The organism is Parashewanella tropica, from assembly GCF_004358445.1.
GTDB lineage: Bacteria > Pseudomonadota > Gammaproteobacteria > Enterobacterales > Shewanellaceae > Parashewanella > Parashewanella tropica.
The window spans coordinates 2546472-2777157 of the sequence record NZ_CP037951.1 but is presented as its reverse complement, the minus strand read 5'-3'; the positions used below and the strand labels follow the sequence as shown (position 1 = coordinate 2777157).

197 protein-coding genes, 12 tRNA genes and 1 pseudogene (2 of these 210 only partly in view) are annotated in these 230686 nt (G+C 39.9%); 117 read left to right on the top strand and 93 right to left on the bottom strand.

From position 1 onward, the window contains the following. Positions 1-319, bottom strand: partial view of an adenosylmethionine--8-amino-7-oxononanoate transaminase gene (bioA, locus tag E2H97_RS12235; RefSeq protein ID WP_133407401.1) — the 5' end (the start) only. It extends 1007 nt beyond the left edge of the window; only the first 319 of its 1326 coding nucleotides appear in the window; the start codon lies at positions 317-319; the stop codon falls past the left edge of the window. A gap of 98 nt (positions 320-417) precedes the next feature. Between bioA and bioB the strand changes: the two genes are divergently transcribed. From bioB to bioD, 4 genes are read left to right on the top strand one after another with little or no spacing between them, the layout of a single operon-like run. After that, on the top strand, positions 418-1470 hold the full coding sequence (bioB, locus tag E2H97_RS12230; protein ID WP_133407400.1) for a biotin synthase BioB: 1053 nt from the start codon (positions 418-420) through the stop codon (positions 1468-1470). A gap of 14 nt (positions 1471-1484) precedes the next feature. Further along, positions 1485-2714, top strand: coding sequence for an aminotransferase class I/II-fold pyridoxal phosphate-dependent enzyme (locus tag E2H97_RS12225; RefSeq protein WP_133407399.1), 1230 nt, complete (start codon positions 1485-1487; stop codon positions 2712-2714). Then, complete coding sequence (gene bioC / locus E2H97_RS12220) at positions 2704-3477, top strand: malonyl-ACP O-methyltransferase BioC (RefSeq protein ID WP_133407398.1); 774 nt, start codon at positions 2704-2706, stop codon at positions 3475-3477. Before E2H97_RS12225 ends, bioC begins: the two co-directional genes overlap by 11 nt. Before the next feature lies 1 nt (position 3478). Beyond that, positions 3479-4165 (top strand): dethiobiotin synthase, encoded by a 687-nt coding sequence (gene bioD, locus E2H97_RS12215; RefSeq protein WP_133407397.1) that lies wholly within the window; start codon positions 3479-3481, stop codon positions 4163-4165. A gap of 371 nt (positions 4166-4536) precedes the next feature. Here the strand turns inward: bioD and ykgO are convergent, their stop codons facing one another. Continuing rightward, positions 4537-4680, bottom strand: coding sequence for a type B 50S ribosomal protein L36 (ykgO, locus tag E2H97_RS12210; protein WP_133407396.1), 144 nt, complete (start codon positions 4678-4680; stop codon positions 4537-4539). Positions 4681-4700: 20 nt separating this feature from the next. After that, complete coding sequence (locus E2H97_RS12205; RefSeq protein WP_133407395.1) at positions 4701-4961, bottom strand: type B 50S ribosomal protein L31; 261 nt, start codon at positions 4959-4961, stop codon at positions 4701-4703. Between the two features lie 211 nt (positions 4962-5172). Here E2H97_RS12205 and E2H97_RS12200 point away from each other — a divergent pair, with 211 nt between their 5' ends. Continuing rightward, positions 5173-6189, top strand: a complete 1017-nt coding sequence (locus tag E2H97_RS12200) for an IS110 family RNA-guided transposase (RefSeq protein ID WP_133406963.1) — start codon at positions 5173-5175, stop codon at positions 6187-6189. A gap of 610 nt (positions 6190-6799) precedes the next feature. Here the strand turns inward: E2H97_RS12200 and pepE are convergent. Then, on the bottom strand, positions 6800-7510 hold the full coding sequence (pepE, locus tag E2H97_RS12195) for a dipeptidase PepE (protein WP_133407394.1): 711 nt from the start codon (positions 7508-7510) through the stop codon (positions 6800-6802). A 220-nt stretch (positions 7511-7730) separates the two neighbouring features. Between pepE and htpX the strand changes: the two genes are divergently transcribed. After that, positions 7731-8594: a protease HtpX gene (gene htpX, locus E2H97_RS12190; protein WP_133407393.1), complete on the top strand. Its 864-nt coding sequence runs from the start codon at positions 7731-7733 to the stop codon at positions 8592-8594. A 74-nt stretch (positions 8595-8668) separates the two neighbouring features. Here the strand turns inward: htpX and E2H97_RS12185 are convergent, their stop codons facing one another. Then, complete coding sequence (locus E2H97_RS12185; protein WP_133407392.1) at positions 8669-10195, bottom strand: M4 family metallopeptidase; 1527 nt, start codon at positions 10193-10195, stop codon at positions 8669-8671. A gap of 278 nt (positions 10196-10473) precedes the next feature. Between E2H97_RS12185 and E2H97_RS12180 the strand changes: the two genes are divergently transcribed. Continuing rightward, positions 10474-11820, top strand: coding sequence for a M20 metallopeptidase family protein (locus E2H97_RS12180; protein ID WP_170308298.1), 1347 nt, complete (start codon positions 10474-10476; stop codon positions 11818-11820). Positions 11821-11823: 3 nt separating this feature from the next. On the opposite strand, the gene xylB is transcribed toward E2H97_RS12180, so the two are convergent. Then, positions 11824-13275: a xylulokinase gene (gene xylB, locus E2H97_RS12175; RefSeq protein ID WP_133407391.1), complete on the bottom strand. Its 1452-nt coding sequence runs from the start codon at positions 13273-13275 to the stop codon at positions 11824-11826. Positions 13276-13440: 165 nt separating this feature from the next. Between xylB and E2H97_RS12170 the strand changes: the two genes are divergently transcribed. After that, positions 13441-14628, top strand: a complete 1188-nt coding sequence (locus E2H97_RS12170) for a XylR family transcriptional regulator (RefSeq protein ID WP_133407390.1) — start codon at positions 13441-13443, stop codon at positions 14626-14628. On the opposite strand, the gene E2H97_RS12165 is transcribed toward E2H97_RS12170, so the two are convergent. After that, entirely contained in the window at positions 14625-16019 is a 1395-nt protein-coding gene (locus tag E2H97_RS12165; protein WP_246028995.1) for a sugar porter family MFS transporter, read from the bottom strand. The two genes, E2H97_RS12170 and E2H97_RS12165, sit on opposite strands and share 4 nt — an antisense overlap. Positions 16020-16198: 179 nt before the next feature. Between E2H97_RS12165 and xylA the strand changes: the two genes are divergently transcribed. Continuing rightward, positions 16199-17518 carry a xylose isomerase gene (gene xylA, locus E2H97_RS12160; RefSeq protein ID WP_133407389.1) on the top strand — a complete coding sequence of 440 codons (1320 nt, stop codon included), beginning with the start codon at positions 16199-16201 and terminating at the stop codon, positions 17516-17518. Between the two features lie 655 nt (positions 17519-18173). Next, the gene (locus tag E2H97_RS12150) at positions 18174-19673 is read left to right on the top strand and encodes a cobyric acid synthase (protein WP_246028994.1); all 1500 of its coding nucleotides are present in this window, start codon (positions 18174-18176) and stop codon (positions 19671-19673) included. Between the two features lie 9 nt (positions 19674-19682). Here the strand turns inward: E2H97_RS12150 and E2H97_RS12145 are convergent, their stop codons facing one another. After that, positions 19683-19910 carry a hypothetical protein gene (locus E2H97_RS12145; protein WP_133407387.1) on the bottom strand — a complete coding sequence of 76 codons (228 nt, stop codon included), beginning with the start codon at positions 19908-19910 and terminating at the stop codon, positions 19683-19685. A 19-nt stretch (positions 19911-19929) separates the two neighbouring features. Continuing rightward, positions 19930-21129 (bottom strand): alpha/beta hydrolase-fold protein, encoded by a 1200-nt coding sequence (locus E2H97_RS12140; protein WP_133407386.1) that lies wholly within the window; start codon positions 21127-21129, stop codon positions 19930-19932. A gap of 190 nt (positions 21130-21319) precedes the next feature. On the opposite strand from E2H97_RS12140, the gene E2H97_RS12135 reads away from it, so the two are divergent. Together E2H97_RS12135 and E2H97_RS12130 are read left to right on the top strand one after the other, a co-directional pair. Then, positions 21320-22123: a formylglycine-generating enzyme family protein gene (locus E2H97_RS12135; protein WP_133407385.1), complete on the top strand. Its 804-nt coding sequence runs from the start codon at positions 21320-21322 to the stop codon at positions 22121-22123. 11 nt (positions 22124-22134) lie between these two features. Further along, a complete protein-coding gene (locus E2H97_RS12130; protein ID WP_133407384.1) occupies positions 22135-22959 on the top strand; it encodes a formylglycine-generating enzyme family protein in 825 nt (274 codons plus the stop codon). 132 nt (positions 22960-23091) lie between these two features. Here the strand turns inward: E2H97_RS12130 and E2H97_RS12125 are convergent, their stop codons facing one another. The 11 genes from E2H97_RS12125 to xsc all read right to left on the bottom strand — a co-directional run bounded on the left by E2H97_RS12125 (position 23092) and on the right by xsc (position 36837). Then, positions 23092-24861 (bottom strand): M61 family metallopeptidase, encoded by a 1770-nt coding sequence (locus E2H97_RS12125; RefSeq protein WP_133407383.1) that lies wholly within the window; start codon positions 24859-24861, stop codon positions 23092-23094. A 70-nt stretch (positions 24862-24931) separates the two neighbouring features. Continuing rightward, positions 24932-25855, bottom strand: a complete 924-nt coding sequence (locus tag E2H97_RS12120) for an MBL fold metallo-hydrolase (RefSeq protein ID WP_133407382.1) — start codon at positions 25853-25855, stop codon at positions 24932-24934. Between the two features lie 263 nt (positions 25856-26118). Further along, complete coding sequence (locus E2H97_RS12115; protein ID WP_133407381.1) at positions 26119-27216, bottom strand: porin; 1098 nt, start codon at positions 27214-27216, stop codon at positions 26119-26121. A gap of 215 nt (positions 27217-27431) precedes the next feature. Next, complete coding sequence (locus E2H97_RS12110; RefSeq protein ID WP_133407380.1) at positions 27432-28313, bottom strand: cache domain-containing protein; 882 nt, start codon at positions 28311-28313, stop codon at positions 27432-27434. 43 nt (positions 28314-28356) lie between these two features. Further along, positions 28357-29697: a TRAP transporter large permease gene (locus tag E2H97_RS12105; protein ID WP_133407379.1), complete on the bottom strand. Its 1341-nt coding sequence runs from the start codon at positions 29695-29697 to the stop codon at positions 28357-28359. Then, the gene (locus tag E2H97_RS12100) at positions 29697-30260 is read right to left on the bottom strand and encodes a TRAP transporter small permease (RefSeq protein WP_133407378.1); all 564 of its coding nucleotides are present in this window, start codon (positions 30258-30260) and stop codon (positions 29697-29699) included. Before E2H97_RS12100 ends, E2H97_RS12105 begins: the two co-directional genes overlap by 1 nt. Positions 30261-30432: 172 nt before the next feature. Further along, positions 30433-31437 (bottom strand): TRAP transporter substrate-binding protein, encoded by a 1005-nt coding sequence (locus E2H97_RS12095; protein ID WP_133407377.1) that lies wholly within the window; start codon positions 31435-31437, stop codon positions 30433-30435. Between the two features lie 414 nt (positions 31438-31851). Then, positions 31852-33291 carry an NAD(P)/FAD-dependent oxidoreductase gene (locus tag E2H97_RS12090; protein WP_133407376.1) on the bottom strand — a complete coding sequence of 480 codons (1440 nt, stop codon included), beginning with the start codon at positions 33289-33291 and terminating at the stop codon, positions 31852-31854. A 49-nt stretch (positions 33292-33340) separates the two neighbouring features. Further along, complete coding sequence (locus E2H97_RS12085) at positions 33341-33721, bottom strand: nuclear transport factor 2 family protein (protein ID WP_133407375.1); 381 nt, start codon at positions 33719-33721, stop codon at positions 33341-33343. 193 nt (positions 33722-33914) lie between these two features. Next, entirely contained in the window at positions 33915-34955 is a 1041-nt protein-coding gene (locus E2H97_RS12080) for a YeiH family protein (RefSeq protein WP_133407374.1), read from the bottom strand. 70 nt (positions 34956-35025) lie between these two features. Continuing rightward, on the bottom strand, positions 35026-36837 hold the full coding sequence (gene xsc / locus E2H97_RS12075) for a sulfoacetaldehyde acetyltransferase (protein ID WP_170308297.1): 1812 nt from the start codon (positions 36835-36837) through the stop codon (positions 35026-35028). A 244-nt stretch (positions 36838-37081) separates the two neighbouring features. On the opposite strand from xsc, the gene E2H97_RS12070 reads away from it, so the two are divergent. Both E2H97_RS12070 and E2H97_RS12065 read left to right on the top strand, forming a co-directional pair. Beyond that, positions 37082-38047 (top strand): AAA family ATPase, encoded by a 966-nt coding sequence (locus E2H97_RS12070; RefSeq protein ID WP_133407373.1) that lies wholly within the window; start codon positions 37082-37084, stop codon positions 38045-38047. Beyond that, entirely contained in the window at positions 38044-39804 is a 1761-nt protein-coding gene (locus E2H97_RS12065) for a cobaltochelatase CobT-related protein (RefSeq protein ID WP_133407372.1), read from the top strand. The genes E2H97_RS12070 and E2H97_RS12065 overlap by 4 nt, the downstream gene beginning before the upstream one ends. Before the next feature lie 15 nt (positions 39805-39819). Here E2H97_RS12065 and E2H97_RS12060 read toward each other — a convergent pair whose 3' ends face one another. From E2H97_RS12060 to pta, 3 genes are all read right to left on the bottom strand, one after another. Beyond that, complete coding sequence (locus E2H97_RS12060) at positions 39820-40656, bottom strand: hypothetical protein (RefSeq protein WP_133407371.1); 837 nt, start codon at positions 40654-40656, stop codon at positions 39820-39822. A 152-nt stretch (positions 40657-40808) separates the two neighbouring features. Further along, complete coding sequence (locus E2H97_RS12055) at positions 40809-41570, bottom strand: sulfite exporter TauE/SafE family protein (RefSeq protein WP_133407370.1); 762 nt, start codon at positions 41568-41570, stop codon at positions 40809-40811. After that, a complete protein-coding gene (gene pta, locus E2H97_RS12050) occupies positions 41567-42586 on the bottom strand; it encodes a phosphate acetyltransferase (RefSeq protein ID WP_133407369.1) in 1020 nt (339 codons plus the stop codon). The genes E2H97_RS12055 and pta overlap by 4 nt, the downstream gene beginning before the upstream one ends. Before the next feature lie 163 nt (positions 42587-42749). Here pta and E2H97_RS12045 point away from each other — a divergent pair, with 163 nt between their 5' ends. The 4 genes from E2H97_RS12045 (at position 42750) to E2H97_RS12030 (ending at position 45713) form a co-directional block, all read left to right on the top strand. Then, positions 42750-43538 carry an IclR family transcriptional regulator gene (locus E2H97_RS12045; RefSeq protein ID WP_133407368.1) on the top strand — a complete coding sequence of 263 codons (789 nt, stop codon included), beginning with the start codon at positions 42750-42752 and terminating at the stop codon, positions 43536-43538. A gap of 71 nt (positions 43539-43609) precedes the next feature. Next, on the top strand, positions 43610-43960 hold the full coding sequence (hinT, locus tag E2H97_RS12040; protein WP_121839042.1) for a purine nucleoside phosphoramidase: 351 nt from the start codon (positions 43610-43612) through the stop codon (positions 43958-43960). Positions 43961-43980: 20 nt separating this feature from the next. Further along, complete coding sequence (locus tag E2H97_RS12035) at positions 43981-45003, top strand: PaaI family thioesterase (RefSeq protein ID WP_133407367.1); 1023 nt, start codon at positions 43981-43983, stop codon at positions 45001-45003. A 317-nt stretch (positions 45004-45320) separates the two neighbouring features. Next, the gene (locus tag E2H97_RS12030) at positions 45321-45713 is read left to right on the top strand and encodes a YcfL family putative periplasmic lipoprotein (RefSeq protein WP_133407366.1); all 393 of its coding nucleotides are present in this window, start codon (positions 45321-45323) and stop codon (positions 45711-45713) included. Positions 45714-45778: 65 nt separating this feature from the next. On the opposite strand, the gene rmuC is transcribed toward E2H97_RS12030, so the two are convergent. Further along, positions 45779-47233: a DNA recombination protein RmuC gene (gene rmuC / locus E2H97_RS12025; protein ID WP_133407365.1), complete on the bottom strand. Its 1455-nt coding sequence runs from the start codon at positions 47231-47233 to the stop codon at positions 45779-45781. A 189-nt stretch (positions 47234-47422) separates the two neighbouring features. Here rmuC and E2H97_RS12020 point away from each other — a divergent pair, with 189 nt between their 5' ends. Together E2H97_RS12020 and E2H97_RS12015 are read left to right on the top strand one after the other, a co-directional pair. Further along, positions 47423-48358 (top strand): hypothetical protein, encoded by a 936-nt coding sequence (locus E2H97_RS12020; RefSeq protein ID WP_170308296.1) that lies wholly within the window; start codon positions 47423-47425, stop codon positions 48356-48358. A gap of 13 nt (positions 48359-48371) precedes the next feature. After that, positions 48372-49298: a DMT family transporter gene (locus E2H97_RS12015; RefSeq protein WP_133407363.1), complete on the top strand. Its 927-nt coding sequence runs from the start codon at positions 48372-48374 to the stop codon at positions 49296-49298. Positions 49299-49318: 20 nt separating this feature from the next. Here the strand turns inward: E2H97_RS12015 and gap are convergent, their stop codons facing one another. Further along, entirely contained in the window at positions 49319-50329 is a 1011-nt protein-coding gene (gene gap / locus E2H97_RS12010) for a type I glyceraldehyde-3-phosphate dehydrogenase (RefSeq protein ID WP_133407362.1), read from the bottom strand. A gap of 563 nt (positions 50330-50892) precedes the next feature. On the opposite strand from gap, the gene E2H97_RS12005 reads away from it, so the two are divergent. The 9 genes from E2H97_RS12005 to E2H97_RS11965 all read left to right on the top strand — a co-directional run bounded on the left by E2H97_RS12005 (position 50893) and on the right by E2H97_RS11965 (position 58237). Next, positions 50893-52326, top strand: a complete 1434-nt coding sequence (locus tag E2H97_RS12005) for a glyceraldehyde-3-phosphate dehydrogenase (RefSeq protein ID WP_133407361.1) — start codon at positions 50893-50895, stop codon at positions 52324-52326. A gap of 192 nt (positions 52327-52518) precedes the next feature. Then, the gene (locus E2H97_RS12000; protein ID WP_133407360.1) at positions 52519-53196 is read left to right on the top strand and encodes a hypothetical protein; all 678 of its coding nucleotides are present in this window, start codon (positions 52519-52521) and stop codon (positions 53194-53196) included. Positions 53197-53356: 160 nt separating this feature from the next. Beyond that, positions 53357-53430, top strand: a tRNA-Cys gene (locus tag E2H97_RS11995). 53 nt (positions 53431-53483) lie between these two features. Next, positions 53484-53570, top strand: a tRNA-Leu gene (locus E2H97_RS11990). 122 nt (positions 53571-53692) lie between these two features. After that, entirely contained in the window at positions 53693-54886 is a 1194-nt protein-coding gene (locus E2H97_RS11985) for an amino acid aminotransferase (protein WP_133407359.1), read from the top strand. 300 nt (positions 54887-55186) lie between these two features. Continuing rightward, positions 55187-56314 (top strand): M14 family metallopeptidase, encoded by a 1128-nt coding sequence (locus tag E2H97_RS11980; RefSeq protein ID WP_133407358.1) that lies wholly within the window; start codon positions 55187-55189, stop codon positions 56312-56314. A 5-nt stretch (positions 56315-56319) separates the two neighbouring features. Beyond that, positions 56320-56637: a zinc ribbon domain-containing protein gene (locus E2H97_RS11975; RefSeq protein WP_133407357.1), complete on the top strand. Its 318-nt coding sequence runs from the start codon at positions 56320-56322 to the stop codon at positions 56635-56637. Continuing rightward, positions 56637-56915: a YeaC family protein gene (locus E2H97_RS11970; protein ID WP_133407356.1), complete on the top strand. Its 279-nt coding sequence runs from the start codon at positions 56637-56639 to the stop codon at positions 56913-56915. Before E2H97_RS11975 ends, E2H97_RS11970 begins: the two co-directional genes overlap by 1 nt. A gap of 125 nt (positions 56916-57040) precedes the next feature. Continuing rightward, positions 57041-58237: a hypothetical protein gene (locus tag E2H97_RS11965; RefSeq protein WP_133407355.1), complete on the top strand. Its 1197-nt coding sequence runs from the start codon at positions 57041-57043 to the stop codon at positions 58235-58237. Between the two features lie 253 nt (positions 58238-58490). Here E2H97_RS11965 and E2H97_RS11960 read toward each other — a convergent pair whose 3' ends face one another. Continuing rightward, positions 58491-58721, bottom strand: a complete 231-nt coding sequence (locus E2H97_RS11960; RefSeq protein ID WP_133407354.1) for a hypothetical protein — start codon at positions 58719-58721, stop codon at positions 58491-58493. A 394-nt stretch (positions 58722-59115) separates the two neighbouring features. On the opposite strand from E2H97_RS11960, the gene E2H97_RS11955 reads away from it, so the two are divergent. Beyond that, entirely contained in the window at positions 59116-60420 is a 1305-nt protein-coding gene (locus E2H97_RS11955) for a hypothetical protein (RefSeq protein ID WP_133407353.1), read from the top strand. 49 nt (positions 60421-60469) lie between these two features. Here E2H97_RS11955 and ylqF read toward each other — a convergent pair whose 3' ends face one another. The 4 genes from ylqF to E2H97_RS11935 all read right to left on the bottom strand — a co-directional run bounded on the left by ylqF (position 60470) and on the right by E2H97_RS11935 (position 64436). After that, positions 60470-61414, bottom strand: a complete 945-nt coding sequence (ylqF, locus tag E2H97_RS11950) for a ribosome biogenesis GTPase YlqF (RefSeq protein WP_133407352.1) — start codon at positions 61412-61414, stop codon at positions 60470-60472. A gap of 244 nt (positions 61415-61658) precedes the next feature. Then, positions 61659-62171 (bottom strand): hypothetical protein, encoded by a 513-nt coding sequence (locus E2H97_RS11945; RefSeq protein WP_133407351.1) that lies wholly within the window; start codon positions 62169-62171, stop codon positions 61659-61661. 24 nt (positions 62172-62195) lie between these two features. Further along, complete coding sequence (locus E2H97_RS11940; protein WP_133407350.1) at positions 62196-62927, bottom strand: SIMPL domain-containing protein; 732 nt, start codon at positions 62925-62927, stop codon at positions 62196-62198. 576 nt (positions 62928-63503) lie between these two features. Then, complete coding sequence (locus E2H97_RS11935) at positions 63504-64436, bottom strand: DUF6268 family outer membrane beta-barrel protein (RefSeq protein WP_133407349.1); 933 nt, start codon at positions 64434-64436, stop codon at positions 63504-63506. Positions 64437-64573: 137 nt separating this feature from the next. Here E2H97_RS11935 and uvrB point away from each other — a divergent pair, with 137 nt between their 5' ends. After that, positions 64574-66592, top strand: coding sequence for an excinuclease ABC subunit UvrB (gene uvrB, locus E2H97_RS11930; RefSeq protein WP_133407348.1), 2019 nt, complete (start codon positions 64574-64576; stop codon positions 66590-66592). Positions 66593-66640: 48 nt separating this feature from the next. On the opposite strand, the gene E2H97_RS11925 is transcribed toward uvrB, so the two are convergent. Further along, positions 66641-67528, bottom strand: coding sequence for a LysR family transcriptional regulator (locus E2H97_RS11925; RefSeq protein ID WP_218938214.1), 888 nt, complete (start codon positions 67526-67528; stop codon positions 66641-66643). A gap of 84 nt (positions 67529-67612) precedes the next feature. Between E2H97_RS11925 and E2H97_RS11920 the strand changes: the two genes are divergently transcribed. Both E2H97_RS11920 and E2H97_RS11915 read left to right on the top strand, forming a co-directional pair. After that, on the top strand, positions 67613-68023 hold the full coding sequence (locus E2H97_RS11920) for a PACE efflux transporter (RefSeq protein WP_133407346.1): 411 nt from the start codon (positions 67613-67615) through the stop codon (positions 68021-68023). Between the two features lie 16 nt (positions 68024-68039). Beyond that, complete coding sequence (locus E2H97_RS11915) at positions 68040-68636, top strand: FMN-dependent NADH-azoreductase (protein ID WP_133407345.1); 597 nt, start codon at positions 68040-68042, stop codon at positions 68634-68636. Between the two features lie 73 nt (positions 68637-68709). On the opposite strand, the gene E2H97_RS11910 is transcribed toward E2H97_RS11915, so the two are convergent. From E2H97_RS11910 to queC, 3 genes are all read right to left on the bottom strand, one after another. Further along, entirely contained in the window at positions 68710-69777 is a 1068-nt protein-coding gene (locus E2H97_RS11910) for an acylglycerol kinase family protein (RefSeq protein ID WP_133407344.1), read from the bottom strand. Positions 69778-69930: 153 nt separating this feature from the next. Next, positions 69931-70533: a rhombosortase gene (gene rrtA, locus E2H97_RS11905; RefSeq protein ID WP_425466788.1), complete on the bottom strand. Its 603-nt coding sequence runs from the start codon at positions 70531-70533 to the stop codon at positions 69931-69933. Continuing rightward, the gene (queC, locus tag E2H97_RS11900; RefSeq protein WP_133407343.1) at positions 70514-71224 is read right to left on the bottom strand and encodes a 7-cyano-7-deazaguanine synthase QueC; all 711 of its coding nucleotides are present in this window, start codon (positions 71222-71224) and stop codon (positions 70514-70516) included. Before queC ends, rrtA begins: the two co-directional genes overlap by 20 nt. Positions 71225-71412: 188 nt before the next feature. On the opposite strand from queC, the gene E2H97_RS11895 reads away from it, so the two are divergent. The 4 genes from E2H97_RS11895 to E2H97_RS11880 all read left to right on the top strand — a co-directional run bounded on the left by E2H97_RS11895 (position 71413) and on the right by E2H97_RS11880 (position 75157). After that, positions 71413-71763: a VOC family protein gene (locus tag E2H97_RS11895; RefSeq protein WP_133407342.1), complete on the top strand. Its 351-nt coding sequence runs from the start codon at positions 71413-71415 to the stop codon at positions 71761-71763. 116 nt (positions 71764-71879) lie between these two features. Then, positions 71880-72548 (top strand): 7-carboxy-7-deazaguanine synthase QueE, encoded by a 669-nt coding sequence (gene queE / locus E2H97_RS11890; protein WP_133407341.1) that lies wholly within the window; start codon positions 71880-71882, stop codon positions 72546-72548. Positions 72549-72617: 69 nt separating this feature from the next. Continuing rightward, positions 72618-73796, top strand: a complete 1179-nt coding sequence (locus tag E2H97_RS11885) for a hypothetical protein (protein WP_133407340.1) — start codon at positions 72618-72620, stop codon at positions 73794-73796. A gap of 176 nt (positions 73797-73972) precedes the next feature. Continuing rightward, complete coding sequence (locus E2H97_RS11880; protein WP_133407339.1) at positions 73973-75157, top strand: hypothetical protein; 1185 nt, start codon at positions 73973-73975, stop codon at positions 75155-75157. A 41-nt stretch (positions 75158-75198) separates the two neighbouring features. On the opposite strand, the gene E2H97_RS11875 is transcribed toward E2H97_RS11880, so the two are convergent. The 4 genes from E2H97_RS11875 to E2H97_RS11860 all read right to left on the bottom strand — a co-directional run bounded on the left by E2H97_RS11875 (position 75199) and on the right by E2H97_RS11860 (position 76652). Next, positions 75199-76242 (bottom strand): PLP-dependent cysteine synthase family protein, encoded by a 1044-nt coding sequence (locus E2H97_RS11875; RefSeq protein WP_133407338.1) that lies wholly within the window; start codon positions 76240-76242, stop codon positions 75199-75201. Positions 76243-76338: 96 nt separating this feature from the next. Further along, positions 76339-76423: transfer RNA gene (locus tag E2H97_RS11870), tRNA-Tyr, on the bottom strand. Between the two features lie 33 nt (positions 76424-76456). Then, a tRNA-Tyr gene (locus E2H97_RS11865) sits at positions 76457-76541 on the bottom strand. Positions 76542-76567: 26 nt separating this feature from the next. Further along, positions 76568-76652 (bottom strand) — tRNA-Tyr (locus E2H97_RS11860). Positions 76653-76777: 125 nt separating this feature from the next. Here E2H97_RS11860 and E2H97_RS11855 point away from each other — a divergent pair. The 3 genes from E2H97_RS11855 (at position 76778) to E2H97_RS11845 (ending at position 79855) form a co-directional block, all read left to right on the top strand. Continuing rightward, complete coding sequence (locus tag E2H97_RS11855; RefSeq protein WP_133407337.1) at positions 76778-77212, top strand: VC2046/SO_2500 family protein; 435 nt, start codon at positions 76778-76780, stop codon at positions 77210-77212. Between the two features lie 64 nt (positions 77213-77276). Continuing rightward, a complete protein-coding gene (locus E2H97_RS11850) occupies positions 77277-77570 on the top strand; it encodes a DUF406 family protein (RefSeq protein WP_133407336.1) in 294 nt (97 codons plus the stop codon). Positions 77571-77668: 98 nt separating this feature from the next. Next, positions 77669-79855 carry a sensor domain-containing phosphodiesterase gene (locus E2H97_RS11845; RefSeq protein WP_133407335.1) on the top strand — a complete coding sequence of 729 codons (2187 nt, stop codon included), beginning with the start codon at positions 77669-77671 and terminating at the stop codon, positions 79853-79855. A gap of 78 nt (positions 79856-79933) precedes the next feature. Here the strand turns inward: E2H97_RS11845 and E2H97_RS11840 are convergent, their stop codons facing one another. The 3 genes from E2H97_RS11840 to E2H97_RS11830 all read right to left on the bottom strand — a co-directional run bounded on the left by E2H97_RS11840 (position 79934) and on the right by E2H97_RS11830 (position 82973). Beyond that, positions 79934-80425 carry a YchJ family protein gene (locus E2H97_RS11840; RefSeq protein ID WP_133407334.1) on the bottom strand — a complete coding sequence of 164 codons (492 nt, stop codon included), beginning with the start codon at positions 80423-80425 and terminating at the stop codon, positions 79934-79936. Between the two features lie 2 nt (positions 80426-80427). After that, positions 80428-80973, bottom strand: a complete 546-nt coding sequence (locus E2H97_RS11835; protein WP_133407333.1) for a hypothetical protein — start codon at positions 80971-80973, stop codon at positions 80428-80430. Positions 80974-81128: 155 nt separating this feature from the next. Continuing rightward, the gene (locus E2H97_RS11830; RefSeq protein WP_133407332.1) at positions 81129-82973 is read right to left on the bottom strand and encodes a M2 family metallopeptidase; all 1845 of its coding nucleotides are present in this window, start codon (positions 82971-82973) and stop codon (positions 81129-81131) included. 271 nt (positions 82974-83244) lie between these two features. On the opposite strand from E2H97_RS11830, the gene psrA reads away from it, so the two are divergent. From psrA to E2H97_RS11815, 3 genes are all read left to right on the top strand, one after another. Further along, entirely contained in the window at positions 83245-83865 is a 621-nt protein-coding gene (gene psrA / locus E2H97_RS11825; RefSeq protein ID WP_133407331.1) for a TetR family transcriptional repressor PsrA, read from the top strand. A 95-nt stretch (positions 83866-83960) separates the two neighbouring features. Then, a complete protein-coding gene (locus E2H97_RS11820; protein ID WP_133407330.1) occupies positions 83961-86237 on the top strand; it encodes an acyl-CoA dehydrogenase in 2277 nt (758 codons plus the stop codon). A gap of 474 nt (positions 86238-86711) precedes the next feature. Beyond that, positions 86712-88370 (top strand): ankyrin repeat domain-containing protein, encoded by a 1659-nt coding sequence (locus E2H97_RS11815; protein WP_133407329.1) that lies wholly within the window; start codon positions 86712-86714, stop codon positions 88368-88370. A 94-nt stretch (positions 88371-88464) separates the two neighbouring features. Here the strand turns inward: E2H97_RS11815 and pyk are convergent, their stop codons facing one another. Then, a complete protein-coding gene (gene pyk / locus E2H97_RS11810) occupies positions 88465-89904 on the bottom strand; it encodes a pyruvate kinase (protein WP_133407328.1) in 1440 nt (479 codons plus the stop codon). Between the two features lie 318 nt (positions 89905-90222). Further along, positions 90223-91077, bottom strand: coding sequence for a MurR/RpiR family transcriptional regulator (locus E2H97_RS11805; RefSeq protein ID WP_121838069.1), 855 nt, complete (start codon positions 91075-91077; stop codon positions 90223-90225). A 384-nt stretch (positions 91078-91461) separates the two neighbouring features. Between E2H97_RS11805 and zwf the strand changes: the two genes are divergently transcribed. The 4 genes from zwf to E2H97_RS11785 all read left to right on the top strand — a co-directional run bounded on the left by zwf (position 91462) and on the right by E2H97_RS11785 (position 96313). Further along, positions 91462-92934 carry a glucose-6-phosphate dehydrogenase gene (zwf, locus tag E2H97_RS11800; RefSeq protein WP_133408632.1) on the top strand — a complete coding sequence of 491 codons (1473 nt, stop codon included), beginning with the start codon at positions 91462-91464 and terminating at the stop codon, positions 92932-92934. A gap of 60 nt (positions 92935-92994) precedes the next feature. After that, complete coding sequence (pgl, locus tag E2H97_RS11795) at positions 92995-93696, top strand: 6-phosphogluconolactonase (protein ID WP_133407327.1); 702 nt, start codon at positions 92995-92997, stop codon at positions 93694-93696. A 130-nt stretch (positions 93697-93826) separates the two neighbouring features. Then, complete coding sequence (gene edd, locus E2H97_RS11790) at positions 93827-95653, top strand: phosphogluconate dehydratase (RefSeq protein ID WP_133407326.1); 1827 nt, start codon at positions 93827-93829, stop codon at positions 95651-95653. Positions 95654-95668: 15 nt separating this feature from the next. Further along, positions 95669-96313 carry a bifunctional 4-hydroxy-2-oxoglutarate aldolase/2-dehydro-3-deoxy-phosphogluconate aldolase gene (locus E2H97_RS11785; RefSeq protein WP_133407325.1) on the top strand — a complete coding sequence of 215 codons (645 nt, stop codon included), beginning with the start codon at positions 95669-95671 and terminating at the stop codon, positions 96311-96313. A gap of 67 nt (positions 96314-96380) precedes the next feature. Here the strand turns inward: E2H97_RS11785 and E2H97_RS11780 are convergent, their stop codons facing one another. Both E2H97_RS11780 and E2H97_RS11775 read right to left on the bottom strand, forming a co-directional pair. Next, a complete protein-coding gene (locus tag E2H97_RS11780) occupies positions 96381-98066 on the bottom strand; it encodes an acyl-CoA dehydrogenase family protein (RefSeq protein WP_133407324.1) in 1686 nt (561 codons plus the stop codon). Positions 98067-98174: 108 nt separating this feature from the next. Then, positions 98175-99080 carry a permease gene (locus tag E2H97_RS11775; RefSeq protein WP_133407323.1) on the bottom strand — a complete coding sequence of 302 codons (906 nt, stop codon included), beginning with the start codon at positions 99078-99080 and terminating at the stop codon, positions 98175-98177. A 105-nt stretch (positions 99081-99185) separates the two neighbouring features. Here E2H97_RS11775 and E2H97_RS11770 point away from each other — a divergent pair, with 105 nt between their 5' ends. Beyond that, positions 99186-99476, top strand: coding sequence for an ArsR/SmtB family transcription factor (locus E2H97_RS11770; RefSeq protein ID WP_133407322.1), 291 nt, complete (start codon positions 99186-99188; stop codon positions 99474-99476). A 6-nt stretch (positions 99477-99482) separates the two neighbouring features. On the opposite strand, the gene pheA is transcribed toward E2H97_RS11770, so the two are convergent. After that, the gene (gene pheA / locus E2H97_RS11765; protein WP_133407321.1) at positions 99483-100658 is read right to left on the bottom strand and encodes a prephenate dehydratase; all 1176 of its coding nucleotides are present in this window, start codon (positions 100656-100658) and stop codon (positions 99483-99485) included. A 135-nt stretch (positions 100659-100793) separates the two neighbouring features. On the opposite strand from pheA, the gene E2H97_RS11760 reads away from it, so the two are divergent. Beyond that, positions 100794-101393, top strand: coding sequence for a class I SAM-dependent methyltransferase (locus E2H97_RS11760; RefSeq protein WP_133407320.1), 600 nt, complete (start codon positions 100794-100796; stop codon positions 101391-101393). A 65-nt stretch (positions 101394-101458) separates the two neighbouring features. After that, positions 101459-102403 (top strand): chemotaxis protein CheV, encoded by a 945-nt coding sequence (locus E2H97_RS11755; protein WP_133407319.1) that lies wholly within the window; start codon positions 101459-101461, stop codon positions 102401-102403. Between the two features lie 60 nt (positions 102404-102463). Here E2H97_RS11755 and E2H97_RS11750 read toward each other — a convergent pair whose 3' ends face one another. Continuing rightward, a complete protein-coding gene (locus E2H97_RS11750; protein ID WP_133407318.1) occupies positions 102464-102982 on the bottom strand; it encodes a hypothetical protein in 519 nt (172 codons plus the stop codon). A gap of 405 nt (positions 102983-103387) precedes the next feature. Continuing rightward, positions 103388-103753 carry a DUF2750 domain-containing protein gene (locus tag E2H97_RS11745; RefSeq protein WP_133407317.1) on the bottom strand — a complete coding sequence of 122 codons (366 nt, stop codon included), beginning with the start codon at positions 103751-103753 and terminating at the stop codon, positions 103388-103390. Between the two features lie 83 nt (positions 103754-103836). Here E2H97_RS11745 and E2H97_RS11740 point away from each other — a divergent pair, with 83 nt between their 5' ends. Further along, the gene (locus tag E2H97_RS11740) at positions 103837-105039 is read left to right on the top strand and encodes a lytic murein transglycosylase (protein WP_133407316.1); all 1203 of its coding nucleotides are present in this window, start codon (positions 103837-103839) and stop codon (positions 105037-105039) included. A 34-nt stretch (positions 105040-105073) separates the two neighbouring features. Here E2H97_RS11740 and E2H97_RS11735 read toward each other — a convergent pair whose 3' ends face one another. The 3 genes from E2H97_RS11735 to E2H97_RS11725 form a co-directional block, all read right to left on the bottom strand. Further along, on the bottom strand, positions 105074-105499 hold the full coding sequence (locus E2H97_RS11735; protein ID WP_133407315.1) for a secondary thiamine-phosphate synthase enzyme YjbQ: 426 nt from the start codon (positions 105497-105499) through the stop codon (positions 105074-105076). Between the two features lie 22 nt (positions 105500-105521). Then, a complete protein-coding gene (locus E2H97_RS11730; RefSeq protein WP_133408631.1) occupies positions 105522-107306 on the bottom strand; it encodes a DUF3413 domain-containing protein in 1785 nt (594 codons plus the stop codon). A gap of 117 nt (positions 107307-107423) precedes the next feature. Next, a complete protein-coding gene (locus E2H97_RS11725; protein ID WP_133407314.1) occupies positions 107424-107636 on the bottom strand; it encodes a YejL family protein in 213 nt (70 codons plus the stop codon). 69 nt (positions 107637-107705) lie between these two features. Here E2H97_RS11725 and yejK point away from each other — a divergent pair, with 69 nt between their 5' ends. The 3 genes from yejK (at position 107706) to E2H97_RS11710 (ending at position 110783) form a co-directional block, all read left to right on the top strand. Further along, a complete protein-coding gene (gene yejK, locus E2H97_RS11720; RefSeq protein WP_133407313.1) occupies positions 107706-108737 on the top strand; it encodes a nucleoid-associated protein YejK in 1032 nt (343 codons plus the stop codon). A gap of 726 nt (positions 108738-109463) precedes the next feature. Then, positions 109464-110390 (top strand): hypothetical protein, encoded by a 927-nt coding sequence (locus tag E2H97_RS11715; protein ID WP_133407312.1) that lies wholly within the window; start codon positions 109464-109466, stop codon positions 110388-110390. Positions 110391-110477: 87 nt separating this feature from the next. Beyond that, the gene (locus tag E2H97_RS11710) at positions 110478-110783 is read left to right on the top strand and encodes a hypothetical protein (RefSeq protein ID WP_133407311.1); all 306 of its coding nucleotides are present in this window, start codon (positions 110478-110480) and stop codon (positions 110781-110783) included. 638 nt (positions 110784-111421) lie between these two features. Here the strand turns inward: E2H97_RS11710 and E2H97_RS11705 are convergent. Continuing rightward, a complete protein-coding gene (locus E2H97_RS11705) occupies positions 111422-112771 on the bottom strand; it encodes a dihydroorotase (protein WP_133407310.1) in 1350 nt (449 codons plus the stop codon). 223 nt (positions 112772-112994) lie between these two features. On the opposite strand from E2H97_RS11705, the gene E2H97_RS11700 reads away from it, so the two are divergent. From E2H97_RS11700 to E2H97_RS11685, 4 genes are all read left to right on the top strand, one after another. Next, positions 112995-113864 carry a 6-carboxytetrahydropterin synthase gene (locus E2H97_RS11700; RefSeq protein WP_133407309.1) on the top strand — a complete coding sequence of 290 codons (870 nt, stop codon included), beginning with the start codon at positions 112995-112997 and terminating at the stop codon, positions 113862-113864. Between the two features lie 67 nt (positions 113865-113931). Beyond that, positions 113932-114783 carry a M23 family metallopeptidase gene (locus E2H97_RS11695; RefSeq protein ID WP_133407308.1) on the top strand — a complete coding sequence of 284 codons (852 nt, stop codon included), beginning with the start codon at positions 113932-113934 and terminating at the stop codon, positions 114781-114783. Positions 114784-114924: 141 nt separating this feature from the next. Further along, positions 114925-115161, top strand: coding sequence for a hypothetical protein (locus tag E2H97_RS11690; RefSeq protein WP_133407307.1), 237 nt, complete (start codon positions 114925-114927; stop codon positions 115159-115161). Positions 115162-115166: 5 nt separating this feature from the next. After that, on the top strand, positions 115167-115442 hold the full coding sequence (locus E2H97_RS11685) for a hypothetical protein (protein ID WP_133407306.1): 276 nt from the start codon (positions 115167-115169) through the stop codon (positions 115440-115442). Between the two features lie 18 nt (positions 115443-115460). Here the strand turns inward: E2H97_RS11685 and E2H97_RS11680 are convergent, their stop codons facing one another. Next, the gene (locus E2H97_RS11680; protein WP_133407305.1) at positions 115461-115871 is read right to left on the bottom strand and encodes a YccF domain-containing protein; all 411 of its coding nucleotides are present in this window, start codon (positions 115869-115871) and stop codon (positions 115461-115463) included. 143 nt (positions 115872-116014) lie between these two features. On the opposite strand from E2H97_RS11680, the gene E2H97_RS11675 reads away from it, so the two are divergent. From E2H97_RS11675 to E2H97_RS11655, 5 genes are all read left to right on the top strand, one after another. After that, positions 116015-116926 carry a 1-aminocyclopropane-1-carboxylate deaminase/D-cysteine desulfhydrase gene (locus E2H97_RS11675; protein ID WP_133407304.1) on the top strand — a complete coding sequence of 304 codons (912 nt, stop codon included), beginning with the start codon at positions 116015-116017 and terminating at the stop codon, positions 116924-116926. 375 nt (positions 116927-117301) lie between these two features. Beyond that, positions 117302-119632: a hypothetical protein gene (locus E2H97_RS11670; protein ID WP_133407303.1), complete on the top strand. Its 2331-nt coding sequence runs from the start codon at positions 117302-117304 to the stop codon at positions 119630-119632. Beyond that, a complete protein-coding gene (locus E2H97_RS11665) occupies positions 119622-121916 on the top strand; it encodes a hypothetical protein (RefSeq protein ID WP_133407302.1) in 2295 nt (764 codons plus the stop codon). Before E2H97_RS11670 ends, E2H97_RS11665 begins: the two co-directional genes overlap by 11 nt. Further along, positions 121906-122451 carry a hypothetical protein gene (locus tag E2H97_RS11660; RefSeq protein WP_133407301.1) on the top strand — a complete coding sequence of 182 codons (546 nt, stop codon included), beginning with the start codon at positions 121906-121908 and terminating at the stop codon, positions 122449-122451. Before E2H97_RS11665 ends, E2H97_RS11660 begins: the two co-directional genes overlap by 11 nt. Beyond that, on the top strand, positions 122441-123847 hold the full coding sequence (locus E2H97_RS11655) for a tyrosine-type recombinase/integrase (RefSeq protein WP_133407300.1): 1407 nt from the start codon (positions 122441-122443) through the stop codon (positions 123845-123847). The genes E2H97_RS11660 and E2H97_RS11655 overlap by 11 nt, the downstream gene beginning before the upstream one ends. 18 nt (positions 123848-123865) lie before the next feature. Here the strand turns inward: E2H97_RS11655 and E2H97_RS18860 are convergent, their stop codons facing one another. From E2H97_RS18860 to E2H97_RS11640, 4 genes are all read right to left on the bottom strand, one after another. Continuing rightward, positions 123866-124012 carry a hypothetical protein gene (locus E2H97_RS18860; protein WP_170308294.1) on the bottom strand — a complete coding sequence of 49 codons (147 nt, stop codon included), beginning with the start codon at positions 124010-124012 and terminating at the stop codon, positions 123866-123868. Between the two features lie 810 nt (positions 124013-124822). Further along, entirely contained in the window at positions 124823-125140 is a 318-nt protein-coding gene (locus E2H97_RS11650) for a hypothetical protein (protein WP_133407299.1), read from the bottom strand. A gap of 34 nt (positions 125141-125174) precedes the next feature. Further along, entirely contained in the window at positions 125175-126617 is a 1443-nt protein-coding gene (locus E2H97_RS11645) for a DEAD/DEAH box helicase (protein WP_133407298.1), read from the bottom strand. 5 nt (positions 126618-126622) lie between these two features. Next, positions 126623-127144, bottom strand: coding sequence for a hypothetical protein (locus E2H97_RS11640; RefSeq protein ID WP_133407297.1), 522 nt, complete (start codon positions 127142-127144; stop codon positions 126623-126625). 124 nt (positions 127145-127268) lie between these two features. Here E2H97_RS11640 and E2H97_RS11635 point away from each other — a divergent pair, with 124 nt between their 5' ends. The 11 genes and pseudogenes from E2H97_RS11635 to E2H97_RS11585 all read left to right on the top strand — a co-directional run bounded on the left by E2H97_RS11635 (position 127269) and on the right by E2H97_RS11585 (position 143020). Continuing rightward, complete coding sequence (locus E2H97_RS11635) at positions 127269-127499, top strand: helix-turn-helix domain-containing protein (RefSeq protein ID WP_133407296.1); 231 nt, start codon at positions 127269-127271, stop codon at positions 127497-127499. A 73-nt stretch (positions 127500-127572) separates the two neighbouring features. Next, positions 127573-129576 carry an ATP-binding protein gene (locus E2H97_RS11630; RefSeq protein ID WP_133407295.1) on the top strand — a complete coding sequence of 668 codons (2004 nt, stop codon included), beginning with the start codon at positions 127573-127575 and terminating at the stop codon, positions 129574-129576. 37 nt (positions 129577-129613) lie between these two features. Next, on the top strand, positions 129614-131245 hold the full coding sequence (locus E2H97_RS11625; RefSeq protein WP_133407294.1) for a type I restriction-modification system subunit M: 1632 nt from the start codon (positions 129614-129616) through the stop codon (positions 131243-131245). After that, positions 131242-132453 (top strand): restriction endonuclease subunit S, encoded by a 1212-nt coding sequence (locus E2H97_RS11620; protein ID WP_133407293.1) that lies wholly within the window; start codon positions 131242-131244, stop codon positions 132451-132453. The genes E2H97_RS11625 and E2H97_RS11620 overlap by 4 nt, the downstream gene beginning before the upstream one ends. Positions 132454-132501: 48 nt before the next feature. Beyond that, positions 132502-135963 (top strand): DEAD/DEAH box helicase family protein, encoded by a 3462-nt coding sequence (locus tag E2H97_RS11615; protein WP_133407292.1) that lies wholly within the window; start codon positions 132502-132504, stop codon positions 135961-135963. A 12-nt stretch (positions 135964-135975) separates the two neighbouring features. Continuing rightward, on the top strand, positions 135976-137658 hold the full coding sequence (locus tag E2H97_RS11610; RefSeq protein WP_133407291.1) for an AAA family ATPase: 1683 nt from the start codon (positions 135976-135978) through the stop codon (positions 137656-137658). After that, a complete protein-coding gene (locus E2H97_RS11605) occupies positions 137658-138545 on the top strand; it encodes an HNH endonuclease (protein WP_133407290.1) in 888 nt (295 codons plus the stop codon). Before E2H97_RS11610 ends, E2H97_RS11605 begins: the two co-directional genes overlap by 1 nt. A 330-nt stretch (positions 138546-138875) precedes the next feature. Continuing rightward, a pseudogene (locus E2H97_RS11600) lies at positions 138876-139643 on the top strand (prohibitin family protein); the annotation flags it as partial. A 9-nt stretch (positions 139644-139652) separates the two neighbouring features. After that, entirely contained in the window at positions 139653-140327 is a 675-nt protein-coding gene (locus E2H97_RS11595) for an alpha/beta hydrolase (RefSeq protein WP_133407288.1), read from the top strand. A 339-nt stretch (positions 140328-140666) separates the two neighbouring features. Then, entirely contained in the window at positions 140667-142376 is a 1710-nt protein-coding gene (gene ushA / locus E2H97_RS11590) for a bifunctional UDP-sugar hydrolase/5'-nucleotidase UshA (protein ID WP_133407287.1), read from the top strand. Positions 142377-142534: 158 nt separating this feature from the next. Continuing rightward, positions 142535-143020 carry a hypothetical protein gene (locus tag E2H97_RS11585; protein WP_133407286.1) on the top strand — a complete coding sequence of 162 codons (486 nt, stop codon included), beginning with the start codon at positions 142535-142537 and terminating at the stop codon, positions 143018-143020. Between the two features lie 70 nt (positions 143021-143090). Here the strand turns inward: E2H97_RS11585 and E2H97_RS19060 are convergent, their stop codons facing one another. Continuing rightward, positions 143091-143600 carry a type II secretion system protein gene (locus E2H97_RS19060; protein ID WP_133407285.1) on the bottom strand — a complete coding sequence of 170 codons (510 nt, stop codon included), beginning with the start codon at positions 143598-143600 and terminating at the stop codon, positions 143091-143093. 169 nt (positions 143601-143769) lie between these two features. After that, entirely contained in the window at positions 143770-146214 is a 2445-nt protein-coding gene (locus E2H97_RS11575; protein ID WP_133407284.1) for a TonB-dependent receptor, read from the bottom strand. Positions 146215-146546: 332 nt separating this feature from the next. Between E2H97_RS11575 and ushA (E2H97_RS11570) the strand changes: the two genes are divergently transcribed. The 3 genes from ushA (E2H97_RS11570) (at position 146547) to E2H97_RS11560 (ending at position 152158) form a co-directional block, all read left to right on the top strand. Beyond that, positions 146547-148289, top strand: a complete 1743-nt coding sequence (gene ushA, locus E2H97_RS11570) for a bifunctional UDP-sugar hydrolase/5'-nucleotidase UshA (RefSeq protein WP_133407283.1) — start codon at positions 146547-146549, stop codon at positions 148287-148289. Positions 148290-148492: 203 nt separating this feature from the next. Next, positions 148493-149770 carry an APC family permease gene (locus E2H97_RS11565; RefSeq protein ID WP_133407282.1) on the top strand — a complete coding sequence of 426 codons (1278 nt, stop codon included), beginning with the start codon at positions 148493-148495 and terminating at the stop codon, positions 149768-149770. A 318-nt stretch (positions 149771-150088) separates the two neighbouring features. Then, the gene (locus E2H97_RS11560; RefSeq protein WP_133407281.1) at positions 150089-152158 is read left to right on the top strand and encodes a bifunctional metallophosphatase/5'-nucleotidase; all 2070 of its coding nucleotides are present in this window, start codon (positions 150089-150091) and stop codon (positions 152156-152158) included. Positions 152159-152189: 31 nt separating this feature from the next. Here E2H97_RS11560 and E2H97_RS11555 read toward each other — a convergent pair whose 3' ends face one another. The 8 genes from E2H97_RS11555 to pdsR all read right to left on the bottom strand — a co-directional run bounded on the left by E2H97_RS11555 (position 152190) and on the right by pdsR (position 161397). Continuing rightward, positions 152190-153392, bottom strand: a complete 1203-nt coding sequence (locus tag E2H97_RS11555; RefSeq protein ID WP_133407280.1) for a multidrug effflux MFS transporter — start codon at positions 153390-153392, stop codon at positions 152190-152192. Positions 153393-153466: 74 nt separating this feature from the next. Continuing rightward, complete coding sequence (locus E2H97_RS11550; RefSeq protein WP_133407279.1) at positions 153467-153694, bottom strand: hypothetical protein; 228 nt, start codon at positions 153692-153694, stop codon at positions 153467-153469. Between the two features lie 9 nt (positions 153695-153703). Then, complete coding sequence (locus E2H97_RS11545) at positions 153704-154360, bottom strand: glutathione S-transferase (protein WP_133407278.1); 657 nt, start codon at positions 154358-154360, stop codon at positions 153704-153706. Between the two features lie 173 nt (positions 154361-154533). Then, on the bottom strand, positions 154534-155976 hold the full coding sequence (locus E2H97_RS11540; protein ID WP_133408630.1) for a Ppx/GppA phosphatase family protein: 1443 nt from the start codon (positions 155974-155976) through the stop codon (positions 154534-154536). A gap of 37 nt (positions 155977-156013) precedes the next feature. Next, a complete protein-coding gene (ppk1, locus tag E2H97_RS11535) occupies positions 156014-158101 on the bottom strand; it encodes a polyphosphate kinase 1 (RefSeq protein WP_133408629.1) in 2088 nt (695 codons plus the stop codon). 297 nt (positions 158102-158398) lie between these two features. Then, positions 158399-158533, bottom strand: a complete 135-nt coding sequence (locus E2H97_RS19055; protein ID WP_281279910.1) for a hypothetical protein — start codon at positions 158531-158533, stop codon at positions 158399-158401. Between the two features lie 78 nt (positions 158534-158611). Beyond that, on the bottom strand, positions 158612-160717 hold the full coding sequence (locus E2H97_RS11530; RefSeq protein ID WP_133407277.1) for an ATP-binding protein: 2106 nt from the start codon (positions 160715-160717) through the stop codon (positions 158612-158614). Then, positions 160717-161397, bottom strand: a complete 681-nt coding sequence (gene pdsR, locus E2H97_RS11525) for a proteobacterial dedicated sortase system response regulator (RefSeq protein WP_133407276.1) — start codon at positions 161395-161397, stop codon at positions 160717-160719. The genes E2H97_RS11530 and pdsR overlap by 1 nt, the downstream gene beginning before the upstream one ends. A gap of 196 nt (positions 161398-161593) precedes the next feature. On the opposite strand from pdsR, the gene pdsO reads away from it, so the two are divergent. After that, entirely contained in the window at positions 161594-162325 is a 732-nt protein-coding gene (pdsO, locus tag E2H97_RS11520; protein WP_133407275.1) for a sortase-associated OmpA-like protein PdsO, read from the top strand. 127 nt (positions 162326-162452) lie between these two features. Next, on the top strand, positions 162453-162923 hold the full coding sequence (locus E2H97_RS11515) for a low molecular weight protein-tyrosine-phosphatase (RefSeq protein WP_133407274.1): 471 nt from the start codon (positions 162453-162455) through the stop codon (positions 162921-162923). Here the strand turns inward: E2H97_RS11515 and E2H97_RS11510 are convergent. The 3 genes from E2H97_RS11510 to purM all read right to left on the bottom strand — a co-directional run bounded on the left by E2H97_RS11510 (position 162899) and on the right by purM (position 165786). After that, positions 162899-163951, bottom strand: a complete 1053-nt coding sequence (locus E2H97_RS11510) for a hypothetical protein (RefSeq protein ID WP_133407273.1) — start codon at positions 163949-163951, stop codon at positions 162899-162901. The two genes, E2H97_RS11515 and E2H97_RS11510, sit on opposite strands and share 25 nt — an antisense overlap. Positions 163952-164095: 144 nt before the next feature. Next, a complete protein-coding gene (purN, locus tag E2H97_RS11505; RefSeq protein WP_133407272.1) occupies positions 164096-164749 on the bottom strand; it encodes a phosphoribosylglycinamide formyltransferase in 654 nt (217 codons plus the stop codon). Then, positions 164749-165786: a phosphoribosylformylglycinamidine cyclo-ligase gene (purM, locus tag E2H97_RS11500; RefSeq protein WP_133407271.1), complete on the bottom strand. Its 1038-nt coding sequence runs from the start codon at positions 165784-165786 to the stop codon at positions 164749-164751. The genes purN and purM overlap by 1 nt, the downstream gene beginning before the upstream one ends. Before the next feature lie 467 nt (positions 165787-166253). Here purM and upp point away from each other — a divergent pair, with 467 nt between their 5' ends. Next, complete coding sequence (upp, locus tag E2H97_RS11495) at positions 166254-166880, top strand: uracil phosphoribosyltransferase (RefSeq protein ID WP_133407270.1); 627 nt, start codon at positions 166254-166256, stop codon at positions 166878-166880. Between the two features lie 95 nt (positions 166881-166975). On the opposite strand, the gene E2H97_RS11490 is transcribed toward upp, so the two are convergent. Further along, positions 166976-167500 carry a c-type heme family protein gene (locus E2H97_RS11490; protein WP_133407269.1) on the bottom strand — a complete coding sequence of 175 codons (525 nt, stop codon included), beginning with the start codon at positions 167498-167500 and terminating at the stop codon, positions 166976-166978. Between the two features lie 115 nt (positions 167501-167615). Then, a complete protein-coding gene (locus E2H97_RS11485; RefSeq protein WP_133407268.1) occupies positions 167616-168932 on the bottom strand; it encodes a Na+/H+ antiporter family protein in 1317 nt (438 codons plus the stop codon). A gap of 277 nt (positions 168933-169209) precedes the next feature. Here E2H97_RS11485 and E2H97_RS11480 point away from each other — a divergent pair, with 277 nt between their 5' ends. Continuing rightward, positions 169210-169815 carry a peroxiredoxin gene (locus E2H97_RS11480; RefSeq protein WP_133407267.1) on the top strand — a complete coding sequence of 202 codons (606 nt, stop codon included), beginning with the start codon at positions 169210-169212 and terminating at the stop codon, positions 169813-169815. Between the two features lie 66 nt (positions 169816-169881). Here E2H97_RS11480 and E2H97_RS11475 read toward each other — a convergent pair whose 3' ends face one another. Further along, positions 169882-170814, bottom strand: a complete 933-nt coding sequence (locus tag E2H97_RS11475; protein WP_133407266.1) for a pyridoxal-phosphate dependent enzyme — start codon at positions 170812-170814, stop codon at positions 169882-169884. Between the two features lie 2 nt (positions 170815-170816). Next, complete coding sequence (rnt, locus tag E2H97_RS11470; RefSeq protein WP_133407265.1) at positions 170817-171479, bottom strand: ribonuclease T; 663 nt, start codon at positions 171477-171479, stop codon at positions 170817-170819. A 440-nt stretch (positions 171480-171919) separates the two neighbouring features. Between rnt and E2H97_RS11465 the strand changes: the two genes are divergently transcribed. The 16 genes from E2H97_RS11465 (at position 171920) to E2H97_RS11390 (ending at position 180362) form a co-directional block, all read left to right on the top strand. Beyond that, positions 171920-172522, top strand: a complete 603-nt coding sequence (locus E2H97_RS11465) for a hypothetical protein (RefSeq protein WP_170308293.1) — start codon at positions 171920-171922, stop codon at positions 172520-172522. 84 nt (positions 172523-172606) lie between these two features. Continuing rightward, positions 172607-173476 (top strand): flagellar protein MotY, encoded by an 870-nt coding sequence (locus E2H97_RS11460; RefSeq protein ID WP_133407263.1) that lies wholly within the window; start codon positions 172607-172609, stop codon positions 173474-173476. Between the two features lie 713 nt (positions 173477-174189). Beyond that, complete coding sequence (ybgC, locus tag E2H97_RS11455) at positions 174190-174588, top strand: tol-pal system-associated acyl-CoA thioesterase (RefSeq protein ID WP_133407262.1); 399 nt, start codon at positions 174190-174192, stop codon at positions 174586-174588. Continuing rightward, positions 174578-175267, top strand: a complete 690-nt coding sequence (gene tolQ / locus E2H97_RS11450; protein WP_133407261.1) for a protein TolQ — start codon at positions 174578-174580, stop codon at positions 175265-175267. Before ybgC ends, tolQ begins: the two co-directional genes overlap by 11 nt. Further along, the gene (gene tolR, locus E2H97_RS11445; protein ID WP_133407260.1) at positions 175264-175701 is read left to right on the top strand and encodes a protein TolR; all 438 of its coding nucleotides are present in this window, start codon (positions 175264-175266) and stop codon (positions 175699-175701) included. Before tolQ ends, tolR begins: the two co-directional genes overlap by 4 nt. Further along, positions 175702-176640 carry a cell envelope integrity protein TolA gene (gene tolA, locus E2H97_RS11440; protein WP_133407259.1) on the top strand — a complete coding sequence of 313 codons (939 nt, stop codon included), beginning with the start codon at positions 175702-175704 and terminating at the stop codon, positions 176638-176640. It abuts the gene before it with no gap. Between the two features lie 8 nt (positions 176641-176648). Next, positions 176649-177977: a Tol-Pal system beta propeller repeat protein TolB gene (gene tolB, locus E2H97_RS11435; protein ID WP_133407258.1), complete on the top strand. Its 1329-nt coding sequence runs from the start codon at positions 176649-176651 to the stop codon at positions 177975-177977. Positions 177978-178002: 25 nt separating this feature from the next. Next, the gene (gene pal, locus E2H97_RS11430) at positions 178003-178530 is read left to right on the top strand and encodes a peptidoglycan-associated lipoprotein Pal (RefSeq protein WP_133407257.1); all 528 of its coding nucleotides are present in this window, start codon (positions 178003-178005) and stop codon (positions 178528-178530) included. Positions 178531-178658: 128 nt separating this feature from the next. Beyond that, complete coding sequence (ybgF, locus tag E2H97_RS11425; RefSeq protein WP_133407256.1) at positions 178659-179396, top strand: tol-pal system protein YbgF; 738 nt, start codon at positions 178659-178661, stop codon at positions 179394-179396. 146 nt (positions 179397-179542) lie between these two features. Beyond that, positions 179543-179618: transfer RNA gene (locus E2H97_RS11420), tRNA-Lys, on the top strand. 50 nt (positions 179619-179668) lie between these two features. Further along, positions 179669-179744: transfer RNA gene (locus tag E2H97_RS11415), tRNA-Lys, on the top strand. Positions 179745-179781: 37 nt separating this feature from the next. Then, positions 179782-179857: transfer RNA gene (locus tag E2H97_RS11410), tRNA-Lys, on the top strand. A 50-nt stretch (positions 179858-179907) separates the two neighbouring features. Next, positions 179908-179983 (top strand) — tRNA-Lys (locus E2H97_RS11405). A gap of 50 nt (positions 179984-180033) precedes the next feature. Beyond that, positions 180034-180109, top strand: a tRNA-Lys gene (locus E2H97_RS11400). A gap of 51 nt (positions 180110-180160) precedes the next feature. Continuing rightward, positions 180161-180236: transfer RNA gene (locus tag E2H97_RS11395), tRNA-Lys, on the top strand. 50 nt (positions 180237-180286) lie between these two features. Then, positions 180287-180362, top strand: a tRNA-Lys gene (locus tag E2H97_RS11390). A 207-nt stretch (positions 180363-180569) separates the two neighbouring features. Here the strand turns inward: E2H97_RS11390 and E2H97_RS11385 are convergent. Further along, positions 180570-182051 (bottom strand): hypothetical protein, encoded by a 1482-nt coding sequence (locus E2H97_RS11385; RefSeq protein WP_133407255.1) that lies wholly within the window; start codon positions 182049-182051, stop codon positions 180570-180572. A 129-nt stretch (positions 182052-182180) separates the two neighbouring features. On the opposite strand from E2H97_RS11385, the gene E2H97_RS11380 reads away from it, so the two are divergent. Beyond that, positions 182181-182570 (top strand): hypothetical protein, encoded by a 390-nt coding sequence (locus tag E2H97_RS11380; protein ID WP_133407254.1) that lies wholly within the window; start codon positions 182181-182183, stop codon positions 182568-182570. Between the two features lie 25 nt (positions 182571-182595). On the opposite strand, the gene E2H97_RS11375 is transcribed toward E2H97_RS11380, so the two are convergent. Both E2H97_RS11375 and ppsR read right to left on the bottom strand, forming a co-directional pair. Then, a complete protein-coding gene (locus E2H97_RS11375; RefSeq protein WP_133407253.1) occupies positions 182596-183657 on the bottom strand; it encodes a 3-deoxy-7-phosphoheptulonate synthase in 1062 nt (353 codons plus the stop codon). A 199-nt stretch (positions 183658-183856) separates the two neighbouring features. After that, a complete protein-coding gene (gene ppsR / locus E2H97_RS11370; protein ID WP_133407252.1) occupies positions 183857-184669 on the bottom strand; it encodes a posphoenolpyruvate synthetase regulatory kinase/phosphorylase PpsR in 813 nt (270 codons plus the stop codon). Positions 184670-184960: 291 nt separating this feature from the next. Here ppsR and ppsA point away from each other — a divergent pair, with 291 nt between their 5' ends. Further along, positions 184961-187330 (top strand): phosphoenolpyruvate synthase, encoded by a 2370-nt coding sequence (gene ppsA, locus E2H97_RS11365; protein WP_133407251.1) that lies wholly within the window; start codon positions 184961-184963, stop codon positions 187328-187330. A gap of 109 nt (positions 187331-187439) precedes the next feature. On the opposite strand, the gene E2H97_RS11360 is transcribed toward ppsA, so the two are convergent. After that, positions 187440-190787 carry a hypothetical protein gene (locus tag E2H97_RS11360; protein ID WP_133407250.1) on the bottom strand — a complete coding sequence of 1116 codons (3348 nt, stop codon included), beginning with the start codon at positions 190785-190787 and terminating at the stop codon, positions 187440-187442. Between the two features lie 148 nt (positions 190788-190935). Continuing rightward, positions 190936-195234: a protein kinase family protein gene (locus E2H97_RS11355; protein WP_133407249.1), complete on the bottom strand. Its 4299-nt coding sequence runs from the start codon at positions 195232-195234 to the stop codon at positions 190936-190938. 175 nt (positions 195235-195409) lie between these two features. Between E2H97_RS11355 and E2H97_RS11350 the strand changes: the two genes are divergently transcribed. The 15 genes from E2H97_RS11350 (at position 195410) to E2H97_RS11280 (ending at position 208150) form a co-directional block, all read left to right on the top strand. Then, positions 195410-195979 carry a pyridoxamine 5'-phosphate oxidase family protein gene (locus E2H97_RS11350; protein WP_133407248.1) on the top strand — a complete coding sequence of 190 codons (570 nt, stop codon included), beginning with the start codon at positions 195410-195412 and terminating at the stop codon, positions 195977-195979. Between the two features lie 68 nt (positions 195980-196047). Further along, positions 196048-196506, top strand: coding sequence for a GNAT family N-acetyltransferase (locus E2H97_RS11345; protein WP_133407247.1), 459 nt, complete (start codon positions 196048-196050; stop codon positions 196504-196506). Positions 196507-196925: 419 nt separating this feature from the next. Continuing rightward, positions 196926-197081 carry a periplasmic nitrate reductase, NapE protein gene (gene napE, locus E2H97_RS11340; protein ID WP_133407246.1) on the top strand — a complete coding sequence of 52 codons (156 nt, stop codon included), beginning with the start codon at positions 196926-196928 and terminating at the stop codon, positions 197079-197081. Between the two features lie 42 nt (positions 197082-197123). Beyond that, a complete protein-coding gene (locus E2H97_RS11335; RefSeq protein ID WP_133407245.1) occupies positions 197124-197381 on the top strand; it encodes a chaperone NapD in 258 nt (85 codons plus the stop codon). A gap of 2 nt (positions 197382-197383) precedes the next feature. After that, on the top strand, positions 197384-199873 hold the full coding sequence (napA, locus tag E2H97_RS11330) for a nitrate reductase catalytic subunit NapA (protein WP_133408628.1): 2490 nt from the start codon (positions 197384-197386) through the stop codon (positions 199871-199873). A 10-nt stretch (positions 199874-199883) separates the two neighbouring features. Next, on the top strand, positions 199884-200384 hold the full coding sequence (locus E2H97_RS11325) for a nitrate reductase cytochrome c-type subunit (protein ID WP_133407244.1): 501 nt from the start codon (positions 199884-199886) through the stop codon (positions 200382-200384). Positions 200385-200392: 8 nt separating this feature from the next. Further along, positions 200393-200980: a cytochrome c3 family protein gene (locus tag E2H97_RS11320; RefSeq protein ID WP_133407243.1), complete on the top strand. Its 588-nt coding sequence runs from the start codon at positions 200393-200395 to the stop codon at positions 200978-200980. 314 nt (positions 200981-201294) lie between these two features. Next, positions 201295-201453 carry a periplasmic nitrate reductase, NapE protein gene (locus tag E2H97_RS11315; protein WP_133407242.1) on the top strand — a complete coding sequence of 53 codons (159 nt, stop codon included), beginning with the start codon at positions 201295-201297 and terminating at the stop codon, positions 201451-201453. Between the two features lie 205 nt (positions 201454-201658). Continuing rightward, complete coding sequence (locus E2H97_RS11310; RefSeq protein WP_133407241.1) at positions 201659-201916, top strand: chaperone NapD; 258 nt, start codon at positions 201659-201661, stop codon at positions 201914-201916. Beyond that, entirely contained in the window at positions 201913-204405 is a 2493-nt protein-coding gene (napA, locus tag E2H97_RS11305) for a nitrate reductase catalytic subunit NapA (protein ID WP_218938213.1), read from the top strand. Before E2H97_RS11310 ends, napA (E2H97_RS11305) begins: the two co-directional genes overlap by 4 nt. An 11-nt stretch (positions 204406-204416) precedes the next feature. Next, positions 204417-204917, top strand: coding sequence for a nitrate reductase cytochrome c-type subunit (locus E2H97_RS11300; protein ID WP_133407240.1), 501 nt, complete (start codon positions 204417-204419; stop codon positions 204915-204917). Positions 204918-204925: 8 nt separating this feature from the next. Beyond that, positions 204926-205513: a cytochrome c3 family protein gene (locus tag E2H97_RS11295; protein WP_133407239.1), complete on the top strand. Its 588-nt coding sequence runs from the start codon at positions 204926-204928 to the stop codon at positions 205511-205513. Between the two features lie 185 nt (positions 205514-205698). Beyond that, the gene (locus E2H97_RS11290; protein WP_133407238.1) at positions 205699-206502 is read left to right on the top strand and encodes a hypothetical protein; all 804 of its coding nucleotides are present in this window, start codon (positions 205699-205701) and stop codon (positions 206500-206502) included. Positions 206503-206635: 133 nt separating this feature from the next. Beyond that, on the top strand, positions 206636-207850 hold the full coding sequence (locus E2H97_RS11285) for an RsmB/NOP family class I SAM-dependent RNA methyltransferase (protein ID WP_133407237.1): 1215 nt from the start codon (positions 206636-206638) through the stop codon (positions 207848-207850). Between the two features lie 21 nt (positions 207851-207871). After that, positions 207872-208150 carry a peptidylprolyl isomerase gene (locus E2H97_RS11280; protein ID WP_133407236.1) on the top strand — a complete coding sequence of 93 codons (279 nt, stop codon included), beginning with the start codon at positions 207872-207874 and terminating at the stop codon, positions 208148-208150. A 55-nt stretch (positions 208151-208205) separates the two neighbouring features. Here the strand turns inward: E2H97_RS11280 and E2H97_RS11275 are convergent, their stop codons facing one another. Next, positions 208206-208916 (bottom strand): hypothetical protein, encoded by a 711-nt coding sequence (locus E2H97_RS11275; RefSeq protein WP_133407235.1) that lies wholly within the window; start codon positions 208914-208916, stop codon positions 208206-208208. A 230-nt stretch (positions 208917-209146) separates the two neighbouring features. On the opposite strand from E2H97_RS11275, the gene E2H97_RS11270 reads away from it, so the two are divergent. Further along, complete coding sequence (locus E2H97_RS11270) at positions 209147-212386, top strand: S41 family peptidase (protein WP_133407234.1); 3240 nt, start codon at positions 209147-209149, stop codon at positions 212384-212386. Positions 212387-212619: 233 nt separating this feature from the next. Here E2H97_RS11270 and E2H97_RS11265 read toward each other — a convergent pair whose 3' ends face one another. From E2H97_RS11265 to recC, 12 genes are all read right to left on the bottom strand, one after another. Continuing rightward, positions 212620-213111, bottom strand: a complete 492-nt coding sequence (locus E2H97_RS11265) for an AAA family ATPase (RefSeq protein WP_133407233.1) — start codon at positions 213109-213111, stop codon at positions 212620-212622. Between the two features lie 21 nt (positions 213112-213132). Then, positions 213133-213447: a cupin domain-containing protein gene (locus E2H97_RS11260; RefSeq protein WP_133407232.1), complete on the bottom strand. Its 315-nt coding sequence runs from the start codon at positions 213445-213447 to the stop codon at positions 213133-213135. Between the two features lie 25 nt (positions 213448-213472). Further along, the gene (locus E2H97_RS11255) at positions 213473-214297 is read right to left on the bottom strand and encodes a DUF6999 family protein (protein ID WP_133407231.1); all 825 of its coding nucleotides are present in this window, start codon (positions 214295-214297) and stop codon (positions 213473-213475) included. Next, complete coding sequence (locus E2H97_RS11250) at positions 214290-214973, bottom strand: iron-containing redox enzyme family protein (protein ID WP_133407230.1); 684 nt, start codon at positions 214971-214973, stop codon at positions 214290-214292. The genes E2H97_RS11255 and E2H97_RS11250 overlap by 8 nt, the downstream gene beginning before the upstream one ends. Position 214974: 1 nt before the next feature. After that, a complete protein-coding gene (locus tag E2H97_RS11245; RefSeq protein WP_133407229.1) occupies positions 214975-216084 on the bottom strand; it encodes a beta-ketoacyl-ACP synthase III in 1110 nt (369 codons plus the stop codon). Continuing rightward, entirely contained in the window at positions 216081-216644 is a 564-nt protein-coding gene (locus E2H97_RS11240) for a diguanylate cyclase (protein WP_133407228.1), read from the bottom strand. The genes E2H97_RS11245 and E2H97_RS11240 overlap by 4 nt, the downstream gene beginning before the upstream one ends. 181 nt (positions 216645-216825) lie before the next feature. Beyond that, positions 216826-217833 carry a D-alanine--D-alanine ligase gene (locus E2H97_RS11235; protein ID WP_133407227.1) on the bottom strand — a complete coding sequence of 336 codons (1008 nt, stop codon included), beginning with the start codon at positions 217831-217833 and terminating at the stop codon, positions 216826-216828. Between the two features lie 107 nt (positions 217834-217940). After that, positions 217941-218267: a hypothetical protein gene (locus E2H97_RS11230; protein ID WP_133407226.1), complete on the bottom strand. Its 327-nt coding sequence runs from the start codon at positions 218265-218267 to the stop codon at positions 217941-217943. Positions 218268-218333: 66 nt separating this feature from the next. Next, positions 218334-219023 carry a DNA-3-methyladenine glycosylase I gene (locus tag E2H97_RS11225; RefSeq protein ID WP_133407225.1) on the bottom strand — a complete coding sequence of 230 codons (690 nt, stop codon included), beginning with the start codon at positions 219021-219023 and terminating at the stop codon, positions 218334-218336. 26 nt (positions 219024-219049) lie between these two features. Continuing rightward, positions 219050-221038 carry an exodeoxyribonuclease V subunit alpha gene (recD, locus tag E2H97_RS11220; RefSeq protein WP_133407224.1) on the bottom strand — a complete coding sequence of 663 codons (1989 nt, stop codon included), beginning with the start codon at positions 221036-221038 and terminating at the stop codon, positions 219050-219052. Continuing rightward, positions 221035-224589, bottom strand: a complete 3555-nt coding sequence (gene recB, locus E2H97_RS11215) for an exodeoxyribonuclease V subunit beta (protein WP_133407223.1) — start codon at positions 224587-224589, stop codon at positions 221035-221037. Before recB ends, recD begins: the two co-directional genes overlap by 4 nt. 1 nt (position 224590) lies before the next feature. Then, on the bottom strand, positions 224591-227980 hold the full coding sequence (recC, locus tag E2H97_RS11210; RefSeq protein WP_133407222.1) for an exodeoxyribonuclease V subunit gamma: 3390 nt from the start codon (positions 227978-227980) through the stop codon (positions 224591-224593). A 263-nt stretch (positions 227981-228243) separates the two neighbouring features. Here recC and E2H97_RS11205 point away from each other — a divergent pair, with 263 nt between their 5' ends. Then, entirely contained in the window at positions 228244-229101 is an 858-nt protein-coding gene (locus E2H97_RS11205) for an Ig-like domain-containing protein (RefSeq protein WP_133407221.1), read from the top strand. A 94-nt stretch (positions 229102-229195) separates the two neighbouring features. Further along, a protein-coding gene (locus tag E2H97_RS11200; protein ID WP_133406468.1) for an IS3 family transposase occupies positions 229196-230436 on the top strand; the annotation gives its coding sequence in 2 pieces (ribosomal slippage) (positions 229196-229556 and positions 229556-230436; 1242 coding nt in all). 33 nt (positions 230437-230469) lie between these two features. On the opposite strand, the gene E2H97_RS11195 is transcribed toward E2H97_RS11200, so the two are convergent. Beyond that, positions 230470-230686, bottom strand: partial view of an isopenicillin N synthase family dioxygenase gene (locus E2H97_RS11195; RefSeq protein ID WP_133407220.1) — the end only. 623 nt of this gene lie beyond the right edge of the window; only the last 217 of its 840 coding nucleotides appear in the window; its start codon lies beyond the right edge, outside the window; it ends in the stop codon at positions 230470-230472.

Here is a 230686-nt window from a genome sequence, read left to right as displayed (position 1 = left end):
ATACTTTAGTTAAAGGCTCACATGTCATGTCGACTAATTGCTTAGCTAAATTAACCGCAGGCTCGTGAGTGATCCCGCCAAACATCACATGAGGTAAGGTTTCAAGTTGTTGCTTCATTGCAGACACAATATGTTCGTTGCAATAGCCGTGAACACAAGACCACCAAGAACTTGTCCCGTCAATTAAGCGTCGACCGTCTTCCAATATCAATTCACACCCTTTGGCAGACTTGACTCCCGTTACTGGAAAGGGGTGTTTCATTGAGGTGTATGGATGCCAAATATGTTGTTGATCGAAAAGATAATCTATTTTGCTCATAAAATAACCAATAGTAAAGCATTGCCACTGGTTGGCGTTGACAGGACAAGGGTGTTCGCTATCCTAGCTGAGAAATAAATGAAATAAAAGGGCTTGCTATGACGCAGTTAGAATGTCGCAACGATTGGAAGAAAGAAGAAATTGAAGCGCTATTTCAATTGCCTATGAATGATTTGTTGTTTAAAGCACATTCAATTCATCGTCAAACATTTGATCCAAACGAGATCCAGATCAGTCGTTTATTATCGATCAAAACAGGTGCCTGCCCTGAAGACTGTAAATATTGTCCACAAAGTGCTCGTTACGATACTGGTTTAGAAAAAGAGCGCTTAATGGCGATGGAAACGGTACTTACCGAAGCGAAAAGTGCAAAAGAGGCGGGTGCAACGCGTTTTTGTATGGGCGCAGCTTGGCGTAACCCTAGAGAACGTGACATGCCATACCTGACCCAAATGGTTAAAGAAGTAAAAGGTATGGGTATGGAAACCTGCATGACCTTAGGTATGCTATCACCAGATCAAGCCAGTGAACTTGCCGATGCAGGCTTAGACTACTATAACCATAACCTTGATACCTCGCCTGAATATTATGGTGACGTGATCACCACTCGCACCTACCAAAACCGTTTAGATACCCTTGATAATGTTCGTGCAGCAGGCATGAAGGTATGTTCTGGTGGCATTATGGGTATGGGTGAAGAAACGAAAGATAGAGCAAGTTTATTACAACAACTCGCAAACTTAGATAAACACCCAGAATCAGTACCTATTAACATGTTGGTAAAAGTGGCAGGCACGCCATTTGCGGAATTAGATGATCTTGACCCATTTGAGTTTGTTCGTACTATCGCTGTTGCCCGAATTCTAATGCCGTTGTCTCGCGTGCGTTTATCCGCGGGTCGTGAAAACATGACTGACGAGTTACAAGCTATGTGTTTCTTTGCTGGCGCTAACTCTATTTTCTATGGTTGTAAGCTTCTCACTACACCAAATCCTGAAGAAAACCATGATATGACGCTGTTTAGACGTCTAGGTTTAAAGCCAGAGAAAGGTATTGCGACTGAACTTGATGACGATAAAAGTATGCTTGAAAAAGCGGTAGCGAACCGTGATAAGGCTGAAATGCAGTTTTATGATGCGGCAGCGCTGTAACTGAGCGAGAGCCTATGTCCTCAAAGCTAAATGCTAAGCTTAATTCCGAATTAAAAAAACGAAAACAAGCCAACTTGCTGCGTCAGCGGCAGTTGGTTGATGCGGTTTATGGTTCCCATATTCACATTGATGGCAAAGAGTACATTAACTTCAGCAGCAATGATTATCTTGGGTTAAATCAGACTTCAGAACTGATCGAAGCGCAACAACAAGCAGCGAAAAAATACGGGGTTGGCAGTGGTTCTTCGCCATTGGTGACGGGTTACAGTCAGGCTCATCAAGACTTAGAACAATACCTTTGTGAGTTGACAGGACATCAAGCTGCAATGGTGTTTACCTCCGGTTTCAGCGCGAATCACGGTTTGATGTCAGCGTTATTTGATAAGTCTGATGTTGTGGTGGCTGACAAACTTATCCATGCTTCCTTGATTGATGGTTTAAGGCATTCTGGTGCAAAGTTAAAACGCTTTAAGCATAACTCTGTAACCGATACTGAACGCTTATTGGCAAGTAATGATGTGACGGCTTTAGTCACTGAAAGTGTATTTAGCATGGACGGTGATTGCGCGCCGTTACAAGAATTGTCTGCATTATGTAAGCAGTACAACACTCATCTAATTGTTGATGACGCTCATGGCTTTGGTGTGTTGGGACAAACCTTAGGTTGTGCGGCAAAGAAAGTAAAAATTGATATTCAAATAGTCACCTTTGGTAAAGCCTTAGGGTGCCAAGGTGCAGCGATATTAGGTAGCCAGCAATTGATTGATTACCTGAGTAATCATTGTCGAGACTATATTTATTCAACGGCATTATCTCCAGCCAGTGCGGCTGTAGCTCTTAAATCTATTCAGCTTGCTATTACTGAACCTCAACGTCAAACAGCATTAATTGAAAATATTGCTTATTTTCGTAAAAGAGCAGAGCAGCTTGAGTTGCCAATATTAGACTCATCAACCCCAATCCAAGGTATTGAAATTGGTGAACCCGAGCAGACATTGCAATTTGCAAATTTGATGAAACAAGATGGTTTGTGGGTTGGCGCCATTAGAACACCGACAGTTCCAGTAGGTACTGATAGGCTTAGAGTCACGATTACGGCTCAACACTCAAGATCAGACATTGATACTTGTGTCGAAGCCCTATCAAAAAACTATAAACAATTAACACAAACAGCTATTCATCACGGTGAGCAAATGTTAGCAAAAGGAAATGGGTTAGCAGAAGGAAGTGATTATGCTAGCTGAGCGTTGGATCACCGAGCCAAGTGCTTTTATTGAACTCAACAACGTTCAATCCGCTTTTTCAAAAGCTGCCAAAAGCTATCACCATCATAACGTGTTGCAACGATTCAGTAGTGATAGATTACTCTCTCAAGTTGAGCTAAAAGACACAGTTTTAGACTTAGGTGCAGGACCGGGCACTAGCTATCAAAGTAAAGACGCCCAAGTATTTTGCATAGATATCGCACATACCATGCTGACGACATTGAAGCAGAACTACCCAGAATATCATGCCATTCAAGGTGATGCTCATAGTTTGCCGTTTCAAAATTGTTCGATTGACTTTTTAGTTTCAAATGTAGCTTTGCAATGGTGTCATGATTTTAATCAAGCCATTACAGAAGCGGCTAGAGTCATCAAGCCAAATGGTGAGCTACACATAAGTATGGTTGGTAATGACAGCTTAAATGAATTGACTCAGCTTGGATTAAGAGCGAATGACTTTCTTAGTATGAGTGAATACGCATCTGCCTTTAAAGCTTATGAGTGGCGAGATGTTGAAGTAATTGAGTATAAAAAGGTGTGTTATTTCGACTCTTTCAAAGCGTTGCTTTATTCCATCAAAGGTGTCGGCGCATCCGTACCCAGTAATCAATTGAATCACTCTGTGGCTTTACGTGGCAGAAAAGATTGGATGAGGTTAGTCGAGCGAGCGGAATTACTACGAACACCCCAAGGTTTGCCGTTGACTTACAATATTGTTCAAATTCGTGCAATAAGGGCGTGATATGAAATACTTCATTACGGGTACAGATACCGATAGCGGTAAGACGTTGGCTGCTTCTGCGATTTTAATTGCAGTTAATAATCATGCTCGCAATCAAAATAAAATCATATCAACACTAGGCATTAAACCTATCGCCTCTGGCTGTGAGCAAACAGAAGAAGGATTAAGAAATAGCGATGCACTATCGCTGATTTCAGCCATGAACTCAGAAGTCGATTATCAAACCGTTAATCCAATCAGTTTTGAGCCAGCAATTGCACCTCATATTGCAGCAAAACAAGTCGGTTTTGAATTAACCGCAGACAAGGTGGAAGCTGTTTTTCGTCAAATCCCACAAGCTGACTTTACTTTGATCGAAGGGGCTGGTGGTTGGCGATTACCACTCAATGACGGTAAGTATTTGTCGCAGGTTGTAGAGAAACAGAAGTTAGCAGTGATTTTGGTTGTTGGCATGAAATTGGGTTGTTTGAACCATGCTGTTTTAACGCAAGAAGCTATTCTAGCTGATGGATTAGAAATCGCTGGTTGGGTAGCGAACCATGTTGACCCTGATATGTTGCAACAATCTGAAAATTTAGCTTTTTTGAAAAACGCTATTAAGGCACCTTTGTTAGGGGTAATCCCTTATTTGGCTGATGCTTCGGTTGAGAGGGCTGCTGAGTATTTGGATGTTAGTGGGTTGTTGTAGGTAGAGTTTTTTATATTACTTCCTGATACGGCGTATCAGTCAGCTAAAGTCGTGGGTTTACCACCCACACCCGTGAAAGAGGGGGAACATCAGCATTCCCCCTCTTACATCTCCCCGTGCCGCCCCACGAAGCTGAGCGTTTCGGTGATAATTGAATAAATGGCTAACGTCTCTGATGGTACATCCATGTACCTCAGAGACTAGCTCGACGTCCATGTCGAGCTCACGCCATTTTATATTCAATTAACCCCTAAACAGCTTCAAGGGGACTCAGGTTACCTCTTCGATTTGAGGATACTAAAACTTGGGTGCTAGCTTATTTTTGGACAAATCCTAGCTAGAGAAAAGATCATTTCTCTAGCATTAAATCATTATTTAGATTTTCTTGCAGAACCTTGACGAGCCTTTAAGCGGGGATTGCTTTTGCATATTACGTAAATCTTGCCTCGACGTCTGACAACTTGACAATCTTTACTACGACTTTTCGCGCTCTTCAGTGAACTAAGTACTTGCATAATATAAGCCTCCTAACTCTTCAATGAGAACTAGAACCAGCAAAACCAAAACGTTTATTGAACTGTGCAACTCTACCTTCTGACTTGGTTTGTTGTTTTTCTCCTGTATATACTGGATGAGATGCACTAGAAATATCTAAGTGAATCAATGGATAAATATTTCCATCCTTCCAAGTAACTGTCTTATCACTTTTACAAGTAGAGCGGATCAGAAAGTCAGTGCCTGAACTGGAATCTCTAAAAACAACATAATTATATTCCGGGTGGATACCTTTTTTCATAAATTTTCACCTCGTCATTTTGATACGTTATAACACTCCAAAAGGTATCTGTATTGAATAATCCTTTCAATCCTAAAATCAATTATTAGAGATTTTATACTTCCATAAAAGATTAAATTGATATGAAGGGTTGGCACGCTTAATGAGATGGTACGTCCCTCCCTGCATACAGTTAAACTGCAACTGATGTAGCCTTTAAAGGAAGTGCCAAATGAATACTCCACACATTATTGGAATCGACTTAGGTAAAAACTCTTTTCATTTAGTTGGCCATGACCAATCTGGTCAACGGTTATTTAAGAAAAAGCTTACTCGCCAAAAGCTACTCGAATTTTTGGCATTTCATGAGCCGGTGATCATAGCTATGGAATCGTGCGGCGGCTCTCACTGGCTCGCGAGAAAATGTTCTGAGTTTGGACATACTGCTAAGTTAATCCCTCCCCAATATGTAAAGCCATACGTTAAAACTAATAAAAATGATTTCATTGATGCCGATGCTATTGCTGAAGCCGCTTCTCGACCAACTATGAGGTTCTCGTCTCCAAAAACAGAATCAGCTCAAGTTATCTCGACCATTCAAAAAATTCGTAATGGGTATATTAGAGAGCGAACCGCATGCATGAACAGAATAGGCTCAATTCTTCTTGAATTCGGGATAAGTTTGCCAAAAGGACACTCTATTATGAAAGGTCTGTTTCAATGGCTAGCTGATAAGAATCAACATCTTCCACCCCTAATTGTTTTTGAGTTAACAGAGTTACATGAACACTATCTGAACCTTAATGAGCGTATAGCATCACAAGCGAATAAAGTTGAGAGAATTCTTGCTGATAATGAGCAAGTTAAACAATTACAAAGTATCCCAGGCATAGGTCCTGTTGTCGCAAGCGCTTGTGTATCATCTGTTAGTGAACCAAGCGACTTCAAAAATGGACGAAATTTCGCAGCATGGATTGGGCTTGTTCCCCTCCAGCACTCTACAGGTGGAAAAACCATATTACTTGGAATATCAAAACGTGGAAATAAAGAGCTGAGAACACTATTCATCCATGGTGCGAGGTCTATTTTGTGGCGAGATAAATCTGCAGAGAAATACTTTGGTTCATGGCTTATCAACCTTAAAAAACGAAAGCCTTTTAACGTTGCTGTAGTTGCATTAGCCAACAAAATAGCCCGTATAGCCTGGGCAGTTTTAGTCAATAAAAAGTCTTTTGAAATCAGAATATAGCCAAAATTTGCAGTGAGAGTAAAAGATGACACAACGGTTAGACCACCAGACTGATGACCTGTTGCCCCAAACAGCAATGTAAAATGCTTTTCGCTTTGTGAGGACAGTCTGGCGCATACCTCATCATAGAGCTGAGACTAATGAAGGTCTCAAAAAGACTCTGAATATATTAGCGCAAATCAGCTCGTTATTTTTAACTCTAGTTGCAATAACGGGACGTACCATATATTGGGGCAAAAATGATTCAGGTTACTCCAGATACTCTTGCAGTCTTCAATTTTTCCCCCTTCGAAGCTGTTTCTAATGTGATTGAATGAACAATGGCGTAAGCCCGACATGGACGTCGGGCTAGGCTCTGGGGTTCATGGATGTACCATCAGAGACGTTAGCCATTTATTCAATAAGACCTTAAACGTTTAGCTTCGTCGGGGCGGCACGGGGAGTAGTTAGAGGGGATTTGCTGGAGAACCCCCTCTAACACGGGTGTGGGTGGTAAACCCACGACTTTAGCTGATTGATGCGCAGCACCAAGAAGTGCCGTTGGGTATGACCCTAAGGTGTTAATTACACACAGTACCAAAACTAACTAGAGGCTTCGAAACCTCGAAAGTTAACCCAATAAATGCGATAAATCCGAGCCAACAGGGATTGGGATCTCTTGTTGGTCACCACTAAACAAATACGCTTCTTTATTACCCAATAAACTCAACTTATCACCTTGGCGATATAACGCTGTGCCTTCGGCAATACCAACCACAGGCGTGTGTGGGTCGACCATAGTGAACTCTAATAAACGTTGAGCGCGAGTTTCACCATTATGACCCGGAGCTTGGTAATTGGTGTAATGTGGATTTAGCTGAAACGGTAATAAACCTAATGCATTAAACGATGGTGGCTCAATGATTGGCATATCATTGGTCGTACGAATACTTAAGCCTGTGATGTTAGAGCCAGCACTCCAGCCGATATATGGTTTACCTTGATTAACCTTGTCTTTGATCAGTTGCAAAATGTCTAAGCGGTATAGCTCATTTAATAAATGGAAGGTGTTACCGCCACCAACCATGATGCCGTCAGCTTGTTCAATTGCTTTTTTGGGATCAGCATGATTATGAATGCTCGACACTTCGATATTCAATTCAGCTAATGCGGCAACCACAATATCGGTATAGGTATCGTAATTAATACTTACACCCGCATAAGGAATAAATAACCATTTCTTAGCGTTTTCAGTCAGAGGCTTGATAAACGGAATTGCATGGCTCAAATAGGGCGTATCTTCAGCTTTTGAGCTGCTTAACAGTAGCGCATTAATGCTCATTTTGTATTTTCCTTAAAACAAATTATTTCGAAAGTGTATCAAAATCATCAGGATTAAAAATCCACTTGATCATGTTTATGAGGAGATGTTGAGCTTTGTGGATTAAAAAACAAACACGAAAGGCCAGCAGACCCTTTTTTAAACCGAAAAGCCTTGAAATTTCTTTATTGAGACATATTATGTCTTTGTGTGATCGATGTCTGCTTTTTTGGAGAATAAAATGAAGCGTGTGATGTTGTTGATATTGACCAACTTAGCCATTTTAGTTGTGGCTTCGATTGTGATGTCAATATTAGGTGTTAATACAAAGAGCATGGGTGGTCTACTGATTTTTGCTGCTATGTTCGGGTTTGGTGGTTCTTTCATTAGCTTGAAAATTTCTAAGTGGATGGCGAAGAAAACCATGGGTTGTGAAGTGATTGCTTCACCTCGTGATGAAACAGAACGCTGGTTAGTTGATACAGTAGCTCGTCAAGCTGAGCAATCTGGCATCAAAATGCCTGAAGTTGCAATTTACAACTCTGGCGAAATGAATGCATTTGCTACTGGTCCAAGCAAAGATAATGCCCTAGTCGCAGTAAGTACTGGCTTATTATACGGCATGGAAAAAGGTGAGATTGAAGCGGTATTAGCTCACGAAGTTAGCCACGTTGCTAATGGTGACATGGTTACTCTTACTTTGATCCAAGGTGTTGTGAATACTTTTGTTATTTTTGCGGCACGTGCGATTGCTCAAGTCATTGATAATTTTGTCGCAAGTGATGACGAAGAAGGCGAAGGCATGGGCTTTTTTGCTTACATGGCTGTAGTATTCGTACTTGATATGATTTTAGGTATTCTTGCTTCTACTATCGTTGCTTACTTCTCTCGTATCCGTGAGTTTAAAGCGGACGAAGGTGCAGCTAAATTGGTTGGTAAAGATAAGATGATTGCGGCTTTAGAGCGTTTACGCCAAGGTCCTGCTACTGGTGAAATGCCTGCTCAAATGTCAGCATTTGGTATTAACGGTAAGAAATCGATGGCTGAACTTTTGATGAGTCACCCGCCATTAGAAAAACGTATTGAAGCGTTAAGAAATCAATAATTGTCATTGATAGATATTAAAAGGGAGCCAAATGGCTCCCTTATTTTTTATATCGTTGGGTAATAAAGTTAACTTTATACTTTACATTTCACACCAACTTGGAGAAACGCATTAACGACATCCTTAGAGTTAAAATGCAAGTCTTTAGCGGCATCTTCTACGCCACAAGCACCAGAATCAAACGTGCTTTCAGGTGTCCAATAAAGAACATTGGCATAAACAAATGCCGCAAACGCTTTTTTGGTTGTCCATCCCTTTGTGGTTGCCAGTAAATAGAACGCCTTATTATATATACCTGAAGCAGAATGCATTTCTTGCCCAGTGTAATCATCCTCACTATCAATAGAGTAGCCATCTAATGATGGATGTTTCATATAGCGAAGGGCACCGTAGTTTTTAGTGATATCTAAACCAACTAAGAAATCATTCGTACCACGGGCATAGTTTTTAGCTGCTTCACCGGCCATATCTGAAAATGATTCATTCATCGCACCGGATTCACCGAAATACTTCAGACCTGAATTGAGTTCAGTAAAGCCATGGCTGATCTCGTGTCCTCCAACATCAATACTTACTAAGGGGTAGAATTTAGATAGACCATCACCAAAGTGCATGACTTTACCATCCCACCAGGCATTATCTGGCCCAGGATAGCTGTTGTCGTGTGGAGCCATAATTAGTTTGAAAGGAAGTACATCCATACTGAACCAATCGCGATACATACTGTAAATCATAGTGCCATCATATTGGGCATCATTGATGGGGGAAAAACCGCCGTTTGCTTCTTTTTCAGTGTTTCTATAGGACTTTGAACAATCGTATGAGTAGGCTTTAGTTGTTTGGCTTGGAAAGGCGTCACGGGCGTCCATTGTTTTTACATAGGCTGAATCCATAGCACATTTCCCTTTTCCGTCAGGTAAGACGTTGAGCTTTGGAAGCTTGCCTGAGCCGTACTCATATTGGCCAATTTTTTCATTCCCTCCCGGACCTGTTCCCATGCCTAAAGTCGTTAAGCCTTCCCATTGCTCTAAAATTTCACCACTGTGGGCATCGACAACAGCATAAGGACGGCTGTATTTGTTATTGGCAGTAACCAAATAATTGATCATATACACTAAATGTTCTTGATTATTACTATCAAGGAAAACGTATAGTTTACTGGAATCATTATGTGTCTTTGTGTCTTCAGGAAGCTTGCTATCAGAGAAGTGTGTTGACTTAGCTTTCGCTATAGCTTGAGCTGGTGTTAATGTTGGTGTGGTGAAATTAGGATCTGGATTTATGTTATTAGCTGCAAAACCAATGGGGTTAGTATAATTTTGCAGTTGGTCTGCAGTTACAGCAACCGAGTAGTTGTAGACTGGAACACCGTGAAAATATTGTTGCAGGCGTATTTTTTTTACCTTACTAGGTAAAATGACCGTCTGTTTTTGCTTAAAGCTGTTTCCTTCAGACAAAGCAGCAGCCAAACTTTGACTATTGAGTGTTGAAGACGGTGAAACAAGGTTTTGTAAATTAACAATATCAGCTGCGAAAGCTTGTGAAGACAGTGCTAATGTAACACTTGTGGCTAAAAATAGCTTTTTTGTATTGAACATCATTAAAACTCCTATAATCGTACATCGTAGTAATTCATTTATTCAAAACGAATAGTTAGTCCCGATTGTTCTTTAATGACTCATAAGTAAAAGTTATTAAAGAAAGGCTGTTATTTTTGATATTCATCCATAAAATCAGATTGTTATTGTCTTGCTTTCAAGTGATTTTATCGCCTAGCAAGTTTAAGCCAAAAATGTCACGCTTTTTCATCATGCATAAAACTATATGTCTTGTAAAACTAAAACAGATTTCAGTTTAGGGTTTGTTAAGGGAGGAGTTTATGTTGTCAATTATCAGGCGAACTGCGGTAGCTTTAGGTATATCTAGTTTATTACTCATCATTTCAAATACGGCTTTCTCAGAAACTCATGTAGAGGGAAGTAAAGCTATGAAAGAATTAATCCCAAAACTAGAAAAGCTATACCTTCACTTTCATCAATACCCTGAACTATCCTTTCATGAAAATAAAACCAGTCAAATAATCAGCCAACAACTTAAAACCTTGGGGTTCGATGTCACCGATCATTATGGTGGATATGGTGTGGTTGGGCTTTATAAAAACGGCAAAGGACCAACCGTGATGATTCGTACGGATATGGATGCATTGCCAGTGACCGAAGAAACAGGATTATCTTACGCTTCTAAGGTAACGTCGAAAAACTCACAAGGTGAAACCATAGGTGTGATGCACGCTTGTGGGCATGATTTACATATGACCAGCTTTATTGGTACTGCAACCATGTTGATGAATAAGAAAGATCAATGGCATGGTACTTTGATCATGATTGCTCAGCCAGCAGAAGAATACGGAGCAGGGGCTAAAGCCATGCTAGACGCTGGTTTGTATAAAGATTTTCCTGTCCCCGATCATATTATTGGGTTACATGACCATGCTGGATTACCTGCAGGAAAAGTGGCTATTGCGCCTAACTATATTATGGCAAATGTCGATTCAGTGGACATTACTGTCAAAGGGATCAGTGGTCATGGTGCTTACCCTAATAAAACCATTGATCCCATAGTTATAGCGTCGAGAATTGTCCTTGCATTACAAACTATTGTCAGTCGTGAAATTTCGCCATTAGACCCTAGCTTGATTACTGTTGGAGTGATTAATGGAGGAACAAAAAGAAACATCATTGGCAATAAAGTATTGTTACAGCTTACTGTGCGCTCCTACAATCCAAAGGTTCGTAAAAAGTTATTAAGCTCTATTAAGCGTACGGCTAAATATATCGCTAAAAGTGCAGGGGTGAATGACAAGTTATTGCCTGATGTTAAGGTGTATAAAGATGAATCGGGTGATGCTGTTTTCAATGATCCTAAGCAAACGGCAAAGGTAAAATCATTTATCACGGCCGCTATAGGTAAAGACAATGTCGTTCATGCCGAGCAATCTATGGTGGGTGAAGATGTGTCTCAATATGCACTTACAAAAGAAAAAATCCCTTTAACATTCTTTTGGTTAGGTGCGGTTAATCCTAAGACGTATGCAGAAAGCATAAAAAATGGTACTGAGTTACCGACATTGCATTCCAGTAAATTCGCGCCAGATTATCCACTGGCAATTAAAACAGGCGTAAAAGCCATGACGGCTAGTGCTATAGGGCTATTTAATGACCATTAAGTATTAAAAAAGTCCTTTTAGATGCGTGTAAAGCTTTTGAAATTTTACACGCTTTTGCTTGAAAATATGATGCTGCTCAATATCAGGGATATGAGTTTCAATCAAAGCAGGAACAGGACAGATTTGCTTCAAATTTTCAGCTGAACGCACGCCTAACTGCGCTAAGCGTGCAGCACCCAATGCTGGTCCTATATCACCACCTTGACGATAAACTAAAGGTAAACCAAAAATGTCAGTAAGTAGTTGACGCCAGTATTGGCTTTTTGCACCGCCGCCAATTAAAGAGATTTCATCAGGTATCGCAGATACTGAGTGCACCGTATCAAGCCCATCAGCTAAAGCGAACCCTACGCCTTCTAATACGGCTTGCGCTAAGTCGACCTTATTGGTGGAGTGAGTTATTCCGAAGAAAACACCTTTAGCTTTTGGGTCATTGTGTGGGGTTCTCTCACCGGATAAATAGGGTAAAAACATCACTTCAGAGTTGCGGTTACTCGACTTTTCAATGGCCGTAATCATGGATGGAACATTGCTAAAGCCCACCAAGTTAGCAACCCAATTTAGACAAGAAGCTGCGCTAAGCATGACTGACATAGTATGCCAAGTTTCAGGCAACGCATGACAAAAGCTGTGTAAGGCTGTTTCTGGTTTAGATACATAACCTTCACTCACAGAAAAATACACACCTGAAGTACCAAGGGATAGCATGGCTTGTTTGGGGTGAATGATCCCCATGCCAATCGCTCCAGCGGCATTATCACCACCACCAGCAACGATAGATACAGTAGGCATTCCCCATTTATTAGCGATTTCAGGCAATAAGTTTCCTGTGATTTGCGTGCCTTCGAACAATTCAGGCATTTGGTGTTCTGACAACCCTGTAGCTTTAAGTAACTCTTGATCCCACTTCCGTTGTTTGACGTCTAGCCAAGCTGTTCCTGATGCATCAGATAGATCCGTGGCGAAGTTTCCGGTCATTTTAAAACGTAAATAATCTTTGGGGAGCAACACCTTATCTATTTGAGAAAATACATAGGGTTCATGGTTTGCTACCCATTTTACTTTAGGTGCAGTAAATCCTGGCATGATCAAATTGCCTGTAATGTCATGGCAATTAGGTACCTTATGCTCTAATTGTGCACACTCGACAGCACTTCTCCCATCGTTCCATAACATGGCAGGTCTGAGAGTCCTTCCGTTTTTGCTAAGCAGAGTGGCACCGTGCATCTGCCCAGAAAGTCCAATGGCTTTAACGTGAGATAAATCGACTTGTTGTGATAACCCTTGAATAGAGAGTTCTGTTGCATTCCACCAATCTTGTGGATTTTGTTCTGACCATAATTCATGAGGTCGAGAAACCGTGAGAGTAGAAATGTGTGAAGCAAGGATTTCACCGTCTTTGTCAATCACTATGGACTTAACGCCAGAAGTGCCTAAATCGATTCCAAGATACATATTGATTCAATTTGATGGATAAAGATCTTTTAAGTATCAACGGATAACCCATGTAGGGACAATTACGAAATTTAGTTATTAATTTCACAGATTTTATCGCTATAGCTAAATGATGCAGATTATTGTGACTATGCTTTATAAGTATTTCATCAGATGATTTTCAGAATGACTAAACGATTTCGAGTCACACTATTGTTCAACGCTAACAAGGTTTACGATCGCCAAATTATTCAGGGTGTGGGTGAGTATTTGAAAGCCGCTGATCGTGACTGGGAATTGTTTTTGCCGGAAGATTTTACAACTCACCTTGAAAAAATCAGCTCCTTAAATGTAGATGGTATCATTGCTGATTTTGATGATCCCAATATTAGAAACAAGCTGAAATTAACAACAGCTTATGTTGTTGGAGTAGGGAGCGCTTTTCAGGATTTAAACGACTATCCAAACGCTCCATATGTGGCTACCGATAATGAAAAAATCATTGAGTTAGCCTTTGAGCATTTAAAAGAAAAAGGTCTTGAGCAATTTGCTTTTTATGGTCAAGAGCATGGTGAAGGCAACAAATGGGCAAAAGAACGGGAACAAGCTTTTAGAAGCATAGTGGAGAAGCAAGGATATAAAGGTTATCTCTTTTCTGGAAAAGAAATTACCCATGATAATTGGCAGTATCATATGAATCGCTTATTAGATTGGCTACAAAGGCTGCCGCTACCTATTGGAATCATTGCCACAACGGATTCTCGTGCTCGATTTATTCTACAAGCTTGTGAAAAGCTAAATTTATTAGTACCTGATAAAGTGGCAGTTATTGGCGTTGATAACGATGAAGTGGCACGGTCATTGGCAAAAATCCCACTTAGTTCGGTTACTCAAGGTACTCAACAAATGGGTTATCGAGCCGCTGCTTTACTTGATAAAAATTTTCGCAATGCTCAAGCAGAAGTGGATGAATCCAGTCGAACTCAGCAGCCAATTTTAGTCGCACCTAAAAGTGTGGTGGCAAGACAAAGCACTGACTTTCATCCAATTATGGATAGGTATGTCATTCAAGCCATGCATTATATTCGTGGCAATGCATGTCGAGGTATTAAAGTCGAACAAGTTTTAGATTTTGTTGGAATTTCACGCTCTAACTTAGAAGCAAGATTTAAGCGAGAGCGTGGCCATTCCATGCATCAAGAGATACACCAAGTAAAATTTAATCGAGCTTGCACTTTATTAAAAACGACTCAAGATCCTATCGCTGATATTGCTCAAAAAGCCGGTTATCCATCATTACAATACATGTATAACGTGTTTAAGAGAGACTTGAATCAAACGCCTAAAGACTATCGAGAGCAAAGCTCACTTTAATCTTTGTGCCAGAGTGATTCTAACTGCTCTAAGCTTTTTCCTTTCGTTTCTGGTACCCATTTATAAACAAACCAAACGGTAAATAATCCCATTGCGCCGTAAAGCCAAAATGGAAATCCACCATTGAAGGTTTGGTAAATACTCCCGTGAGGATCATTGAGCATTGGGAAGGTTTGAGAAACGGCAAAGTTGGCAATCCATTGGGCAAAAACAGCAATAGACAAGGCTTTCGAACGAATGTTATTCGGGAAAATTTCAGAAAGCAGCACCCAAACAACAGGTCCTAAAGAAAGCGCGAATGCGCCGATATAAAGCAAGACAAAAACCAGTAGGTAACCACCTATGTCGTTAAGATAAGCTGCGGTGCCAATTACAAGCATACTCACTGCCATTGTAAAAGAGCCAATCATCATCAATGGTCGACGACCAAATTTATCTACGGTAAAAATGGCGATGATAGTAAAGGTTAAATTCACAACGCCTACTAATACGGTTTGTAATAGAGCAAGGTTAATACTAGAGCTGCTAAAGCCTTTTAAAATGGTTGGAGCATAATAGAGGAAGACATTAATTCCTGTTACTTGCTGCAAAATACTCAGCATAATTCCGATAAAAAGTACCCAGCCCATTTTTGAAGCGATAATACTGGTTTTAGATGTCACATGAATGGATGAACAAATATCTTGCCACTGAGGCTCGATGTTTTGGCCTTTGTTTAGAACTGAGAGCAGGTTACGAGCTTCGTCATCACGATTTTTTAATGCTAACCAACGAGGGGTTTCTGGTACGGTAAAGAGTAAGCCTAAAAAGAGAAGAGCAGGGATGGTTTCAGAGGCAAACATATAGCGCCATCCTGTTGTATTTAACCAATCTTCAGTACCCATTAAGGCTATGCCGTAATTGACAAAATAGACGGCTAACATACCAAAGACTATAGCGAGCTGATTACAAGACACTAACGCACCACGCTTTTCTGGTGGTGAAATTTCAGCGATATACATGGGTGAGACCATAGACGCTATCCCGACTCCCACACCGCCAACGATTCGATAAAATACGAACACCCAGAATTGATCAGGAATAGCAGAGCCGATAGCAGAGATAAGAAATAAGATCGCCGCCAAGATCAGAGAACCACGTCTACCCATATAGCTACTACAAGGTCCAGCGATTATGGCGCCTAACACACAACCGATTAATGCTGATGATGCACCAAAGCCAAGCTCTGCAGCTGAAAGGTTAAAAAAGCGCTGTAGAGCTTCAGTTGCACCTGAAATCACAGCTGTATCATAACCAAATAATAAGCCGCCTAATGCCACTACTATGGTGAGGTGAATAACGCTGAAAGATTTATTCATAGTATCCAAAATATCAGGGGTAAATTCTGTCATCTTGGTACAAGTATTTGAGTAAAAACATTATTTAAACTGGTTATGAGGTTATGAAATTTGGTTATTACTTTCAAATGAACTGATTAATGAAATAGATCAACAACACTATCAAAAATCATAATTGCTGGAAAAAACACAAAGGACAAAAATAAATTTAGTTAATCAGTATGGAGCAAGTAATGACTGCTTATTTTGATGGTATAGAAAAAATTCAGTTTGAAGGTGCGGACTCAAATAATCCTTTGTCGTTCAAATTTTATGATGCACAAAAAATTATTCATGGCAAAACCATGGCAGAACATCTCCGTTTTGCTGCTTGCTATTGGCATAACTTCTGTTGGCAAGGCAATGATCCTTTTGGAGCCGCTACGTTAGAGAGAGAATGGTTTAATGGGGCTGACCCAATGCAAAAGGCACTGATGAAGGCCGATGCTGCTTTTGAGTTTTTCTCCAAGCTTGGTGTGCCTTATTACTGTTTCCATGATACCGATATAGCACCTGAAGGAAATAATTTAAAAGAATATCAGAATAACTTTCAACACATGGTTGATGTACTTGAACAGAAACAAGCTGAGACAGGTTTGAAACTCTTATGGGGAACGGCCAATGCTTTTTCCCATCCTAGATATATGGCGGGAGCAGCAACAAATCCCGATCCTGAAGTATTCGCCTATGCGGCAACGCAAGTATTCAATGCCATGGGAGCAACCCAGCGGTTAGGTGGTGAAAACTATGTATTGTGGGGCGGGCGAGAAGGTTATGAAACCTTGCTTAATACCGATTTACGCCAAGAGCGTGAGCAAATTGGTCGTTTTATGCAAATGGTGGTTGAGCACAAACATAAAATTGGTTTTAAAGGGACGATATTAATTGAACCTAAACCACAAGAACCTACAAAACATCAATACGACTATGACACTGCTACGGTCTATGGTTTCTTAAAACAATTTGGCTTAGAAAAAGAAATTAAAGTCAATATTGAAGGTAATCACGCAACCTTATCTGGTCACAGTTTTTTACACGAAGTTGCAACGGCAACGGCATTGGGTATTTTAGGATCAATTGATGCTAACCGTGGTGACCCTCAACTCGGCTGGGATACAGATCAGTTCCCTAACTCTGTCGAAGAAAACACTCTAGTGGTATATGAAATTTTAAAAGCTGGCGGCTTTACTACAGGCGGTTTTAACTTTGATACTAAACTCCGTCGTCAATCGATTGATAATGCAGATTTGTTTCATGGTCACATAGGCGCGATGGATACCCTTGCTAAATCACTGGAAAAAGCAGTAGCAATGATAGAGAACGACTTTTTATCTGATGCAGTAGAGAGACGTTATAAAGGCTGGAATGGTGAGTTGGGCAGCCAAATTATGAGTGGTGAATTATCGCTTGAAGAGTTAGCCAAGCAAGCGGTAAATTCAAACATCAATCCTAATCCAGTATCTGGTAATCAAGAGCTGCTTGAAAACCAAGTGAATCAGGTTTTGTATAAATGACTCTGTAAAAAACGAGTACGGTATAATGCTGTACTTAAAAGCGGTACATAAAAACAATGTCATATGGAGAATATAGTGGGTAGTTATTTTATATCTCCAGTTGCATGTAATACCCAGACAATTCCGCCCACAAGAAATACAAGAAGAGCTAAGTTACCGGCACATAATATAGTAAAGCAGCATATACCGCATGCATTATCCTTAATATAATTCGTTATACGAGGTCTGTTATGAAAATTTGAAACCGAAGAATTTGTCGACGACGCCTCTACTCCATAACGAGTACCTGTTGATTCAGATAATAATTGATTTTTTTCTATATCATGGGGAGACCAAACACCCCGATCGTTAACTGGAGAGAGTAAGGCAAAAGTACCGCTTGTACCTGAACTGCTCATCTGAACCTCATTTTGTCAAAGCAATTTTAACTTTCTAACTATGTATAATGCTAAATACCTCAATTATGATAGGGCAAGCCTATTACTCGTATAATTTAAATGGAAGTTAAATATATTTAATAGTTAGTGGCTTTGTTAGATTCTGTTATTTATAAAGCGGAATTTCCTCTTATATTACGATTGCCTATGGATACCTTTTGTTTCAGGATAAAAACAGGCAATATCTCATCCTCGACTTAGTATTGGAACCCCTAAAAATGTCAAAAGCCTTGATGGTACAAGGAACCACCTCAGATGCTGGAAAAAGTACACTGGTTGCGGGGCTTTGCCGAGTTCTAGCTCGACAAGACGTTAAAGTTGCTCCATTCAAACCACAAAATATGGCTTTAAACAGTGCTGTAACAGAAGATGGTGGTGAAATCGGGCGGGCACAAGCTTTACAAGCCATTGCGGCTAATCAGTCACCACGCATAGACTTTAATCCGATTTTACTCAAACCCAGTTCGGATAAAACTGCGCAAGTTATTGTTCAAGGCAAAGCACTCACTACGCTAGAAGCGAAAGACTTTTGGGGTAAAAAAGGGCTGCAATATAAAACCAAGGCAATGGAAGCTGTATTGGATTCATACGGGCGATTACAACAAGAGTTCGATGCCATCATTATTGAAGGCGCAGGCAGTCCTGCTGAAATCAATCTACGTGAAGGTGATATCGCCAATATGGGATTTGCAGAAGCCGCTGACTGTCCTGTGATCATCATTGCTGATATTGATAAAGGTGGTGTGTTTGCGCACTTGGTGGGAACACTAGAACTGCTATCAGAATCAGAACAGGCGAGAGTGAAAGGTTTTGTCATCAACCGCTTTCGTGGTGAAATCAGTTTATTGCAGTCTGGATTAGATTGGTTAGAGCAACGTACAGGTAAGCCTGTACTTGGTGTTTTGCCGTATTTGGATGATCTCCACCTTGATGCCGAAGACGCCATTCCATTAAATCCTATTGCAAAAACTCAAACTAAATTGAAAGTCGTGGTGTTGGTATGCCCGAGAATAAGCAATCATACCGATTTTGAACCATTACGATTACATTCTGATATTGAGTTTCAATACGTCAGATTGTCTGATGATCCTGCTAATGTTCAAGCAGATTTACTTATTCTCCCCGGAACTAAAAATGTCATTGAAGACTTGCAAGCATTGAAAGCGTCAAAATGGAGCGAGGCTATCCAAAAACATTTGCGGTATGGCGGTAAAGTCATTGGTATCTGTGGCGGTTATCAAATGCTTGGGGAAAGCATTTCAGATCCATATGAGGTCGAAACCCAAAAAGGTGAGGAAAATGGTTTAGGGTATTTACCGATTGTTACCCAACTTCAACCGGAAAAACACCTGAAAAATGTCAGTGGCCACTTGCTGATGGGGGATAAAACAGTAGAAGTAAAAGGTTATGAGATTCATTGTGGAGCTTCTAGCTACTCTCAAAATTGCCAACCTGTCGTAAAATTAAGTGATGGTGTTAACACTCAATTGGATGGTGTTATTTCTAGTAATGGGCAAATTTTAGGCACTTATCTTCACGGACTTTTTGATCAACCTCAGGCTTTGAAAACAATAATTGAGTGGGCTGGATTAAGCTCTAATATCGAATTAGATATCGAACAAATTCGCGAACAACAGCTGAATCGTATTGCTGATACTATTGAAGAGTATTGTGATATGGAGAAGATTCAGCAGGTGATGAAAAGCTCCATTGATTGATATTTTGCTTTAGATAAACGTTACTAACACCAAAAGCACAGACAAGATAAATATCACAATAAACCATTTCCTTATCCCTGAATTGGTTATTTCCTGTTGAAGTAAAGCTTTTAATTGCTTGGCTTCATCTTCTGAAAGATGATGGCAATGAGGGCATTCTGGTTCTCGATCATTGATCTGAAGCTCGCATCGACGGCATTTTCTAGATGAACCAACATTTACAGGTATTAGGAGCATTGTGAATTTCCCTATTGAACTACAGCTGCTTAGTATTTGCTTTTAATTTCGCTTGTGCTTTCTCAACCATATCTTGAAAGGCGTCGATAATATCTGCACTGAGCTTTTGTTCCTTCGCCACTTTAAGCCCTTGTAAATAGCTGTTCAGCGACTTTTCATGTTGATTTAATAAGGCATAGCCTTGAGCTAATTTCATATGTGAATAGGAATGCTTTGGATAGTCAGTAACAAACTGCTTTAGCGTGATAATGGCTTCTTGTTTTCGTTCATTTTTTTGCTGCAATTCTGCAAGAGTGACATAAGTATCAACAGGAACAGGGACTTTAAAGCCATACTGTTTGGATAAATCAGAGTAGTAATCTTTAAGGGCTGACACGCTCGAATACTTGGCAAGCGCGGGTGTGATTTTAAAGTGGTAGTCAGAATATAAAAATCCTAGGCCATCTGTTACAGCAGGTAAGATACCACTCATGTGAGTGTGATTTGGGTATTGCTTATATTTGAAAGCCAAATTAGCAGGTTTGTGTGTTTCCATATGAGAAAGTAGGTTCAATGTGCCTGTATAAAAAAGACCGCCTTCACCCGCAACTGAGATAAATAGCCGTTTGTTTTTACGCTTTTTATCGGCCAGAGATTTAGCGTTTTGCTCTGTTTCATCATGACTCCACCAACCGTTGGCACTAATCGCTAGATAGTTTTGGAACAATTCAGGGGACTTAAATAATGCAGAAAGTGCGAATGTACCAGCATTTGAGTGACCGATAAGAGTTCTGTGTGGATAGGTTGGGTATTTATCATCAATATAAGGAAAGAGCTCATCTCCAAGGAATTTAATAAATTTAGCTTGCCCTTCATCAGGCCATTTTGAATGCTTAAACTTTTGAAATGGGGTTTTAGGCTCACCATCAATGGCAGGAAAGTTATCACGAGGACGATTTGTGGTCTCAATTCCAACAACCATAGTTTTTGGGATTTGCTCATAATCCGCTAAAGACTGCACTATGCCCGTTACTGTATGAAAGTGATGTTGGCTATCGAGTAAATAGATGACGTAAAGGGAATCATCTTTATCTACGCCTTTGGGAATAAATACTGATATGGGTCTATCTTCGCCAATAATTTTGGAGTATACAGTGAGGTTATCTCCAATCGTCACTTTTTCCTTAGCCGAAGTAGCCGTTATCACAAAAAGCAAAAATATCAGTGTAAATAAGCGCATGAAAAATTCCATTTATCATCATTTTTTCAAAAACTTATCAGCTGATAGGAGATAAATCTAGCGTTTGAGGGAAATAAGTTGTTCCTTAAATACACTGTTGATTTTCATGTTGAAAATCTATGGTCGATCGCGTAAACTTCATCTTTATAAATTTGTGTTATAGCAAAATAAATAATTAACGAGGAAAGATATGAAAGCTTTATACCTCACTCCCACTATCTTGTTTGCAGCTTTAGTCTGTTTTAACTCTTCAGCGGAACCTAAAAAAGACTATGGTGAAATGGTCAAAATCCCTGCCGGTGAATTCACCATGGGATGCTCCCCAGACAATGATGATATTTGTTATTACCTCACTGACGAAACTAAGCACAAAGTTTATTTAGACGCATATAAGATTGATAAATATGAAGTGACTTATGCTCGTTATCAAAAATGTATTGATGCTGGAAAATGTACCGCTTTATCTATGGGCGGAGCGATGAATTACGGTAGAAAAGGCGTCGAACACTTTCCCGTTAACGGCATAACTTGGCATCAAGCGAAGGCTTTTTGCGAATTTGAAGGCAAAAGGCTCCCAACTGAGGCTGAATGGGAAAAAGCAGCTCGTGGAACCGATAGCCGTAAGTTCCCGTGGGGAAATCAAAATCCTGATTGTAGCCTAGCTGTGATGGATTCTGAATACGGCGGAAATTTGGGTTGTGGTACCGGCAATGTTATGAATGTTGGCTCAAAGCCAGCGGGTGTTTCACCTTATGGTGCGATGGATATGGCAGGAAACGTTTGGGAGTGGACTGCGGATTGGTATGGCGAAAGATACTATGAACATAGTCCCAAAAAGAACCCCAAAGGTCCAAAGTCAGGTATTTACAAAACGACAAGAGGCAGCGATTTTTTCTCTCGGGCGGGTTATGAGCTTCGAACTACTAGCCGTTTTCCCTATTATCCTGAAAACATCAGCCCTGCCATTGGCGCGCGCTGTGCTAAGTCTGAATAAGGAGCCATAAAATGAATATTTCAAAAATAAAAACACTGGCAGGCATCACATCCGTAGTGGCTTTAGTCGGTTCATTTTCGGCGATATCAGCGGTATTTAATGATAAAGATATGGTGACTGTTCCTGCTGGCGAGTTTACTCGGGGTTGTACCCGCTCTGAATCTTATGAGTGTATGCCTGAAGCCTTACCTGCGAAAAAAATCTTTGTCAGTGGTTTTAAAATTGATAAATACCTAGTGACTTTTCGACGTTATAACGAATGTTTAGCAAGCGGAGCGTGTACCGACTTATTTTTCGGAAGTGGCTGTGATTCTGGAATGCCATGGAATAAAGATCACCCTGTAAATTGTGTTACCTATCATCAGGCTGAGGCTTTTTGTAAATGGGATGGAAATAAGCGCCTGCCTACTGAAGCTGAGTGGGAAAAAGCGGCAAGAGGAACGGATAAACGTAATTACCCTTGGGGAAACCAAGCACCAAGCTGTGAGCTTGCAACCATGAGTGCCAAAACTAAGCCTGGAAAAATGTTACCGGGTTGTGGCATGGGCACTTCTAACCCTGTAAATAGTAAACCTAAAGGTGTATCACCATATGGTGCCTTTGATATGGTGGGTAACGAATGGGAATGGACGAGTGATTGGTACGATCCTGAGTACTATAAAAAGTCGCCTACCAAAGATCCGAAAGGGCCAAAACAGAGTACGGGCTTTAAATCGGTAAAAGGCGCAAGCTGGTTAATGCGTGAAGCGGTTGGAATGGATATTTCAGTCAGAACACCTTACGCACCAGAAGGACAGGGATATATTGTCAGCTTTCGCTGCGCAAAGAGCTTATAACAATATTGTTAAAGTTTGAGAAGTAATAGTGTGGATGAATATATAAGTGCACATCCTTGTGCTAAATCGTGAAATCCTTTCACTAAGCAATTTTTATCACGCTATTGCTTCAGATTAATTACGGTAATTGGTCTAATATTTCCCAAGCCATGATTTCGCTTTTTCTTCGTCACTAACTAATAAAGAAACCGTATCTAATCTTGCAGCTTGAATGGGTAAATTCCCTGTCATTAGCTCATCACGTCTAAACCAATGCAGTTCGACCTCTGAACCAATGACTTTCTGTTGCAACAAGCTTTCAAATTCAACATTAACTTGCAGACCATCAGCGGCAATTAATAAATCTCCAGCACTCAAGCCTGCTTGATGGGCGGAGCTATTGTTAGCAACGACTATAACTTTCAAACCGAATGCTTCGGCTTTCACTCTGGCACCGAAGTCAATTTTATTGCCTTTAACGTCGCCACCACCAGTGTCTTTAGCACCATTAGATGCTCTGACTTTCAACTCAATGCCAAATTCAGACATAAATGGGGCTAGAGGAATGTCATCCGTTGAATCTAAATAAGCAAAAATATCACTACAATCTCGGTCTAATAGTTGCTCGACTAATTGCTGGTGGCTGTTATCAAGCGTACCTTGTTGGGTAACACCAAATTGCTGCCAAAGTTGTTGCATAATGTCATCAAGTGAGTGTTTATTTTCGGTTTCCTTGCGGATGGTTAAATCCAAATACAAAGCGAATAATGCGCCTTTGGTGTAGTAGCTCACAATGGAGTTAGCCGCATTTTCATCTTGTTTATAGAACTTGGTCCAAGCGTTAAAACTTGAGTCTTTGAGCGTTTGAATAAATCGACCTTGACCACGATAGACGCGAGTAAAGGTTTCGCTGAACATCTCAAGGTAAGTGGCTTGATCGACACAACCAGAGCGATAGGTTAGATAGTCATCGTAATATGAAGTAATGCCTTCGTAAGCCCAAAGCTGGCGAGTGTAGCTTTCTTGATCAAGGTGATATGGCGTAAACTCGGCAGGCTTGATGCGTTTTATATTCCAATTGTGGAAGTATTCGTGGCTGCAAAGCGATAAATAAGTGCGATAGCCCTTATTCATTTTCTCCATACCTTGATATGGCAAGTCGCTGCGAGAACACACCAAAGCGGTTGATGCTCTGTGTTCCAGTCCGCCAAAACCATTGCCTAATACTGTGGTTAAAAATAAGTAGCGTTCAAATGGCGCAGGCGCGCCGAACAAGTTAAGTTGGTACTCACAAATCGCTTTTAAATCGATTTTTAATCGCTCTAAATCAGCACTGTGCTTACCAGTTAAAACGATGTCATGGGGAATACCGTTGGCTTCAAAAGTTGTTGAAGTAAAATCACCCATTTCCACAGGGTGATCGATCAACTCGTCATAATTTTCGGCGCTGAAACAGCCAAATTCAAAATGCTCTCCGGAGGTACGAGTCATACTGGTAGCAAGTCGCCAACTTTTTAACTCATCACCAAAAGGCTTGTCGATTTGTACCGTATGAGTTGAGTTCTCATAACCTTTGGCGGCAAGGAATACACTACTACCGTTAAAGAAACCGTGAGTGGTATCAAGATGGGCGCTGCGAACCGATAAGTCCCACGCATACACTTGGTATCGAACAATGAGTTGCTCAGGTTTACCTAATACTTGCCATGTTTGTTTATCTAGCTGTTTTAGCTCTATAGGAGCGCCATTCCCATCCAGTGCATTGATTCCAATGATATTCCTACAAAAGTCCCTCACCATATAACTGCCCGGTAACCAGCTTGGTAAACATAACTCTATGTTGGGTGAAGGTGAGTTGACGCTCATTTCAACTGAAAATAAATGAGCCTTAGGATCAGAAGGAAAAATACGGTAATGGATCATTGCTGTCTCACGGTTTTATTTTGATTGTTGAGAGTATACCAAGCTATAAGTCACTGAATCGATTATATCCTTATTTAATCTCGATAAACTTCAGTTCTTGTACCAAAGACACCTTGCCAGAATACTCCTTCTGAATGAACGAAACAGACTCGTTTTTTCTGTTAATGGTTCTATTCATAAAATGGGCAAGAGCTAGTTGTTTGGCGTGGGATTCATTAGCTAGTTTACCAATAGTTTCTGGTGTCATGTGCAAGCGTTTGGCAATGCGGCTAGCGGCATGTGGAATGGCGTTATTGGCAACCAGTAAATTCGTTTTATAGGCGAGTTTAGGTAAGTTACCACTGGTGCCACTCATGTCACCGCTAAAGGTGACTGAGCACTGTTTGTAGTCAATTCGCCACGCTAGGGCAGGTACTGGGCCGTGATTTACGTTAATAGCTGAAATCTTAATTCCATCTTTTAGGTTTTCATGCCACACAGTATTTTTTGGCTTAACATTATGCGGATCTACTAAAAACTGGGTTGATCTTTGTTGGTTGATGTTGTCGTTTAAATAAGAGTAAACATGAGCTGGATTGTTATCGAATAATCCTTTTATCCATGTAGTCGTACTTGGAAAGTCCCCCGATCCTGTGGGCCCATAGATATTAAGCGCTTGAGTAGGATTCGTAAAATAACCCGCTTTGATATAAACGGGTAGAGCAGCACTGTGATCAACGTGCAAATGAGTAAATAACATTGCATCTATATCAGTGAATTTAGCACCAGATTTTTCAAAATTTAATGAACTGCCACCACCTGCATCTACCATGACTTTCGCTTTGCCATTTACCCAAACGAGAAATGAAGCTGACGCTAAACCATCAGAGACTTCAGGACCGCCAGCACCGAGCGTTTGTACTTTCAGATTATCACATTGAGAGGCTGCTATGGATTGGGTTGATAATAGGGAGAAGGAGATTAAGACAGCTAAGCTTTTTAAATTCTTATACATGTTGAGATCCAAACAAATAAAAAGAGCGATATCTTTCGATTATCGCTCAAGGGAGAAAGAATTACCTCAGCTCTCTATAATAAAATCAATAACAACCTGATTTTAAATACCAACCTTAAATTTTTATCTACAGTGCTGCTAATTACTCGTAGTTCAAGGCAGAACAGTTCGTAATAGTCAGCCTATTTCGGGCTGTTCTAACACAGAAATACGTGTAAGTAGCTGTGCTGTAGAGGTTGACTTATGCAGAGCTGAGGTAAACATTACCAAGTAAGCTTAAAGTCATAACGAACACCAAGGGCAAGAATTTTATCATCGCCTAGGTTGTCATAATCTCTTGTTAGATATTCAAGGTGAAGTCTAACGTTGTTGGCTGGATTCCACTCTAGAGTTGTGTTGTAACCAGTATAGTTTTGGCTCGATGGATCTTTCTTTCCATCATCAAAATCAAAGTAACCGAGTTTGATTTTGTATTCGTCATTTAAAGGGTAGGCGAGAGCAGTATCTAGTGTACCGCCGCTTCTATCATAACCTTTTACATCAAACTCATAGTCAATGTCAGCATAACTCGCCGCTAAATAAAGACCGTTTTCAAAGGTATATGCTACGGTTGCAGCCATAGTTTTCTTATCACCCATAATCTCAGTACCGTTAGCATTGGTACTGTCATTCTGGTTTAGGTAAGCCACACCGATATGTAAGTTATCCGTGTCGTAACCCACACCAGTGTTGATTAGGTGAGTATCTTTATCACCATCTACTTGCGCCGCTGCCATAATCGTAAAGTCATTTGCAACTAGCTTATAAGTCGCAAAGTTATTTACGAAGAACGGACCATTGCTATCAAACGCGAATGGGCTTGATGCGTGGTTGAAGATATCTACATATTCAGCAATTAAGGTGTATTCAGCAGGACGCTGTTTACCAAAAGCGAAAGTACCAAAAGGGGTTGCGACACCTGCATATACCTGACGAGCTTTACCAAAGTCACCATTGTTTGAAAGGTCAATACTCCATTCACCTTTGGCGATTGCAGTCCAGCCATCAAATAAATCAGTTTCTGCCGATACGCCCATATGAGAAAGGGCATCACCTAAATCCCAATCTTTATCACCTTTACTGTTTTTGGCTTTATATTGAAGTGTCGGACGAACCGTACCGTATAAAGTAAATTTAGTATTTTTGAATTTAGAAGCAGACTTATTACCTTCTAATTGCTCAATACGTTTATTTAACTTTTCAATCTTCTTTTCAAGAGTGTGACCATGAGAATGATCTGCTAAAGCAGAAGTTGAGAATCCCATAGCAGCTAGGCTCATTGCTGTCAGTGACAGTGGAAGTGCAATTCGTTTTTTCATCATTTTTATTATCCTTATTTGATTAATAACTCAGACACAGCGAACCTTGTACCTCTTTATTGAAAAGAAGTAAGAATAGAGTCGTTAATCATTTTTTGTTGAATTTATATTGTTTAAAGACTTTTCGACTTTTTAATTAATTTATAAATCTTCCTCCGTATTTTTATGGTGCTGGAATAATTTCAGCACCGATAAGTTTTAATTTAAAATCATATTTATTAATTAGGTTTATAAAACCCGACCCCTAATAAATAATGATCCACTAAACGAAAATAAGTATGTTTGGTTTCTTTGCGGTTAGTAATTGGATTAATCCAAATATAATCAATCTCACCTTCTGACTTGTCTTTTACGACATCGAGCATTTTTGAGATAGCTGCTTCACCAGAATCATCTAGTGCATCTTCATAGGTTTGACCAACGAAACTGCGGCTAATCGCATGTGCTAAATATTTTTTAGAGTCGGTGTCGACAACGAAGATATATAAATCACCATCAACATATTGACCATCTAAGTTATTAAACTTAAACAAGGCTTGTTTAACGTTTTCTTTTAACTCAACTGTGGCTTTGTCTAATAATGACTTAGCTTGAAAAGCATTGGCACGAACAGGATAATAACCAACGGCTACAATGATATCGCCAACGCGTTTGAATAGGGTTCTTTTAGGTGAGGCGACACGATCAATGGGATTGTTCCAGTGATACTCAACATCACCGCCACCATCACGCTTGGCTTTTTGTACCATTTCTCTAAAGAAATATTTGCCGTACATGTCGAAAGTATCTAAAACGGTGTCACCAACAAGCACTAAAGACGAACCGCCACTAGATAAGAATTTTCCATCAACGGTTAAAGTAAAAACATACAGTTCGTTGTCGATGAACTCTTCTTTATTGTTGAAATCTTTAACCGCAGTAGCACCATTTTTAACAAGGTGTTCAACCGCTGAATTAAGTAATTTCTTTGCCCTTAATTCTTCATGGGTTTCTATGTGAGTCGCTAACATTTGTTGCTCCTTATTTACGGCATCAGCGGCAACAGGCACGCTTAAAGTTAAGCCAGCAATGAATAGACTTTCTTTTATTTTATTGTTCATACCACACTCCTAAATTGAAAATGAACCATGCCTGAAATCCCACCTAATAACCTACTAACGACGGCAACCATAAGGTCAACTGAGGGAAGAAGGCGATGATGATGACGCCAATAACTGAAGCAATAACAAATGGATGAATTCTTGATGTAATTTGCTCAACACTGGAGCCACCAATACCCGAGGCGACAAAGATATTTTCGCCCAATGGTGGTGTAGCAAAACCAATAGAAAGAACAGCCACAACCACGATGCCAACATGGGTTGGATCCGCGCCTAACATATACATAATTGGTAGCAGTACTGGAACGATGATCATGATGGCTGCAAGGGTTTCCATAAACATGCCCACGAAAATTAGGAAACCGATCATCAGTAGCCAAATCAGGTGCATGCTGTCAGTAATACTAAGCAGGTTTTCCGTAATCATTGCCGGAATACGTTGTTCTACTAATAGACGACCGAATACCGTGGCTGCGAATAAAATAAGCAGTACGCGACCTGTGATCCAAGTGGTAGTTGAAAGTGACTTGAACAACTGTTTAATGTTCATCTCTTTATGGATAAAGAAACCAACAACTAGCGAGTAGAATACAGCGATAATGGCCGATTCGGTTGGGGTGAAAATGCCTGAGTAAATACCACCAAGAATTAGGATTGGTGCAAGAAGTGACCAAACACCTTTTTTCATCACGGTACCGATATCTGAGAACGACCAAGTATCGGTTAAGCCTTTATAACCATTCTTTTTCGAGATGAAGTAGTTCATGGTGATCAAACTACCTGCGATGATAAGACCTGGAACGACACTCGCAACGAATAGCTTAGGGATAGATACACTGGCGAATTGACCGTGCAGTGCAATCGCTTCTGCTGGTGGCTTTAAGCCCATTGAAGAAATACCAAAAATAACCAATGGAATTGACGGTGGGATCAAAATGCCTAAACCACCTGATGCAGCCGTTACTGCAGATGCATAGTTGCGATCATATTGACGCTTAACCATAGCAGGGATCATCAACATACCAACCGCAGCAGTGGTTGCAGGCCCTGAGCCTGAAATCGAGCCAAAGAATACACATGCAATAATCGTCGCTGCACCTAAACCACCTGTGATGGGACCAGCAAGGTGCTCGGCAATATCAACTAATCGTTTTGATATCCCTGCGGCTTCCATTAATGCACCAGCAAGAACGAAAGCGGGCAGAGCCATTAACGGGAAATTACCAACAGAAGTAAATGCGATTTGAACCAGCGCAATTGGATTTTTATCTAATACCAGATAAGACACCATGGCGGCGCCAGCCAGTGAAACGGTAATTGGCGCGCCTAAAATCAGCATTAAAATAAAGCCGCCAAAAAGAATAAGAGTAAGATAGGCTTCCATTACGACACCTCGCCTTGAATCTTTTGTTGAGAGTTGTTTTTAGAATTGTTCTTTAATTCTTCAGTTTCTGGATCAAGCGCATCTACACCTTTAAACAATCTGAGGTAAAGGTTCCATAAAATACGGGCAGACATCAGAGTGAAAGCGATAGGCAAAATCATGTAGAAGTATTTCATTGGAATACCCGTGGTTTGGGATTTCCAAAATAAGTTCATTTTGTTGAATACAAAGTCGTAACTTAAATAAACAAAGAAGGCGTTGAACACTAACCACAGAAGATCAGCAATGGTTTCGCTAACGGTTTTAACGATTGGAGGGAAGAAACTAAAGTGGAATGTTACACGGTTATGAGCTGACATCTTAGCCGCGACAACCGCCCCAAGATAAGCAAACCATACAAACATATAAGTGGCTACTTCATCACCCCAAGGTAATGAATATTGAAATAATTGGCGTAAAACAATTTGCACGAATAATAACAACACAAAAAGAGCCAATAATAATGCGCATAAATACTCTTCAACGTTATTTATATGCTTTATCAATGAACGCTTAATAGACATATTCTTGTCCTTAATCAAACATCTATTACCAATCAAACCAATTAACTTAAGACGAAAAACCTAAAGCAACTTAATTTGTGTGATTGGTATCATCCAAGCGAATAAAACGATTATTCGCACTCGCCATGAATACAAAAAGGGACTCAATAAGTTGAGTCCCCATATATAGAAATTAATGAGCCTTACGACCTAGAGTCGCTAGAGCTTCATCCAGCTTCGCTTTACCGCCGATGCTGTCATAAAATTTAGGCCAAACTTTTTTCTTAGCTAGGTCAATCCACTCTTTTTCAGCATTAACTGGTGTGTGAATTTCCATGCCTTTTGCAATGAGAGATTTCTTGATTTTCTCTTCAGACGCTAGCAAGAACTTATAGCTGTGCTCAGTGGCTTCTTTACCTGCTTCAAGGATCATGGCTTGAACTTCAGGCTTTTGAGATTGGAATACAGATTCACTAACAATGAGTGGTTCGATAGAGAAGATATAACGGATGTTGGTTACGTACTTTTGAACTTCGTTAAACTTCATCGCATCGATAGTGATGTAAGGGTTGTCTTGACCATCAACAACACCCAGTTGAAGACCGGTAAAGGTTTCAGACCAAGCCATAGGAGTAGGGTTTACACCCCAAGCTTGATACGTAGACATCATGATCTCGTTACGTGGAACACGGATCACAAGACCTTTAAGATCTTTAAGTGACTTAATTGGACGCTTTGAGTTAGTTAAAACACGGAAGCCAGAGTATGCCCAACCAACAATACGTACATTGGCATCACGAACAGTATTCTTCACTAATTCTTGACCTATTTTACCTTGAGTTAATGATTTCGCTTCTTCAGGGCTCAAAATCACGTACGGCATAGTGAGTAGACCAACAGTAGGCGAGAAAGGCGTAACGTTGTTAATCGCTAAAACCGAAAAGTCCAGTAACCCCAATGACGCATTATTTACGGTATCTTGCTCGTTACCAAGCTGACCATTTGGGAATAGGTTTACTTTGAGTTTACCTTTAGATTTTTCATCAAGCAGTTCAGCGAACTTAGTACCAAGCTCCCACTGTGTTCCCCCTGCGGCATCCCCCAATGCCATTTTATAATCTTTTGCTAAAGCAGCAGGCGCAGAAAGCAGGCTGATACTAGTAATAAACGGTAGAACGATGCGTTTTACAAATTTCATAGGTGTATCCTCTTGTTATATTTATAATTCCATTCACCATGATTCTAAAAACAGCAGTAGGTCGCTTATTCAAACCTAAAGCACTTCGCTTGGTTTGAAGCTATGTGCTTTCAAGCTGGTTAAAAGTCTTACTAGCTACGTTGTAAATCTTGTAAGTAGACTGGCTACTTACTGCTATTCACGCCTTGCTATTAAGCCTTTTTCCTTCGCTTCAAAACACATCCCACTACTGCTTTTAGAATGATTAACTTCGCTTCCCCTAAGCATTTGAAACTTGTGTCGCTACTTACCAAATGCCTTTCTCAATTTACGCAATTAATCTGATTGGAATACGTTTTACAGATATTTCATTTGCATCTTTTTAATTGGTTATTAAAGTTGGTAGCAGATACTGCATGCCACAAGCTTTGCCAATTACAAAACCTCATCTTTGAGGTGATACCAGTTGTACAAGAATCGCTGCCCAATACGTCTGAAAGGGGCAAAAACTTCGGATTCAACAACTTCACGGACATTTGGAAAAGGCAACTTAGACTGGAAGATAGGCAAATCCAGTTGTGTTTCTTCACCAGCAATCCATTGTGCGAGACGCTTACCAGCTTGCGCTGAATACATCACGCCATTACCACCGTATCCCATTGCGTAGTAAATCGTTTGTTTAGGATCTGGGCGATAAATTCGGGGCATCATGTCATGACTGACGTCAACCCATCCCCACCATGAATAGTCAACTTGAATACCATTCAAAGCAGGAAATTTTTTAGCTAAATCGTTTTCTAGGAATTGTTGATACTTGCCCTTAGGTGCATGTCGACCACTAATGGCACTACGGCTACCAATTTGCACACGATTATCAGGAAGAAGGCGATAGTAATGACGAAGTACACGAGTATCAGTAAGCACTCGAGTTGTCTTGAAATTACAAGCGTCGATTTCATCTTGAGTAAGCGGACGAGTAACGATTGAGTTTGACAGAACTGGAAGCAGACGGTTTTTAGTCTGAGCGTGCAAGTTTTGCGAGGTATAACCACCAGTCGCTAACCCCACTGAACGTGCTTCAACCGTTCCTTTAGGTGTTCTTAGGTAATGTTTACCATCACGGGTTTCAATTCCCAAAACAGGGCTTGAAGTGTGAACTTTTACGCCAAGTGCACGCGCTTTTTTCAAATAACCAAAAGCCAACTTGCCAGCATGAATACCAATGCCTTCAGGTTCATGCATTGCACCAGCGGCTTCAGCATCGCCAACGTATAGGTTTTTAACTGTTGAAGCATCTAAGATCTGCGCATCATAGTTAAACTTGGTTCTGAGAAGTTTGGCTTCCTTTTCTAGAGTAGGCATGATTTTATCGCGATGAGCGATATACAGGTGGCCACCAAACTGAGGCTCACAATCAATATCTTTAATCAGATCTTTGAAGGTTTGCATGCCATCTAGACATTCTTGGTGCATCTTAAGAGCGGTTTCTTCGCCCCAGCGTTCAATCCACTGAGAGCGTTTTAAACGACCCGATGCACATTGAGCTTGACCACCATTACGAGTACTGCAGCCCCAACTTGTGCGGTTAGCTTCCAGTACCGTCGCTTTAATACCGTAATGTTCAGCCAAATAAATTGCAGCACATAAACCGGTATACCCTGACCCAACAATAACAACATCTGCACTCATATCGCCCATTACTGGACCATCATCTTCCGGTGCTTCTCCCGCAGTACCAATCCAGTAGGTCGGTGCATATTCTTGACCTTCACCTGGAGTGGTGTGGACTAAGGGATCATATTGTGGGTTATAAGGATCCCGGGTTGTGATGTTAGGATTTATATTTAAGCCTGTTGCTTCTACGTTAATGCTCATAATCATCCTTAATTCATTTGACTGAATAAAACTGCTTTGTGATCAGTAACTAGATAGCAGGGCGAGCTTTACGGAAAGCATTCTTAACTAAGATCTTGCCGTCACGCAGAGTGAATACATCCACCATACGCGCTTCAACACGAGAACCATCTGCATTCGTGCCGCAGAAAGTTGAAACTGTGATTGCTGTGTCGCCCATAATGGTGTGTTCAGCATTTAGCCATTGAGCGTCAGGGAAATTAGTCCAAGCCATTTGGAATGCGGCTCTAACGTCGTCATAACCTTTGAAGCTAGCACCAAGAAGATCTGAACCTGCTGGAGCGTGGAACTCACAGTCGTCCGTCATGCAGCTCATTAGCGTTTCGATGTCATGGTCATTCCAAGCTTTAGAAAAGGTATCTAAAAATTCAGTAGTGACTTGATTATTCATTTTGTTGACTCCTAATTATTATTGTTATGCAGTTCAATCATTGAACCGACTTCCATTTGTTTAACAAAATGAAGCTAACTTGTATCTCATTTGTTAAACTCTAGCAATTTTTTTAAAGCAATTTATTCCAATAATTTGTCTTTTTGCTTACATACTGTGCTCTTTTAAACGAGCGTTTAATGTTTTCGTGCTTCTAGCCGTTTATCACACGACTCAAATAAACCATTGTTAACATGTACAAAGCGATAAAAATGGTGTTACTAAATAGCAGAGCAATAGGCTTCCAACCTAAGCCAATGAGTTTCTCAAAAGATGTCTTAACGCCTAGAGCTGCAATTGATATAACCAAACACCATGAAGACAGCTGAGAGATTTGAGTAACCGCCGCTTCAGGGATAAAACCGAACTGGTTGATAATGATGAATACTGCAAACATCACTAAGAAAAATGGGATTAGTGGTTGGCGCTTCCCTTCTTTGCCATCGAACTTTTCGCGTTCGCTTCGAAGGGCAACCACTAGAAACATGATCACTGGCATTAACATGGCTACGCGGAACATCTTGGCTAACGTTGCGGCATCACCGACTTCTGGTGAAATGATGTAACCCGCACCAACGACTTGAGCAACATCATGAATTGAGCCGCCTAAGAATAAACCTGCTTCTGAAACCGAAAGATCAAAGCTGCCAACAATCAGCGGGTAGAGCACCATGGCTGCAGTTGAGAACGCAGCAACACCAATTGCGGTTAACAATGTGTATTTTTCATTATCTTCGTTTTGTGGAAGCGTAGAAGACACCGCCATCGCAGCAGAAATACCGCAAATACCAGTTGCTCCACCTGCCAATAGGCCAAGCATATATGGCAGTTTAAGAATTCGAGAAAGTAACATGCTGAAGCTGATGGTTAACACCACACCGCCAGCTAGGGCGACCACACCGAGTAAACCAAGGTCACTGATATCACTAATGGCGATACGAACACCTAATAGTGCAACACCCACACGGACGAGCTTTTTAGCGCACAGCTCGATCCCTTTTACGCACTTTGGGTTGTCGACTAAGAAGTGGAAAGAAATACCAATCAATAGCGCGTAAAGAAACTTAGGACCGCCATATTGGTTAGAAACAAAACTTGCTGCTGCTGCAATCACACAGCAAAGAATAAAGCCGGGAAGGATCAGCTGAATTGAACTGAAATCGAAGAGTGGTTTTTGTAATTGTTTTGTACTCATTTGCTGATACCTCAAGTTGGAAAATAGCGCCTGACTCAAGATCGAGTCAGGCTTTCGACGTCGACGGGAGTTAGACGAAGTCTTTGTATTTATCCAAGTGACGCACTGGTGTAGATAGCGCATCACGACGGAACGGATCACCAAGCTCACGAGTACACATGATCTCGATGATGGTGGTTTTTCCTTCGTTCATTTGCATATCTACGGCTTTCTTAAGCGCAGGACCTACATCTTCTAGGCGGTCAACAGTGATGCCTTCTGCGCCCATTGCACGTGCAATTTCAGCAAAGCTTTGGTTATCAAGCTCACCCGCTACGAAACGGCGGTCATAGAAATCAACTTGGTTCTTCTTCTCTGCACCCCATTGACGGTTGTGGAATACAACGGCGGTTACAGGGATGTCATGACGAACACAAGTCATGGTTTCCATTAAGCTCATGCCCCATGCGCCATCACCAGCATAAGAAATTGCAGGGCGATGAGGTGCAGCAACTTTGGCACCAATGATGGTTGGGAATGCGTAACCACAGTTACCAAAGCTCATTGCTGCGAAGAACGAACGTGGCTTTTCAAAGCGAAGATAGCTGTTGGCGATAGAGTTAATGTTACCGATATCTGTCGATACCATTACGTCTTCAGGCATTGCTTTTTCAAGCTCACGCAGTACTTGGCGAGGGTGCAGGTATTCACCACCAGAGAATGGCGTTTCTTCTGCATTTTCTTTGATCATGTCTAAGCTGAATGCATCTTTTTCGTGCGTCCACTCATCCAGTTCTTTTTCCCAAGCCGCTTTTTCAGTCGCCACTTTGTCTTTACGTTCAGCGACTGTTGCGTCACATGCTAGAGTACGACCTGATAAACGATCTGTCAGTGCAACGGCGGCTGCTTTTGCATCACCACAGATCCCAACAGAGATTTTCTTAACAAGGCCAAGCATCTTATTGTCAGCATCAATTTGAATAATCTTTGCGTCTTTTGGCCAGTAATCCATACCGTGTTGTGGAAGGGTACCGAATGGACCTAGGCGAGAACCAAGTGCAACAACCACGTCAGCTTGTGCGATGAGTTTCATAGCCGCTTTAGAACCTTGATAGCCTAACGGACCACACCAAAGCTCATGGCTTGCTGGGAAAGAGTCATTGTGAAGGTAGCTGTTTACCACAGGCGCATTTAGACGCTCAGCAAGTGCTTTACACTCTTCAACAGCGTCAGCCATAACCACACCACCACCAGAGATGATCACTGGGAATTTCGCTTCAGCAAGTAGATCTGCCGCTTCGTTTAGGCTTTGCTCACCACCCGCACCACGGTCTAGACGAGAAGGTTTCGGAATTTCACAAACGCTTTCACCATAGAAGTAATCACGTGGAATGTTCAGCTGTGTAGGGCCCATTTCGCTTAATGCACGGTCAAAACAACGACCTGTGTATTCAGCCATACGACCTGGGTGAGTCACGTGACCTTGATACTTAGTGAATTCTTGGAACATTGGTAGTTGGTTACACTCTTGGAAACCACCAAGACCCATTGTCGTTGTGCCAGTTTCAGGAGTAACAATTACAACAGGGCTGTGCGCCCAATAAGCGGCAGCGATTGCGGTAACGCAGTTACTAATACCTGGACCGTTTTGTCCGATCACAACACCATGAGTGCCTGATACACGAGAGTAGCCGTCAGCCATATGGCCAGCGCCTTGCTCGTGTACCACTGGGATCAGGCGAATGCCAGCTGGTGCGAAAATATCCATGGCATCCATAAACGCAGATCCCATAATGCCGAAAATATTTGTTACATCGTTGGCCACCATAGTTTCTACGAAGGCTTCCGATGGGGTCATCTTAGCGGGACCTTGTACATAAGATCGGTCATTTACATTGCTCATAATGCTAATTCCTTGTATGAGTGATATCTGGTAAAGCATTTGTGGAATAAAAAGTTCCACTAATTGATACGCAAATAACTTATTGAGATTCAGTTATCATGTCAAACAAAAAGTTAAAAAAATGATACATTTTGTTTTAAATTGTGAAATTTGTGATAAATTTATAGCTTGAAAAAAGGAAAGGTATAAATGTTATTCAGCGGTTTTAAATTAACTAAAACAATAAGATAAGAGGTTGTAGCTGATGAGTGAGTTTTCGAGTGAAGTGTCAATTCAGACTTCATCTAAAAATAGAGTGGCTGTTCGAGATATTTTCAATATTTCATCAAATATGATGGTAACGGCTTTCGAAGAATCGAACGGTTATGTTCCAAAAATTGATCCAAACTATCAATTTAATAAAGAAGTGACCTTAGCGATATTGGCTGGGTTTGAACATAATCGTCGCGTGATGTTGCAAGGTATGCACGGAACAGGCAAATCGACTCACATCGAACAAATCGCAGCACGATTAAATTGGCCATGTTTACGAATCAACCTTGATGGCAATATCAGCCGTTTGGATCTTATCGGTAAAGATACAGTGACACTGAAAGATGGAAAACAGGTGACTGAATTTCAAGAAGGCATTTTACCTTGGTCACTACAACGCCCTGTAGCTCTGATTTTCGATGAATACGATGCGGGGCGACCAGATGTGATGTTTGTTATCCAGCGCGTGCTAGAACGAGATGGAAAACTAACCCTGTTAGATAAAAACAAAGTCATTTCACCTCATGCTGATTTTCGACTATTCGCAACCTCTAATACCGTGGGGCAGGGTGATTTCTCTGGACTTTATCGTGGCGTTCAAGTGCTAAACCACGCACAAATAGATCGTTGGAATATCATTGCAACCTTAAATTACTTACCTGAAGAAGATGAAACCAATATGGTTTTAGCGCAAGTTGAAGTGGATAAAGACATTGCTGCCGCTATGGTTTCACTGGCAACGCTTACTCGAAAGGGGTTTGTTACAGGGGAAATGTCGACGGTGATGTCACCCAGAACCGTAATCACTTGGGCTGAAAACTATCAGATCTTCGACGACCTTGAACTTTCCTTTAAATTGTCATTTTTAAATAAATGCCAAGAGGAAGAAAGAGCATTAGTTGTTGAGTATTACCAACGTTGCTTTGATAAAGAATTAGCTAATGAGTCATTAATATGAATGAGCCAATAAGCGCTTCTGAGCAACAAGCACGAGATTCATTAGCATCTGCGGTGATCTGCAGTTTTGCTACCGATCTCAATTCTGCTTCAATACGTCAAGCTGGCTATAAATACCAGCAAGGTAACTTGTATCAAGGCACGAGCAGACTGCCTTTTTACGCTCCGCATATTCAAAAGCAATGGCTATTATCTATCTCAGAGATCTTCCCTGAATCTGATACAGAAAGCTTGAAGCTAGAATATCGTGGTCGAATTGATGCATTAGCCTTGCGTTTACAGTTTTCAGATCTTCAATTACATCAAACACTAAAACCAAAAGGTTCAATTTCTGGTTTGGTCTTTGAGATGTTGGAGCAGTTAAGGGTGGAGTGTTTGATACCTTCAAGCCACAAAGGGATGAAGTCCAATATTAATCAGTTATTTGAACAGTGGAGTCATTGTTTCCATTCATCGGGGTTGACGGAATCTAGCTTAGGTATTCTTTTATATACGCTGGCGCAAATGAGCCGTGCGAGATTGCTCGGTATCGCTGTTTCTGAAGAAACAGAGCATCTTATTGAACATACTCGTTTTACGCTATCTGGCAAAGTAGGCAAGCCGTTGAATGCCATGAGGTGGTCGATTTCAGATCAAGCCACTTATGCACGACACGCAACAGAAATTGCTCTTTTGATTGAAGCTATGGTTGAAGATGAGTCAGAAAGTGAAGAAGCTGATGAGCCACAGCAAAAGGTCGTAAAAGGTTTTGCAATATTATTGGAGTTAGAAACGGAAACGCTTGAAGCGATAGCTAAAGCTGTGACAGGAAACAGTAAAGTTTTTGAAGCCGCCAGTTATCAATATAAGGTGTTCACGACTGAGTTTGATAAGACTGTTTACCCTGAAAAGCTCATCCGTGAAGAACTCCTCAAAGAGTATCGACAGCAATTAGATGACAAGATTCTCAGTCAGAAAATCAATGTCAGAGGCTTAGCTCGATATATTTCATCAAAGCTCAATCAGATGGTGTTTGAGGGAAAGAGAACAGAGTTAGATGAAGGTCTCATTGATGCCAAACGCTTAAACACACTGATTTGCTCGCCAAGTGAAACGTCACTCTTTTATCAAACTAACCCAATACCAAAAGCTGATACAGCCGTGTCGTTTTTAGTGGATTGCTCAGGCTCAATGAAAACTCATGCCAAGCAAATTACCTTGTTACTCGATATTTTAACCCGCGCTTTAGATATCGCTGAAGTAAAAACAGAAGTACTTGGTTTTACTACGGGGGAATGGAATGGTGGGCAGGTACTAAAACAATGGCGTCGTCAGCGCAGCCCTGAAAACCCCGGGCGTTTAAATTCAATTCGCCACATGATATTCAAGCACAGTGAACAAAACTGGAGAAAAGCGCGATTAGGTATCGTCGGTTTGCAAAAACTGGACTTGTATAAAGAGGGTATCGATGGAGAAGCGATACAATGGGCGAGTCAGCGGTTATCAAATATTGATACCAAACGAAAAATATTGGTGGTTTTGTCTGATGGCTGTCCAATGGATACTGCAACCAATCAAGCCAATGATAAATTCTATTTAGACAATCATCTAAAAACAGTGATTGCACAGCAAGCCCAATTGGGAGTTGAGGTAGTTGGACTTGGTGTTGGGATTGATTTAAGCCCGTATTACGAAAAAAATATCGCTTTAGATTTAAACACACTCGTTGATAACCGAAATATGACAGATATTGTTAATTTCTTTATATCGAGCGTTTAACTAATTGTCCTAGAATCAACTGTATGTCTTGTAGGGCATGAACTTATTTCTAGGTTTCGCTTTGGGCGGCGTTTCTTTTTGAGCCAAAAATGGTTGTTGATGAGTTTCTTGTGTAGGCATAAGTTGCCCTGTTTCTTCTGCTTGTTGAAGCGGTGGTTCTGATTGTTGAGGTACGATTGCTAGAATCCGAGTTGTTTGTTTTCTCGAACCACCCGGTCTATTACTGGTCGTATGTCCATTATATGGACAAGGAGTACTAAAATTAACTTGCTCATGCTCCTCTTTTATAACTTGAAGAACATGTCGGGCATCTGGGGAAAAACCTCTTAAAACCATTGCAAATCTTGGATCTTGCTGTTGCACATTGTCGTAAATACCATAAATTTTATCGGCAAAAGCTTGTGTATTCCCTTGCCCTTGATCGTCTAGATAAGCCATGGTATCAAAAAAATTTGTAATTGCTGTTTTTGTTTCGAGGGAAGAAAACCTTAATTCATGTCGAATAAAGAAGCTATGGTTACTTTGAGTTGTAAAATGTAGATAATCATTGGGATTTGGATGATAGTAACGAACATCGTATTTTGAAGCGGGGTTTTGATTTCTACCAGATATATCTTCAGAGTAAGTGGCTTCATATTGTGAGTGAGTTGCAGGGGATGGAGTACGCTGATCGCTAACTCTATATCCGCCTGCAGAATAACCATGCTGGTCATTATAACCATAAGGCTGTTTTTGGTATTCGGGATACCTTTGATATCCATGATTTTGCGGCGGATTCTGATACTGCCACTGGTAATCATAATATTCTGAAGGGCAGCGTTGCTGCCCAATATAATCGTGATGACCCGCCATATTTAAACCTCTTTTGTACTTATGACTCAAAAAACGAGTGTCATAAATATTTCCACTTAAGTCATATGAAAATAGATCAACTAAGTCTACTTGTCTGTAACTATGAGAGAAGGTTAATTTGTGGTTAATCAGACTCTAATACACTTGAATTTTTAGCTAAAAATCATAAAAGATTTAATCAGTAAATAACCGCCTAATACCATCAATAATAAAAACACCACTTTTTTCATCGACTGTGGTTTTAAAGGTATGGGGTATTTCACGGCAATTATTGAGGTAATCGATACCAAAGGGACGGCCAGAGCTGAGAGTAATAATATCTCATTGGTGATCTGATCTTGACTCCATAAAAATAGGCTGCGGCTTGCTGAGGAGCAAGCAAATAAAAGCAGTAGTAGGTTGCGTATAGAAACAATGGAAAAGGGTTGTCGATAGAAGTGGAAAACTAAAGGCGGTCCAGCCATACCGAATAGGCCGCCTGTGAAACCTGACGCAAAACCAGCGATGGAAAACGTGGAGATATGACTACTAGGTTTTTCCTGATTTTGTGATACCTTGCTGATTGAGCTAACACCACTAATGATGATCATTAAACCAAGTAAAGCTTGTAAAATGGACGTTGCAGAATCACTTAAATACGAAAGCAGTTGAACACCTAGAATTACTCCTGGAATGATTGCCAAACCAGCAAAAATCGAAATTTTCCAATCAATATTATACAAAGATTTTGGTAGTACAAATAAGCAGTTCACTAATGTTACAAGACTGACTACTGCCGCGATAAAATTAAGCTCTGCAAGCCCGAAAGCCGTTGCCAACCCCGTGACAATAATCCCTAAACCAAAGCCTGTAGCCGTTTGAAAATAGGTACCAATAACAATGATCAGCAGTAATAATATGAGCGTTGTTATCATAGCTCAGAAGCCGCTTGGGCTTGCACAACAGTTACGGCGACCACATTGTAAACATCGTTTGCATTGCAACCTCGAGAGAGATCATTGGCGGGTTTAGCAAGACCTTGTAATAAAGGGCCCACAGCGGTTGCTTGCGCCATTCTTTCAGCCATTTTATAGCCAATATTTCCCGCTTCTAAGTTAGGGAAAATTAATACATTGGATTCACCTTTCACCTTTGAATCAGGCTTTTTGACTTTGGCGATATCAGCAACGAGTGCCGCATCCAATTGCACATCTTCATCAATGGCAAGTTCTGGCATGACTTCTTTTACAATTCTTGATGCTTGAACCACTTTATCAACGGCAGAGTGCTTGGCACTGCCGTTTGTAGAAAACGAAAGCATAGCAACTTTGGGGTCTTTACCTAATAAAGCTTGTGCATTTTTTGACGCAGCCATTGCTATATCAGCGAGTTCTTCTGCATTAGGATCAATCACTAAACCGCAGTCTGAGAAAATCATCCCACCCTTAAAGGTATGGAAAGGCTGACACATGATCATTAAAAAGAAGCTTGAAACGATTTTTGAATTAGGGCTGATACCAATAATTTGAATCGCACTACGAACAACGTCAGCTGTGCTGTAAACGGCGCCAGCAACGGAGCCTTCAGCAATGCCATGCTCAACCAGCATATTGGCAAAACAAAGTGGCTTTAACACCTCTTTTTTTGCACGTTCTAATGTCATCCCTTTGTGTTTACGCTTTTCAAAGAGTGCTTGAGCCAACTGTTCTATCAATGGTGAAGCAGCAGGATCCATGATTTCAATCTGACATTCACTGTCACTGATATTAGGTTGATGCTTTAAAATAAGCTTTGAAACGTTTCGAGTGTTGCCGACTAAGATAATATTGGCGATGCCATCTTCGCTTGCCTTTATCGCGGCTTGGATAATACGCTCATCATCACTTTCGCACAGAACAATAGTTCTAGGTGACTGTTTGGCTTTATGTATGATCAGATCCATGACTTTCATAATACTTCTCTTTTTATATTTTAATTTTTATTGAGACAAATTGTTTCGAAAAATGTTGTTTTTGAAAATATTATGCGTTTTAGGCTGATTTGGTCAATCAATTCTCAAAAAAAATCGTTATAATGGCTACCTTGAGTAAAAATAAGGCAGCTAGGAAAATAAAATGGACAAAAAAAAGGTTGAAGGAGATACCCCAACACTTCGTCTTTTTTCTCTACTTGAAGTCATTGCTCAGCGGGATGAGTTTTTTTCGTTACAAGGATTAGTTGAGGAAACGGGCTTACCTAAGCCAACCGTACATAGAATGTTAAACCAGCTTGAGTCAGCTGGTATTCTTCAGCGTGATGGTGATGAACGTCACTTTAGCTCAGGTGGTCGTTTACGTAGACTTGCTGAAAACCTACTCTTAAACAGTACTACTCATAGCGCTCGACGCTTGATCTTACAGCAATTGGTGGATGAAGTCGGTGAAAGCTGTAATATCACCGCGATGTCTGACGGTGAAATTGTCTATCTTGATCGCATAGAAACGGCGGCACCTTTACGTTTTTATCTTCACCCTGGTTCAAGGGTGCCATTACATTGTTCTGCCAGTGGTAAGTTATTCTTAGCGCAAATGAGTAAATCTCAGCGCAAGCGTATGCTGTCTCATGCTCAACTTACCCAATACACCGAAAAAACCATTATCGATATCGATGAATTAGAAAATGAAATTGACAAGGTAAAATATGCGGGATATGCCATTGATAACGAAGAGTTCTTACCCGGATTACTTTGTGTGGCAGTAATGGTGCCTCGTGAAAAAGGGCGTTCGAACTTATGTCTTGCGATTCAGGCGCCGATCATGAGATTAAAGCCTGAAAGCGCTTTACACTTTTTACCTGCATTACAAAGAGCAGCGCATGCACTTGCTGAAGTGGAGGCTGAAAGTTGGCCAGAAGCTGCAGAATAAGTTGCTTAATAATGGTTATCAATTACATTTTGAGTGATAATAAAGCTATTACATAATTGGGGAAAAGCACCATGGCTGAAGAAACCATTTTTAGTAAAATTATCCGCAAAGAAATACCTGCAGACATCGTCTATCAAGATGAGTTAGTTACCGCATTTAGAGATATTTCACCTCGTGCACCAACTCATGTACTTATCATTCCAAACAAATTAATTCCTACAGTAAATGATGTCACAGAGTCTGATGAAGCCTCTCTAGGCAGAATGATGACGGTTGCCGCTAAAATTGCTGAGCAAGAGGGCATCGCTGAAGACGGGTATCGTCTGATCATGAACTGCAATAAACATGGTCGTCAGGAAGTTTTTCATATTCATATGCATTTAATCGGTGGTCAGGACGTTGGCCCAATGCTTTCAATTTAAATTCGGAACACAGATAGATAATGAGCAGTACTACTCCCGTTAATCCAGAGTTTTTTCCGTTAACTACCTTGGCAGAGCGTTTTGTCAATCAGTTGACTCAGTGTCGCCGTTTAAATGTAAAAGTGCATGAAGCCAGTGAACATCATGTACTTATGGAGCTACCGTATAGCGAGAAGCATATCGGTTATCCAGAAACTGGAGTGATTCACGGTGGTGTGATCACCACGCTTATGGATACCGCCTGTGGTTGCGCCACCATTTGTGCTATTAAAAAGAAATACGATTCGTTAGAGATCTCCCCGACGTTGGATTTACGCGTCGACTATATGAAGTCGGCTAAGCCAAATCAGTCCGTGTTTGTATTGGCGGAGTGTTATCGTTTGACCTCCAGTATCGCCTTTACTCGTGCGATTGCCTATCAAGATAGTATTGATAACCCTATTGCTCATGCAGTTGGAGCGTTTATGCGTATCAGCCCTGAAATGATTGGCGATGAGTTTAGAGCGGCGCTCATGGGGGAAAGCGAAGGACCTGAGTTTAATCAGCTTCGCATGCAAGAAGAGGCACAATTTGAAAAAGCTGAGCAGCCTGCTGAAGCACCTAAAGCAACATTAGCGGTAAAAGATATTGTTCAAAAAGCATCGGAAACCAATGATTTTGAACAGTTACTTGCTCATGTTCCTTATGCTAAATGGATTGGCATGGACGTTGAGCGTTTCGGTTATGAGTTAGTGTTCCGTTTACCGGCAAAAGACAGCAATATCGGTAACCCTGTATTACCAGCCATTCATGGTGGTGTGATCGCAGGATTTATGGAAATGTCGGCGATTGTGCAATTGATGGTATTTATGCATACAGAAAAAGTACCAAAAATCGTGGATTTCTCGATTGATTATCTACGTGCGGGTTACCATAAAGATACCTTTGTGGAGTGCCACATTACACGTCAGGGGCGTCGGGTAGCGAATGTAAATATCAACTGTTGGCAGAGTAGCCGTAAACAATTGATTGCTACGGCAAGAGCACACTTCTTAATCGAATAGTGAAAAATAGGCTACACTCTGTAATCTATATACTCGTGATATTTGAAGATACAATTTTCAGGGCTTGTTCAGCGTTGCATTATTCGAGGCGTGAAAGTGCAAAACTAGCGGGCTAATTTAAGCTTTCACAACAAAGAAGAATCAATGCTGAAAAGCCCACGTAGTGCGAGTTTAATTGCCATTTATACTGCGTTACTTACCCTTGTAATAGAATAACTATTACTACAGATAAGTGCCTTGCCTAAATGGCAATTAATTCTCGCTGAAATCCTGCATCTTCAGATTTCACGAGTATAGATAATTTATAGGGGAAGATCATGAAACGACTCAGTATATTATTAGGTGTAGCTTTTATTTGTTTAACGATGATAGGCTGCGCATCAAGAACTGCGGGAGTTAAATTAGATTCAGAAGGTTCTTATCAGATCGATAATAAACGATTTGCCAGTGATATAACCCTAACTAACAATAAGCTTCGTCAAGTAGGTGAGCAGCTTCAGGGGGCCGTCACTATTGTCAGTGACTCTTCCCGAACTAAATCTGTTGAATATCGCTTTATATGGTTTGACGCAAATAATTTTGAAATAGAGCCTGATAGTGAAACATGGCAACCTTTAACTATTTACGGTAAAGAGTCAAAGCAAGTGACTTCAGTTGCGCCAAACTCAACAGCGACTAAATTCGAAGTTTATGTAAGACGGCTTCATTAAGCTATTACAAATCATCAAATCTAAAACTCAGCCATTAATGTGATTAACGGCTGAGTTTTTTATTATTAGCCTTGATCATCCAAACCTTTATTCATGGCTCTATCAACCAAAACATTATCGAGTTGTTTGGACGTGTCCACACCGAGCTGTTTCATTTGCTCAGCTTGACGAAGTAAATTACCTTTTCCTTCAGACAGCTTACCCATCGCGGCTTTATAAGTGTTATCTGCTGTATCTAAAGCGCGTCCTAGCTTTTGCATATCAGTGACAAAACCACAAAGCTTGTCGTAAATTTTCCCAGCTTGTTGAGCAATTTGTTGTGCATGCTGATTTTGGTATTCATAACGCCAAATATTATGAATGGTTCTGAGTGCAACCAAGAGATTAGTCGGGCTAACTAACATCACGTTATGATCTAAGGCGAAGTTTACCAGCTCAGGATCATGTTCTAACGCGAGCAAAAATGCTGGTTCAATCGGAATAAACATCAATACATAATCAAGGCTGGTAATGCCATGAAGCTGCTGATAATTTTTCTGGCTTAAACCTTTAATATGACTGCGAATAGAGATGACATGATCTTGAATCGCTTGCTTTTGTTCTAGCTCATCTTTACTGTTGAAAAAGGTTTCATAAGCGACAAGAGACATTTTTGAGTCAATGACGACATCTTTTAGCTCAGGTAAATGAACTATCACATCAGGTTTAAAGCGCTTGCCATCCTCGTTTTTAAGATCGGTTTGAGTGTCGTATTCATGACCTTCGCGCAGGCCACTTTCCTGTAGAACTCGATCAAGGATTACTTCTCCCCAGTTACCTTGCTGTTTATTATCGCCTTTTAACGCATTGGTGAGGTTAATAGCATCTTGGCTCATTTTAAGATTAAGTGCCTGAAGTTGCTCTAACTGGTGCTTTAATGCGCTACGCTCTGATTGCTCATGGGTATACGACTCTTTAACTTGTTTTCTAAAGCCTTCAAGCTGCTCTTTAAAAGGAGAGAGCAAGTGATTAATTTGTTCAGAATTATGCTTATTGAACTTCTCATTCCGATCATCAAAGATTTTACTGGCGAGGTTTTCAAACTCCGTTTTTAAACGAGCTTCGGCAGACTCGAGTAAAGCGATTTTATCTTCAAATGCTTTTTTCTCGACTTGATGCGTCGCCATGAGCGTCTTTTGCATCGAATTAGATTTTGAAAGCGCCAATTGTGCTTCCATCATTTTATGTTGTGTTGCTTTTAAATCTTCTTCAGTCACAGCTAATTGTTCAAGCTTGGCTTGTGCCTTACCAAGAGCTTGAATATTGATTTGATAGTCTTCTTGTACTTGTTGAAGTTGACCTTTTAATGTCGCTTGTTCAGTTTCGTGTAGTTCTTGTCTTACTTCCATGACATGTTCCCAACGTTTTCGGGTTAAACGTTGGTTTATCAACATGCCAAATAAAAAAGCCAAAATGGCGACCGCACTTAATAAAAAAATGGTTCCAGTTGTTAATGATTCAAGCGGTGTGTTACTTAACATAAAACGAATTTAATCTTACTGTGAGAATGTAGTGGTAGGATGTCATGGTAGGTCGAGGGCTTCAAGTAACAACTCTAATTTATTTGGTCTTGTATGGCTGAAAGTTAAGCTTTGTTAATTATGGAATAGGTCAAAAATAAATCCCTTATACTGTTTGAAGCATAACAGATGCCTTTTAGACTAAGGGTAATGATGACAGCACCTACAGGCGATACAACTGACCAGCTTGCAGCTTACCTAGCAAGTGCGAGATTAATGAATCAACGTACAGATGCCACTGAGCATATAGACTTTCGTGATCTGCAGTGCTTCCTATTAGATAATAGAAGATCTGAGCAAGCTTGGGCATATCTGGAAGCTTGCCAAAATGTTCATGCATCGGCCAAGATAAGAGTAGACAGCTACTACCTATTCATCAATTTAATAAAGCCGTGTTATCGCGACTGGTTTCAGCTAAAACTAGAAAATGAACCTGGAAAAAAGTGCTTAGAGTTTCACTTTATACAATGTGGTCAATCAAGTGTTAAGTTAGCTTCAATGGAAAGTTCGGAACTTGCTCAACGCTTGGATTCTGAACATGAAAAATATTGCAAAACCCGAGACACCGAATTTCTACAGGAAAAATTTACGGCTGATATTGGTAGAGCGGAATATAAGTTTAATGATGCTAATGGCCCTCTATCAGATTTGTATTTTTCTACAACAGATAGTCGAACCATTAAGGATAAACTGGAGTCAGTCGACGCCTTTTTTGATAATGCTACAATCAAGCAACACTGCCAGAGCTTAGGGTTTCAACAGTTAATTCATCACTTTAAATTTATACGGAATGATGCTTTTTCACCTCTACATAATTTTATTGTTGTGTATAATTTTTCAAAGAAGGTCAACGGTGATGTTTGCTTTAAACTAGAGGTCATGACTAAATATAGAGAAGGTAAGGCTGCAGAAGCGGGGAAGGAGGAGCCAATAGAAAGCACAAGGTGGTTAGCTGATTTTGTCGTTTTAAATGAAGGATTTTTCTGTTTGGAAGCGACAGTTGATGTTGAATTTAAAAACAAGGAAACGCCAAATGCACCACAAACAAAACCAAGTTTTAAGTCTATGTATCCTAGTTTAACCTAATGAACTATCTAAATTGAATAATACAAGCGCTCACTTTACCCCTCACCTTCTTCTTGTTTTATCACAAGTGCTGATAGCCAGCTCATTCCCTGTAACCGCAATGCTGGATCTAAACAGCTCAGTTATCTCATTGAACATTTTAAGGTTTGTAATTGCCGTTGTTTGTTTAGCACCTTTTGTTTTATTCAAGCCAAGATATCGAAATCAGTTAAAACAAACTTGGTTAAAAGGAATGATAATTGGTGGTTTCTACAGTGCCTATTTTCAATTTTTGTTTATTTCTTTAAAGCACACGACTCCATTACATACTGGGACTCTTTATACACTCACACCTTTTTTAACAGCGGTCTTGAGTTTTATGATTTGGAGGTATCGAGTTAATCGCTACGAACTCTTAGCTTATGTGGTAGGTTCACTGGGAACAGCTTGGGTAGTGTTTAAAGGACAAATTGATTTGATTCTAGGCTTTCACTTAAATCCAGGGGACTGGATTTATCTAGGAGCTGTCGTATGTATGAGTTTATATATACTGTCGATGAAAATTTTACACAAAGGCGAAGATGCCATTGTTATGACCTTTAGTGCTCTTTTAGGTGGTTTAATTGTGACTTCGCTAGCTGCATTTTTTATGGGAGTAGAGTTAGGGTGGCTTAGTTTGTCGACACATGATTTCACAGTATTGTTTTACATTGCCGTAGCAACCTCGCTAATGACTTCTTATTTAACTCAAAAAGCCAGTCAGAAATTATTGTCTATTGAAGTGACTACTTATATTTATTTAAGCCCTGTGTTTGTAGCGATTGAAGTGGCGATACTGGGAGGGCAGTTTCCTGAATTAAAAGTGTTGCCCGGAATTGTACTTTCCGTGTTTGCTACTTTGGTTTTACTTTATTTTGCCCAAATAAAAAAGCGCGAACTGAGTCGCGCTTCTTCAGAATAACCTTATTTCAGGTCAAATTATTACTTAGCGTTCATTAGCGCAACAGTGTTGTCCAGCATACGGTTGCTGAAGCCCCACTCGTTGTCATACCAAGACATCACTTTAACTAGACGACCGCTAACACGAGTTTGAGTCGCATCGAAGTTAGAAGAGTGTGCATCATGGTTAAAGTCGATAGACACTAAAGGCTGTTCATTTACAGCAAGTGCTTCTGAAAGTGGGTACTGAGCCGCAGCACGCTTGATGATGTCGTTAACTTCTTCAACGGTAGTGTCACGAGAAGCAATGAAAGATAAGTCAACAAGAGAAACGTTAGCAGTAGGAACTCGAACAGCCATGCCGTCGAACTTACCTTGAAGCTCAGGAACTACTAGACCCACTGCTGCAGCTGCACCAGTTTTAGTTGGGATCATAGATAACGCTGCAGCACGAGCACGACGTAAGTCACTGTGATAAACGTCAGATAGACGCTGATCGTTGGTGTAAGCGTGGATAGTCGTCATAAGACCAGACTCGATACCTAGCTCGTCGTTTAACGGCTTAGCGAATGGTGCTAAACAGTTGGTAGTACAAGAAGCGTTTGAGATAACAGTCATGTCTGCAGTTAGCACATCTTGGTTTACACCGTAAACCACAGTTGCATCAACGTTTTTACCTGGAGCAGAAATGATAACTTTCTTAGCGCCAGAGTTTAGGTGAGGTTGAACCGCTTCTTTAGATGCGAAGATACCAGTACATTCGTAAACAACATCAACGTCTAGGTCACCCCAAGGCAAGTTGGCTGGATCACGCTCTTGGAAAGTAAGGATCTTATCACCATTCACGTAAATCGCTTCTTCGTCGTGATCGACTTTAGCGTTAAAACGACCATGAACAGAGTCATATTTAGTTAGATGCGCATTGATTGCAGCATCGCCTAAATCGTTAATTGCAACGATTTGGATTGGGTAATCTTTTTCGCTCTCGTATAGAGCACGTAAAACATTTCGACCGATACGGCCGTAACCGTTAATAGCTACGCGGATAGTCATTCGATATCCCTCTAAAGTGGTTTTAAATAAATCTGGTTATAAAATTACAAAAATGTTGAAAACAGTCAAGCTGGATTGCTGAATTTTGCTAATAATCTCGACAAATTTGCCACCTTGCTCTCGATTTTGAATTTTTTGTTACTGATTATGGAGAAAGTTTTCAGTGTGGCAGGTTTCTTGATTTGCATTTAAGTCAATTTTAGCTTTGAAGCAGTATGTATTCCGTGATTGAAATCTCAGCTTGAATGAAATTTTTTTATAGAATTATTTTTACATTCTCAATTTTTAAGTCATTGATCTAGACCATTAAAAAAAGCGATTTAAGGGTAAATAAATCACTTTGTTGTAATTATTACAAAAACCAATTCCTAATCGGGTAAAACTGGCTGTTTTTTCTAATAAAATTACAGAGTTGCAAAAAGTCTCAAGCTGGCTAGTGTTATGTTTTTTCATTACAATTGCCGCGAATTCGAGCTATAGCATCGAATCCCTCTAACTCTACATTTATAGATTTCCACTGCTTTATCTTGGGTAGGGCGGTAAGTGAAATAAAGGATTACTAAATGAACGCTGATAAACACCTAAAAAGTTGGCAAGAACGTTTCGAACTCGCAGAAGCTATGCAACCGCTACTGGGCAAGCTGTATCGAAATCAAGGTGTGGAAGTAGTAATGTATGGTAAGCCACTTATTAATGCTTCTACCATCGAAATCATTAAAGCTCACCGTTTGGTTCGCCGCTTTGTGGGTGACAAACTTCGTCTACGTGAGAGCTTCCCGTTTGTTGAGGCGTTAAGCAAACTAGATATCAAACACTGTAAAGTGGATATTGGAAAACTGGCAGTAAACTATTGGCGTAATCATGAAGATGCGAGCAATATTGAAGCGTATATAGCGCTTGAGTTAGGTCAAGGCATCAACAATGACGCAGATAAAGAGCCAAAAGATGTTGTTCTTTACGGTTTTGGTCGTATCGGTCGTCTTCTTGCTCGTCTTCTTATTGAAAAAACAGGTAGCAGTAACTTACTTCGTCTACGTGCAATCGTATTGCGTGGTGGTCGTAAGGGTGATCTAGAAAAACGTGCTAGTTTGCTTCGTCGTGATTCAGTACATGGTCCATTTAATGGTTCAGTTTCTATTGATGAAGAAAACAATGCCATTATCGCGAACGGTACTTACATTCAAGTTATCTATGCGAACTCTCCTGATGAAGTAGATTACACCCAATACGGCATCAACAATGCACTCGTTGTTGATAACACGGGTATCTGGAAGGATGAAGATGGTCTTGGTCTTCACCTTAAGTCGATAGGTGCGGCTAAAGTTCTACTTACTGCTCCTGCAAAAGGCGGTATTAAGAACGTTGTTTATGGTGTTAACCATGATGATATTACTGCTGAAGACACAATCATGTCTGCTGCAAGTTGTACTACTAACGCGATCACCCCAGTACTTAAAGCGTTGAACGACAAGTTTGGTATCGACAATGGGCACGTTGAGACCATTCACTCTTACACGAACGACCAGAACTTGATTGATAACTATCACAAAGCTGACCGTCGTGGTCGTAGTGCGCCACTAAACATGGTTATTACTTCTACTGGTGCAGCAAAAGCAGTTTCAAAAGCATTACCTGAAATGGAAGGTAAACTAACGGGCAACGCAATTCGCGTTCCTACGCCAAACGTTTCTATGGCAATCTTGAGCTTGAACTTGAATACTGAAGTAAGCAAAGAAGACGTAAACACTTATCTACGTGATATGGCGCTGCATTCAGATCTTCAACATCAAATTGATTACACTGAGTCTACTGAAATCGTATCAAGTGATTTGGTTGGTTCACGTTACGCTGGTGTTGTTGATTCTCAAGCAACCATTGCAGAAGGTAAGCGAGCTACTTTATATGTATGGTATGACAACGAATTTGGTTATAGCTGCCAAGTCGTGAGCGTAATGGAAAAAATGTTAGGTTTGACGACACTTTCTCTACCTAATTAATCTGAACGTGTAATTCAGAACTTCTATTGATGGCAAACTTGGTAATGTATTGAGTTTGTCATCAGCTTTTCCTAGTTTTTAGTAGATTTAAATCCAACCTGAATACTTTTCATGATGTCCAAAATTTAACTTGTTATTGGTTAAGTTAGGGTAAACAATCAATTCTCTGGAAATTTATTGAAGGAGGATGCTATGGCTAGTCCCACATCACCTTCTCAACAACTTGGCTCAGCATGGGGAGATCTTCCATTATCGCCGTATTTGCAACCTCTTAGAATACTTTCCCCTTATCAAGTTAATAGTACTCACTCTTCGCATGTTGGTCGTTTTCAGCGGGAGATAAATCCGACGTATCGAAACCTTAGCCATAAATTGGTGCAGTTTAAAACACAAAATGGAGAATCAATTGGTTTTTACTATAGTGGTCAAACGATTCATACAAAACGCTCAAGGAACCAAGCACACTCATCTCAAGCTGCAAGGTTTTCTAGAAGTCATAGCATTGAAGAGTATTCATCCCCCAATAGTCCTTTCTTTTTGTCCACTCCAAACCCAAAGAAAAAAAGAGAGTTAACTGAAACGTCAAATTCAGTAACAGCACCTAAGCCAACAGTCAGTGATGGAGGACTTTATGACAAAGAAAAGTTAGCTACGCCAACTTATCAGGCAAGAATACAAAAGTATCTTGACGATATTAGAGCGACTAGAGAAAGAATTAGAAGTGAGACGGTTGATGAGCTAAGAAAAAAATCAACAAAAGAGCATGTAGAAAAGTTGGAACGATTGTATAAACTCCTACAAGACACAAATGATAGGGAAGCACATGCAGAGACACTTTTGCTTTCTCCGGCTAAATCTCCATCAAATTGATCAAAAAACAAATCTATTGGTGTAATAATCTTCAAACAAACCAAATATCTTCACTTTTTTCGAAATCGCGATTGACTCTGAATCCGAAAACCGTAGAATGCATCTCGCAGTCAGGGAACAGCGGAACGAAAGTGAAGTTAGAACCAGACTGGATTTGAAAGGCGCGATGGCAGAATGGCTATGCTGCGGATTGCAAATCCGTCGATCTCGGTTCGACTCCGGGTCGCGCCTCCAGATTTATTATGAGAAATTAAGTTTTAGTGCTTTAGCGTTGAAACAACAGTTTTGCCCGAGTGGTGGAATCGGTAGACACAAGGGATTTAAAATCCCTCGCTGGTAACAGCGTGCCAGTTCAAGTCTGGCCTCGGGTACCATCATAAGTGAAAAAGCCTCAACATTTGTTGAGGCTTTTTTGCATTTATAACCTTTTCGGATTCCAACTCATTTTTTCTTAATGCTAAAATAGCATCAATTTTACCTTTCTTAGGAAAAGTCCATGATTTTCACCGATATTGAACAAGCGGCCGCAGATCCTATTCTTGGCTTGAATGACGCCTTTAAAGCCGATACTCGCGATACGAAAGTTAACCTAGGCGTCGGAGTGTATAAGGATGATGCGGGACAAACGCCAATTCTCAGTGTGGTGAAAAAGGCAGAAGCCAAATTATTAGAGGTAGAAAAAAGTAAGAACTATTTGGGGATCGAAGGTGTTCAACAGTTTAACCATGCTGTTCAAACTCTATTATTTGGTGATAACGCTGAGGTTATAGCACAAAAACGTGCGGTAACGGTTCAAGCTCCGGGTGGTACAGGTGCATTAAGAATTGGCTCTGAATTTATTTTACGCCACACTCAATCTCGTACTATTTGGGTGAGCAATCCGACTTGGGCAAATCATCAAAATATTTTCACGACAGTAGGGCTTGAAGTCAAAACCTACAGTTACTACAACGCCGAAACTCATGGTCTAAATTTCGATGCTATGCTTGCAGACCTTCAACATGCAGTAGAAGGTGATTTAGTTCTGCTTCATGGTTGTTGCCATAACCCAACGGGTATTGATTTAAATAATACTCAGTGGCAAACGATTGCTGACTTATGTTTAGAAAAATCACTAATCCCATTTTTTGATTTTGCGTATCAAGGTTTCGGACGCGGTACAGAAGAAGATGCACAAGGTTTAAGAATTGTTGCCGCTAAAGTGCCAGAATTGATCGTGGCTAACTCATTTTCTAAGAACTTTGGTTTATACAACGAGCGTATTGGTGCATTAACCCTTGTTGCTGAAAATGCTGATGTAGCTGCTCGTTCATACAGCCAAATAAAGCGTGTGATCCGGGCCAACTATTCTAATCCTCCTGCTCATGGCGCTTTGATTGTCAGTACGATTCTAAGCGACTTTGAACTTAATCAAGAGTGGCAACGAGAACTGGAAGAAATGCGCACTCGTATCGCGCAAATGCGAGAGCTTTTTGTTGATACTCTAATGGCTGAAGGCGTCACCCAAGACTTTAGCTTTATTAAGCATCAAATGGGAATGTTTAGTTTCTCAGGTTTGAATAAAGAACAAGTACAACAGCTTCGTGAACAGTTTGCTATTTACATTGTTGGCTCAGGTCGAATTAGCGTGGCAGGAATGACCACAAGTAATATTCCGGTTATTTGCAAGGCTATTACAAGGGTCTGTTGACCTTTCGTGATTATTTTTGCAGCGATAAATTTAGTTATCTTATGCAAGGCGGAATTTGTGAAGTGTGGTAGCACCACATAAACAAACGATAACGCAGCAGAATAGACTAATTTACGCTGTCTTTGATGCTTTTGAGCACTTCCTGTTCTGTGTTGTGCCCAGCTTACTTAGATGGCTAAGCTTCACTGCTCACGCCTTAAACAGAAAAGTGCTCAAATAGCACAAAATTCAATCCTGAAAGATCAACAGACCCTTAAGTCCTGTGATAATATTTGCCAAAAATTAAAAGAGAATAAACACATGCGTATTACCGATAATTTTGATGGTGGCAATATTGAAGTCATCAGCATTGAGAATAAAGACAATATTGAGCTAAATATTCGCCCAGATGAAGGTGGAGAGTTCTATCAGTGGTTTAACTTTCGTTTTCAAGGACAAGTGGGTAGCGAATACACCTTCAATATCTTGAACGCTGGTACTTCTTCTTATGTAAAAGGTTGGGAAGGCTATGATGCGGTGGCGAGTTATGACCGTGATAACTGGTTCCGTGTTCCGACTGAATTCAAAGATGGCAAGCTAACCATTAAGTTAGATCTACAATGTGATGCCATCCAAATTGCGTATTTTGCTCCGTATAGCTATGAACGCCACTTAGATCTTTTAAGCTCAGTACAGCTTCACCCAGAAGTGTCTTTAGAGCATTTAGGTCTAACGCTAGATGGTCGTGATATGACTTTGGTTAAAGTCGGTGATGGTGATGCATCTAAAAAGAATATCTGGATCACCGCTCGTCAACATCCGGGCGAAACCATGGCAGAGTGGACGATAGAGGGCTTGCTTCATCGTTTACTTGATCAAAACTGCCCAACGTCAAAGAGCTTATTGGATAAAGCCAACTTTTACATTGTGCCAAATATGAATCCTGATGGTAGCGTTCGTGGTCATTTACGTACCAATGCCGTCGGTGTAAACCTAAACCGTGAGTGGCAATCACCAAGCTTAGAAAAAAGCCCAGAAGTGTATTACGTTACAGAAAAAATGAAGCAAGTTGGTGTTGATTTGTTTTATGACGTACATGGTGATGAAGGTCTACCTTATGTATTCCTCGCGGGAGCTGAAGGTGTGCCAAACTACGATGAACGTTTAGCTAACCTGCAAGCTGATTTTGTTTCTGCATTACAAATGGCGTCGGCGGATTTCCAAACCGAATTTGGTTATGACAAAGACGAGCCGGGTCAAGCCAACCTAACAGTTGCTTCAAACTGGGTGGCACATACGTTTGACTGTTTATCTAATACTTTAGAAATGCCATTTAAAGATAACGACAACTTACCTGATCCATTTATGGGTTGGTCACCTGAGCGCAGTGTATATGTAGGTGAAGCATCATTACTGGCAATGCTAGCGGTTGTAGATAAGCTGAGGTAAGCGCAATGGCACTCATTCCATGTCCATATTGTAAAAAGCAGATCTCAAGCTTAGCTAAGCAATGTCAACATTGTGATGCTAAATTGACTGGAGACAATGAAGCGAGATTGAATATCGCTAAAATTAATCAAGCCAGTAAACTTCAAACTCATAGTTTTATTGCCATGACCTTATTTGTTGCTGGAGTGGTGATTTGGTTTTGGGGTGGTGAGCCAGCTGAGGGCACTCGTATGTATGCGGGTGCCGTGTGCTTTACGTTCGGCTTTATTGGTTATTTGATCACTCGAGTTAGAATCATTTTACACAAGCGTAGGAGCGTCTAATGGATTTGCATAAGATCATTGATGATATGCCAGAGGAAGTATACCTACGTATGCGCTCTGCAATGGAATTAGGTAAATGGGAAAATGGCGTAGCATTAACCGATGAACAGCGCGAACATGCATTGCAAGTGGTTATGCTGTATCAAGCTCGTCATTTAGAGCAGACAGACCATTTTACCATAGGCTCTGAAGGACAGATTAACGAACTGTCTAAGTCTGAGCTAAAAAAGCAGTTTAAAGGCGACACTATCGCTGAGTTTAAGCAAGACGAGTTTTAAATTTACCCTTATGAAAAAGCTAGGAATATTATTTCTAGCTTTTTTAGTTTACTGATATCTCATACAGCTATGATCCAGTTTGTTCAGCTTAGAATGCAATCAAATTCATATTTATATGACTTACTGTGTTTGGTTCTCCTTTTCCTGCCCCCCAAGTATTACAGCCTTTTTATCTAGCCTTAGGTATTCCTGCAGATGAAAAGCCAGATGTTCAAAAGTTAATAATCAATAGTAAAGCTTTTTCTGTTGCAATGGAGTGTGTTTTACCATTATCAATAATGACTTATTTTGGTGGGGCTCCAGCATTAGTATCAACGACAATGACAATTTCTGGGCGATTCGGAAGCCAAGTAATCTTTGAACCAGCCATTAACTTTATCGTAGATAAAACTGATTTTCGGCAAGAAAATAAGCAAGTTTTAAAAGAACTCAGTCACCTAAGTGGAACGCTCGCGTTCAATTATCTCGTCAATCCAAGTCATAGCTTTTTAAATGAAGTCTTTTTTAACTTCTTTACTTTTCAGGCAATGAAAATGAGTGCTCAGTTAACGGTTAGATTGATTGATAACTTAGGGTTTGAGAATTATAAAACCTCTAAATATATCTGTTGTAAACTTGTAGAATCAGGTGTTCAAACGGCCTGTTTTTTGTTGTTTTTCCCAAGAAAAAATGCAGTAAAGTTGCAGGAATCACATAAGGGTAGTGAACCTTTATCAAAGTCACAACGGACTATATTGCCTGATGGTAAGCTAGAATCAGCAACACAGTTAAGTGAATCATGCCCTGCATTTCCACAAGGGTGTGTCCCAAAATATAGTGCATGTTCTGATGTAGAAGGTTTTACATTGAGAAAAGCAGCTGACCCTTTGTTTTATCCAGATGATTCAAGCGATTCCGCGTTACTGGCAATAGGCTCTGGAGCGGAATTATTTGAACCAAGCAGACTAGAAAAAAGAAGTAAGGGAAGTCTCTTCTATCAAAAAGTGAAGCAAGGAAAAATACTGGTTGAAGAAATGTGCACAATTAAGAATGACCAGATAGCTAGAAAGTTACCTCGGCCTGTACAAGGAGAGGATTTCGTTGGAAGCCTACAATATGTATTTAAAAAAGGTAACGTGGTATTAGGGGTGGATATACCTGAAACTCGTTGTACGGCACGCATGATCCCTTGCCTAGTTGGACAAAATCAAATAACTTATAAAACTAAAGGAGTAGATAAAACAGAATTTGGACTTCATAAGTTTTCAGAGAAGAACTTTATGGAGCTTCTTAGAAGCCTTGGGTATAGAAGGGATTATATATCGGATGAAGTTAATGGTTAATCATCAAAATGAAAATTTAAATCAACCTGTGTTCGTCAAATGAAACAAGTTTGCTTAAGTCAGAATCAGTTTCTAGTAGCAAAATTCACCAATTTCAGTTCGTCAGGCATTAAAAAAGGTAGAAGTAACGATCTGCGCTATGTACCTCAGATTGTTTATTAATTCATATTATCTTATCTTCTTTTGGCTTCAATCATAACCATAAAAGCTTCGGTAATGTTAACTTGGTGGGTAGGTCCAAATAATGAGCAACCTATCTTTTATACTGACCATTCTTACGATAAACATTCAAGTGGAAGTTGAGGAATTGGCGAGTATGATCTTCTCTCGCTTGGTGAACTTGAAAATTGACTTGAATGCAAGAGCCATTAGATCGCAGATAATCCTTGATCAACTTTAAGTTATCTTTAGATATTAAAGCTACAGAATCAGTCAGCGTGTTATACCACACCCTGACTTGAACAGATGGTATTTGCTCAACCATAAAGAACACCTCATTATCTAGGGCATGTTTATCTTTCAGGATTAAATTTTGTGCTCAAAAGCATCGAAGACAGCGTAAATTGGTACTTTCTTTGAAACAGAGAGCTGCAGCGTTATCGTTTGTTTATGTGGGGCAATCACACTTCACAAACTCTGCCTTGCATAAGATAACCAATTTATCGCTGCAAAAATAATCACGAAAGATCAACACGCCTTAACTGCTCCCAATTTATCATACAATTAATGTCTTTTTCCTGAATGCTTTTTACGTCTGGTTTCGTCTTTAGCCTTAATAGCTTTAGTGGCTTTAGGCTCACATTTAGCTGTTATAAAAATAATATTGATTCAGCTCTGATCTAGAAAAAGCCAAATAAAATGGCTTATTACCAACTGTATTGAAAGATGAAACTATTTTGATTTCTGGCCCGTTGTCATTTCAACAGATGTTAACGCCATTCTTGCTGGCGACAGGCTGCTCACTTGATGTTAACAGTAATTATCAAACTGCAATAAAAGCAAAATCAGGTGATACTGGCCCTTATCTAGACCAAGAAGAGTTTACCGTTGCTATTGAAGAATTGGCGCTCTCTGCAATCCCTGTTGTGATTGCAGGATTTTTTGGTGGAGTACCTTTAGCTGGAGCCACAATTGCGACATCTTGCAGTCGGTTTGCTTGCCGTGCTTTATTTGAAAAGCCACTAAAGATATTTCTTGTATCCAAAAGCTCAAAGTTGAGTCCACAACAAAAACAAATCTTAAGAGTGGCTGGTAAAGTTGTCGGTACTTTAGTTGTTAACACTTGCCTGAAGCCGACTTCAATACCTGAAATGTTTTTTTCGTTTAGTGTTTATTGGGTAATGAAAGCAAGCTCTCAACTAACGCTTAGGTATCTCGAAACAACTAAATATAGAAATAACAAAATAGTCCAATTTACTTGTTGTAAATTAGTGGAGTCAGGAACCCAAATCGCCTGCTATAAACTTATAGGGCCATTGTTACTAGAAGCCAGTCCTAAGCCAGTTCAAAACAGAGAAATATCAAAAAGCAAAAAGATAGTGAAAAAAAGCCCTGTCACAATTATACCTTCGAAAAAAACTGAATCACATCATGAGGCAGTAAAACGTGTTGATGACGTTAAAGGGAATATTAGAGACAAGGTATCTTCAAATACAAAATCTTCTTCCCCTATAAAATTCCAAAGTTGTGAAGAATCAGTCGGTACTATGGTAACAAATGAGGAAATGAATCATTTGATGGAGAAAGAGCCATTCACTGTTAGTGCTGTCAACAGGAAAGGTGTTGAAATTTTTGATAAAAGCTGTATTTGTCATTCACAGTTACCAAGTAAAAAGGCAGCAGCGGCAACTCGGGTTTTTGAGTTGGTAAAGCAAAAAAAAATAACGTTGAAAGAGCTGTGTAAAATACAAGCAAACTTTAAGTCATCCGGTGAATTAGTATCGAAAAGTGAGCATCTATTTCATGGGGAGCAGTGCTTTGAGTTTTCAAGTGGAAGTAAAGAGACGATGGCTTGCACAGGCGAAAAGTGCGAAGTCAGCATTAGAGCTTGCACTCTAAGAGCTAATGCCAAGGATCCTGCAATAACTGATATGGCACTTGTCGCTTTAGTTACAGATAAAGGAGCATATGATTTTTGTGCGCTAGATTTTAAAGTTGCTCTTGATTATTTTGGGGTTAGTTAAACTAACCCCTATTTTCCATTCAATTTTAATTTGAAAAATACACTGGATATTAATGCCTTTTCCCTGAGTGCTTTTTACGTCGGGCTTCGTCTTTTGCTTTTTTCTCGGCTTCTTTAATTGCCATCATTTCAGCCACTTCAACTTTTTCTTTTTCTGCCATCGCAGGCGTTTCTAACGTCAGTTGTCCGATTTTTCCACTTCGATAATCATGCAGCAGAACTTCAGAGGCTTTATGGTAATCAATCGTACCGCCTGAACGCAGTGCCCCATGGCGGCGACCAATGGCTTCTAATAGTTCAATATCTTGTCTTGGTAATTCATCAAGGTTATAGCGTTTACAAATTTCTTCAGGATAAGCCTCAAGGAAGTATTCAGCGGCAAACATAGCAACATCATCGTATTCCATCGCGGTATCTTTGATTGCTCCAGTGACCGCTAAACGATAACTACTGGCAGGATTGTCTACTTTAGGCCATAGAATGCCGGGCGTGTCTGAAAGTACGATACCGTTACGAAGGTTGATGCGTTGCTGAGCTTTGGTTACCGCAGGTTCATTACCCGTTTTTGCAATCACTCGACCAGCTAAGGTGTTGATGATGGTAGATTTGCCAACATTAGGAATGCCCATGATCATGGTTCGAATGTCTTTTTCTACCGTATCTCTGTGAGGAACCAGTTTACGACATAGATCAGGGATTTTTTTCACCATCGCCGCTTGTAACGTTGTGATGGCACTGGCTTTTACCCCTTGCTCTTGCTCAAGGTACTCAATCCATTGTGCTGTAATTTCTGGATCAGCTAAATCGCTTTTATTTAGCAGCTTGATGCAAGGCTTATCACCACGCAGTTGTTGGATCATTGGATTTTCACTGCTGTATGGAATACGAGCGTCCAATACTTCAATGATTAAATCAACTTGTGGTAGTACCTTTTCAATTTCTTTACGGGCTTTATGCATATGCCCTGGGTACCAATGAATGCCTCTTCCAGACATAAAATCCTTCCTATCACAACACTTGCTAAATAACGGTGGAGGATTTTAGCATTTTTGGTTGTTAGAATCAGGAAATAATACCATTCACATCAATTAACTGTGATTAAAGAGGAGCGTTAGCAAAGTAAATACAAGGCGTAATGACGAATCATAGCCAAAGCTATGGTAAGGAGTTACAACGATGTAGTTACAAAGCTAAGGCTTCATCTAAAACATCGTTAATTGGTACGGATGGTATAAGTAACTATGCGAATAAAAGCTGCCCATATTTAAGAAAAACAGCTAATGCACATACTGCGACAAAGCTAATTGAATAAGACTTAAATGAAAAGTTTCTAAGAAATGATGGTTCTGATTGCTCATTACCTGTCTTTCTTACTAACCCGAACAGCTTATCTTTATCCACATAAATGACGAGGGATAACATTATCAATAGTACGGCGTTGATATATGGAGTGCCTTGCCAGCCCAGAGATATCGGGATGATAAATATACATAAATGCATAGGCACAAGCATAAGAGCACCTATGAGCCTGAAGCGATAAGTCAGGAGTAAAGCTCCAACAAATGTTTGTGAGATCGCGACAAAGTAGCCAAATAAAGCGAGCTTATATTGAGCCAAAACATCAATTAACCAAATTGGACCGATAATATTGGGGAACCAGTGAATAAACTTACTGATACCTGCAGTGAAATAAATAATTCCTAAAATAACGGCGAAAATCGTAGCAAGGCTTTCTGTTGTTTTTGTTTTCATTTTACTTCCTTGTTATTTAATCTATTAATCAGTCAAAAAGAAGGTGACACTCGTTACCACTCTCACATCTTTTTCTATTTTGTGGGAGTCACCGTAGCTTTGTCCTATATCTCTTACAATAAAGCTACCTTGGCTGGCATTGCGAATTCCACCTACTTTTACGCCTGCATTAGTAGCAAATTCGTTAGCAGCTATTCGTGCATTCTGAGTGGCTTCTTTGAGCATTGCAGGTTTAATATCATTGAGTTTGGTAAAGTAATAGTTAGGTTCATGGTTTTGAATGTCTAACCCTTGAGCTATAAGAGCGTTGAGCTTAGCTCTGACTTTTGACACCAGCTTTACCTTATCGGTTTCAACATCAATTTTTCCGGTAAGAAAGTAATTTTTGTCTACCAGCTTTTGGTTCTCATCTCTGAATTCCTGTGCTCGATAGTCGATGACACCGGGTTTGATTTCATCTTTTGAAAAGCCACTTTCACTCAATAGGTGAGTGATCATCTTTTGGTCATTTTCAGATTGCTGGTACATTTTTTTAATGTTCGATTTTGATGTACCGTTAACGGTATATTGAATTGTCCAATACGCAGTATCGGCTTCAACCCTGCGCTCAGCTAACCCTTTAACTTGAGCAGTGTTCAATGCCACTTTAGATTTGTAGATGGTTTCGCTAATAAAATAGCCCGCACTTGCAATACCTAAAGCTAGCAACAAGGCGGAGATCACAGAAATAGAACTTTGATTGTTACCGTTACTCATCAGAATGCTTATGTTTATGACAAATGGTTATCTACCATAAAACAAATTTGTTCAAAATTCAGCTAGGTTGCTGAAAATAACAGCGTGGATTATTCGAGCTGGATTATAGTTTTTTAGCGAAAGGTTGAAGGGTTCGTAATCGCAACTATGTAATTTAATTACACAAATAGGGACGTCATAATTTGTTAATAAAATTGAAGCAAAACCCCTTGTGGCAAGCTTGTTGAGAGTTATCCACTGAAACTGTGGATAAGCTTGTGGAGAATGGTGGTTTTTATGGCTGTACCCCTTGATATAATAGGCTTGGACTTAAATTGTACTGTTTTTGCGGTGTGGAAAAATATCTTTAATTATCAATTGGTTATTGTGTGTGTGATGTAGTGCAAACTTAGATCGTATTTGTTTCAAAATTGTAACGATGTGTAGGCTGGAAAATGTGTATGAAATAGAGAAAGATCACAAAAAGGATCGCTGGAAACCTTGTTATAACTGCATGTCAATAAAAATATAATTGAGATCTGCATTCTGTATAGTGGATACACAGATCTCAAAAACTTTCAGAATGAGTTTAGACGATCAAAACGAATATTCTAAATTAAATGCAGCTGCGGCAGTTGCATCAAGATCATATTTCACATTTTGATTATCAAACTCTAGTGTTCCGTTTGATAGGTAGCCTAGATAACCTCTGGCAGTAAATGATTTTGAAATGTTCCATTCTGTTGCAATAAAAGTAGCAATCTCCTCAATTTCACCTTTTGTATCTTTGCCTGCCGCAAGGAAGAGGTTACGGCGCATTGCTGAGCCTACTGAGAAAGTTAGGTTGTTTGAGTAATCGTAGGCTAGCTCAATACCCGCTGGACCACTGAACGTATTTTTGAATGGATTACGAACAGATAACTTGTCGCTGAGTTTCCAATCAACAATGACATATGGCATTGCTTTTACTTCATTCACGCCTTTTACGCCGTTGGTGTACATCAAGCCAAAACCTAAAGTATTACCTGACTCATAGCGATACATTGCGCCAGCAACTAAGCCGTAACGCCAAGCGTCAGATGCTTTGTAGTTGTCTTGATAAGCAGCTTTGATCATTGGAGTCAGCATAAATGACCAGTTTTGATCGTAAAAATGCATTAAGGTGACAGAAGCTTCAACGCTCTTTAATTTATCCCAAGGTCTAATTGTGGAATTTGGAACAACATTATTTTTGATATTCTTCCAGTCAAAGTTTTCTTCTTCGTAACCAGCAGAAGCACTGATCACCCAAGATTGATTGAGAGGAATTTGAGTCGAAAAATCAACACGGAATTTTTCTCGATCAAATTTAGCTGCATTGGCTTTAATTTCAGTAGTGCTAGGTAGTACACCTGTAATACTGATACTTGTTGAAGGTCCAAATGATGGTTGCTCTCCTGATGACGCTGGCGCTGGCATATCATCAGCAAAAGCTGGAAGAGATACGCCTACAACCGCTGATAATAATATTGCAGAAGCTTTAGTGTTCATGGTTATACCTTATTCCCTATTTTAAGGCGCAATTATATGAGCTCATATCGCTATGCTAAATAATAGATATTGGGATCGATTGTGCTAAATATTGGAACCATTTAGAATTGACTCCTTAAATAAAAGGAACTAACTACGTGTCAGATAACGTTTTTCAATTAGAGTCAAAATTCAAACCTGCAGGTGATCAACCGACAGCGATTACTCAGCTCGTTGATGGCTTGGAATCAGGTATAGCCGCACAAACCTTATTGGGTGTTACCGGCTCGGGTAAAACATTCACGGTTGCTAATGTAATTGCAAAGTTAGGTCGCCCAACCATCATCATGGCGCCGAATAAAACCTTAGCGGCACAGTTATACGGTGAAATGAAAGAGTTTTTTCCTCACAATGCGGTTGAGTACTTTGTTTCTTACTATGACTACTATCAACCCGAAGCTTATGTTCCAGCTTCCAATACCTTTATTGAAAAAGACGCATCGGTAAATGCTCACATTGAGCAAATGCGTCTGTCTGCCACAAAAGCCTTGTTAGAACGACGAGATGTGGTGCTTGTCGCTTCCGTATCGGCGATTTACGGTTTGGGCGATCCAGATTCTTACATGAAAATGCTGCTTCATCTTCGCCAAGGTGACTTTATGGGGCAGCGAGATATTCTAAAACGTTTAAGTGAACTGCAATACACTCGCAATGATGTGGAGCTACAGCGAGGTACCTTTAGAGTTCGAGGAGAAGTGATTGATATCTTCCCAGCTGACTCAGATAGAGATGCGGTTCGAGTTGAGTTATTCGATGATGAAATTGAGCGCATCAGTGAGTTTGACCCGTTAACAGGAAAGCAAACGCGAAAGTTAGCACGTACTACTATTTACCCGAAAACTCACTATGTGACTCCAAGAGAAACCATTTTAGGTGCCACTGAGAAAATCAAAGAAGAACTCAAATGGCGTAAAGAAGAGTTACTGCAAAACAACAAACTGATTGAAGCTCAACGGATCACTGAGCGCACTCAATACGATTTAGAAATGATGATCGAGCTCGGTTATTGTTCTGGCATTGAGAACTATTCGCGCTATTTATCCGGTCGTGCCGAGGGCGATGGACCACCAACGTTGTTAGATTACTTACCAGCAGATGGTTTGTTGGTGATTGACGAGTCTCACGTTACCGTTCCTCAAATTGGTGCCATGTATAAAGGGGATCGTTCTCGTAAAACCACACTGGTGGAATATGGTTTCCGTCTGCCGTCAGCATTGGATAATCGTCCACTTAAGTTTGATGAGTTTGAAAACTTAATGCCGCAGACGATATATGTATCAGCAACACCAAGTGATTATGAAATCGAAAAAAGTGAGGGTGAAATTGCTGAGCAGGTGGTGCGTCCAACAGGTTTATTAGATCCTGAAATTGAAGTGCGACCTGTTGCTATTCAGGTTGATGATTTACTGTCGGAAGTGGGAAAACGAGTAGCAGTTAATGAGCGAGTGTTGGTGACGACTCTGACTAAACGTATGGCAGAGGATTTGAGTGAATACCTCGATGAGCATGGAGTAAAAGTTCGTTATCTGCATTCTGATATTGATACCGTTGAGCGGGTAGAAATCATTCGTGATCTACGCCTAGGTAAATTTGATGTGTTAGTCGGTATTAACTTATTACGAGAAGGCTTAGATATGCCGGAAGTCTCGCTGGTGTGTATTTTTGATGCAGACAAAGAAGGTTTTTTACGATCAGAAAGATCGCTTATCCAGACTATTGGTCGTGCAGCGCGTAACGTCAATGGTAAGGTAATTTTATACGCTGATCGCATCACTAAATCCATGAAAAAAGCCATGGATGAAACAGAAAGACGTCGAGCAAAACAAAGAACTTTTAACGAGGAACATGGCATTATTCCAAAAGGTGTTGTTAAGCGGATCACTGATGTTATGGATGTTGGTGATAGCGTTGAAGAGCAAAGCGCTATTTCTGAATATCGTGAAGTTGCTGAGCCTAAAGGAAAATACCAACTGAGAGACATTGCAGCATTAAGCCGTGAAGTTGATGCACTTGAAAAGCAAATGCTAGAGCACGCGCGCAACCTTGAGTTTGAGCAAGCCGCTGAGTTACGTGATAAAGTGAAAAATCTACGTGAACAAATGTTGAACGCAAATTAATACTAGGAAAATTAAAAATGGTAGGGGTTAATATTCAATGATCCCCTATCAAATAAGCTTAATGTACGATTTTTTCAGTTCATTAAACAACCAAGATAATGCAGGGCCTTTAGCATTTCCTCTTTTAGTTACTATATCTACAGGTAAATTCCAAGGTTTATGATCGAATGAAACCTTAATTTTACAGAGTTTTTTTTCTTTGAGTTTTTCTTCAACCATGTAAGAGGGTAAATAAGCCCACCCTATGTTTTGCTCTACCATCGATAGCATGGAGTCAAAGGCATTACTCCACCATAACTTCTTAGAAAAGGAAATAAACTGTTGTAATTCTTTTCCTTGTTCTCCTCGTAAAACGATCTGGCGATAAGGTAGCAAACTATTATCGTTAACGATAGATAAATCAGCTAAAGGTGAAGAAGGGTGACAAACAGGATAGAACTTAATATTGCCCACATAACATATTTCGACCTCATGTTTAAACGCTAAATCAGAGAACATAATACCGACGTCGATATTGTCGTTATAAAAGCTGTTAACGATATCTGTGCTCGCGATGGTTAAAAGTTCAATTTGAGTGTAAGGGTATTGCTGACTGAAATTTTGAAGAGCTTTGTTAAAAAGCGGGGTCTGTACTGCCTTATCAACCGCAATTTTTATGATTTTTTCTTCTTTCTCATGTATTGATTCTGCCACTTTCTCTAGCTCAAATGATTGTTGAAGAATTGCCTTTGCGCATTCGTAAATACGTTCGCCTTCCGTCGTTAAAGTCGGCTTTCTAGTGCTTCTATCAAATAGCTGAATATCTAAATCAATCTCTAAGTTGTTGATGCCTTGGCTAACAGCCGATTGCACTTTACCAAGTTTACGAGCGCAAGCAGAAAATGAACCTAAGTCGGCAGCGAACACCAACATTTTTAAATGCTCAATATTATACATATCATTAAAAGTGATAGTTACTAACTTTTTATAATCATAATTATAGATAATATGGCTATCAAGTTATTTAGTTGGAGTAATCACATGACTAAGAAAGAACGAATTATTCATACAGTACTATTTGAGGCAATTGCGCTAACACTGCTTACGCTGGGGGCAATTATTACTACTGGAAAAGACGCTTTTTCAATGGGCGGGCTTGTCGTTTTGCTTACTGTTATAGCCATGTTTTGGAATTATGGCTATAACCTCGCTTTCGACAAAGTTGTACCTGGAAATCGCCTATCTAGAACCAAGCGCACCCGATTGTTCCATGGAATAGGGTTTGAACTTGGCATGGTCATTTTAACCTTTCCCGTGATCATGTGGTTCTTAAAAACTGACTTTATCAGTGTTCTGATAATGGACATCGGTTTTGTCACATTCTTTTTTGTCTATGCCATTGCTTTTAATTGGCTATATGACATAGCACGTAATCGATTTATTAACGCTTAAGTAAGGTAAATTAATCATGAATATTCTACAAATTAATACCGGAATCCACGGTAGAAGCTCTAAATCAAGCATACTTGCTGACAAAATATTAAATGAACTAGGGGAGAGTCATAGCATTGAAAATCACCTTGTAAGAGATATTTCATTGGCTAGTATTCCGCACATTGATGCTGATAGCTTTAAGAGTTTTGCAGATCCTATTTGTGAAGAAAAACCGACATTATCGGATGTGTTAGTTAAAGAAGTGATGAACAGTGACGTCTTAGTGTTGGGGGTACCCATGTACAACTTAGGTATTCCGTCCACACTAAAAGCTTGGATTGACCATATAGCGAGGCCAAGAATCACATTTCGCTATACTGAAAATGGCGTAGAAGGTTTACTAAAAAATAAAACGGCAATTATTGCAGCGGCTCGTGGTGGAGTCTATCAAGGGACAGACAAAGATGTACAAAGCATTTATGTCAAACAAGTGTTGAATTTTTTGGGTTTTGAAAACATTTATTTTGTTTATGCTGAAGGCATGGCCTTTGGTGAGGAACAGGTCAATAAATCTATGGCAAGTGCTGAGCAAGAAATCAAAAGAGTTTCAGCACTAATTTCAAACCATTAATTTTAGCTCTAAAGGCTGGATATGGCTTCTAATTGGCGGCATATTTGCTACCAAAATGGCTTTGGTTAATCGGTTAATTTGGTGGGTCTCCAGCCACAAGAACGGCTTGGTTTTGTTGCCAAGTCGCTTTAAATGGGAATTCAAAGGTTTGACTATTTTCAAGTTCAAGTAGATTACCACTATTGTTAGTGTCGTAAATGGTTAAACTCTTTCCATGCTCTATGGGGAAGCCCTTGCTCCAATCACAGCCATTTCTATGGCCTGCGCTGGTAAGTTTGATAAGGCGAGGAACATTCATAAATATGCCACCGTCCTCGGCGATATGAACTTCACCACGAAGTTGGTCATTATGGTACCACTGAGGTCTAATTGAAGGGCTCAGTTTCAAGTCACCGATAAATCCTAAAGTCGTCATCGCCAAGTTGCCAATATCACCGCTATAAAGTTCTTGTTGCTCATGGTCGACGATTCGAATAGAAAGCCCTTTCCATCTCCAAGTTGCACTCAATGCCCGTAAGTTTGTTTCCATATTACTACCAATTAACCAACGAGTTCGAGCAAGGCAATCTGGTGATTCATCTGCTGCTTCTTTACTTTTTAGTGTGTCACGAGAAATACCAGCAAAAGCATCAATAAAGGCTATCGATTCATTATCAGTAGGCTCTCCTTCTGGTGTAAGTTGCTTGATAGTGTAGCTACCAATACTCGCACCTTGTGTGCCATGAATGATATCCAGAAAATCGTTTTGGGTTTTGGGGAAAAGGTTTAAGGCATGAGCGCAATCATTAAGAGTCCCTAATGGTAAAACGCCAATTTGGACTGTATCTCTCTTTTCGTGAAACTGCCTTATAACAGGAGATAATGTACCATCACCACCGCAAGCAAATACCCTTAAAACGTCACCATCAGATGGAGTAATAGGACAATCTGTGTTATCGAGCCATTCTTGTACCACTAAGCCCGAATCCGTTTGTTCTGGTGTCGTTTGGATAACGCTATAAGCGGTTTCCTCATCAAAATCAAAACCACTTTTTATCCAGTTAAACGTGGAGGTAGATCTTCCACTGTTTGCAGCTGGATTTACAATAAACAGTGTATGATCTGGATCTGTAAAAGTGTATGGTGTTCCTGCTACAGCCATAGAAAATACCGAAATGACATAGGGCTATGAAAAGGTACAACTTTTTAAGTTACAAATTAAGACTGATTGGATATGGCTTATGATTTGGCGAAATATATAGCTGAAAAATTGATATGCATAAGCCTTTGATGAACAAAGGCTCCTGTTTATTTTTCATTTCTTTAGTTGTTTACTGGCTAAGATGAATGCAGCAACCACAAACCCAGAAACCATTCCGATAAGGTGAGATTCAGTGGCGACAGGTGCATTGATCATTGAAGCAACATCCGCACTGGCACCATATAGTTGCTCGTGAGCGACTTTCATGATGATACCAATCAACAGCAACCAACCGGTACGCATTTCGGCTCGAATATCCATAATCGCACCGTAAGCAAATAACCCATGTAGAACACCGGATAAACCCACATAACCTATGGTCGAAGGGTAAAACAGGTAAAGTCCAAGTCCTTCAAGTACGCACCACGCAGCAAACAACATCCATACATCTTTACGGGTGTAGTGCATGTCATGGAGGAATAAAATTACCCATAAACCGCCTAGGTTCATCAGTAGATGCCAATGATTACTGTGGAGAAAGTTACCTGTGACTATGCGCCACAGTTCACCTGAAGATATGTCATGGCGTTGATAAGCAAGGGTGTTATCAATTGAGCCTGAATATAAGCCAAGTAAAAACAATACCCCAGAGATAGCAGTGATCCCTAGGGCAAATTGTAAGGTGTTTGGGAGTAGTTTATTGAGCCATTTCAGCACGTGTTTTCTCTTCCAATGAGTTCATCACTTCGTCTTTGTTATGTAAGTAATGATATAAGCCTTTTGCTCTTAATTCACAAGCAGGGCAGTCACCACAACCATCACCTACAATGCCATTGTAGCAAGTTAGAGTTTCATTTCTGACGGTTTCTAGTGCGCCGTATTTATCAGCTAATGCCCATGTCTCGGCTTTGTCGAGCCACATCAGTGGTGTCATAAGCTCTAACTCATAGTCCATGCCTTGAGCCAAAGCAGAGTTCATCGCTTTTACAAAACCATCTCGACAGTCAGGGTAACCCGAATAGTCTGTTTCACAAACTCCAGTTATTACCGTTTTCGCACCAAGTTGGTATGCGTAAATTCCTGCCAGTGTTAGAAATAAAATGTTGCGACCCGGAACAAAGGTATTAGGTAATCCGTTTTCCATTAAGGTATGAGAAACAGGAATAGAATCGCGAGTTAGGGCGGAAATGGCTAACTCATTCAACAATGAAACATCCATGACTTTATGGCTAGCAATATCTAATTGGTTTGCTAACGCTTTAGCATGTTGGATCTCTTGTTTATGGCGCTGTCCATAGTCGAAGGTGATAGCGTGGACTTCATCGAAATGTGCCTTAGCTTGGAATAAACAAGTCGTAGAATCTTGACCGCCGCTAAAGACGATGACGGCTTTTGAAGTGTTAGACATAACGTAACTTCTATAAGATGAAATAGGGCAACAGTTTAGCTTAGGGGAAGTTTGCAAGCAAAAGTAAATCGATTATTTTGTTTGATAACATTCACAGTTATGTACGTCTAACTAATGGATTACATTCTAGTTTTGCTTTTATGGTGATTTTGTATAACAGTAGAGTTAATTGAACAAAGGAGTGTGACATGAATATTCACAATCAAGTGAACTATCTCGAAATACCAGCAAAAGATATTGTGGCAACCAAAGCCTTCTTTACCCAAGTTTTTGACTGGGAATTTATGGACTTTGGTGATGAATATTGCAGCTTTACTGGCCAGACGGTAAATGGTGGCTTTTATTTGTCTGATACCCAAGTATCAGTAGAAAAGGGCAGTCCTCTTATTGTGCTATATAGTGATGATTTAGAGCAGACTCAAGCCGATATTGAGCAAGCGGGCGGCACTATTGTCCAGCCAGAATTTTCATTCCCCGGCGGACGACGATTTCACTTTGCTGACCCTAATGGTAATGAGTTTGCTGTTTGGGCTGTTTAAACGTTTCGAGTTAGACTGATTATGGTTTTTGGGAGAGTTGTACTTGCAGCTGAGGTCAAAATCCTCTATAACAGCCTCCCTTTTGTAATCAGTCTATCAATCTAGTCGGTGTCACCATGCAATATCCAATCAATGAAGTATTTGAAACCATCCAAGGTGAAGGTAGCCATACGGGGGTTCCTGCTATTTTTGTCAGACTTCAAGGTTGTCCAGTGGGTTGTAGTTGGTGTGATACTAAGCAAACATGGGAACAAGAAGAGCATAATAAAGTTGCACCAGAAGAAGTGATTCAGGTGGATGGCACTATTGGTCGCTGGGCGATGCATACCGCAGAGTCTTTAATGTTAGCTTTTGAAGATAAAGGTTTTTCGGCGAAGTTGGTCGTGATCACAGGTGGTGAGCCTTGTATACATGATTTAACAGCACTAACTCAGGGGTTGCATGCCAAAGGCTATCAAGCCCAAATAGAAACCAGTGGCACCTTTGAGGTTAAGTGTGATGAACAAACCTATGTCACTGTATCACCAAAAATTAATATGAAAGGTGGTTATAAGGTTTTAGAGCAAGCGTTAAATCGAGCGAACGAAATCAAGCACCCAATTGCTAAGCAAGGGCACATTGACGAATTAGATGAGCTTCTTGAAGGCATCGATGTATCAAATAAAACCATCTGTTTGCAGCCGATTAGCCAAAAACCGAGAGCCACTGAATTAGCTATGGCAACCTGTATCGCCCGTAATTGGCGGTTATCTATTCAAACTCATAAGTACTTAGACATTGATTAAAAAAGATTAAGATGACATAACGGATTGATTTCAATATCGTTGGGTGATGAGTTTCGTTTATGTCCTAGTATGGCTACGACTGCCCCAACAAATAAACCATTCAGTTCTGCCAATTTTCTACAACCTAGTGTTGCGTTAATCAGTCAGGATAGCGAAACCTTTAAGCAAGGTTCGATTATCCGATTTTGTTTTAATGATGGAAGTTACTTTTTTTACCATGTAAATACCCCGTTTCCAGAGTCCGACGAAAAGAGAAAGCAGCTGCTCTTTCATTACCTCAACAATACGAAGGGGTATTGCTTTACTGAAATTAATCATTTAGTTAAAGACGAGCTAAAAACTTTTGCGTTATTTACCAAAGAAACATCAACACCTCAGAATAAGTACAATTATATCCAGTTAACTCTGATTTATACTGCTGAGTTAGTGACTGGAAGGTTAGCAGAACACTTAAAGCCCCAAGTACAATCCTCACATGATAACCCCGCACAATTTTTAGCCGCACTTACAGTTTACATCAATTGTTTTCAAGAGAATGCTTGGCTAGCAGAGAGTGAAATAAGCATGTTAAGGGATGAGGTTTTTTCACTTCAGACTATTGCCAAAGGTGAGATCCCAGTGTCTTTTATGGGGTGTTATAGAGTAAGTCAATTACTGAAACGCTCATGCGATAAAATAGAAGGTTCTCAAAACGCGCACCCTAACTTTATTAAATTTACCAATATAATCATCCGCTTTTTAGTTGTGATACTCAAATTACATCAGGTTTACTCCCTAGAGCACGCCGAGGAAGTTGTAGAGTGCCTTAAAGGCGTTTCAAAATATAGAATAGAAGTGGCAAGTGGCCGAGGGATGGCAACAGCCGCCTTGGGAAAATATTTCAAGATAAGAGCCGCAAGTGATATTACTAAACCTAAGGTGCCTTGGCCGGACGTAAGAGTTTATAAAAATGGTATTTTAGAAACCATGAGCCAATATGCTGCTGGAGACGTGTTGTTTCTTCTTCACTTCCCAATGGGCCACTTTATTGACGAGATTGTACAATCTAAGCTTTCTGTCCTTATTTACGCAACGGGTCGACGGGTTTTATTTGAAGGTTTTGAAAATGTTCTGTGCCAATTATTATTGTTTCAGCGTCATCCCGTATATGATGATGACCAAGTTGCTTGTTTGATTGGCATTAATATGAAAACAGAAGACTTCAAAGGTAGAGTAAGCCGAATTCCTAATAAGTACCTGAAAAAATAATATCAGTGAAAATAGTTTCTCTCAGACTGTCTCTATCATTAAAAGCACTATATAGATTTACTTTTAAAACATTAAGTTAAGTTAACGTGGGTTGTGATTTTATCTTCTTTATAATTGGGCGAATAACTAACTTATCTTTATTATCCATGTCATCAAGTTTTTTGTCATACAGTGAATTGCCTGCCGCAACCATGTTAAGTGTTAAACCATTAAGAACTCTCTGTGATGGTATTGAAGAGCATGATGTTACAGATGTGCTTTTAGTTCGTTTACTTTCTGGGAGAGTAAGAAGTTATAAAATACGAAAGTCACATCAGTTACCATTCCACGACGAAAAAAGCTTGAGCACAGCACATGCACCTCACCTTAAAAGTTATCAGTACGAACCTATGGTTTTAAGTGCCGAAATGCAAGATCTCTTGGAGTGTAACAGAGGAATGCATGAAAGCGTCCAATATGATGGTGAATTAGTGGAGCGGGTAAAAAACGAAGCTCATTATTTCAAACAATTTATTTCAACTTACAAACGGCATTTTGGAGGGGATTTATCGGAAGAACAAGAGTTCAGACTAAGAATGCAAGCTATTGGGGGGTCAAAATTGATTTGTTACATAAGGTACTTACAAATATCAAATGTAGGTACTGAGGCACAAATCAGGTTAATACAAGATCAACTTCATGGCTTACTTGAATTAGCAAATTTTGAGCTTCCCGAGAAAATATATGGAGTGTTGGAACTATCAGAAAAGCTCGGAGTTAGATTGACGGGGGATGAATGGTTTGTAACTGAAGAGTGTGAGGAAGGAAAAGAAGAGTTTAAATGTATTGTTAATACTTGTAGAGAGTTCCAATTATTTGGGCTGAACATTTACCAGTTACACAGTAAAGAAAATGCTATAGAAATGTCTGCGTGCTTAAAGCCAATAACGAAACATGCCATAGAAATAGCTTGTGGTCGTTCTTTTACTGGGTTTGCATTGAGGCAGGCAGGGTTTAAGATTCACTCAGCCAGTGATGTTGTTACGCCCGAAATAGCGTGGCCTAAAGCAAGGGTGTATCTAAAATCGGCCTGCGATACGATTAAGTGTTATCAGAAAAGTGATGTGCTATATATTTTGCATTACCCGGTTGATGAACTTTTAATAGAAATTGAGCAGCTTCAGATTCCTGTTTTGATTTTTTTCTCGGGGGATCAGAACCTGCTATGCCAAGTACCCAACCTTCAATTTAAGAACCTGAACTTTGAACATATGCCTAAACTTCATGAAAGTGTAATTTCAGCGTTATTAGGTATGAATATGACAAAGCACCAGTTTGAACTTAAAGTATCGCTTATTCCTTCAGTGTTTATAGGGCGTTAGGATTTAATATTTATTATGAGCAATGGCGTGTTAACCTTTATTTAAGCAAACTGCTCTAGCCAAGATTTGGCTTTTGATAAATCACCAATATTTTCAGTTATCCACTTATCATCATAATAAGTATCTAAATAGCGATTTCCTGAGTCACACAATAAAGTCACAATAGAGCCAGTTTCTCCTTTGGCTTTCATTTCTTTAGCAAGTTTCAATGCGCCGTAAAGGTTAGTCCCCGTTGATGCGCCTGCTTTTCTGCCAATGAGAGTTTGCAGCCAGTGAACCGTTGCAATAGACGCTGTGTCAGGTATTTTAAGCATATGGTCAACCACGCCTGAAATAAAAGAAGGCTCTACTCGTGGGCGACCAATTCCCTCGATTTTACTGCCGGTTTGACAGGTAAGAGCTTTGTTTCCAGTTTGATAGTATTCATAGAAAACGGAATTATCAGAGTCGACAACACAAAGCTTAGTGTCTAAGGCCTGATAGCGAAGGTAACGACCTATTGTTGCTGATGTTCCTCCAGTGCCCGGGCTCATAACAATCCATTTTGGGGTTGGGTGCGGCTCTAATTTCATCTGCAAAAATATTGACTCGGCAATATTGTTATTGCCACGCCAGTCTGTTGCGCGTTCAGCGTAGGTAAACTGATCCATATAATGACCGTTTAACTCTTTGGCTAATCGTTCTGACTCGGCGTAAATCTCGCTGGAATGATCAACAAAATGACACTTTCCACCATAAAATTCGATCTGTTGGATTTTCTTTTTGGCTGTGCTGCTAGGCATAACGGCAATGAAAGGTAGGCCGAGCAGCCTTGCAAAATAGGCTTCCGATACCGCTGTGCTTCCTGAGGAGGACTCAATAATCGTGGTATCTTCTTTTACCCAGCCATTACATAAAGCATAAAGAAAGAGTGAGCGAGCAAGCCGATGCTTCAAGCTACCTGTAGGGTGAGTGCTTTCATCTTTAAGGTAAATATCAATGCCAGCAAGGCTTGGAATATCTAATTTTATTAAATGAGTGTCAGCACTGCGCTGATAGTCAGCTTCAATTTTTTGTATGGCTTTATTTACCCAAGAGTTACTCATTGAAAATTCCATCTAAAAGATTTTGGGTAAAGGATAGAGAAATTAGTATGGAAAAAAAAGCGAATGAGACAAAGAAAGCACTTAAACTAAAGAAAATGGTGGAGGGAGAAGGATTCGAACCTTCGAAGGCGGAGCCGTCAGATTTACAGTCTGATCCCTTTGGCCACTCGGGAACCCCTCCACATAAGATGTGAATAATCAGAAATATGAAGAATGGTGGAGGGAGAAGGATTCGAACCTTCGAAGGCGGAGCCGTCAGATTTACAGTCTGATCCCTTTGGCCACTCGGGAACCCCTCCAATTCATATTGTCTGATTGTGCAAAATGGTGGAGGGAGAAGGATTCGAACCTTCGAAGGCGGAGCCGTCAGATTTACAGTCTGATCCCTTTGGCCACTCGGGAACCCCTCCTTATTTTGCGGCGGCAATAGTAGTCAGATTTTTTCAAACTGTAAAGGGCGAAAGTCAAATAAAGCTAAAGTTCTAGCTCGTATGGTCGATAAATTATCAAAGAACGTCTTTTTTGATGAAAGTTTATGCAGTTGACGCCAGTAATAGTAAATGAGTTAGATATAGGAGGCCAATTAAATAAGGCCACCACATCTAACTATCGCAGTGAGTTTTCGCTGTTACTGGCACTGATGTCTCAAGATGTTCGTTCGATGGCGCCTCACTCAGAGTCCGTAGAGCAACCGTTAATTGCGGATATATCTAAAGAAGATACTCCAATCGATCATGGTTCTGTGTTTCATCAAGATGGTTTAATTGCATTTCGATTACAACACACACTCAAACCAGAAGCCCTAGTTAACCGAGGTTCAAGACCTTTTGGTTTACAGCAAGCAATTGAAAATTGTGATATTCATGTTCAGCAAAAACACAATGTTTCGAAATTACCAACAAAAAAATTGGAACTAAATTTAGTCGATCAAATTCAAAAGCAGGAGCAAATGCTCAATATAGTGATCTGAATCAGAGTTAGGCAGGATTTCTCTAACCTATAATGCATTTTCTTTTGAATTTTGAGGCTTCAAAGTGAAAAGTATTAAACGAAACCAATCTCTGGATGTAAATGATACATGTAATACTTGTGGTGCCTTTGTCGATGTAGGTGCTGTTATTGGTGAAGATGACAAAGAGCTTATTATTTTGTTTTCTGGCAGTTCATCGGAAAAAGAAGCTCAGCAGATGCTGGAAATCGCTACTAGTCAGTTTGATGATGTTAAGTATCATATTGAATCAAATGAAGATAAAACGACATTAGTGCTCACTTTTGCTGTAGCCGTTGAAAAGATGCTATTTCAAATGCAAAACAAACTCGCTGGTTAAATGTTGTCATAAATACAATGAAAACTTGAATTGCACAGTTTTTTTAAAGTAATCTTTGGCCTCATTTTATAGGCTCTTGGCTTTCGTAAGGGACATATGTGAAGCGTCGTAAGTATCAACACATTGTTGAAACCGTTGTTAACTCAGAACAAAAACAACAAGGAAACTTCAAGGAAACGGCCGAGTTGGTTTCTGAGCTATTGTACAAACACCTCAATATTACAGGTGTAAGTGTCTGGTTATTTAAAAATGAGCAAACCGCATTAAGCCTAGTCGCTCATCAAAGACAAGATAGTACGATAGATTTAAAGAACTACATTCAAATCAGTGATTTTAGTGGTTATCTAAAACTTCTTGAAAATAGCCGTTCTATTGATGTTAACGATACTTCTAATGACTCTCGTGTAGATGAATTTCGCGAATTCTATATTAATCCTAATGGCATTAAATCCTTATTAGATGTGCCGATTCGAATTAATGGTCACCTAGAAGGCATTATTAATGTAGAGCGAACGGATCAGCAAAAAAATTGGTCAGATAGCGAAATTTATATTGTTTCTCAATTAGCGGATCAGCTTGCTTTAACGATTGCCACTAAACACACCTATACACAAGATGAACAGTTATCTTTGTTTAAATGTGCTGCCGAACAAGCTCAGCAGATTTTCATGCTCATTAATATGGAAACTCGCATTGTTGAGTTTGTAAATGATGCCTATTCGAAACTCACTGGATTACCAAAGGAACACTTTATTGGTAAGCCCATCACTGAGTTGATGATTTTTAAGTCTAAGCCTGAACTGGCCGAAGAAATGTTTCAGAGTCTTTTACAAGGTAAGCAGGTTGTAGGTGAAGTCAATGTTGTGACGCCTTCTGGAATAAGTTACTGGGCTAGGCATCATTGTAGTCCGTTTATTACTGCTAGAGGGAATAAGTATGCTCTTATCAATAATGAGGACATAACTGAAAAGCGTAGACAACAAGAAGATTTGGAGAGACTTGCTTGGTCCTGTACCCTGACAAATTTAAAAAATCGAACTTACTTCAATAATGCTTTAGAGCGAACTTACAGCGGATACTTGGTTTTAATCGACCTCAAAAACTTTAAGCACTTTAATGATACCTATGGTCATGAAAAAGGCGATGCGCTACTTATTGAAATAGCTAGAAAACTTAAACATTTTTCCGATGTTAAACAAGCTGTAGAGCTTGCGAGAGTTGGTAGTGATGAGTTTGCGCTTATATTGAGTAGTAAATTTACACTGGATGAAATTGAGCATTTAGCTTTGGAATTGTATCAAAGCCTAAGCAGTAAGGTGCAAATCAAGCGTCAGTGGGTTGAGCCTAGGCCCGTAATTGCAGTTGTCGATATTGCAGAAGTCGCGAATGTTGTTTCTCCTCTCACAAGCGCTGATTTGGCTTTGCAAATTGCGAAGAAGAAGGTAGGGATACCCATTCAGTGCTTCAATCATGATTTACTGTCCTCGTTTTTAGATAAAGCACAAATAGAACAAGACTTACATGTTGCGATAAATAATCGACAGTTTGAACTGTATTATCAGCCATTACGTGACTTAAAAACGGGAGAATACACAGGTGCAGAAGCCTTAATTCGTTGGCACCACCCTAAAAAAGGTGTGATATTCCCTGGCAGTTTCATAGAGATAGCCGAACAGACTGGTTTTATTAATGTGCTTGGGGATTGGGTCTTAGAAGAAGCGTGCCGAAAATTAAATTTATGGCATCACCAAAAGCCACATTTAACGATGCATGTAAACGTAGCTGCAAGCCAGTTATTCAGTGGCGATTTGTTCGAAAAAATATGGAATCTGCTTAATAAATATCAGATAACACCACAATCTCTCATACTCGAAATTACTGAAACTGAAATTATGGCTGATATCCAAACAGCCACAACGCTTTGCCAGCAATTATCTGAGTTAGGTGTTGGGTTAGCGATTGATGATTTCGGTACTGGTTACAGTTCAATGCGTTATTTGAAGCAATTACCTATCTCAAAATTAAAAATTGATCGTTCATTTATATCTGATATTACCGATAGCCATGAGAGCCGTGAAATCGTGAATGCGATTATTGCAATGGCTAAAGCTCTAAATCTATCTTTAACTGCCGAAGGTATCGAAACTGGAGAGCAAGAAGATTACTTGATTGATCACCACTGTAATCAAGGTCAGGGTTATTTATACAGCCCAGCATTACGGGAGGCCGACTTTACAAAGTTTATTCGTTTGGATGAGGCTAAAGCTGAGCTCGTAAAAGCATAAATGCTCTTCACTACTAACTAACCCGAGCTCTGGATAAGCAAGCCAATAAAGCTGAACTACTTATACGTACTTATGTGTTTAAGAGCAGCTTCGATTAGCCTCTATGGTTCTTGAGCAGCACTTTTTAAATTTCAAGCCACTGTTACAAAAACATGGATCATTTCGATTAGGTAAAGTAACGTTGAAGTGCTCACCATCCGTATAAAACCATTGACCATCTTTTAAAATAAAATTGGATTTCTCAAAAATGGCATCTAGCTGGTTTGAAAGGGAATACCATGCTTTAAAAGTAACGGTACCAGAATGGGCATTTTGAGTTGAGTCGATAACGTTTAATGCCAACCAATTAGGTAAAGGGGGCGTTGCCAGTTGCTCAGCAGTCACTCCAGGGTGAAAGCCTTCATCTTGAGTTGAAATAATATAATCAAATTGCTTTTTCACAAAAGCGCTATAGCGAGAACGCATGAGTTCTTCAGGAGAGCTCGCGTGTCTAGCTTGATTATGCAGAGGATAACAACAGTTTTGATATAGCTCTTTGGATCCACAAGGGCAAAGTTGATTGTCACTCATTGTTATTCCTTTGGCAGCATTTTTGTTTCACTGAAAAATAACAACTTTTCTGGATTAAGTCCAAAATAATGGTGGGGTTTGGCGTGGCTATTCATTTCGGTTTTCCAAGAAATGACATCAGAAGACTTTTTATCACCGATGATCAAAAATTTTCCCGCAAACTCTGACACATTTTGTTCTGTGTGAGATGCTGGAAAAACACGAATTAAAAAGAACCCAATATCAGTGACCTGCTCTTGAGTAATTTCTCGATTGACCACTCGAAACCCAACACTGACACGTGCATTTTTGTGCTGCACACGATTAAAAAATCGTTGATAAAGCTGTTCAATATCATTGCTTCCATAAACCAAATTTTGCTTTCGGTGCTCAGGAATATAAATAGCGCTTTTGTGGTAAATAGTTGCTAAGCGTTTAGCATCGAGGCTAGAAAACGAATCAATAAAAACCTGATAGTTTTGGTTCATTTTTTGGTTGGCTTGTTGAGAGTCAGCCAATGAGTATGGGTTAAGTAAAAATAAACCAATAAACAGTAGAATTACACGCATGAAATTAACACTTTATAAAACTTAATTGCACTATAAATCATACTAAAATGGGGCGACAGTATAATTTATTAACAAATTATTTCTTGCTTTGATAAATCAATAAAATGCCCGACGGATAAGTCGGGCATTTGCATTACGTTAGTTTAAAAATATTTTTACCAACCACACTGGTTATTTTGCATTTTATTTTGCTTGTCTAACCATACTTTAAGTGGAGCGAAGTAATCTAAAACGGCTTGAGCATCCATTTCACGTTTGCCTGTTACCACTTCAAGAGCATCAGGCCAAGGTTTGCTTGCGCCCATTTCTAGCATTTTGTTTAGCTTTTCTCCAGCCGCTTTATTTCCATATACAGAACAACGGTTCACAGGACCTTTATCGCCAGCAATGTCACACAATGCTTTGTGGAATTGGAACTGAAGAATATGCGCTAAGAAGTAGCGAGTGTATGGAACATTACCTGGCACGTGATATTTCGCACCTGGATCAAAGTCACTTTCGCTACGAGCCATTGGCGCTTTAACACCTTGATACTTCTCACGCAGTTCCCACCAAGCTTTGTTGTATTCACTTGGCTTGATCTCACCGTTAAACACCTTCCAGCGCCATTGATCGATCATTAAGCCAAATGGCATAAAGGCAACTTTATCAAGCGCGAGTTTTAGTAGAAGGCCAATATCTTTTGATTCGTCAGGTACTTGCTCAAGCAGACCAATTTCTTTTAAGTACTTTGGTGTAATAGAAAGGGCAATGGTGTCACCAATGGCTTCATGGAAACCGTCGTTAGCACTGTTTTGGAATAAGAAAGGCTGATCTTTATAAGCACGTTGATAGATGTTGTGACCCAGTTCGTGATGAATCACCACAAATTCTTCACCCGTTTTTTGGATACACATCTTGATGCGGATATCTTCTTGGTTATCTAAGTCCCAAGCAGATGCATGACAAACAACATCACGATCTTTTGGTTGAACAAACAGAGAACGCTTCCAGAAGGTATCTGGTAACTTTTCAAAGCCCATAGAGGTAAAGAAACCGTCCGCTTGTTTTACCATCTTGATTTCATCGTACTGATGTTTCGCAAGCAACTTAGTTACATCGTAACCTGGATCACCATTTTCAGGTGCTACATCATCATAAATGTTGCCCCAAGACTGTGCCCACATGTTACCTAATAAGTGCGCTGGAATAGGGCCATTTTTTGGAACTACTTCATCACCATATTTTTGATTCAAATTACCGCGAACATAGCAGTGTAATGAGTCATATAAAGGCTTAACTTGTCCCCATAGACGGTCTAGCTCGTTTGAGAAATCATCTGGTTTCATGTCGTATTGGCTACGCCATAATTGCGATAGATCGCTAAACCCTAAATTTCTAGCACCTTCGTTTGCCAGCTCTACTTCTCGCTCGAATAAAGGACGCATAGGCTTAGAAATGTTACGCCAACCGTTCCAAACCTCTTCAAGTAATTTTGGATCGCTTGATTCCGCCATAATTGCAGAAAGTTCAGGTAGCGTCAGGCACTTACCGTCTTGAAAGCAGTACTTGCCTTTACCATACATACCATTAAGTTCAGCGCTGATGTTGGCTAATTCCGCGTTCTTTTTTGGATCAAGCGGAGCAGGAAGCACTAGGCTGGTTCTTAGCATGTGTAATTTACGTGCGTTTACAGGATCTAGTGCAACATCCGCGTATTTAGCCGCTTCAGTAGCAAATTTTACTGAGCTGGCAGTGGTTTTCTCGCCTACCGCAGCAGCTAATGCCGCTGTATCTTCGGTGATAAAGTTGCTGTAAATCCATTCTGCACGATTTGCTTCGATTGAAAGCTCTGCAAGCTTAGTTTCAGCATCGTGAATAAAAGCTTTAGCTTGTTCTGTTGTGGCAACTGGAGCTTTTTGTTTTTTCTCTTCAGCGTCTTGTCCACCGCAGGCACTTAACCCTAAGCTTAAGGCAACGATAAGAGATAGTTGCGAAGGTTTATTTATTATTGATTTCATGTGGTCGATTTCCTAATCATGATAGCGCGCCCATACTACCTAAACTTTAGTGTTTTTGCATTAGTGTCACACTCTCTACATCTCAATTACGCGATTATCATTTGGTTTTTTTATAGCCTAAACCTGTAACGTATTATCACAACTTATAAATTTTTATGGCTAGATAATAAAGCTAATGAATCTGTTTAAGACGCAGGTATAAAGATTGACAATGCTCACATTAAGCAGTAATTTTAAACAACTGTTTGAATTTTGATGGTGAGTTAATGGTATGGCGTCAGCGAGAGGTACAAAAAATAAAATTCTCAATGCTGCAGAAAAGCTGTTTGCTGAACGTGGGTTTTCTGAAACATCGTTGCGGTTAATTACCAGTAAAGCAGAGGTGAATTTAGCTTCGGTCAATTATCATTTTGGTTCCAAAAAAGAGCTAATCCGTGCCGTATTGGCGAGATATCTTGATGTTTTTATGCCCGCAGCCGTGACTTCGCTTGAGCAGCTTCCTGAAGATAGTAGTTTGGAGGATGTATTTTCCAGCTTAGTCAATCCACTGCTTGAATTGAAGCGATTGCACCCTGAGGCAACAAGTAACTTTTTACAGTTGATTAGCCGAGGGTATATAGAAAGCCAAGGTCACCTGCGATGGTTTTTTACCACTCATTATGGAAGTTCACTTGCTGTGTTTATCAACGCAGTAAAAAGTTGTGCTCCGGATATTCCTGCTTCAGATATGTTCTGGCGACTACACTTTACATTAGGTACTGTGGTTTTCACCATGGCTTCATCAGATGCTTTAATGGAAATTGCAGCAGCCGATTTTGAGGAGCACAATGACATTGAAACAGTGATCCGCAAACTGATCCCTTATATGGCTTCAGGCGTAACTAGCTCATAGGGAGCGTTTAAACGCAAAGTGTGTGCTTACATAGTTCGGGCTGACATTAAGGTCCTGTTAAGAACGTTTTCTAAACTAATTTAGGTTTTGTTGTTATGAGTATTGTTGTTTTAGTCTTGCTTGCTGTAGGCATTATTTTTGGTGTTCACAGTATTCGAATGCGTTTTGTCACTCGTCCTGCATTTGCTTTTTTTAAGCGCGTGTTACCGCCACTTTCTGAGACTGAGCGTGAAGCTATGGAAGCTGGGGATGTCTGGTGGGAAGGTGAATTATTCCGTGGTAAACCGGATTGGAATAAGCTACATGGTTATGGTCAGCCTACTTTAACAGAAGAAGAAAAAGACTTTATAGATAACCAAGTCAAGACAGCACTATCAATGATGGATGATTACGATATCGTCCACAATCGAAAGGACTTACCGCCTGAGCTATGGGATTACTTTAAATCTCAGGGTTTCTTTTCGTTAATCATTCCCAAAAAATATGGTGGTAAAGAATTCTCTGCTTATGCTAATTCGACTATTGTTGGAATGTTAGCAACAAGAAGTATCAGTGCTGCTGTAACGGTTATGGTACCGAATTCTTTAGGGCCTGGTGAATTGTTAACCCATTACGGGACCAATGAACAACGAGATTACTGGCTGCCACGTCTAGCTAACGGTCAAGAAATTCCATGCTTCGCTCTAACTGGACCGGAAGCTGGCAGTGATGCTGGTGGCATTCCTGATACAGGTATTGTTTGCCGCCGTGAATTCGAAGGTGAAGAAGTGCTTGGTTTGTCTTTAACTTGGAACAAACGTTATATCACCTTAGCACCTGTTGCCACCGTTTTGGGATTGGCATTCCAAATGCGAGATCCTGATAACTTACTCGGTGAAGAGACAGATCTTGGTATCACTTGTGCCTTGATACCTACCAGCCATGAAGGCGTTAAAATTGGTGATCGACATAATCCAATGAATTTGGCATTTATGAACGGTACGACTCACGGTGAAGATGTCTTTATTCCATTAGACTGGATTATCGGTGGTCCTCAATATGCAGGTAAGGGCTGGCGTATGTTGGTGGAATGTTTGTCAGCTGGGCGTGGTATTTCGTTACCAGCTCTTGCAACCGCATCAGGGCACGTAACCACTCAGACTACAACGGCTTACAGCTATATTCGCCAACAATTTGGCTTATCCATTGGTCGATTTGAAGGTGTACAAGAAGCCTTGTCTCGTATCATTGCTAATACCTATCAGCTGGAAGCAGCGCGTCGATTAACAACCACAGGTCTTGATTTAAAAGTTAAACCGTCAGTCGTTACGGCAATTGCAAAATATCACATGACAGAGTTAGGTCGTGATGTGATGAATGACGCGATGGACATTCAATCGGGTAAAGGGATTCAGCTCGGTAAAAAGAACTACCTTGGTCATGGCTATATGGGTATTCCGATTTCCATTACCGTTGAAGGTGCAAACATTCTTACCCGCTCGTTAATGATTTTTGGTCAAGGGGCTACTCGTTGTCATCCTTATGTGTTGCCAGAAATGGAAACAGCACAAATGGAAGATCAAAAAGCGGCATTAGATAGATTTGATCGTTTATTAATGGGGCACATAGGTTACGCTTGTCGAAATGCATTTAGCAGTTTTGGCCATGCTTTGTCTCGAAGTAGTTTCGCTTCTGCTCCAGTGGCAGGTGAAACGCAACAGTATTATAAAGAAATGACCCGATTATCTTCGGCATTAGCCTTTATGAGTGATATCGCCATGTTGATTCTTGGCGGAGATTTGAAGCGTAAAGAGATGCTTTCAGCGAGGTTAGGTGATGTGTTAAGTCAGTTGTATCTTGGTTCAGCAACGTTGAAACATTTTGAAGATAATGGCCATCAGCAAGATGAATTGCCAATCGTTCACTATGTAATGCAAGAGCGCTTACATCTTGCTGCTAAGGCTTTACAAGAAGCGATTGCTAACTTCCCTAATCGTCCTGTTGCATGGTTACTTAGAGCTTTGATTTTCCCATTAGGCAATCATTTTGCAAAACCGTCTGATGATTTAGCGATTAAATTATCCAAGTCACTACTAAAACCTTCTCCTGTTAGAGAGCGTCTAACTTTCTTAAGCAGTTTATTTGAAGGAGATAAAAGTGGTATTGCTGAAGTAGAAAACGCCTTCATTGCTCAATATGAATGTAGAGACATAATGGCTAAGTTGTCTGCAGCCCAAAAATCTGGGTCTTTGGAACGTAAGATTAGAGGTATGGCATTATTTGAATCAGCATTAGAGAAACATGTAATTTCAGAAGATGAATTTAAACAGCTTAAAGTTGCTGATGAACTCAGATTAGAAGCCATTCATGTTGATGACTTTAAAAAGCTGTAAATAGATTTTAAAGCAAAAGAAAACGCCACAGAAAATTAACTGTGGCGTTTTTGTATTTTTATATGACTCGCTATTCCGTTGCTCTCTTTGTTTTCTCATAAGGTCATTACTATTGGTTAAATTTAAAAACTGCCTTTACATCATGTAAACGACATCAAAGTTTATGATTGGCCTGCGGGGGAATATTAAGCTTTTTCTTTTACCAAAACAATTCAAGAATCAATGTTAACAGGTTGATTACCAATAAAATAAGGCGCTAATATGGATGACTATATTGGTGTTGAAGTTTTGCTTACTTAAAAAAAAATAGCCATAAAAGTAAGCCGCGTGGATAACCGTATTACTAACAAAATAAATTATAGCTAAATGCTTTATTGGGCATAAGTGACAAGTGATATTCTCATGTCCATCGGATAAATCTATCTTTTTATCCCAAGTTTGTTTTAATTCGAACTTTTCTCGGGGGTATAAATCATGGCTACCTCTTCAACGGTCAATCTCGAACAATCACAAGGTCATCAAAATTGTATTTCTTATAGCGCAGAACTATGCACTGTAATCGCTCAGCGAAAAGAGCTCTTAATCGTATCTTGGGGTGAGTCAGGGGAAAGATTTTATAGTGTATTTCGTATAAATAGAACTTTAGATGGCGCTGAACTCGAACCTCAAAATTTTGGTATCCTAGAAACGTATTTTACTAATAAGCAAGCCGTTTGCTTAAAAAAGCGCGCTTATGATGATCAAATAAGGCTTTTTGATGTGCAAAATGCACCAGAAGTCCCTACGTTATATAAAACTGCAGAATGTTCACAACCGTTAGTCTTATTGTTACCCGTCCACATTTCTGCTGCAATGTTCGCTGCATCTTTTAATGAATGTCAAGCTCCTGATTTTAAGAGGTTTTATGAGTGCTTTGAAGATGGTGATACAAATAAAGTTCAGGGGCTATTAAAGCAACCCATTAATATTGATGCACATATGCTCAATGGTGACACTCTATTAATGCTTGCCACTGCAAATTCGTTTGTGGATTTTGTTGGAGTTTTATTAGATTCAGGAGCGGATGCCAATGTTCAAAATGCTCAAGGTAAAACGGCACTTCATCTAGCTGCAGAGTGTGGCGAACCTGAAGCTATCAAGAAACTATTATCTCGAAATGCGAATTATTTGATACGGGATCATAAAAGCAGGCTGGCATTACATTTGGCTGCTAGGAATGGTCATTTTAAATGTGTAAAAAAGCTTATTAATGTGAGTACGCTATCTATCCATCAACCCGACGGTTATAAGCTTACCCCTTTGCGCTATGCAATAAGAGAAGGTCGTCTTGATATTGTTCGAGAATTGAATGCTGCGTTAATGGCAAAGCATTGCGACCCTGTAACGCATCATGATGTTTTGTTTGCAGTGAGGGCAGGTGAAGTCGAAGCCGCAAAATTAGTATACAGCTTTATCAATATTGCATGTGAAGATGATGTTGGAGTGTCTAAATTATTAAGAAATGATGACGAAAGCAGAGATGAAACTTTAGCTTATCAATTGTTCAGAGCGGTCGAAGAGACTAATGAAGAGGTCTTGCGCTCTTTAATTTCGAAAGCTGTGGATCAAAAAATTAAATTTAATGAATTTATTGATAGTGCAGACGGATATACCTTATTTCATAAAGCTGCTGCGTACGGAAGTTCAGCTTGTATCCAAATATTAAATCCATATTTTCCCGATAAAAAATGCACCCTTCCTGAGAGTGAGCTTACGCCTCTTCATACTGCGGCATTACATGGCAACTTAGATACATTAAAAGCACTTTGTGACTCAAGGCGGGAGTTTGTAAATAAGCCCAGTTTTGATGGACATACTCCTGCCTGTCTAGCTGCTAGAAAAGGAAGATTGGAATGTTTAAAGCATTTATCGACTATTGGAGCCCAGCTCTCAACACCAACTAAAGAAACGGGCAGAACCCCTTTACATTTAGCTGCATTACATGGGCATAAAGAATGTGTCGAATGGTTAATGAATCGAGGATCAGAACCCAGTATTTTAGATAAGAGTAAAAGGACAGCTCTACGTCTTGCAATGGATTGTGGTCAGCATGAGGTTGTCGATTATATGGATACGTATTTGCTGAATGAGTGAAGCGATAACAATAAATGTTGATGCCTCTTGCTCTGGAACCGCTATAAAAAAGGAAGCCATATGGCTTCCTTTAATCACAAGTTAACAGTGGCTATTAAGCTACAATCAAAACCTTACAAGTGTTCGTGCCGCCAATGGTTTCCATTGCGTCACCTTTCGTCATTAGAACCATATCACCAGACTGTAGGTCACCAGACTTAACTAACTCTTCTAAAGCCATTTTTGCTAGAGCGTCAGCACTGTGCTGAGTCGAGTCAAAGTAAACTGGCTTAACACCACGGTAAAGAGCCATTTTTGCAAGCGTTTTCTCGTGACGAGAAAGTGCAAAAATAGGAAGGGCAGAGCTGATGCGTGACATAAGTTTAGGTGTAGAACCAGACTCTGTTAGCGCAATAATCGCTTTAATGCCGTTTAGGTGGTTTGCTGCATACATGGTAGACATTGCAATCGTTTCTTCTACTGAATCGAAAGTTTGGTCTAGGCGGTGCTTAGAAACACGAATGCTTGGGTGCGCTTCTGCACCAACACATACGTTACCCATAGCTGTTACGGTTTCTTCAGGGAAGTCACCAGCAGCGGTTTCCGCAGAAAGCATTACTGCGTCGGTACCATCCAGTACCGCATTTGCAACGTCCATCACTTCTGCACGAGTTGGCATTGGGCTAGTGATCATTGACTCCATCATTTGAGTCGCAGTGATAACTACCTTGTTTAACTGACGAGAACGTTGGATCAGTTTCTTTTGAACAGCAACAAGAGCTGCATCACCGATTTCAACACCTAAGTCACCACGAGCAACCATTACAACGTCAGACGCTTTGATCACATCATCCATAGCTTCTTGAGTTTCAACGGCTTCTGCACGTTCAACTTTAGCAACGATCATTGGGTTGTGACCCGCTTCGTTAACTAGGCGGCGAGCATAGTCTAAGTCAGCGCCTGTGCGTGGGAAAGAAACGGCTAGATAATCAACTTTGATTTCAGCTGCAGTGATGATGTCAGCTTTATCTTTGTCAGTAAGTGCAGCAGCAGAAAGACCACCACCTTGCTTGTTGATACCTTTGTTGTTTGAAAGAGGACCGGCAACAGTAACGGTAGTGTGAACTTTACGACCTTCAACTTTTTCAACACGTAATTGAACGCGGCCATCGTCAAGCATCAAGATGTCACCAATGTTTACGTCATCTGGAAGTTCTTTATAGTCGATACCAACATGGTTTTCATCACCTTCACCTTTTGCAAGCTCTGCATCAAGAACGAAAGGCTGACCAAGATCTAGTTGGACTTTTTTGTTGTCTTTAAAGGTAGAAACACGAATCTTAGGGCCTTGTAAGTCACCTAAAATAGCCACGTTAACACCAAGTTCTTTAGCGATATTTCTTACATCAGTCGCTCGTTTTAAATGGTCTTCTGGTGAGCCGTGAGAGAAGTTTAGACGAACAACGTTTGCACCTTTTGCAATGATTTTGCGCAAATTGTCATCGCGGTCAGTAGCTGGGCCAAGGGTGGTAACGATCTTAGTTCTGCGGAACATGAGAAACTCCGTTAATGGATCAAATTTATGAAAGAATTCTGTTAAACCTAAAACGTTTTCACTTGAAAACGTAGCTAACTGATGTTTTAGGTTAAAAGTAAAAACTATTCGACATGCAAATATTCAAAATCGTGGCGTTGGGTACAATCTTGAAAGCCTGCATCTCGAATAATTTTGAATTATTTTACCAAAGTTCTGATTGTAATGTAGGAAAGTTACACCAAAATGAGAGGATGAAAAGAATTTTTTGTGAGCAAACACAAAATTTTTTGAGAATAAATGACAGAAGTCCAGGTCGAACTTCTGTCATAATTTGAACTATTCGGTCAAATCTTTGTTGATTCGTGATTCTTTTAATACTTCTTTTACACGTTTTAGGTTGTCTCTAAAGCGTGGGCCTCGGCGTAACATAAAGCCGGTTGATAGTACGTCAACTACAACCAGTTGAGCCAAGCGAGATGCCATTGGTAGAAAGACATCAGTATCTTCGCCAACTTCCATAGTAACCGCTAAAGTACACTCAAGTGATAATGGTGAATTACGAGCTGTAATGCCGATAACGGCGGCTCCATTTTCACGGGCAAGCTTAGCGATTTCAATAAGAGATTTAGTACGCCCTGTGTGCGAGATAAGTACAACAACATCACCATCATTGCAGTTGATACAGCTCATACGCTGCATTAATACATCATCGAAGCAAATAACAGGCACATTGAAGCGGAAAAACTTGTTTTGAGCATCGTGAGCAACAGACGAAGATGCACCAAGACCAAAGAATGAAATGGTTTTAGCTTGAGTAAGGATATCAACGGCGCGGTTGATCGCATTCATATCAAGGCTTTGACGAGCTAAATCTAAAGAAGCCATTGATGATTCAAAGATTTTGGTGGTATATGAATCAGCTGAGTCATCTTCTTCTACATGTCGACTTACATAAGGTGTACCATTAGCCAGACTCTGGGCTAGGTGCAGTTTAAAGTCAGGGAATCCTTTAGTGTCTAGGCGGCGGCAAAAGCGGTTGACCGTTGGCTCACTTACATCTGCCATTTTGGCTAAGGTTGCTATGCTTGAGTGAATGGCCGTTTGAGGCGAAGCTAAAATTACTTCAGCAACTTTACGCTCTGATTTACTAAAGTGGATTAGACTGTTTTGAACTTTTTCTAGGGTGTTCATGCTATATGTGTCCGCTCTATATAAGTTGTAATAATTCTATAGCTAAATCGACATAAATTAGTGCTTTCAATGCAGCCAATCTATATTGATTTAACTATATGTTCTTCCCTGAAATGAACTGTTATACCAATAACAAATAATTGTGCTTGGTAGCATGCGCGTAACTTTTTGTATCAAATCTGAAAAGATTTTTATAACTACAGTAATTAATGAACAAAAAGAATACCAGATTTTGATCAGAACTGGCTACATGATAAATCTTGCATTTTTTCAATTTGCAGGTGCATTTGTTCGGTTCTGTTGTTATATTACAACAAAATTGTGTGAGGATTTGCCAATTTTCTCTGGCAAGTGTCACAGATATTGAAAGGAGTGTGGTTGGTGATGAGTAAAAAAAGCTCAGATGCTAAAGCTTGTGATTTTGTATTGTTTGGTACTAAAGGCGATTTAGCAAGACGAAAACTATTGCCTTCTTTATATCAGCTAGATAAAGCGAATTTACTGGCTGAAGATACAAGGGTTATTGGTGTTGCTAAAGACGATTTTAGTCAAGATGAATACCATCAGCGCGTTACCGAAGCGCTTAAAACATTTGTAAAAGAAGACCTTTGTGAAGACACTTTAGCAAGGTTTATTGAGCGTTGCTTTTATATTGGCGCTGAATTTACCAATTCTGAAAGTTACGAGAAATTTCATGACATAATTGATCTCAATAAACGAGTTATGGTCAATTATTTTGCAACGCCTCCTTTCCTATTCGGTGATATCTGTCGTTGCCTAAACGAGCAGCAGTTGATCAACTCTGAAACTCGAGTGGTTTTAGAGAAACCAATTGGTAATGATCTTGAAAGTTCAAAAGTCATCAACGACCAAGTTTCTACTTATTTTAACGAATCTCAAATTTATCGTATCGACCATTACCTTGGTAAAGAAACGGTTCAAAACCTGATTGCACTTCGTTTTGCCAATTCTCTTTTTGCTTCGAAATGGGATAACCGCACGATTGATCATGTGCAAATTACCGTTGCTGAAGCCGTAGGTATCGAAGGGCGTTGGGGCTACTTTGATAAAGCGGGTCAGATGCGCGACATGATCCAAAACCATTTGTTACAGATCCTTACCTTAGTTGCAATGGATCCACCTGTAGATTTAGATGCTGACAGCATTCGTGATGAAAAAGTAAAAGTACTGAAATCATTACGTCGTATCAATTCAGATAATGTTTATGAAAATACAGTTCGTGGACAATACAGTGCAGGTTTCTTAGAAGGAAAAGCGGTTCCGGGTTATTTGGAAGAAGAAGGGGCAAATGTTGATTCAAATACAGAAACCTTTGTTGCCTTAAGAGTCGATATTGATAATTGGCGTTGGGCTGGCGTGCCATTCTACTTAAGAAGTGGCAAACGTATGCCATTTAAGAGTTCAGAAATCGTCGTTTACTTTAAAAATCCACCTCATAACTTATATCGTGATAGCTATCGTAACTTGCCACCAAACAAGTTGACTATTCGTCTTCAACCACATGAAGGTGTGGAAATTCAGATGATGAATAAAGTACCAGGACTAGAGCAAAAGCAGCGCTTACAAACCACCAAGTTGGATTTAAGTTTCTCGGATACTTTTAAAAACGACCGTATTGCAGATGCCTACGAACGATTATTGCATGAAGCAATGAATGGCAACCAAGCCTTATTCGTTCGCCGTGATGAAGTTGAACAAGCTTGGCAGTGGGTAGACGGAATTATGGATGCTTGGGATCACGCTGGTGAAAAGCCTAAGTCGTACCCTGCGGGCTCATGGGGACCTGTTGCTTCAGTCGCTTTGATCAGTAAAGACGGTCGTTCTTGGGACGAGTAACCTTATTGCTAGCAAGAGAGTTCGTCTCTCTTGCAATGACAAAATATTGGAATGAATACAATGAAAGAAGCGGTATTTAAGTCATTTGATAGTGCCACACAATTGGCAGAAAAACTTGCTGACAAAATCGCGACCTTATTACAAGAAGGTGTCGACAACCGAGGGAAAGCCAGTTTAGTCGTTTCAGGTGGTTCAACGCCGGTTGCACTTTTTAAGTTATTGAGTAACAAAAATATTGATTGGCAGAGTGTATATATCACGCTTGCAGATGAGCGTTGGGTTGATGCAACTGACTCAGCTTCAAACGAAGCGTTAGTGCGTGAGCATTTACTGCAAAATAAAGCAGCATCTGCCAAATTTACTGGTCTTAAAAATATGTTCGCAACGGCTGTTGAAGGTGCGGCATTAGCCAGTGAAAAATTGGAGCATTTCCCAGACAAGTTTGATGTTGTCATTTTAGGTATGGGAAATGATGGTCATACGTGTTCATGGTTCCCATGTGCACCATCGTCAGAGTTAGAAAATGCGCTCACAAGTGAAAAGACTTGTGTTGCAGTAACTCCTACAAGTGCTCCACATGAGCGTATTACTCTGACTAAACCAAGGATCCTTTCTAGTCGCCAAGTATTTTTACATTTAGTGGGTGAGTCTAAGCTTGATGTGTATCGCCAAGCTCAGCGAAGTGACGATGTGAGCGAGATGCCGATTCGAGCAGTGCTTTCTCAATCTCAAACCCCAGTAGATGTTTATTGGAGTTGTTAATTTTCTCAAGCTTACCTATTCCAATTTATGGTACTTCAGCCTTTGTTTTGAGTAAGGCGGTGAATGCTTGTTTGTTCAGGCATGGTAATTGAGAAACATGATAAATTGAATATGCCCGTAGGAGGCAAACATGCATTCAGTTATTCAATCCGTTACTGACAGGATTATTGAGCGTAGCAAAGAAACGCGCGCTAACTATCTTGCAGCTTTGAAGGATGCACAAGCAAAAGGTGTTCATCGTAGTTCGTTAAGTTGCGGTAACCTCGCACATGGCTTTGCAGCTTGTAGCTCAGAAGATAAAACGTCGCTACAGCAATTTAATAAGGCCAATATCGGTATTGTTACCGCATACAATGACATGCTTTCGGCTCATCAGCCTTACGCTGATTACCCTGAAATACTGAAAAAAGCTTGTAATCAAGTAGGCAGTGTTGCTCAGGTTGCTGGTGGTGTACCGGCAATGTGTGATGGTGTGACTCAAGGTCAACCGGGCATGGAGTTAAGCTTACTTAGTCGTGAAATCATTGCAATGGCATCAGCTGTGGGTCTATCTCACAATATGTTTGATGGTGCTTTATTGCTAGGAATTTGCGACAAAATTGTTCCTGGTTTATTAATTGGTGCGCTGAGTTTTGGTCATTTACCAATGCTGTTTGTTCCAGCTGGACCAATGAAGTCGGGTATTCCAAATAAAGAAAAAGCGCGCGTTCGCCAAAAGTTCGCTCAAGGTCTAGTGGGGCGTGATGAACTGCTCGAAGCGGAATCTAAGTCATATCACAGTGCGGGTACTTGCACCTTCTATGGTACGGCTAACTCAAATCAGTTAATGCTAGAAGTCATGGGACTTCAACTTCCAGGTTCTTCTTTTGTGAATCCTGATGATCCGCTACGTGCAGCATTAAACACTAAAGCTGCGCATCAAGTATGTCGTTTGACTGAGCACAGTGCTCAATATTCACCAATCGGTGAAATTGTTAATGAGAAGTCTTTAGTCAACGGCATTGTTGCTTTACTTGCGACTGGTGGCTCTACCAACTTAACCATGCATATTGTTGCAGCAGCGAGAGCGGCTGGCATTATCATTAACTGGGATGATTTTTCTGAATTATCTGATGTAGTGCCGCTTTTAGCCCGTGTATATCCAAACGGTCATGCCGACATAAACCACTTCCATGCGGCTGGTGGTATGGCGTATCTAGTACGTGAGTTACTGGATGCAGGTTTGTTGCATGAAGACGTAAACACAGTTGCTGGTTTCGGCCTAAATAAATACACCATGGAACCAAAGTTAATCGATGGTGAATTAATTTGGGTTGATGGTCCAACAGAAAGCCTAGATAAAGAAGTGTTGACGGGTGTTGAGTCTCCGTTTCAGCCTAATGGCGGTTTGAAGTTAATGAAAGGTAATTTAGGTCGCGCTGTACTTAAAGTATCTGCCGTACAACCTGAAAACCGTGTTGTTGAAGCGCCAGCAGTTGTGATTGATGATCAAAACAAGCTTCAAGCTATTTTTGATGCTGGCGGTTTAGATAAGGACTGTGTTGTGGTTGTAAAAGGGCAGGGACCAAAAGCCAATGGTATGCCTGAACTTCACAAACTCACCCCTTTGCTAGGCTCTCAGCAAGATAAAGGTTTCCGTGTGGCATTACTCACCGACGGTCGCATGTCTGGTGCTTCAGGTAAAGTCCCTGCTGCCATTCATTTAACGCCTGAAGCAATTGACGGTGGTTTGATTGCCAAAATCAAAGATGATGATTTGATCAGAATCGACGCGACAACTGGTGAATTGTCTTTATTGGTTGATGACAACGAATTATCCAATCGTGAAGCAGAAACCATCGATTTAAGAAAGTCTCACTATGGAATGGGTCGCGAGCTATTTAGTGCACTGAGAAGTAATTTAAGTAGCCCTGAAACAGGTGCACGTTGCACTCAAGCAGTTGATGAATTGTATTAATACAAGGAACACAAAATGGTAAATAATAATTGGTCTTTACAACCTGCTGAAGTATTTAAACGCAGTCCTGTTGTTCCTGTAATGGTGATAAAAAAGCTTGAACATGCCGTTCCTTTAGCAAAAGCTTTAGTTGCCGGTGGTATTTCTGTTTTAGAAATTACCTTACGAACTGAATGTGCATTAGAAGCAATTAAGCTAATCAAGCAAGAAGTGCCTGAAGCATTAGTAGGCGCGGGTACCGTATTGAATGAAGAGCAGCTTCAACAAGCGATTGATGCGGGTTCAGAGTTTATTATTACTCCCGGTGCATCTGTTGACTTATTGAAAGCAGGTACACAATCTGGCGTCCCTATGTTCCCTGGTGTGGCTACGATTTCTGAAATCATGACCGCCTTAGAGCTTGGCTATAAGCACTTAAAATTCTTCCCTGCGGAAGCCTCAGGTGGTGTGAAAACATTAAAAGCCTTTGCTGGACCACTTCCGAAAGACATTCGTTTTTGCCCGACTGGCGGAATCTCACCTAAAAACTATAAAGACTACCTTGAGCTAGACTTTATTGATTGTATTGGTGGCAGCTGGATCGCACCTTCAGATGCGATTGAAGTAGGTGATTGGAATAAGATTACTGAGCTATGTAAAGAAGCTTTGGCTAACATATAATCGATATTAATCGAAAATTTTAGCATTTAGAGCGCTCTATCTAGAGTGCTCTTTTTTTTGGTTGCTGTTAGATTAATAAAGCCCTTTCAATTAAAAAATCAAAGTCTACAGATTCGGAAAGCGTCCCTATGCTGTTGCTGCATGAAGACGTTAGCTTTTCCATGCAATAAATTTCTGCAACTTTAGGTTCGCCATAAATAATGAGCGTATTCGCTATGAGTAACTTAGCAAGTTTATCTATTACGCTCCTCAATTGCCCCTCTTTTTGAGTAATCAACTCTTTGTTATCAATGAATTCTGAAAGAAAGAGATCGAAATTATCGTAGCGACCAGAAGCGCCTTTTAATAAGGTTAATAAATTATCTAGATCTTGAGGTTGTTTCATTATCGCTCTCATCAAATCCAGACATTGAATGTTTCCAGAGCCTTCCCAAATCGCATTTACTGGTGCTTCTCTATAAAGTCTGGGTAAATAATTGTCTTCTATATATCCAATTCCACCAATGCATTCCATTGCTTCGTAGATAAAATGTGGTGCGCGTTTACAAATCCAATACTTACCTACGGCTGTGGCAAATCGAATAAATGTTTTTTCAGTTGGAATATCTTGCTTATCAAGTGCATGAGCGACTCTAAATGAAAGCGCTGTTGCAGCTTCTGATTCAAGTGCTAAATCAGCTAATACATTTTTCATCAGTGGAGTTTTACTTAATACTGACTTAAAAACGTGCCTTTGAGTAGTGAAGTTAAGGGCATGAGATAAAGCTGAACGCATTAATGCCGAAGAGCCAACCATACAATCAAAGCGAGTGAGAGATACCATATCAATAATGCTTTTTACACCAGCACCTTCTTCTCCGATTAACCATGCGAATGCGCCGCGATATTCGATTTCGGATGATGCGTTAGAATGATTGCCTAACTTGTTTTTTAATCTTTGAATTTGGAACCGATTTTTTTCACCTTCTGGTGTCCATCTCGGAAGTAAAAAGCAGGATAATCCGCTGTCGGTTTGCGCTAGAACGAAAAAAGCATCAGACATAGGAGCAGAACAAAACCATTTATGTCCAACAAGTAAATATGCAGCTCCATTTTCGCGCTTATTGATGGGTGAAGCAAAAGTGGTATTACGCCTAACATCAGAACCGCCTTGTTTCTCAGTCATGGCCATTCCGATAGTGATGCCTTGTTTTTCAAAGTATGGGCGATCGGAGCCATCGTAAGAATTAGACAGTAATAACGGAAGCCAAATGTTAGCAAGGGATGGGCAATGCTTTAACGTTGCCGCTGCAGCAAAGGTCATCGTGAGCGGGCAGCCAGAGCCAGCATCGGCTTGCATATGAAGAAACTCCATTGCTGCACGTACAGCATGTGAACCTTGTTTATCGTCAGTCCAAGGGAGCGCGTGTATCTTATGCTCAATGGCATAGTGCATTAATTGGTGGTAGCTTGAGTTGTACTCGACTACATCAATTCGATTTCCGTTGCGATCATGAGTTTGTAATTTAGGAGGGAGTTGATTGGCTTGTTCACCTAGTTCTACGCCTTCATTCCCGTAGAATTTCCCCATTATGCTTAGGCGTTGAGTTCCCCAATTTCCGTTAAAGGTTTTAAGCCAAAATTGTAAAATTTGATCATTTGAGAATAAGTTAACCCGAGGCCATTCAGGTTGGTTACTGACTTCGTGAGTTTGATAAGTATTAAGAAAATTTAAACAATTAACTGTATTTTTATCAGGATTATTTTGAGGCATTTTGTTTTTATGCTGAGTGCTTTTTTGCATTATCAGATGGATTAACTCAACAGGGGCTTAATGGAAGGTGATGAGTGGTTAAAAAGATCAACCACTCATAATTCCCCTTCAGAATACGAGTGAATAGAGATACCCTGCACTGATGGCCATAGCGATAACAATAAATAAAAACGCCATAATGATCTGATTTTTGAATATTGATTTTAAAAGAACGACTTCCGTTAAGCTGGCACCAGCGCTACCAATAATCAATGCCATTACCGCTCCTAATCCCATACCTTTTGCGGCTAATGCAGCACTTAGAGGAATAACGGCTTCAGCCCGAATGTAAAGTGGAATACCAATTACAGCCGCTACTGGAATGGCAAATGGATTGTCAGAACTTGCAAACTTAGCGACAAATTCAGCAGGCATGAATCCATAAATCATCGAGCCAATGGCAATACCACCAAACAAATAAGGAAGAACTTTCTTGAAATCCGTCCATGTACTTTTCCAAATTTTAGACCATTTATTAACGGGTTTTGGCTTACTTCCACAGCATTTTGGCGCCGTTTTAGGCTCAAGATAAGCTTCAGCTTTGATATGTTTTTCAAAGCCCAGCTTTTCCAGTAAATATCCTGCTAAGACAGACACACTCATGGCCATAACAAAATAAAACAGTGCTACTTTCCAGCCAAAGGTTACGGTAAACAGTCCAATGATAATTGGATTCAAAAGTGGCGAAGCAAATAGAAATACCATCATGGTGCCAAATCCTGCTTGTGCTCGGATTAACCCTTTTAAAAAAGGAATAGTGGAGCATGAGCAAAATGGTGTAATTGCACCTAAAAAGCCAGCAACGATGTAACCTTTTCCATTTTTACTGCTCAAAATATTTTGAATTTTTGCAGGAGGTATATATTCCTGAAGAATTCCTACGATGTAGCTGATCACAAGAAACAAAATACTTAGCTCGATAGCTAGAAAAGCAAACATGTTAAGGGTGTTGTATACAGAAGTTTGATCAAACATAATTTAAACCTATATTTCTGGAATGTTCGAAATATATATTTGTTCCATAGCTATTACAAGTTATTTCTAGTAATATGGAAATATATTTTAAACTGAGATCACACTATGAATATTGAAACCGCTGCTAAAGCGTTAAAAGAACTCGGTCATCCAACTCGATTAGCAATCTACAAGCAAGTGGTTAGGGCTGGAGAAAAGGGGATTGCTGTTGGCGTGATTCAAGAAAGTCTGTCTATTCCCGGCTCGACACTTTCCCACCATCTTTCCGGTTTGATTTCAGCGGGCTTACTTCGTCAACAAAGAGAAAGCCGCACCTTGTTTTGTATTGCAGAATACCAAACGTTAGATGCGGTTATTGATTTTTTAAAAGCTGAGTGCTGTGTTGATGAAAAGTGATACCTATTACAGTCTCACCTGTGTAGGCTTTACATTTTCGCTCGGATAACAGCCCAGCACTTTTATATGAGTGGTTAGCTTAGTTAACTCTGCTAACGCTTGCTGCATATTTTCATCGTTTAAGTGAGCTTCTAAATCCACATAAAACATCTCTTCCCATGGGTTCCCCATAATAGGACGAGATTCTAACTTAGTCATATTGATGCCAAATTTTTGCAATACAAGCAGAGTAGAAACTAAAGAGCCAGCTTGTTGAGACGTTGACATTATCAAGGTAGTTTTCGCTGGAATTTGTGAAGAAACTTCTACAGGCTTACGAGCTACAACAATGAAGCGAGTATGGTTTTCTGTTTGGTTGGCAATATTGCCTTTAATTGGTTGTAACCCATAAAGCTTAGCTGTCGAAGCGTTGCCTATTGCGGCTGTATCTGTGCTGTTTAGCTCTTTTACCTTATTCATAGCGTCCACAGTACTGGCACAAGATACCATTTTTACGTCATCAAGATGACTAATGAATTCACTGCACTGTTGATAAGGTTGTGGGTGAGAGTATAGGGTGGTTATCGCTTCAATATTTGTTTCGGAAGTGGCGACTAAACAATGCTCAATCGGAAGTGTCAATTCACCCACTATATACAATGTTGTGTGTTGAAGTTGATCATAAACCTCATTGATTGAACCTGAACTGGTGTTTTCTATCGGTAACACGCCATAATCGGCATGACCAGATTCCACGGTTTTGATAATTTCTCTAAAATGCTGGCAATTTAGTTCAATCAAATCAGTGTTCTTACGACTGAAATATTCTTGGCTCGCTAAGTGCGAATATGAGCCTTTATCGCCAAGAAAAGCGACTCTTGCTAATGGCTTACGGCACGTTTCAGGGTTCGCTAAATTTTGTAAATAGGATTGCTGTAACAATACAGAATCTTCGATGATGGTATGAAACAGTTTAGTGATGTACTCGGCATCCAGTTCATATTTATCTTTACCTGCATTGATCAGTTTAACTAAGAGCTGTTGTTCTCTAACTGCGTCTCGTACGGGTTTGGCTGTTTGCACTTTACTCTTTGCTACTTCAAGACTCATCTTACGACGCTCAGAAAGTAAACTTAAAAGTTCGTCGTCAAGTTCGTTAAGACGAAGTCGTATGTCATCTAAAGAGTATGTTGTTTCAGTCATCCCGTTTCCTATTTATCGCGTATAGTTTAATGAAACTTAAAAAGGTGCATTTTGAAGCTTCACGAATATCTTACCCCCCTAGTTTTCAGTGAGCCAGTTATACTGTGAGATAATGTAGGAAAAAGTCATAATTTTATGAAATTAAACACATTCGAGAAGTTTATCGTAAATAATCCAGTTCGATTTTGGGTTCAAAATCATATTGAAATGCCTAGATTGATGTCGATGTTTGCTCGCCCACCGCAAACGCCAAGTTCAGTACTAGAAATTGGCTGTGGTTTTGGTAATGGTGTTGAACTAATCAGGCGACATTTAAACCCTGCTCATATCACAGCCGTTGATTTTGATGATGAGATGGTATATGCAACTCAAAAGCGCTTTAAAGGTTCTGATGAGATACTCATCCAACAGGCTGATGCGGAGCAGTTGCCATTTGAAGATGAACAATTTGATATGGTGTTCGAATTTGCGGTTTTCCATCATATTCCTAACTGGCAGCAGGCAGTAGTTGAAGTGAATCGCGTATTGAAACCTAGGGGCTATTTCGTAATTGAAGATTTGTATCGTAAAGCCATTTGTAATCCATTAGCCAATGTGTTTTTTGAGCATCCGCAAACTAATCGCTTTGATCATCAAGAGCTAAAGGCACAGTTACTCCATTCTGGCTTTGAAATCATTGAAGATAAACAACTATATAATTTTTCTGGTAGAATTTTGGCTCGAAAAGTAGGGTAACTCTAAAGTTCGCAATAGACTGCCCGATAAATAATTAATAATAAAATGATAAGCCAGAGAAGTAGATGTCGAACGTATTAACCAGTGTCGATCAACGTACAAAGTTGGTGGGTAAAAATCGCCTAGAACTATTATTATTTAAAATCAATGCTACTCAATTGTTTGCAATTAATGTGTTCAAGGTGCGAGAAGTCGTTAAGCTTCCTCAATTAAGTTCTTTGCCTGGAAGTCATCCACATATTGAAGGGGTTGCAACCATTCGTGGTGTGCCGATACCCGTTATCGATTTACGTAAGGCTATTGGTTTTACCCACTTACCAGAACATCAAAACCCTAATCTCATCATTACCGAGTACAACAGAACGGTACAAGGTTTCTTAGTTGGGGATGTTGAACATATCATCAACATGACATGGGAAGATATCCTGCCTCCACCAAAATCAGTAGGAAAAAATAGTTACCTGACAGCGATTACAAGAGTTGATCACCAAGGGAGCAATCGCTTGGTATCAATCATTGACGTTGAAAAAGTACTTGCTGAGATTATTTCGTATGATGTTTCTGTTTCCAAAGAAGTACTAGATAATCAACTTGTTGAAGAAATGTATGGTAGGAAGGTGTTTGTTGTTGATGACTCTGCAACAGCTAGGAACTTGATTGTCGAAACCTTAACACCATTAGGAATCGAAGTTCTTGAGGCTTCAGACGGGCTCCAAGCACTAAACATGCTTAAAAGGTGGCAACAGGAAGGCAAGCGTGTAACTGATGAAATTCTAATGATGATCAGTGATGCTGAAATGCCAGAGATGGATGGCTACAAACTGGTGCATGAAATCCGTTCAGATGAAAATCTCAAAAATTTACATGTCGTACTCAATACTTCTTTAAGCGGCAGCTTTAATAATGCTTTGGCAGAAAAAGTTGGCTTCAACCGCTTTATTTCTAAATTTCAACCAGATGCTTTAGTTGAAGCGGTGCAAGATCGCTTAAGAGAAGTTATTGCGGTTTAATATAAGAGTTCAATGAAGGCTTTTATTAAAAAATAAAAGCCTTCCGAGATGTATTGTCGATTATTGCGTTGTACTATGGGGCTTGTGAGCGAAATTTAGCTGATATGGATTATCTGGCTGCCCATAAAATACAAAAGCACTAAAACTAGCATGAGTAAGCGGGCCTGATTTATCGGCACTTACTGTCATAATCCATTTCCCAGATTTCATGGGAGATATCGAATAATATTCAAAGTTTGGAACTGAGCCATCATTTTTTGACGGTATTATATTATATGGCGTAGAGAGCCATTTACCTGATTGCTCAATATGTCCCGATATAGCTCCATGACTGCCATTATCGTCATAAAGCAATTCAAACACTCCCATAGCTTCAGCAGGGTTTTGATATACAAAATAAGTGGTCGATCCTGCTGGAATTTGCAAATTGCAATACTGAGTATTGTTCTGAATCACGTAGGGTGAGCTCTGAGAGCCGTTACCTTGGATATCAGAAATACAAGGAAGCGAAGAAGAAAATGCTGAGGCGCTAACCATACTACCGATGAACATGATGCTAAATAACTTTGACTGTTTCATAGCGCTGTTCTCTGTATAGAGTTGGGAGATCAGTATATCGCTCAATGATTAATCAAACATGTAATTTAGATTAATTTTGCTGTCGGATGAAGAAAAATCTAGGGGCTGTTGAGCTTTCGTGATTATTTTTGCAGCGATAAATTGGTTATCTTATGCAAGGCAGAGTTTGTGCAGTGTAGTTACTTTACATAAACAAACGATAACGCAGCAGAAGTGACCAATTTACGCTGTCTTTGATGCTTTTGAGCACCTCCTGTTCTGTGTTGTGACCAGCTTGCTTAGATAGCTAAGCTTCACTGCTCACGCCTTGAACAGAAAAGTGCTCAAGTAGCACAAAATTTAATCCTGAAAGATCAACAGCCCCTAATAAGCCGACCGACTAATTGGTCGGCTTTTTGTGAAGGATTAGTGTTCCTCAGCCTCAATTTCAACTAAGTGTTTGGCAAGTTCAATAGGGTCAATTTCATGACAATCGCCATCAAGGATCCAATTAATTCCCATTAACACACCATCATTGTTTAGATCGTCAACCCAGATCTCAAGATACTCACGAATACTGATTGCCGCAGGTTTGTACGCTGACCATTCTTCAATACAATGCTTATTGGCTTCATCTTCTGAAGACCAAACTGGCATTACGTCAGTATCTTCATATTCTGATGAATCACAAACGACCCAGCCTTCGCCAGTTTCATCTAGTAATGCCCAAAATAACTGCGATTCTTCGATGTTATTAATAAAAGCCGTTAGGGTTGGTGTGATTTCTGTCATAATGTACTCTCAAAGGCAATTGAATTACTGGCATTATAATGCCTTGCTAACCCTTAGGAACAGGAAATTTAGGAGCATTTTTTATGAATAGGACGAGCCTTATCGCATTCAGCCTCTTATTTAGCTCTACATCAGTGTTTTCACAAGAAGCTGAGTTTTACCAGTGTCTCTCAAATTTAAAAGAAAAGGCAATAGCTCAAGGGATAACACAAGCGACAATTAAAGACTCTTTAGATCGAGTAAAACCTCGACCAAAAGTTGTAAAACTTGATAAAAATCAGCCTGAATTTAGCGCTACTTTTGAAACTTATTTTAATCGTAGGGTTAATGCATGGAGGATTCAAAAAGGGCAAGCTCTTTGGAAGAAACATCGTAAGCTACTTAATCAACTTACTGTTAAGTATGGTATCCCCGGACAATATATTCTTGCTTTTTGGGGACTCGAAACCAACTACGGTGGATACAAAGGTAAGAGGCCTGTCATTGATTCGTTAGTGACATTAGCGTGTAAACCAAGGCGTGGTAAGTTCTTTACAAAAGAGCTTATGCAAGCTTTAAAAATCAAACAAAAAAACGGTTTTAGTTACGAAAAAATGACGGGTTCATGGGCTGGCGCTATGGGGCATACTCAATTTATGCCGAGTGCTTATGCCAAATATGCTGTAGATGCCGATGGAGATGGTAAAGCCGATTTATGGAATAGTGAGATAGACGCGCTAACGTCAGCGGCTAACTTTTTACAACACTTAGGATGGACACGAGCTGAACGCTGGGGCAGGGAAGTCAAACTTCCCAAAGGATTTGATTTTAGCCCGATAGGACAGCAAAAAGTATACGATTTGGAAAAGTGGAAAAAGCTTGGTGTTAGAATGGCTGACGGCCGTCCATTAGTCGTTGCTAATATGAAAGCAAGGCTCTATTTACCATCAGGTCACACAGGACCTGCTTTCCTTGCATACAATAACTTCAAGACGATTATGCGCTGGAATAACAGCTCATTTTACGCAATCTCTGTGGGGCATCTTGCAGACCGAATAGCAGGTGCGACTCAATTAGTTATACAACCACCCAAGTTACCGAGAATACCCAGAGATGAACTAAAAGCCATGCAACAGTCCTTGAATGCATTAGGATATGATACAGGTAAGCCTGATGGAATTATCGGTTCTCGTACCATTGCGGCACTACAAAACTTTCAAAAGAAGAAAGGATTAATCGCTGATGGATATCCAAGTGATAAAGTGCTTAAGATATTGCTGAAAAGTAGAATCAATTCGAAAACCTAATCATTGTGGCTGAATTGAGAGTAATTATTTACTCTCAATTCAGTTCACCTTGTAGGGTCACAACTAAAGTTCGGCTACCACCATAGTCTCTGTGCTCTCCAAGGTATATTCCTTGCCACATTCCCATATTCAATCGCCCGTCTGAAATTGGAATCGTAACGCTATTACCGAGTAGGCTTGCTTTCAGGTGAGCAGGCATATCGTCACTTCCTTCATAAGTGTGACGATAATAAGGTTCATTTTCAGGCACCTTGCGATTAAAAAAGCTCTCAAAATCTTGCCTTACTGTCGGGTCGGCATTTTCATTAATGGTTAATGAAGCAGAAGTGTGTTGAATAAACACATTCAGTAACCCAACTTTGTATTGTTTCAACTCGGGAAGTTGAGCAATGACTTCTTCAGTAATTAAATGAAAGCCACGCTTTTTAGGCGAGATTGAAAATCGCTTTTGAATCCACATGGGAATACCAACCTTTACTTTATCATTTGTTGTAAAGTCTTCGACCTTCACGCATCACTTGGATTAACTCAGGCGCACTCATTTTCTTTTTGATTCTATTTTTAAACTCTGGGTCGTAAATACGGTATTTTCCATGACGGTCGATAATGGTCGTTTCGTCTTTTTGGTAAATAGCAAAAATACGCTGATCACCAACATAAACCCAGTTATTATCACTCGGGCTGAATAAGGTGTTGCCGCTACTATAGTCAGATACGGGATTAGTACAGCCAAACACTTGAGTCAGCATGGTTGGAACAAAACCATAGTGACTAGTGCGATAGTTGATCGTTCTACTTGCTGTATTGGGCAGATGCATGATGAGTGGAACGTTTACGTTATTTGGAGATAATAAATCTTTGTAGTTATTATCGTTAATTTTGAACACATTGCCATTAACACCAGCAATAACCACTACAGTATTTTTCGGTAAACTTTCTACCAGCATTTCAATTTGTTTATCAACAAAATGGGCTGATTGACGATATTGATTGAACAAAACTCGCTGTGCTGGAGAATAGTCCTTTGGCGCTTTTACTGTTTTAATTCCTAAAAACCCTACAGGAGTGTCGTAAGTCGAGGTTGAGTCAAGCGTGATCATGGCTAACCATGGGCTAGATTGCTTCTGCTTCCACTCTTGAAAGGCTCCCAATTTTGCCAAATCTGAAACGGTACTATTTGTGTGGGAACGAGTTAGATTTTTATCAAAATCAGCGAACATTGCTTTGGGTTGTAAATAATCAAGTTGCTCTTGATTAGCAAACAGCTCTAAGTGGTAGCCTTCTTTCTTTAACTCTCTAGTAAAAATCGGGCTGGTATAGTCAAATGCAGTGTTGTCCATATAACTGGTTTGTAGTGAGTAAAGCAAAGAGAACATACTGCTATTGAAGTGAGTTCCACCAGTAAAATGCTGAGTAAATGAGACATTTTTTTGAGCGTAATCAGTCAAAAATGGCATGGTATTTGCGTTGACGACATCACTACGTAAGCTTTTTACTATGATCATCATAATATTCGGCTTACTGCCTGCGTGGCATTGAAGAGGTGCCATAGGATAGCTTAATACTTTCTCACCTTGTGGACGCTTAATTTGAGTCGAGCGCTCAAAACCGTGGCTTTCCATAAAGGTTTTAGCCGTTGCTGGGTAAGAAACTGGGTAAGCATCGTCATAACGGGTGATATCAATATAATTGGTCGCATCGGCCCATATATGGATTAAATGGCTGCTAATAAATGCAGCTCCGACAACGAAAAGAACTTTAGGACCATAATTTTTTCTTTGAATTTTAACGATGCGTTTCCAAAGAAAATTAGAAAGCGTTAACTGAAAGATCAATATTGCGATAGGAACCGCAAGATAAGAAGTGCTTTGCACTATTGAGCTGATATCTCCCCATGCCAGTTCAAAAGCAAAAGGGCTGAGGTGCAAGCCATAATCGCCATAAACAACGGTGTCATAAATTAAGGTGCACAACCCTGCAGTGGCAACAATTGCTGCAAACCCTCTAAGTATACGAGAGTATGGTAGGAAGATGGTGATTGGAAAAATAAATACCAGATAGACAATAAAGGCTAAAAAGGTAAATTGACCCAAGGTATACAGTGAAAGATAAGTGATACTGATAAGGGTTTCAGGCTCACCAATGCTGGCGATGTAACGCCAGCCAATCAACATAGCTAACAGGCCGTTAATAAATGCAAACCAGTGTCCCCAGTTAATGAGGTTAGACACCTTGTCACGCCCTAATTGTTTTTTTCGTTCAAAAATATCTGCTTGCATTCAAATTTGGCCTGTTAAGGTTTGCCCGTTTGTAATACTGGTGATACCTGAAAATGCATCGTCACCTATCACGAGTATATAGCACAAACTCATTGATTAAATGAATTATTTTGTTGATTGAGTTAAAGCTTTTGCAAATTGCTCTGTAATAGCAGCGCGAGCGGCTTCTGGGACTTTTGTTTGTAATAGGTGAGATACGCAATTGCCCAATACCATCAAGCTTAAATCGGTTGAGGTATCGTGTTTATTAAGTACTGCTAGAACCTCAGCAATAAGGGATTCTACTTGCTGATTATCGTATTTTGATTTAATAGCCATAAAAAATGTTTCACAAAGAAAAGAATTAGCGGCATATAATACCCAAAATTTACCTGACTATCACGACTTATGACAATTACCATCGACCAAGCCATTATTCACGAAATCGTTCAAAACAATGAGGGCAAGCTTTCTTGTCGCTTACGTCCGCAGCCGCTGCTAAACGGCCAAGCGGTAGAAGTGATGTTAGAAGAGCTACATCAAACTTATACCAGTAAAGCCGGAAAAGGCTTTGGACACTTTGGTGTGCCAGAAGGCAGTGATGCTGAGCCTAATAATGCATTTTCTGAGGCTTTGAATGAATACCGAACAGGTAACTTAGGTTTCGTAGAGCTTTCAGGTAAAGCAGGTAAGTTGTTGCAAGATGAATTAGCTAAATACGACTTTAGCCAAGGCGGGTTCTTGCTAATGGCATGCTACACCAGTTTAGCCAGTGAGTTTTTGTTTGTGGCGTTATTAAATGCTAAATCGTCGATGACGGTGCTTGATGATATGGAGCTGACTCAAAATAACCATTTAGATTTAAGTAATCTACAGTTAGCGGCTCGAATCGACTTAACCGAGCTTCAGGCGGATCCTGAATCGAAAAAGTATATTTCGTTTATTCGTGGCAGAGCAGGGCGAAAAGTGGCTGACTTCTTCTTGGATTTTATGGGCTGTGTTGAAGGTGTAAACACCAAAGTTCAAAACAAAAATCTGATGAATGCTGTGGAAGACTTTGTCGCGGGTAATGAGTTAACCAAAGAAGAGCGTCAAGAAGTACGTGAAAAGGTATTCGACTTTTGTAAAGAACGCAGCGACGAAGGCTTAGACATTGATTTGAAATCCTTGGCAGAAGAAATCAGCGAAGACGGTATGGATTCATTTTACGACTTTGCCAACACTGGTGAGTATGAACTTGATGAAGAGTTTCCAGCCGATAAAGCAACCCTACGTCAGCTTAAAAAATTTTCAGGTACAGGTGGTGGCGTAAGCTTAAGCTTTGATGGTAATCATTTAGGCGAGCGAGTGATTTATGATCCTGTGTCCAATACTATTTTGATCAAAGGTGTTCCTGCGAACTTGAAAGATCAGTTGGATAGACGCTTGAAGGGCGAGTAATTGTCGATACACCTGAATCAATAGGCTTTCTTATGTTGTGGCGGGCTTGGGAGTCATTGTTGTCCCGAAGCTTTTTATATCGTCGCACCTGAGAAGACAGGTGCCCAGCGACTTTTTGATACTAAACATGGAATTGGCTATTTCATTTCAATAAAGCAAAACTTCTACGAAGTTTACAAAGTCGTGTGCTGACAGCCCACACCCGACCAAGAAAGGGGTCACCAGCAACCCCTCTCTTGGAACTCACCGTGCCGCCCAGCAAAGTTAACCGTTATTCCTCTTATGATAAAAAATAACTAACGTTTCCGATGCTACATCCATGTAGCTCGGAAACTAGCGCAGCGTCCATGCTGCGCTTACGCTATTTTTCACCAACGATGAATAACAACTTTGCCATGGGAATTTCTGAAGCCTGCAGGGTAATTTGGAGTAGCTTTAACTTATTTCTGCCCCTTTTCGAGTTAGCGATAACAAACCTCATAACTCCCAACTAGAGAGTTTTCTATAGATTTCGTAATGTAAAATGAAAGGTATGTAGAAATACCATGCCTTGTCATGCTTTCTCATTAGTGGTTTTGTTGCATATTCTGATACTCTATTCAAAACAATAAATTATGCAAAAAGCTAGTGTTCAATAGATGCGTAAAAATTCCCAAAGTGGGGTTTTATCCCAACTTTGGGATCTAATACATTGTTAGCACTCTTATCAGTTCATCAGGAGAGAGTATGGTCAGGAAGCTAGAATCAGAAATTAGAGACTACATCAATGCGTCTAGGCGGCAGTTTCAAATCATGGGGAATAAAGCAAACTGGAACAAATTGTGTTCAGCGCTTGATCTTGTAGGTGATACCGAGTTAGCAATAGAAGCATATCCCGATTTATGCTCAACCGAGAGTGACGGAGCAAGTTATCTTGTCGTTTATGGAGTTTTGCAAACCTTACTATTGCAGCAAGATGCTGCAAAACATATTGCTGACTCATTAGACCTGAAAAACATAAAGCCTCCTAAGCAACTAGACGAAATTCGAATTATACGAAATAGTGCCGCGGGACACCCCACATCTCAAAAAGAAAATGGAGCGTATAAGTCTTGCTTTATATCTCGCATCTCTTTGAGTCCTGCTAGCTTCCAAATGGTGACGTCATTCTCTAATTCATCAGAACCTAAGTTTACAACCGTTAGCATTCCTTCGTTGATAGAAACTCAGGGAAAATATATTGCTGAACTATTAAAGCAAGTGGTGGATGAACTTAAAAAGCAAGAAATGGAGCATCGATTAATGCACAAAGACAATAAACTTGAAGACTCATTCCCTCAAACATTGAGTTATCACTTGGGAAAAATTTATGAGGCTACATATACGAGAGAATCATTTGCATTAGGTAAAGTCAATTTGGCTATGGTATCTAAGGTTTTGGAGGACTTTAAAAATGCTCTTGAATCACGTTCTGAATGGGGTGTTTATGACTCAGTTAACTTTCACTATGAGCAGTTAGAGTACCCACTTCGACAGCTAGAACTCTACTTTAATGGGGAATCAACATTAAATGAAAAAGACGCTTATATATTTGTAAGCTTTGTCGAGAAGCAGTTCGATGAACTTATAGAAATAGCTAAAGATATCGACAAAGAATACGAGTCTGAGTGCTAACAAACGCATCAAATAGCTCTCAGGCTCTTTGGGACATCCAAATTACACGAGCGTTATCTATAAATGGAAACAACGGAGGTTTATTAAATGTATAAAGATATCAATAAAGTATTAGAGAATATTGGTGCTCATTTTGAGGTATCGTTTTCAGAGAAATTTCAAGTTGATCGTCAGTTTCGTTATGTAGATTTTATCTCAGAAAGTTACAGCTTTCGTGTTCGTGCAGCGTTTATTCAAGCTCGTATTGCTGAAGACTTCGAAGTTCCTATTCAACAACGGATCGAAGAGGTTTTGAAAACTGTTTGCATCGAAAAGGGTGCAATGTATGACTTTTCAACGAAGTTTGTAGATGAACCCTTGCCGACGAAATATTGCGTAGAGTTAGTAAAATAAGTACACATTGTTGGCACGTACTTGGAGTTTCAACATACATAAGCTGATCCGTATTTTGCTAATTTAGCAAAACCACTGACAAACTTCTGTCCAAAAAGTGCTTTAAGCCTATGAGTTTCCACATATCATATGATCGAAGAGAGAACATAGTTCCCTTGAAGCTGTTGAGGGGATAATTGAATAATGAAATGGCGTAAGCTCGACATGGATGTCGAGCTAGGCTCTGAGGTACATGGATGTACCATCAGAGCCGTTAGTCATTTATTCAATTATCGCCGAAACGTTTAGCTTCGTGGGACGGCACGGGGAGATGCAAGAGGGGGAATGCTGGTGTTCCCCCTCTTGCGCGGTGTGGTACGCAGTACTACGATTTTCTAAGCTTCGTAGAAGCTTTGCTTTTATTACCTAACCAAGCATAAGCCAAGAAAAAAGTCGCTGGATGCCTGCTAACAACGTGCAGGCATGACGACATGGCTTTTAACAATTCTATAAAAATATCGTTTCGTTACTGTCCATAACCATGTTATCAATATGACCTTTTAGCCTGAACCAATAAACTACCTAGATAACCCTGTACCTATTAAAAAGCCAGAGCTAATGAACTCTGGCTTGTAGAAAAGGGGGGGGTGATATTGATATTAGTCTCTATCAAACACCAATCTTTCACCAAACTGCTTATTGATAATACGTTCACCGTCAAACATATGATTACCGTTCACCCAAGTGCCGATTACGCTCGATTGGAAGGTATAACCGTTAAATGGTGACCAACCACAGTGATAGCGGATATTTTCTTTTGTCACTGTATGCGGTTTGTTTAGATCTAATAAAGCCAAGTCAGCAATATAACCTTCACGTAGATAACCACGATCTTTTAATTGATAACGCTCTGCTACAGCGTGACTGGTTTTTTGGACGATTTTCTCTAGGCTAAAGTTGCCATTGTGGTAATGCTCAAGCACAGAAACTAAAGCGTGCTGCACTAAAGGAAGACCTGACGGTGCTTTAAAGTAGCTTTCGTTTTGTTTTTCATCCCATGTATGTGGTGCATGGTCAGTCGCTATAATATCAATCACATCATCTTGAACGGCTTTAATTAGAGCTTGTTGATCACTGGCTTTTTTAACCGCAGGGTTACATTTAATTAAGCTGCCAAGCGTGTCGTAGTCTTTATCGTTGAAGAATAAATGGTGCACACACACTTCGGCTGTAATATTCGCGCCTTTTAAATCAGCCAGCTGTTTGTTCTTTTGGAACAAGTACAATTCATCTGCGGTCGTTAAGTGAAGAACATGCAAACGAGACTTGTGCTTGATAGCCAACTCAGTGGCTAATTTCGATGATGCTAAACACGCTTCCCTTGAGCGGATTTCACCGTGCAGGTTCATCGGAATATTGTCACCATACTTAGCGCGATACTCTTCTTCTAAGGCCGAAATCATAGGTGTGTTTTCACAGTGTGTCGCAATCACAGTTGGGGCGTTTGCAAAAATGGCGTTTAGCGTATCTTCGTTATCAACCAGCATGTTACCTGTTGATGCGCCCATGAAAATCTTAATACCACAAGCTTGGTTTGGGTTAAGACTTTTAATGACTTCTAAGTTGTCGTTAGTCGCACCTAAATAGAAGCTGTAGTTGGCGAGTGAGCCTTTTGAGGCACGAACATACTTATCTTCTAATGCTTCAAGTGTTGTAGTCTGAGGGTTTACATTAGGCATTTCCATAAAACTGGTGATACCGCCTGCAACTGCTGCACGAGATTCACTGGCGATGGTACCTTTGTTGGGAAAACCTGGCTCTCTAAAGTGAACCTGATCATCGATCATTCCAGGAATTAAGTGATTGCCATTAGCATCAACGACTTTAGCATCAGTTGGAGCCGTAATTTGGCGATCGATACGGCTAATGCGACCATTTTCAATTAAAACATCTTGAGTGGATATTTTACCTTCATTGACCAGTTGAGCATTACAGATAAGCGTTTTCATAGGGCACCTTATTGATGGGCTAATATGCACAATATCATACAACATTTCAGTGAATTATGTGCGCCAAATCACAGTATTTGATGTTTAAAATTCTTCACTCGCCACCAAGATAAAACTTGAGTAAAATACTCGGTTCTTTAAAGTTATATAGCCTATTGGCTTTCGCCGGTGGGGCTAATCCGAAAGGATAGATGGTGGACTGTTTATCTGCCGAGGAGTTTTGATGTTATTGTTTGTAAATGACTTAACTGTCATTGATTTTTCATATTTGTGTGCCGAGCGCGGTATGGTTGGTGAAAGTTGGATTGTCGATGTTGTGCTTGATGGTGGGCTTGATGAGCAAAACATGGTCTTAGACTTTGCCAAGGTAAAGAAAACTATTAAGCGCACTATTGATGACGTATTGGATCATCGCCTTGCAGTGCCAATGCTATCATCGGCTAGTTCTTATCAAGATGTAGAAGATGAAATGGTTCGAGTTGATTTTAACTCTGCCAAAGGCAGTATTCATTTACGTTGTCCTGAACAAGCATTTTCTTTCATTGATTCAGATGTGATTGATCACGACTCAACCATTCAATTTTTAAATAACGAACTGAAAAAAGTGCTACCAGATAATGTACTCAATATCGAGCTTACTTTACGTGCTGAAGAGTTAAATCGCCCTTATTATCATTACAGTCATGGTCTGAAAAAACACGATGGAAATTGTCAGCGTATTGCTCATGGTCATCGCAGTCCAATTTCAGTATTTATTGATGGTGAAGAATCACAACAATGGAATGAATATTGGGCACAGCGTTGGCAAGATATTTATTTAGGCACGGAAGAAGATATCGTTAAGCTTGCAGATTTAGATGTTAATAGCAAAGACATATCTGATCAAAGTCACTTTGGTTTTAAATATCAAGCTCCTCAAGGTGAGTTTCAGTTAGCGATTTCAAAAGAAGTCTGTGACATCATTCCCCACGATACAACTGTAGAACTTTTGGCTGATTTCGTTGCTCAATATGTAGCTAATGAGTCGCCAAATACCAAAGTATTAGTTAAAGCCTACGAAGGTGTTGGCAAAGGCGCTATTGCGAAATACTAATTTTCCTTGCTTCCATAAAAAGAGTCTGACTTAATATTGTTATTCGTTAACAATTATGGTTAATGCCATGAAAAAGCAGACTCTTTCTTATCTTTTATTTTTTCCTTTTCCTTTTCTATTTTTATCATCTCTGACATTTGCCGCAGATAATATCAAGCTATTTGGTAAATTCGAACAAGGCACTTTATTGAAAGGTCAAGCACCCGTGGGTGCTCAGTTATTTCTTAATGGGAAGTCTGTACGAGCTACTGACTCAGGGAAGTTTGTGGTTGGGTTTGGACGTGAAGCTGAATTAACGAATAACCTAAAAGCAATTTTGGTAGACGGAACTGAGATAAATCGAGAAGTGGTTTTAACGAAGAAAAAATATCGTATTCAACGAGTGAACGGTATTGCTAAGAAAATCATGAAGCCTGAGCCTAAAGCCGTTGCTCGCTCTAAAAAAGACAGTCAACAAGTACGAGCAGCCAGAAATACAGATTCAGACTTAGATGGCATATTCACTCGATTTATCTGGCCTGCGAAAGGGCCTATTTCAGGCGTGTATGGCAGCCAACGAGTTTACAATGGCGTGCCCAGCCGCCCACACTATGGTGTAGATGTCGCTAAGCCTACTGGCACACCAGTTGTTGCACCTGCTAATGGCATTATCACCTTAGCTGTACCTGATATGTTTTATTCAGGTGGAACCATTATTATTGACCATGGCTATGGCGTAAGCTCTAGCATGCTTCATTTGAGTAAGTTAGATGTGGTTAAAGGGCAATCGGTAAAACAAGGTCAAAAAATCGGAGAAATTGGCTCGACAGGGCGTTCAACGGGGCCACATTTAGACTGGCGAATTAATTGGTATCAAATGCGCCTTGACCCAACTACGATAGTACCTCCAATGCAAGTTGTATTGAAAGACTCTCATTGATTTCTTCAATCGATACAGTTTTAATTCAGTTCTCTCTAACTAACATAAATAAGAATAATTTCTATTTGTGCTAGGGGCTTTTTGTCTGCTGAGATATTTTTTACAGTAATGAATAGCCCCCTCATTGTAGGGAGAAAATACATGAAACGTTTTGTCTGGTTAACTATATTACCGGCACTTTTGTCATTCAATTGTTTTGCTAAAGATCTGCCCTGTGGAGTTCACAATGAGATGAAGTTCACAACTAAAAAAGGTAATTGGTTAGTTCAAGTGGAGCATTTAAATGAAATTGCCAATGTTGTGAATCTTGATGATCAATGTACTCCGATTAATCAAATTGAGCCCGGTACGATGTCAGTCAGAAACAGCAACAAGTAACAGGTGTGATCATTGATCCAACTCAAGGGCTCAGTGTAGGTCATCAGCTAGGAAAAAATGAAAACTTCGATACTGGCATGTTGTTCTCAATGGTGTATCAACCTCAAGATGGTCAGCAGCATGAGTCTCCCACGCCCATGTGTTTGTTTTACGTCGCTGCCTATGGCATCGCTCAGCCATTAACCAGAGTGGTCGAGCTAAATGGAGCGCGCTGTAAGATAAATAATGATGAAAAAATCGAACTTACAATTTTTCGGCTGAAACGGCATATTGAAATTTAATTGGAAATGCCCTAATAATTAAACGCGCTTTGGGACAACCGTTTGCCCGATGGGAGCTAATGTCAGAAGCGCTAGCTTTAAATGGGCGATACCAAAAGGTATACCAATAATGGTGATAAAGCAGGCTAGGGCGTGAGTTAAGTGACCAATAGCCAGCCAAATACCAAAGCATAAGAACCAAATAACATTACCAATTGTGCCAAGCACTCCTGTACCAATATCTTCAAAGCCTTTTACGTTACGACGATTAGTTTGCTCATTTCCAAAAGGCCAAAAAGCCATTTCACCAATGACAAAACAGGCACGACCAAAAGGAATTCCGATAATACTTATAAAACAAATCAGTCCAGCTAACCACCATGCTAAGCCCATTAAAAAACCACCCATAACGAACCAAGCAATGTTAAAGATTAATCGTAATACAGACATAGGAGCTATTTACCTTTTTAAAATATTTCTAAATTAGGTAAAGCAGTTAATGTGCCAAGATGATAAGTACCTAATTTTACGCTTAATAGAGGGTTTGAGGTAGAATATAGCTTTGCTCAGTTAGTCATAATAACTAAACATTGATGAAATTAACCCAAAGCCCTATTACTGCCATTGACTTATTTGAACGTAAATTGTTCATCAAGCGTGACGATTTACTCCATCAGGAATTTAGTGGCAATAAAGCCCGCAAGTTTCATTACTTTCTCGCTAATGAGTTTCCTCAAGTTAAAACGCTGGTGGGTTATGGCTCATGCCAAGCAAACTCTTTATGGTCACTAGCGTGTTTGGCTGAGTTAAAAAACTGGCAATTCAAATTTTATGTTGATCGTATTCCCGCTCATTTAAAAGAAAACCCAGTAGGCAATTATGCTGGCGCGCTTGAAAAAGGGGCACAGATTATAGAATTTCCTTCAGATTTGAAATTATCTGCTGATGAAAAGCAATTATGGTTAGAGCAAGAATGTGAAGCTGAAACCTCAATGTTATTGGTGCCTGAAGGTGGGCGCTGTGAATTTGCTCGTTTTGGCGTGCATATATTAGCTCAAGAAATAGAGGTTTGGTGTGCTGCAAATAAAATAGAGTCTGCCACAATATTTCTGCCTTCAGGAACGGGTACAACAGCATTTTATTTAAATGAATATTTTGACCAATGCACTGCAAGTATTCAGGTTGTAACATGCCCTGTAGTTGGTGATGCTGCATACTTACAAAAGCAGTTTCAAATGTTAGCTACAGAAGATAGCGCTTTTCCCCTAATCGTCAGCCCTGATAAAAAGTACCACTTTGGCAAGCTATATTCTGAGTGTTATGAAATGTGGCAAATGGCAAGTTCTTCGGGTATTGAATTTGAATTACTATACGACCCTGTGGGTTTAATTACGCTTCAACAGCACATTAGTTCATTTGATAGCGAAGCCATAATCTATTTACATCAGGGGGGGATAAAAGGTAATGAGACAATGTTGAAGCGTTATAAGAGAAAAGGTAAGTGATACTTAAACGACATTTACAATAACGAGTCTTCTTTGTTTTTTATTGTTGTGTATTTGTTTTTTATTGATAAAGTGCTCTGATCTTAAAATAAGAAAGGAGTAGAAATAATGAATAAATTATCGGCAGGAAGCGCTATTAAGATTGCTGTTGGAGCCGTTGTCATTTTGGCTGTGTCCAGCTCATTTTATACCGTAGATGAAGGCCATATGGGAGTAGTGTTTTCCTAATTCATCTTTTTGTCAAAATTGCCCGAAATAAGTATCACACCTTATTTGATAGCAGTATATAGCTATTAATCCTTGACAAATTTAATTTGATAATTGTCAAAATATCCTCATACTGTTCGGCAACAAAGAAACCAACAGGAATGTCGAATGATCCATACCAATGGTTTAAAGTACCTTCCTACACCGCCAGTGCTTGATAAGAGCTTGCAAGGGATGCTTGAGCAACACATCAAAGGGCTGAGTGCACGCCAGCAAGAAGATACAACATTGGCAATCAAGCTATTCTCTGTGTTTCTGCACTGCACCGGTCAAACGCTGAGCTATTTATCGTTCAACCAAGATCAGACACACATTGTCAGATGCTTTGCAGGCTTCATTTACCATGAGATGAAGTACACCCCTATTACCAGCAATAAAATGGTATACAAGCTCCGTGCCGCACTTAAAGGCATCTGTGAAGTCAATGGTCTTGTTATGCCTGAGTTTCCTGCCACGAAAACAACTTATGAAACAGAGGATATTTCTTATTGCCGTAAGGAATATGCTGCATTGGAGAAAGATACAAAAGCATACAAGCTCTACGAAGGCTGGAAAGCAAAAACGAAATCAGGCGAAGAAGTAGCATGGCCACTGCATGACTTCTATCTGCGATACGGTGAAGAGTTAACTGATCAGCTATATGATGCCGTCCTTACCCATAGCCTAAAATACAGTACCAAAACAGTCCGAGCTCATGCAGATGGTTTTGCTCGACTGTCAGAAACTATTCTTGACTTCTGCCTTACCAGAGAAGACTTTGAAGATGCCGGATCGTTCACCAAAATAAATAGGTTTGTAGAGCATCTTTTTGCTGCACAAAAACTATCAGTTAAAGCGTCTAATAGAAGTATGGTCAGCTTTTACGAACAATGGAAAGATCGAAAAGTTAAGCTGATAAAAGAGTTGTTTATCAAACCCGGTATCTGGTCGGAACCAAGCTATGAGTTGTTTGCTCCACTATTTAAGACCAGCTCAACGCATGCGAATACTAATAAAGCGGTTGATGAGCAAGGAAACGCTTTCAACAATAAGCTGATTACCCACATCCCTATTTCTTACTCTGATGATCAAGCAATTGAAGCACTGCTGGAAAGCATTGATAATGATTTCTCCCATGTTGTTTCAGCTTGCCAAGAGCTTAGAAGAGAAACAATGGCCAGATTTCATAAACGTAAAAACCTTGCTAAAGTCGGCAAGGTAAAGCTTGGTGATGCAAAAGGGACATATCCTGGGCATCCTGGCTTCGTTGATATGCGCTTGCCAGAGAATCAGTGCGCAACTTACGAGGCAATAAAATACAGAAAGACAAATGATGTCGCCGGTTACCTGAAGACCGATAAGGATTTTATCACCGAATACGCTATCATTGCACCGTATACGTTGTATCCTTTTTTCTACCTGCTGATTAACGAGCATTCAGAGATCACACAAAGCTGGCTGGAAAACTGGCGGCTCTACAATGACAACGACAAAGAGTATGGCTTTGTACAGAGCGGCGCTTCATACATTGCAACTAGCTATAAGTTTCGCAGAGGGGCCTTGTTAGCGGAGCAAAAAATCATTCTGAATGAGACATCAATACAGTTAGTTCGAGACATCATCACGTTAACATCTGATGCAAGAAAGGCGCTGAAAGATCAAGGGAACGGCGATTATAAGTACATGCTAATAAAAGCACGAGGATTTATGGCTCCTGGCAGAGTGACTAATATTATCAACTGTAATCGAGAAGAAATGCGAAAGTCAGAGCTGGGCAAAAAAATCCTTGAGCCTTCTTCTATTACGGATACGGAAAGAGCTGGTTCGATTTTTAGAAATCTCTCAGTCTCTTCATTTCGAGCAAGTCGTGCCGTGTTAGTTTACCTAAAAACTAAAAGCACTAAGGCCATGAGTGAAGCGTTAGGGCATGAAAGCTATCAACCAAAGCTGCTGAGCCATTATCTACCTACTCCCATTTTGCGCTATTTTCAAGATAGATGGGTTCGTATTTTTCAGAATGCACTCGTGTATGAAGCTATGAAGGAGAGTGACTACCTGTTTGAAGCTGTCGATTTTAGCGAAAAAGAACTTGATGACTTTCTACGCCATCATCAGCTAAAACCTCTGCCAGAATACTTAGCAGCAGGTAAGATTTCCGACTTGCCACTCAAGTGTAAAACTGGCAGTGCAGGCAACAGCGATATAGGCATCGAAGCAATTATTCCCGTCTCTGTGCCTGTTTTGTCAGTGATGAGCACCCTTGTAGATTTGGTAGAAAATGCCAGTGAATCACAAAGATTTACATCTGTTGCATCCCAGTGGTATGAAACATCAAAGTTTGTTCTTTCTCATATTAAAACCAGTGAAAGCTATTCCAGAGAGCTCGTTGGAGCTCTTGAAGAAGCGAGCAAAAAACCTTTTCCCAAGGATAAATTAGCGGAAGCTGTCTATGTCGCTTAAATTAGCTGTCGATAACGGAGAAAAAGAGATAGGCAACATGTCGCAGGAAGAGTTGGTCGAAGCTCAAAAAATAGCGGTAAGTATGTCATTTGAGCAGCGTAGCGACTTTTACAACAAGCTTCTTCATAAGGCTGTCCCCTCATATATTGACCCAGCCCGAGAGCCGAGCTGGCTTAAGAACGACTTCAAAGAGCCCGTTTGGAAGTGCAAGTTTGGCAAAATAGAAAAAATAATAGACTTTAACGTTAAGCTAAATGATGGTGAGTTACTGACCTCAGGCAAGCATCGAGAAACTTTAGATGCAATGAAATATTGGTTATGCACCTTGAACCATCCTCGATATTGTGGTGGACGAAGTCTTGCTACTAGTCTTGCGAAAAGGAAGATTATTCAAGGTTTACACATCTTAGATATGCTACTGATAAGAGCCAAGCACTTCAATATTGCTGAGCATGGCTTATCACTTATTAACAGAAACGACGCCTTATCTCTGCTAACAACGATACAGAGTGGCGTTGTAGATGGAATCTATGACTTCTCAAACCAAGTTAGCAGTTTCTTAGCTACACAAATTCAGACTGTTTCAGAGTTCGATATAGCTGATGCCCGTGAAAAATACCCTACAATTGTTGATGTTCCAAGAGTGCAGAGTCTACCTTTAAGTTACGAACAAATTGTGAAGGCAAGAGTATGGCTGTTAAATCAGGGGGCTTACTGCAAACTTCATAGTTCCCCTGTTGATCGCGGAGTTAGCAACATACTTTTCAGAAAAAACATATTGCGAAACACCCTACAAGGAATGAGCATAATTATTCCCACTTATCCTGAATTAAGGATTATGCCAAGTGAGGTTGGAACTGAATATCGTAGAGTTCCAACATCAACAAAAGAAGGTGAAGGAATGGTGGAACAGCAGTATCGGCTTTATTTGGGGCTATTTCGTTCACTAGCATTAATTGAGGGAGGAGTACCAGTTGAAAGTGTTGCCGAACTGGACTGGAAGGGAGTTAAAGAGTTACTTTCTGTTGTAAAGGTGGGGCGTCATCGTACATTACCAGCCAATGTCGTTTTTGAATCGTTAAAAAATGCATTTGAGTTTTTCTACAAATATGCTGGTGACATCTTGGATTCGGTTGCTCAATTTCTTGAATATCAACCGAAAATAACTAGCACTAGAAGTCAACGATATATTGATAGAAACAATGCTGCGAAGCGTGTAACCAGTCCGAAATTGCAAGAATTAGGTGTTAAGGGCTGGCGTATCTCGGATGAAAAGGACGCCCGCTTGGTTCCAGAAGATTATTTTCAAAGACTCAGAGCTAATGAGGGCTTGGGCGAGCTATATGAAGTGTTGCTGGGAAGTGTTCAAATCATTATTGGGGCTATGATGGCTCGAAGAGTAAATGAGCTGTACGGGCTTAAGCATGACTGCTTGGTGCCCAATAAAAATCCTTATCTGGCTGAAAATGAAAATACCAGCTTTTCGCTGGTCTTTGAGAATTCTAAGTCAGGTGAAGGCGAAGAGCGTGAAGAGCTGGCACGCCCCATCATATTATCTGGTGCAAAGCTTGTATGGACGCTACAGCAGTTTAGAGAGCGGTTGGTGAACTCGGGTGCAGTGAAAGTTAGTGACGGCCTGCTGTTTCAAGTTGATAAAAGGTTAGCGACCGTTATGACAATCGATACCAAAGCCCAATACTATCGCTCGTTAGATACGTTCTCGGATTACTTCCAGACAAAGGTTGTTCGTATGAGCGATGGCGAGGTTTACCGATACTATATTCGGCAACATCAGTTGAGACGTTTCTTTGCGATGGCTTTTTTTTGGGGAAGCGGTTTTGCGGGTCTTGATACGCTTCGCTATTTCTTGGGTCATACTGATGCTGAGCACTTATACCACTATATTACAGAATTAACGCCGGGCTTAGTTTTACGCAGTGTAAAAGCTGAAACGCTGGTGCATGGCATTAACCGTGATGAAATCGAGAATATTGAGAGTCTGCGTGAGATCCTGAAAAATCGCTTTGGGGTGAGAGATATACAAATTCAGTCATTGGAAGAAGTTGCGGAACTACTAGAAGATGAGATTGACGATGGTGTAATTAAAACGGAGCCACCTCTGAGCGAAATTCGCACCGAGATTGAGAAAGACATTTTTGAGTTGATTACTGACGGAACGATTGACCTTCAGCCAACATTTGCCAATGTCGTAAATGATGAAGGTGAAACCGTACAAAAAATTCACCTTGTTTTGAAAGTCGAGGAAATTAAAGATGGCGATTAATGAAAAGCATGCCCGCTCTGTAGTTGCAACAAGCGAGCTGCTCAAAAGTGTAATTGCAGAGCCTTCAAGCTATGAAGCCGACGTAGATTTTATCGCAACTTTAAAGTCTCAAGGGAGACTGGCTAAATATGAAAATGCTAGCCTTAGCATTACCTCATGCGCTCTTAATACTCTAAAAACGGCAGCAGATGAGATTCTGGAAGATGGCTATGAAGGATTAGAACAACTCAGAAAGAGCGCTATCTTGACTATTAATGGACATAGCGAGAAGCGTGAAGCAAGCAATAAAAGCTCTAAATTAGGTTTAGCAAAACTCGTGGCTGAGCAAGAATTAGAAATTACGAAGCTGGAGCAGCATAACGTCCTCTTAACCAGTCTGGTTGTTGAGCTAATGAGTAAAGCTCGAAAATATGCCAATCGAGGTGATGCAACTACCAAAGCGCTATGCGCAAAAGAAATGAAAGAAGTCAGCACTCAAATCTCGTTTTCTCAAAACAGCAAGCTGGTACAAGAACTTATTAAAAATGGCTCGTAGACGCAGAAAGCAACTGTTTAGCCGCCTTCCAGAAGGGGCGACATTGCCAAGAAACGTAGATTTATTTGGTCATGTAGTTGCTCGAGATGCCCAAAACCTTCCCTTGATGTATTGGCCTGACGGTTATCCCTGTTTTGAAGCCAACGCATATATGCTGGCGCAATGGAGAAAAGGAAAAAGCCGTCGTAATCGGGGTGGAACCATAGCTGAGTATGCAAAAAATATCAGTCCGCTGCTACGATTCTGTCATGACAATAATATGGATCTAATTAACCTAACAGACAATTGGTTTAGGGTGTTCATTAATACATTGCAGGTGCGAGTTTATTGTGAGCAAGTTCGAACTGCAAATGAAGTATTGAAGATCGGTCGACGTTGTATCGACTTCTTACAGTGTGTCGGTCAGCTTCATTCTGACGATACGTTTTTAGGCGAGAAGAATTGCAGCGTCAATGTAGAGAAGAAAAACTTAAAAATCAAAAGCAAGAAGGGTAAGCCTGTTTATCGCAGCTATTGGCATCACGACAGCTTTCCCACACCTGATCCTGTTAGAAAGAAAAGCCCTATTAGCCTTGATGTCGTAAAACAGTTAAAAGACGAAGCTAACAAAATAAAAGACCTTGGAATACGCCTCCGAACAACTCTCCTAATTGCCTGTTTTGAGCAAACTGGGGGACGTCGATATGAAGTTTCTCATATACGTATTGAGGACATCGAAAAGGCAGACTTGGAAGAAGGTAGCGCTCCGTTACTCCCAATGCTGACAGTAAAAGGAGGCGAGCCAAGGGAAGTTCCAGTACCAAGGGCTTTTATTCAACAGTCGATGTGGTATATCAAGCGAGTGCGAAGTCGAATAATCCGCCGAACTATCGGCAAAGCAAATGATCACGGCTTCCTGCTAATTAACCATAAGAATGGGAAAAAGCTGGCAGTAGACACCCTGACGACTGAATTAAGCGAGTTGTGTGTTGCTGCTGGCATTAGCACGAAACAAGGCCATGCGCACCTGTTTCGTCATGGCTACATAACACAAAAAATCAAAGCCATGATTTTGCATCATGATATTGCTAACAAAGACGAGTTTCGAAAGGCGCTACTTAATAGTGAAACTTTCAAGCTAGAACTCCAGCAATGGACGGGACATAAAAATATAGACTCGTTAGACACCTACATTGATCTGGCTTTTAATGAACTCAGCAACATGGAGATGGTATTTGACGCAATAGCTCTTGGCTCTGCCGTAAGTGTTGTGTTTGACCAACTGGATGCATTAAAGGCTAAGAGTGAATCTGGCCAAGTGACGGTCACACATTTGCTGGAAGAATTCGAAGGCCTTTTAACAGCCTTTAAAGAAGATGTGAATCGCTCTAAAAAGGCAATATCCACTGAGGCATAAATACAAGAAATAAAGGAGTTACTGTAGTGTACTCAAACGAGCACCTTGTAAGCTCCAGATAATTTGCATAAAGAAATGCTCTTGCTCTCTTCGCATTTCACTTTCAATTTGTGTGTACTCATCACTCACAAAATCAACGGTTTTATTATCCGCAGGATCTTTCACTATACTGACACCCCTTGTATTATCAAATTTGATAATAATTTCTTATTCAGTTGCCTATGATTTTTTGTAGCACAGCTACATACATTTTGTTTATTTCTAGCTCTATAGCACACTATCAACGATATTGAGTAAGCCTATAATCGGAATGATAAAACGCAGCTTCTTAGTCTTTAAACATCCTACTGATAGCCACTTCTGAAGCAATGAGCACTGACTAAGGCATGCGTCAATTCGGGTTGTGAGAATTGTATGTAATTTGAAAGTTAAAGAATTAGATAGTGGAGCAAAGCAGTCACAATTATCAAACCACAAAAAGGATGGCGTACCAATGGTTTTTAAGGTATAAAAAACACATGATATTTGTGCACCTTTAAGTCATAAGAACATTAATCTTTTTAGAAACTTATTAACTCCTTTGCCTCATTTTTATTAGTCTAACTTGGAGAAAAAAAACGCCTTCCAGACGGTGGTTGATAAGTTAGATTTTCATGAGCCGTTTAAATCAATCTGAAAAAAGCCATTCGATAACAAACATCTTATAAGTACAATTAACCCTACCACTTGAAAGTAAGTAATCTTTGGTAGAGAAAATGTGTCTGGGATTATCCAATTCCAGATAAAATATGCAGGTATTGAAGTAATAACTATATTCAATATATGAATCGGTAGCGTGAAGAGCAAAGCATCACTTAATTTCATTTTAACATCACCATCAATAGGAGAGTTACAAAACAAAAGGCATTATTAACTAAACAAAAGACACTGACAGCTAAAATTACGAAGTGTCGTCTTGTGGTTAGTAAGCCGTTTTTAGACTCTTACATCTTCTATCTTAAGCGTCTCAATTTCGTCGTATTCCAAAAAGCCCTCCAGCCTGAGTTGGTTGTATTGAGACAATTTGCCTTCATTTTCACTAAGTAACATGTATGTGTTACCCGATGCTTGTTGCCAAACATAGCCAGCAGGGATCTTTCGAAGTGTGTCAGTAGTTGCGCCGCTTGATAATCGCCATTCATCAAATTCATTCCAGTTTGATAAAATTTTATAAAAGATACGGTCAGCTGATATTTTTACTATTACCCAACCGTCAGGTATTAAATCAATTTCACGGTAGCTAAAGTCATTCATAAATTGAATTCTCCAAAATCTTAAAGGGCATAACCTACAAACCAAGCTCTAGAACCTCTTGTCTGAATCGACCAAAGATGCTGAGTGTTTTTTCATAGTTTGTGCTTAATGTGTGTTTTGGGGTTGGTGAAGCAATAAGACTGTTGGGCAAAGTATCATTATCTTCAGTTAACGGGGTTTTGTTAATCGAGACACTCTCAATAAAATCACTAAGCTCTACCCTTAAGTCGGGCTTCTTTTCTTCTTCAAATTGTTCTGCCTCTGTAGCTTGGTGATCTATAAGCATGCTCTTATTCATTTTTTCAAATTTGACAACATCTGCTTTTTCGGGGATGTCATCGGCTATTCGATAAGCATACTCAAGCAGTTTAGGTTCAGCTGGCATGAATAGATAAGCGTCTTGGTTATGATGCCCGGTAATTCTTAAATTTCTGCCATTTATCTGCCGAAAATACATTTCGGTCTTGATTCTAGTTAAGTGGCAGATGACTTGAAGTCTAGGGATATTAGTACCTTCACTGATCATCCCAATGGAAATAACCCATTTAGAATCAGAGTTTCGATAGCTGCGGATCAGACCGGTTGGGTCATCTTCTTGGTATGTTATGATTGAAACATCTTCATTAAGGTGTGCTCGCATCAATTCAGCTATTTGCATGACATGATCCACAGTTGATGCAACAACAAGCCCGCCTGCATCTGGATTAACTTTTCTCAATTCATCTAATTTTTCGTTTGCCTGTTCAAGGATATGTGTAAGCAATAATTTATTTTGAATCACTTGTTGATAGGGAAACGATGAATGAGATAAAAGATCTTTAAAACTAGAATAGGATTTATGTTCTTTGTCCTTTTTCACAGTTATATCGTTATTATCGATTGCAACGATTTGTGGTAAACGGCATACACCATCTCTAATCGCATCAGACAAACCATAGATGAAGTCACATTGAATTTTGTTGGTGTAATCACAATAGTTCGATAGCACAATAGGGGCTGTATCTGACCGCCAGGGTGTTCCTGTTAATGCCAGCGTATAACTTGCTTTACCTTGTATATTCAGGATAATTTGTTCACCCCAGCTATTTGAATTTCCGATATTGGAGCCTGCACAATGGTGTATTTCATCAAAGATGACTAATATTTTGTGTTGTTCAAATAGATACCAAAGCTCTTCATCCAAATACTGCATACTCTGATAAGTAAGTGAACACCCTTTGGCTCCCATCTTTCCATCGAACTTCTCACCAATTACGTCTTCGAGGGTTTTAGTAAAATCGTTACAGACAACTGATGAAGGTGAAAAACAAATAACTAAATCAATTAGACCTTGCTCCAGCATGTTTTTAGCGAGTGATGAAGCCATATGGGTTTTCCCTGCTCCTGGAGTGGCTAAAACCAAGTAATGCCGCTTATTTATAGAAAATTTTTCGAGGGCACTTTCTATGCATTCTGATTGCCATTGACGTAACTTCATATTCGTTATCTACCTTGTTGAATAACACTCTCAATCGCTTTAATAGAACCCAAGAGCCTGTTACTTTGCTCTCTAGCTTCATTGTATTTGGGTTGTATATCACTCTGTAACTCGGGGAAATCACTACAAATTCTCTTATACTCTTCAGCTTCACCTATGAGGATCAATAACTCTTCTTTACGCTCAAAAAGATCCTTTTTTAATTGGTTTGGCAGGTCATCAATTTGTTTGTTGGTGGCAGTCGTGATTTGTTCTGCAGGATGCTGCTTGTTGCTCAGTAATTCATCTGAGGAAAACAATTTTGTTTTGATATAAGAAGGGATCTTTCTTCCTTTCGAAACAGATTTTTGAAGCAAGCCTTTTCTAACCATGCGCTCTAGGCTTGCATAAACCAGTCGTCTTACTTCATCAGGATCAAGACTTTTGTCAGTGCTAAGTGCAAGAAAGGCGGTTCTTACTTCAACCACTGTGAAATAGTTACAATTTGGTGCGGTAATGATTTGAGCTATAAGGTGATGCAATTTCATAAAAAGTTGCTCCCGAATACAGAATAGCCAAATAAACAATTTGATATGTAATGAGGGATTATAATCCGTGATATTATAATCCTCAACATGAAATAGTAGCTTGTTTGGAACAAAGGGATTTCCAATGAGCTATCTAATTCAACAATTTGCCCAAAAGTTAAGAACCCTGAGAACAAAAAAAAATATCTCACAGGATGCGCTATCGAAACTGACTGATATTGATAGAAGTTATATCGGTCGCATAGATCGTGGTGAAGTAAACATCAGCTTAGACAAGCTATTTAAAATATCCAAAGCACTTGAGTGTCAGCCAGCAGACTTGATGCCAAACATAGACTACAAAGAAAAAAAGTAAAAAAGCGGAAACATTTAATAATTCATTTGCTGCTTCATTAGCAACTGAATTTTGCTCAAAAAGGGAAGTTACTATGAGTAATGTAAATATAAGACGAGCTGTAGAGAACATTAAGTTTGGTATTAATATCTACACCCCATTAGTTGAGCTTGTCGTTAATGCGATACAAGCTATTGAACAAAAAAAGAATACTGACGGTAAAGTTGAAATATTGATCAAAAGATCAGCGCAACAAGGAATGGATTTTGATAGCCTTCCTGAGGTTATTGGCTTCGTAGTAACTGATAACGGTATTGGTTTCAACAATCAAAATCGTACCTCTTTTGATACCCTATATTCAGAACACAAAATCGACATTGGTGGTAAAGGCTTTGGTCGTTTTACGTGTCTAAAATATTTTGAAGACCTTGTTATTTCGAGTAACTACATTGAAGGTGATACTAAGTTTAATCGCTCTTTCAAGATGGGTAAAAAGAACGATATTATTGAGAACGAAAAAGTTACACCAAGAGATTTTGAGCATACTGGCACAACAGCTGAACTGAAGTCTATTAAGAAAACCAAGTTTGTTGAGAAAGGTCATAAAACGATAGCTCGTACCTTGTTCGAAAAGCTACTTCCCTATTTTTGTACAGATGGATATTCTTGCCCTGTTGTAGAGTTAAAAGACGAGTATAACGGAGCAATTATTACACTGAACGACTTTCTTAAGAAAGAAGGTAAAGACTCAATTATTGAACTGAAAAGCTTTAATCAAGAATTCATATTGAGGGAAAATAATGGTGCTAATCAAGCTTTTGATGTGCGTGTGTTTAAATTCTACTCGCCAAAACAACAAAAAAGCCAGATCAATTTAGTGGCTCATAAGCGAGCAGTAACCAATACCCCAATACAAAGCTATATCCCCGAATTTGAAGAAGAATTTAGCGAAACTAATGACGCTGGTAAGACTAAAAATTTCATATTAAAAGTGTATGTTTTTTCTTGTTTTCTTGATGAGCATGTTTCATTGGAACGTGGAAATTTTGATTTTAGTAAAGAAAGTGATGTGCAATACGGTATTTCTCAAGTTCAGATTGAAGAGCAAGCTATAAATGCAGCGCAAGAAGTCGTAAGCTCAGAAGTAAATAAACGAAGCTCTAAAAAGCAAAGTTTAGTGGTTGACTATATTAACAAAGAAGCTCCTTGGCACACTCAAATGCTGGACACAGTGGATTTATCAAACTTGCCGATGAACCCTTCAGATGAACAAATAGAACTGACTTTTCAAAAAGCTAAGTTTAATGCCGAAGGTGAGCTAAAAAAAGATGTTAAAGCCATTTTAGCATCTGAAGATGTCGAATCTTTGCATGATAAAGCAGCCGATATTTTAGGTCGAATATCTGACTCGAATAAAAATGACCTAGCACATTATGTAGCATTAAGATGCAGTGTTATCGATATTTTCGAAAAGAGCTTAGAGTCTAAGGAAAATGGTAAATATTCCTCGGAAGGAATAGTTCACGATATTATTTTTCCACGAAAAGGTGATTCATTGACAACGCCATTTCACGAACATAACCTATGGCTCATCGATGAACGATTAAACTTCACCGAATACTTATCATCAGATTTACCATTAGAAGGTAGCCGTTCAGATCGCCCTGATCTATTAGCTTATGATCAGCGAGTAGTCTTTAGAGGGGAAAATGAACCTAGTAACCCCGTTATGGTCTTTGAATTTAAAAAACCAAAACGTAATGATTTTGCTAATCCATCATCAAAAGACGATCCAGTGAATCAAGTTATTCGTTATGTACGAAAAATCAGAAATGGTGATTTTGAAACGCCTGAAGGTCGAGAGATTAACATAGAAAGCAATACCCCATTCTATGGCTATGTAGTGTGTGATTTTGATAAGAAAGTAAGGACCTGGTTAGAAGAAGAGCATGACTTTAAACCTATGCCAGATCGTAAAGGATATTTCAGATGGCACGCAAATCTCAACTTATACCTAGAAGCGCTAAGTTGGGACAAAGTGTTAAAAGACGCAGGTATGCGCAATAAAGTATTTTTTCATAAGTTAGGTATCAAATAGCGCTAACTTGCATTCAAGAATTTAAGACAAATTAAAGATGCTAACAGGTAAATTAAAAAACCAAGTAGATGAAGTCTGGGAAGTATTCTGGACAGGCGGCGTTACCAATCCTATCTCAGTTATCGAGCAATTCACATATCTACTTTTTATCCGCCGTTTGGATGAAATACATACAGCTCGTGAGCGCCAAGCTATGTTGCTTGATGCAGAAGTCGCTAATCCTATTTTTTCGAGCGAACAAGAAAAGTATCGCTGGAATAAGTTTAAAAACATAGACCCTCAGGTCATGTTTGATTTAGTCAAAGACAAAGTATTCCCGTTTATTAAAACCATTAACGGTGAAGATACCAGCTTTGCTAAGCACATGACTGATGCCATCTTCATGATCCCCAAAGCCCAAGTGCTCGATAAGGTAGTGAACCTAATCGATAAGATTGATATGGATGATCGTGATACTAAAGGCGATTTATACGAGTACATGCTATCGAAGTTACAAAATTCGGGTACTAACGGCCAATTCCGAACGCCTCGCCACATAATTCAAATGATGGTGGAAATGATGCAGCCAAAACTGGATGGTAATAAGTCAGACATAATTTGTGACCCCGCTTCTGGTACGTGCGGCTTTTTAATGGCATCAGAAGACTATGTGCGTAAGCAGTTTAAAAATGAGCTAATGAAGCCTGAAAACAGCTACCATTTTCATAACAAAATGTTCAGTGCTTACGACTTTGACCAACACATGTTACGGATTGGTGCGATGAACTTAATGCTACATGGTATTGAACATCCAACCGTAGAATACAAAGATTCGTTGAGCGATCACGGTGAGCAAAATATCAGTGATAAATACACACTTATTTTAGCTAACCCGCCATTTAAAGGCAGTGTTGCTTACGATGAGCTTTCACCGGACTTATTAACCGCATTAGGCAAAACACCTAAGAAAGCAGCTACCAAAGTCGAAGTAGATGAAGACGGCAACAAGAAAAAGAAAAAAGGCCCATCAGAGAAAACCGAGTTGCTGTTTTTAGCGCTGATCCTACGCATGCTCCAACCAGGTGGTCGAGCAGCTGTAATTGTGCCAGACGGCGTATTATTTGGTTCTACCAAGTCTCACAAAGAAATCCGTAAAGCCATTATTGAAGACCATAAATTAGATGCAGTGGTATCACTACCATCAGGTGTATTTAAGCCTTATGCAGGTGTATCTACCGCTATTTTATTCTTCACCAAAACCAACAGTGGCGGTACAGACAAGGTGTGGTTTTACGACATGCAAGCCGATGGTTTTTCTCTTGATGATAAACGTACACCCTTAATTAAAGATCAGGAATTAACCACTGAAGCGGATGCTATTGATACTTCATTGTTAGATGAAGACAAAGCACCTTCCGAACATGAAACTCACAAGCTCAATAACATTCCCGATGTGCTTTACCGTTGGCAACAGCTAGGTAATGAGAGCGAGCGAAAACGTACAGAGCAGAGCTTTTATGTGCCAGTAGCTGAAATTATCAGTAACGATTACGACCTTTCAATAAACCGCTATAAAGAAGTGGTTTACGAAGAAGTAAAATATGACGAGCCCGAAGTTATTTTAAAGCGCATTAAAGAGCTGCAACAAGCGATGGATAAAGTGATTACTGATTTGGAAGCAATGCTGTGAGTTGGGAAAAAGTAATTCTCGGTAACTTATGCAGTGTTGTAACGAAAGGAACAACCCCAACATCCGTAGGGTTAAACTTTAGTGATTCAGGTGTTCCATTTTTGAGAATCCAAGATATTACAAATGATGGTCTGACACTGGAAAAGTGCCTTTATATTGATGAAGAGGCTCATAAAACGCTAAAAAGGTCAGCGATTAGAGCAGGTGATTTTCTAATTACCATTGCTGGTACTATAGGAAAGGTAGCAATTGTTCCGGATGATTTTCCAGAGTGTAACTGTAATCAAGCTCTCGCAATTTTAAGGTTCGACCAAAATAAGTTGTTGCCTAAGTTTCTATACTTCTGGCTTCAAACTCAGGATGCTATGAGCCAAATAGCTGGTAAAAAAGTAACAGCAACGATTTCAAATTTGAGTCTAGGTCAAATTAAAAATTTAGAAATTTCACTTCCACCATTAACTACGCAAAAGAAAATTGCGGAAGTATTAGAAAAAGCCGATACCTTGCGTGGACAATGCCTACAAATGGAACAAGAGCTTAATACCCTCGTTCAATCTGTGTTTTTAGATATGTTTGTAGGCAAAGATTTTCCACTAACCAAGCTAGAAAAACTCGCCGCAAATAGTAAGCACGCTTTATCGAGTGGTCCATTTGGTTCATCTTTAACGTCAAAGCATTATGTTGAAGATGGAGTATTGGTTTTACGGGGAATGAATGTTACAAAAGGAAGTGTGAATCTTGATAAGGTAAAATACATAAGCCAAGAAAAAGCTGACGAAATAAAAAGAAGCAAATTAGTAGAGAATGACGTTGTTGTCGTTGCAGTAGGGGCTTCTGGGTACGCAATCTCTATTCCTAAAGGATTTCCTCAAGCTGTTATGTCTCAAAATTTCAATAAAATTACGCCGAACCTTGAGCTAGTTGAACCAATTTACTTAGCTAATGCACTCAATAGTGATTTTGTACAAAGACAAATTAATAAAGAGATTACAGATACAGTCAGAACCTTTTTAAGTCTTACCAAATTGAAATGTGTTGATATTCCGGTTCCTCCTAAAGAGCTACAAAAAGAGTTTGTGGAAAGGTTATCAGATATTGACGCCTTAAAATCACTTGCTTTAAATAGACTTAGTTTTGCGATCGAAAACTTTAACTCTCTGATGCAAAAAGCATTTAAAGGCGAACTTAATTTAAAGGATGTGGCTTAGCGTCATCAACCTCAAAGCTAAGCAAAGGACTTTATTAAAGGAATAGCAATGTCGAACTTCAACTTTTTAACTGAATGGCCGAAGTTACAAGAACACGCTAAGCAAGCCGAGGCTGCCGTTAACTCTGATCCTCGTTCTAGCTGTTTTTACAGCCGTTATACACTAGAGCGATTAGTGCAGTGGATGTACGAGTTCGACAATTGGTTAGAAAAGCCTAAATACGATACCACTTTAAATACATTGATTAACCAGCGAGAATTTAAAAACTCGCTGGGCAGCAATATCTTCCCCAAAATTAAGGCGGTACAAAAAGCCGGTAATAACGCGGTACATAGCGAGCGTAAAGTATCACCAACCGAATCAACGCAAAGCCTAAAAGAGCTGCATCATATTCTGTATTGGTTTTATCGCACTTATACAGCAACTAAGCCAGCGACTAATCAAATATTCGACTTAGCTAATTTACCTAAAACCATTCAAATTGACGCTAACTTGGTATTAAGCAGTGCCAAGAAGTTAAAAGAATTACAAAAGCAGCTTTCTGAGCGTGATGACAAACATCAAGAAAAACTCGATAAAGAGCGAGAACAAAACCAAGATCTTAAAAATCAACTAAAGGCACTACAGCAACAGTTATCTGAACAAAAAGCACAAAATGCCAAAGCAGCTGAAAGTGAAAAAGATCCGCACGATTACAACGAAGCGGAAACTCGCACTTTCATCATTGATCAGTACCTAAAAGAAATGGGCTGGAACCTAGATGCTGCCAATGTAAAAGAGTTTCCTGTTAGTGGTATGCCGATTTCAAAACAAAACCCAAAAGGTAATGGTTTTGTTGATTACGTTTTATGGGGTAAAGACGGTAAACCGTTAGCGGTTGTTGAAGCAAAGCGCACCACAATTAACGCCAAAGAAGGTAAGCGCCAAGCTGAGCTCTATGCTGATTGTTTGGAGAATGCCCCTCAGTTTGGCGGCCAACGTCCGTTGATTTATTACACCAATGGTTACGATATCTATTTTTGGGATGACGAAAACTACGCTGAACGCTCAGTACAAGGATTCTTAAACCAAGATGAAATGCAGCGTTTAATTGATAGACGCACCTTAGCCAAAGCATTAAATACAGTAGAGCTTGATACTAATATTGCAGGTAAAGGTCGGCCTTATCAGCGCTTAGCGATTAAATCGGTATGTGAGCAATTTGACGATGGAAAACAGCGTAAATCGCTATTAGTCATGGCTACAGGTACTGGTAAAACCCGGACTACGATTGCCCTTGTTGATATTTTAATGCGTGCTGGTTGGGTTAAGAACATTTTGTTTTTGGCCGATCGTAATGCGTTAGTAAACCAGGCTAAAAAAGAATTTTCTAAGTTACTACCTAAATCATCACCAGAAATATTATCGAGTGGCACAAGTGCATTAAAAGGTAGGCTGTATCTGTCTACTTACCCAACCATGATGAATCTCTTGAGTGCTGCGCCTGATAGTCGTTTATTTGGTGTTGGTCATTTTGATTTGGTGATAGTTGATGAAGCGCACCGTAGTGTTTATAAAAAGTATCGCTACATATTTGATTATTTTGATGCCTTGTTGCTTGGGTTAACCGCAACGCCTAAACGTGATATTGACAAAAATACCTTTGATATTTTTGAACAACCAGAGGGCAACCCTACCTACGCATACGAATTAAAAGAAGCTATTGACGACAAGTTCCTAGTACCACCAAAAGATGTGAAAGTTGATTTAGGTTTTGTTCGCAAGGGTATTAAGTACGCTGAGCTCTCTGATGCTGAAAAAGAAGAGTGGGAAAGCAAAGAACAACTTGAAGGCAAAGACGAAGTTTTGCCATCAGAAGTAAATAAATTTTTGTTTAACAAAGATACGGTAGATAAAGCGTTAGAAGTGCTGATGGAGCGAGGAGTTAAGGTAGCCGGTGGCGATAGATTAGGTAAAACCATTATTTTTGCGGCCAACAATGATCATGCTGACTTTATCGTTGAACGTTTTGATGCCAATTATCGAAAGTACAAAGGCAAGTTTGCCCGAGTGATCACTTATAAAGAAACATATGCTGACTCGCTAATTGAAGAGTTTAAAGGCGAAAAAAAACCTTCAGATCCAAATATTCCACTTACTATCGCTGTGTCGGTAGATATGCTCGATACCGGTATTGATGTTCCTGAAGTAGTTAATTTGATGTTCTTCAAAGTAATTAAATCAAAAGTTAAGTTTCTTCAAATGCTGGGCCGTGGTACTCGTTTATGTGAAGATCTTTTTGGTCCTGAAGATAATAAGCTGTTCTTTAAAGTATTTGATTGCTGTAAGAACTTTGAATACTTCGAAATGAATCCTGATGGAGCCAAAGACAATGGGGCTAAATCGCTGTCTCAAGCGATATTTGAAAAGCGATTAACACTATCACAGCAGTTAATTGATAACGAGCAATTCGGTACTTACGGCGCCCAATATCAGCGCTACTTGATAAAAACACTGCATAATCGTGTCGCTGGAATGAACTTGGACAACTTTATTGTTCGTCCAAATCGACAAGTTATCGAAAAATACCAGCAAGTTGATAAGTGGCTTAACTTAACTACCGAACATTTAGCTGAACTTGAAAAACAAGTCGCAGCTTTACCTACAGAGGCAGAACCTTTAGAGCCTAATGAAAAAGAAGAAGAGTTAGCGCTGCGTTTTGATCACATGATTTTAACTATGCAGCTAGCGTTAACCGAGAAAACAGGTATCACTGACTTCTATCGAGATAAACTCAATCAAATAGCGGCGAAGCTTGAGAGTAAAGCAAGTGTACCAGCTGTCGGTGAACAACTAGAGTGGCTACAGTATATTCAGTCAGCAAATTTCTGGACTGATTTAACACTCGAAGAATTAGAGCAAACTCGCCGTAAGCTTCGTTTATTAATGCGCTTTATTGAAAAAGAAAGCACCGGTGTTGTTTACACCAACTTCCAAGATGAAGTGGTCGATGTGATTGAAAACGAAGGCGTATATGAGTTTGGGCAAGATGATGGTTTAGAGTTATATCGCAAGAAAGTTGAGTCTTACATAAGAGAAAATCAACACAATTTAACCATTCAGCGTATTAAACGTAATCAACCAATCACTAAGTTAGATTTGGAAGAGTTAGATAATAAACTATTTGAGGCAAGCGGTATCGCTGATATGGAAACGTATCAATCAACCATCCATCCTGACAAGTCTCTCGGCGTATTTATACGTGAGTTAGTTGGTTTAGACCGAGGTGCTGCTAAAGAAGCCTTTGCCGACTATTTAGACGAAGCTAGATTTAACAGCCAGCAAATTCGCTTTGTAAATACCATCATCGATTTTTTAACTCAGAACGGCGTAATGAGTCCTGCGATGTTGGCAAAACCCCCATTTTCGGATATCCATTTTGAAGGTGTATTTGGTTTATTTGATGATAGTGTGGCAATGGATTTGAGAAACCGTATTAAACGTTTGGAAGCACAAGCAGTTGGCGAATAGCCAAAGGTAAATATGAAAGTTTATTATTCAACAAGCCCTATTTATGAAGATATTACAGGCATCTTTTTAAGATTAGATAATGTAGGTACCTACTATTCATCTCCTTGGGATGACTTTGGTTACACTGTAACCTTCGATATTTATGCCGTGAGAGAAAATCAAGAGTCACACATCACTCTTGGCCGTATCAAGCTCTTAACAAAAGACCATGATGATACGTCAAAATATTTTGAGGAAAATGGAACAAAAACCGACAGTAAATCGTTAATAGAAATTACAGATATTCTAGAGCCTGAAAGGTTCGTATCATTAGGTACGGATTTAGATTACTACCGAAAAATCCAAGCATATTTTGACTCAGAAGAGTCAGTAGATGATTATTTATCCGTACTTTGTGATTTAAGTTTTAACTCATCCAATTATGAAGAAATTTCTCAATGGGAAGGTTTCTCTTTCACCATTATGAGAGATAGTTCTGCAAAACTTGCAATCTACAAGAAAGGGTATGCTATAGCTAGAGGTCGTTATGAGCCAGAGCATAATTTCTCTATTGAAATAGATTCTTTGCCCGAAACATTTGAGCCTGTTGATTTTTCATTTGATGCAAAACGGAAAATAGGTGAATCTCGTATTAACTTGTTAATAGGTAAAAATGGAGTGGGTAAAACGCATATATTAAGGCATATAACAGAGATAATCTCTGGCTTTGGTAATGAACCTAGTAAGTGGCCATTTTTTCATAAATTACTCGTTATAGCTTTCTCTCCATTCGAAAATTTTTACACAAAAACTCAAATTCTAGAGCTGCTTGATAAAAAGCGCAAAAAGAAAACTAAAAAGAATGATAAAAGTAAGAAAAGAAAATTGCTTGCGATTAATGAGTACGCCTATATCGGCTTCAGAAATGAAGGTGGAAGCTTTGATTTAAATTTGCCTAATGAGCTATCCGCTAAATCAATTGAAAATATTCTTTCGTATGATAATGAAAACAACTGGTGGGATACTAATAATCGACTAAAAACACTATTTAGTACCCTCAAGCTTTCGATTGATTTCGATGAAATCAGGCTTATAAGTAAGAATGAAAGTGAGATTACTCTCAACGCTGATTCAAAAATTAACCCAAAGAATTTTAAACACCCTATAAATTATGTCAAAGGTATAAGGTTTTACTTGAGAGGCGAGCAAGTTGAACTCAGTTCCGGTCAACTGATATACTCGTATATGATCCCTTCAATTGTCTCCGAAATAAAAGAGGAAAGTTTAATAATATTAGATGAGCCTGAGTTATATTTACATCCTAGTATGGAAATTGGGCTTATAGAAATGTTAAGACGCTTATTAAAAGAAACCTCATCGTATGCTCTTATTGCAAGCCACTCTTCAGTTTTAGCTAGAGAAATTGAAAAAAACAGTATTAGAATATTAAGAAAAACTAATGGTAAAACAATTGTTTCTCCACCTAGCTTTGAAACTTATGGTGCTTCTTTAGAAAAAATTTCCAAAGAAGTATTTGATGATTCTATTACCGATAAGCCATTCGAAGATGATTTAGATAAATTAGTTAAGTCAACAAAAAGTATAGAAAAAGTGATACAAAAGCACGGAGGAGATCTTGGCGATTCTGCTCTGATCTACTTAGCCTCGAAAGCTACTGAAGACAATGAAGAAAAGATCGAGTTGACTAAAGAATAATGAAATATTTAAAAGCATTAAAGCACCCTGATGATTTAGGTTGGCTAGAGCTTGCTATATCGAGCAGAAAAAAAGAAGTATCTTCGTTAAAATTCATTAAACCTGATATCACAAAAAGGTATAAAGGATATGATTCTGAAATTACCAAGTTTGAAGAATGTCCGGCAGATACCGTTTTTCCTTGCGATGAAGATAAGGAATTATTAATTGATTTTTATGAGCATGCGCCTAAAAAACTTAATGAAGAAATAATTAAAAGAAGAAATAAGCATGAGTTAAAAGACTGTCCGTATTGCGGCATGCCATTGAGGCCGTTAACACTTGACCATTTTATTCCGAAGTCAACATGGCCAGAATACTCTATTTTACCTAATAATTTAGTTCCACAATGCAGAGGATGTGCTCCGATAAAAGGCGAAAAATATTTTGATGATGCTAATAAGCAATGTCTTTTTATTAGTCCAATATATTCCGATTTACTAGAGAAAGTTAGTTTGAAAATTAATGTTACTTTTGTAAAATCAACTAATAAATATGACTTTGAAGTTATTTTTTGTGTTAATTCCAATATTGAAGAGGATGATGAAAACAGATTGGTAAGTCATATTAAAACTCTAAAAGTTAAAAGTAGGATTGAGCTGTACTGTAAGGAAACAGTAATTGATTTAATAAATAGTTGTGAAGCAAAAAAATTCAATTTACGGATGGTATTACAATCGAGAAAAGAAGAAAAATTTGTAGATGAAAATAGCGTAAGAGATTGGCAAACTGCTTTATATCTAGGCTTATTGGATAATATAGACTTCTTCAAATATTTAGAATCTTTAATGCCTAATAAAAAAACGGGAAAAAAAGCAAAAATAGCTTCCAAAGCACTAGAAATTTAGTGAACTTATTTTCTAACGATATTGTGACTTTTTAAAGGGAGTAGGTTAAGCGTTTATAATCTAGGAGCTGGGTAAATAGTGAATGATCACAAGAAAATGAAACTTTACCATTAGACCAGAACAAGAGAAAAGTAGTTTACTGGAGTGGACGACCATGTGCATAACAGCATGGACGAAACATGGACGGTAAACAGCGCCCGTCCACATTGTCGCCCACCCTGTTAAACACACCCACCCGGCAGCTCGGCACTCTCCACAGTATCAATCAATAGTAAGATTTCTTTTGACTTATTTGACAACTTTCTGTAGAAAAAGTGGAACATAGGAAAAGTTGTTAAGCGTTTTGGTGAAGCGAAACACCAAGAAACTCCGGGTTTACATTTCAAAATTCCTTTCATTGAGACAGTTGAAACAATTGAAGTTCGAACACGTAAAAACTCTGAAAAAATGGCATCGAGCACTAAGGAGCAGATGCCTGTTACCGTTGAAGTAAGTGTTAACTGGACAGTCAATAAAGAAGCTGCGTTAGATCTGTATAAAAAATACGGTGGGTTAACTCAATTTGAGCAGCGTATACTTGATCCTCGTTTTCGTAGTGCCACAAAAGATACCATTCCTCAGTTTGAAGCAGAACAACTGATCCAAGATCGAGCTTCAGCCATTCAAGGTATCGAGCGTCGTTTATCAGAGGAAATGGCAGCTTTCCCAGTGATAGTCGATAACATACAGATCGAAAACATCGTGTTACCGCAGAAATACATTAATTCGATTGAAATTAAACAAACAGAAAAGAACTTAGCTGCTGCAGAAGAGCATAAATTAGAAAGACAACGATTAGAGGCCCTACGTGCAGTGAATACAGCAGATGCAAAAGCTAAAGGTATTATCAAAGTAGCAGAAGCTGAAGCTAAAGCGATTGAATTAAAAGGTCGAGCGGAAGCCAAAGCGATTAAAGCTAAAGCTGAAGCGCTAAAAAATAACCCTTTAATTGTGAAATTAACCGAAGCACAGGCTTGGGATGGTAAACTTCCTGCTACGATGTTAGGCAATGGCGCAATGCCGATTATGGATATGCGCTCATTAGAAAATAAAAAATAAGGTTGTAAAATGTCATTTGATCCAAAACAAGCTATTGTGATCGAGCCTAAAACACCTGCTACAGCAACGGTTATTTGGTTACATGGTCTTGGAGATTCAGGCGCAGGTTTTGCGCCTGTAGTACCTATGCTTGGGCTATCTGAAAATCACTCTATTCGCTTTATTTTTCCTCATGCACCAGAACAAGCCGTTACTATCAATGGTGGTTTTGTCATGCGCTCTTGGTATGACATCAAAAGTATGGATTTACTCGATCGTGCTGACATTGAAGGCGTGAAAGAATCAGAGCAACGAGTACATCAGTTTATCCAATCTCAATTGGATGAAGGGATTGAGTCAAACAAGATCATCTTAGCTGGGTTTAGCCAAGGTGGTGTAATGAGCCTGTTTACTGGATTACGTTATCCAAAACCTCTGGCAGGGATTATGGCGTTGTCTTGCTATTTACCAAATGGTGATGCTTTGCCTGAAGGTGTAAGTGAAGCCAATAAGTCGACACCAATGTTGCAACATCATGGAGAGCAAGATCCTGTGGTTCCTATAGGTGCTGGTGAAATGGCTTATAAAGCCTTAACGGCGGCTGGATATTCATCACAATGGCAGACATTTATGATGCCACATAGTGTATTACCTGAGCAACTCATGATCATAGGAGATTGGATTAAACAACGTCTTTATGACTAAGATTGTTTTTTATTCGTTCTTTTGTTGAAACAATTGCTGTTTTACGAACAACTTCCAAATTTCTTCAGCTATTAAGCACTTAGAGACCGCTGTTACTCTAAGTGCTTTTTTTATTTTCATATTGATAACCAAGTTTTCATATCATATTTATTTTTAGAAAATATGCTGTTAAAAAAACAGTGAAAAAATAATGGCTTAGCTCACATATTTGAACTTTTGTTATCACTTAGTAGTTTTCGTGTTTGTTAGTATCCCGTTCTAATGAATTGCGTTAATCAAGCGTAAATTCTTATAAAAATTTGGTAAAAGCCAAAAAACGAAAATATGGGGTTGATAACGATGAAAACTAATTTAATTAAAGGGTTGGTAGCTACAGCTGTTCTAGCCGCATTAACGGGTTGTAATGATTCAAATTCTAAGAATGAGCCTAGAACCTGTGCCGATGCTGGTGATCAGTGCGTTAAATTTACTATTCTACATACCAATGATAATCATGGCCGCTTTTGGGAAAACAAATACGGCGAGTATGGTATGGCTGCTCGTAAAACTAAAGTTGATGAAATTCGTGCAGAAGTAAGATCTGATGGCGGTGAGACACTATTGTTGTCTGGTGGTGATATCAATACAGGTGTTCCTGAGTCAGATTTACAAGATGCAGAACCTGATTTCATAGGCATGAATCGTATTCAATATGATGCAATGGCAGTGGGCAACCATGAATTCGATAATCCTCTAGATGTTTTAGAGAAACAACGTAAGTGGGCTGACTTCCCAATGCTTGCTGCCAACATTTATCACAAGGTAGATGGCAAGCTTGAGCGCATGTTTGATGCGTATAAAGTGTTTGAAATGAAAGGCGTTAAAGTTGCTGTAATCGGCTTAACGACTAAAGATACTAAGACACTAGGTAACCCTGAATACATCAAAGACATAGTGTTCACTGATGAGCAAGAAGAGATCAAGAAAGTCATCAAAGAAATTAAAGACGGCAAAAAAGCTGACTTAATTTTTGCCACAACTCACATGGGACATTTTGCTGACGGCAAACATGGTATCAATGCTCCAGGTGATGTTGCGTTAGCTCGTGCATTAGAAGAAGGACTGTTGCACGGTATTATTGGTGGTCATTCACAAAATCCTGTTTGTATGGAAGGCGTTAATAAGGCTGTCGCAAAATACATCCCAGGTTCAGAGTGTAAACCCGATCAACAGAATGGTACTTATATCATGCAAGCGCATGAGTGGGGTAAGTATGTTGGACGTGCTGACTTTGAATACTTTGATGGCAAGCTAAATCTAGCTAGCTATAAGCTTGAGCCTATTAATTTAAAAGTTAAAGATTCAAACGGTAATCGAGTATTAGTGGCTGATCCTATCTACCCAGATGTTGCACTTCGTGATGAGCTAAAACAATATCAAGATAAAGGCCAAGATAAATTAAATGAAGTTATAGGTCACACTGACGGTAAGTTAGAAGGTGATCGCAGCGTAGTTCGTACTCAACAAACCAATATGGGTCAGTTAATCGCAGAAGCACAGCGTACTAAAGTTAATGCTGACTTTGCAGTTATGAACTCTGGTGGTGTACGTGAATCAATTGAAACTGGTGATATTACTTACAGAGATGTATTAACGGTTCAACCTTTTGGAAATACTATTACTAAGAGCACTATGACTGGTGCACAAGTAACAGAATATCTGAATGTGGTTGCTACCGTTGATATTGGTGCAAAAGGCGCGGGTGCATACCCACAATTGGCTGGCATTAAAATGAGTGTTGATTGTTCGGCTAAAAAAGTAACCATTACTGATATCAATGGTAAAGGTTATTCAGCAGATGCTAACTACACCTTCACTGTTCCTAGCTATAATGCTGCTGGTGGTGATGGTTATCCAAAACTTACTCCTGTTAACACTGGCTATGTTGATGCTGAAGTTCTTTATACTTTCATTAAAGCCAAGAAAGACATTCTTGTATCTGACTTTGCTCCAGTGGATGGTGATATCCAATTCCTAAACTCTAATAGCACTAAAGCTTGTAAGAAGTAATTTGGGTCATATTCCTGTTTAAAAAGCAGCCTACGGGCTGCTTTTTTGATCTTCCTTGTTGATTTTCCCTTTAGAAATTAATTTTTATTTACGATGAACTTTTCCGTATATGCATTAGGTAAGATGTTCCACCTAACTCATTAGCAAGGTGTCAATTTATGGGAGCAGGAGTAGATTTAGGCGCAGCAATAGCTGTTTCCTACAATGCGGTAGCAATCGACATTCAATCGGCTAGAGAACAAACATTAGAAGCGGTTAAGGGGTTTATATCTGATAACAAATTGATTGAGGATGGTGAGTTTATTGTTATTGGTCAAGAATCTTTTATGATTCAAGTAAAAGCAGACAATTCCGTGGGGGATGTGATAATTGCTTTTTTACTAAACAGGCCTCTAGTTCCAGAGACAAGAGTTACCTTGTCGTATGGTGGTGGAAAGAGAGAATCAGGAATACTTGGAACTATAGCTTTCCTTCTTAAAAATATCTCTAGCGACATAGAATGGAAATACTTTGAAGAAGCAGGGGAACAGTTGTTAACTGAACTGAAGAATACAGAAAAATATCAAGTTTACGCTAAACAAGATGAGCACTTTGAAAGTCATCGAATATCGTTACTTGAATTCCTTGATTCGAAACAGAAGTGATCAGTAAGAATTCAGTTAATTTGGTTAATGCATTAGCGCCATTGATTTTGAACGTTTGAATAGAAAAAAACTAAGTGCTTGGATCTACTAATTCTAAAAGACGTTCGGTTGCACGATAGTTAAAGCCAATACTTGGTTCGTCCTTTAATCTAAACCAGCAAGTCCAGTCATTATCGCTGGCACCATCGCCTCGTACATTATATTCTGTGTTTGGCTCTTGCATTAATGCATCCCACACTTGATTACATTCAAGTGCACTTAACTTACCATCCTCAGGTTCATTGTCGTCACTGCAGTGAATATTATGCCCAGCTTTGCATTCTGGCCAATAATTATAAAACTTAAGCTTAGTGCCGCCTATGGTGAGCCTTCCGTGTGGAGGAATACCTGAAACTCTAGCTTTAGCCTCCGCCATTTTTATCGCGCTAGAAAAAGCACCAAAAAAACCTTGGTTTTTTGCTTTATAAGCATCATCGCTAAAGTTGATAAACTTGGGTGCTGCGGTAACGGCTAGAATACCTAGAATGACGATGACAATGACCAACTCAATAAGAGTAAAACCTGAATTTTTCTTATACATATAGCTACTCAAAAATCATTTCCATTCAAATGGACTTTTTACTGAGTGGATATTCTATATTGAAATGAAAAACTGTGACAGAGGTTAATCTATTTTGTTTCTATATCATGGTAGCAATGAAAAAGGCCTCAAAATCTGAGGCCTTCATAGTTTCCACTTAAGTTAATAATTAAAGCTTGTAGCTAACGGTTAACTTAACGTTGCGCTCTTCACCCGGTAAGCCACCTTGGAATAACGCTTTTTTGTAGTAATACTTGTTGAACAAATTGTTCAGATTCAGCTTAAATGTCCAATTTTGTACTTGGTAGCTAGCTGCTGTATCAACAACGGTATAAGCCGGTACATAACCGTTTGGTACACCAAACCATTTTGATCCAGTTGTACGCTTGTCCATATATTTCACACCAGCACTTAATGATAACGGGTTAGAAAGGCCGAACATTGTGTTGGTATAAGTTACCCAAGTCGATGCTGTTGCACGAGGTACACCTTTCTTTTTACCGGACTCTTGGCCTTTAACCGCCGCTTCATAGGCATCTTGGTATAATGCATTCACATTGAATTTCCATTGTTCATTCAATAGTGCATTCACGTCTAGTTCAACACCTTTGGTTTTTTCTTCTTTGTCGAAGAAGAATTGTGGAATACCTGGTGTTTCCTGTTCATTTTTATATTTTCTATTGTTGTACTGAATGTTAGTACGAGCAGTTTTAAAGAATACTAATGAAGCTAAAAGTTGATCATCAAACCCTTTGAAACGGAAGCCTAAATCATTACTGATAGATTCAGAGTCTTCACGTTTTTGATCGTTTAACCCAATACTACCCAGTACGCTGTATGCTGTTCTGCCTTTTGCATGGTTAACAAAGATAGATATGTTTTCAATTGGCATATAGGTGATACCTAAGTTATAGGTAATACCATTATCTTTACTGTCAGCTTCTGGTTTAGGTGCAGCATCGCCTCTTTTAGGGTCTACACCACGGTGTTTGTAGGCTTGTTCAATCTCATTGAAAGCAACACCAACACGAGTTGTTATTTGATCTGTCCAATAACCCACATGCTGAACACCTACGCCCCATGCTTTTACAGACTTCAAGTAGTTTGAGGTAAGTAGTGGGTTGTAATCATCAAATGATTTTGTCGGCCAGTTAGGGTTACGAATATCTAAAATATACGGTAAAGACCCACGATAAATGACTTCTTTATCTTTGTTTTTGATGGTGTAATCTTTATCCCAGATAGACTCTTGTTTTAAATCAATTTCACGATCTTCATAGTTAGCATTAACTAAAAGTTCGTTATTCATATCGCCAATTTCGAAGTCATAACGAAGGTCAGCAAAGTACTGCCAAGATTTCTCATCCGCATTGACACGACGGTATTCTTGACGACGTGCCGCAAACGGGTGAAGCTTGCCATCAATAACTAGTGGTGCGCGCTCACTTTCATGGATAATTGGTTTAGCTCCACGCGCTGGTGAACGTTGCATGTAGACGTAATTGTATGCACCAGTTTGACGAGTAAAGCCTGTTTTATAATCGCGATACTGTAGCTGTTGGTTTAAAAATAGGTTATCAGTAAAGTGATAGTTATGCGTCAACTTAAAACGAAGTTCTTTACCTTTGTTTGCTTTTGATAGTGGCGAAATTAAGCCGTTACCACCAAGTCTAAATGGCGTTTCACCGTCACCAGCACGTAAAGATGCAGCAAGCTGTTTACGTTGCTCTACAGTAAGCTGAGTTCCATTACCACTTGGGTCATTTACAAGATCTTCCCAAGTCACTTCGCTGGCTTTTTTACCACCAACCAAACGTGAATCGAAGCTACGGATTGGATCGCCAATTGAATCTACCGCTAATGCATCTTCAATAAAGGCTGCAGAAAGCATGATGTCTTGAGTTGTGCTTGGTACAAACTTTATAGAACCATAAACTTCATCACGGTCATTTTGTAAACCTCGGAAACCATCGCTGCGAGATGTTTTACCAACAAAGCGATAAGCGACTTCATCAGTAATACCACCAGTGCTGTCTAAATAAAGACTTTTGGTATTCCATTGCCCAATTTCAAGCTTCATTTCTTTGTGTTCAACGAATTGAGGTTTTTTCTCAATTAAGTTGATAACACCACCAGCACTGCCCATACCGTAAAGACCAGTAGCAGGGCCTTTTAAAACTTCGATAGCTTCGACGTTGGTTAATGAGCGAGTAGGGTTAAAGCTGTTCCCTAAACCAGCACCACCATACATACCATCATAGGTGTAGTTTGCGCCTAAGCCACGTACTACAATGTTGTCACCGATACCATAGTTGTTACCTGATTGGATAACACCACTGATGTTGCGTAATGCACTTTGTAAGTCGTCCAGACCTTGAGAGTTCAGTAGCTGTTGATCAACAACGACTACAGCAGCAGGTGTTTCCATTAATGACATGTTTGATTTAGTCGCTAGACCAGAGTCCATTACAACTTTGTTCTGGCGACCATAAACAGTAACACGCTCAATATCTTTATCGGCTTGTTCTGAATCAACAGTTTCAGCTTGAACGCTAGGGAAGACTAAAACACTACTACATGCAGCAGCAAGCAGTGAAAGGCGAAACGGCAACATCTATGCAATACCTGTTAGATTAAAAAATTGCGCAAATGATATTGATTTGCATTTAGATTGCAAGCGGAAAGTTCCATTTTTTTATAAAAAATTAAAAAAATATGATCTTGCACAGGTAAAGGTTAACAAATGGTCTAATTGGGCCTGTTCGTAATGTGATGTAGGTGTCATTTTTTGTAAGTTTCTTTGCTTACTAAAGCTCTTCGATCTATTACTGACAGCTCTACTTTTATCTCTATGTTCGGTTACTGGAGCTAAACCGGATCTCCACTTCAAATACCTTCGTCATGGCTGACTCTTAGCGATTCGCTATTTATTGTGAGGTTGTTGTTATGAAAAGTTGGTTTTTAAAAGGGGTTGTAATTGTTTTTGCTTGTACAGCGCTGTTTGGTTGTGGTGGGAAAAGTCATCACCATAACTCTGCATCAGCCTGTGCGGCTGCCGGTGATAAATGCGTTAAATTTACCATTCTTCATACCAATGATAATCACGGACGATTTTGGGTTGATAGTGATGGTCAAGGAGGTATGGCTGCAAGAAAAGCGATAGTTGATAAAGTCCGAGACGAAGTTAAGGAGAATGGTGGAAGCGTGCTTGTACTCTCTGGTGGTGATATTAACACTGGAGTACCTGAGTCTGATTTACAAAATGCTATACCTGATTTTGTCGGTATGAACCTCGTCGGATATGATGCAATGGCGCTAGGTAATCATGAATTTGATAACCCTAAATCCGTGCTTGATGAGCAAGCGAGAGCCGCGAGCTTTCCGTTTTTATCTGCAAATATTTATCAAAAAAGTGACAATACACAAAGGGTCTTTACGCCTTATAAGATATTTACCATTGGTAGTTTAAAGCTTGCCGTGATTGGGTTAACGACTCCAGATACTGAGAACATAGGAAATCCTCAGTTCGTTGGAGGTTATACATTTACTAACCCTGTAGATGAAACTAAAAAAGTCATTGACGAAATTGGTGATAAAGCCAACGTCTTTATGGCTGTCACTCATATGGGTTATTACAAAAATGCTGCGCATGGAAGCAATGCGCCTGGTGATGTTACGTTGGCAAGGGGGTTAACGGATAAATACGCCAATAAACTCGCTGCTATTATTGGTGGTCATTCACAAAACCTAACTTGCACGAATGATTACACACCTGGTGGTGAGTGTACTCCAGATCGTGAAAATAACACTTATATCTTCCAAGCTGGCGATTGGGGGAGATATGTAGGACGAGCTGATTTTGAGTATTACAACAATGAATTACACATGGTTAAGTATCAACTGATCCCTGTGAATTTAAAAGTAGACGATAAAATTGTTGGAAATCCTGTTACGCCAGATGCTTCAGCGCTAAAAATCCTCAGCTCATATCAAGAAAGAGGAGAGGGTGAGCTAAATAAACCTATCGCTAAAACAACGGAGAAACTGCTTGGTAAAGTGGGCGATGATAATGTAGTGCGAACCAAGCAAACCAATTTAGGTAAATTGATTGCCGCAGGGCAAGCCAAAGAGTTGAAGTCAAACTTTGCCATTATGAATTCGGGAGGAGTGAGGGATTCAATAGATGCCGGTGATGTTACAACAAGGGATGTTAGAACTGTGCAGCCTTTTGAAAATGAAGTGTATAAAGTGACAATGACTGGTGCTGATATTGAAAAATACCTTGGAACCGTTGCAAGTATTCAAGTGGGCTCCGGTGGTTATGCACAGTTCTATGGCTTGAAAATGACTGTTGATTGCACGGGAAAATCCGTTGATAAAGTGCAAATAAAAAACATGAACGATGACAACTATCAAGACATAGTCCCCGCCACAAGATACACATTCACGATACCTAGCTTTAGTGCATCTGGTGGTGATAAATACCCTAAACTTATTGGCGATGATTCTGCATTCCCTAAAGCTGAAGTGGATCAATCGGAAGGATTGGTTGATTGGGTTGCGCTTTCCAATATTTTACAACCCGATAAATCTCAAGTAGCGACTATCGATCTCGCACCATATACGCCTGTTGCCAGTGATTTGGTATACGAGAACTCAAGTTCTAATGATGGGTGTAAAGTTCCTTAGTTAGTGATTATATTTTGAGAAAGGCCTTCTGTTTCCTTTAATTTTTTGGATTTACAAGAAGGTCTTTTTTTCTGCCAACCTAGCTAGAGATAAAGAAAATAGCATTGATGATCAAAGAATAAATTTTTATTCACTTTCTGAATGTTTTCATAAAAAAACGCTATAAATTGGTTAATGTGAATAATCAATATTGGTAGTGTGTAATGAAACGAGTCTTGGGCTTACCTTCCTTAGTGCTTTTCGGCTTAGCGTTTATGTCTCCTTTAGCGGTTTTTGTTACCTATGGCGCAGTGCAGCAAGTTACTCATGCCCATATTTCTTCTGCTTATATCATCACTTTAATTGCCATTATATTTACAGCCATTAGTTATGGGAGAATGTCACGAGTTGTTCCAAATGCTGGCTCAGCCTACGCCTATGCAACCAAGTCCTTTGGTCAACGTCTGGGTTTTATCGTTGGGTGGGCATTGTTGTTAGATTACTTGCTTGCTCCTATGATGTGTTATTTAGTTTTGAGCATTTATTTACATGATTACTTCCCGGAAATAGCAAAAAACTATTGGATTATTTCCGCTGCAATAATCATGTTTGGTCTAAATGTACTTGGGATCAAATTGGTCTCTAAGATAAATGTGGCATTGGTGGCATGTCAGTTATTATTCGTGATGTTGTTTTTAGTCTTGAGCGTCATAGTGTTAGTGCACTCAAATAGCGAAATTTATTTTTTAGCTCCCTTATACGATCCTAAAGTTAAACTCGCTTTACTCATCAATGGATCGGCTATTTTATGTTTATCCTTTCTTGGCTTTGAGTCGATATCGACGTTATCAGAGGAAGCAGAAAAACCTAAAGACACTATTCCTAAAGCCATCATTTTATGTGTAGTGTTGAGTGGATTACTTTATACCTTGACGGCCTACATGGGTCAGTTAGTGATGCCTCATTGGCCGCAACATACTGATCCAGATACTATGGGCCTTAAGTTGATTAGTATTGTGGGCGGAAAAGCCTTTAAAGCCTATTTCATCGGAATGACTTTAGTTGGGTGTTTGGCTACAGCAATGGCCGCAATTGCGAGTGTTAGCCGAGTATTATATTCAATGGGCGGAAACGGAGCGATTCCGAGTATTTTTGGTCGGTTACATAAAAAATATCAGACCCCTGTTTTCGCTATATCGATTGTCTCAATTATCTCGCTTGCTTCAATGTTTATAAGCTTAACTCTTGCTTCCAGTATGATCAGTTTTGGTGCTCTTGTGGCATTTACTTTTGTAAACTTAGCGGTGTTTAAGTACTACTATATGGATTTAAAACAGCAAAACATCATCATCAATGTGATGCTTCCGTTTGTTGGATTTGGTCTCACTGTATGGTTGTGGACATCATTATCTTCAACAGCCATCGCAGTTGGAATTTGTTGGTTGGCAATGGGGATCGCTTACTTAAGAATAAAATCTCGGAAGATAAAAATGGATTTATAACCCGCTGTAAATGGAGCTGAAAAGCATTACCGAACAAGATTATATTTCATTTAAGATATGCGCTTATCTTTGCTTGTAGATAACGTCGTCATTAACACAACTTAATAGTGTGATCTGGCTAGCATTTTTCTAGAGTTATGTTGCCTATATTCGCTTTTCGTTTTAATACTAATCATCGATTTACCGCAATTCAATGTTTTACCTTTCCATGATCCCGTTTCAGGAATGGAGTTGGATCTTTCTTTTCAAAAATCATTGTCAGGGCTGACTTTCTAATAACATTTTTAGCAAATTGCTAACCGTTATGAGGTAGTTCCTATGAAAAATCACTTGTTTAAGGTGACGGCAGTTGCAATCGCATGTGCTGTATTATTTGGCTGTGGAGGACATAAGCATCACCACAATAGTGGACCTGTTAATCCTTCAGAACCATTTAGTTTGGATGTCATTCATATCAATGACCTTCATTCAAAGGTTGATGGTGTTGAAGGCAAATTCAAAATGGGGAGTGCGGCTGACTCACCAACTTATTATACAACCTTTGGTGGGTATCCACGTATTGCTCAACAGATCGGTAATGATCTAGATGCTGCTTCTAAAGCAAAAGAAAATGCTGTTGTGTTAAATGGAGGCGACGCCTTCCAAGGTTCAATCTACTTTCAGCTTAATAAAGGCGCGGCCAATGCTGACTTGCTGAAAAACATGAAAATCGATGCAATGGTGGTCGGTAATCATGAATTTGATGAAAAAACACCTGCGCTAAAAACATTTGCAGATGGGGTTGCTAGCAGTTTTCCATTGCTTGCGGCAAATATGGATATATCAAAAGATGCGGGCTTAAAAGGAACAACCAATATTAAGCCGTATCAATTGTTCGCCTTTAAAGATGGAGCTAAACGTAAAATAGATAATGCTAGCGATGCGCAGTCAGGTGAGACAGTCGTCGCTGTTATTGGTGTTGTCCTTGAGGATATGGCAACAAACTGGGCCAAAGGTGACACTGGTGATGTAGCATTTTCAAGTGAAATTGATACGACTCAGAAAACGATTGACGATCTAAAAGCCAAAGGTGTCAATAAAATTGTAGTGCTTTCACACATAGGTTTAGGTCAAGATATTGAATTAGCCCAAGGAACAACGGGTATTGATTTAATTGTTGGTGGTCACTCTCATGATTTATTAGGTGACTTTACCAATATTGGCTTGAGTAAAAATGAAGATTATGCACAACTCATAAGCCAAAAAACAGGTGATGCCAAAACCTGTATTGTTCAGGCTGGGGTAGATAGCCAAGCTGTTGGTGAAGTGAAGGTTAAGTTTGATAAGGACGGTAATGTAGATACTTGTACTGGTAATAACACCTTGCTTACTGATGATACTTTTTATACCGCTGAAGGTAGATTCGATAAAAATAAAGTCACCGATGCGGTTAAAGCAAATATCGAGAATTTCATTAGTGGCCTAACACTGAAAGACTTAGCGGTTGTACCTGAAAGCAAAGATCTTAGAGATATGATCACCAGTAAATACAAAGATGCTTATACAAAAGCATTGGGCAGTGTTGCTGTAAACGTCACTAATGGCATAAACCATGTCAGAAGGCCGGGTGATAGTGGCTCTGACACTCACGGCTCTAGAGTTGCGCCTTTGGTTGGACAATCTTTCATTAATTGGGCCAATACACCTGCTGTACAAACTGCTTTAGGTACACGAAAAATCGATGTAGCACTTGTGGCAGCTGGTGGTGTAAGACAAAGCATTAATGCAGGGGCACTTTATGAAGGTAATATCTCGCTTGAGTTAATACCGTTCAAAAATCGTTTAAGTGTTGTTAGTGTTACTGGTGCTCAATTGAAAGCGTTACTTACTGCTGCTGTAACGCCTGCGTTAGTGCCAACAGCACATGCGGGTAAATTCCCTTATGTTGCAGGTATGAGATATACCTTCACTAAATCAGCGAATAATGATTCAAAAGGGAACCCTCAAGGAAGTGTCACGCAGGCAGATATTAATACAGGAACTGATGATGCTCCTACATGGGTAGCAGTTGCGGATGATACAAGATATAACGTGATCCTTGATAGTTATCACGCTAATGGTGGTGATGGTTGGGATATCATCGCACAAAATCAAGTGGATGATTCTGCGTTAAATCGTCGAGACCTTTATATGGATGGTGATGCGGTTAAAGCCGCAACGGTAACCATGACAAAAACAGGTGATGACTTCAAAACCACTGGGGAGCCTGATTGTGCTCCAGATACCGTCAAATGTAATACAGACGCCATCGCCTTTACTGCCTATGCAGAAGGGTTAAAAGCAGCAAATAAAGAACTGGTAGCCTTAAAGCAAATCACTACCACGTTAGCGCCAGCACCATCTGAATAATCAAAATAGATTCGAATGGTAAAAGCCCTTTCTAATCAGCAAGGGCTTTTTTTGTGGTTTTTTTATCAGCTCTAAGTTGCAAGATATAAATTAAAATAACCGTAGTAAGTACCAGCATAGAAAATGGCATTGCTGTTCCAGTATAAAAGAAAGCTAATATTGGTCCTGCTAACGCGCCAAAGGCAAAGCGAAGTGTACCTACAACAGCAGATGCGCTTCCGGTTTCTTTATGAAATTTCATAAGCACCAAAGCGTCACAACTTACTGAAACGATACCTAAACTAGCCAAAAAAGGCATGGTAAAAGCCATCATACCTATATAGTTTGTGCCGATTAAATTAATCAATACCATACCCATGCCTGAAACAATTCCCAGAATTGCAGCGGCATTGAGCATTCGTTTGGCACCGAAACGAGATGACAATCGCGAGTTTAAAATGTTGGCAGCCATTAATGAGCCGACATTTAAACTGAACAGTAATGCAAACATCTCAGCAGAAACGCCAAACACCTCCATCAAAATAAATGAAGACGCCGTTAAATAGCCAAAAAATGCTAATGAGCTTAGTACACTACAAGCAATATATGGACGAGCTTCTTTTTGGTTTAACACTGTGTAATAAGCACCAAATAAGGTTTTATCGGTTCTTATAGACTTATCCTTATCACTGGGTAACTTTAACTTCCAAAACACTATGGTAAACATCAGTGCACTATAAATGGCTAGTACAATGAATATCATGTGCCAGTGATAGCTTTGTAAAATAAAAGTACCAAGGGCTGGTGCGACGAGCGGTGCTCCCATCATTATTAGCCTGACGTAAGACAAGCCCTTAGCAGTATCTTTTCCGTAAATGTCTTTGATATAGCCGGGGATCACAACCGTAGCGGCTGAGCCCGCAAATGCTTGCAAAAATCGAAGCAAGAAAAACATATCATGCTCAGTGGTCTTGCTAAGAAAAAAGCTAATGATTGAAAAACTAAACAATCCAAAAATTACTAATGGGCGCCGCCCCAACTTATCGGCAAGATAGCCAAAGCACATTAGCCCGACAGCATAACCTGCTAGATAGGTACTTAAAGATTGCTGAATTTCGATTACATCTGTGTTGAGTGAACCTGCGATTGCCTTAAGGGCAGGGAGATACATATCAATTGCCAAAGGTGTAATGGCAGTAATGGCGGCCAATAATGGGATCAAAAAAACTTTTGAAATAGCTGATGCGTTATTCATATCAAGCCTGATGAAAAAATGAAATTAAGGAAGGAGAGATAAGCTAATGGGATTGCTTATAGCTTTTCAATATATCACATCTTTGCTTCTTTTTGTTCAGGTTCAACAATCAATGCATAAGGTATGGTGGCTTTATAGGCATAATAGCCAAGTGGTCCAAATATAAGACTTAATATCGACCAGAGTATCTTATGAGGTGAAGATAACCGTATGCTTGATACTGCAGCACCAATGGCAAAACAAGCATGGGTTAATAAGATGCTCAACAGTATCAATGTATATAGAGAATATGCCGTACTCACTGTTTTTCCTTATTCACCCAAAAGGTATTCTTGTTCTTGTTGAAGCCATGGTTGGTACTTTTCCATAGTTTTTTCAAACCATGGGTGGTTTAACCACAGTTCTAGCCATCGTTGTAATTTAGGGTAGGGTAAGCCATCAAACTGAGGTTTATCAACAAAAGCAAATTGCCTGATGAACGGAAAAATCGCAATATCGGCCAAGCTAGGCTGCGAACCTTGTAGGTATTGGTTTTGCTCAAGAAGCTGCTCTAGTTCACTTAAAAACTCGCACGCTTGACCACGATAATAAGTTTGTGAATGTTCAGGATAGCGATCGGCATATTTATATCTGTCTAACCAATACTTAAACTTTTGGTCGTTTTGTTCAATCAGGGCTAATGTAGATTGAGTATGCTCTCCATCTTCTCCAAGGATTTTGTGTGGGTCTTGGTTTGATAGTGCCCAAAGCATTATGTCCAAACTCTCGTCAATGACTCGTTGATCCATGCCTTCGGTCACTATCATTACAGGTACAGTGCCTTTAGGCGAAGCATCTAACATGGCTTGCGGCTTATTTTTGAGCTCAATTTCTCTAAGCCTTACTTGAGCTTGTGAGGCTAAGAGACCTAAGCGAGCCCGCATGGCATAAGGGCAACGTCGAAATGAATAAAGTAATGGGATTGTCATAATACTGCTTTGTATATTTCTAAATAGGGAGCGGTCTGTAAGAAGCAATAGTGTGAACACCAACAGAAACGCACGTCCATGTGCTTACGACCGTGACCTCCTGTCACGGACGGTTGTCTTATCACACTATTGCTTCTTAATGTGTTTACTTGTATTTCACACGCCGAGCATTGTTAACGCAATTCTAACTCAATATTTAACAAGGCCAAACGCTTTTGTTCTCTACGAAGATCTTTAATAAAGAGTTGGTTTTGTTTGGTGGCATTTGGCAATGAAAGAGTAAGTTTATGGTTACTCGCCTGAGCGTTGTTAAAATCAAATTTACGCCCAATGCGCCCCAAGTTAGCCAGTACCGCAATTCTTAAAATACAAGTTAAGTAGACAAGTTGCTGCTTATGTTGGGTTTCTAATGATTGATAAGGAGAAAGTAATGGTGTTTTACGGTGGTTTGCAATCAGAATGGATAAATCATTTTGTAATTGTTCACTGAATCCCGGTAAGTCACTGTTACTAATTATATAGCTGCCATGTCGTTGGTGTTGACGTGAGTTGATATGAATACCAATTTCATGAAGGCTCGCAGCAAACCCAAGTAATCTTGCTTGGTCTCGTATTCCCCAATCGTCAGCGACATGCTCAAATAAATCCATGGCCATGTTATGGACCTTTTGAGCATGGTTAAAGTCTACATGGTACAGTTTTGCTGTACTGGAAACCGTTCTTTGTTGAACATCCTGATACTGACCAATTTTAGCAAGTTCGTATAGCACTCCTTCTCTTAATGCGCTTTGAGCAAACTCTAAATGCTGGATAGAAAGTCGTTTAAAGCAACTGATCAATATTGATAGTGCCGCGGGGATTAAAAGCGTTCGTCTGTCTTCAACATTAACAAAGCTGACTTGATCAATATGTTCAAAATTGAGCAGGTGTTGTTTTAAGGCTCTTAAGTTTTTTAAGGTAAGCGTTGACTCACCGCACAATTCTTTAACGGCTTCAGTTATTGCTTTAACGGAACCTGAGCTACCAAGAGCCATTGTCCAATTTGTATTGAAATAATCCTTAGATAAAGTGGCAAGCTGTTTGTCAGCCGCTTTCATTGCGGCCTTAAAATGCTCTCTAGTGAGTTCACCATGATGGAAAAATCGTTCATGGAAACTCACGCAGCCACATCTAAGGCTAGATAGGTGCGTAGGTTTGGTCTTTTTTCCTATAACGATTTCAGTTGATCCACCACCGATGTCAATCACTAAATTACGCTGAGTTAGTATCTGATTTTGCGCAATTCCACTATAAATCAATCGTGCTTCTTCGTGACCAGAGATAATGTCGATCGGGTAGGGCAATACTTTACTGGCGGCTTGTAAAAAAGCTTCTGCGTTGGTAGCGACTCTAAGAGTATGGGTCGCTACCGGTCTCACTTGTGTTTGTTTCAAGTCAGAAAAACGCAATGAAAAATCCTTTAAGCAGTTAACACCTCGTTCAATTGCTTCTTGTGACAATTCATTTTTGTCGTTCAACCCTTGTGCGAGTTTTACTTGCTGTTTTTCTTTATGAAGGATTTGCAGGCTACCATCTTGCTCTCTTGCAATGACCAAATGAAAGCTGTTTGAGCCCATATCAATAGCAACAAAATGCTTTTGTAAAACCTGATCGTTACTCACTGCTTACCTCATTTAAACTTTGTTTGATTTTAGCCTCATAATCAATCAAATATTCATAGATGGCTTGTTGCGAACGCACTTTTTTCTTATTGCCACGTCTACGGTAAGGATTTGATTGCTCAGCATTCAATATTCTTGCTTTAGTATTGTCACTAAAATGGATATTGAGAATATCTGAAAGCATTTTTTTCAGTTTAGAATCGTATATCGGGGTGGTTACTTCAATACGATTATCAATATTTCTTGTCATCCAATCAGCAGAAGATAAGAACATTTTTTGTTCTCCCCCTGCATGAAAGACCATGATCCTAGAGTGCTCTAAAAAGCGGTCTACAATACTAACGACTTCAATATTTTGGCTTTGCTCGGGTATTTTAGGTACTAAAGAGCACATACCACGTACCAATAGCTTAATCTTAACCCCAGCATTAGATGCATTATAGAGTTTTCGGATAAGTTGCTTATCAACCAAGTTATTAACTTTGAGTGTGATACTGGCTCTTTTATTGTTTTTAGCCGCAGTAATTTCGGCTTCGATTAACCGATAAATGCTTTTTCGGGAATTGTAGGGTGAAACGATTAAATGATTGAATTTATCTTGACGGTAAGGGTGTTGGATCAAATGAAATACTTGCTGAACCTCTTCCGCGATCTCTTGGTTGGCACTAAATAGTGAAAAGTCAGTGTAAACTTTGGCGGTTTTTTCATTGAAATTACCCGAGCCAATATGACAATACAGACGGGTTTGATCGGCTTCATGGCGACCGATAACACAAATTTTTGAATGTACTTTTAAACTTGGGATCCCGTGGTGAACTGAAACACCAGCTTCGACCAATTTACGCGTCCATTCTATGTTAGCTTCTTCATCAAACCTCGCTCTGAGCTCCAGAATAACCATCACTTTTTTGCCATTATTTACGGCATCTATTAATGATTGAATGATGCGGGAGTTTTTGGCAACACGGTAAAGAGAAATATTAATAAACTTAACCGCAGGATCGTAGGCCGCTTGACGTACAAACTCAGTGACGTACGAGTATTTGTGGTAAGGGTAATTCAGTAAAATATCATTATGTGCAATAGCTTCAAATACATTGGGAGATTGATCAAAAAGATTACTATGAATTGCAGGGAGCTTTTCATATTCTAGATATTTACGGCTTGGGTTAGGAAACGCCATAAAGTCTTTAAAGTTATGATATCGACCACCAGCGACCAAGAATTCAGTAGAGCTAATTTTTAGTCTGGATTTCAGCATTTGCAGCATGTGATCAGGCATTTCACGGTCATACACTAACCTTACTGGCTCAGCGGTTAAGCGCTTTTTCAATCCCTTAGACATGCGCTCTAACTGGGTGTAATCCAATTCATCTGTGATATCAAACTCTGCGTCTTTGGTGAGCTTCATGGCATAAACATCGATATCATCGTATTCAAAGAAAGGCCTGAAAAGTTCATCGGCACAAAAACGAATAATGTTATCCAGTAGGATTAGATGCTTTTTAGATTTTGTGCTTTCAACGGGTAACTTTACGAAACGAGGCACGCTTTTTGTTGGTACTTCAATGAGACTATAGGTGCGTTTTTTATCGGAATATAAACAGATACAAAGATAGGTGACACCGTCAGAAATTTGTTGAGTTAAGTCTCTACTTTTACTCACAATAATTGGTGAAATATGACGTTTCAAATGATCTTTAAAATAGGTCATTAACCAAGATTGATGAAAATAAGACAATTGAAATTCGTTAATGAGAAAAATATTCTTTCTTGCCAGTTCCCTCATCAATTCGTTGTAGTTTTTGTCGAATCGTTCTTGTAATTCCAGCACCCTGTCTTGAATAAGGTTCATCAAAGTTTGGTTATGCTGCATTTTATCTTGATTGAAATTATCAATAAGAATCGCACGTCTGATCTCTGCAACACGAACTCTAAAAAATTCATCAAGATTACTTGAAAAAATGCCTAAAAATCGAACTCTCTCAATGAGTGGAACATTTTTATCACAGGCTTCTTGTAATACACGTTCGTTGAATGAAAGCCAAGACAGCTCTTTAGACATAGTATGCTTGATCATTTTTGACACGAGAGTAATTCCTTTAACAACGTGGGATTGAGTTTTGAACTTAGGATTCCCTAAATGGTAATTCTTGAAACCCATAGAAAAACTTGGGCTAACAATAATTTACCATGATACTAGTATGAGCATTGTTGCAGTTTTATGACAATGTTTTTTAGCTAAAAGTTAAAGGGCTTCTTCAAGAAATGCTTGTATTGGACGTATTTAACCTGAGCTGTAGAGGTTTGCTTATGCAGAGCTCAGGTTATTTAGGTCTTTATAGAAGCTCACGAGTAAATGTGAAGAACAACTACGCTATTTTTCTTTGTTTTTGAGGGAAAAATACCACATTACAGTGGGTTTGATCAGAAACAAAAATAAGAAAAAAAGCAGGCCGATGATCATACCTACCCATGGGTTTTCTTTTGTCGCCCAAAGTATAAAGTCCATATCCAAATCCTTTTTATTTGTATACAGACACTATATTAGATAAATCTAATTTTATAGGTGAACTAGATCAACAACCGTCTAAATGAGAGGAAATTTAATCTCAAAAGTCACCTTATGCTGGTCTCTGTCATTAAACGCTGTGATATTGGCGTTATGAAAACGACAAATCATGGCGGATATGTATAGCCCTAATCCCAAATGTGTTTTCTGTGGATCTGAAGTTCTTATCGACACCATCGAATTAAAAATATCGGTTTCCATACCTTCTGGAAGTGGAATTCCGTAGTTTGAAATGGATAGAATGGCAGTACCACTTTTTTGTTTTAGCACAATAGCAATTTCTGTTTCAGGTTTTGCAAATTCGCTAGCGTTTGCAATGATTTTATCCAACATTTGAGCAAGGTGATCTGCGATTCCTGAAATATACAGTTCTTTATCTTCAACACTGACTTTGATTTGGTGTTGGGAATATATCTGCTGATACATTTCACCTAATTGCTTGATAAGCTCGCTTAAATTTATAGACTCTTTTTGTTCATTTGAAAGCGTAGCTTCAAGGTGAGTGGCTTCAGTCATACTATTTAAGATGCCATTTAATCTTTGTAACCCTTGCTGGGCACGACTTAGATACTTTGTTTCGAACTCATCATTAGCAAATTTATATTCAAGATGTTCAAGCGATGATCGAACAATAGTGATTGGCGTTCTTAGCTCATGGGATAAGCGAGAACTCATGTTTTCCAGATAATGATTATAGCCTTCCACTCTATTTAACATGCTTGAAAAGCTGCGAGTTAAGTCCCCAATTTCATCAGCTTGTCGACTATCGATGTCAATAGCTTGTATTTTGCCCTCGGAATCAATAACTGACTCTGCTTGATCTCGTAAACGAGTGATTCTGCGTGAGATTGATGTTGCAAAAATCAACATGCTAGTACTGGCTAACAAGGTGACAATTAATGCGGTATTAAGTAACGATGTCATAGCATGGCTACGTAAATCTTGTATACCTTGTGTGGTTTGTTGCGCTAATACGGCACCTACAACAATACCTTGATGCCAAATTGGAGTAGCGCTTGATAGCAGTTCCATATCAGAATTAGCTATGCCTATTTCCGCTTGACCTTTAAAGCCTTTTAATGCCCTTTGAGTCATAGGGTCATCAAACTGGATTTGCTGACGATTGGGGTCGATAAAATTTTGATTTGGAGAGCCTATAAACCAAGAGTAGATAGGTTTTAAGAAGTCAGGAACATAAGAAGGTTTATTGATGCCTGAGCTCCAGTTTTGTCCCGATTCATGTATCTCACCGCCTTTTGCAAGTACTTGTCCTGCATGATTGAGTACCCAAATTCTTGAATCAGTATTATCTAATGAATCTATGATTTGCTCGATGTCATTACTAGGTTCAATCAACCGTCCTAAGGTGAATGGTGAGTTAACTGAGCTTGAAGAAATGCTGCGGCTGGCATAGATAGTGTGGAAATAGCTTTCAAAGGCCATAGACTCACCTAAAAGTCCTTTTGAAAAGCTCACTTGAAGCAACATTCCATTTGGGGTTTGTATCCAGTTCCCTTCAATATCAGGCTCAGGAGTTAAAGGAGTTATCATTGCAGGCTCATTGGGTAAAGAAAACCCTTTTAGTTCACCTCCTGCTAAAAATGTCAGTAAATATCGGCTAAAGTGCTGATTTTTTATTGTGGATATTTGTAAATATTGACTGGAATACGGGGAAGGTGAATTAAAGTTTAGCGCTAAATTCGGAGCGCTAATATCAAAACTCATATAAATTTGGCCTTCAAATTGACCAAGATGCACAATGGCTTTATCTGCCTTATTTTCTCCTCTAAATACTTTCTCTTGGATTTGAGAATGCTGCCAGTCAGTAGTATTTCCTGTGAAATTAACAGGGTGTTTGAGCTGATATAAATAAAAATCTTTAGGCTGAATTTTATCTCGGGAAAAGTTTAACCGCTCGAATAGCTTTGGTCTTTGCTGTAATGCTGTTGCGACGGCTTGAGAAGTATTGGATAAATTATGGAATTGGGTTTGTTTTAAGTAGACATCAAGCTCATTAAAGTAACGGTATCCAAACCATGGTAAGGCGGATAAAAATAGCACTATGACGAGAAACTTTATTCTCAGATTAAATCTAGGAAATTTTAAAGAAAGCATTTTTCGCATTATTGATTCCAGCGATAACCCATGCCATATACGGTACTGATGTGATCAAAGTCAGCATCAACTGTAATAAACTTTTTTCTGATCCGTTTTATATGAGAAGTAATGGTGCTGTCATCGACATAGATTTTGGCATCAGACATTAGATCATTTCGGCTGCGAACATGACCGGGGCGTTTCACTAATGCATGTAACATCCAAAATTCAGTAACCGTTAGTTCTAAAGTTTGTCCTTGCCATTGCACTGTCATCTTATCAAGATCAAGTTGGAGGTGATTAACTTCAATAATTTCATGCTTAGTTTGAGAAGTTAAGTCGCTACGACGAAATAATGCTGCGATACGAGCCATTAAGTGAGGAAAGCTAGTGTTTTTACTGAGGTAATCGTCTGCACCAAGCCTTAAACCACTAACTACATCAAAATCGCTGTCTCGAGCTGTGAGAAAAATAATCGGCAAAGTAGGGGACATGGCTCTGAGTGATTGGCACAACATAAAACCACCATCTAATTCATCTTCTAAACCAATATCAATAATGGCGAGATCGGGTAATCTTATTTCAAATGCTTGCATAGCTGATGCGCGATTAGCAAAGTCTTGAATGTGATAACCATGGTTCTCTAACAGTTCTTTATAATTTTCGCGAATAATGGTTTCGTCTTCTACGATAGCTATGCGTTTCATTGGTGTTTGTTTTTAGAGGTTTTAAAGCAATATACCGAAAAAGTTATGAAAAATCTGCGGATTGAAGAAAAAGCCATTTTTCTGCCACATTTGATATTGAATTGATCATTTTTGCTCCCGAAAGCTGCCAATTTGCTTTGTTTTAATTACTCCATCGAAACGAAATCGAATTTAAATCGCATACATGGAGCACATTATGAAAAAGGCACTTATCTCTACACTAATCATTGGTTCAATCGTTACCAGTAATATGGCGGTAGCATCAACTCAAGAAGAACATGGACAGCAAGAGCAGTTAGTTGGATTAGGTTCTGGTCTACTACTTGGTGCAGCGGTCGGAGGGCCTATCGGTGCTGTGATTGGTGCTATAACTGGAGGCGTTATAGGTAAAAGTGTTGCTGATGAAGAAAAACTCAATAATCAAGATGCTAAGTTACAGCAACAACAAATGAAATTGGCACAATTGCAACAACAGCAGCAAGATTATAAGCACTTATCGAATCAGTACCGTTTAGCACAAAATAAACTTCAGCAGTTAGGTGAAATGAAGACCTTAAAGCAATTAGATTTAGGCTTGAATGTGCAATTTAGAACGGGTTCTGCTCAAGTTGAGACTATGTATCAAAAGCAACTTGAAGAAGTAGCTAAGTTAATGACATCTCAGCCTGAACTTACTTTAGATTTAAGTGGATTTGCTGACAGACAAGGGCAAAGCGATTTCAATCAGAAATTGTCAGAGCAGCGGATTGAGTCAGTAAAGTCTGTACTGGTAAGCCTTGGAGTAGATAAAACACGCCTTACGACAAAAGCTTATGGTGATTCTGCGCCTATTCATCAAGAGCAGACGTTAGAAAATAACGTGTTTGATAGAAGGGTAACCCTACAGTTAAGCCCTGACATGAAAAAAAGTTTAACTGCCAAGCAGTAACGACATATAAATTCCCGACTTTCCCCCTGATCTTCCTCAGTTGTGTTGTCTGAGGGAGATCACCCTTGTTGAATCTCTCTCCATTTACCGTTAAGGTCGAGCAAAAGGAATTAGTTAGTATATAACCATGAAATCGATTTTATTTGTTTGTATGGGCAATATTTGCCGTTCACCTACTGCAGAAGCTGTTTTTCGACAGAAATTTCATCAAGCTGGTATAGATGCCAAATTGGATAGTGCGGGAACCATAGGTTTTCATCAAGGCAAGTTACCTGACCCTCGTTCTCGTTTTGCTGGTGAGAAACGTGGATACGACTTTTCAGGAATTACCTCTAGACAAGTAGTGTCAAACGATTTTGCGGATTTTGATCTTATACTTGCGGCTGATAAAGAAAATCTACAAGATTTACAGATGATTTGCCCAATCAAATATCGACATAAATTAAAGTTATTGTTGTCATTTTCTGACAGTGATTATCAAGAAGTGCCAGATCCATATTATGGTGTTGAAGATGGTTTTGAGTTGGTCTTGGATTTAATTGAAACCAGCGCTGATAATGTTATCAATAAATATTACTCACTCAGAGGCAGGATATGATTGAGATGATGTGATTCTAAATCATCACCACAGTTAACAACTGCTTTTATTACACTGACTTTTCGTCCTTCAAAAAGTAATGTCAGCTGAATTTGCATTGACTTAGTGGAGCGTGCGTTGCGCTCTATTTTGAGAAGCTCTATTTTTTGCTCTTGGGTATTAAAGCAAAAGTCTTTATAGCATTCGACTTTCACATGGAGTTGTGATGCTAGTTCTTCAGCTGTTGATCTTGAGTACCGATAAGTAAAATGGCTGGGCCCGACACAACCAAAGAATTTAACGGGGAGACCTTCTTTGTGCCTTAGGGCAGCCATAACCGTTCCGTATAGTTTTTGACTGAGTGTCGCTTCGGCAGCAAAGCGTTCTTGATTTAAAAAAGTCACAACCTCTTCAAGGGTTGCGTGATGCCTTTCTTCGAGTATATGGATTGTGTTGAGATTCCTTTCCATGTCTAAATCAAACGTCCGTAGGCTTCCAGTCATTTGATCTATTGGTTCGCCTTTTTGTGCTTGGTTATATTTATGTTTAATTGCTTTATCTTCTCCGGCTTCCTCAACTTCTTTTTCGATTGCCTCAATATCTTGCTGTAGTTGCTCTTGGAGCTCCTGTTGATTAACTTCAAGTTTTAACACCGAAAATTCTAATAAACCAATCTGATAAGTAGTGATTTCACCATACTCATCATTGTGTACTCTTTGCCTGAATTGATTTCGGTATGAGGGAATAGCGAGAGATTCTAATTCATGGAAAATAGAAGGTTTCAATTGATCTTCAACTTCACTTGAAGCTAATTGGCAATATAAGTCATGTGCTTTGGTTAATACTTGTGATGGAAAGTGAGGTTGGTGTTGTTTCCAGTGCTTTTTCACTAACGGTTCATTGGTTGCTGCTAAAGGTCTTATGTTTAAATAATCACCTTCTTCTATAACGAAGAGCTCTGCATTACCAGAGATGGGTTTGGGCATTGCTTGCTTAAGCTCTGACTCACTGGCAAAACCAGATACAGCCCGAGGGATTGTGCTGTACATATTTAACATATAGGGGGGAGTTATTTAACGCTTTCTATTACGTTAAAAATAGGCTCTTTATAGGATTGTTACCAATTAAATTCTCTTCATGAGAAACATACAAAAAAAGAGGCATAAGCCTCTTTTTTTATGGAATATAGGAACTCAATCTGGAGCGTAGCCTTGCTTACCCAATAATTGACCATCTAGATAACATTGACCATTATCCATCGCTAAACGATTCTGACTGAACCATTTCACTACCATCGGATATATTGCGTGTTCTTGCTGATGGACTCGTTGAGCAAGCTCTTCAGCGGTATCCTCTTGATAAACGGGAACCTTAGCCTGAAGAATCGTAGGACCTGCATCAAGTTCTGGAATAACGAAATGCACGCTAGCTCCATGTTCAACATCACCTGCGTCAATCGCACGCTGATGAGTATCTAGACCTGGGTATTTAGGCAGAAGTGAAGGATGAATGTTTATCATCTTTCCTAGATAAGCATTAACCAACTCAGGTGTTAAAATACGCATAAAACCTGCCAGAACAATCAAGTCTGGCTGATAGCGGTCAATAGCCACTTTTAAGCGGGCATCATAATCACTGCGTTCTTCACCTTTATGTGCGATTACACAGCTGGTATCAATTTCGTGATTATGAGCACGAATTAAACCGTATGCATCAGGTTTATTACTGATAACGCCCACGACTTCACCTTGTAAGTGGTCGTCACAACTATCAATGATGGCTTGTAAATTACTACCACTGCCAGAAATAAGTACTAAAATTCGGCAGTTTTTTTGCTCTGAGTCCATTAACGGATTTCCACTTGTTCTTCGTCACCATTACGTGCTGCAATAGTACCAATTAACCAAGCGTTTTCACCTTCTGAATTTAATAAAGTTAGCGCTTCGTCTACTTTTTCAGCAGGTAGCACAACAATCATACCGACACCACAGTTAAAAGTGCGGTACATTTCAAATTCGCTGATGTTGCCATTGTCTTTTAACCAATCAAAAATAACAGGCCATTCCCAAGAGTTACCGTCAATGACCGCTTTACAATCCGCAGGAAGTACACGAGGGATATTTTCCCAGAAACCGCCACCTGTGATGTGAGACATAGCATGAACTTCAGACTCTTCAACCAGTTTTAATAGCGGCTTGATATAAATGCGAGTTGGTTCGAGTAGATGGTCAATAAGTGGCTTGCCTGCAAGATCTTGTTTTGGATCAGCACCAGAAACCTCTAAAACTTTACGAATTAATGAATAACCGTTTGAGTGAGGACCGCTTGAAGCTAACGCAATAAGTGCATCGCCTGCTTTTACTTGGCTGCCGTCAATCACTTCTTCTTTTTCTACCACACCAACACAGAAGCCTGCTAGGTCATAATCTTCGCCTTCATACATTCCAGGCATTTCAGCGGTTTCACCACCAATGAGAGCACAGCCTGATTGATGACAGCCTTCAGCAATACCGTTTACGACTGAGGTCGCGGTGTTAACGTCTAACTTACCTGTAGCGTAATAATCTAAGAAGAAAAGTGGCTCAGCACCTTGAACGATTAAGTCGTTCACACACATAGCGACTAAATCGATACCCACAGAGTCATGCTTTTGGTAATCGATGGCCAAACGTAATTTAGTCCCTACGCCGTCGGTTCCTGAAACCAAAACAGGGTGCTTATACTTGGTTGGCAGTTCACACAAAGCACCAAAACCACCTAGATTTCCCAGAACTTCTGGGCGATGAGTGCGTTTAACCGCTGATTTAATGTTATCAACCAAAGCATTACCAGCATCAATATCAACACCAGCGTCTTTATAGCTTAGAGAGGTAGGAGTGGTCACAGGAGTTCCTCATTGGGTACGTCGTTGTAGGGTTTACTCGAAGTATTGTTACAGGAGCAAGTTTGCAAACGACAACTGAAACGTACATTCATGTACTGACGACTTTTACATCCTGTAAAAGACGGTTGTCTTATCGCAAACTTGCTCCAATCATAATTCACAGTAGTGTCCATGAACCTTATATCGAGTAGGGGGTATTATTTTTGCGGCGTATTTTAACAGTTTGTTAGCAGAGCGGAAAGCTTGATGCTTGTTCAGAACACACTGTTCTCGACGATTTTTTATACCGTTAAGCCGATAGGTTATAGATGTAGATCACGATTTGTTGCTTTTATGAAACTTTCTATTTTATTCAAGGAACATATCCATTAGTATTCAGCCAATTTGCCTTTTGGTAGTGGGCTGAGATCAAAGTCAAACTTTGATATTAGTTTTCATATATGACAAAAAATAAACAGGAGTAGGCTATGAAAGTCGTAGAAGTGAAGCATCCGTTAGTACGTCACAAAATCGGATTAATGCGTGAAGGTGATATTAGCACTAAGCGTTTTCGCGAGTTAGCGGCAGAGGTGGGTAGCCTATTAACCTACGAAGCAACTGCGGATTTAGAGACAGAGCGTGTAACCATTGATGGCTGGAACGGTCCTGTTGAAGTTGATCAAATCAAAGGTAAAAAAGTAACGGTTGTCCCCATTCTTCGTGCTGGTTTGGGCATGATGGACGGCGTTCTTGAGCATATGCCAAGTGCACGTATTTCAGTTGTTGGCATCTATCGTGACGAAGAAACGCTAGAGCCTGTTCCTTATTTTGAAAAATTAGCCAGTGAAATTGATGAGCGTTTAGCACTTGTTGTTGATCCAATGCTAGCCACTGGTGGTTCTTTAATTGCAACCCTTGATTTATTAAAAGAACGTGGTTGTAAGCACATTAAAGCACTAGTTTTGGTTGCGGCTCCAGAAGGATTGGAAGCCTTAGAAAAAGCACATCCAGATGTAGAGCTTTATACGGCTTCAATTGATGATTGCTTGAACGAAAAAGGCTATATCCTTCCTGGTCTTGGTGATGCAGGTGATAAGATTTTTGGTACTAAGTAATATTACCTAATAATCCAATTTAAGAAGAGGTCTAATTGACCTCTTTTTTGTACTTAAGTCTCAACTTTGTCAATGACTACTCCTGTTTTCTCAGGTTATTTAGATAAAGTCACCCAAAATAAACCTCTAAAATCTCCAAGTTTAAAACCTGTTGCATTATCTTTCGAGTAGAGTTGATTAAGTTTAGTCTTCACATTGGGTGATAAGTTTGTTCCATGGCATGCCAAACAAGGAACGCCAACTTTTATGGGTTCTAGATAACCAATTTGATTATTGGACATCTGTACAACAGTAGGTTTACTTATATCACCTGAAACATACTTTTCTAAATAAGGTTTCATCCACATTTGAGGTTGATTTTCTGTATTTCTAAGTTTGTGGCTTGTTCTTCCAATACGCAATTTGGTTGATGAGTTTTCAATTGCAATTTTAGGGGCTTGATCATTACAAGCTTCGATAGCAGCTAGAGAACCTTCTGATTTTAATTTAGAAATTAACGTACTTTTTAGCTGTTTTTTGAAGTTCATTAACTGCTGTTTTGCGTGTAAAGGTAAATCACTTTGCGCTGAAGCATTAACAGATATTGCCAATAGGCCTATTAGTAATGAATGTTTCATCATTCGAATCTCTTGAAGAAATGGAATGATGATATTTTATATTAGTTTTTCTAATGTAAATAATTCAGATCAAAAAAGGGAGCCTAAACTCCCTTAGTAAAAATAGCACTACTGTGACTTACAAGGTCATCGCCGCTATCCACCCAAACACCAATAAAGGAATATTGTAGTGAATAAAGGTTGGGATCACGCTGTCTCGCATATGATCGTGTTGCCCATCTGCGTTTAAACCTGCAGTTGGTCCTAAGGTTGAATCTGAAGCTGGTGAACCTGCGTCACCTAAAGCGCCAGCGGTGCCAACTAAAGCGATAGTTGCAGCAGGAGAGAAACCAAATTGTATTGCCAGTGGTACATAAATCGCAGCGATAATCGGTACGGTTGAAAAAGAAGAACCGATGCCCATTGTGATGAATAGTCCGACAACCAACATCAAAAATGCGGCTAAAGCTTTACTGTCGCCAATTAATGCTTCGATAGAAGTGACTAAGGAAGCCACTTCACCAGTTTGTTTTATCACAGCAGCGAAACCAGAGGCCGAAATCATAATAAAGCCGATTGCGGCCATCATTCTCACGCCTTGGTTAAAGATATCTTGATCATTAACGTTACGAATTGCGCCAGAAAAGCTGAAAACAATAAATCCGATTAACGCACCGAATATCATCGAGCCTGTATATAGCTGAACAGACAACATTGAAGCAATCGCTAGAACAGCAATGATTAAATCGGTCTTATTCATTACTTGAGTTTCAGCTGCTACAGCATGTTGAGTTTCATATTCTCTTGGTTTGCGGTAACTGATAAATACGGCGGTAAGCAGACCGACAATCATGCCGATAGCAGGAAGTAGCATGGCTGGTGGAACTTGGTCTTTAATAACGTTTAAGCCGTTATTATTCAAGTTTGCAAGTAATATGCTATCAAGGAATATACCACCAAAGCCGATAGGTAGGATCATATAAGTGGTCACTAATCCAAAGGTTAAAATACAAGCAATCAGCCTTCTATCTAATTTGAATTTATTCATTAACCCAAGTAGTGGCGGGATCATGATCGGAATGAAAGCAATGTGAATAGGCAAAATGTTTTGCGAGCTTATAGCCATGGCTAAAACAGCCAATAACATTGTCCACTTTACGACTTTTACGTTACTGCTATCAGGATCTTTGCCTAATTTTTTTATAATAGATTGGGATAGCCAGTCAGCCAGCCCTGAATGAGAAAGTGCGACAGCAAATGCACCAAGTAATGCGTAGCTTAATGCGATTTCTGCACCGCCACCTAAGCCATTATTAAACGCATCAACCGTCGCTTTTAAGTCCATTCCACCTAATAAACCTGCGACTAGACTACTGACGGTTAGAGAGATCACCACATTTATTCGAAATAGGCTTAACAACATCATCAAGCTTACAGCGATGACAACAGAATTCATGCCTCTACCTTTTTAGTTATTTTTATGAAGGACTCTATTTATGCCCTTGTTTTGTGTGTGTGTAAAGTACGAATTTTGTTGAAATTTTATCGTTTCACTTTCTAAGCAGAGAAAAGTTGACCAGTTTATAAGGAAATGGCTTGTCAGCCGTGATTCACATCTTATAATGCTTCTAGTTTTGTTGATGCTGATCATGGAACTGATGAAATGTGTGAGTCATATGGATTCGATTTTCGGGTCAGTAATTTATTTTCCTCATATAAGATGGAGATCAAAAATGGGTGTATTAGTAGGCCGCAAGGCTCCTAATTTCACGGCTGCGGCTGTTTTGGGTTCTGGTGAAATCGTTGATAGCTTTAACCTAGAAGATGCAATTAAAGGTAAACCAGCGGTTATCTTTTTCTATCCTCTAGATTTTACTTTTGTTTGTCCATCTGAGTTGATCGCATTTGATCACAGAATGGAAGAGTTCACCAAGCGTGGTGTTGAAGTTATCGGTGTTTCTATCGATTCTCAGTTTACCCACAACGCATGGCGTAACACTCCAGTAAACGAAGGTGGTATTGGTCCAGTTAAGTACACCCTAGTTGCTGACGTTAAGCATGAAATCTGTCAAGCATACGACGTTGAGCACCCAGAAGCAGGTGTTGCTTTCCGTGGTTCTTTCCTTGTAGACAAAGAAGGTAACGTTCGTCACCAAGTAGTTAACGATCTTCCACTAGGTCGTAACGTTGACGAAATGCTACGTATGATCGATGCACTACAATTCCACGAAGAGCACGGTGAAGTTTGTCCTGCTGGTTGGAACAAAGGTGAAAAAGGCATGCAAGCTGACCCAGCTGGCGTTGCTAACTACCTAAGCGAAAACGCTGATGCTCTATAATTAAGAGTTTAAATATTTATGAAAAAGCTGCCGAATGGCGGCTTTTTTTATGGGCGAAACTAAAAATCAATGTGCTAGAGTTCGATACCAAACATCAAGTTGGTCAGTGGTTACTCCGACACCACCACAGACAATGACAAGAATGTTCTTTTTATTTTGCCAAAATGGATCATCGGTTTTCAATACTGCTGCAACGGATGCACCGCATGCCGGTTCAGTAAGAACTCGATGTTCTTCGAGAAGTGTTTTACAGCCGCTTACAGCTTCAAAATCAGTGACAGTGTAATTTGTGATAGGGTATTCATTCGAATACTTAAAGGCTTGCTCTGCAATTTGAGTTGCTCCAAGTGAAGTGGCAATACTGGTAATGTTCTTTATATCTACAAGTTCTTTGGCTTCACAGGCTTGTGCAAAAGAATCAGCTCCAATGGTTTCAGCAGCTAGAATCGGTATGTTTGAAACGTTATTTCTTTTTAGCCCTTCAACCACACCACATAATAAACCGCCACCACCGACAGAAAGTACTACAGCATCAGGTTTTAAGCCCGCTTCAAACACCTCATCAATAACGGTAGCGTGACCTTGCCAGATTTCAGGTGCATCAAACGGGTGAACGTATCGGATATCTTCTGAGCAATCTTGTATGGCACAGGCATGTGCTTGAGCCCAGTTGTCTCCTTTTACAATAACGGTTGCACCTTCTGTTTCAATTAAATCGATGGCGCGCTGTTTGGTGGTTGTCGGTACATAAACCGTAACAGGAATGTTTAGCTTTCGCCCACAATAGGCGACCGCTAAACCCGCATTGCCACCAGAAGATGAAACAAAGCCTTTTGCGCCTTGCTTCACATATTGCTGGCAAGCATGACCTATGCCTCGAGTCTTAAAAGAGCCACTGGGTTGCATAGCATCCATCTTAAGCCAAACATTGGCGTTCAATCTTTGCCCAAGAGTCAATGATTGAATAAGTGGAGTATTAATATGCAGTGGCTTATCCATAGTTAACCTTCTGATTGTGGATCTTGTTCTGGAGTCACGAGTGGCCAGCCACCTAGAGCTTTCCATTTATTGACAATATGGCAGAAGAGTTCAGCTGTGCGTTCAGTGTCATACAACGCTGAGTGAGCTTCTTTATTATCAAAGTCGATTCCTGCGTTTTCGCAGGCTTTTGCTAATACGGTATGACCTAGTGCCAATCCAGACAAAGATGCTGTATCGAAAGTTGCAAACGGGTGGAAGGGTGAGCGTTTAATCTTGTTACGCTCGATAGCTTGGCTAACGAATCCATGATCGAATGCAGCATTGTGGGCTACGATAATGGAACGATGACATTCCGACGCTTTTTGGGCTTTTTTCACTTCTTTGACGATTTCTTTAAAGGCTTCTTTTTCGTCGACAGCGCCTCGAAGTGGGTTGGTTGGATCTATACCGTTAAATTCGATTGCCGCTGGTTCAATATTCGCACCTTCAAAAGGTTCGATGTGATAATGCAGGGTTTTATCAAGCACAAGTTCACCTTCATCATTCATTTTTAACAGAGTGACGGCGATTTCGAGCAATGCGTCAGTATTAGCATTAAAACCTGCTGTTTCAACATCTATAACAACTGGAAAGAAGCCACGAAATCTATATTTTAGTTTGTTTGGATCGAATGTTTCGCTCATGAAATAACTCTGAAAAATGGTCTGCTAAAAAAAGAATGCGAGTAAGATTATCCTTTATTAACGGCTTGGTGTCATTTAAGTTCTGTTGTTACACAAGAAAATATGTGTAAATTGGTCTTTAGTTTTGCATCTTACAAATGTTCAACTGTGAAAGCTCAAATAAACTCTGCATTAATTTGTGTTTATGTTTCTTTTTATGTCAAAAATAACCGTATTGAATAATAACTCGAGCCTGATTTGAAAAAGATAATAAAATCATATGGAAATACATTTTCGATACTTGATTTACACCAGTGTTATTACAGCAGTCGACAAGGAATAAAAGGTTCTACAATTTCAAAAGTGCATCGGCACTCAATTATAATCAGACTTCAATTCATACAAAGCTGATAAGAATTATGTTGAAAAGTTTTAGAATAGGTTTATTCATTACTTTGCTAATGCAATTACCACTAGCTAATGCATCATCAATGAGTAATAACCAAGAGGATTTATCTATTGCTTTTGAGCGTGTTAAGTCATCCCTTGGTATTATTGACGTACCTTCAGTTCATCGAGATTACATTCATCAAGTGATTTACCTTCAAGAACTGTTAGAGCAAATGAATAAGAACTTGGATCAAAATCTCAATATATCTGAAGTTCAAAATATTGAAGATGAATTGAATGCTGTAGACTCTTCATCATCTTTAGGTTCAAGATTAACCAGTGATCTTGTTTTACTTCAGCAAAGCTATTATAAGTTACCCACGAAAGAAACGGCCCATATTTTAGGGCGCAAGGCTGTTGGAACTGCTTTTATTGAACAATACACCATGAGTACGCTTGACTCGTTAAATCAAAACTTGAAAGAATTGAAATTAGGCAATGTTGATGATTTTTTGAGTATCAGTAGAAAAGATTATGATGAACTCGCTACTCTAACTACCAAATATTACCAACAAGCGACTAAATTACAACGAACCAGTATGGATGTCGGTTTTGACTACGAAAAATACGCTTTGGCACACATCTATAGCCCATTAGATAAATTCTATAAATAACCACCAAGTTTCGAATAAAACTTTTGTTAAAGAAGTTAAACATTAAGCCGATAACAAATAGAGGATTCAAAAAGAGATCAAACTATGTGGCGACAATTAACCATTGCCGGATTACTACTTGTACCGTTAACTTCAACGGCTCAATTACGTCATTTTGTCGCTACTTTAGATGAATCTCAGTGGCGAGTTACTCAAAATAGTCCAATAGAATGCCGTTTAGAGCATGAAATACCACTTTATGGCAGTGCTGTATTTTCTAGCCAAGCTTCGAAAAAGATCAATCTCGACTTTCAATTAGCTATGTGGCAAAAACCTGAGAAAGTGACAAAGGCTCTCTTAGTCAGTCGTGCTCCTCAATGGCGGCCAGGTACGCCAGACAAAGCCATTACAGAAATCACTTATCAAAGGTATTTTAATGGCGAAGTTCCAAAGCCTGCGGCTTGGTCAATGTTGAGTGAATTGGCGAACGGAATGCAACCAACATTTTATTACACAGATTGGTATCACTCTGAACAGCAAGTTGCAGTTGGTTTGTCAGCGACAAATTTTAAGAGAATGTATAACCAATTTAGGCAGTGTTTATCGAACTTATTACCATATTCATTCGATGATATTGCCTTTACGGTTTTGAACTTTAAATCAGGTGGCAAAGAGTTAACTGCGTATTCACAAAAACAAATGCAGAGAGTTCAAGAATACTTGTCTTATGATCCTGAGGTCGAATTGGTATTAGTCGATGCGTATACCGATAGCTATGGCCCAAGAAACGTGAATAAGCGAATATCTAATGACCGCGCGAATAAAATTAAAAAATACTTGATGGAAAATGGTATTCAGCAAAGTCGCATTGTTACAACAGGGCATGGAGAAACTAAGCATTTAGCTTCGAACGATACCATTGTTGGCCGTGATCAAAACAGACGGGTTGTTATCCAGATAAGCAAAGGCGTATAAGTCATCTCAAATTACTTTCCTTGATTTCATCTTTCATTTCTAAAAAGCACGCAAAAAAAAGCCCACTTAAAATAAGTGGGCAAAAATGCACAATACAATCAACAAAAAAAGGTAGGAAGTTAACCTTAAGAACCAGGGATATCAACCGTGTGTCCACACCATTGAAAATGTTCTTTGTTTTCACAACTGAAGTTTCAGTCCTTCCAGAAAACAAGTACATTCTATGCATTGTGTTCTGTGTTAACAAGCAAGATTTTCTAGATTTATGGATTAGAAAAACTAATATGGTGGTTGTTTGGTTTGAGTGGGGGTGGCTATTTGTATGCATGATATTTCATAGTTTATGCATTTAATTGGCTTGGTATGCTTTTTTGATGCATTTTTTAGCATTAATTTAGTTAATGATTCAATGCTTCCTTGTTAAGTGGGAATGATGAAAAACCGTTAAATACACAAAATTATTTTTATTTAAAAGAAATAGCTTCCTTCTATAGAAAACTAATCTTCAGCACAAGATTGAAAATAACTGATAAGTCTAAACAAATATTTAACTTTATAGTTACCAAAACGATGGCTCAATTAAACGTACTGTTAAGTTCTACCTATTTTTGCTAAATAACTGGCTGAAAATCCACTTAACTGCATTCACAAGTGTTGTAAGTATGCGTTATAGTTGAGGTTTGAAATTTAGATGCATTAGATTTAATTCATATATGTTTAGTTGGCCAATTTCTATTTACTATGAAGATACCGATGCGGGTGGTGTCGTTTATCATTCAAATTATCTCAATTTTTTCGAACGCGCTCGGACGGAGTGGCTAAAGCATATTGGAATACAGCAAACACAATTGTTACAAAACGACATTGCATTTGTAGTAAAACATTGTGAGATTGATTTTAAAATTGCGGCTAAATTTGAACAAAATCTTACAGTAGTGTCTAAGATTATTGACAGCCGGAAGACTTCGCTGACTTTTCATCAAACTCTCATCGATGAACAGGAAAACTGTTATTGTGAGGCGAAGGTCGTCGTTGTATGTGTCAAATTGAATAAAATGAGGCCTACCGCGGTGCCACAAACTATTTTGCAGGAGCTATTAAGTGCAAGCTGATATTTCTTTTTTGGGATTATTTTTAGAAGCCAGCCTACTCGTTAAATTAGTAATGCTTACCTTGTTAGCATTATCAGTACTTTCTTGGGCCGTTATTTTTCAACGTCGGAAGCTCATTTCAGCTGCGCGTAGTCAATCATTTCAGTTTGAAGATCGCTTCTGGTCAGGTGTCGACCTTAACAAACTTTATCAAGAGTTAGCGGCTCGTAAAGACAGTGTACATGGGATGGGCAGTTTATTTTTATCTGGGTTTAAAGAGTATTCTCGATTAAGCCAATTGAACGGTAACGTACCAGAAGCCGTTATGGATGGAACCGGCAGAGCGATGCGCGTGACATTGTCTCGCGAAATTGATGGTCTTGAATCTAACTTATCACTATTGGCGACGATTGGGTCAACAAGCCCGTATATCGGACTATTCGGTACGGTATGGGGGATCATGAACTCATTTATTGCGCTTGGTGCCGTTGAAAATGCCACATTGGCTATGGTTGCTCCTGGTATTGCAGAGGCGCTTATTGCAACCGCAATGGGCTTGTTTGCTGCAATCCCGGCTGTTATTGCCTATAACCGTTTTAGCAATCATGTGGAAAAACTTGAAACGTCTTACATTAATTTTATGGAAGAGTTTTCTAATATTTTGCATCGTCAAGCTTACGCCAAGAAGGAACAAGCTTGATGCAAGTGTATCAACGTAAGCGTCGTCGCCCTGTAGCGGAAATCAATGTTGTCCCATACATTGATGTGATGTTGGTGTTGTTGATTATCTTTATGGTAACAGCGCCGATTGTTACTCAAGGGGTAAAGGTCGACTTACCTTCAGCTCAGTCTGAACCATTGCCAGCAGAAGGAAAACCGCCACTAGTGGCCTCTATTGATTCTGTGGGGGATTATTTCCTAAATGATGGTGATGGTCCTGCCAGTAGTCCCAAAACGCTAGAGCAGATCAGTATTGAAGTTGCGGCAATCATTCAGCTTGAACCAGAGCGTCCAGTTGTTGTGAAAGCTGATAGGAATATACCTTATGATAGAGTCATCCAGTTGATGGTAAGCCTTCAAGCTGCTGGTGTTCCTTCAGTAGGATTAATGACCGAATCGCCGGAGGAAAATTAGATGCCACAAAACTCTAATTTTTCTGTTCCTTTACTGATTTCATTAGTTATTCATGTTGGAGCAATTGCGGCTTTAGCTGTTAGTGTCGATTTTGATAAAAAACCGCCTGCGCTGCCACAAGCTTCATCAGAGCCCAAACTTAAAGCTGTGGTTGTTGACTCAAAAGCCGTTGCACAAAAAGTAGCTGAAATTCGCAAACAAAAAGCGGATGCTGCTAAACGTGAAAGAGACCGCCAAGCAGAATTGCAGCGCAAACTTGATGCTGCGCGTAAAGCTAGGCAAAAAGAGCAAGATAGAATCAAAAAGCTTGAGCAACAGCGTAAACAAAAACAAGCCGAAGCCGCTAAAGCTTCTGCAGCTGCTCGTGCAGCTAAGTTAAAAGAACAGCAGGAAAAGCAAAAAGCCGCTGCTGCGGAAAAAGTCAGAAAGCAAAAAGAGCTTGAACAAAGGGCTGCTGAAAAAGCTGCGAAGGCAGCCGCGATTAAGCGTAAAAAAGAAGAGTTGGCTGCCCAAAAAGCAGAAGCTGAACGAAAACGCAAAGAGGCTGAAGCGCGTAAAAAACGCGAAGCCGAAGCGGCTCGTAAAAAGCAAGAAGATGACTTAGCAAAAGCTTTGCAGGCTGAACAAGCGGCATTGAGTAAAACGCGAAGTCGCCAAGTGTTGAGTGAAGTTGCTAAATATAAGGCGCTGATCACTCAAACAATTAAACGAAATTTGGTGGTAGACCCATCGATGAATGGTAAAACGTGCCGTGTGAATATTCGCTTAGCACAAGATGGCTTTGTCATATCTAGTAAAACTATTGGTGGCGATAGTGTAGTATGTCGTGCAACTAAGACTGCTATTACCAAAGCAGGGCGATTACCGATATCGCCAGATGCAAATGTATACGAACAGATGAAGAATATTAACTTAGAAGTATCACCTGAGTTCAATTGAGGAATTTTATGAGAACCTTTGGGAAGTGGCTTTTTGTTGTTGCCATTTTAATTACCAGTCCAGCTAAAGCTGCACTTGATATTGTTATTACGGAAGGTGTTGATGCCGCCCGTCCTATTGCCATTATGCCTTTCGTATGGGAAGGGCAAGGGCAGGTACCGCAGCAAATTTCTGAAGTGGTCATGTCAGATCTAAAAAGAAGTGGCACATTCTCGCCGTTAAATGTGTTGTCTCTACCTCAACAAGGGCTTTCTGACGTAACAAATTTTCGCGGTACAGACTGGTCAGGGGTAGATTCTGAAGCCTTATTGGTTGGTAAAGTGAAGCCTTATGGTAACGGTCAGTACCAAGTTAAGTTTCAATTGATTGATTTAATCAAATCTCAACTGCCACAACAAGGTGCAGCTCCGTCTCCTCAGAGTCTGATTTTGGATCAAAGTGAAGTTTTGATTTCCGCGGAGCAATTTCGTTCTTACGCACATATGATCAGTAATCGTGTATATGAAAAACTAACAGGTATCAAAGGTGCATTTTTAACGCGTATCGCTTACGTTGTCGTTGATAGAAGCCAAGCTAAGCCTTTCCACCTTATGATTGCCGATTATGACGGTTATAACGAAACCATGGTGGTCAAATCAGATGAACCCTTGATGTCTCCTGCGTGGTCACCAAATGGCAGAAAATTAGCTTATGTAACGTTTGAAAATCGCCGTTCTCAAATCGTTATTCAAGATATTTATACTCAGCAGCGTGAAGTTGTGACCAGTTACCCTGGAATCAATGGTGCTCCAGCGTGGTCACCTGACGGTAAAAAGTTAGCAATTACTTTGTCGAAAGATGGCCAACCAGATATTTATTTACTTGATATTGCAACTAAACGCTTGCGTCGACTAACAAATCATTATTCAATTGATACTGAGCCTTCATGGTTCCCTGATGGAAAATCAATTGTTTTTACGTCAGAGCGTGGTGGACGTCCTCAGATTTATCAAATGAATATACAATCTGGTAAGATAAGACGTTTAACCTTTGATGGTGAATGGAATCTTGGTGGTTCTGTAACACCTGATGGAAAAGCGATTGTATTTGTGAATCGCACCAATAACCGTTTTCATATTGCGAGAATGGACTTAGATACCCGATTTTTACAGGTGCTAACTTCTACTACTTTGGATGAGTCGCCAAGCATTGCGCCAAATGGTACTATGGTTATTTACGGTACTGTGTTTCAAGGGAAGCAAGTGTTAGCTGCCGTTTCGATGGATGGCCGCTTCAAAGCAAGATTGCCAGCTGGTCAAGGGGAGGTGAAATCTCCGTCTTGGTCACCATTTTTATAATTTAAACTTAGAAAAGGAACAGATAATGGATCTGAATAAGTTGTTAAAAGCTATGTTAGTGGCACTACCTGTGTTAGCGATCAGTGCTTGTAGCTCTACCTCTCAAACTGAGTCTACTCAAGGAAATGCAGCGAATAGTTCTCAAGCAGCAAGTGGTGTTGAAACTGGCAGTGCAGCAGTAGTTAAAACTCCTGAAGAAATCAGAGCTGAAAAAGAAGCAGAATTACGTAAAGACAACGTGATCTACTTCGATTTTGATAACAGCCAAATCAAATCAGCTTTTGCAGAAACTCTACGTGCACACGGTAACTACTTACTTGAGCATCCAAATGTAAAAGTAATGATTGAAGGTCACACTGATGAGCGTGGTACACCTGAGTACAACATCGCATTAGGTGAGCGTCGTGCTAAAGCAGTTCAAAAATTCCTACAAAACATGGGCGTACAAGCTAGTCAAATGACTGTAGTTAGCTACGGTGAAGAAAAGCCAGCTAACCCTGGTCACACTGAAGCAGCGTTTGCACAAAACCGTCGTGCGGTACTTGTTTACTAAATAGATTTTTTCGTCACTCCTATGAAGAAAGGGGTCTAGTGACTTTTATAATGCAAAAGGCTCTGGATATTTGCTCATGCAGATATGACGAGATAAAAGCTTTACTCTTCAGTTAATGGAGTGACAGAATGAAAAAAACCGTCTTAGCCACGGTGGTTTTCCTTGGAGTGGGCGCGGCAAATGCTGCGCCCTCTCCAGTAGTGGATCTCGCTGGCGGCTCTCAGAATGACAGAGTTTCTCGTCTTGAACGGATAATTAAAGCCAAACAGCAGGCTGAATTTGAACTTCAACAGCGTGTAGACACTTTGCAACAAGAAGTACAGGATTTGCGAGGTTTGAATGAGCAGCAAGCTTATCAAATAGAGCAAATATTACAGCGTCAGCGTCAGTTGTTTGATGAGCTAGCAAAAGTGCAATCTCAACCAGCACAAACGACGCCATCTGCAAACACGAACCCTGAATCTACTACTGGTACAGAAACAACAGGTAGTTTGTCAGAGACTGATAGCTATCAGCGTGCGGTTAATTTGGTTTTAAAAGACCGCAAATACGATGCTGCGATCCCTGCCTTTAAAGATTTTATCAGTAAATACCCAAATTCTAGCTTTTCAGATAATGCCAATTACTGGTTAGGTCAGCTTCAGTTTAATAAAGGTGATTTAAAAAATGCCAAAATTGCATTTCAAACTGTTGTAAATAAGTTTGAAAAGTCGGGCAAACGAGCGGATAGCATGATCAAGCTTGGCAAGATTGCTGAAAAAGAAAACGATAAAAGATTAGCAAAACGATACTATCAACGAGTTTTGAATGAATACCCACAAAGCTCAGAAGCTCGAATTGCTAAGCAAAATATCGCTGCTCTATAAAAATTGCGTGATAAGTCACTAAAATTTGGGCGCTTAGATTGTTTTTCAGTCAAACGAAAAAAAATCGTGTTCTTGCACTTGCATGACAAAAGGAAAACGGTATTATAGGCGCCCTCAGCACGGCATGGTCGGGTTGAGATAAGAGTGGGTCGTTAGCTCAGTCGGTAGAGCAGTTGGCTTTTAACCAATTGGTCGAAGGTTCGAATCCTTCACGACCCACCACTTCTTAAGGTTCTTTATTTAAGAGCAGGAAGTAAAACAAAATCCTTGATGGGTCGTTAGCTCAGTCGGTAGAGCAGTTGGCTTTTAACCAATTGGTCGAAGGTTCGAATCCTTCACGACCCACCACTTCTAAGATTGCGAAGTAAAATATAATCAACCTGATGGGTCGTTAGCTCAGTCGGTAGAGCAGTTGGCTTTTAACCAATTGGTCGAAGGTTCGAATCCTTCACGACCCACCACTTCTTAAGGCTCTTTATTAAGAGAAGGAAGTAAAACATAACCAACAGATGGGTCGTTAGCTCAGTCGGTAGAGCAGTTGGCTTTTAACCAATTGGTCGAAGGTTCGAATCCTTCACGACCCACCACTTCTTAAGGCTCTTTATTAAGATAAGGAAGTAAAACATAACCAACAGATGGGTCGTTAGCTCAGTCGGTAGAGCAGTTGGCTTTTAACCAATTGGTCGAAGGTTCGAATCCTTCACGACCCACCACTTCTTTAGATTCTTTGTTAAAAGATAAGGAAGTAAAACAAATCATCTGATGGGTCGTTAGCTCAGTCGGTAGAGCAGTTGGCTTTTAACCAATTGGTCGAAGGTTCGAATCCTTCACGACCCACCACTTTTTTAGGCTCTTTTCTAAGAGAAAGAAGTAAAACATAACCACCAGATGGGTCGTTAGCTCAGTCGGTAGAGCAGTTGGCTTTTAACCAATTGGTCGAAGGTTCGAATCCTTCACGACCCACCACTCTACAAATATTCCATCAAAATTTAAATAAATCGTTAGCGCATTCGCTTTCTCATATAAAGAGCGTCTTTGTTTTTTAATCTATTAATCTATTAATCTATTCTTCGAAGGTTCGAATCCTTCACGACTTCAGATAACCAATTTATCGCTGTAAAAATGATCAAGAAAGATCAACACGCCCTATTTCATTAGTTTATTGATTCATAGTTATGCTTTATCCCAGTCTATGATATTTACAAGTCTTGTATCTAGTGGATGACCCACAGGATCGGATAAAAAATTAAGAACTTCCTCAAGATAATGTGGTTTAACTATCTTTTTCAACATAGATTCGAATAGCACTCTGTTGATTGGTAGATAAAGACCACGACATTTAGTATTTATTAGGTCTTCGCGGATCATATCTCTAACGCATAAAGATCTGGATTCTAATATTGTCTGTAGCAGGCAGTATGTATCGGCGACTTCAAACGCCTCTGGGTCAAAAGTAGATAGCCAATATAATAGCCACTTCGGGATTAACTTATTGTTGAAATGTATATGACCAAACCCATTAGAAAGTTTAGATGGAGTTGAATCTGCTTTTGTATCCCTAGCCTGTTTTAAATCTTGAAGATGTTGAGCGCTAATCAGAAAGCTGGGATCGCTTAACTCTACTCTTAATGTTTCGGGATCAACTTGAAGAGACTCTGAGCAGAGATTATTGAGATACCAACCTGACTCATGAAGAGTACACATTGATTCACATAGCGCTTTGAATTGATGAAGTTTAGGGTCTTTGAGTTTACTTTGTGTATATGTGTATTTGAAGCTACAGCCTGATTGTGCAACTGCAATTGCATTCAAGTCTACGAGAATACAGTGGGGTAAGACTTCAATTGATTGAGTCTTGGATAGCATTTCAGCAATAAGTTGTTGCTGCTGAAAATCCTGTCGTGAGATCGGTGTTTTAGACTCTACTATTGTATATAGCTCAAGGTCATTCGTTTGGACGAAGTAATATCTACGGGTATTGCTTTCACGACCATGATTTGAATCAGTGTAATAGAAAAAGAGTATTGGTGAAGAATCTTGCTCTTGTGCAGTTATAAGTTCTGTTAATTGCGGATAAAGCTCTACAGGGTTTTGGTTAAGAGGGTTTACTCTGATTATATCGCCGGAGTCTAAAATCTCATTGTGTGTGACTCTACTAGTACAATCTAACTGGGTTTGTAATTGGGAATAGAGTTGCCACTTTACTACCATTGCTTGATTTACAAAGTACTTTAATGACAATAATTCACCTTGAGCAAAGGGCACTAATTGAAAGTTATGGCTCAAGCATTCACCGGTGATGTCTCTTATTTGAATGTCAGAAAGTGCTTTTACTTCTCGCTTAGTTGTCTTAGCGCTTTTTATATATTGTTCTAGGCTGCCATTGGTAATTGCTTCTTTAATCCATGTAAGGCTTGAAGTCTTCATAAAATCCGCAACTACTCTACCAAAGTCCTTTCTTTTTGAACCAACATGAGTTCGTTGTACACTACTGAGGCTCCGATTTTCGGGAATAGTTAATGTGTATTGTTTACTGCCTGTGTTGGTATTTACTGTGAGTATATAATTATCTGTTTGTTCGGGACTTTTTTCTATCTTGGCTTGCTGGCTTGCTAATAAAGAAAGTAAATGATCTGGACTTGTGATGGTAGGCATTGGCAAACTTGTGTATTGTTAGAAATGGTTACACGGAATAACACTGCAAAGCCTTAGCGAGCAAACAATGGCCCTAGTTATCAGGTAGTTATTCAGGAGATGTTCAGTAAAAACTTTAAGGAAAGCTTAATGAGAAGACTTATAGGTGTTTTGCTTCTTGGTTTACTGTCTACAGCGTGTAGCAGTGAGTCAAAAACTGTTCAGCAAGTACAGGTTTATATCAATGATGGCGCTAAACAATGTATTGGTGGCGGTCTAACGATTAAGCAAACGGCGGAAAAATTGTCTAAAGATGGAGTGGAAGTCATTACATCAAGTTGTGGCACAATCAATGGGATGATGGTCATCGCGCAGTGTGGGGCTCCTGAATTGAGTGTGAATATACATACCATTTCACATTCAGATCTGAACAAAGCAGTTAAGTTGGGGTTTAAACCGTTAGCTGATTTGAAAGATGGAGTAACGACAACTGATTGCCCTGTACAAAAGCCAGTTAAAGGATCAGAGGCATCATTCTAATACATGATGCCTCGATAGGCTTAATTTAAGCTAGTTTTTCTCGGCGGGTACGACTCGCTTTAGCTAGCTTTTGTAGTAATAGCTTTGTATCTTCCCAGTGAAGACAAGCATCGGTAATACTTTTGCCGTATACAAGGGGGGCATCTGGTACAACTTTTTGATTGCCTTCCTCAATAAAGCTCTCAGCCATAATACCAGCAATTGCCGTACTACCACTTTCAAGTTGTTCAATGATGTTATCTGCCACTTCTAACTGCTTTTTGTGCTGTTTCTGGCTATTGCCGTGGCTGAAATCGATGACCATGCGTTGGAATAGGCCAACGTTTTCCAATCCTTGTCTTGCTTTTTCAATGTCTTCAGCAAAGTAATTAGGCTTAGCACCACCACGCAAAATAATGTGACCGTAAGGGTTACCAGAAGTCCTTAATACAGCCATTGCACCATCTTTATCTGGCGAATAGAAAATATGTGGTACTTGAGCAGCTCGAACAGCATCCACAGCAATCTGAATACTGCCATTGGTACCGTTTTTGAAACCGACAGGGCAAGATAGAGCGGAAGCCATTTCACGATGAATTTGGCTTTCAGTAGTACGAGCACCAATCGCTCCCCAAGTGATCAAGTCAGCAATATACTGACCGTTAACCATGTCCAAGAACTCAGTGGCGATAGGTAAATTCAACTCAGTAATTTGCTGTAACAAATGACGAGCTTTTCTTAAACCTTTATTTGGGCTGAAACTACCGTCTAGATCTGGATCAGAAATTAAGCCTTTCCAACCTACAATAGTGCGTGGTTTTTCAAAATAGACACGCATAACAATACAGAGATCTTGTTTCAATTCGTGGTGTAAAACCGCTAAGCGCTTGGCATAGTCCAGTGCAGCTTCGGTATCATGAATAGAACAAGGACCAACGATTACTAATAAACGTTGGTCAGTACCTTCTATAATGGCTTCAACTTCACGACGTTGCTGCATTAAATATTCAGCTGCATGACTCGTTAATGGGTATTCTGAAGCTAATTGCGAAGGAGATATAACTTTACAAAGTAGTGACGTTCTTAATTCGTCTGTTTTAATGGTCATTAACTATCCAAACAAATATAGGGCGCTGTTGCCAAATGCTAACGATTATAACGGAAGCGTGTCACATTCGCAGTGTCTTTTCTTTTAAATTGATGAGATTAATTGATTGAAAGCAGTAAACCGTTAACTTTTTCTGGTTAGGTGTGGTAGTGACTCGAGAAGAGCCACTACAGATGTAATCTAATGCGATTTTTTGAGATCAAAACATATGTCTTTCTAGCCCTGTAATATCAAGGATTTTAGCTGAAATTTCTTCAACAGAATGGTTGGTAGTGCTTATATAAGGAATACGTTCTTTCTTATAAAGCATTTCAACTTCTTTTACTTCAATTCTGCACTGCCTTAGCGAAGAGTAACGACTATTCTGCATTCGTCCTTGTCTAATTTCATGTAAGCGCATTGGGTCGATAGTTAAACCAAACAATTTCTTTTTGTTGCGCTTCAAGGCTTCAGGCAGTTTGAGGTTGTCCATGTCATCCTCAACAAAAGGATAGTTGGCCGCTTTTATGCCAAATTGCATAGATAGATATAAACTCGATGGTGTTTTGCCGCAACGTGAAACACCTAAAAGAATAATGTCGGCTTCATCCATGTGCTTTAGGGTTTGTCCGTCATCATTATCTAATGAAAAGTTGATAGCATGGATTCTGTTTTCGTAAGCACCATTGGTTTTCCCATGGGTTCTATGTACTTTTGGTGCTGCCTTTATACCTAATTGTTCCTCAAGTGGCGCAACAAAAGTATTTAAGAAATCATAATTCGCTCCTTCGGACGCTGTAATTATATGTCGGATTTCTGGCTTTACGATGGAATGAAAGACCAAAGGCTGTACGCCTGTTGTAATAAAACTATCATTTATCTGTTTGGTAACTTCTTCTGCTTTTTTTATTGTCTCCACAAAAGGAATTGTAACTTGTTCAAAATCAATGGGGAATTGCGACAAAACCGCATGCCCGAATACCTCTGCAGTGATTGCTGTTCCGTCTGAAATAAAGAATACCTTTGGTACCATAACTGCCTCTTGTGGTAATAAAATTACAAATGAAATTATACGTTTACGACTCTCATAACGGAGTGTAAAATGCCGTTGCAATTCTGTGAAGGGCTAGATACTTATTCTGATAGAAGTTTTACTTTAACCCTCTGTAAATACTTGGTTTGTTTTTGAGTGCTTCAAGATGAACTTAGTGTAAAGGTTTTTAACCGTATTGAGTGCTCTTTGAGTAAATGAAAGCTAGGTTGAAAGTGTTACAGTTTAAAACTCTTATCAGAATCAGTATTTCACACACACGGAGATAGAACTGTGCAACAATATGTACTCTGGTATCAAGAATTAGGCATGGGCGACGTCAACACTGTTGGCGGTAAAAATGCATCTCTTGGCGAGATGATCAGCAACTTATCTAATGCTGGTGTTCAGGTTCCAGGAGGCTTTGCAACTACTTCACATGCGTTTAATGAATTTCTTGAGCAAAGTGGAGTTAATCAGAAGATTTATGAAATCTTAGATACATTGGATGTAGATGATGTTAATCAACTTGCTAAAGTTGGCGCACAGATCAGACAATGGGTAATCGACACCCCATTCCAACCAGAATTAGAACAAGCCATTCGTGAAGCTTATGACAAGCTTTCATCTGAAACTCAAGACGCTTCATTTGCTGTTCGTTCATCTGCAACTGCAGAAGATATGCCTGATGCTTCTTTTGCTGGTCAGCAAGAAACTTTCCTAAACGTTAAAGGTTACGATTCAGTTCTTGTAGCCATCAAGCACGTATTTGCGTCTTTATTTAACGACCGTGCCATTTCTTACCGTGTTCACCAAGGGTATGATCACCGCGGCGTAGCACTTTCTGCTGGTATCCAGCGCATGGTTCGTTCAGATAAAGCAGCGTCTGGTGTTATGTTCACCATGGATACTGAGTCTGGTAACAATGACGTTGTATTCATTACTTCATCATTTGGTTTGGGTGAAATGGTTGTACAGGGCGCTGTAAACCCAGATGAATTTTATGTTCATAAGCCAACACTTAAAGCAGGCCATAAAGCCGTTGTCCGTCGCAACATCGGTAGCAAGCTAATTCAAATGGTTTACTCGGACGATGCTAGCCATGGTAAGCAAGTTAAGATTGAAGATGTAGAAGCTGAAAACCGTCGTCAATTCTCTGTTTCTGATGAAGAAGTCATGGAACTTGCTAAGCAAGCGATGATCATTGAAAAGCACTACGGTCGTCCAATGGATATCGAGTGGGCGAAAGACGGTAATGATGGCAAGCTTTACATCGTTCAAGCACGCCCAGAAACAGTACGCAGTCGTGAAGATGTTCAATTAATTGAGCGTTATCATCTAAAAACTCGTGGTGAGCTTTTAAGTGAAGGCCGTGCTATTGGTCATAAGATTGGTACTGGTGTTGCTAAAGTGCTTAAGTCACTTGATGAAATGGACCAAATCCAAGAAGGCGATGTATTAGTTACTGACATGACTGACCCTGATTGGGAACCAATCATGAAACGTGCAAGCGCGATTGTAACTAACCGTGGCGGTCGTACTTGTCACGCTGCAATTATTGCTCGTGAATTAGGTGTTCCTGCAGTAGTTGGTTGTGGTGATGTCACTGATATCGTTAAGACTGGTCAAGAAGTTACTGTTTCTTGTGCAGAAGGTGACTCTGGTTACATTTATCAAGGTCAACAAGAGTTTGAAGTGGTCACCAACCGTGTTGATACTCTGCCAGAACTTCCGATGAAGATCATGATGAACGTAGGTAACCCAGATCGTGCATTTGACTTTGCTCGTTTGCCACATGAAGGTGTAGGTCTAGCTCGTCTTGAGTTCATCATCAACCGTATGATTGGTATTCACCCTAAAGCGCTACTTGAGTTTGATAAGCAAGATGCAGCACTTCAGCAAGAAATCCATGAGATGATTGCGGGTTACGAATCGCCTGTTGAATACTATGTTTCTCGCTTAGTTGAAGGTATCGCGACAATCGGTGCGGCATTCCATCCTAAGAAGGTTATTGTTCGTATGTCTGACTTCAAGTCAAACGAATACGCAAACCTTGTCGGTGGTGAGCATTACGAGCCAGAAGAAGAAAACCCAATGTTGGGCTTCCGTGGTGCGAGCCGTTATATCTCTGAGTCGTTCCGCGATTGTTTTGCACTTGAGTGTGAAGCTATCAAACGTGTTCGTAACGAAATGGGTCTTAAGAATGTAGAAATCATGATCCCATTTGTGCGTACTCTGGATGAAGCGGCTCAAGTGATTGAATTACTTAAAGAGCAAGGCTTAGAGCGCGGTAAAGATGGTTTACGTGTCATTATGATGTGTGAACTACCATCAAACGCACTATTAGCTGAAGAGTTCTTAGAATACTTTGATGGCTTCTCTATCGGTTCAAATGACTTAACTCAGTTGTCACTCGGTCTAGACCGTGATTCTGGCATCATCAGTCACTTATTCGATGAGCGTGACCCTGCTGTTAAGAAACTTCTTGCTATGGCAATTCAAGCAGCTAAGAAGAAAGGTGCTTACGTAGGTATCTGCGGTCAAGGTCCATCAGATCATCCAGATTTCGCAGCATGGTTGGTAGAGCAAGGCATTGATACTGTTTCTCTTAACCCAGATACAGTGATTGATACTTGGTTGTATTTGGCTGAAAACCACGCTTAAGCTTCAGGCTATAAGTTTTAGGGCGATATATCGTTGAACAGAATAGTTTTGGCAAGGCATTTGACCTTGCCAATCAGGGAGAGCTATTTTGATGATGTATCGCCCATTCTTATTCCAAGAATTCCCTATCATCCACTTCCCAATCCATTAGTTCTACAACAGGCCGTCTTAATGGATACTTCACAGGATCAGTTAAAAATCGTATAACCGTTTCGTGGTGTTCAGGTTTCACGTATTTTTTAACAGCTTTAATGATAATATGACGGTTGCATTCTGGTGAGTTATCTTCATGCAAGATACCAAAAACAAATGCATTTTTGGCACCCGGCATGGCTCGTTTTGCAAATTTAGGGTGTTCGTTAGGATCAAATTGGCTCGGGCTTTTTTCAATACGGTTAAATTCCGAATCCACACTTCCTAATATGGTCAGAAGTAGAGCATAGTTGTCAGCATTTTTAAGCCCTTCTCTATCAGCGTTTTGCTTATTTTCTAATAATTGTTGAGTTATGTGAGATACGGTTCCTGTAGGTTCCTCTAATGGGAAACTGTATTGGTGGCTACGAGTAGGATCCATAGCTTCAGGAGCCCAACATAGAGTCGATAAATCTATCTGATGAAGCTGGGGTCTGTTATACCGACTTTGCCTTTGAGGATCAGCGTATTCTGCATATAAAATATTGTCAGGCTTAATATCACGATAAAAATAACCCAGTCGATGAGATGTAGCAATATCGGCACATAATTGCTCAAAACAACTAATATTGACCTTCATTGGTGTACCTTTTACAGGTGAAGTTGTCGCCGCCAAACTAGCTCCTCCTTTTGCGGCAATCATAATACTATGTGGTCCATTTTCTCCGTCAGGAACATGTTCTATATATTGCCCTTGTAACCCAGGTGAAATGGTGGGCAAGCTAGATCGTACTGCTGTCGCATCGGTTAATAATTGTTCCAATATGGACTGACTTTTTTCGATTTCTCGAAGGTCTATCGGCACTGGGAAATTATTTTCGTTAAGCTCTATTACGACGAATTTTATGAATGACTTATCAAAACTTTTACAAACTTTAAAAGCACCTTTTATAGTTTTATCTGGTGGGATCTGTAGAGTGACTTTATTGGGTTCACGCAGCGGAGGAAAAATACTGTCTTTTTTAAGCCAATAAGTAAGTTGGTGACGCTGATTCTCCATTTTGATGAAGTCAGTATCTTCTTCGCTTAGCCTTTCCAATTTTTTAACTCGGTATTTTTTGAATTCTTTACAGATAATGCTTGCTCTTGCTTTTGCTTTGGTAGTGGCCAATCCTATAGCTAATTTTTTGAACTCTCTTTTGTCTAGGAGGGCTATCAGGTCTATTTGTTTTTTATTTTGTTGTAACGTTGCAAGCAAATTTGCTCTGTCTATGTTTTCCCATTGCTCAAGCACTTGAGGCATTTTTGTGTGAAATGCGGATGAAGTAATGATTTCGATTCGAACATTTGCTGGTAAAGATATCAACGTAACAGCTAAATCTAAAGCAGATATGTTGTGAAATAAAGCATGCCTTTGTTGAGGCTCAACAGTAACAAATAATTCTGCAAGACTTATCCTATTTGGTCTTGTAAGCCAGTATTGTGTTTGCAGTTCGCTATCAAAATCAATCCAAGAATGTAATTGCTCAACCGGTATTATTTTTGCTTTTTTTAACCAAGTATCACTTTGAAGAGCGCGGATAGAGCTTAGCTGTTTTTCACGTGGAAATAGCTGAAAGGCATCAAACCATAGTTCAAAGCTCTCACTAGGCATAGAATCAATGTAGGCGGCAGGGATAGGTCCCAATTTCGCGTACCAATAACGAGAAGAATCTAGCCTCCTTTCTAATGGAATTAGAGATAAAAGTATAAGAATTAGAGCGTGTTGTTTATGAATAGGCATTTTCATCTGAAAACTAACCATTAATGCACATTCTACGTTTTCAATATTTAATTGAGTCAGAGCTGAATGAGGAAGGAATTCCATGAAATGATGTAGAAGGCACCCTAGAGCTTCTACTTGGCTTTTTTGCATTATTGTCATTAATGCATCGGTTAATAGATAAGCGTCTTTTTGATGTTTAATAGCAGGGATCAATAGTCTAGCGAATAGTGCTTTTGTCCTAGGCTCGACTAAAAACAAGTTTAAAGCTTTATTTTCGAGTTGATTGAGGCGTAATAAAACCTGCTCCGCTGAGCACTCTGTCGCCAAATTAAAACCTTCCTGATGACCCCCAAGTTCAAATAAATTAAGAAGTATGGGGGAAAGGATTTTTAACTGTCTTAGCTTTGAACAAATCGGCGCGTCAATCTCACTCAAACTCTGTGTTGCAGGGTGTTGTTCTAATTGCAAGATAAAGACGAGTTCTTCAGCTGAAAAGCAGTGCGATACCGCATTGAGTTGCTCTTTATTTGTTTCATGTAATAAGGTTACGCATTCGTTAAATGTACCACAGGGCATTTCTACTACATTAGCAGAAGAGGGTGTTTTCTCTGTAGGTACGAATAATATCCAATCATCATAAGTGAGGTGTTTACACTCTTGAGTCCACCAAGGCGATTGTTCGAGTTGTATGTATGTTTCGGGTGATGTCTCAAGATAGAGCGAACAAATCAGGATATTTTTAACTCTTTCTGGCGGTAATTTATGTAGCGCTTCTTTTTTGTTTTCCTGAGAAAGGCGTTGCAGTAGCTCTAAGGCTAAGGATGGAGCACAAGCTACCAATAGAGTGTGGCGTTTATCGGAATCAATGCTGTTTAACTGCTGTCTAATTTGCTCTATGGAAAATGAACTAAATTCTTGAGATGTGGTTAAGCTGAGGCTTTTAAAATAGGCTAATTGCTCACTTGGGCTAAGGTGATTTATAAAGGGAAGTGATACTGCGTTTGGCATATAAGGTAATATTTGATTTAAGCCATGTTCCCTATTGCCCTTATATTCTGTCAGTAATTCACTCAGTAATTCAGCAGGCAGCTCAGCGATCATTGATAAACATACTTTAGATGGAAACATCTGTAAGAGTTCTAAAGCTTTGTGTTGCCTAAGCTTTAGCATGGATTGTATGACTTTCATTGCCTTGTAGTTAGACATTTTAATCATTATTTGTTTTTGTCTTTCTACAGGTAAATCTGTGAGTTGTTGTGCAATAATCGTGTGAGGCATGTAGGGAGAAACTAAAGCTTCTTCTAAAATAACGACAGCAGGGTGTTCTGAGTCTAAACCCAAGACACAGGCAGGCTGAGGGGATCTGTTTTTATGAAACCCCTCCAGTTGTATTTTATTGTTCACCAATTTGATACGGTATTTTTGGTACCTTAACCCCTGCAGCCCTGTTAACCTCAATTCGATGGATTGCTCTCTCGCAAGTGGGGAGTAGTCCATCTCATTGATTTTTAATAAGCTTCGCGGATTCAATACTAGGGCTGGTGTTATTCCCGTCGCCAATATAACAATCCTATTGATATACCTTAATTAAGTTTGGGAGCTGATAGTAAGTATCTCAATGAAAATTAAGACAGTTTAATCTGGTGTTTAGTGGTTATTTTTGACGTCAAAGAATGTTTTATTTGAGTACCTAGGGGAGAGATGAATACTAGCTGTCCTCGTGGGGCGTTTCTTCTAGGGACATATGACCATCATCTTGATATTGCTCAAAAGTAGATTGGCAGTATTGTTCTGTATCACGATTCCAATTAATAATGTCGAAAACTTCGTGTTCCAAGTAGGCTTCAGTTGGGTTTTGAAGGAAATTGATAACCTGTTCCTGAAATTCGGGAAACACATATTTGGAAATCAAATCTATGATAATTTTCCTTGAAGCAGGTGGTGCGCTTTTAGGATGAAGTATTCCGTATCGATGTTGGCTTACCCCATCCTGGGATGGGATGTAATAAGGACTATTGGGGGAATAGTCGCAAGGGCGTATGATCACTTTTCTAGCTTTTGCTGAGATAGCGTAGAAAATGGTAAGTAGTGCTGCATATTTATCACCTGATTGAAGTCCTTCAACTAACTCTTCGATACTGTCAGTATTCTTTTTTTGCTCTTGTAGCTCTGAGGTTATGAAAGCATCGGTTCCTGTACTGGCTGTTATGTCAACAATACATAGATGATTGCCATTAGCTTTCACTTGGCACATATCACTTAAATCAACAGGGAAAAGCATTGGCATCCCTAACCGCTGCTGTTTATTTGTTGCGTGATCGGCATATTCAGAGACCAGAATATTATCTGGCTTTATATCTCTAAAAAAGAATAGGCCATGATGACAATAGGCTAAATCCTCATAAAACTTTCTTAACACCATAATATTCAATTCATCCGGTTCCTCGTTATTTCTGGCCAAGTATCGAGTTAACGATAGACCACCTCTTGCTGCATAAAGGCATCCCGGTGAAGGAACCAAGCCTTGTAAACCCGGTTGTATCGTTCTGTCGGTATATCGGCCCCCTGGCATATATTTTTTCATGTTGTCCAAAATTTTTGACAAGGTTACGGAATATTTAGTTGATACAATAGATTCATATCCTTCGCATCCAGCATCAGTAACTGTGAAGCTAATATAGTTGAAGTCCATACTTTCAGGGGTTTTAAATCGACCTGGAGGAATTTCCGTGACATCAAGGGGAGAGTTTAACTCAGGAGCTCGTAGTATAGGATATAGCTTCTCCTGATCAACATAGTAGATAGCACGTCTTTTGGTGTCAGTAATAGTTTCGAACCTACTTACTTCACTTACAGATATACGTTGGAATTCACTGATTTCCCTACGATCTCTTTTACGCAATAAATACAGATGTTTGAGTTTCTGTTGGAACTCTTTTGTTTTTTGTTTGAGGGTTTCTGCGCGTTTTAAAAGAATTTTTCGGGGACCAAAAAGCAAAGCCATTTCGACGTAGTTTTCTTGCTCAAAGGCTTCTCTTAACTCTCTTTGTTTAGGAAGGTATACGGGGCCTACAACTGTATTCGCTTTATTAGCACACTTTATTATTTCGATTAGAGTGTCTTTATACGTGCTGCCTAGTGCAGCAAGAACGTGAGGTGTTTTTGATAGTGTAGGTACTTCACTAAAAAGTTCAAACGATCTGTGTGGGGGCAGATTGTGTAGGCTTTCGGTTAATGTTTCTTCAGAAAGGGCGGTGATAATGGCCACAAATTCATGGGGGTCACAAATTTCGAGATAGCATGTTAGCTTTGTATGATTAGAGAAACGGACTTCAAAAAACAAGCTTTGTAATGCTGAACGAAAATCTATCCAGAAAGCAATTTGCGATTCAGATAAACGGTTGGCGATAGTCAGCCATTGTTTCCCATTCATTGCACGATTGACTTTTAGACGTTGTTGAATGTTGAGGCATTGAAATTTAGTAAATAATTCAATTGTGAAGTTTTCTAAGAGTACAAAACTCCAAAATACGTCGGCATTAGGAGTCGAATCGAAGATGCATTGTATGGCGTAGGGTTCAAGGCGTAGCAGTATATTAGGATGAAATGGAGATAAACGATTTGGTTTGCATTCTAATAAGAATTTTATTGCAGTTTTAGGCAGTCGATTTGCCAATTCAACAAAAAAATCATCATCTGGTTTTCTTTGTTTTTGATCCTCTTTCATGACTCTATTCTGTTGTATCCGTTTATTTCTCTCTTCTATTTGCAGCCTTTCAAATTCAGCCCTTTCAGCGACGCTGAATGTCAAATCGTTGCCGGATTGAGTGACATATAAATCGAATTCGACATTCTCATCATCAGATTGGTCCTGAGGGCTGCCTGCAGTATCTGGAATGTCTGTTGTCGGAGCAGGTGTGACGGTGAGCTCTCGGTCTTTGGTTTCCGACGTTTGTTCATTAGTTTCAGCTGCTTCCCCTGTTGAAGCTGATAGCTCTTGTTGACGGCCTGTTATTGAACTAACGGCAGGTGAAGGTGATGCAGCAGTGTCTAAAGTTAAAGAAACGATGGCTTGTCCTGAGGCATCAAGCGATGGTATTTGGGGAGTTGAGTGTAAATCAGTTCTTGTTTTCACTTGCGTTGTTTGCTCGGTTTCATCAGCTAAATGGGGTTCAAGAGATGTTGGATGTTCTGTAAGTTGTGGCTGTATAGTATCTGGTTCTAAGTTATGCTGGGGCTCTGCAACATTAGCTTTAGATGCTTCAGCGGCTTCAATTGCATCGGCAGCGGGAGTTAAGGGGATATGTAATCCAGATCGTTCTACATCACCACGCATATTATAAAATAAGAAGGATACCCCTTGTTGCACTATTTTCACTATATCGGCGGGGAGGCGTTCAATAAATTTCTCAGCCTGCTCCTTGGGCAAATAGTATAGAAACCAGCCCATAAATCTTGTTTCTTCGAGGCTAAAGTCGCATGTGGCTTGTGCAATGATTGAGAGTTCACCATATGGCAATGGCTCTTTTTTAAGCCAGTTTCCGATAATCACCTCAATAAACACTTGACCCGAATGAGAATAAATAAAATTTCCGCGTCTTATTGGATCCATATAAAAAATGGCTCGCAACGCTTCTCTAGGTTGAGCCAACCGAATTAAGAGCAGTACCTGATCGTTGTTTAAATGGCCGAGAAAATGGCTGGAGCGCCTGTAATTTAAGCAGCATCCAGAGAATTCAGTTCTTTGGTTGGATTGCACAATAATTAATAGGTCGGCCATCATTTTTTGATAATTGGTTTGGGCCTTAATAATGCTTGCTTTTAATTGGGTTGACGGCTTATTTTCTAGCGCCTTTTCATATTGAGAGTCGATATCAGTTAGAAGTCTAGATTCTTCAGCGGTTAATTCACGAATTGCATCTTTTAATTGTTCTTGGTGATTTTCTTTTAATACAAATATCAATTCACTTAAGCTGTAGGCTTGCTCAGGAAACAAGCTAGAGTCTTGTTTAGCTGCTTTAGAAGTATCTCTCCCGCAACTTAGCCAGTCTTCAACATCTATAAATTCTTTTGCTTCTGCCCACCAACATGTATCTTCAGTAACTTTTGCTGATTCTGGGTACTGTGAAAAATACGCTGTTAACACTAGGAATTTAGCCACTTTTTTTGGGGGTAATAATCGAAGAAATGAACATGTTTTGTCTAAATCAAGACTTAATAAAAACTGACAGCGACTAATGTCAGTCATTTGAACAATAATGCAACGCAGTTGTTGTTCAGGTAATCGTTGCAAGAAGTGAATGTATCCATTGTAGTTATGGCATGGATATGCACAACCTTCTTGTGCTCCTTCTTCTGGTTGAGGCGTTAAGACCCCTTGAATAGTCTCGTCATCTGCTTGGGTCAAAAAAGTAAGTTGTGCATCTATTGGGAAGTTAATGATGATTTCTAGCCTAGCGATTTGGCACTCAGCAGAGACTTTACTGTTGATCAACAACCTTTGTTGTGTTTCAAGTGGTTGTTTAGAAATCGCTCTAGCTACTATTTTGGGAGGAAAATCAAACAGAATGCTGTTATCAAGATTAATGTCCTCTTGCGTATCCAATATTGAAGGCAGTAGTTGAGTACATAACTCTTCGGATTTCTGCTCGCTTAGGGAAGAGAAAAGCCATTGCTTTTCGACATGAGTCATTGAAAGTAACTCTTGGGACAACACTTCAGTAGGCAGGCTTGGATTAATTGTTGCGGCAAGTAAAGCAGGACGAAAGCTATTATGGGTATATTGCTGTGAACTTAAAGAATGTGTCGCTGGCTTGCTATGGAAGTTGCCAAGTTTGGTTAACATCAGGCCGTCGCCTTCACACGAAAAGCGATACTGTTTGGCGAAGGTCCTTCCACCTTTTATTTCGACTTCCAGCGGGCGATCGGCTTGTGTAACATCTCTAAAATCGAGTCTTGCAATCGCTTCTCTGTCTTGAAGTGATAGAGCCGCAAGCGGATTTGACATTAAATCAACAATATTTTTAGTTAAAACAAGATTTTGGCTAAGTAAACGGTTATTGACAATAAAGTTTAAAACATGATTAATGGACAGTCGAAGCAAGGAATAGTTTTGATTAATTTGAGTTAATAGCTTATTTCAGTTTGAAAATTTTCACTTATTAATAGAAAAGGACCCCAATATGGGAAAAATTTTTGAATCAATTACAACGCATCAGCGAGACTTTATCTTAAAACAAAAGATGTTTTTTGTTGCTACCGCTGCTGGAGAGGGCAGGGTAAACCTATCCCCCAAAGGGTTAGATGCGTTTAGACTCATTAACGAACATCAAGTGGCTTGGTTAAATCTGACTGGCAGTGGCAATGAAACCTCTATGCATGTTCAGCAAAACCCAAGGATGACCATGATGTTCTGTGCCTTTGAAGGAAGCCCATTAATCCTTAGGCTATATGGTAAAGCCAAAGTGTTACACCAAGCTGATGAAAACTTTGATACTTATTCGAAGCTGTTTCCAACATTTACGGGTACTCGACAGATATTTGTATTGGATATTGATAAAACCCAATCGTCATGTGGAATGGGTGTTCCATTGTATGATTTTGTTGAACAACGGCAACAACTGGTTCAGTCTCACGATAAACAAGGTAAAAATGGAGTGGAAGCCTATTGGAAAAAAGCTAATCAGTTGAGCTTTGATGGTGATGAAACTCGAGTGTTGGAATTGTCAGGAATCCAAGATGAAAGTGAATAAAGATTAATATCATTTTCAGCCATTTCATAACAAAATAGCTACAGCTTAATTAACAAACTTGGAAAACAATGGAAATTAAATTTCGTAATGCAGTTGAGCAAGATTTGCCTAAATTAGTAGAATTACTCGCTAATGATGACCTTGGAAAACTACGAGAAAATCCAAATTTACCACTCGATAAATCATACCTTGAAGCCTTCGGTGCTATAAACTCAGACCCCAATAATCAGCTTTTAGTGGCAACTCTTAATAATGAAATCATCGGAATGCTGCAAATCACTTATATACCTTATCTTACGCACAAAGGCAGTTGGCGCTGTTTAATTGAAGGTGTAAGAGTGAGTGAGAATGCTCGCGGGATGGGCATTGGTGAGCTTATGTTTAATCATTCAATTGAACTTGCAACTGAAAAAGGTTGTTCTTTAATCCAACTTACTAGCGACAAGCAGCGGCCTGATGCTATTCGTTTTTATGAAAAACTAGGTTTTGTAGCCACTCATGAAGGCTTTAAATTGAAAGTAGGTTAAGTCAAAGGTAGTTTTACCTTTTGTTAAAATTATTTCTGAAACTACATTTCAATTATGTTCAAAATCAATCAGATTTTACCAGAAATAATTGAGGCAAATTGGTGCTTTAACTCTAAGGTTTAACTTTAATTAGTTACATCATAATTAAAGTGACGTGATCTATGTCAATTTTTAACTTGTTAATTCTGCATAAGAAAATTGATCCAGATCATGTGTATTTATTGTCTATAAATCCCACTCTTTTTCTTCAAACTCGCTTTCCGTCATTAACTTTTCATTTTGAATGATCTGGATCAACTGATTCACGAATTTAACAGCTGTAACGGGTATAGCTTCATTTTGTTGCCCGTTATTATTAGGTCATCAGCTGGGAGGGTTCAGTTGGTGAAACTTATCGACAATATCCGCAAGGAGGATACATGAGTAATGCTTCGAGCGATGAGAAGAAGACGGAATTAAAAATGTTCGTGTTTTTAACGGTGTTTTTAGCTCCACTTCTGTCAATTTTAATTGTTGGTGGATACGGCTTTTTAATATGGATGAGCCAAATTTTGATGGGACCACCCACGAGTTAATACGACAAACAAAAAATAACAAATCTTTTATTGAGTGTAAAAATGAGCAAAGAACTTCACGTAACCAGCTTGGTAGTACAAGTTAAGCCAGAACATATGTCTGACGTTCGTAAGGCCATTATGGCTGTTGAGAATGCTGAGCTGTCGGTAAACAACGAAGTTAAATTAGTGGTTGTCCTAGAAGGAGAAGGTCGCCGCGAAATTATGGATAAGATTGATGAAATTAATGCACTGGATGGCGTTATATCAACCTCCATGGTTTACCACCAAAGTGAAGTGCTTGACGAGGGCGAGATATGAAAATGAATAGACGTGAGTTTATGAAAGCGAATGCCGTAGCGGCAGCGGCTGGCGTTGCCGGCTTAGCATTACCTGCTACTGCAAGCAATCTCATAACAAGTTCAGAGCAAACCAAACTTGACTGGAACAAAGCTCCATGCCGTTTCTGTGGTACTGGTTGTTCAGTTATGGTTGCCCGTAAAGACGGTAAAGTGGTTGCTACTCAAGGTGACCCAGATTGTGAAGTAAACCGTGGTTTAAACTGCGTTAAAGGTTACTTCCTTTCTAAAATCATGTACGGCAAAGACCGCCTAACCTCGCCAATGCTTCGTATGACCGATGGTAAGTACGACAAAAATGGTGAGTTTACCCCAATTTCTTGGGACAGTGCTTTCGACATCATGGCAGAAAAATGGAAAGAAACCATTAAGAAGAAAGGTCCAACTGCTGTGGGTATGTTCGGTTCAGGTCAGTGGACAGTCTGGGAAGGCTACGCGGCTGTAAAACTGATGAAAGCTGGTTTTGGTTCTAACAACATTGACCCTAACGCTCGTCACTGTATGGCGTCTGCGGTAGGTGGCTTCATGCGTACCTTTGGTATCGATGAGCCAATGGGGTGCTACAACGATATGGAAGCGGCAGATTGCTTCGTGTTGTGGGGCTCAAACATGGCAGAAATGCACCCAATCCTATGGACTCGTGTTACTGACCGTCGTCTAAGTGCACCACACGTTCGTATTGGTGTTCTGTCTACTTATAAGCATCGTTCTTTCGACCTTGCTGACGTGCCAATGGTGTTCACCCCACAAACTGACTTAGCAATTCTTAACTTTATTGCTAACTACATCATCCAAAATGATGCAGTGAACTGGGACTTTGTGAAGAAACACGTTAACTTCCGTAAGGGTATGACGGATATTGGTTATGGTTTACGTCCTAACCATCCTACCCAAATGAAAGCGAAAAACGCGGACAAAGCGGGTGCGTCTTCTCCAATCGATTTTGATGAATTCAAGAAGTTTGTGTCTGAATACACTGTTGAGAAAGCAGAAGCGCTTTCTGGTGTTCCAGCAGAGAAATTGATTGAAATCGCTAAATGGTATGCCGATCCTAAACTGAAAGTGACTTCTTTCTGGACTATGGGTGCTAACCAGCATACTCGTGGTGTGTGGTGTAACAACCTGCTTTATAACATCCACTTATTGACTGGTAAGATTGCAACTCCGGGTAACAGCCCATTCTCGCTAACGGGTCAGCCATCGGCTTGTGGTACCGCACGTGAGGTTGGTACGTTTGCTCACCGTTTACCAGCAGACATGGTGGTTAAGAATCCTAAGCACCGTGCAATTGCTGAAAAATACTGGAAGATCCCAAGCGGTATTATTCCTGCAAAACCGGGTTTCCATGCTGTTCTTCAAAGCCGTAAGTTGAAAGACGGTGACTTGAACTGTTACTGGACTCAGGTAACTAATAATATGCAAGCAGGTCCTAACGTCAATGAAGAGATCCTTCCGGGCTGGCGTAACCCTGAAAATTTCATCGTGGTTTCTGATCCGTACCCAACGGTTTCTACTCAAGCGGCTGACTTGGTTCTACCAACGGCTATGTGGGTGGAGAAAGAAGGTGCATACGGTAACGCTGAACGTCGTACTCAGTTCTGGCATCAAATGGTTAAAGCACCGGGTGAAGCTAAGTCTGACTTGTGGCAAACCATGGAGTTCTCTAAGCGCTTTACTACTGATGAAGTGTGGCCAAAAGACGTACTAGAAGCGAACCCTGAATATAAAGGTAAAACGTTATTCGACGTGCTTTATGCAAACGGTGAAGTGAACAAGTACCCACTTTCTGACATGGCTGAAGGTTATGACAATGAAGAGTCAGAAGACTTTGGTTTCTATGTTCAGAAAGGTCTATTTGAAGAATACGCAAAGTTCGGTCGCGGTAAAGCTCACGATTTAGCACCATTTGATACTTACCACGAAGTACACGGTCTACGTTGGCCTGTAGTTGATGGCAAAGAAACACTATGGCGCTTCCGTGAAGGTTCAGATCCGTATGTAACTCCGGGTAAAGGTTATGAGTTCTACGGTAAGCCAGACGGTCGTGCCGTGATTTTCGCTCTACCTTACGAGCCACCTGCAGAATCTCCAGATGAAGAATTCCCAATGTGGCTGTGTACTGGTCGTGTACTTGAGCATTGGCATACAGGGTCTATGACTCAGCGTGTTCCTGAGCTGTTCAAAGCAGTTCCAAATGCGGTTTGTTTCATGCATCCAAAGGATGCGAGAGAAAAAGGCTTACGCCGTGGTGATGAAGTGATTGTTGAATCACGTCGTGGTCAAATTCGCACTCGTGTTGAAACTCGTGGACGTAACAAGCCTCCTGTAGGTCTAGTGTATGTACCTTTCTTTGATGCTAGCCAATTGATCAATAAAGTAACACTAGATGCTACTGATCCACTGTCTAAGCAGACTGACTTTAAGAAATGTGCAGTTAAAGTGTACAAGGCATAAGGAGCAAGTTATGAAAACAGTTAAACAAAACGTCGTAAAAATGGCCGCACTGTTAGCATTAACTAGCTCTGCTTTTCTAGCAACTGCTGCGGATAAAGTAATCCATGAGGATGATTTTGCTACTTTACGTGGAACAGCAATCACTAGTGAGCCAACGCCTCCACCGTTAAAAAACGAAGTGGATCATAAAGGTACTTTGGGTCGTGCTTTCCCGACTCAAGCGCCAGTGGTACCTCATAAAGTGAGAAAGTATCAGGTGAACCTTAAAGTGAACCAGTGCTTAAGCTGCCATGATCGCAGTCGAATCAAAGAGTCAAAAGCACCTATGGTAAGCGTGACTCACTATATGACTCGTGATAACCACTTCTTAGCACAAGTATCGCCACGTCGTTACTTCTGTACTCAATGTCATGTTGCACAAGATGAAGCTAAGCCATTAGTGCCTAACGTGTTTATTGATGTTGATAAGTTGCTTGAAGCGGCTGAAGCCAAGAAAAGTGCAGAGCACTAGGAGGCACTATGATGGATAAACTGAAACAGGTTTGGCGAGTACTGGCTAAACCAAGTGTTCACTATAGTTTAGGCTTTCTAACCATTGGTGGCTTTATCGCGGGTATTATTTTCTGGGGTGGTTTTAACACTGCCCTTGAAGCAACCAATACTGAAGAGTTCTGTATTAGTTGTCACGAAATGGAAGCTAACGTGTATGAAGAGTTACAAGGCACAATTCACTTTTCTAACCGCAGTGGTGTGAGAGCGACTTGTCCTGACTGTCACGTTCCACATGAATGGACTAATAAGATTGCTCGTAAAATGCAGGCTTCTAAAGAAGTTTGGGGTAAGATCTTTGGTACCATTAATACTCGTGAGAAGTTCGAAGCAAAACGTCGAGAACTTGCTGAGCATGAATGGGCGAGGTTAAAAGCAAACGACTCACTAGAATGTCGTAACTGCCATAACTTCGACTACATGGACTTTACTCGTCAAGCTCCAAGAGCCGCAGAGGCGCACTCAACTTCACTTGCTAGTGGTGAGAAGACTTGTATCGATTGTCATAAAGGTATTGCACACCATTTACCAAATATGACAGGGGTTAAAGGTTACTAATTCTACTCATCGTATTTAGTGATTTCAAAAAGGTTGTCCATTGGGCAACCTTTTTCTTTGTTAATCAATACATTGTTGTTTTGTTATTTCTATTTTCCTTTATTCTGAACAGTGGCTTGCAAGTCATAGTGTGACCAAGCTCACATCATTTTTTATAAAAAAATCATACCGTTTTTCCACCGACTGCATTTCTAAATTCGTTTCAACCCGATCAGTTTTACTCTTTTCTTAATATTTTTACATGGACGAACTCGCTACTCGGCGGCTAAAACCGCTTGGTTGGAACGCAAATCGACCTGATTAGAGGAGGGGACATGGGTAATGATTCAAGTGACGATAAAAAGTCCGAATTTCGAGTTTTTATCTTTCTTACCGTGTTTCTTGCACCATTGTTATCGATAGTCATTGTCGGAGGCTACGGCTTCCTCGTTTGGATGAGCCAGATTGTTTTCACTGGTCCACCAGCAAGTTAAAAAACTATAAAACGCGTGTGAATTAGAATGAAAAATAACTAAAGAGCAATAATATGAACAACAACAGGAGCGCACATCCATGTGCTGACGACCGTGACATCCTGTCACGGACGGTTGTCTTTTCACACTATTGCTCTCTTATCTGTCTACTAAATATTTCACTGATCCACACAGCATTTATAAAAAAACAAAATCGAGTGAATAAATGAGCATAGAACTTCATGTTTGTAGCTTAGTGGTTCAAGTAAAACCAGAGAGAATGCCTGAGGTTAGGCAGGCAATCATGGTGATAAAAGATACTGAGCTATCGGTGAATAACGAAATCAAACTCGTGGTTGTTATTGAAGGGAAAGGGCGTAAACAAGTGATGGAATGCGTTGATGAAATTAATGCCATTCCCGGCGTGATCTCAACCTCAGTCGTTTACCAGCAAAGTGAAGTGCTTGAAGAGGACGAGATATGAAAATGAATCGACGCGAGTTTATCAAAGCTAATGCTGTAATCGCAGCTGCTGGTGCTGCGGGTTTAGCTCTCCCAACAAAGGCAAGTAACCTCATCACAAGCTCCGAATTTACCAAACTTGAATGGAACAAAGCGCCTTGCCGTTTCTGTGGAACGGGTTGTTCAGTCATGGTAGCGAGAAAAGAGGGAAGAGTGGTTGCGACTCAAGGTGATCCTGATTGCGAAGTCAATCGTGGTTTAAATTGTATTAAAGGTTATTTCTTATCAAAAATAATGTACGGCTCAGATCGTCTTACTTCACCCATGTTGCGGATGACCAATGGTAAGTACGATAAGAATGGAGATTTTACTCCCATATCTTGGGATAGCGCCTTCGACATTATGGCCAAAAAATGGAAGGAAACGATTAAGAAGAAAGGCCCAACTGCAGTGGGTATGTTTGGATCAGGTCAGTGGACTGTATGGGAAGGTTACGCAGCTTCAAAACTAATGAAAGCAGGTTTTGGTTCCAATAACATAGACCCTAATGCCCGTCATTGTATGGCTTCTGCAGTAGGTGGCTTTATGCGTACCTTTGGGATTGATGAACCCATGGGTTGCTATAACGATATGGAAGAAGCGGATAAATTCGTGCTCTGGGGTTCGAATATGGCGGAAATGCACCCCATTCTATGGACAAGGGTGACTGACCGAAGATTAAGCGCTCCCCATGTACGGGTGGCTGTGCTATCGACTTATCGTCATCGTTCATTTGATTTAGCCGATTTACCAATCATTTTTACGCCTCAAGCCGACCTTGCCATTCTGAATTATATTGCCAATTACATTATTCAAAATGATGCTGTGAACTGGGATTTTGTGAACAAACATGTCAACTTCCGTAAAGGCGTCACTGATATAGGTTATGGTTTACGCCCAACGCACCCGTTACAAAAAAAAGCTAAAAACTCAGATAAAGCAGGAGCCTCTTTTCCTTCAAACTTTGAAGAATTTAAAAAATTCGTTGCTGAATATGATATTGATAAGGCTCATGAAATTTCTGCAGTACCCAAACATAAGTTGTTAGAACTTGCTAAATGGTACGCCGATCCAAACACTCGTATCACATCATTTTGGACCATGGGTTTTAACCAACATACACGTGGTGTGTGGGCAAACAATCTTATCTATAACATTCATTTGCTTACAGGAAAGATTGCTACCCCGGGCAACAGCCCATTTTCATTAACGGGCCAACCATCAGCATGTGGTACGGCACGTGAAGTAGGGACTTTCTCTCATCGTTTACCAGCCGACCTCGTGGTTGCTAACCCTAAACATAGAGCAATAGCCGAAAAAATTTGGAAAATCCCCAGTGGGATAATCCCTCCCAAGCCGGGATATCATGCCGTACTTCAAAATCGTAAATTAAAAGATGGTGAACTTAATTGTTATTGGGTACAGGTGAATAACAATATGCAAGCTGGGCCAAATATGAATGAAGAAGGGCTGCCCGGCTATCGAAATCCAGAAAACTTTATTGTAGTTTCGGATGCCTATCCAACAGTAACGACTCAGGCGGCTGATCTTGTTTTACCAACGGCAATGTGGGTTGAAAAAGAGGGCGCTTATGGTAATGCTGAGCGTCGGACTCAATTTTGGCATCAAATGGTGACCGCTCCCGGTGAGTCCATGTCTGATTTGTGGCAATTAGTTGAGTTTTCTAAACGCTTTACTACTGATGAAGTTTGGCCTAAAGAGGTTTTGGAGGCTAACCCAAGCTATAAAGGTAAAACACTATTTGATGTTTTGTATAAAAACGGTCAAGTGGATAAATTCCCGTTATCTGACCGTGCCGAAGGTTACGATAACCCTGAATCAGATGCCGTTGGTTTTTATATTCAAAAAGGACTCTTTGAAGAATACGCTACATTCGGCCGAGGGCACGGTCACGATCTAGCGCCATTTGATGCTTATCATGAAGCCCATGGCTTACGTTGGCCTGTGGTGGATGGTAAAGAAACACTCTGGCGTTTTAAAAAAGGTTCAGATCCTTATGCAAAACGAGAAGGTTGGGATTTTTATGGTAAGCCAGATGGTAAAGCCGTTATTTTTGCTTTGCCTTACGAGCCACCAGCAGAGTCGCCAGATGCAGAATACGACTTATGGTTGTGTACTGGGCGAGTTCTTGAACATTGGCATTCAGGCTCAATGACGCAACGTGTTCCTGAGCTTTATAAAGCTTTCCCAAATGCCGTGTGTTTTATGCATCCAGAAGACGCTAAGAAGCGTGGGTTAAGGCGAGGAGATGAAGTGATTGTTCAATCTCGTCGAGGAGAAACCAAAACTCGAATTGAAACTCGTGGTCGAGACAAACCTCCCATTGGTTTGGTTTATGTGCCTTGGTTTGACGCCAGTCAGTTGATCAACAAAGTGACCTTAGATGCCACTGATCCTATCTCTAAACAAACTGACTTTAAAAAATGCGCAGTTAAAGTGTTTAAGGCGTGAGGAGAAAGATCATGAAAACATTCAATAAATCTTTCGTTAAAGTTACCGCATTACTAACGTTGGCTAGTGCTGCATTTATTGCAGTGGGAGCTGGAACTGACAAGACCATTCGTGGTGATCATTTTGCGACATTGCGCCATGCACCATTAAATACCGAGCCAACACCTCCGCCTTTAAGTAATGAGAAAGAGCATCAAGGTAGCTTGGCGCGGAATTATCCCGCGCAAGCGCCAATCATTCCTCATCAGGCTCATAAATATCAAATTGATAGAAAAGTAAATCAGTGCTTAAGTTGTCATGATCGTAGCCGTGTTCATGAGTCCAAGGCTCCGATGATAGGAATATCTCACTATTTAACTCGTGATAATCACTTTTTGGCACAAGTGTCACCACGTCGATATTTTTGTACTCAATGCCATGTATCTCAAGAGAACTCGACTCCGTTAGTGAACAACACATTCGTTGATGTTGATAAGTTGGTTGAAGCGTCAGCCAACAAAAAACAGCACTAGGAGGCCGTATGATTGAGATACTTAAGAAGGCTTGGCGAATATTATGTAAACCAAGTGTTCACTACAGTTTGGGCTTTCTAACTTTAGGTGGTTTTGTCGCGGGTATTATCTTTTGGGGTGGCTTTAATACCGCGCTAGAAGCAACCAATACTGAGAAATTCTGTATTAGTTGTCATGAAATGCGAGATAACGTTTATCAAGAGCTGAAAACCACGATTCATTTTACCAATCGAAGTGGGGTGAGGGCGACGTGCCCAGATTGTCACGTACCTCACAAATGGACCAATAAAATTGCTCGGAAAATGCAGGCTTCAAAAGAAGTATGGGGCAAAATTTTTGGAACCATTAATACCAGAGAAAAATTTGAAGCGCATAGAAGGGAACTGGCAGAACACGAATGGGCGCGATTGAAGGCCAATGATTCTTTAGAGTGCCGAAATTGCCATAACTTCAATTACATGGACTTTACTCGTCAATCACCTAGAGCGGCTAAAGCACACTCAACAGCACTGGCTAGAGGTGAAAAAACCTGTATAGATTGCCATAAAGGTATTGCTCACCACTTACCGGATATGAAAGGGGTCAAAGGGTTTTAACTGTTTCAATTAAGGCTGTGAGTGAGACAGCCTTATTTACGGCCTTTAGATTAACATGGCTGTAACTTATTGAATTTAAAGGAGGTTGTTATATTTTATGACTTAATGTCATTTCATTTATCGGTAGTGTTGTGCTGGAATACCAATAAATAACCCGTTAAAACTTGATAGATGTGAGGTCGTAAATGGCTCTAGTCACTCATTCGGTAAGTTTGGCTGCTAACCCTACAACAAATGAATACCCTGTATTGACCGCGGAGCAGGCAGCAGCAATAAGAAGGATATTACCGACAAAAAAGGGGGACAAACAAGGTACGTTTTTACAAGATTCAAATAACAATGTGTTTAGGTGTGTATTAACAAATCCCAATAAGCATATTTACCAATTTCAGGAACAAACAGAAACGACTGGAAAGTGGCGAACAGGTAAATATAGCTATAACGAAAAAAGCCCTTTAGCAAGAAGCTTAACGTCAAGATATAAATATTCGGTTGATTTCCCACCAGTGTCAATGAGTCGAGCTTATACTCTTGCTAAACCAGAAATGTCTAAATCCACTTCCAGTACATTTACTCCTTTTGAATCGAGTGAAAATGGTGTTGGGAAAACTGATATAGATGGAAAAGAGACTGATTCCTTTGTGATAGGTAAAGAAAATAATTCAGTTCATCCTTCTATTGAGGTTCAAGAAACTGATACTCGAGAAGGATCGACAACACCTTCAGTGGTTCCAGTTGCCATTCCAACACCCGTTACACCAACACGAGCTGTGGGGGGCGCCTCTCCAGAGCAACTTGCGCCGCCGGCTTCTTCTGACTCAAAAAAATCGCCATCTTCCTCTCCTGCAACCTCAAGAGTTGCTAGCTACATTGACCATAACAAGCCAATAACAAGGATGGGAATGGTAGATCCAAACACTAATCCAGATTTAATGGCAGCTATTGCAGCTCAAAGAAAAAAATCGACAGAGCAAAAAACTAATAACTAGCTGGAACAAAGATTGATTTCAGTACCAAAGAATAATCTCTGGTATTGAAATCAAGCACTGAATCACTGGATTTTTATGCTCAAACTGCCTATGATCCGCAGCTCTTTTCATTCACCATTTGGCTGTAGTTACCATGCTCAAATCTTCTTTAAATGTAAAATCATCTCAGCTTGTTGTAAATGTTCTTAAGCTGGTACTTGAGCAAGGCAAACCACTGGATAGAGGTTATTCAATTAGTTTCTCTGAGGTAAAACTTAAACCAGAAGAGCAAGCAAGAATTACCCAAGTGGTGGGTGACCTATTACGTCGTCTAAACCTCTATTGCTATCTAGTTAATATTCAACTCCAAGATGCCGCAAAAAATGCAGAATTACTCGTTGTGGTATGGCATGAATTCAATGGGTTGAACTCGGGTAAATTACCTAAGGCGAGCCAGTTTAAACGTTCTGAATATCAACACTTACTGACTAAAGCTAAACAAGATGAAGTACTTTGGGATGGTTGTCCTGGTTGGTTAGATAAAATTGGCGTCGAGCAGTTAGGAGAGTCTTGGAAAGCCGAACGTAAAGCCTTATTGCAACCAGCAAAACGTTACCTACGTGCAAACCAATTAAAAACCACCCGTGATCAACTGAAAAAAGCCTTGAGTAAAGAAGGAATTGAAACGCAGATAGTTAATGGCGTTGGCAGTGCGCTTGAAGTAACCTCCAACTCTCCATTATTCAAAAGTAAGGCGTTCAAAGCAGGTTTTTTTGAACAGCAAGATGCAGGTTCACAATTGGTTGCCGCTGCGGTTGATGCTAAGCCGGGTATGAGAGTTGTTGATGCATGTGCTGGTGCTGGTGGCAAAACACTTCACCTTGCAGGGCAAATGCAAGGAAAAGGACGATTACTGGCAATGGATGTTGAGCAATGGAAACTGGATGCATTAAAAGACAGAGCCAAGCGCGCTGGTGCGCATAATGTCGAAACCCGTATCATCGCCAGCTCAAAAACCATCAAGCGCCTTAAGCTTACAGCCGATAGAGTGTTATTAGACGTTCCTTGTTCTGGTTTAGGTGTATTAAAACGTAACCCTGATTCGAAATGGCGTGATACGTCTGAGCGTTTACCTGTATTAGTCAAATTGCAAGAAGACATTTTGCAAAGTTACAGCCGTATGGTGAAAGTAGGTGGCATGCTGGTATATGCTACTTGCTCAATTATGCCAGAAGAAAATCGCCAGCAAGTGGATAAGTTTTTAGCAAACAATCCACACTTTGAATTTATTGAAGATGAAAATATCACGCCAGCTAATACAGGCTTCGATGGCTTTTATCTAGCCAAGTTAAAAAGAGTTGCAGAGTGAATTAATTATTAGGGGAATATAATGGCTAGAGCTTGCGCTAGGCATATTTTGGTAAAAACCAAAGAAGAAGCGGAAAAAATCAAAAAGGAATTGGCCAAAGGGGCTGATTTTGGCAAGTTAGCTAAAAAGTATTCGACTTGCCCTTCAAAAAAACGCGGTGGTGATCTTGGTGAATTCGGCCCTGGTCAAATGGTAAAGGCATTTGATAATGTTGTATTCAAAAAGCCTGTATTAGAGGTTCATGGCCCAGTTAAAACTCAGTTTGGATTTCATTTGATCCAGACAATATACCGCAGTTGATTGTTTAGGTTTAATCTATTAAATGTAATGATGGGTTAGTTTGATTAACCCTCACTTAATCATCTTGGGTGTATGTTCCCGGAGAAAATGCGTTAACCAAAGACTTAAAAAATAGTACCCAGATCAATAAAAGACTTAACCAGTACCAATCGCTATTAGTGACTTGTAAATCCCATATTTTAGGCTTCATTTCATTGTAACTGAGTAACATTCGGTCGTTTTGTTTTAGTTGGTAAATCAGTCCATCTTTATGCCAGATGGAAATGTTTATTCCATTCGTGAGATTTTTAGCAAAATTACGACATTTTTGTTGATTTATGCTTAGTGCAGAAAACCTGTCTTCATATGATTGTATGTGTAAATCAAAGTAGTTATAGGTGTCACCTTCGTCATCTACGACCTTTTCACGTTTACATCGAGCAGAGTCCACTTGTGTCGTGTATTGATGAAGATTGGAAAAATTAGTAACTGTATATTTATCAATTAATGTTCCCAAAATTATTAAATTCGCTGTAAAAAAAGAGGCAATAAACAGTATACGATTAAAGCAAGAGCCTTCAGCTGAAAATTCGATAACAAAGCTCCTTTTTTCGTAGTCTTCATCATCCTCTAATTCTCTTTGAAGCTGCTCATACTCACCATTTTGCTTTCTTTTTGCTAATTCATCACAAAGTAATTGATATCTATCGGGATAAATTACTCGATCAATATTTCGTTCAACATCTAAAAGTTCATCAAGTGTATATTTTGCATAGTCGATGGACACGAAACTTCCCTATATTTTACGAATTTGGTTTAAGCAACTTGTTACTTTAGAGTTTAAGTTTGGCAATGATAACGTAGATTAACGTAAAAGTTACTGAGGATTAACCTTTATTCGGTATCCTAGAAGAATCTATAAGTATGTAACAAACATACTTTGTTAATATTTACGCCTGAAACTTCCTGAAGAATTTGATAGTTTCTAATCAATATAAAAACACAGGAAGTCTATTCATGAAACTATCCACTTGTATGGCAAGTGTGTTATTAGCACTAGGAGTTACTAGTTCTATAAACGCCATCGCCAGTAACCACGGTCAACAAGGCTATTATCGCGCTCCAACACTTCATAACAACCAACTTATTTTCACCGCTGAAGGTGATTTGTGGACTCATAAATTATCCCAAATTACCGCAAGTCGCTTGACTAGTCTTCCATCACAAGAAACCGATGCTTCTATTTCAAAAGATGGTAAATGGGTTGCTTATTTGGCGGACTATGACGGTACTCAAGAAGTTTACGTTATGCCAATTGAAGGTGGTGTCGCTAAGCGAGTAACGTTTGAAAACAGTCGAGTAAGGCTTCAAGGTTGGACTGAGAAAGGTGAGATACTTTATTCAACTGACAATGCTCATGGTCCTGCAAATTTCTGGGTTTTACGTCTAGTTAATCCAAAGACGTTAATGACAACCGATTTGCCTTTGGCGGATGCGGTTGAAGGCAGCCTTGATGATAAAGGCCAATATGTATACTTCACACGTTTTGGATTGCAAACGACAGGTGATAATGCCCGTGTTTATCGAGGTGGTGCAATTGGGGAAATCTGGCGCTATAAAATCGGCAGTAACAAAGAAGCTCAAAAGCTGACGCAAAAAGACCAAGGTTCAGTTAGAGAGCCTATGTATTGGAATGATCGTGTTTACTTTATCAGTGATAAAGATGGTACTGACAACCTGTGGTCTATGGCTACTAATGGCAAAAACGTCAAACAGCTTACTCACTATAAAGACTTTCCAATTCGAGCGGCAAGCTTAGATAAGGGACGAGTCGTATATCAGCAAGGTGCAGATATTGTGCTGTTTGATATCAAATCGAACAAAGCTGAAACGCTAGATATTGAGCTGATTTCTGATTTTCCGCACCAGCGTGAGAAATGGATAAAGAAACCATCTGATTATTTAACGAGTTCCAGTATTTCTACCGATGGCGATAAAGCCGTATTAACAGCTCGTGGTCATATCGGCATTGCCACTACCGATAACCGTCGTGTGATCAACATAACTTCGCCAGAGCACAGCCGCAGCCGTAATGGTATTTTAAGTAATGATGGTAAATGGGTGTATGCGATTTCAGATGCATCAGGTGAACAAGAGTTATGGCGCTTTGCTGCTGATGGCAGTCGTAAAAGCAAACAAATGACCTTTGATGGCCACACTCAACGAATGAGCCTAGTTCAGTCACCATCAGGCCGTTATATTGCTAATGATGATTATGATGGCAATCTGTGGTTGTTTGATACCCAAACAGGTAAAAATAAAAAAATTATCACTGACGGTCAGGGATTGGGTCCATACGGGAGCATAAGTTGGTCTGCGGATGATAAATACATTGCTGTTGCTGTTAACAAGTTAGGTAAGTTACGTTCTCAAGTGATTTTGTACTCGGTTAAAACGGGCAAAGAAGTCACTCTTACATCAGATAAATACGACTCACATTCTCCGACATTCAGTGACGATGGAAAGTGGTTATATTTCCTTTCAGAGCGTTCATTTAAACTGGCAAATGGTTCGCCTTGGGGGGACAGAAACACTGGTGCGCAATTTAATGATCGTACGTTAATTTACGCCATTGCTCTCGATAGTCATGCTGAATTTCCATTTGCAGAAAAAACGGAACTGACTTCGAAAAAATCCGATGACGAAAAAGAGTACCACGTAGATTGGAAAGGATTGAGTGACAGACTTTGGCAAGTTCCCGTAAAGGCTGGAAATTATCAGAATTTACAAGCAACCAAGAAAGGCTTGTATTTCCAACATGATAACGACTTGAAGTTTGTTGCCTTTGGAGACAGCAAACCTAAGGTTAATATGGTATCTAAAAGTATCAACGGCTTCAGTTTATCAGCTAATGACAAGAAGCTATTTATCCAAACCAAAGATAAAAAGTTATTGATTACAGATACGGTAACCAAGCTTCCAAGTGACTTATCTAAAAACAAAGTTAATCTCGGAAGCTGGAGCTTTACCATTGATCCAAAAGATGAATGGCAGCAGATCTACAATGATGCTTGGCTGATGCATCGTGACCAATTTTTTGATAAGAACATGCGTGGTGTTAACTGGGAAAAAGCCAAAGATAAATATCAAACCTTAGTCGACAGAGTGACTGACCGTAGTGAACTAAACGACGTGTTTAAGCAGATGATGGCAGAGCTTAACTCGTTACACTCTCAAGTTCGTGGTGGTGACATCGCCACTAATAAAGATAAATCACAAGCGGCGAGTCTTGGTGCTTGGTTAAAGCAAACCAAACGTGGTGTGGTTATAGCTGAAATTTACAAGAGCGATCCTGAGCTACCCAATATGGCTTCACCGCTGGCAAGACAAGGTGTAAATGCTAAAGAGGGGGATGTGATTTTTGCGATTAATCAACATCCAATTGATAACGTTGCCGATGTAAACCAGCTCCTTCGTAACCAACAAGGCAAACAAGTGTTGTTGACGTTAAAGCGCAATTGCAAGCAATTCAAAACAGTTGTTAAGCCTGTGAGTGCGGGTGTTAATGCAAAAATGCGTTACCAAGATTGGGTTGAAACCAATCAAGCTAAAGTGAATAAAGCTACAGACGGTAAAGTTGGTTATTTGCACCTGTATGCTATGGGTAGTAACGACATAGCTAATTTTGCCAGAGAGTTTTATGCCAATTACGACAAGGATGGTTTGATTATTGATGTGCGTCGAAATCGTGGCGGTAATATTGATAGTTGGGTAATTGAAAAACTGTTAAGAAAGGCTTGGGCATACTGGGGGCCAACTCATGGTGATCCAAGCACCAATATGCAGCAAACCTTTAGAGGTAAGTTAGTGGTTCTAGCGGATCAGTTAACCTACTCTGACGGTGAGACTTTCACAGCAGGTATTCGTGCATTAAAATTGGCTCCTGTTATCGGCAATCAAACCGCTGGTGCAGGTGTATGGTTAAGTGGTCGAAATCGCGTATCTGATAATGGTATGGCAAGGGTGGCTGAGTACCCACAATATGCCCTCGATGGACGCTGGATTGTTGAAGGTTATGGTGTTAAACCAGACATTAAAGTCGACAACCTGCCAGTAGCTACTTTTAAAGGTAATGATGCTCAGTTAAATAAAGCGATAAGCTATCTGAAAAAAGCGATGGCGAAAGAGCCTAGAGTTGAGCTGAAACCTAAGCCGATGCCTAAGACGGGTGAGGCTGAGGATATTATCGCTCAATAATATATAATCAGCCTCTACTCCTCGGTCGAAGCTCTATTTTGACTGAGGAGTATATGTCGTCTCGCACTGATGAATCCCCATTTTTTATGCAAAGAGAGGGTAAGCAAACGCTGAAACGCTGCAAGCCCATCCATGGGTGCTTGACCTCGGCATTCATGCCTCGGACATTCAGCTTATTGCTTACCCTCTCTTCAGAAATCCGAAAATTTAAAGATGTTATACGCTTAAAAGTCTTACTGATTTTTTATTTGATTATTGGTATATCTGATTTTTATACCATTAAAATTGTTAAACAGCGACTCATGAGCTGATCTTGAAAAAGTATCTGTTCGTGTATCGTATTGAGCTATCCAATCAGTCAGCATGTTTAAATTGTTATCTTGTGCTTTTTTAGATGGGTATTTGTGCGGCTCCCAAGGGCGGTTTTTTGCATTGCTAATGCAAGTTTCAATAGGAAGGTCGAGAAAAATAATTTCAGAAGCGTGTTTTAAGATGAGTTCCAGTAAGTCAGAGTAACAACCTTCAATCACCCATTCTTGGTGAGTATCTATAAAATCCAATATTTCGATTTCAGATTCATTAATCGGCTTTCGTTCTGGAACTTCAGATTGCTGCCATGCAATAGAATCTAAATCCAAATGTGCCAACTGATGTTCAGCGGACAGGTTTTTGGCAAGAGTAGATTTTCCAGAGCCTGAATTCCCAAATATGGCTATTTTTCTCAACGCTATTTTTTCCTGTGAACATTATTTATAAAAGATCGCTAACCAGACTGTTACTTTATCAGGGTTGGTACTGACCACTTTATGCTTTTTACCAGCTGGAATATTGACAAAGTCACCTTCTGAAAGTGTGAAAACTTCACCGCTTTCAAACTCAATAACGCCTTGTCCTTTTAAAACAATCACCCACTCATTTTCTGTTTGATCGTACCAACCTTCATTCGGTGAACTGTGACCATGAGAAAGAATGCGTTCGATTCGGAGGTTTTCACTTGTATGTAAGTCTTCGAATACCTCTTCAGGAAGGGAGTTGGGTATGTTCGAAAATAGGTTAGACATATATCTCCAAAGCCTGATTTTTTTATCAAGAGTTACAGTTTGATTGCTGTTTTCTTAGTGCCTCAAGTCGAGCATATAGGTGCTCGGTAAAGAAGCCATGCATTAAAAAACGCTGCCCGAGATTCCAAGGTCCGACAAAGTAGAGTGGGTATTTGTTATAGGCATACTCAGTTAACGTATTATCGCCGATAATATTACCAATTCTGATGGCGATGCTTTGGTCTAAATTGAATCCGTTTATGGCGTCTCGGTATTCATCTCGTTTGAGTAATAAACAAAATAAACACATAAATAAAGCGTGTGCAGTTTCAAAATCGATGATTTGTGTCTTTCTTGGTTTAATTTTCAAGTCAGCCATATTGATGGGTTGCCAGCTTTCCCATTTTAACGAGTCAACTTTTGATGCTGCGACATTGCCCAGTTTTGCAAATGCTTCAAACAGATCTTGGTCGTGATCGACAAAGCTATCTCGGTGCATATCGTCAATGGTTTTTGGGTATAAGTTGACTCTGTTTTTATGCCCAGTGTTTTCAGCGAGAAAATTTAGAATGTTGGATTCTGTTGCAAAGTGTCTGAGGATCAGATAATTAGCTTCAGGTGAGACAAAATGTTTGCAAAACCAACAGATGGTTTTTTGCAGAAAGTCATGAGCGCTGAATTGGGGGAGGGGAAGTCTTTTCAAAAACCAAACTAAATGGAGAAGGATAGCAAAGAAAAACTGAGCAATTGGCCGAACTATCCACCTAAAGCTGTTATCCATGTCTTTTAACCAAAGTTCTACGGCTTCTGGCTCTATCGGAAGTGAGTTGTCATTTTTAATGGCTTTAATATAGGCACTTTGGTTACCCATTGTCGACTTCCTCAAGTTGTAAACAGTACAGTCGACCAACAACTTTTGCCGTTCGAATTATGGCGGCGACATTATCATCCGTGGTTGCTACTCGGTCGATAAGTTCATAAAGTTCCTGCATGTGACTGGCGTCGTTTTTGCCGTGATACTCTAAGAAGGTGGTGATGGTCTGCTCGCAGTTAAACTGCTCTTTTATTGCTTTTGCCCATTTGAGAGACATCTTGTTGCCTAACCCCTCGATGATCCACATAGCGCCAATAAGCTGCACAGGGTTAGGTAAACTGGCTTGATACATGAGATAACCGTGAAGAGCATCTGAGCCGATGTTTCTTGGGGCGGCTTCTATTTGCTGTAGCAAACCGCCAGCGGCTACAAAATCTTTTTCAATCATTTTATAGTCTTGATGCTCTTCATGGGCATGATGAATCACCGCCGAGCGAACATCACTATAAGAGCGATCAAAGCTTGAGGCGCAACGGCTGATCCACCTTGAGCCTTCAATGACTTGCTGACGTAGATTCAGCAGCAAATTCCGATAATCTTCTTGACTTAGACGGCTTGTTTCGAGGCGTTTTATTACTGGTACTTTTGAAAGCTGTTGGTCGAACTCAAACCAAACTTGTAATAGTGCTTTGAGACATTTTTGACCGAGCGTGGTGGTAATGAATTGTTCCATATTATTTTTCTACCGTTAACAGCATATAAGCGCAATTGAATCGTCCTGATTCAGGGACGATACACAAAATGATTTCTCTAGCTTTGAGAGCATGTGTTTTGATAAACTCGTCAAGCATAATGAAAATCGAAGCGCAGCCAGTATTCCCACGCTCATACAAATTGGTATACCATTTGTCACTGGGAATATAAGCGCCTGCTTGTTCCAGCATTTCAAAAATTTTGCCTTTGAAGTAGTGAGATGAAAAATGGCAAAGCACATGATCAATACTTGAGATTTGGATATCTCCGTCATTAATCAGCTTTAAAAAGCCGTTCACACCAACCGAAACAATATTATCAAGTAGCCTCACGTCTTGTCTCAGTAGCAAAGCCCCCGCTTTTTCTGCTTCAGCATACGTTGGGTAGTCTTGCCAAGTTGTGGCGTCATGGTTTGAAGGTGCACCCACTGACATACAAGTCGGGTAAACATCGGCATGAGAAAAGCTTTTGATCCAATTGATTTTTAAGCTTGTCGTATTAGGTCTAGGCTGGTTTTCGAGAAGTAAGGCACCGGCACCATCAGAGAGCATCCATCTTAAAAACTCCGCATTAAAGTCTATGCCGTTGTTATCTAACGCTTCATATCGAGAGTGTTTAAATAATCTTGAAGGAAACTCACTGGCAACTACGAGAGCATTTTCACTGAGATCTGCTTTGATGTTTGCGAAGGCATATTTAAGTGCCATCAGACTGCATGAACAAATACCGTGACTGCTGTTGATTTCTAGGTTAGGGATATCTAGTTCTGCCTGTAGAAGGCTGCTAAACCCGGGTAAAACCATGTCACCTTGGCTGGTGGCAGAGCTTAATATTTTGATTTTCGACTTAGGAATAAAGCTGTTTTCGATGCAATCCATTGCAGCTTTAGCCGCCATTTCACAGTTACTTTCTACGGTTTGCTGTTCGGTATTTATCGCGTAATGGCGAAATAGAATACCGTTCGATTTTAAGATTTTATTTTTTAATCGACTGGATTTGCCATTGATGAAACCCAGTACTTCCTCAATTTCATCGTTACTTATCGCTGGACCGGGTAGATATCGTCCTGTGCTATTGATATAGACGTTCAAGTTTTTTTCTCTCTAAAGTGAGTGTAGATACAGCGAATGTTCTCCTCCATGTAAGGGAAGATACAAACAATGCTCATGAAGGTTAAATATGCAGGTAAATAACTCGGTGTTCCATGTGGATTTTCAAGTAACCTAAAGGTCATTTCCCCAGTTAAATCCATGGTAATTAATTTAACAAAGTGATCCCAGTTAATGAGTACGATTGAAGTGAGCATATAAAGAGGTAATGAACCTAAATATGTGTGGGCGTGCATTTCCCAAATTGAAATTTTGCGTCTTGGTGATGCGTAATGAACATCCATATGTGCTACGACTTCATGCAATATCCATGTGAGAAAGCAAATGATGAGGATCAGCGCGTTGACATCAAATATCAAACATAAAACAATAGGTATTCCCATTTGAATCCCCATAATGGAGTGCATTATGGTTTCTTTTATGCCTGATGTAGATTCAATTTTTGTCGCTCTATGGCAGCACCAATCAACAAAGCCTGCAATTCCCCAAAGTGGGAGGAAAAAATAGAGAAGCGCGTTGATGAGTAGGTAAGAAGTATCCATTTATCGCTTGATATTCCCTTAAATCATAGTGGTGATGTTTGTGTATTTTTTGTGACTACCAGAGACTAAGTTAGCAAGATTTCAATGAACATCCAAGATATGTTTGATTGTATAAAATGATTTGAAGTTTACATCGTTATCCCCAAATAGTTATGGGGATAACTGGATTTGATATAGAGCGCTATTTTTTGCCCGATCGTTTCTCAATGATTCCCATTAAAAACTCACCAAAGTCTTCACCGTGGTTTTGTAGCATTTTAGGGAACATGGAAATAGGAGTCATTCCCGGAAAGGTGTTGATTTCGTTTAGTAGAATTTCATTTTCATTCGATAAAAAGAAATCGATTCTGGCTAAGTGTCTTAGCTTCATTCCTTTAAAGGCTTTAATGGCGTATTGGCGAATTTGCTCAGCGATGTCACTTGGAACGTCTGCTACGATTTCAGTGGTCGCTTTACTGTCTTTGGCATATTTTTCGTGGAAATCGTAAAAGTGCTCAGAGTCAGTAATGATTTCACCGGGTAAGGTTGCAATGATTTCACCATTATATTCGTATACCGCAACCTCTAATTCACGAGCGTTAATGGTTTTTTCAACTAAAACGAACGGAGAAAACTCAAACGCTTGAGCAATGGTAGATTCAATATCTTCAATATTATCGACTTTATAACAACCTACCGATGACCCTTGGCAAGCGGCTTTGATAAACAATGAGTCCCACTGTTTAAATGCAGTGCGGGCTTTTTCAATGCTTTCTACAGAATTGTCAGAAAGGAATAAATAAGGTGTGTTTGGTATGTCTAAAGCAGTGAACCATTGCTTACTGGTGATTTTGTTAAAGCAATGAACACTGGCTTCTGCACCAGAACCCAAAAATGGCAATTTATTAAGAGTTAGAAATGACTGAATGTCGCCTGTCTCACCAGGGAAACCATGAAAGCAAGGGATAACAAAATCGATTTTGACATCAGTGTTTTGAGTGCCGAACTCAACGAGGTAACCGTCATGACTTAAGCTATAGCGTTTAGCATCTTCTCCGATATATTGACCACTCTTGGTAAGTTCAAGGCGGATAAGATTAAGAGATTCTTGTGTTGATAAGCAAGATTGAATGTAACCTGCGGAGATCAGTGAGATCTCATGCTCATCACTACCACCACCGCAAAGTAAAACTACATTGATTGACGACATGCCTGTCCTTTATTACTTCTTTATATATGCTCTCATCATAGACATTATTGATGTTTAATAACAAGAGCAATTCTATACATTAAAAGTGATTGCTTAAGAAATTAGCGTTATTTTTTCGTATGCTTTTTTATGGAATCACTAATGGCTTGAACTTGTTGCTCACACTCTTGACGAGCTTTACCGGATTTTTGTTTACATTTTGAATAGCTTTGAGAAAACACTTCTGCAATTGCCACAGCAGTATTTACTGCTGCATTAAATTTAGAACAACCATGAGTTTTTTCATTTGGTGAGCGAGTATCAATAGGTGTATTACCGTTTTTATCTGGCACTGGTTCCATTCTACAAGAATGAGTTGAAAGATTATTCGCAGAGTTACAAGCTGTCAGTAGTATAACGGTTAGTAATGCCATTACTGATGTTATATTTTTCATGTTAAGTCCGTTTAATAATTATTGTTTAGGCTCAGACTCTAAAACCTCATATAAGTTCAACACGCCCTAAATAACGCGGTTATCACCACAGCTATAAGCAATAATTTGGCTGATTTGAGTCAAGCTTCTACCCGATTCAATATGCCATTTAGCAAATGCATTATCTGCGGCTTGTAATGCTTTTTTAGTGTTGCGACCCGAATCAATGATTTTGGTGTTTCTTAGATATGACTCAACGTCAGAAGATAGAATAAAAGTATCAACGCCAGCTTGGCGAAGTGCGTAGGCACCGGTATTGCCACCCAAACGTTTACCGTTTTTCTTTAAGTACTCCCAAAGCCCAGTCGTATTATCTTTTGGCCAATTGGCGACCATTTTGCTAAATGAACCATGCTCATAGCTTGCATTTATCAACATTTGAGCATTGGCTGGAATGGTCATGACCTTTGTTAAATGACGGATGATTGCTGGGTTACGCGCTTTTTCTTCCCACTGCTCATCAGAGAGCATTAATAAGAGCTCCGGATCAAAATTGAAAAATACCTCTTCAAAATTGTCCCATTTGTTTCTAACCACTTGCCATGAAATACCACATTGAAAAACCTTCATGGTGAAGATCGACAACCAGCGTTCATCTGTGATTGAGAGCAGCTCTTGTTGGCTTAATGGCTCTGATAATAATCGCTCTAGGTTTTGCTCACCGCCTTTACGTTCAGCGGCTCTCTGGTAGATGTTTTCGAATTTCTCTTGTGTCATGTTTTATAGCGCTTTAATTCTTTAAATTAGTAATTCTTTTTCCAGAGTCGATCTGCTAAACCAGATGCTCTCTCAGTAGCGTGATTCACGCAATGCTCAAAAGTGTTTCTAGAGCCCAAACATACAAAATGGTTTTTGGCTCGAGTAATGGCTGTGTAAAGTAACTCTTTGGTTAATAGTTGCCACTGAGATTGAGTAGGTCTAGGTGGCATTACTAAGGCAACTCTATCAAATTCACTACCTTGGCTTTTGTGAACCGTCATCGCATAACAGGTGTCGTGAGTAGGTAGTCGTGCTGGAAGCACTTTCAAAATACTGCCATCAGCCTTGATAAAGTGTGCCATCAATCTACCTGGTTGTTCACTGTCTTGCAGGATAATGCCAATATCGCCATTAAAGAGGCCTAAGTTGTAGTCATTCGATTGAATGATGATGGGTCTGCCTAGGTAAAATTCTTGGCCGACGGTAATGAGTCGACGTTTTTGCAATGCATCGGCCATTTGCTGGTTGATACCATCGACACCATAATCACCCGAACGCATAGGGCATAATAAACGGTAATTATTAAATTTATTGATGACTTCAATGGCAGTATCATCACCCTTATTAATACCAACCTGATAATTTTGCTTAAGGTTTTCAATAAGCTGAAGGTAAGGGCGGTAGTGTTCTACCGATTGGTTTATCATGGTAACTAAACCAATATTCTGCTGGTGATTGGCTGAAATTTCACCATGACCTAACCAGCTGATTTCTTTATAACCTTTTTGCCAAACATTGAGTACAGATTCAATTTCACCATTATTTACAGCTTTGGCTAATTGGCCGATGCCTGCTTCACCTGCAAAGCGGTGGCTGTATTGAAGCATACATAAGCTGTCACCGAAGCTACCGTCAGCATCTAAAAATTGTGCTAAATCTGTATGAGTTAAGCGAGACAATACGTCTAATTGAGCGTTGGAATAACGCATTTTCCATGCGCTTCCTGTTTCACCTTTAAGCTTAATACCATGACAAATATCCGCTAACACAGCACCGGCTTCAACTGATGCAAGTTGATCCTGATCTCCGAGTAAAATCAATCGAGCATGTTCGGGCAATGCAGATAACAATTTATGCATCATCGGAAGATCGATCATAGAGGCTTCATCAACAATCAACAAATCTAATCGTAACGGATTGTCTTGATTATGGCGATAACGGTGGGAGTTAGGAACCACGCCTAGTAGCCTATGTATAGTTGAAGCCTCTTCAGGTATTTGTTCAATAGCACTTAGATCCATTTCATTAGCGTGTTGGGCTAAATCGGATGCCAATCGTGCTTTAGAAGCTTTGATCGATTCCGTTAATCGAGCTGCTGCTTTTCCGGTTGGCGCTACCAGTTTAATATTGAGTTCTTGATTGAGCTGCAATAAAAATAACATTTTTGTTACTGTGGTGGTTTTACCTGTGCCTGGACCACCTGTAATTACGGCTAACTGCCGCGTTAAGGCTGTGGCTGCCGCAACTTTTTGCCAGTCGATGGTCTGGTTTTGGGGCTGAGGAAAGACTAATGACAGTTGCTTAGATAAGCTAGATACATCTACTTTAATTTGATTTGCTGCCAAACGATTTAAAGTGTTGGCGACGGCAAGCTCAAATTGATGATATTTCTGAATATAAAGACGATCACCATCCAAGATAATTGGGGTCGTACTTGTTTGACCTTGTTGATATTGGCTGATCCCCGGAAAGCTTAGCAATGCTGCTTTTAATTCTTCAATTTGAAAGTTTAAGTTACACATTCTTGGAGATTCATACATAGGGTTCGATTGATTTATTTGATCTAATACAATGCACCCCTGTTGATTGGAAAGCTGCTTACTCAAGTAGGCACAAATAAACAGATACAAAGGCTCACCACATTGATGCATTTTTGCCATTTCGATGGCGAAGTGGCGATCAAGCGGAGTGATAAGGCCTTGTAATTCCCAATATTTAAGTAATTCGGGCATAGGTTTGTTGTTATAAATCATGACTGTGCCCCTTGGTTACTTTCTTCTTTGCCTGAAAATAAATCGTCTAAACGCTCGATTAACGCTAATGGTGGTTGGTCGTAATAAACGCCTTTGCCCGGCTCGTTAGCAGACATTCCTCGTAAGAATAGGTAATAGCTGCCACCCATATGCGTTTGGTAATCATAATTCGGCAATCTTTGTTTCAGGTAACGATGCAGTGCAACTGTGTAGAGGATGAATTGCAAATCGTAACGGTGATCTGTCATGGCTTGGTACATCTGACGGATTTCATAGCAGATAAAATCGTCGCCCAAATGGTTAGATTTATAATCGGCGATATAAAACTTGCCTTCGTACTCGAAGATCAAATCGACAAAACCTTTCAACATGCCTTTTAAATCTTCAAAAGCGAGCCTGTCGCTATAGCCAAAATCTTGTAATGCTTTGTTGAGCTTAGTTGCTTTGAGTTTGGATATAGGAAGATAAAACTCCATCTCGACTAAGCGTTTATGGTTTGGAATTTTATATAAGGTTAGGCCACTTTGATTCATAGGAGCGCCCAATAAATCTAAGAACCATTCCATTAGAGGAGCTAGCCATTGCGCTTCAATACCATAGCGTTCCATTAACTTGGGTAAGTGCTCTTCAAGATCATCTTTTGCGTTTGTGAAATCAATGTCCTCAAGCACATTATGTAAAAAGCTACCCGCATTAGCGCCTTTTTCAAAATTGAAACGATCCAGTTTTGTCATTGGGCTGATAACTTCAAGCTTTGTTGGTGTGCTATTAAGTCCGTCAATCGTATCTGCGCCTTCGTCATCTGCGCCCGGATATAATTGCTCATGAGGAGCATGTTTTACGAGCCCAGAATAGCTTCCAACTCTCCACGGGGTAGTGATAATGCGATTCAGCGTTTTGGTGCTATAGGTTTTATCTTGGTCAGATTCGACTTTGACTTCATCTTGATTGATATTCGATGGATCAATTCTGGTCACACTCACAGCGTCACCAACTAAAGAAGTGGCATGTTGCTCAATGAGGTCGATATCGCTATTGGCTTCAGTAATATTAAGTAAGTAACCAATGGCGGTTTCACAAAGTTGGCTGGTTAACCCTTTCGATTTTGTTACCTTCGAATGGTTTGCAATACTTAAATAGCAACGATATACAGGACGAGTTAATGCAACGTAAAGTAGACGTAAATCTTCGGCTAACGTTTCTTGTCGTTGTTGTTCCCATCCGTCATCGGTTTGTTCGATATCCCATATCATTTGTTGATTTTGGTGATAAACCATAGGGTTTGGCTTGCGATTTGGGCGAGCCAAGCTGATAAATGGAATAAAGCATATCGGGTATTCAAGCCCTTTGCTTTTATGAATGGTAACGATTTGAACTAAGTTTTGCTCACTTTCAAGCCTCAGTTGTTGCTCTTCACCTTCTGAGTGACTGATCAAGTGTTGCTCAAACCAAGCCACTAAGGCGCTGCTGCCATCGAGTTCGGTTGCTTTTTGTTGTAATAGTTCACACAAGTGACGGAAGTCAGTCAGCTTGCGCTCTCCACCTTTGATGAGTAAAAGACGCTGAACCAGCTGCGTATGCTGAGCTAATTGCATTAAAGCTGGCATGATTCCACGTTTCAACCAAGTCTGTTGTAGCTCATAAAATAGTTCTAACAGATTTTGTCTGTGAGTTTCATCATGGTTAAATTGATGGATCTGCTCAGCGCTAAAACCTAAAAGGTGGGTCGCAAGGGCATTACGAAGTAATCTTTCGTCTTTCGGTGCTTGAATGCTGCGAAGTATAATCGCTAACTCTCTTGCCTCTATACTTTCAAATACGCTGTCTCGACTTAAAAATACCGCTCCGACACCTCTGTCTGTTAAGGCTTGCTTGATAACGGCTGCTTCATTTCTGTTTCTTACCAGAACCGCAATATCTTTGGCTTGAAGTGACTTATTTCCAAGCAAAGTATTTTGATTCAAAAGCCTAACAATTTCGGCTGCGGCATCATTGGCTAAATGTTTACATGCCGCTTCTTTGTTAAGTCCTTTTTCGCTATCTTCAGGTAATAATCTGATTTGTAGCGCTTTGGGGTCACCAGTGGCGTGGACGATTTTATTCTTTGCTGTGTCAGGAGTATTAACCAGTTCGAATGGAATAGCCTGACTGATGAAAGGGTCTGCATTATTGCTAAATAGCTGATTAACGCCGTTAACCATTTGTTCCGCAGAACGATAGTTGGTTGCTAAGGAGTAATGATCTTCTGTTTGGTTTCGGGCGTTGATATAGGTAAAAATATCAGCACCACGGAAGGCATAAATGGCTTGTTTGGGGTCGCCAATCATCAATAACCCTGAGTTTGAAGTCTCAGGATAAATGGCTGAAAATATTTGGAACTGTAGGGGGTCGGTATCCTGAAACTCATCAATCAAAGCGATTGGAAATCGTTCTTTAATCGCTTGGGGCAAGCTTTGAGTGTTAGCTGTAATTGCCTCGGCCAGTGACGACAGAAGATCGTCAGGCGTTAAGACATTTTTCTGTTGCTTTTGCTTGGCAAAACGACTGCGAATATCCAGCAGTGCTTGATACAAAAATGCAGGTTTGATTTTGGCTATCAATTCTAAGATAGAATCAATTTCAGCCAGCAATGGTGCTTCATCTTCCGTGGGGGCTTGGCCGCCTTTATTCAAGCGTAAATCAGATAACATGATTTTTTCCATGTCACCGACAGGTGGCAGACCATTTCCATGCTTTACCCAGTTACCGATACTCTCAAACATGGCTTGTAATTTTGGGAAGTCATCGGCTTTTTTTCCAAAACGTGTGCCATTGAGAGGTAATGCCATCAATAGCTTGATGGTTGCTGTAGATTGTGAATTCCAATGCTGTTTGAAGACCGAAAGCTTTTGGTTCAGCTTTTTGATGACTTCACTAAATTCTCCCGGTTCAGACAACGGCTGGCAGTTGATGCTACTAAGTAATGGTCTTAGTTGCTTTAGCAATTGTTCTGGCTCTTTAAACTCTTTGGCAATGACTTGAGCTAAAGTTGGGTCTAGCGGATAACAAGCTTGGCGCCAGTAATCACGAACGGCATGGTGTAAATAATCAGAGTCGTCTAACGTAAATTCACTTTCAAAGAGCTGAGCCGATTCAAATGCCATATCGGTTAGCACGCGTTGACAAAAACCATGAATGGTAAAAATTGAGGCTTCATCCATAGATTTTAACGCGAGGTCTAATCGCCTTAAGCTGATTTGATGTTGGCTTTCTTCCGTTTCGTTATAAAGCTTGTTGATGAACTCGTCATCACATTCAAGCCCTAAAAAAGCCTGATAGGCAAGACGAATTCGATTACGGATACGATCTCTGAGCTCTTGAGTAGCGGCATTGGTGAAGGTTACTACCAGTATTTGTTCGCAAGTCAGTGGGGTAATGCCACCATGACCTAGCAGTAGCCTGAGATATAATCCAGAAATCGTATAGGTTTTACCTGTTCCAGCACTGGCTTCAATTAAGCGCCTGCCTTGTAATGGGAGAGTGTGAGGGTTCAATTTTTGAACTTGTTGCATATCACTTAACTCCCTTAGTTTGGCTTTCGATATAATCTTGTAGAGAATCTAATTTGTCTGTGTAGTAAATATCTAATAGAGGATAAAAAACGGTTTTACTGAGCCGAACGAAAGTGTCATCAAAGTCGTCAGGGAATGAGAATAGTCTTTGGAAATGAGGATCTTCTCCTTCACCGAACTCTCCAGCCCAAGCTTTTTCTGCTTCGGCTAGCTTGTCTTCATGTTCGCCGTCAGCATTAGCAAATGCCATAGCCGTTTTGGGCGGGAATATCAAAGGTTGCTCTAGCCCTGAGAAATACAGTTCAATTAGCTCGGCCAACAAAGCGTGAGCCTGCGAGGCTTCAATCGGTGCAAAAGTATGGAAGTGGCTGACGTCGATTAAAAAACTGGACTTATGAACGCCCATCGCATTAATCGCAAGGTGACGTAAGTACACTCTTAGTAGATCTCTACCATGAGATTTTCCGGGTCTCATATTTACGAGCCCTTTACCACCTACATCATCGACTCTACCCACTAGCGTAATGCCATTGAGTAAAGATTTGAATTCAAGCTTTATATCAACGCTGATGCTTTGACCATCGCCTTTCAAATAAATTGCTCTACCAGCAGTAGCACCAATATCTTTTTGATATTGCTTGAGTAACAGGTCATCAAACGGGGTAACAGGCAGCTGTCCATTCGCTTTAAGGTGCTGAATTTGAGCGTCGTCGATGTATTCGGCTTGAGTTTCAACAAGATGATTTAATAACTTGTCTTGAATTTGATAACGCTCTAAAGCACTTAAAGCAAAAGGCTCATCGTTTTCGTCTTGTTCTATTTGTAGCCCTAAGTCTAGGTTTAACGTTCGGTTAAAGAAGAACTGAGCTGGGTTTCGAAAAAATCGAATCAGAGATGATAAATCTAAAGTATCTTGCTTGTCTTCATCATCTGATTTCAGTGCTGAGCTGATGAATGCCGCTTGAGCTTGTTTCGTTGTTAGAGGACACCATTGCTTATCGTAGCTTTGAAAGTTCGATTTTTCTTCGTCATACAAAGCGCTATCGAAAGCCTGTAATGGCTGTTGAGTAATGAGGCGTTTGTTTATTTCATTACTGCCATCTGGTAATTGATAACAAAGCTGGCAGTAATCCAGTAACTCAGACACAAGCATCGATGGAATTCGCTCGGAGTTATCTCTTTCACTAAGGCCGATATAACTGATGTAAAGATGTTGTCTTGCTGAAAGTAGGGCTTCTAAGAATAGATATCTATCATCAAGACGACGAGAACGGTCACCTTTGCGAGCGGCAAAGTGTGCCATGAGGTCGAAACTGATAGGATATTGGTTTCTTGGGTATACGCCATCATTCATTCCAAGTAAGCAAACGACTTTGAATGGAATAGAGCGCATAGGCATTAAAGTACAAAAGTTAACGTTACCCGCAAGATAGCGTTGACCAACTCTTGATTGATTCAATTCACTATTAAACCAAGATGATATGGTCAATGGAGTCAGTTCTTCATCAAAACGAGCTTGAGTCAGTTCTTCTTTTAACTTGCTGATTGCATCTCGAACATCTTGTAATTGAGAGCGTTCGTCATTATCAATTAAGTAGAAAGACTCTACTAACATTTCTAACTGCTCGATACGCTGATGGGCATTAACAGGTTGGTTAAGTGTGTAGTGCCAGTTATCTAACGCCTCAACAAAATTGAGTAATTTGCCCAAGGCTTGAGCTGACATACCTTCAACGCCTTGCGTTTTTAGGCTGCCTTGATATAGATCGGCATCGTTGCTTAATGAATAGCCCAAAATCAAACGTTTAAGGCCGAAAGCCCAAGAGTTTTGCTCAAATGATGGAACATCAAATTCTTGGCGACTGTCTTGGCTTCTACCCCAGCGAACACCAGCTTCATTAAGCCAGTGCTTGATGGTAACAAGATCTTCGTCATCAATATCGAAACGACGCATTACAGCTGAAACTTCTAGAATACTGGTGATCTCGGATAATGAAAATCGGCTTTGGTTCAAAGTAAGTAGGCTTAAAAAGCTGTTAACCAAAGGTGACTCTTGAGCGGCTCCTCTATCTGCGATTGCGTAAGGAATATAATGACTTCCTTGTTTAGCAGAGAAAACGGCATCTATGTAGGGAGCATAAGAGGCGACATCGGGAAGCATGATGACTATGTCTTTCGGCTGAAGTTTAGGGTTAGCTTCTAAAAGCGACAATAAATGATTGTGTAAGGTCTCAACTTCTCTTAATGGGCTATGGCAGCTACTGAGCTTTAGTGAATGGTCACTCTCTTTTAATGTTCTACGTTTTTCGGGCTTATTGTAGATATCGGAATCTGGGCCTAGTGGTTCGCCTAGGGTTTCCATTTCTAAGATATCATGTTGAAGTTCATGCAGTAGACTTGGACTTTGAGGGTTAAGTGGATCTAGGTAGTGTTCAAAACCGAGCTCTACATTATCTTCGGGAAGCTCAAGAACAAGATCGAGTAGCTCGCGTCCCATTTTTCCGTTATTGGCTAATATAGGGTTACCGACTTCTAGGCTTTCTTCCCATTGTTCAGGCAGGAATTGTTTATTTTCAAATTGAATTGCCATTTTCGCCCTGAGTTTAGGATCAACAATATCTCCCCAATAATGCTGGCAAGGGCTTAAGTTAAACATAAATACATCAATGCGCTGAGCCAGTTTGTGCAGAATCTCTAATAACTGTGGTGGCATTGATGAAATACCAAACACAAAAAGTTGTGGTGGAATATCTGAAATCTCTGTCTCAGGATCTTCAATGGCTTGCAATAGTGCCTGATGAAGGTTCGCTCTGTGATATGGGTTTTGCTGCAATTGCTGGTAGTTAAATTCAATCAAACTGCGCCACAGTATAGGCTGCCATTGTTGATTGTCAGCTAGCTCAATAGGCTGTTCACCTTGCTCCCAACCAGCAATCCAGTCTGGTCTATAGACTAGGTATTGGTCAAAGGTGTCCGCAATTCGGTTACATAATTGATAGTATTTTAATTGCAGTTGCGCAGGGTCGTTATTTTGATTTGAGTCTAAGTAATCTTTAAGTGATGCAAACTCTGGGTCATTAATTAATGAAGGTAATAACGACATCAGTTTCCAAGTCATCATCGGTTTGGTGAAAGCATTTTCTTCAGGCACATCAGTCAAAAGGCTGTGATAGAGCTGCCATGTAAAACTGGATGGAAGAGGAAAGTCGATAGCTGCTGCAATACCATTGTGTTTGGCGATTTCCAATCGAAGCCATGTCGACATCCCCGGGCTTTGAACCAGAATCTGTTGTGGTTGTAATACAGAGGAAATATCGGTCGGTTTTGTTAGCAAATCTGCCAATTGCTGGCTGAGGGATTCCATACGATTCGATTGGATAAGATAGAACATATACTCTGGCTCTTTTTAGTGATAGCTCATTCTAAGTATCGAGCTTGAAAGATTCAATATAACGTCTTCTTTATGAAGAATAATTTTTATTGGTTAACTGACTGTAAATAAGAATAGATGTTTATTCGGGGCATTGATAATAATTTTAGCTAGAGCAAAAATCCGAGTTTTAGACTATATATAAATTTGGTTTTTCTGTTTCTTAGGCAGAGTAGTCACTCAACAAGGATGTATCTATGAAAGCTGTAATGTAATCTCTATTAATGATGGTCACATCACTATCTTTAATTGCTTGCGGTGGTGGTAGTCATGATCATGATTCACATGGTGAATTCGAGTCAATTAAAATCACTTCTTACCATCAAGCCATTGTAGCGAACACCAGTCAAAATCTAGTGGTGATTGGTAGCTTCGATGATGGGCATACAGAAGTTGTTAAAGAGCTGACTTGGAAAAGCTCAAATCCAGAAGTCGCCACAATTGACGATAATGGTACTTTCTCTGCTCTTTCTAAAGGTGAAACTGAGATTTATGCTACTCATGATGATTTAACTACTGAGAAGCTAACAATCTTTGTTATCAGCGCTCCCATCACAGATCTGAGCTTAACCATGGAGAAATCCGCTCTATATGTTGGTTCGAAATCAAAGTATTTTGCAATTGCAAAAGTATCTGATACAGAAGAAGTGGACGTATCTTTGACATCTGTTTATAGCTCTAGTGACAATTCCGTTGCAACTATCGAAGGAAATGTTGCAACAGGTGTTGCTGTAGGTGATGTGAGTTTTAGTGCGACATTTACAGATGCAACTGGAAACAAATTTACTGCTACACCATTTCAAATTTCAGTATCAATTGCTCAGTTAATGGATATTAAAATCTCAGCTTCAGTAGAGACGTTAGCAGTCGGTTCATCGTCACAGTTTGTTGCGACGGCTATTTTCCAAGACGAGAAAACTGAAGATGTTAGCTCGAGAGCAACATGGAGAAGTAGTGACACCAATGTAGTTACTGTAAGTGACTCAGGAGTAGTTAAAGCAATTGCTGCGGGAACAGCGACAATTACAGCAAGTGATGCTGATGATAACTTTGATGATGAAGTAACCGTAACCGTTCAATAAATGGTTATTAAGAAATAAAAAAGGCTGCAATCTGGCAGCCTTTTTTGTATCGAGTGTCCCGTCCTGAAATGTGTTTACACATTTAGGACTTATTATGACAAACCCAGATCCTACCTATATAAAACGTACACAACGTGATTATTCATTAGGCTTTAAATTGCAGGTTGTTGCAGCTGTTGAAAAAGGTGATATGACCTATAAGCAAGCTCAAAAAATCTATGGTATCCAAGGTCGCTCAACAGTACTTACATGGTTGAGAAAACACGGTAAGCTAGATTGGTGTCAACCACCGAAAATAACCATGTCTAAATCACCTAAAGCCAAAGAAACACCAGCTCAAAAGATTAAGCGCTTAGAGCGAGAGTTGAAGGATGAAAAGTTACGTAACCTATTACTTAATGAAGTCGTCGATATTATTGATGCTGAACATGGTATAGGGTTGCGAAAAAAGCTTATAGCCAAGGAGCAAGAAACCTTCAGGTACAAAAGCAAGTAAGTTTAAGCAAGGCTTGTAAGCTTCTTGGCATGACGAGGCAATCAATTTATCAAAGGGAATATAGAGATAAAAAACGGGCTATCATGTTAGCTCCAGTAAAAAATATGGTGCTAGCGTTACGGCGATTTATGCCACGATTAGGCGGTAGGAAACTGTACTATCTTCTGAAGCCTCAACTTATGGAGGAAGGCATAAAGCTCGGGCGAGATGGCCTATTCGACTATCTGAGGGAAGAACACCTGCTAATTCAACCCAAGCGTAGTTATAGGAAAACGACTAACAGTAAGCATTGGATGAAAAAGCATCCGAATTTGTTAAAAGATTACACGCCACAAAGAGCTGAAGAAGTCTTGGTAAGTGATATCACTTATGTGGAAAGTGATGATGGTGTGCATTATCTCTCGCTTGTCACTGACGCTTATAGTCGAAAAATAATGGGCTATGAATTAAGTGATGGAATGAAAGCGACAGACGTGGTTAAAGCGCTAGATATGGCTGTTAGCCATAGGTGTTATAGACGTAACGCAATTCATCACTCAGACAGAGGGTTACAATATTGCTCTGCTATTTATCAGAATAAACTTAAGCAAAATAATATAATACCCTCAATGACTGATGGTTATGACTGCTATCAAAATGCACTCGCAGAGAGGGTGAATGGTATACTGAAGCAGGAGTTCCTTGTATATCAATGTAAAAATATTGATGAATTAAAGTTGCTCATCGATGAATCAATAGCGATATACAACGATATGAGACCGCATTTAAGTTTAGAGATGAAAACACCGAACCAAGTGCATAAAAAAATCCAAGAGCAAATGCTCTTGGATTTACATTAAAACCGTCAACGTATTTTAGGACGAGACAGAGAATTAGATAACACCTAATTCACGTAATCTTTCCATCAAGTATTCGTTAGCGGTATATCTTTCTGAAAGTACAACCTCTGGATGCGGGTGTAAGAATAAAGGCAAAGAGATACGAGATTTAGTCTTATCTTGACCTTCAGGGTTAATCACGCGGTGAGAAGTCGATGGGAAATAACCACCTGACGCTTCTTGTAGCATATCACCGATATTGATGATGATA

Coding starts and splice junctions, on each gene's coding strand:
- bioB (WP_133407400.1), top strand. CDS start 418: ATGACGCAGTTAGAATGTCGCAACGATTGGAAGAAAGAAGAAATTGAA.
- E2H97_RS12225 (WP_133407399.1), top strand. CDS start 1,485: ATGTCCTCAAAGCTAAATGCTAAGCTTAATTCCGAATTAAAAAAACGA.
- bioC (WP_133407398.1), top strand. CDS start 2,704: ATGCTAGCTGAGCGTTGGATCACCGAGCCAAGTGCTTTTATTGAACTC.
- bioD (WP_133407397.1), top strand. CDS start 3,479: ATGAAATACTTCATTACGGGTACAGATACCGATAGCGGTAAGACGTTG.
- ykgO (WP_133407396.1), bottom strand. CDS start 4,680: ATGCAAGTACTTAGTTCACTGAAGAGCGCGAAAAGTCGTAGTAAAGAT.
- E2H97_RS12205 (WP_133407395.1), bottom strand. CDS start 4,961: ATGAAAAAAGGTATCCACCCGGAATATAATTATGTTGTTTTTAGAGAT.
- E2H97_RS12200 (WP_133406963.1), top strand. CDS start 5,173: ATGAATACTCCACACATTATTGGAATCGACTTAGGTAAAAACTCTTTT.
- pepE (WP_133407394.1), bottom strand. CDS start 7,510: ATGAGCATTAATGCGCTACTGTTAAGCAGCTCAAAAGCTGAAGATACG.
- htpX (WP_133407393.1), top strand. CDS start 7,731: ATGAAGCGTGTGATGTTGTTGATATTGACCAACTTAGCCATTTTAGTT.
- E2H97_RS12185 (WP_133407392.1), bottom strand. CDS start 10,195: ATGATGTTCAATACAAAAAAGCTATTTTTAGCCACAAGTGTTACATTA.
- E2H97_RS12180 (WP_170308298.1), top strand. CDS start 10,474: ATGTTGTCAATTATCAGGCGAACTGCGGTAGCTTTAGGTATATCTAGT.
- xylB (WP_133407391.1), bottom strand. CDS start 13,275: ATGTATCTTGGAATCGATTTAGGCACTTCTGGCGTTAAGTCCATAGTG.
- E2H97_RS12170 (WP_133407390.1), top strand. CDS start 13,441: ATGACTAAACGATTTCGAGTCACACTATTGTTCAACGCTAACAAGGTT.
- E2H97_RS12165 (WP_246028995.1), bottom strand. CDS start 16,019: ATGACAGAATTTACCCCTGATATTTTGGATACTATGAATAAATCTTTC.
- xylA (WP_133407389.1), top strand. CDS start 16,199: ATGACTGCTTATTTTGATGGTATAGAAAAAATTCAGTTTGAAGGTGCG.
- E2H97_RS12150 (WP_246028994.1), top strand. CDS start 18,174: ATGTCAAAAGCCTTGATGGTACAAGGAACCACCTCAGATGCTGGAAAA.
- E2H97_RS12145 (WP_133407387.1), bottom strand. CDS start 19,910: ATGCTCCTAATACCTGTAAATGTTGGTTCATCTAGAAAATGCCGTCGA.
- E2H97_RS12140 (WP_133407386.1), bottom strand. CDS start 21,129: ATGCGCTTATTTACACTGATATTTTTGCTTTTTGTGATAACGGCTACT.
- E2H97_RS12135 (WP_133407385.1), top strand. CDS start 21,320: ATGAAAGCTTTATACCTCACTCCCACTATCTTGTTTGCAGCTTTAGTC.
- E2H97_RS12130 (WP_133407384.1), top strand. CDS start 22,135: ATGAATATTTCAAAAATAAAAACACTGGCAGGCATCACATCCGTAGTG.
- E2H97_RS12125 (WP_133407383.1), bottom strand. CDS start 24,861: ATGATCCATTACCGTATTTTTCCTTCTGATCCTAAGGCTCATTTATTT.
- E2H97_RS12120 (WP_133407382.1), bottom strand. CDS start 25,855: ATGTATAAGAATTTAAAAAGCTTAGCTGTCTTAATCTCCTTCTCCCTA.
- E2H97_RS12115 (WP_133407381.1), bottom strand. CDS start 27,216: ATGATGAAAAAACGAATTGCACTTCCACTGTCACTGACAGCAATGAGC.
- E2H97_RS12110 (WP_133407380.1), bottom strand. CDS start 28,313: ATGAACAATAAAATAAAAGAAAGTCTATTCATTGCTGGCTTAACTTTA.
- E2H97_RS12105 (WP_133407379.1), bottom strand. CDS start 29,697: ATGGAAGCCTATCTTACTCTTATTCTTTTTGGCGGCTTTATTTTAATG.
- E2H97_RS12100 (WP_133407378.1), bottom strand. CDS start 30,260: ATGTCTATTAAGCGTTCATTGATAAAGCATATAAATAACGTTGAAGAG.
- E2H97_RS12095 (WP_133407377.1), bottom strand. CDS start 31,437: ATGAAATTTGTAAAACGCATCGTTCTACCGTTTATTACTAGTATCAGC.
- E2H97_RS12090 (WP_133407376.1), bottom strand. CDS start 33,291: ATGAGCATTAACGTAGAAGCAACAGGCTTAAATATAAATCCTAACATC.
- E2H97_RS12085 (WP_133407375.1), bottom strand. CDS start 33,721: ATGAATAATCAAGTCACTACTGAATTTTTAGATACCTTTTCTAAAGCT.
- E2H97_RS12080 (WP_133407374.1), bottom strand. CDS start 34,955: ATGAGTACAAAACAATTACAAAAACCACTCTTCGATTTCAGTTCAATT.
- xsc (WP_170308297.1), bottom strand. CDS start 36,837: ATGAGCAATGTAAATGACCGATCTTATGTACAAGGTCCCGCTAAGATG.
- E2H97_RS12070 (WP_133407373.1), top strand. CDS start 37,082: ATGAGTGAGTTTTCGAGTGAAGTGTCAATTCAGACTTCATCTAAAAAT.
- E2H97_RS12065 (WP_133407372.1), top strand. CDS start 38,044: ATGAATGAGCCAATAAGCGCTTCTGAGCAACAAGCACGAGATTCATTA.
- E2H97_RS12060 (WP_133407371.1), bottom strand. CDS start 40,656: ATGGCGGGTCATCACGATTATATTGGGCAGCAACGCTGCCCTTCAGAA.
- E2H97_RS12055 (WP_133407370.1), bottom strand. CDS start 41,570: ATGATAACAACGCTCATATTATTACTGCTGATCATTGTTATTGGTACC.
- pta (WP_133407369.1), bottom strand. CDS start 42,586: ATGAAAGTCATGGATCTGATCATACATAAAGCCAAACAGTCACCTAGA.
- E2H97_RS12045 (WP_133407368.1), top strand. CDS start 42,750: ATGGACAAAAAAAAGGTTGAAGGAGATACCCCAACACTTCGTCTTTTT.
- hinT (WP_121839042.1), top strand. CDS start 43,610: ATGGCTGAAGAAACCATTTTTAGTAAAATTATCCGCAAAGAAATACCT.
- E2H97_RS12035 (WP_133407367.1), top strand. CDS start 43,981: ATGAGCAGTACTACTCCCGTTAATCCAGAGTTTTTTCCGTTAACTACC.
- E2H97_RS12030 (WP_133407366.1), top strand. CDS start 45,321: ATGAAACGACTCAGTATATTATTAGGTGTAGCTTTTATTTGTTTAACG.
- rmuC (WP_133407365.1), bottom strand. CDS start 47,233: ATGTTAAGTAACACACCGCTTGAATCATTAACAACTGGAACCATTTTT.
- E2H97_RS12020 (WP_170308296.1), top strand. CDS start 47,423: ATGATGACAGCACCTACAGGCGATACAACTGACCAGCTTGCAGCTTAC.
- gap (WP_133407362.1), bottom strand. CDS start 50,329: ATGACTATCCGCGTAGCTATTAACGGTTACGGCCGTATCGGTCGAAAT.
- E2H97_RS12005 (WP_133407361.1), top strand. CDS start 50,893: ATGAACGCTGATAAACACCTAAAAAGTTGGCAAGAACGTTTCGAACTC.
- E2H97_RS12000 (WP_133407360.1), top strand. CDS start 52,519: ATGGCTAGTCCCACATCACCTTCTCAACAACTTGGCTCAGCATGGGGA.
- E2H97_RS11985 (WP_133407359.1), top strand. CDS start 53,693: ATGATTTTCACCGATATTGAACAAGCGGCCGCAGATCCTATTCTTGGC.
- E2H97_RS11980 (WP_133407358.1), top strand. CDS start 55,187: ATGCGTATTACCGATAATTTTGATGGTGGCAATATTGAAGTCATCAGC.
- E2H97_RS11975 (WP_133407357.1), top strand. CDS start 56,320: ATGGCACTCATTCCATGTCCATATTGTAAAAAGCAGATCTCAAGCTTA.
- E2H97_RS11970 (WP_133407356.1), top strand. CDS start 56,637: ATGGATTTGCATAAGATCATTGATGATATGCCAGAGGAAGTATACCTA.
- E2H97_RS11960 (WP_133407354.1), bottom strand. CDS start 58,721: ATGGTTGAGCAAATACCATCTGTTCAAGTCAGGGTGTGGTATAACACG.
- ylqF (WP_133407352.1), bottom strand. CDS start 61,414: ATGTCTGGAAGAGGCATTCATTGGTACCCAGGGCATATGCATAAAGCC.
- E2H97_RS11945 (WP_133407351.1), bottom strand. CDS start 62,171: ATGAAAACAAAAACAACAGAAAGCCTTGCTACGATTTTCGCCGTTATT.
- E2H97_RS11940 (WP_133407350.1), bottom strand. CDS start 62,927: ATGAGTAACGGTAACAATCAAAGTTCTATTTCTGTGATCTCCGCCTTG.
- E2H97_RS11935 (WP_133407349.1), bottom strand. CDS start 64,436: ATGAACACTAAAGCTTCTGCAATATTATTATCAGCGGTTGTAGGCGTA.
- E2H97_RS11925 (WP_218938214.1), bottom strand. CDS start 67,528: ATGTATAATATTGAGCATTTAAAAATGTTGGTGTTCGCTGCCGACTTA.
- E2H97_RS11920 (WP_133407346.1), top strand. CDS start 67,613: ATGACTAAGAAAGAACGAATTATTCATACAGTACTATTTGAGGCAATT.
- E2H97_RS11915 (WP_133407345.1), top strand. CDS start 68,040: ATGAATATTCTACAAATTAATACCGGAATCCACGGTAGAAGCTCTAAA.
- E2H97_RS11910 (WP_133407344.1), bottom strand. CDS start 69,777: ATGGCTGTAGCAGGAACACCATACACTTTTACAGATCCAGATCATACA.
- queC (WP_133407343.1), bottom strand. CDS start 71,224: ATGTCTAACACTTCAAAAGCCGTCATCGTCTTTAGCGGCGGTCAAGAT.
- E2H97_RS11895 (WP_133407342.1), top strand. CDS start 71,413: ATGAATATTCACAATCAAGTGAACTATCTCGAAATACCAGCAAAAGAT.
- queE (WP_133407341.1), top strand. CDS start 71,880: ATGCAATATCCAATCAATGAAGTATTTGAAACCATCCAAGGTGAAGGT.
- E2H97_RS11885 (WP_133407340.1), top strand. CDS start 72,618: ATGGCTACGACTGCCCCAACAAATAAACCATTCAGTTCTGCCAATTTT.
- E2H97_RS11875 (WP_133407338.1), bottom strand. CDS start 76,242: ATGAGTAACTCTTGGGTAAATAAAGCCATACAAAAAATTGAAGCTGAC.
- E2H97_RS11855 (WP_133407337.1), top strand. CDS start 76,778: ATGCAGTTGACGCCAGTAATAGTAAATGAGTTAGATATAGGAGGCCAA.
- E2H97_RS11840 (WP_133407334.1), bottom strand. CDS start 80,425: ATGAGTGACAATCAACTTTGCCCTTGTGGATCCAAAGAGCTATATCAA.
- E2H97_RS11835 (WP_133407333.1), bottom strand. CDS start 80,973: ATGCGTGTAATTCTACTGTTTATTGGTTTATTTTTACTTAACCCATAC.
- E2H97_RS11830 (WP_133407332.1), bottom strand. CDS start 82,973: ATGAAATCAATAATAAATAAACCTTCGCAACTATCTCTTATCGTTGCC.
- psrA (WP_133407331.1), top strand. CDS start 83,245: ATGGCGTCAGCGAGAGGTACAAAAAATAAAATTCTCAATGCTGCAGAA.
- E2H97_RS11820 (WP_133407330.1), top strand. CDS start 83,961: ATGAGTATTGTTGTTTTAGTCTTGCTTGCTGTAGGCATTATTTTTGGT.
- E2H97_RS11815 (WP_133407329.1), top strand. CDS start 86,712: ATGGCTACCTCTTCAACGGTCAATCTCGAACAATCACAAGGTCATCAA.
- pyk (WP_133407328.1), bottom strand. CDS start 89,904: ATGTTCCGCAGAACTAAGATCGTTACCACCCTTGGCCCAGCTACTGAC.
- E2H97_RS11805 (WP_121838069.1), bottom strand. CDS start 91,077: ATGAACACCCTAGAAAAAGTTCAAAACAGTCTAATCCACTTTAGTAAA.
- zwf (WP_133408632.1), top strand. CDS start 91,462: ATGAGTAAAAAAAGCTCAGATGCTAAAGCTTGTGATTTTGTATTGTTT.
- pgl (WP_133407327.1), top strand. CDS start 92,995: ATGAAAGAAGCGGTATTTAAGTCATTTGATAGTGCCACACAATTGGCA.
- edd (WP_133407326.1), top strand. CDS start 93,827: ATGCATTCAGTTATTCAATCCGTTACTGACAGGATTATTGAGCGTAGC.
- E2H97_RS11785 (WP_133407325.1), top strand. CDS start 95,669: ATGGTAAATAATAATTGGTCTTTACAACCTGCTGAAGTATTTAAACGC.
- E2H97_RS11780 (WP_133407324.1), bottom strand. CDS start 98,066: ATGCCTCAAAATAATCCTGATAAAAATACAGTTAATTGTTTAAATTTT.
- E2H97_RS11775 (WP_133407323.1), bottom strand. CDS start 99,080: ATGTTTGATCAAACTTCTGTATACAACACCCTTAACATGTTTGCTTTT.
- E2H97_RS11770 (WP_133407322.1), top strand. CDS start 99,186: ATGAATATTGAAACCGCTGCTAAAGCGTTAAAAGAACTCGGTCATCCA.
- pheA (WP_133407321.1), bottom strand. CDS start 100,658: ATGACTGAAACAACATACTCTTTAGATGACATACGACTTCGTCTTAAC.
- E2H97_RS11760 (WP_133407320.1), top strand. CDS start 100,794: ATGAAATTAAACACATTCGAGAAGTTTATCGTAAATAATCCAGTTCGA.
- E2H97_RS11755 (WP_133407319.1), top strand. CDS start 101,459: ATGTCGAACGTATTAACCAGTGTCGATCAACGTACAAAGTTGGTGGGT.
- E2H97_RS11750 (WP_133407318.1), bottom strand. CDS start 102,982: ATGAAACAGTCAAAGTTATTTAGCATCATGTTCATCGGTAGTATGGTT.
- E2H97_RS11745 (WP_133407317.1), bottom strand. CDS start 103,753: ATGACAGAAATCACACCAACCCTAACGGCTTTTATTAATAACATCGAA.
- E2H97_RS11740 (WP_133407316.1), top strand. CDS start 103,837: ATGAATAGGACGAGCCTTATCGCATTCAGCCTCTTATTTAGCTCTACA.
- E2H97_RS11735 (WP_133407315.1), bottom strand. CDS start 105,499: ATGTGGATTCAAAAGCGATTTTCAATCTCGCCTAAAAAGCGTGGCTTT.
- E2H97_RS11725 (WP_133407314.1), bottom strand. CDS start 107,636: ATGGCTATTAAATCAAAATACGATAATCAGCAAGTAGAATCCCTTATT.
- yejK (WP_133407313.1), top strand. CDS start 107,706: ATGACAATTACCATCGACCAAGCCATTATTCACGAAATCGTTCAAAAC.
- E2H97_RS11715 (WP_133407312.1), top strand. CDS start 109,464: ATGGTCAGGAAGCTAGAATCAGAAATTAGAGACTACATCAATGCGTCT.
- E2H97_RS11710 (WP_133407311.1), top strand. CDS start 110,478: ATGTATAAAGATATCAATAAAGTATTAGAGAATATTGGTGCTCATTTT.
- E2H97_RS11705 (WP_133407310.1), bottom strand. CDS start 112,771: ATGAAAACGCTTATCTGTAATGCTCAACTGGTCAATGAAGGTAAAATA.
- E2H97_RS11700 (WP_133407309.1), top strand. CDS start 112,995: ATGTTATTGTTTGTAAATGACTTAACTGTCATTGATTTTTCATATTTG.
- E2H97_RS11695 (WP_133407308.1), top strand. CDS start 113,932: ATGAAAAAGCAGACTCTTTCTTATCTTTTATTTTTTCCTTTTCCTTTT.
- E2H97_RS11690 (WP_133407307.1), top strand. CDS start 114,925: ATGAAACGTTTTGTCTGGTTAACTATATTACCGGCACTTTTGTCATTC.
- E2H97_RS11680 (WP_133407305.1), bottom strand. CDS start 115,871: ATGTCTGTATTACGATTAATCTTTAACATTGCTTGGTTCGTTATGGGT.
- E2H97_RS11675 (WP_133407304.1), top strand. CDS start 116,015: ATGAAATTAACCCAAAGCCCTATTACTGCCATTGACTTATTTGAACGT.
- E2H97_RS11670 (WP_133407303.1), top strand. CDS start 117,302: ATGATCCATACCAATGGTTTAAAGTACCTTCCTACACCGCCAGTGCTT.
- E2H97_RS11665 (WP_133407302.1), top strand. CDS start 119,622: ATGTCGCTTAAATTAGCTGTCGATAACGGAGAAAAAGAGATAGGCAAC.
- E2H97_RS11660 (WP_133407301.1), top strand. CDS start 121,906: ATGGCGATTAATGAAAAGCATGCCCGCTCTGTAGTTGCAACAAGCGAG.
- E2H97_RS11655 (WP_133407300.1), top strand. CDS start 122,441: ATGGCTCGTAGACGCAGAAAGCAACTGTTTAGCCGCCTTCCAGAAGGG.
- E2H97_RS11650 (WP_133407299.1), bottom strand. CDS start 125,140: ATGAATGACTTTAGCTACCGTGAAATTGATTTAATACCTGACGGTTGG.
- E2H97_RS11645 (WP_133407298.1), bottom strand. CDS start 126,617: ATGAAGTTACGTCAATGGCAATCAGAATGCATAGAAAGTGCCCTCGAA.
- E2H97_RS11640 (WP_133407297.1), bottom strand. CDS start 127,144: ATGAAATTGCATCACCTTATAGCTCAAATCATTACCGCACCAAATTGT.
- E2H97_RS11635 (WP_133407296.1), top strand. CDS start 127,269: ATGAGCTATCTAATTCAACAATTTGCCCAAAAGTTAAGAACCCTGAGA.
- E2H97_RS11630 (WP_133407295.1), top strand. CDS start 127,573: ATGAGTAATGTAAATATAAGACGAGCTGTAGAGAACATTAAGTTTGGT.
- E2H97_RS11625 (WP_133407294.1), top strand. CDS start 129,614: ATGCTAACAGGTAAATTAAAAAACCAAGTAGATGAAGTCTGGGAAGTA.
- E2H97_RS11615 (WP_133407292.1), top strand. CDS start 132,502: ATGTCGAACTTCAACTTTTTAACTGAATGGCCGAAGTTACAAGAACAC.
- E2H97_RS11610 (WP_133407291.1), top strand. CDS start 135,976: ATGAAAGTTTATTATTCAACAAGCCCTATTTATGAAGATATTACAGGC.
- E2H97_RS11605 (WP_133407290.1), top strand. CDS start 137,658: ATGAAATATTTAAAAGCATTAAAGCACCCTGATGATTTAGGTTGGCTA.
- E2H97_RS11595 (WP_133407288.1), top strand. CDS start 139,653: ATGTCATTTGATCCAAAACAAGCTATTGTGATCGAGCCTAAAACACCT.
- ushA (WP_133407287.1), top strand. CDS start 140,667: ATGAAAACTAATTTAATTAAAGGGTTGGTAGCTACAGCTGTTCTAGCC.
- E2H97_RS11585 (WP_133407286.1), top strand. CDS start 142,535: ATGGGAGCAGGAGTAGATTTAGGCGCAGCAATAGCTGTTTCCTACAAT.
- E2H97_RS19060 (WP_133407285.1), bottom strand. CDS start 143,600: ATGTATAAGAAAAATTCAGGTTTTACTCTTATTGAGTTGGTCATTGTC.
- E2H97_RS11575 (WP_133407284.1), bottom strand. CDS start 146,214: ATGTTGCCGTTTCGCCTTTCACTGCTTGCTGCTGCATGTAGTAGTGTT.
- ushA (WP_133407283.1), top strand. CDS start 146,547: ATGAAAAGTTGGTTTTTAAAAGGGGTTGTAATTGTTTTTGCTTGTACA.
- E2H97_RS11565 (WP_133407282.1), top strand. CDS start 148,493: ATGAAACGAGTCTTGGGCTTACCTTCCTTAGTGCTTTTCGGCTTAGCG.
- E2H97_RS11560 (WP_133407281.1), top strand. CDS start 150,089: ATGAAAAATCACTTGTTTAAGGTGACGGCAGTTGCAATCGCATGTGCT.
- E2H97_RS11555 (WP_133407280.1), bottom strand. CDS start 153,392: ATGAATAACGCATCAGCTATTTCAAAAGTTTTTTTGATCCCATTATTG.
- E2H97_RS11545 (WP_133407278.1), bottom strand. CDS start 154,360: ATGACAATCCCATTACTTTATTCATTTCGACGTTGCCCTTATGCCATG.
- E2H97_RS11540 (WP_133408630.1), bottom strand. CDS start 155,976: ATGGGCTCAAACAGCTTTCATTTGGTCATTGCAAGAGAGCAAGATGGT.
- ppk1 (WP_133408629.1), bottom strand. CDS start 158,101: ATGATCAAGCATACTATGTCTAAAGAGCTGTCTTGGCTTTCATTCAAC.
- E2H97_RS19055 (WP_281279910.1), bottom strand. CDS start 158,533: ATGGACTTTATACTTTGGGCGACAAAAGAAAACCCATGGGTAGGTATG.
- E2H97_RS11530 (WP_133407277.1), bottom strand. CDS start 160,717: ATGCGAAAAATGCTTTCTTTAAAATTTCCTAGATTTAATCTGAGAATA.
- pdsR (WP_133407276.1), bottom strand. CDS start 161,397: ATGAAACGCATAGCTATCGTAGAAGACGAAACCATTATTCGCGAAAAT.
- pdsO (WP_133407275.1), top strand. CDS start 161,594: ATGAAAAAGGCACTTATCTCTACACTAATCATTGGTTCAATCGTTACC.
- E2H97_RS11515 (WP_133407274.1), top strand. CDS start 162,453: ATGAAATCGATTTTATTTGTTTGTATGGGCAATATTTGCCGTTCACCT.
- E2H97_RS11510 (WP_133407273.1), bottom strand. CDS start 163,951: ATGTACAGCACAATCCCTCGGGCTGTATCTGGTTTTGCCAGTGAGTCA.
- purN (WP_133407272.1), bottom strand. CDS start 164,749: ATGGACTCAGAGCAAAAAAACTGCCGAATTTTAGTACTTATTTCTGGC.
- upp (WP_133407270.1), top strand. CDS start 166,254: ATGAAAGTCGTAGAAGTGAAGCATCCGTTAGTACGTCACAAAATCGGA.
- E2H97_RS11490 (WP_133407269.1), bottom strand. CDS start 167,500: ATGATGAAACATTCATTACTAATAGGCCTATTGGCAATATCTGTTAAT.
- E2H97_RS11485 (WP_133407268.1), bottom strand. CDS start 168,932: ATGAATTCTGTTGTCATCGCTGTAAGCTTGATGATGTTGTTAAGCCTA.
- E2H97_RS11480 (WP_133407267.1), top strand. CDS start 169,210: ATGGGTGTATTAGTAGGCCGCAAGGCTCCTAATTTCACGGCTGCGGCT.
- E2H97_RS11475 (WP_133407266.1), bottom strand. CDS start 170,814: ATGGATAAGCCACTGCATATTAATACTCCACTTATTCAATCATTGACT.
- rnt (WP_133407265.1), bottom strand. CDS start 171,479: ATGAGCGAAACATTCGATCCAAACAAACTAAAATATAGATTTCGTGGC.
- E2H97_RS11465 (WP_170308293.1), top strand. CDS start 171,920: ATGCAATTACCACTAGCTAATGCATCATCAATGAGTAATAACCAAGAG.
- E2H97_RS11460 (WP_133407263.1), top strand. CDS start 172,607: ATGTGGCGACAATTAACCATTGCCGGATTACTACTTGTACCGTTAACT.
- ybgC (WP_133407262.1), top strand. CDS start 174,190: ATGTTTAGTTGGCCAATTTCTATTTACTATGAAGATACCGATGCGGGT.
- tolA (WP_133407259.1), top strand. CDS start 175,702: ATGCCACAAAACTCTAATTTTTCTGTTCCTTTACTGATTTCATTAGTT.
- tolB (WP_133407258.1), top strand. CDS start 176,649: ATGAGAACCTTTGGGAAGTGGCTTTTTGTTGTTGCCATTTTAATTACC.
- pal (WP_133407257.1), top strand. CDS start 178,003: ATGGATCTGAATAAGTTGTTAAAAGCTATGTTAGTGGCACTACCTGTG.
- ybgF (WP_133407256.1), top strand. CDS start 178,659: ATGAAAAAAACCGTCTTAGCCACGGTGGTTTTCCTTGGAGTGGGCGCG.
- E2H97_RS11385 (WP_133407255.1), bottom strand. CDS start 182,051: ATGCCTACCATCACAAGTCCAGATCATTTACTTTCTTTATTAGCAAGC.
- E2H97_RS11380 (WP_133407254.1), top strand. CDS start 182,181: ATGAGAAGACTTATAGGTGTTTTGCTTCTTGGTTTACTGTCTACAGCG.
- E2H97_RS11375 (WP_133407253.1), bottom strand. CDS start 183,657: ATGACCATTAAAACAGACGAATTAAGAACGTCACTACTTTGTAAAGTT.
- ppsR (WP_133407252.1), bottom strand. CDS start 184,669: ATGGTACCAAAGGTATTCTTTATTTCAGACGGAACAGCAATCACTGCA.
- E2H97_RS11355 (WP_133407249.1), bottom strand. CDS start 195,234: ATGTCAAATCCGCTTGCGGCTCTATCACTTCAAGACAGAGAAGCGATT.
- E2H97_RS11350 (WP_133407248.1), top strand. CDS start 195,410: ATGGGAAAAATTTTTGAATCAATTACAACGCATCAGCGAGACTTTATC.
- E2H97_RS11345 (WP_133407247.1), top strand. CDS start 196,048: ATGGAAATTAAATTTCGTAATGCAGTTGAGCAAGATTTGCCTAAATTA.
- napE (WP_133407246.1), top strand. CDS start 196,926: ATGAGTAATGCTTCGAGCGATGAGAAGAAGACGGAATTAAAAATGTTC.
- E2H97_RS11335 (WP_133407245.1), top strand. CDS start 197,124: ATGAGCAAAGAACTTCACGTAACCAGCTTGGTAGTACAAGTTAAGCCA.
- napA (WP_133408628.1), top strand. CDS start 197,384: ATGAATAGACGTGAGTTTATGAAAGCGAATGCCGTAGCGGCAGCGGCT.
- E2H97_RS11325 (WP_133407244.1), top strand. CDS start 199,884: ATGAAAACAGTTAAACAAAACGTCGTAAAAATGGCCGCACTGTTAGCA.
- E2H97_RS11320 (WP_133407243.1), top strand. CDS start 200,393: ATGATGGATAAACTGAAACAGGTTTGGCGAGTACTGGCTAAACCAAGT.
- E2H97_RS11315 (WP_133407242.1), top strand. CDS start 201,295: ATGGGTAATGATTCAAGTGACGATAAAAAGTCCGAATTTCGAGTTTTT.
- E2H97_RS11310 (WP_133407241.1), top strand. CDS start 201,659: ATGAGCATAGAACTTCATGTTTGTAGCTTAGTGGTTCAAGTAAAACCA.
- napA (WP_218938213.1), top strand. CDS start 201,913: ATGAAAATGAATCGACGCGAGTTTATCAAAGCTAATGCTGTAATCGCA.
- E2H97_RS11300 (WP_133407240.1), top strand. CDS start 204,417: ATGAAAACATTCAATAAATCTTTCGTTAAAGTTACCGCATTACTAACG.
- E2H97_RS11295 (WP_133407239.1), top strand. CDS start 204,926: ATGATTGAGATACTTAAGAAGGCTTGGCGAATATTATGTAAACCAAGT.
- E2H97_RS11290 (WP_133407238.1), top strand. CDS start 205,699: ATGGCTCTAGTCACTCATTCGGTAAGTTTGGCTGCTAACCCTACAACA.
- E2H97_RS11285 (WP_133407237.1), top strand. CDS start 206,636: ATGCTCAAATCTTCTTTAAATGTAAAATCATCTCAGCTTGTTGTAAAT.
- E2H97_RS11280 (WP_133407236.1), top strand. CDS start 207,872: ATGGCTAGAGCTTGCGCTAGGCATATTTTGGTAAAAACCAAAGAAGAA.
- E2H97_RS11270 (WP_133407234.1), top strand. CDS start 209,147: ATGAAACTATCCACTTGTATGGCAAGTGTGTTATTAGCACTAGGAGTT.
- E2H97_RS11260 (WP_133407232.1), bottom strand. CDS start 213,447: ATGTCTAACCTATTTTCGAACATACCCAACTCCCTTCCTGAAGAGGTA.
- E2H97_RS11255 (WP_133407231.1), bottom strand. CDS start 214,297: ATGGGTAACCAAAGTGCCTATATTAAAGCCATTAAAAATGACAACTCA.
- E2H97_RS11250 (WP_133407230.1), bottom strand. CDS start 214,973: ATGGAACAATTCATTACCACCACGCTCGGTCAAAAATGTCTCAAAGCA.
- E2H97_RS11240 (WP_133407228.1), bottom strand. CDS start 216,644: ATGGATACTTCTTACCTACTCATCAACGCGCTTCTCTATTTTTTCCTC.
- E2H97_RS11235 (WP_133407227.1), bottom strand. CDS start 217,833: ATGTCGTCAATCAATGTAGTTTTACTTTGCGGTGGTGGTAGTGATGAG.
- E2H97_RS11230 (WP_133407226.1), bottom strand. CDS start 218,267: ATGAAAAATATAACATCAGTAATGGCATTACTAACCGTTATACTACTG.
- E2H97_RS11225 (WP_133407225.1), bottom strand. CDS start 219,023: ATGACACAAGAGAAATTCGAAAACATCTACCAGAGAGCCGCTGAACGT.
- recD (WP_133407224.1), bottom strand. CDS start 221,038: ATGATTTATAACAACAAACCTATGCCCGAATTACTTAAATATTGGGAA.
- recB (WP_133407223.1), bottom strand. CDS start 224,589: ATGCAACAAGTTCAAAAATTGAACCCTCACACTCTCCCATTACAAGGC.
- recC (WP_133407222.1), bottom strand. CDS start 227,980: ATGTTCTATCTTATCCAATCGAATCGTATGGAATCCCTCAGCCAGCAA.
- E2H97_RS11205 (WP_133407221.1), top strand. CDS start 228,244: ATGATGGTCACATCACTATCTTTAATTGCTTGCGGTGGTGGTAGTCAT.